Below are 222617 nucleotides of genomic sequence, written 5' to 3'. Positions count from 1 at the left end.
CCGAGCGAGCCGTAGATGTCGTCGTCGGTCAGCGTGCCCGCGCTCCAAGGGACGTTGATCTCCCCGGAGTGAGTCGTCTGCTCGTAGTCGTCGATGACGAGTTTCCCGTCGAGTAGAATCTCGTCTTCGAGTTCGTGTTTGCCGGCGGCGTCGGCCCCCATCGCGTTGATGTGGGTTTGCTCGCCGACGGCGTCCCGCGGGACGATCGGCTCTTCGACGGGCGTCACAGTCGAGAGGACCTCGCAGGCGGCAGCCTCCGCGATCGACCCGCCGTGGACGTCGTATTCGCCTTCGAAGGTCTCGACGAAGTCGGCGACGCGTTCGGCGTCTCGATCGGCGACGACGACTGTCTCGATGTCCCGAACCTGCGAGATGGCGCGTAGTTGCGTGTACGACTGCGCGCCCGCGCCGACGATGCCGAGGGAGGTAGCGTCCGCCACGGCGAGGTGGTCGGTCGCGACAGCCGCGGCCGCGCCGGTCCGGAGTCCAGTCAGCTCCCGGCCGTCCATAATCGCGAGCGGGAGCGCAGTCTCTGGATCGGAGTAGATCATCGTCCCGAGCACCGTCGGGAGGTCGAACCGCTCGGGGTTGTCGGGGTGGGAGTTCACCCACTTGACGCCCGCGGCGTCCCACTCGTCAGTCTCCAGGTACGCTGGCATCGACCGGAAATCCCCGTTGTACTGCGGGAGGTCGATGTAGGACTTCGCCGGCATTTGCGCGTCTCCCCGCTCGAACGCCCCGAACGCCTCCTCGATGGCAGGGACCAGCTCCGCCATCGCCGCGTTCTCTCTGACGTCCGATCCGTTGAGAAGGAGCGTCTCCATACCGAACGATTCCGCGTCACACACTTAATTCATACCATTATCGGATCAAATATCAAATTACTCAATAAATCGAGATTTGTATGTAACAAAAAGCCCTTTTCCCGAATTTCGGGCGGCAGCGCGGACGCGGTGCTCGTCGGGAAACAACGCGAAAAATGGGCCGGTCGTCCGAAGTGCCCGAGCGTGGAAATCGAGCGGCGTCAAGCAAGCGGTACAGCGCAGGTCGTGGAAACGGAGCGCGTGACGTTACCCGATCGTCACATCGCGCCGCCCATTCCGCCCATACCGCCCATTCCGCCCATACCGCCGGCGCCGCCGGGCGCGCCGCCTTCCTCGCCGTCACCGCTGGTGCTCAGCTCGTCGGCAGCGATGATGTCGTCGATCTTGAGCACGAGGTTCGCGGCCTCCGTGGCCGAGGAGAGCGCCTGCTCTTTCGCGTGGGCTGGCTCGACGACGCCTGCCTCGAAGGTGTCCTCGACGTCGCCGCTGAAGACGTTCAGGCCGGCGCGGGTGTCGCCGTCCTCGTGAGCCTCACGCAGGCTGACCAGCGTGTCGATGGAGTCGAGTCCAGCGTTCTCCGCGAGCACGCGCGGGACGAGTTCGACCGCATCGGCGAAGGCTTCGACGGCGAGCTGCTCGCGGCCGCCGACGGAGCCGGCGTAGCTGCGGAGCCGACGGGCGAGTTCGACCTCGATCGCACCGCCGCCGGCCAGGACGCGGCCGTCGGAGACCGTCGAGGAGACGACGTCGAGTGCGTCCTCGACGCCGCGCTCGATCTCGTCGACGACGTGGTCGGTGGAGCCGCGAAGCAGGAGAGTGACGCCGTGCGCCTCTTCGCCGAGCCCCTCGACGTAGAACAGATCGTCGTCGCCGTCACGTCGGATCGAACCGGAGCCGAGGTCGGCGGCAGTCAGGCTGTCGAGATCGGAGACGATGTTGGCGCCGACGACGTCGCGGAGGAAGCCCATATCGGACTTCTTCACGCGGCGGACGGCGAGAATGCCCTCCTTCGCGAGGTAGTGCTGTGCCATATCGTCGATGCCCTTCTGACAGAAGACGACGTCGGCACCGGACTCGACGATGGCGTCGACCTTCTCCCTGAGCTGTTTCTCCTCCTGATCGAGGAACTGCTGAAGCTGGTCGGGGGATTCGATGTTGACCTGGGTGTCGACGTCGGCCTCTTCGATCTCGATGGCCTCGTCGAGCAGCAGGATGTCCGCCTGGTCGAAGGTCGTCGGCATGTCGTCCTTGACGGGGTCCTTGTCGATGACTGCCCCGTTGAGGAGTTCGGACTCGGAGGTCGCGCGGCCGGTCTGCGTCTCGATGTTGGCGTTGTGGAGGTCGACCACGTGGGAGCCGTCCTCGGCCTCGACGGTGACGGCCTCGACGGTGGCGACGACCAGTTCCGCGAGCTGCTCCTTGTTGAGCTCGGAGCTCTTGCCGGTCATCGACGTCTCGGCGACCTTCTGGAGGAGGTCGGTGTCGTCGGGTTCGACACGCTCTGCGATCTCGTCGACCTGGGAACGGGCCTCCTGGCTCGCCAGGTGGAAGCCCTTGATGATCGCCGTCGGGTGGATGTCCTGTTCGAGGAGGTCCTCGGCGTTCTTCAGGAGTTCGCCCGCGATCGCGACGGCCGTCGTCGTCCCGTCGCCGGCCTCGTCCTCCTGGGTCTCGGCGACCTCGACGATCATCTCGGCCGTCGGGTTGTCGATGTCCATCTCCTGGAGGATCGTGACGCCGTCGTTCGTGATGGTCACGTCGCCCATCGAATCGACGAGCATCTTGTCCATCCCCTTCGGTCCGAGTGTGGAGCGTACGGCCTCCGAGACCGCGCGAGCGGCCTGAATGTTGTATTCTTGAGCGTCTTTATCTTTCACACGCTGGGCGTCCTCGCCCATAATGATCATCGGCTGACCCTGCATTCGCTGACTCATAGACATCGTTTGATTGTTTGTGATTCTATATAAACCCTTTGCTATGGCGGTGTTCGTGGCTTGGCAGCGAGATCAACTGTAACGCCTGAAATCGCCCGAATTACGTGTTACATCCGCTGACTGTGTGGTACTCTATCTCATCCGGTATCGGTGCCGAGACGGCCGGCGACGGATATTTATAAGCGATCTCCGGGGTCGGCAGTCCGGCAGATGATTCGGATCAGTGTCACTGAGGGACAAGATATTCGTGATTCCAAGTCGTGAACGGCTTGAACCAGGTCACCCGACAGTTTCAATCTCGCCGAAGAGGCCTCTGCACCGCTCGGTGTCTCTCCGAATACGGGTCGCCGTCACCTGTCTGCTCCGGACCGTATCAACTGTTAACTGTTCTCAGTCCCTTCGAACGGCCGGGTTCCGCGATGTGCCACTACGGTGATCACCCACGCGAAGCGACTCACGACCGACTCGAAGCACTGCTCGATGAGCATACGACAGAAGAGGAAGAAGAAACCGAACCCGGCTTCGTCGAGATGGAGGAAGCCGAGGACGTCCGGATCGTCACCGACGGCGGCGACGAGTGAGCGGTCGGTTCGGCGTTCAATCAACCGCTGTACAACCTCTTTGCGATAATTCTCGGGCTATCTTGAGACTCTTCTGATAATGATTGCTGTAACTTTTTCCCGGTGCTCGCCGCCGCCGGGAGTTGGTACCTCTTGACACCAGTCACTGTATCGACTATGTCAATGCGTCTATATATAGTAGACTAGCGTATAGATTGTATGGTATCGATCGTCGAACGCCGCCCAGTCGGATTTACGCTCGGACTCACAGCCGCTCTTGTTGTCCTGACACTACTCACACGAACTATCCTCGAAGCGGCCGTGCCAGAGTTAACGCTCCACGGAATCGGGCTCGTCCTCAATTGGCTTATCGTGGCGGTCAGTATCGGCCTCGTCACCTGGCTCGGGTGGTGGGAGAGAATTCGGCTCACGGCACCAGTCAATCGGCGTGCAGTTGTCTATCTGCTCCCCTTCGCAGCCGTCGTCTTTGTCCCGGTTGCGTTCGGCCTCGCTATCCCCGAGATCTCGCTCATTCAGGGCCAAACACTTCCGCCGTGGGCGGCACTGTTCGTGATCATCGTGGGGGTGGCACTCGGGGCGGCCATCTCTGAGGAACTCATCTACCGCGGTGTGTTGCTCCGTGCGCTTGAGCCTCGCAGCCGCCTGCTTGCTGTCGTGTTACCCGCCACGATGTTCGGTTTGGCCCACATCTCACAGGTCATTCTCGGGAACTCGCTGGCCGAGTGGCTCCCGCAGATGCTGCTCATCATCCCGTTAGGTATCGGTCTCGGTGCGATTGCACTCCGGCTGGAGAGCCTCTGGCCGCTCGTCGTCTGGCACTTCGCAGTTGATGTGACCGGCTCACTGGCAGCAACGACGTCAGTGGTCTACGAACTGATTTCAATCGGGTTCGTACTGCTCGCCGGAGCGATCGGAGTATGGCTTCTCTGGCAGGACCGACGGGCGAGACGCGGCCCGTACCGCCAGCCTGCAAGCACGGCTACCGACGAAATCGGTGTTCAGAAATGAATCGAGCAGCCACGACGACTGATTCCAAACGGGACGACTCGCCGGTACTCTCCGCAATCAGGCCACTCAGTCAGGAACAGACGTATCGGAATTTCCTGTATCTATTAGTGATGTTTCCGCTTGGAGTAGCGTATTTCGTTTTGTTGACTGTCGGGACTGCCCTCGGCGTCGGGTTGACAGTGGTTCTGGTGGGAGTTCCGCTGTTGATCGGCGTACTTCTCGGGAGCCGCTATCTCTGTGCCTTCGAGCGAGAACTCACGAACAAACTGCTGAAGCTCAACGTTCAGCCTCCCGAGGACGCACTCACAGACGAGACGGCCCTCTGGCCGCAGATACGGGCACGGGTAGTGGCTCGCTCGACGTGGACGGGGCTGGTCTATTTAGTGTTGAAGCTCCCGCTCGGGATCGTAGTGTTCGGTCTACTCGCTGTGTCTCTGGGTGTTTCTGTCGGCCTGCTGTTGGCACCCTTCATCTATACGGTTCCCAGTACGGGGATCGAACTCGGTATCTGGACGATCGATACGTTGGCTGAAGCAGTGATTGCTGTCCCTATTGGGATAATTGGGCTGCTCGTCTCGATGTTCCTGTTCAATCTCACCGCCCGTCTGCTCGGAAAAGTCGCGCTGATCCTCTTGTGAACTTCCTGAGAACGATTTGTGATTGGATACGTAGAGCGTGTCATAGAATCCATCTCATTGCTTCTCACCGTCCGGTTCGTTTCCTCGCTCGTCGTTGGTGATAGCAACGACGAGCGGGGAGATAGTCCCGGTCGAGAAAAGCTCATTCTAGCGTGCTTGTTGCACTAGTTCTCACTCGGTCTCTACCAACCTCTGTTGACTTGAGTCACGCGCCAGGGACTTAGGTGCAGGATTTTCATAGAGCCGTTCTTTGACACCCACGCCACCGTTTGCCACTAACCGCGCCGGACGGCGCCGCGAGGGACGGGAGAGAGAGCCAGCAGCGATCCGTATCAGACGGGTTCGTCCCTGACGTGTTGGTCAGTCGCTCCCGCATACAGTATCGTCACCGCGGGAATCGCGGCGCGGATCTCCGATCAGGAACCGACCGCACGCGCGATGTGCGCCCGCGACCCGCTCGACCGCCTCGGACACCCACCGCCCGACGGTCCCGGAAAACCGAAACCGATTAAACGCGTCGTCGTCGAATTTGGGGTGTAGCCGAGGTAGCCTAGCCCGGCCAAGGCGGCAGATTCGAGATCTGCTGTCCATTCGGACACGTGAGTTCAAATCTCACCCTCGGCGCTGTTTCCGAAGATTCTCCAGCAGTGCGTTTGATCGCACCGCGACACCGAATCGAGGTGAAGAGCCTCCGTGAGATTTGAATCAGGGAGCGGAGCGACCGTGGTTCAAATCTCACCCTCGGCGCTCTCTCCAACGATTCTCCAGCGGTGCGTTTCATCGCACCGCGGCACCTGATCGGGATGTTGGGCCTCCGTGAGATTTGAATCAGGGAGCGAAGCGACCGTGGTTCAAATCTCACCCTCGGCGCTCTCTCCAACGATTCTCCAGCGGTGTGTTTGATCGCACCGCGGCACCGAATCGAGGTGAAGAAGCTACGTGAGAGTTGAATCAGGGAGCGAAGCGACCGTGGTTCAACTCTCACCCTCGGCGCTATTCCCGGGCTACTCCCGGCGGTGTGCCCAGACAAACCGAACTGCGACGGATAGTCCGTGTTACTTGCTCTCACCCCCGCCGCTGTCCATCAGTTTCACTTTCACTCCGCTAGGCTGGCTTACATACCGATTCCGGTCGATGTCCAAGTATGCACGCAACAGCACTCGAGACACCGACGGCGGACCACACGGGAGGAACGCAGCGGATCGACGTCACGGACGTCTCCACCGCCCGGGTCGCCGAGTACGCCGAGAGCCGGGCCGACGGTGACGTCCGGTTCGAGCGGCGCGGCGGCTGGACGTATCTAATCGAAGAGCGCTGAAGCGCTGGGGTCTTCAGCGGAAAACGGTCGGTCCGCCGATCAGTCGTCGGCCAGCGTCGCGTCCTCGGCTTCGAGTTCGGTCCGGGCGTCCTCGTCGGCCGCCAGCAACCGATCGAGCGCCTCGACCATCGCGTCGACGCTGCAGCGCGTGATGTCCGAATCGGAGGTGGCGACGGTGACCGTCCGGTCGCCGCGGGACATCTCCACCTCGACGGTCACGACGGCGTCGGTGCCGCCCGTGATGGCGTCGACGTGGTAGGAGTCCAGTTGCGCGTCGGCCTCGGTACCGAGCGCGGCCCGGACAGCCTCGACAGCGGCATCGACGGGACCGCTGCCGGTGCCCGAGGCGACGCGCTCGTCGTCGCCGACCCGGAGGCGGACTGAGGCGGTCGGGGTGCCGGCCCCCGACGCCGCGGTGAGATCCAGGAGTTCGACGTACCGGTCGCGCTCCCGGCCCTGGACGTCCTCCGCGATGGCCAGCAGGTCGGCGTCGGTGACGCGCTTGTCGCGGTCGCCGAGGCGCTTGACGCGCTCGACGATGTCCGCGAGTTCCGCCTCACTCACGTCGACGTCGTGCTCGTCGAGCGCGGCACGGACGCCTGCCCGGCCGGCGTGTTTCCCGAGGACGAGCCGTCGCTCGCGCCCGACCATCTCGGGCGGGTAGGGTTCGTACATCGCGTCGTCCTTGAGCGTCCCGTCGGTGTGGATGCCGCTCTCGTGGGTGAACGCGTTCTCGCCGACGACAGCCTTGTTCGGCGGCAGCGGGACGCCCGTCGCGTGGGAGACCTTCTGTGCGAGGTCGTACACCTGATCGAGCGCCAGCGTCTCGACGCCGTAGCCGTGCGCTAAGGCGATGGCGACCTCTTCGAGTGCGACGTTGCCGGCGCGCTCGCCGATCCCGTTGATCGTGCCGTGCACCAGATCCGCGCCGGCCGCGAGGCTGGCCCAGACGTTCGTCATTCCCAGCCCGAGGTCGTCGTGGGTGTGCGTCGACACCGGGCCGAGTTCCGCCAGTCGAGAGACGTACTCGTAGGTAGTCTCCGGCGTAGCGTGGCCGACGGTGTCGGCGTAACAGGACCGGTCGGCCCCGGCGTCGAGCGCCTCGCGCATCAGGCGTTCGAGGAAATCCAGGTCCGCGCGGGAGCCGTCCTCGCCGATGACCTCGACCCAGAGGTCGTGGTCCTTCGCGTACGCGACGAGGTCGGCGGTCTTTTCGACCACCTCGTCGTGGGTGGTTCCGACCTTCCGCTCGATGTGCTTGTCGCTGCCGGGGACGACGATGGTGACGCCGTCGACCCCACAGTCGAGCGCGAGATCGATGTCCTGCTGGACGCCGCGGGCGAAACTCGTCACTGTCGCGTCGAGATCAAGCGCGGTCACCTGCCGGATAGTCTCACGCTCGCCCTCGCCGGTGCAGGCGCTGCCGGCCTCGATGAACTCGATCTCCGCCCGGTCGAGCGCGCGGGCGATGTCGGCCTTCTCGTCGGGGGTCAGCGACACACCCGGGGCTTGTTCGCCGTCGCGCAGTGTCGTATCCAGAAGCTGTACGGAGTCGTCAGAATCCACGGTGGATGCTAGGGGGTTGTCGGGGTTACCCCCGAATAAATCGACCACGAGTCATGTGCTCACACGGACCTCTGATCGTGCAGCTATTTAAATTGACGCATCTCGGCGCCGTGCACTCGCCCGACACCCCGAGCGGAACCGTATCGAGAAGGACTGTACGCCGTCGTTTCATACTGATACTGATTACTCTCGTCTCTTCCCGCCGAGCACCGTCGACGGGGGTGAGGCTCGGCAGGAAAAGTGAGAGTAACCAGTATCACTCCACGAGCCGTACCGTATCGCCCCGTTCGACGTCCGCCGCGGCCCCCGCCGGCAGTTCGACGACCGTGTCGGCGGTGGCGGCCGCGAAGCCGCGCCACGCCGGGAGGCGCTTTTTTGCCACCACCTCGTCGTCGACCAGCCACAGCGCGTCGAGATCGAACGGGACGAAAACCATATGCAGGTCGCGCTGGCCGGCCCCCGAAAACTCGAACACCAGCGCGTAGTCGTCCGGGATCGACCGTCGAAACATCAGTCCGCGCGCACGCGAAAGGAACGTGTCTGCAACCTCGACGTCGCTCGCGAGCGTCTGCCCGGTGCCGTCTCGGATGTGTTCGAGCCGCACACGTCGGCGGTCGGCGGTCGGTTTCTTAAAAGGCTCGACTGGCCGTGCGAGCAACTGGGGGCGCTATCGGGTGGGTTCGACGCGAGTTTGACCTTCGGAAAGCTACTTTCCGAATACCCGTCTTGGTTCGGTCGTATGGTACACTGTCCCGAGTGTGAGGGAGAAATCGCAGCTGAATCGGACGTCGAATTCATCGATCTGGACGCCAAAATATCGGGCCTCTTCAGATCGTCAAAGCGGTTCTACGTCGTCGCCTGCAACAACTGCGGCGCCGCGATCGGAAGTGGTGTGGCCGGCGGGGGCGACTGATCAGGACACGAAACGGATTATAACGATTACTCTCGTCGCTTACCGCCGATCGCCACTCCCGGTGGCGGCGATCGGCGGTGAAAAGTGAGAGTAATCATTATTAGTCCCTACTGGTTTTGACTCTGGGTGACGGAACCCTCCTCGTTCGGTTGCACGACGACGAAACCGTCGGAGCCGGTGAACGCCATCTGGATCGATTCGCCGGACGTCTGTCCGATCTCGAGTTTCTTGTTCACCTCGATAGACGGTGAGAGGTTCGCACTCCAGGCGACGGTCGCGTCGGGATCGGTGAAGACGGGCGGTGTCAGGACGACCGGATCGCCGTGCGTCGTCAGCGCGATTTCGCCGGGCCCCGAGAGGTAGACGTTCGTCAGGCCGCCGGCGGCCATCCCCGACAGACTGCCGACGGTGTTGATCTCGTACTCGACGCTGGACTCGAATGCGAGCACGTCGTCGCCGTTGATCGAGAGCGACTCCTCGCGGTCGAGATCGACCACCTGGACTTTCTTGCCCTGTTCGGCCACGTACAGGTGCCCGCTTCCCTCGGCTTCCATAACTGGTGTTCCCTCGCCGGTCACGGCCTCTTTCACGAATCCGGTGAGTCCTCCTTCCGCCGACGACCGGCCGGTGAACGTCATCTCGCCGGTGTAGGCGACCATCGATCCGGCTTTGACCATCACCGTTCCGTCGACCGGAACATCGAGGAGCCTGTTGTTCACTTTCCGAAATCCGGTGCTGTCTTCGGACGGCGTGTTCGACTGCGTGAACTCCTGTAAGTCCATACGTACGCCGGGACGTTCTATCGGCCGGGAACATAGACGTCCTGATGACTGAAAGCCGGATTTGAGAGACGGCTGTCCACCGATCGGTGACTGCTCCGAGGCGCTCACGCACGAACCTCTCGTCTCGTCCCGTCCCGCCGAGCGCCGAAGGCGGGAGTGGCGCTCGGCGGTGAAAAGTGAGGGTCATCGGTATGTGTGCCCTCGATCCGTCCGACAGTGTCAACTGCGTCGTGGTCCATCCTCGGGTGTGCGCGAGACACCAACCGGGACGCCGGTCGGCGTCGACGACCCCTACGAACACGCCGGCGTCTGTGATCACCTCACGGACGGCGGACGATGCCGGTTCGCGCTCGACCGGGCCGGCCACGACCCGGAATTCGCGGCCGCCCGCCGCGCCGACGACTACGACTGCGTCGCGGCCGACGACGACCGGACGTTCCGCGACTGTCCGCACTACCGATCGACGACCGACGGTCGCGAGTGCGTCCGCTGTGGCCTCGAAGCCGTCCGGATCGCCCACGAGGCGTCGCGGCCGCTGCTCGAAGAGCACCACCTCTCGTACGGCGGCGGCAGCGCGCCGGAGCTCGCGGGCGCGGGCGAAGGCGACGAACCGGGGGCCACCGGTGACGAGCCGAGCCACGAGATCACGGTCGCGCTGTGCCGGTGGTGTCACGCGAAGATCCACCAGTCGTTCGCCCGGATCGACGACGACGTCGAACCCGACCCCGAGGCGTTCGCCGCCCGGGAAGAACGCCGCGCGAAGGAGCAGGCCGAACTCGATTTCACCACCGCGCGCGAGCGGCGGGACTCCGACACGGACTGAAAAAAGTTGCCTCCGTCTCAGACCGGGCGCTTTTTGCGTCCGTTCGGTGTAAGAGACCCTAACCAATGACCCGCATCGTCGTCATCGACAACCACGGGCAGTTCACGCATCTCGAACACCGGACGCTCCGCGATATCGGCGTCGACGTCGAGATCCGCGACAACACGACGCCGCCCGAAGACATCGACGCCGACGGACTCGTCCTCTCGGGGGGGCCGGATATGGACCGCGTCGGCAACTGCGCCGAGTACCTCGACCTCGACGTCCCGGTCTTCGGCATCTGTCTCGGGATGCAGTTCCTCGCGAAGGAACTCGGGGGCACCGTCGGCTCCGGCGACTACGGCGGCTACGCCGACGTCGACGTGGACATCCTCGACGGCGGCGACCCGCTCGTGGGCTCGCTCGCCCCCAGAACGCGCGTGTGGGCGAGCCACGCCGACGAGGTCAAGGAAGTTCCCGAGGGATTCACCCGGACGGCCACCTCCGACGTCTGCGACGTCGAAGCGATGAGCGACACCGATCGGGACCTGTACGGCGTGCAGTGGCACCCCGAAGTCGCGCACACGGAGCGAGGCGAGGAAGTGTTCCACAACTTCGTCGCCATCTGCGAGTAGCGCCGTTCCCGACAGCCCTCCGTCGTTCCCCATCTTCCCGCTCCTCACGATGACTTCGACACAAAGCGACCTCGCGGACCTCTCGCGATTCATCTTCCGCGCGCCCAACTGGTACACCAGCCTCGCCTTCGCGCTCCTGCTTGCTGCGGTCGCGGGCGTCGCCGCCTTCGACTCCGGCGCGTACGCTCGCACGTGGCGCGGCCTGTTCTTCCTCGGCCGTGACGCGTGGGAGGGGATCTTCTTCATCGGGATCCCGACGGTCGTCGCCGCCTTCGGCACGACCGGAGTCGACCGGCTCGTCGGCGGTAAACTCACGCACAACCGATCGTCGCTTCTGGCCCTGATCTCGGAGATCATCCTGGTGGCGATCGTCACGGCCGCTGGGATCGTGACGGTGTTCACCGGCCTCGGCCAGCGGTTCGTCTTCGACGCGCTGATCGTCGGCCTCGCCTCGGTGTTCGCTTTCCGACTGCTCGTCGTGATGGCGGTCTCCGGATCGTCGGTGCTGGTCGCCTCGGTGCCGGCGAGCCTCCAGACGGCCGCCGCGGCCGTCCTGCTTTTCGTCTACGGCGGAGTTCTCCGACTGCTGTCTGTGGGCGGCCCCCTCGTCGACGTCTACCTGACGGAGTACCTGGCACGCTCGGAGAGTGCGCCGGCGGAACTGTCGGCGATTTCCATCGAGCATTTCCTCCTCCTCGGTGTCACTTGCGTCCTCTATGCGCTGGCGGTCTACGCCTTCATCGTCGCCGTCGACCGGCCCTGGCGGCGGAGTATGGGTGTCTCGCTTCTGGATTTCCTCCGCGGGTTCGTCGGCCACGTCGCCGAGGGCTCCCGGGAGCTCGAGGAGTTCTTCCAACAGCTCGGCGAGGAGGCCATCGTCCCCGTTTCGGTCCTGTCGTTTCGGACGGTCGACGACAGCAGTGCGGTCGACGAACCCAGGAGCGACGGTGGGAGCGTCGCCAGCGGAGCCGACAGCGGGAGCTCCAGCGGAGACGATGGCAGAAACGTCGCCAGCGGAGCCGACAGCGAAAGCGTCACCCACGGTGGCGACCGTGACGATTCGGGGGCCGATCCCGACGAGAAAGCCCGCTTCGTCCTGCCGATGATCCACCCCGGACCGATGGGCGAGATCGGCGGCGGGAACTTCCCCGAGCGCGTCGCCCGCGACTGCCCGGGACTCGTCTTCCCGCCGCACGCGACCGCGGGTCACGACTTCAACCTCGTGACCGAACGGGAGGTGGACAAGGTCCTCGACGCCGCCCGATCGGCCGCAGGTCGGATCGACTACGACGCTGCGGCGACGCGGAGCGTCCGGACCCACTCCGGCGAGGCGTCGATCCTCGGGCAGGCGTTCGGCGACGACGCCCTGCTGGTATCGACGTACGCGCCGGGGTTCGCCGACGACGTGGAGTACGGTGTCGGACTGTCGGCGGCGGCGGAAGCCCGCACGAGCGGCCTGGACGACGTCGTTCTCGTCGATGCGCACAACTCGAACGACGGCCTCGACGGCCCAGATCTGGGTCACGTCACGCCCGGCTCGGCGCGGGCGTTCGATCTGATCGGCGCGGCCGGCATCGCCGGAGAACGGCTCGCGGCGTGCGACTCGGCCCCGATCGAACTCGGCGTCGCGTGGGACGAAACCCCCTGGACGCCGACCGACGGGATCGGTCCCCTGGGCGTCCGGGTCGCCGTCACGGCAGTCGACGGGCGCGAGACGGCGTACGTCCTCGTCGACGGGAACAATATGGAACCGGGACTCCGTGGCGAACTCGTCGACGCGATGACCGAAAACGGCCCGGTCGACGCCGCGGAGGTGATGACGACAGATACACACATCGTCAACAGCGTCGAGGCCGACAACCAGGTCGGTGCGGCGATCGACTGGGACGACCTCCGGAGCCTCGTGTGCGGCCTGGTCGACGACGCCCGGGCGGATCTCGAACCCGTCGAGGCCGGCGTGGCGGTCGAACGCGCGACGGTGACCGTCTTCGGCAACGATCGGACAGAGAGCCTCGCCAGCCACGCGAACGCGGTGGTCGCGATGGGAGGGGCGTTCGCCCTCTCGGTCATCCTCGCGGCGGTCGCCGTGAGCGTCCTGATTTTCCTCTTCGCGTGAGCGGACTCGCCCGTCGGAATCGCGTACGTCCACTCGCTCGCCTCGCAGCAGCGAACCCAACACGCCTGGGGAGACCTGCGGCTCGGTGGTGTTCTGTCACAGGAGTCCATCCGGAGGGCCAAACGGCACTCCCTCGGAGTCCTGATGACCCCGGCCACGCGGACGCGTCGCCCGCCGGCCGTTAGTCGGAGCCGTCCGCGCCGGCCGCGAACAGTTCGTCGACGGCGTCAGCAGCCGCCCGCGCGGCCTCGTCGGCGACGGCGTCGGCATCCGGAGCATCGTCCCCCTCGTCGGGGGCGTTGACGTACACGTCGACGTCGAGCACGTCGTCTTCGAACGTGACGGTCACGTCGAAGTCGGTCAGCTCCGATTGCTTGTAATTAGCGAGGATCACGCCCTCCGCGGCCTCGGCGGCCGTCTGGACGACCTCCTCGTCAGTCGGCATCGATCTATGCGCCGCCGGCGCCGCCGGGGCCCATCGGACCGCCGCCGGGGCCGCCCGCGCCGCCGCCCTGGAGCATCTGCTGGAGTTCCTGCTGGAGGTCCTCGAACTGCTCTTCGACGCGCTCCTCCTGCTTTCCGAGCTGCTCGACGCGGACCTCGAGGCTGTCGACCTTCTCTTCGAGTTCCTCGTGGGCGTCGTCGTACTCGGTCTCGACGAGGAGTTCCCCGATCTCGCGGTACATCGTGGTGTCCTCGTCGATGTCCCCGAGCGCTTCGAGCGCGGTCTTCGACTCGTTGAGCGTCGACTCGGCCTGCTCCTTCTGGGCGGCGACCTTCTGGGCGGTCTCCTGAAGGTCCTGCAGTTCCTCGAGTTTCTCCTGTGCTTCCGGCGGTAGATTACCCTGCATACTCACGGCGAAGGGACGCGGAGTGAAAAAGGCCCGTATTCTCCCGCCGCAGGGTGATTACTGTCTTTCGGGCGTGTCGCGGCCGGAGTCGCCGCTTTCGGCGGGTTCGTCCGACGGTGGATCGGTGTCCGGGGGATCGTTCCTCGGAGGGTCATCCGTCGGCGACTCGTCGTCCCGGGAATCGTTCCTCGGAGGTTCGGCCGTCGCGTCGGTATGGACGCTACTCGAGACGGACTGTTCTCCGAGGCCGACGACTTCTTCGGCGACTGTGACCAGCCGCAGCCAGGTGTTCAGCCCGGCGCGGAGCGCGACGAGGTCCGCAGCCGCGACGTCGACGCGGACCACGCGACCGTCACGGTCGACGTCGGCACCGGAGCGGGCGTCGTCGATCTCGCCGACCTCGACCGCGATGCTCTCGGCCACCGCGCGTGCGCGCCGCTCGGTGTCGTACTCGAAGTCGACCGTCGCCGCGTGTTCGACCCCGGCATCCGCGGGTTCGGGGGTCGCCATCGGCGTCGAAAAGGGAGTTACTCGACCGGGACTTCCTTGACGTCCGGCGCGCGCTCCTTCAGCAGGACGCGGTGACCGCAGTACGGACAGCGCACGCCGCCGTACTCGTCCAGTTCGACGTCGCGCTTACACCGGGAACACTTGTAGCTCATCGTTCAGTTGGAAGACTCGATTATTGCTCTTCGCTCTCGCCCAAGGCGGCGCGGATGGAGCGGCGAACCTGCGTGCCGCCCGGGGTCTGGGGGCGGTAGGTGCCGCCGGTGAAGACCTCGCCGGTCTCCTCGTTCTTCCAGATGCCGGGTTCGAGACGGGTGACGCTGTCGTCGTCGACCGTCGCATCCCGCATCTCCGCTTCGATCTCCTTGACGCGTCTGCGGGCCACACGCCCGTAGCGCGCGCCGAAGCGCCCGGCACTGCCGGTCGAGCGCGCTTTGTTGTCGGCCATAGTACCGCGACGTAGCCGTGGCGGCGGGATAAACCCTGCGAGACGCACTCGGCTGGTAGGGGACGACCCCAGTCAGACAATTCTCTGCAGGGCGCTGATGTCAGGCGATCCTCTGCAGGATACCGGTGTCAAGACGATCTTCAGCAGGATACCGGCGTCAGACGATCCTCAGCAGGACGCCGATGTCAGACGGTCTCCAGCAGGTAGTCGAACGCGCCGGAGCCGACGTGAAAGTGCGCGTAGGTCCCGAGCGTCCGATACTCGCAGACGCCGTCGTTGACGCCGTCGAGTCCGGCCCCGCGAACCATCTCGAAGGCGTAGTTTGCGTCCGGCGCGGCCGTCGCCGAGGAGTGGTGGAACTCGTGCCCGCGGCGCGTCTCCCCGGCGGGCGCGACCAGGCAGTCCTCGCGGGCCCGGATCCCGACGTGGTCCAGTCCCACCGGCCGATCCCGCATCCGCGCCTCGATCGGGAGAATTCCGGCCATTCCGTGGGTGTCGCCGTCCGTAGTGGTCAACGATTCCCCCAGAGCGAGCATCCCGCCGCACTCGCCGAACACAGGGAGCCCCTCCGCGGCGCGGGTGGCGAGTTCGAGCAGCGTCCCCGACGCCGAGAGCCGGGCGGCGTGGTCCTCCGGATACCCGCCTGGTAGGTAGACCACGTCGCACTCGGGGACGGGATCCCCGGCGACGGGCGAGAACGTCGCAACGGCGGCGCGGGAAGCGAGCCGCTCGCGTGTGCTCGGATAGACGAACCGGAAGGCCGCGTCGGTCGCGACGGCGACCGTGAGGCCAGTCTCGTCGTCCGCCCGAAGCGACAGCGCGGTGTCGAGACGGGGTGCGTGAACGAGATCCAGCAACGTCCCCGTCTGGATGCCCCGCGCCGCGGCGTCGACCAGATCGTCCGAGAGCGGCGGGTCGTCGTCGAACTGGGGATCGATGTACTGGTCCGGAACCGCAAGACCGTCCAGCGGGGGCGTCCGTCCCACGTACCGGAGCCCCTCGACCGCGTCGCGGATCCCCCGTTCGTGTCGACCGCCGCGCGCCCGGGCAGCCAGGAGGCCGACGACGTCGATGTCGTGGCCTGCGCGCTCGGCGTACTGCTGGAATCCGAGCGCCGTGGCGGCGACGCTCTCGATCCCCGTTGTCGCGTCCACGACGAGCACCACCGGTAGATCGAGGGCCTCAGCGACGGCGGCGGTACTCACGTCGCCGTCGTAGAGCCCCATCGTCCCCTCGACGACGCAGACGTCGCCGTCCTCGGCGCCGCGGGCGTAGGTCCGCTGGGCGCCCGCCTCCCCCGACAGCCACGGATCGAGCGTCCGCGATGGGCGGCCCAGGACGGCGGCGTGGTGACTCGGATCGATAAAATCCGGCCCGGCTTTCGCCGCGACCGGCGTGCGTCCGGCGCGTTCGAGCGCGCGGCAGACGGCGAGGGTCGCGACCGTTTTGCCCACCCCCGAGGCCGTCCCGGCGAGGACGACGCCGGGGAGGTCCGAGGGCACCGCATCGGTCGTCATCGGGGACACATCGGCAGCGCTATCGGTTAAGTCGTTTCGTCCGCCTCGCCGGCGGTGCCCGCTGTCTCGCCGACAGCGGTCTCCACCTCGCCGTCGGCGACCCGTTCCACTCGGGCGCGCTCGTCGGTCACGACGCCGTACGCGGCCGCCTCGACGGACGACGGCGGCGACTCCTCCACGTACCGCGAGTCCAGCGCCGCGAGCAGCGCATCGCGGACGCAGGCGCGGGTAGCGGCACCCACTGCGGTCGCACTGCCCGAGAAACTGGCCTGCTCGCCCGCGGGATCGCTGCCGACGAGGACGGCGTCCGACGTCGTCCCGGGGAAGCCGGTCCGCGCGAGCAGCGTCGCCGCCTTCGCCTCGGCCGCCACGGCGACCAGGTTCGCGAGGGCCCCCGGCGCCATCGAGCGGGTCGTCCCGACGACGACGTTGACGGTGCCCGGCCGCGGCCGGTCCGTGTCGGTGGCATCGTCGGGAGCTGACTCCCCGCCCCACGACGGCGACCGGGTCGCGTCCGGAATCGGGAGCGCCGCGGGGTTGTTCAGTCCGGCGGTGACGACCGCCTCGACGGGGTCGAGTCGCGCACGATGGGCGTGCCGCATCGAGACGCCGGTCAAAAGCGCCGGGGCGGGATCGGCCGACTCCGAACCGGACGCCGAGGCATCCTCTGGCGTGTCGAATCCGGCGGTCCGCCGCCGACGTCGGACGTAGTCGGACACGTCGACGTCGTCCCAGCCGTCGGGGACCGACACGAGGTAGGCGGCGTCCGCACGCGACTCGCCGCCGTCGTGGCCCGTCGAGAGCCACCGCGTGCCGGGGCGGGAGAGCCGGCAGACTTCCTCGCGGACAGTCGCCTCGAAGATCGGCGGCCCGTCGCCGCCGGCCGGGTCGGCGGCGTCAGTCATCGGTCCAACAGCGCGCCGAGTGACAGTCAGTCATCGGTCCAACAGCGCGTCGAGCACCAGATCGTTCTCGTGCGGCCGGCGCACGGCCACGCGTACGTGCGAATCTAATCCAGTGAACGTCCGGGCGTCGCGGATCGCGACGCCACCCTCGCGTGCGCGATGGATTACGCGATCCACCGACTCCTCGCCGACATCGAGCAACAGGAAGGGCGCGTTCGACGGCGCGACGTCGTACGCTGTCGACAGCGCATCGCGCATCCGGGCGCGCTCGCGGTCGACCCGCTCCCGCGTCCGCTCGACGAACGACTCCTGACGGAGACAGTGCTCGCCGACGGCAGCGGCGGGTGTCGAGAGCGACCACGGCTGCCGCGCCGCCCGGAGTCGCTCGCCGAGGTCGCCGACCGCGACGGCGAAGCCCGCGCGGATTCCCGGCAGGCCGAACATCTTGGTCAGCGAGCGGGCGACGACGACGCCCGGTTCGCCGGCGAGACTCGGCGCGGCGGTGAAATCGAGGAACGCCTCGTCGACGATCAGCGGCGTCGTCGCCGCGCGACAGTCGTCCAGAAACTCCCGGAGCGCGTCGGGGTCGACCAGGTCGCCGGTCGGGTTGTTCGGCGTGCAGACGACGACGGCGGCGTACTGCTCCGGATCCGTCGCGAGGAGGTCCTCGTGGGCGACGCCGATGGGGTCGCCCCCCTGCAGTTGGATCTCGCGGGCGTACTCGCCGAAACTCGGCTCCGGAACCAGCACGCGGTCCCCGGGCGCGACGGTGACGCCGAACGCCAGCCGCAACGCCGCACTGCCGCCGGCCGCCGGGACCACCTCGTCGGGGTCGCAGTCGACGTAGTCGGCGGCCGCCGCGCGGAACGCAGTGAAGTCGTCGGCGTAGCGGGTCGCATCCGAAAGCGCCGCCTCGTAGACGTTGGCAACGCCCGCAGGCCGGATCGGATTCGTGTTCGCACTGAAGTCGACGAGGTCCGCGTGGTCGCTGCCGCCGTGCGGTACGCGGTCGACGTCCGCGACGCGTTCAGGGTCCACGGTTGGGCTCCTCCCGTTTCGGCCGGTCGGCCTCGACACGGTCCGGCTTCTCTCCCTCCGGCCGGTCGGCCTCGACACGGTCCGGCTTCTCTCCCTCCGGCCGGTCGTCGTCGACTCGGTCGAGGACCCGCCGTGTCGCGTCAGTCACGTCGCCGAGTCGGCCCGCCTCGTCGGCGAGGCGGAGTGCGCCGCCCATCGCCGCCCCCTCCTTGGCGACGCCGTCGGCGTAGGCCGAGAGCGGCCCCGCGGCGGGCGCGTCGAAGCCCGGGTCTGAGACCACGAGATCGAGATGCAGCGCTGCGGCCGCGTCGCCGAGATCCGGAACGTCCGCGGCCAGATACGACGTCGTCGCGAGTGTCGCGCGGTCGGTGACGCCCGCGTGGCGGACGAGCGCGGCAACCGAGAGTAGCTGGGTGCCGCCGCCGAAGACCACCGCCGTGCCGGATTCGAGCGCGCCGGCGGCGAGGCCGGCGGCAGTGGCCAACACCGGATCGCCGACAAATCTGACAGCCAGTTCGGGCGTGTGGCCGCCCTGGCCGGGTTCGATGTCCGAGGCGTCGAAGGCTCCCGCGACGACGCGCTCTTTCAGGTCCACCGGGTTCTCCGGCAGCGAGGAGGACGTCGACGGGACGACGTCCTCGCCGAGCGCGCGCAGCACCGCCATCGCCGTGGTAGTTCCGCCAGGGATCGTCTCGCCGATGACGATCCGGTCGTCCGGGAGCGCGCGACCGAGCCGCCGGGCCGCGGTGAACGCTCCGGGCGCCGTCGGGACAGGATCCTCCTCGCGGATGTCGCGGCCGGGTCGCGCGCCAACCGAGACCGTGGGCGCACCGGTCGGGCGAGCGAGGCCGCCGTCCACGATGGTCACCTCGAAGCCCAGTAGCTCTCGGACGGCGCGCGTCACGACCGCGGGCGTCGGACAGCCCGTCGGACTTACTGGCGTGACGGGCGCACGGACCGTCTCGCCGTACGTGATGATCTCGGCGTCGGCGCTCGGCGTGTGGACGAGCAGGTCGCGCGAGGCGCCAGCGGCGGTGATGCCGTCGATCTCGGCCGTGCGGGTCGTTCCCGCGACGAGGATCACCCGCATAGGGCCTCCGCGAGCGCTCTGTCGGCGGGTCGGTTCACGTTGACCGCGAGGCGCGCGTCGTACGTCAACGCCACGGTGTCGTCGTCGCCCGCGACGACGTTCAGCCCCGTCGGGGCGACGTCCCGGCCGTCGTGTTCGAAGGCGGTGTCGACGGAGGCGCCGAGACGGCGTTTCAGCGCGGCCGGGACGCAGACGGTGAGCGAGGTCGGGTCGGCGTTGCCGGACTCTGTCGGGAGCGGTCCCTTCGCCGGAGTTCCTACGTGCGCCCGCGCGATCGCGTCGTCGACGTGTTCCGGTGCGAGCAGCGGGAGATCCGCGGGGACGGTGAGCGCCGGACGACCGACGGCGTCGAGGGCGGTACCGAGGTCCGAGACGTAGCCGTCGCCCGGCGTCTCGACGATCGAAAGCGACAGGTCGCGAGCGCGCTCGGCCGTCTGCGGCGCCTGCGGCGAGACGACCGCGTGGACGGTTCCGGACTCGCCGATTCGACTCCCCCGCAGCGCCTGGACGACCCGCGAGAGCATCGACTGGCCGGCCACCTCGACGAGCGGCTTCTCGACGTCGGTCGGCTTCTCGGCTTCCCTCCACTCGGCCCCGCCGTCGCCCTCGCTGTCGCCACTCTCGGAACCGCCGCCGACGCCCTCGCGGAGCCGCGTCCCGCGACCGCCGCACATCACGAGAGCGTCCACACGATCACCCCCGCGTGGATCCCCGCGACCCGACCGAGTTCGTTCGCCGCGCCGAGGACGTCGCCGGAGATGCCGCCGAGCGCGCCAGCGGCCCAGCGGCCGACGAGCCACGCGACAGCAACGGGCGCAAGGACTGCTGCGGCGATCGCCGGCGCGCCGACCGTCGTGAGAGAGGCCAGCGCGAAGAGCGGGAAGACGGCGACGGTGACCGGCAGGAGGGCAGTCGGCGTCGCTGCCTCGGTCAGCGCGCTCCCGAGTCCCTCGTGGGCGGCCTCCCCGAGACAGACGAGGGTCGCGACGCCCGCTTTCGCGCCCACTTCGACGGTGAGCGCGAGGGCGAACGCGACGCGGGGTCGGGTCCCGGCCAGCCCCAGTGCACCGAGGCCGAGCGTTACGAAGGCGAGCGAGACCGCGAGCGCGCCGCCGACACCCGTCGCCGCGTCTTTGAGCACTTCCCGGCGGCGAGCGACGTCGACGCCGCCGTGGACCGCCGCAGCGTCGCCGAGATCCGCCAGGCCGTCGGCGTGGGTGACGCCCGTGAGGAGAACGAGCGTCACGAGGTACAGCGCGGCCGCGCTTGGCACAGGAATTGGGAGCAAGAGCGGGAGCGCGGCGAGGGTGCCGACAACGTAGCCCGCCAAGACGATCGAGACCGGCGTGCGCCGGAACGCTTCCCAGGCCCGTTCATCGCCGCCGACCGGCAGCCGGGTGAGGAAGCCGAGCGCGCCGCGGAGTGCGGTCAAAACCACGCGAGCACCCCCGCGGCGCCGACCGCGATGATCCCCGCCCGCCGCGTCACGCGAACCGCACGAGTCGCCGTCGCGACGTCCGGAAGGGGGGGCGCGTCCCCCGGATCGAGGTCGTACACGTCGGGTTTGTGCAGTCGCGCGGGCAACAGCGCGGCCATCGTCGCCATCGGCCACCCGGAGTTCGGCGACGCGGGGCGACGAGCGAGCCCGCGAACTCGACGCCGGAGAACGAGTGTCGGTGCCCCGGCAGCGACAGCTATGAGCAGTGCCGTGAGCCGCGCCGGGAGCCACATCACGGCGTCGTCGAGTCGCGCGGACGCCCAGCCGACCGGCTTCGAGCGATATCCCAGCATCGAATCGAGCGTGTTGACGCCTTTCACCCAGGCGGCCGCCGCTGCGGCCAGCGGGAGGGCGACGTCGGGACCGACGAGCGCGGCGGCCGCCACCGCGACGCCGGCGAACGCGAAAAGCGGGGCAACGAACCCGTCGGCGAGGTTCTCCGCGAGGCTCTCGACGGCCGCCGAGCGAACGTGCGCGGGGTCCAGGTCATCAGAATCGCGACCAGCGAGCGCGCGGAGGTCGACGCGGGCGGCCGCGAGGTCCGCGTCACTCTCGCTGATCACCGTCCGCGCTTCGGCGAGGAGCAATCGCAGGCTGGTCGTCGAAAAGAGCACACCGGCGGCGACGACCGCCCCGAGCCAGTGGTTTATCCACGCACCGACCGCGACGAAACCAGCCGCGATGGCGGCGAAAGAAAGCGGGAGGACAAAGGCGGCAAGGAGCCCGACGAGTCGCGGGCGTGACCACGCGGGATCGCCTCCGGGCTTGTCGCCTTCGCTCTCCATTCCGTCGTTTCTCTCGCCACCCCCGTCGCCGCGGTCGACACGCGCGACGAGACGGCCCAACAGTGCGACCGGATGGACTCGCGTCGGCGGTTCTCCCAAGACGGCGTCGAAGCCAGCCGCGAGGGCGATGGCGACTGTCGCCGTCACCGGCATCCGGACTCGCTCCCGTCGGTACCTGGCCTTCTGTCACTGGCCGTCTCACCGATTGTCATTCTTCCGGCACTCCTTCCCTTCTGAGTTGTGTTGCCAGCGCTTCGAGGTCCCGGTCGCTCACGTCCAGGAAGCTCCCGCCGAGAGACGTGATCCCACCGTCGGTCGCGGGGTCGTCGCCGACGTGACACAGCGCTTCGGGCGCCACGCCGAGTTCGTCGGCGGCCGTCCTGAAGATGTTCGGGTGGGGTTTGCGCCAGCCGCAGCCGCTGCTCGTCACGATGGCGTCGAAGGCGTCCCGATCGAGCGTCGACCGGATCAGGGTGCGGCCGACGAGCTCCGGGACCGCACAGTTCGAGAGGAGCCCGACTGGCCCCGCCTCCGCCGCGGCCGCGATGGCGTCGACCGCGCCCGCTCGTGTGTCGACTGCAGGATCGAACGCGGCGACCACAGCGTTCCGGACAGCGCTATCAGGCGTGTCGACGCCCCGGGACCGGAGCGCGGCGGCGACGTGCACTGGGAGCAGCACCTCGGCACCGTCGGGCGCGTCGATGTGCTGCTCGGTGTACGCTGCCTGCCAGTCACTGGGCACCTCGACCCCGCGGTCGCAGAGCGCGGACGCTACTGCGGCCGCGGGGTCCTCCGGCCGGTCGACGTCGACGAGGGTACCGAAGAGATCGAACGTTACTGCCACTACGATTGAATCGGCGAAAGCCGACTTGAATTTGCCGGAGTAGACGGGGACAACCAGTCGAGATAGACGGGATCGCGGCTGTCCGACAGCGCGGATGACAACTGTCAGACACGAGGGGAAGATTGATATGGTAGGTTGCATATGGTATGGTCGATGAGCAAGATCACGTTCCGCGCCGACGATGATCTCGTTGAGCGACTGGAGTCGCTCGACGCCTCGAAAAGCGAGGCGATGCGCGAGGCCCTTCGGGAGTACCTCGACGGCGCGGACCGTGATGGCGACCCCGGCCCGTCCGACCAGTCGGCCCTCGGCGGGACCGACACCATCGACGAGGTCATACGGGAGCGCGTCGATGAACTCGTCGGCGAGCGCCTTGATGAACTCGTCAGCGAGCGCCCCGACGAACCCGTCGCCAGGCGGCGCCCGCCGGAAACCCGGGATCTCAACGTCAACGTCACCGTCGATGGCGTAAACGCGGCTGAAACCGACGAAAACGCCGCCGTCGAGGAGTCGACGTCGCAGGAACGTGAGCGTAAGACGCCGCCAGAATCGGAACCGTCTGCGGGCGGATCAAAGACGTGCGACAAGTGTGGTGAGACGGTTTCCGCCGACCACGTATACTGTCCGAACTGCGGGGAGAAAGCGTCACACCGCGTGTTCTGTGAATGCGGGGACGAGCTCCGGTCCGACTGGGCGTTCTGCCCAAGCTGTGGGCGCCGGACCTCCGCTGCCGACGTCCTGGAACGGACGTAAACAGGGTTGAAACCCCCGTATGCGCCGGTCGCGGGGATTTGTCTTACAACCGTCGTTAGCTTTATAAGGCATCGGTCTGTGGTATCTGCTGCGTAAGACGGTCGTCTTACAGATCCGGCGGAAGCGGGGGAAAGGTCCGCTGTCTTCCGTTTTCGGAGGTGTAGGACGTTCGCACGGGACGTGCGCGCCGTCTTACCGGGGGAATGCAACAATGGAGCGTGTGACACTACGAATTCCGAAGCAGCAGATCGAGGAGGTCGAACAGATGGTCGAGACGGGGGAGTTCCCGAACCGATCGGAAGCGATCCGCTCGGCCGTCCGTGAAATGCTCAACGAACAACAGACCGAGGGACGCGACTCGGCGGCGAAACGAACGTGGGCCAAGGTGTAAGACGATGCAAGATATTGTCAGAGAGGCCATGCAGCGCGACGAGGAGGAACGTGACACCGCCGCCGAGGCCGGGAACGACGACGAGTTCGGGAGCCCCCGAATCGTCATCGTTGGCGCCGGCGGCGCCGGCAACAACACCGTCAACCGCCTGTACAACATCGGCGTCGACGGCGCCGACACGGTCGCGATCAACACTGACAAACAGCACCTCAAGATGGTCGAAGCGGACACGAAAATTCTCGTCGGCAAGTCCCTGACGCAGGGGCTCGGCGCCGGCGGCGACCCCTCGATGGGCGAGCGGGCGACCGAGATGGCCCAGGGGACGATCAAGGAAGTCCTCGACGGGGCCGATCTCGTGTTCGTCACCGCCGGGATGGGCGGCGGCACCGGCACCGGTGCTGCGCCGGTCGTCTCGAAGATCGCCAAAGAGCAGGGTGCGATCGTCGTCGGGATGGTGTCGACGCCGTTCAACGTCGAGCGCGCCCGGACAGTCAAAGCCGAGGAGGGGCTCGAGAAGCTCCGCAACGAGGCCGATTCGATCATCGTCCTCGACAACAACCGGCTGCTCGACTACGTGCCGAACCTCCCGATCGGCAAGGCGTTCTCGGTGATGGATCAGATCATCGCCGAGACGGTCAAGGGAATCTCCGAGACCATCACCCAGCCCTCGCTCATCAATCTGGACTACGCCGACATGTCCACGATTATGGACCAGGGCGGCGTCGCGGTGATGCTCGTCGGCGAGACCCAGGACAAAAACAAGACCCAGGAGGTCGTCAACGACGCGATGAACCACCCGCTCTTGGACGTGGACTACCGGGGCGCATCCGGGGGTCTCGTCCACATCACGGGCGGGCCGGACCTGACGCTGAAGGAGGCCGAGGGCATCGCGAACAACATCACGGAACGGCTCGAAGCTCGCGCCAACGTCATCTGGGGCGCCCGCATCCAGGACGAGTACAAGGGGAAAGTCCGCGTGATGGCGATCATGACCGGCGTCCAGTCGGCGCAGGTGCTCGGGCCGTCGACGCAGAAGCAGGCGGACAAGTCCCGACAGAGCCTCGAGGCTTCGGAGTTCGACGGCGGCAAGGAGGTCGAAGTGCCGAGTAACGGCACCGGCGGGTCGACCGCCTCCGGCCGCTCCTGGCAGTCCGACGGCGGGGAACAGAAGCGCGAAAAACAGCACGGACTCGACGTCATCCGCTGACGATCCGAGACGCCCCGAACGGACACCGCGAACGGCCGTTGTCTCCAGTCGGTCACTCCGTTCGTGCTGTCGCAACGCGGATTCTTCGGCACCGCTCGTCGCAAGTGACGTCTCCATCGCCGCCAGCGTCGGGTAAGTCGTCGCGAGCGTCCCCGACGTTGCTGCCGGAACCGCTCAGGTCGCCGCGAGCGATTCGAGCAGTCGACACTTCCGACAGACGTCCCCGGTCGTCTGTGAGCCGCAGCGGTCGCACGCTTCCATCTCCGGCGTCGACTCGCCGCGGTACCGATCGGCCGCCATCGACGCCAGTTCCTCGTAGCCGGAGACGATCGAGTGTCTCGTTCCGGGGTGGTTCTCCTCCAGTTTCAAGAGCAGTTCCTGGATCTCGCCACGGAACGCCTCCGAGGCGTGCGGACACTCGGTGATGTGCGCCGGCAACTCCCGCAACTGTGCGTACAGCGCGACTTCCTTTTCCGGCACGTCGCGGAGCGGCTTCGCCCGCGGGACGAAGCCCGCGTCGTCGGTGCGCTCGTCGAACGGCCCGAGGCTCGCATCGAAGTGTTTGGCCATCTGCTTGACGTCGCCCTCCAAGACGTTCATCAGCGCCGTCTGGGCCTCGTCGTCGAGGTTGTGGCCGGTCAGGAGGATGTCGGCGTCGAACTCCGCGGCGTAGGTCTCCAAGAGGTCGCGGCGGAACACTCCACAGTACGCGCAGGGCGCCATCCCCTCGGGGTCGTCCTCGACGACGTCGTCCATCCGGACGCCGAACTCCTCCTCGTAGGAGACGAGTTCGTGGCGGAGGTCCAGCTCCGCTGCGAGTTCGACGCAGGCGTCGACGCTCTCGTCGCGGTAGCCCTCGATCCCCTCGTGGATCGTCAGGGCGACGAGTTCGATCCGGGGGTCGCGGCCGAACGTCTCGTCGAGAATCTGCGCGAGCACGACGCTGTCTTTGCCGCCGGAGAGACCGATGACCCACCGTTCGGGATCCCCGGGGGAGGCATCCTGCGGCACGAGTCCGTCCCGCCGGATCCGCCGGCGCACTCGCTTTTCGACCGACGCGCGGAAGTGCTCCTCACAGAGGTGTGCACCCGAGTAGCCGGCGTGCATTACGGCGTCGCGGCCGCATTTGTCGCACTCCATCGAGTCGGCGTTGGCGGCGCGGGAGGATACCGGTTTCGTCTCGGAAAGGGTGTCTATCCGACAAAGGGAACGTGTGACACCCACCAAAGGGGGGAGAGGGGGATGGGGGAAGGCACCCCGGGGCTGTGTTGCCCCGAGAGGTCACCGAAACGGTGATCGATCGACACCCCCGAGGTGCCGAATAGGACTAAGGAAAGGTCAGTAAAAACACCTCCGGAACTGCGCGCTGACGATGCACGGGGAACCTCCCTGCCGCCGCCGAAACGCATTCCTCTACACGGTGCGACACCCGGGTATGGACCGTGCGAACGCGCTTGACCGCGTCGAAGCGATTCTCGACGCCGTCGATTCGGAGCCGCTTCCGGTGCCCGTCCGCGAGGTCTGGGTCTACGGCGACGTCGCCCTGGGTCTCGACCCCGTCGAGCGCCTGAACGTGTACCTCACGAAGGACCTGCTCCTCGGCGGAGACAGCGAGGCCGGCGCCGACTTCGAGGCGACACACGGCGTGAAGGGCATCGGACAGAGCGTCTCCGCGGAGTGGGCCGAAGCGTACCCCGACCGCGTGCGGACGAACGGGAGCGGCCACGCCGCGCCCGAGAAGTGCCTCGCCGCCCACCTCCTGCCGGACGACGAGCCGATCCATCTCGAAGTCTGCAACGCCTCCTTCGAGGACAACGTGCGACAGCGGCTGAAAGGCGCCGTCGCCCGCGACGCCTACGAGGAGATCCTGGACCCTCGCGGCGTCTGTCTGTACGCCGAGGGACAGCGGTCGGACTCGGCATTAAAAAAGCTCCGCGGCGGCGAACTCGTTTTCCCGACCCTCTCGGAGTCGCTGTCGATGCTGGGACTGGAAGCGGACGTCGCCGACGAGGCCGCCGAGACGCTTCGCGGGTACCGCGCGGCACAGTCCGGTCAGACCGTTCGCGGCGACGTCGTCTAACGGTCTCCCGTCTGTTCTCCGGTCCCTCTCGCCAGCCGAGACTACGCTCCGTCGTCGACGCGGCCGACGACGACGTCGAAGGGAACCACCTCGGCGCGGCGGTACGTCCCCTCGCGCATCGCCTCGACCACCGCCCGGCCCATCTCCCGCCACTCGTCGCGGAGGACGTCGAACTCGTCGGGCGATAGCGACCGGCGCAGTTCCGTCTCGTGTTCCGCGAGCGCGTCGCCGCGTGCCTTCCGGGCGGCCGCCGCCATCGATTCCTCGTCGTATGGCGGTTCGATCACCTTCCGGTGGTAGTGCCGGCGGGTCGCGACCGGGGTCAGCCCCGCCTCGCGGAACAGCGAGGGGAGCTGATCGCCGAGCGCGACGTCGGTTTCGACGCCCGCGATGTAGGCCTCGCGGACGCGCTGCTCCAGCGTGACTTCCGCGGCGACGGTCGAGTCGACGCCGACATCCGAATTGTCGGGTTCGATGGCGGCCACGAGGTCGGTCGAGCACTCGCGGAACGCACGGAGCGCGGCGACCGGATCGGGAAGGTTCACCAGGAGCGCCTGGCAGACGACCAGGTCGAAGGTGTTCGCGGGGACGGGCGGCCGCGTGGCGTCGCCGACGACGACGTCGAGGCCGGTCTCCTCTGCGGCCACCGAGAGCAGGTCCGGGTCGGCGTCGAGACAGACCACCTGCCCCGGCGATTCGGCATCGAGGACGCGCGCGAGTTCACCGGTTCCGGCGCCGGCGTCGAGAATCCGCTTTCGGTCGGCGAGCGACAGGGGTCCCAGTGCCTCACGGGAGCCGTCCCACAGCCCTTGACGCGTCCGCCGCAGGTACTCCGGCGAAAACTGCCGCACGCCCGTTACTCCTCGCGAAGTTCCCGCGTCCGCTCGATGTTCCAGGCGAAGCCCCTGTCGTCCTCGTTCGGTGTTTCGAGCACCAGCGGCACGTCGTCGACCGCGGAGTGGTTGACGAACGCGCGCATTCCGGTCTCGCCGATCAGCCCCTCGCCGATGTGGGCGTGTTCGTCCTTGTTCGTCCCACACTCGTGTTTGGAGTCGTTGAGGTGGACACAGGCCAGGTTGTCGAGGCCGACTGCCGCGTGGAACTCCTCGAAGGTTTCGTCGACGCCCTCGGGCGTCGAGAGGTCGTAGCCCGCGGCGAAGGCGTGGGCGGTGTCCAGACAGGTTTCCAGATCCTGGGTGCTCTCTTCGAGCACGTACCCGAGGTGAGCGAAGTCGTCGCCGAGTTTCGTGCCCGACCCGGCGTCGGACTCGACGAGGACGGTGACGTCGTCGGGGACGTCGAGTTCGTCGAGCGCCGACACCGCGTTGTCGAGTCCCTGCTGTTCGCCAGCGCCGGTGTGGGCTCCGAGGTGGACGTTCACGTACGGGATGTCGAGCGCCGCCGCGGCGTCGACCTCCCGCTGCATCGAGTCGATCGACTTCTCCCGCAGGTCGTCTTTGGGCGTACAGAGGTTCACGAGGTACGAGGAGTGGATGACCCAGGGGCCGACGTCGTGTTCGGCGCTACGTTCGCGGAAAGTCGCCGCGTCGTCCTCGTCGAGGTCGGGATTCTGCCAGACCTGGGGAGAGTGGGTGAAGATCTGTCCGCAGTTGCCGCCGTCGTCGAGTTGTCGATCCACGGCCTTTGCGACGCCGCCGGCGATCGACTCGTGTGCTCCAACTCGCATACCGCGTCACAGTCGCCCCGGGAGTAAAGCGACTTCGGAGTCGGCAGCGACCCGTCGGCGGACCGATCAGGAACGGTCGTCCGGCCGACGCCGGACCCACTCGTCGTTGGCGTACTTTTCCTCTGCGCGCTCGCGTGCCCGTTCGAGTTCGTCGTCGGTCCACGACCCCTCGGCGGCGTCGGCCCACTCGCCGAGCGCGGACTCGACCGCCGCGACCATCTCAGCCCGCGAGACGTCGGCGAGTTCGTCGACGCCGACGACCCGTTCGCGGAACTCCGCGGGGTCGACGTCGTGGCCGTCGAAGACCGCGAGGTGGGCGGCCGCCTCGACCGAGTACGTCAGCGAGCCGTGCTGGATGACCGCCTCGCGGCGGCGGTACTGCGCGTTGCCGCTGATTTTCCGACCCTCGGCGACGATATCGTGGGCGGGATGGAGCGCACGGAGGTAACACGCCGGCGACCAGATCTCCGGAACCGACTCCGGGACGTAGTCGGCGTCGATCCCGAGCCGATCGAACGCATCGAGAATCGGTTCACAGAGCAGGTGATACGCGTCGAGCAGATCGCCCGGGAGTTCGGCCTTCGGCGCGACGATCGAATAGGAGACGTCGCCGTCGACGTCGTGGTAGATGCCGCCGCCGCCGGTCTGTCTCCGGGTGACCGAAATCCCGGCGTCCGCGCAGTGGTCCCAGTCGACGGTTTCTGGATCCTGGCCGTAGCCCAAAGAGAGGGTGCTGGGCTGCCAGCGATAGACCCGGACCGTTCGCGGCCCGCCGTCGGCGGCGGTCTCGGCGGCGATCTCGTCGAGCGCCATCTGCATCGGTCCCTCGCGCGCCTCCTCGCGGATCAGTCGCCACTCCCGGTCGGCGAGCGGTCCCGCTGTTTCCTCAGCCATACTCGACGCTACGCCCGGCGTGTGAAAGCGGTTTCGTCGGCCGAGGAACTATCCAGCCGTGCTATCGTACGGTGGATCCTCACCGACGGTTCGGACAGCGTCATTCGCTTTTTCATATTGTCGGACATCCGTACGCGGGGGTCGGTGCACCGGAGCGCTGAGGGGAGACAGATAGCTGCTCGACAGTATCAGTCCGCGGTTCCGACCGGTTGCCGGAACACTCGACTTTCGGAAAGCAGATGAGTCCGACTCGTTGTTTTGGAACTGAGAGCGGTATCGACCCTTCAGTCCGCTGGTTTTCGCGTGTGTCCGGCCGATTCGGACGGCGTGTTCAGGTAGAGATAGATCAAAACGAGGATCAAGACGACCTGAACGGCCTTATCGACGTAGTCGACCACCCCGTACTCCGATTTGGCCACGATCCAGAGCGGGATCTGGACAGCCGTATACGGAATCCCAACCAGATAGAGCAGTCGGCGCCGAAAGTCGAGGAGAAATAGCACAAGCGCGCCGGCATATCCGACGCCTGCGAGTGCAACGGGGATGCGTCCCTCGACGACGCCAGCATACACGTGGAGAGCCCCGGTGATGACGACTAACGCAACTGCCAGCCACTGGAGTTGCGTGAGTGATCCGATCCGACTCGCCGAATTGTTTTGTGTGTTTTCCACAATACTATGTTGTGAGCGAGGGGGCAATAAGACCTGTCATCACCCCTCCGTGTACCAGCAGACGACGCTGACTGAGCGGTATGCCGGCTCATCTACGCGAGAGTAGATTTGGTATAGCTGTATACAATATATTTTACCGGCAGCCGGACTCGCGGGCCTTTTACGCGTCGCTACCCTCCCGCCGTATATGGTGCGGAACGTCGCCGGTATAATGGCCGAACTCGAACCCGAGGATTTCTACGTCCTGTCCGGCGTCGAGCAGGGGATGCGCTTTTCGGAGTGGGTCAATCGGGAGAAACTCCCCGACCTCTCGAATCTCACACCCGAGGAAGTCGAGTATCGGCTCGATCGGTGTGCCACCCGGGGGTTGATCGAGCGAAAGACGATTCAATACGAGGGGTACACCCTCACTGCCGAGGGGTACGACGCACTCGCGTTACGGACCTTCTCCGAACGCGAGACGATCGAAGGCGTCGGCGCACCCCTGGGTGTCGGCAAAGAGAGCGACGTGCTGGAGGTGCAGTCCTACCGCCCGCTCGCGCTGAAGTTTCACCGCGAGGGGTACACGAACTTCCGGGAAGTGATGCGGGAGCGCGACTACACGGCCGACAACCAGCACGTCTCGTGGCTCTACACCGCGCGAAAGGCTGCCGAACGGGAGTACGAGGCCCTGGAAGCGCTCTATCCGGACGTCTCCGTCCCTCGACCGATCGATCAGAACCGCCACGCGATCGTGATGGCGAAACTCGAGGGAGTTGAACTGGAGCGGGCGAAACTGCAGGAAGAACAGGCCGTCGGCGTCCTGGATCTCATCCTCGACGAGATGGCGACCGCCTACGACGCGGGGTACGTCCACGCAGATATGAGCGGGTACAACGTCGCCGTCGGCGAAGCGGGCGTGACGATCTTCGATTGGCCGCAGGCAGTCACGACCGATCACGAAAACGCCCGGGAACTGCTCGCGCGGGACGTCGAGAACATCATTTCGTACTTCAGACGAAAATACCCCGCGGAGATCCCCGACGGCGACGCTGACAGCGTCGCCGACAGCGTCGCTGCCGGCGAATTCGAGACGGTCCGCGACCACGTATAGCTTTTTCCGAGCGCGCTCCGGAGAATAACCGGTCTCGACTATCGTTGGGAAAAATAAACTACATAGTGCAATATGAAATCGAATCAGGAGCTCACGCCGTTACGTGTGTACTCCCAGTTGTCGGTGTACGCCTCGTGGAGGCGTGAGAGCATCCCGGAATCGGCCAGGAGCGACGACACGACAGTCGGGTGACGGAGGAGTCGCACAGCGACGCGACGGGGCGACCGAGTGAGTGCCTCGACCGTCAGGCCATCGAGGGTTCGGATGATGGCCGCGAGCAGCTCCGGATCCTCGTGTTCGACCCACGCCCCGCGCATCAGGTGTGCCAACCGGTACTCCGGTTGCATCAGCTCGTACAGACGGTCAGGGTACGTCTCCGGCCGCCCCTCGATGATGGCGGCGGCGGCACAGTAGGCAGATCTGATCGCCTGGACGATTCCCTCGCCCTGATACCGGTTTGCTATCCCGGCGGCGTCGCCGACGAGAAGAACGTTCCGCTCGGGACGGTAGGTCTCTGCGGGAGCGAGACTTGGGCCCCGGGGGATGGTGTAGACGTTCGTCTCGGCGCGGTCCGGAACGGGAATGCCGTTGCGGCGACAGGCGGCCGAGAGCGCCGCGAAGTAGTCGTCCGGTCGCTCCTCGCCAGCCCACCCGATACCGACGTTGGCTCGTGTCTTCGACTTCGGAAAGAGCCACGCGTAGCCGACGTATCCCTCGAAGAAGATCCGCGGGTGCGAGACCAGTCCGGCGAAGTCGCCCTCGACGTCGGCGTTGAGCGCGACTATGTTTCCGGTGTATGCGCCGGCATCGGCGAACGTCCGGACCGACAGCGAGGGCTGCCCGGTGGCGTCGATCACGTAGTCGTGGGTCCGACACAGGTCCCGGAGCTCGTCGGGTTTGACCGCCTCATCTGCCCGAATCTCGACACCGTTGTCGGCCAATCGCTCGGCCCACTGCTGTTCGAGGAGGTCACGGTCGGTGATATACCCTAGCGGACAGTCGAACCGGGCCGTGGCGATCGGTTCATCGCTCGGCCCGTGGGTCCGGTCGCGGTAGATTCGGAGATCGAAACCGTCGATATCGTTCCGGAAGCCGTTCGCCGGCGTCTTCGTCAGCGGGACGACCGACGCGTCGTTGATCGCTTCCCCGCAGTTGACTCGTTTCCTGTCGTACGGCTGGCGTTCGAAGAGCGTCACCTGGGCGTGCGGCGCGAGCCGTTCGGCTGCGGCGAGTCCCGCGACGGCGCCGCCGACGATCGCGATCGATCGCTCGGACATATCCGATCCAAGCGTCGGAGCGAAAAACGCGTTGTCGGATCGGACGCTCGTATTCGTGGCGACGTCCCGTCTGACGCGGGCGTTACGTTCATACCCGATGACGTCTAATCTCATAGTACGGAATGAGGCGTGACTACTTCGAGTTGGACGTCGAAAACGTCGAGTGGGTCAAAAACGACGGCGACCCCGAGAAGCCGCTGGTCCGGATCGATTTCCACGGCCCCAGCGGCGTACTGGAGCAGCAGCTTTCGGATCCGTCCGGATCGTATCTCGACGCAGGTGAGACAGACGTCGCATTCCGACTCCAGGACCCGGTCGATGAATCGGACGCGACCGGCGTCGTCAGCGTCACGAACCGTATTACCGGTGATTTCGTCTTCGAGCTCAACGAATCCGCCGACGACGTCCTCACCTTCATCCGGGCCGCCCGAGAGTACGGGCGGAACGCCGCCGACGCCGACGACGGCCGCTACCGCGTCGAGGTGCGGATCGACGGCGAGGAGGCGGTCGTCTACGAGAAAGAGACGTTCCTCGTCTACGACGCCGACGGCAACCTCCTGCGGTCACACAGCCTCATCCCTTCGGGCGTCGAACTGTAGCAGCCGCCGGGGTTGCCGGGGTGACGACCCAGTATCGATTTAACGCCGCCGCTGTTATCGGTCTGATCGTGGAGAACGTAACTGACCGGATAAGCAATCCCTTCGATATGCAGCCGCCGTGTGAGCGGTTCGTTCCGGGATACGGCGACGCTAACGCGGATTTCCACGTGGTCGGCGATCACCCCGGCGTTCACGGCGGCGTCGAGTCTGGCGTGCCGTTCACCAACGACGCAGGGCACCGGTTGCAGGAGACGTTGGTGGAGGCGGGGCTTCTCGAAACCGCCGGGAAACAGCCCGAATCGCCGCGGACATATCTCTCGTACATACATATGTGCGCGCCCGAGGAGGGCGAGCCGTCCGACGCGTCCTACGACGACCTCGAGCGGTTCTTCGATGCGGAACTCCGGGCGATCGCCGCCCACGTTCTCCTCCCGGTGGGCGCGCGGGCGACGGCGCACGTGCTCGAGACCTACACTGCCCAGGCGTGGAAAACCGAGATCGATATGGAGGCGCTACACGCGACAGAAATCCGCGGCAGCGGCTTCCTCGTCTATCCGATCAAAGATCCCGCAGAATGGAGCGACACACACCACGATCGACTTGTCGAATCCCTCACCGCCCTCCAGGAGACGGACTTTCGCCGGGAGGCGGATCTCGGCCGGTTCAGCGCGGGCAACGACCCGTATCTCGTCCGGTGAGAGAGACCACACAGCGCCGCAGCGTCCCCTTAGCCGCCCGGAATATTCACGGTCGATTGCCAAGGAGCCGAAACGTCCGATGATCACCCTGTTTCAGGATTTGAATTTGAATGCAAGAACCATATTCGCACATTATCATCAGATCAAGAAACTTCTAGTAGTAACAGTGGTCGATATTGGCCCTATCCAAGTATTTTTGAGCCCATCTATCAAATCTTACTTCGACGCGCGTGGTCGACTCCACCAGGCGCGTCACAGAAGGACCTGCGAGACTGGTGCTCTCCGCAGTGGCTTGGTCAGTCAGGGGCCACCGTGGCCCCTTCTTCGGAGAGTGCCACCGCGAGCCGTTTAGTTGCTTCCAAAGAGTACCCGGCCTGCGTCGACGAGAAACACGACCGTCACGACGAGCGGACACACCACGACGAGTGCGATCACAGCCCCATCCGGAAGCGAAAGCGCCGGGCCGACCGCGAGTCCGGCCAGTGGCGCGACCGCACCCAGGAGATAGAGGTACGCAGTTCCCCGACCGAATGCCAGGACTACAGCCGTGAAAGCCAGCGCCAGTGCCCCGATACCTGCCGGGAACAGAAGCGAGGGTGGCGCCGCGACCGTCGCAGTCTGCAGGACGAACGTCCCCGGAGCGAGGAGACCGTGCGTCGCGGTCAGTCCAGCCACCGGGTCGGCGCCGACAGCGACCCACAGATCCGCCACCGCGGTGGCGTTCGCGCGGAGGTAGCGTTCGAGACCGGCAAGATAGAGCGCTCCCGCGAGGAGCACGCCGACCCATCCGTACCACAGCGGGCGTCGCACTCGGACCCCCCGCTCGGGGGGATCCCCGGCCGGTTCCCTCTCCGCGTTCGACGTAGCCGACGTTCCCGCTGTTTGCGACGTTCCCGCTGTCTGCCACGTATTCCGTCCGCGCGACTGATCCCCGTTGCCGGACGTCGATCTGTCTCTATCGCCGGATGCCGATCCGTCCCTGTTTCTGGATTTCGATCTGCGCCTGTCGCCCGATGCCGATTCTCCCGTGGTGGATCCCACACGCTCGGAAGGCTCGGCGGATTCGTCGTCCGAGACGCGATCTGCCGGTCGCGACAGATCCATCGTCGGCAGCCCGTCGAGCCGTTTCTGCACGTACGTCGTGTGCCCCATTCGGTCGTAGGCGGCGCGTTCGGTTTCGTCTGAAAGCACCTCGTGGGCCTTCTTGAGCGTCTTGAACTGCGCGTTCGCACGCGTATCGTCGTTGAGGTCCGGGTGGTACGTCCGGGCTTTCTCCCGCCACGCCTGGTTGATCTCCGCCGTCGAGGCATCCTCGGATACCTCCAGTAGCTCGTAGAAGTCGTCCATCCCCTGGCACCCCGTTCGAGACGGTCCGGATTGAACGTATCGACGGGCGACCGAACCCCGGGTGGCCCGCCTCGTCGACCCCGGAACTGGATTCATACTCTGTCGTCGGGCTGTGAACCCCTGCCGATCGAAGGCGGAATTCGGCAAACGGGATGGCAATTCTCATAGTCGTTCGTTCCTCTTCAGACCGTATGGACGTCCACCGGATTCCGCTGGGGAACAACATCTTCGAGGGGCAGAACAACGCGTACCTCCTCGATGGCGAGGTGACGACCCTGATCGACGTCGGGGCGTCGATGCCGGCGGTACGCGCTGACCTGCTCGATGGGCTCGCAGCGGCGGATGTGGCGCTTTCGGACCTCGATCGGATTCTCCTGACGCACTGGCACACGGACCACTGCGGCCTCGCGGGCGAACTCCAGGCGGAGACGGGCGCGGCCGTGTTCGCCCACGAGGCGGACGTTCCGCTCATCGCGGGAAACGAGCACGCGAAAGCGAGCCTCGAAGAACTCAGAGAGCGGCGGTTCCGCGAGTGGGGTATCCCCGAGGAGAAACTCGCGGAACTCGACGAGTTCCGCACGAAGTTCGAGACGATGACCGGCGAGGTGGAGAGGGTCGAATCGCTCAGGGAGGGCGACCGAGTCGCCGCCGGGGACGGCGAACTCGGGGTGCTCCACCTGCCGGGACACGCCGCGGGACAGGTCGGATTCACGTTCGAGCGAGCGCCCGACGGGGACGCGACGGCTCCGAGCAGGGAGGCTTTCGTCGGTGACGCGATCCTGCCGCAGTACACCCCGAACGTCGGCGGCGCGGACCTGCGAGTCGATCGCCCCCTCGAACAGTACGTCGAGAGCCTCGATCGGCTCATCGACTGCGGCTTCGACCGTGTGTGGCCGGGGCACCGCGACCCGATCGGGGACCCCGCAGCGCGGGCGCGGGTCATCCGGGCCCACCACGTCGAGCGGACGCGGCGCGTCGTCGACATCCTCCGCGAGCACGGCCCCGCAGACGCCTGGACGGTCAGCGCACACCTCTTCGGGGAACTCGAAAACATTCACATCCTGCACGGCCCCGGCGAAGCGTTCGCGCACCTCGATCACCTGGCGCACGCCGGCGTCGTCGAGCGCGACGGCGACGAGTACCGGCTGATCGAGTCCGATCCGGACGTCTCGGAGTTGTTCCCGAAGACGAAATACTGAAACGCCGTCACCGGTAACGGAGGGGTATGGAACTGCGGGTCATCGACAAGACCGACGAGGAACTCCGCATCGAGGTCGCCGGCGAGGACCACACGTTTATGAACGTGATCAAAGGTGCGCTTTTGGAAACCGAAGGTGTCGCGGCCGCCACCTACGACATGAACCCGGAGCAGTCTGGCGGCCAGACCGAGCCGATTCTCTCGATCAAGACCGAAGCCGGCGTCGAACCGCTGGACGCCCTCGGCGAGGCGTCACGGAACGTTCAGGACACTGTCGACGACTTCTCGGCGGCGTTCGAGGCCGCCGCGCAGTAAATTCGATTGCGGATTCCGCGGGCGTGAGCGCTTTCTCCGGCCACCCGTCTACCTGCTACAGTCGGACCGGCACGCCGCGTTCGTCGAGATACTCTTTGGTCTCTTGGATGCTGTACTCGCCGAAGTGGAAGATCGAGGCGGCCAGTCCGGCGTCGGCGCCTGCTTCCTCGAACACCTCGTACATATCCTCCGGGCCGCCACAGCCGGAGGAGGCGATGACGGGCGTCGAGACGGTATCACAGACCGCCTTCGTCAGCGGGATGTCGTACCCGTCCTTCGTGCCGTCGGCGTCGATCGAGTTGACGAAGAGTTCCCCCGCGCCGCGATCTGCGGCCTCGTTTGCCCACTCGACGACGTCGACGTCCGTCCCCTCGCGGCCGCCCTTGACAGTACACTCGAACCAGCAGGACTCGCCGTCGACCTCGACGTAGTGTTCGCCTCCCTCGTCGAAGCGCCGCCGCGCGTCGACGGAGATGACGATACACTGCGAGCCGAACGCGCGAGCACCCTCGTCGATCAGATCGGGATTCTCGAGTGCCGCGGTGTTGATCGAGACCTTGTCGGCGCCGGCCCGGAGCGTCTCCTTGATGTCCTCGCGGGTCCGGATGCCGCCGCCGACCGTCAGCGGGATGAACACCTCGTCGGCGACGCGTGAGACCGTATCCAGCATCGTCCGTCGACCGGCCGCGGAAGCCGTGATGTCGAGAAAGACGAACTCGTCGGCGCCGGCCTCGTTGTACCGCTTGGCCATCTCGACTGGGTCGCCGGTGTACTGCAGGTCCTCGAAGTTGACGCCCGTGTACACCGCGGGGTTCCCGTCATCGTCGAGGTCGACGTCGATACAGGGGATGATCCGCTTCGTTAACATAGATGGCTCGGGGTACTACCTCCGTCCTCAAAAGGAGTCCGACCCCCGGTGGGTAGCCGATGCTGTCGAGCGCCTGGTACTGTCGGAGGCAGGTGCGAAACGCTGTTGGCCCCGCCGGGTGGCCGACAGGATGAACCCCGAGGAATCCTCACCGCCGGCTATGGCGGAGGAGGGCGACACCGACGCGACCGCACCCTGCGACCGGTGTGAAGAGCCGATCCCGGTGGACGCGACGCGCTGTCCGATCTGCGGCTATCAACCCGCCGGCTACCGTCCGCAACTACTCCGCATCGGGGAGTACGTCTTCGGTGCCGTGATCGTGGTGTCAGTGCTGATCTTCGTCGGTGGCGTGGCCGGGATCGCTCCCGGCCTCCCAGCGGACGTCCTCTCACAAGCGGCGATCATCACGCCCTATACGGCAGGGATTTCGGGCTTTTTCCTGTATTACCTCCACAACAAGCGGCAGGCAACGCCCACGGACAGCGACATTTTCGATTGACGAGCGGCCCGAGCACATCGAGAGTCCGGCACCGGTCGGCCGTACGTTTATATACGGTACCGCGGCCAGCCAGCCCGTGACCTGAAACCGGCCGCGACGCGCCTGCGGGTGTGCGACACGACGCGTCGCGGATACGCGGAGCCTCGGCTCCGCAGGGAGTGTGTCGCCTGTTCGCGACCCAGCCATACACGGTGTCTGTTCACACCGCGTCGAAGACGGTCGGCTCCCGACAGCAGATCCGGGAGCGTTAAAGTGCGGGCGCCCGATCTCCCGCGTATGACCGACGACGACCACGGCCACGACGACAGTCACCACGACAGCGACGCCGGCGAGGAACGCGTCACGTCGCCGATGCAATCGTTCGGGACGAGCCAGGTCACGACGGGGCTCGTAATCCTCCTCGTGGGGCTCGTCGTCGTCTTCGGGATTCCGCTTCTCGTCTAACTCCGGGCCCACAGTCGTCCGAACCGGATCCCACCGTCGGAACCGACCCGACTGTCGAATTCGCCGCTTCTCCGTCCCGATCAATCGAGTTCCGCCCCGAGGACGTCCCGGAGCGACGCGACCGTCTCGGCGTCGACCGCGAGGTTCGTCCCGTCGACCGACAGCGACAGCGTCCCGTCGGCGGTCGCCTCCCCGAGCCTCGTCACAGAAGTGACGTCCGCGAAGGCCGCCTCGACGGCATCGGGATCGGCCGTCTCGACGACCGCGCGGCCGGGCGTCTCCTCGAACAGCGCGACAGCGTCGTCGACGGCGACGTCCGCGCCGGTCTCCGCGGTGAGCATCTCCGCGAGTGTCACCGCGAGACCGCCGTTGCTCACGTCGTGGACGGCGAGTGTCGAGTCCCGGTTGGCGACCGTCGCGAGCATTGAAACGATCTCGTCGGCGTTCTCCGGAAGGGTGGGGAACCGGTCGGAGCCGCCACGCTGTGCGAGCAACTCCGATCCGCCGAGGGCGTCGCTGCCGTCGCCGACGAGCAGGAGCGTCCCCTCCCCGGCGAAGGCGGCAGGCGGCGCGTCGTAGCCCGCCTTCGTGCCGACCATTGCCAGCGTTGGCGTCGGCGGAATCGGGCCAGCAGCGGAGTCGTTGTACAGCGAGACGTTCCCGCCGACGACCGGCACCGAGAGGTCCCGGCACATATCCGCGAGGCCGTCGACGACCGCCTTGAACCCGCCGTAGACCTCCGGTTTCTCCGGGTTGCCGCCGTTCAGACAGTCGACGGCGGCCAAAGGCGTCGCGCCCTTCGCCGCGATGTTCGTCGCGTTCTCCAGGGCCACCGCGCGCGCGCCGTCGTACGGCGCGCAGTCGGTCCACGCCGGCACCGCGCCAGCGGAGAGTGCGAGGCCGGTACCGGCCTCGCGGATCGCCAGCAGCGCCGCGTCGTCGCCGGGACGGAGCGCGGTCCGTGCGCCCACCTCGTGGTCGTACTGGCGGTAGACCCACCGCTTGGAAGCCGTGTTCGGCGCGCCCACGACCGCCTCGAACGCCGTATCGATGTCGATGTCGGGGCGGTCGCGGGCCGGCTGTGTGGGTTCGACGGCGTCGAGATCGTTCATCGGCGCGCCGTCTGCGAGGAACTCTGCCGGCACGTCGACGACCGTCTCGCGCCCTCGCGGTTCACGCCCCTCGCCGCTCGGGTCCTCGGAGGCGCCCTGCGCCTCGCTTCCCTCGAAGGTGCAGACGTAGTTCCCCTCGGTGACCTCGCCGATGACCGAACAACCGAGGTCGTACCTGTCGGAGATCTCGGCGACCGCGTCGACGTCCTCCGGGCGGACCTCGTAAACCATCCGCTCTTGGGACTCCGCGAGGGCGATCTCCAGGGCGTTCATATTCGGCTCGCGCTGGTGGACGGCGTCGAGTTCGATTCGCGCGCCGAAGCCGCCCTTCGCGACCAGTTCCGAGGATGCGCCGCCCAGACCTGCGGCGCCGAGGTCCCGGGCTGACTGGACGAGATCCGCTTCGACGAGATCCTCGTTGGCCTCGATGAGCAGCTTCTCCGAGTAGGGATCGCCCACCTGGACAGCAGGGCGGTCTTCCGTTTCGGCGTCCTCCGCGAGATCCTCGCTGGCGAAGGAGGCGCCGCCGAGCCCGTCGCGGCCGGTCGCGTTGCCGACGAGCACGAGTTTGTTTCCCGCCGACTGGGCCTCGGCGGTCACGAGCCGTTCCTCGTCGAGCAGGCCGACGCAGGCGACGTTGACGAGCGGGTTCCCCTCGTAGCCGTCGTGGAACTCGACGCTCCCGCCGACCGTGGGCACGCCGATCGCGTTGCCGTAGTCGGCGATTCCCTCGACGACGCCCTCCAGCAGATAGCGGGTGTGTTCGCGGTCGAACCCGCCGAAGTAGAGGCTGTCTTCGAGCGCGATCGGGTAGGCGCCCATCGAGAGGGTGTCCCGAACGATACCGCCGACGCCCGTCGCCGCGCCGTCGTAGGGGTCGACGTACGACGGGTGGTTGTGGCTCTCGATACCCATCGTGACGTACGTCTCCGTCTCGGAGTCGCCGTCGTTGTCCGGGACGCGGACAACGGCGGCGTCGTCGCCGGGGCCGACGACGACCTGCTCGCCCTCCGAGGAGAAGGCAGAGAGGAGAGGTCGCGACGAACGGTACGCACAGTGCTCGCTCCAGAGGTTCTCGAACAGCGCGGCCTCAGTCGGGGTGGGGTCGCGCCCGAGTTCGGCCGTCACGAGTTCGCGATCGGAATCCGGCAGGCTCATTCACTTCCCTGTTCAGGAAGGTTCGATTAATGCTTTTCTGTGTGCACGGACGTGCATTGCGCTGGCGGTGGAGGCGGAAGGCCAACCGGGGTCGACCGCACGGGGCGGATCGGGCCGCTTTTTTAACCACGGTGAGAACGGGCACCCGTGCTATCGGTCGAGCTGCACGCCCACTCGTCGCTCTCGTACGACGGCCGCGATCCCGTCGAGCTACTGTTAGCGCAGGCGGAGGCGGTCGGCCTCGACGCGCTCGCGGTGACCGACCACGACGAGATCGACGCGAGCCTCGAAGCCGCCGAGCTGGCCTCTGAATACGGGCTCGTCGGCATTCCAGGGATGGAGGTGACGTCGGCGGCGGGACACGTTCTCGCGTTCGGGATCGACGAACTCGTGCCAGCCGGTCTCTCCTACGACGAGACACTCACGCGCATTCACGAGCAGGGCGGAATCGCGGTCGTCCCGCATCCGTTTCAGTCGTCGCGACACGGCGTCGCGGCGCAGATCAGCCGCGATCAGCTTGCCGAAGCGGACGCGATCGAAGTGTACAATTCCCGGCTCTTCACCGGCTGGGCGAACCGGAAGGCCGAGCGCTTTGCGACCGCCCGAGGACTCCCGAAGACCGCCGGTAGCGACGCCCACATCGGTGAGATGGTCGGACAGGCCGTCACCGAGGTGGGAACTGACGACCGGTCGGTCGAAGGAATCCTCGATGCGATCGTCGAGGGGAAGACGAGCGTCGTCGGGAGCCGGACCCCCTGGCGGATCTCCTTTCGACAGTTCGGCGGCGGCATCAGACGACGGATCGAGCGCACGGTCTCGGAGTTCCTGTAGATGTCCCGGGAGGCCGGCCCTGCAGCGAGATCGGGCGAGACGATCGACGGGACAGATCCCGGAACAGTCCGCGACGCGATCGAGACCCGCGACCCGCTGCCGGGGACGACCGGGTTCGCGGGCGTCGTCGACGATCAGTTCGTTCGCGACGTCCTCGGTCGCCGTCCGCTCTTCGTCGACGCCGACGACCCCGGCAAGTGGGCGTTCGAGCGCCGGACGCTCGGGAATCCGAAACCCGTGCCAGCGGGGACCGTGCGCGCGCTCGATGGATTCGAAGAGAGCAGTGGGACCGAATATTGCGCCTCCGAGGACCGCTTCTGGACGCTGCCGGATCCAGACCCGGTGTCGGACGCCGACGACGCAGTCGCCGCAGTCCGGGCAGCGGTGCTCGATCGAACCCGGGCGATCGAACCCAGTAGCGAAGACAGCGGCGGCCACTCCGAGGAAATCGCCATCGCCTTCTCGGGCGGCGTCGACTCGGCAGTCGTCGCCGCAGGCGTCCCGGACGCCCCCTGCTACGTCGCGGGCTTCGAGGGCTGTCACGACATCGCGGCCGCCCGCAACGCCGCGGCAGCGATGGATCGGGACCTCCGCGTGGTCGAACTCACTCACGACGACATCCGGGAGAGGGTGCCGGAACTCGTCGAAGTCCTGGGCCGGACGAACCCGATGGATCTCTCGATCGCGCTTCCGCTGGTTCGCGTCGCCGAAGCGGCCGCAGCGGACGGCTACGACCGCCTCGCACTCGGCCAGGGAGCGGACGAACTGTTCGGCGGCTACGCGAAGGTGAGCAAGGCTCCAGAGGATCCGCGCGTCGAAGCCGAAACCGTCCGCGGCGCACGCCGCGAACTGCTCGGGACGATCCCGGACCAGGCCGAGCGCGACGTGCTCGCGCTCCGATCCGCGGGCGTCGAACCCGTCACGCCGCTGCTCCACGACGACGTCGTCGCCGCGGCGCTCCGGCTCCCGGGGGACCTTCTCGTCGACGGCGACCGGCGGAAGGTCGCCCTCCGGGAAGCGGCTCGCGGCGTCGTCCCCGACTCGGTCCGGACGGCCGACAAGAAGGCCGTCCAGTACGGGACGTACGTCTCCCGCGAACTGGACCGACTGGCCCGGCAGGCCGGGTTCAAACGCCGGATGGAGAACCACGTCGAGCGGTACGTCCGCTCGCTCGTGGACGGTAGCGAACCTGATCTCGACTAATCAGCGTCGGCCCCGGAATCGGCGTCCTCCAGGGATTCGGCCGCAGCGATCGCCTCCAGGGCGAACTGTACGGTGTCGGGGTCGATGTCGCTCGCCCGCAGATCCGACTCGTCGTACCACGCCCACGCCTCGGTGTCGGCCTCGTCGTCCCCGTCGGGATCGATCTCCCGCGAGTCGACCCGGGCGTAGTAGACGTGGTCGATGTGCTGGTGCCCGACGGTACCGTCGTCGTGGACGTTGACGTCGTAGAGCATCTGCTGTCGGGGCTGCGGGAGCGTCCGTCCGGCCGGTGCGCCGACATCATCGGTCCCGTCGAGCAGCGTCGCGTCGAGTCCCGTCTCCTCGCGGACCTCCCGCAGGCCGGCCTCGTGTGGGAGTTCGCCCCGGTCGATGTGCCCCCCGGGCGGAATCCGGATCCCGAGCCGATCGTGGTGGTGCAGGGCGACGGCTCCGCTCTCGACGATGTAGACCGTCGCCGTGAAGTGACGCGTCGTCTCCATATCCGCAGGTGGGAGAGCCGGGAAGTGGCTCTTGCGGTTCTCGGAGACGGATTGCTGTAACTGTCGACCGCTGGTCTCGGGCACCGTCCGGCGCGACCGGCGGGAAGCGACGACAGGGATCCGTATGACACCGAAACCCTTACTCCCGGGCCACGGCTCCTGTCGGGTATGAGCGAGACGTCCGTCGACAGCGAGGCGGTCGAGCACGTCGCCGAGTTGGCGCGTGTCGACCTCGAGGACGACGAGGTCGACGCGTTCACGGCGCAGTTCGCGGAGATCTTAGAGTACTTCGAGGCCCTCGACGAGGTGCCAGAGGTCGAAGCCGAGGCGGACCTGGTGAACGTGATGCGGGCCGACGAGGTCGAGGAGAGCCTCGATCAGGACGAGGCTCTCGACAACGCCGCCGAGACCGAGGACGGCTTCTTCAAAGGGCCGCGGGTGTCGTGATGAGCCTGAACGCGTTCATCACCGAGACGACGATCGAAGGCGACGACGACGGCCCGCTTTCGGACAAAACCGTCGCCGTCAAGGACAACATCAGCACCGAGGGCGTCCGGACGACCTGCGGATCGGCGATGCTGAAGTCGTACGTCCCGCCCTACGACGCGACAGTCGTCGAGCACCTGAAAGAGGCCGGCGCGACGATCGTCGGGAAGGCGAATATGGACGAGTTCGGGATGGGCGGGACGACCGAGACTTCAGCGTACGGCCCGGTGAAAAATCCCGTCGACGAAGCGCACGTCCCCGGCGGCTCCTCGGGCGGATCGGCAGCCGCCGTTGCCGCGGGCGAGGCCGACCTCGCGCTGGGGTCGGACACGGGCGGCTCGGTCCGCAACCCGGCGGCGTTCTGCGGCGTCGTCGGCATCAAACCCACCTACGGGCTGGTCTCCCGCTACGGCCTCGTCGCCTACGCGAACTCCCTCGAACAGATCGGGCCGCTCGGGCAGACGGTCGAGGACGCCGCCGCGCTCCTCGACGTCATCGCCGGCCCCGACCCGAGCGACGCGACGACGCGCTTCGACAGCGGTGGTGGGACGGGCGAAGAATCTGACGGCGACTCGACTCACCCCGGGACCGAGGCGTCCTACGCCGCGGCGGCCGACGGCGACGTCGAGGGAACGACGGTCGGTGTCATCACCGACCTGCTCGACGGCGCGGACGACCGAGTCGTCGAGACGTTCGAGGCCGCCCTCGACGATCTGCGGTCACAGGGCGCAGAGACAGTCGAGGTGTCGCTTGATTCCGTCGAACACGCCGTGCAGGCGTACTACGTCATCGCGATGTCGGAGGCCTCCTCGAACCTCGCCCGCTTCGATGGCGTCCGCTACGGAACCTCCGGGGGCTACGAGGGTAACTGGAACGACGCCTTCGCCCGGGCCCGAGAGGAGGGCTTCGGGGAGGAAGTCAAGCGCCGCATCCTGCTGGGGACGTACGCCCTCTCGGCGGGCTATCACGACAAGTACTACAAGAAGGCCCAGGACGCTCGCGCCTGGGTGAAACAGGACTTCGACGACGCCTTCGAGCGCGCGGACGTGCTCGCGACGCCGACGATGCCCGTGCTCCCGCCGCGGCTGGGAGAGAGCCTCGACGACCCCCTGCAACTGTATCTGATGGACGCGAACACCGTTCCGGTGAACCTCGCGAACCTGCCCGCGATCTCCGTCCCCGCCGGCGAGGCCGACGGGCTCCCCGTGGGGCTGCAGCTCATCGGGCCGAAATTCGGCGAAGCGGCGATCGTGCGCGCGGCGTCGGCGGTCGAGTGATTTCCCGGTAACGTTTTGGCAGTCGTGCCGTAGTCACGGTGTCTGCGTCAGCAGGGCGTAAACGCCGGTCTCAACGCCGTCAGAACGGACGATAGGTTACCCAAGGGAACACGTAGTCACGAAAAATCGAGAGAGGTCGTCGGTATAAGCGACGGGGTATCTCGGTAGTTACTGCCGAACGACGTTCGCTGCGCGAGGCCCCTTGGGTGAGGACTCAATCTCGAACTCGACCTCAGTACCTTCCGTGAGGTCCTCGCCGCCAACGTCTTCCATGTGGAAGAACACGTCTTCGTCGTCGTCGAGGTCGCCGTCGTCAGTCGAAATGAAACCGTAACCGCCAGTGTCGTTGAAGAAATCAACCTTTCCGTTTGCCATTGCAAACAAACATAGTGCCGGACGCGGGATAACCCTTCCGAGAGTCGGGGTACCACGACCCGTCACCTCACGCACGAGCCGTTACTCCTCGTTTCGAGAACGACGACAGAACGGAAACCGAGAGCTGGCGGTCAGCGTCGCCAGTATTCGGGCGTCAGCAACACCAATACCGGGATGATCTCCAGTCTCCCGATCCACATCAGCACGAACATGAAGAGCTTCCCGGCGTCCGAAAAGGCGAGATAGCTCCCCATCGGCCCGACGACACCGAAGCCCGGTCCGACGTTCCCGAGCGTCGCAGCCGTCGCGGACATCAGCTCTAACACAGTGAGTTCCAGACCGACCCGCAGCGAATCGAGGAACAACAGCCCGGTCGCGACAAAAAAGAGCACGAGATACAGGAGCGTGAAGGCGTAGATCCCCCGGATCGCGCGTTCGTCGATCGTGTGGCCGCCGAGGCGGACCGGGCGGATCGCTTCGGGGTGTGCGGTGGTGAAAAGCTCACGCCGGATCGATTTGAGGATGACATACCAGCGGACGATCTTCACCGCTCCGCCCGTCGATCCCGCCGAGCCGCCGATGAACATCGCGAACAAGAGCAGGTACTGCGCGGGTGCACTCCACGTGTTGAAGTCCATATTCGCGTAGCCGGTGGTCGTCACGATCGAGACCGCCTGGAAGGCGGCATAGCGGAGCGACGGCTCCAGTTGGCCGGAGATCTGCGAACTGAACGTTTCGAGATACGCCGCGTCGAACGTGCCCTCGACAGGCGCTGCACGCACGAAGCCGCTGCCCCCGAAGAGGACCGCAGCCACGATGGCAGTGACGACAGCCAGCGCTCCCAGGTAGAATTTGAACTCCGAGTCGCGGATCATCTTGCCCGAGTCGCCCGTGAGCACGTGCCAGAAGAGCGCGAAGTTCGTCCCCGCGGCGATCATAAAGGGAATGATGATCCACTGGGCGGTCGCGCTGAACGCCTCGATGCTCCGCGCCTCGGGGGAGAACCCGCCCGTCGGCATCGTCGTCAGGCCGTGAGCGACGGCGTTGTACAGCGTCATCGCGGGGTCGATCCCGACCACGGAGAGCGAGTACAAAAGGAAGATTTCGAGCAACGTGAGCGCGAGGTACGCCCCCCACAGCGCCCGTGCAGTCTCGGCGATGCGTGGCGTGAGCTTCTCGATGCCGGGCCCCGGCGCCTCCGCGTCCATCAACTGGGCGCCACCCACCGAGAGTTCCGGGAGGATCGCGACCGCGAGGACGACGATTCCCATCCCGCCGAGCCACTGGGTGAGTTGCCGCCACAGCATAATTGATCGCGTATGGGACTCGAAGGAGATGTCGCCCAGCACCGTCGCGCCGGTGGTAGTGAACCCGCTCATCGTCTCGAAGAGCGCATTTGCCGGGTTCGCGAGCGTCGACTCGGGGTGGATCGGGGCCACGAGCGGCGGGACGCCGTGGGCCTCGATCAGGTAGGGGACCGCCCCCACGACGGCGACGGCACCCCAGGTCACCGCCACCATCAGAAAGCCCTCGCGGGCGCGGAGATCCGGGTCGGGCTCCAGCCGTTCGAGCCCGACACCGAAGGCGACGGTCAGGACGATCGTCACGACGAACGGCACGACCGTCTCGCCGTAGTAGAGCGCGACGACGAGCGGGAGGCATAGCGGAACAGCGAGATACTTCAGGACGGAACCGACGAGGCTGAGGCTCGCGCGCACGTCGACACGGAGCGCGTTCATAGTTGGGCGGTAACGCCGTCAAGCACGTCGATTCCGCCGAAAATAACCACGTGATCATTGACTTCGACGACGGTGTCGCCACGGGGGATGACGAGTTCTCCGCTCCGGGTGATCGCCCCGATGACGATGCCGTCGGGGAGGTCGGCCATCGATTCGCGGATTCGCCGCCCGGCGAGGACGCTCTCCTCGCCGACCTCCACCTCAAGGACTTCCGCCTTGTCCGATTCGATGAGAGCGATATTCTCGGCGTCATCCTCGCGGGTGAACCGGGAAATCTCTTCGGCGACGACGCTTCTGGGACTCACGCCCACGTCGACGCCGACGGTCTCGAAGAGGTCGACGTACTCGGCCGTGTCGATGATGGCGATCGTCCGCTCGACGCCCATCCGCTCGGCCAAAAGAGACACAAGCAGGTTCTTTTCGTCGGAGTCGAGCGTCGAGACGACGATGTCTGCGTCCCCGATGTGTTCGCGCTCCAGGAACTCGATGTCGGTGGCGTCCGATTTCATCACGACGGTTCCGGGCAACTCCTCGGCGAGTTCGCGAGCGCGATTCTCGTCCCGTTCGACGAGTCGCGGCTTGAAGCCCCGTCCCTCCAGCAGTCGTGCGACGTGGTAGCCGATCTCGGAGCCGCCGATGATGACCACCTCTTCGGCGACACCGGCCGACTCCTCGGAGTCGACAGAGCGCGCGAACTCCTGGACGCTCTCCGGGGAGCCGATGACGACCGCGCGGTCGCCCGCCTCGACGACGGTCTCCCCCCGGGCGATCTCCACACAGCCGTTCCGCAGAATGGCGACAAACGTCAGCGAGTCGAACCGGTCGGCCTCCGCGACGGTCTGGCCCGCGATCGGGCTCTCTTCGTCGACCTCGAACTCGGCCATCTGCACCTTCCCGCCCGCGAAGGGATCGACGTCGCGGGCGGCGGGCAGGCCGATCATCCGGACGATCGACTTCGCCGCAAGCAAGTTCGTACAGACCATAAAATCGACGCCGAAGGCCCGCTGGGATCCCTCCCAGGTCCGGAGGTACTCGGTGTTTTTCACACGGGCGATGGTGAACGCCTCGGAGATCGCCTTCACCGTCGAACAGACCACGAGGTTCGTCTCGTCCTCGTCGGTCGAGGCGATCACCATATCCGCGTCGTCGATGCCTGCCTCCTCGAGCGTCGACACCGACGTCCCGTCCCCGGTGACAGCGAGGACGTCGAGCGAGTAGTTCAGCTCCTCGACCCGGTCGCCGTCGCAGTCCACGACGATCACGTCGTGTTCGTCTGTCAGATCGGCGGCGATACTCGATCCGACCTGCCCCGCGCCGACAATGATCACGCGCACGGAGACTCACCCGGATTCATTCTTTTGCATGCTGCCCGCCGAGGGGGTATCCATCTTTCGGCATCGGGCCAGCACCGTGCGTCGGGTCCACACCGTCGGCGGTTTAATCAGCAGTCGCGTCGCTCAGGACCGCCGCTCGACGGTCAGATCGACGGGACGGGGGGATCCTTCAAGATCCGCGACGACGCGCTCGACGAGGCGCTCGGCCTCGCTCGTGATCGCGGGTTTGATCCGATCGACGACCCACTCGAGGGAGACGAACCGCGGGAGATCGATTCCGCCCTCGTTCGCCGATCCAGGGTCGTAAGCAACCTCGAAGGAAACCCGCGAGGCCGCCTCGGCGTCCGCGGGAGCGTCGTCGGGGAGTTCGTCGAGTTCCTCGATCCGCCAGCGGCCGCCGGCGTCGAGGTTCTTCACGATCTCCCACTCGATGCGTTCGGGCGGTTCGACGTCGGTGACCGCCGATTCGACGGTGTAAGTGAGTTTCCACCACGCAAACCGCAGCGCGTAGCGCGTGCCCGCGCCGCCGTCCCCGCGCCGCCGCACGACGTTCCGCAGGTGCTTCGAGTATTTGGTGTAGCGCGGGAAATCGACGAGAAAGTCGTAGACCTCTCTGGCCGGTAGATAGACCACCGTGCTCACAACGAGTTCGTCCACACCGGCCCCTGGGAGGTACGGTTAAAAAGCGTTGTCGCCGATCGGAACGTACTTGTCGCAGAGCGATCATATCACAGACGATGGTTGGGGCGACGCTTCTGGATATCCGCCGGCACGTCGACGGGCTGGCGGCGCCCGAAGGCCCCTACGCGGTGGTCTGCGGGCGGACGGGTTGTGAACCCTCGCCTGTGTCCGGCCTCCGGTTCGGCGAGCGGGACACGGCCGCAGAAGCAGCGGACGCCGCGACCGAGTACCGCGCGACGCTCCGGCAGTACGACCCGCAGGTTCCCTTCTACGAACCGCTGGTCCACGACGTCGCCAACGGGCCGAACGGTGTCGCAACCGCCGCGGACGCGGACACGCGGCTCCGCTATCTCTCGTTCTGTCACGACGTGGCTGGCGCAACTCTCGAAGCGTTCTCGGACGTCGGGCTTCGGGAGGTCGAGTCGGCGGCGATGGAGACGTACCTCACGCTCGCTGAGGTCGTCGCCGACCGCGACGACTTCTGTCTCACGATGCTGTGGAGCCTGACGAGCGAACTTGCAGCGCGCACAGACCGTGCCGAGCAGGTCCCTGTGGTCGAGGCCGCTGCCGCGTCCCTCCGCGGTGCCGACAGGGGGACGTCGCTCCGCCCGGAAGCGGGCATCCGCGCGGCGATCGGGAACCTCGAAACCGTCGGGTTCGTCGGGTCCGGGACTGTCACGCCCGCGGCCGACGGCGACGGCTGGACAGTCACGCTCGGCGACTACGCTCTCGCCGAGCGGACGGGACGGCTGCCCACGCTCCCGCTGTCGATCGCAATCGCCCGCAGGCTGCCGGAGACGACCTTCCGGTTCGCCTCGGCGACCCCGCTCGGCGACCGTCGCTGGCAACTCACCGTCGAGACCGGCAGCCAGCCGGGCGGGCTCGCCTCGGTCGACGCCGCCGACGACGAGCGGCTCTACGAGCCCGGATCGGAGTACTGACTGGAGTTCGGACGTATTCTCGGGGACCGAGTTCCGAACTGGGTCCCGCTCACGAGCCGACGCCGGTGATCTCGAAACGCGCGCCCCCCTCGTCGCTCTCGGTGACGTCGATCGTCCAGCCGTGAGCGCTGGCGATTTCGGCCACGATGGCGAGTCCGAACCCCGCCCCGTCGCTCGCGGTGGTGTAGCCGCTCTCGAACACGTCCTCGTGCTTGTCCCGGGGGATTCCGGGGCCGTCGTCGGCGACGTAGAAGCCATCCGCCAGTTCGCCCACGGTGATCCTGACGTCGTCGCCGCCGTGTTCAACTGCATTTCTGAAGAGGTTCTCCAGCAACTGTTGCAGCCGGCTCCTGTCGGCCCCGATCGTCCGGTCCGCATCCACGACGAGCGAGGCGTCGGCTGTCGCAACGTTGTCCCAGCACCGTTCGCTCACCGTCGCGAGGTCGACAGGTTCGGTCTCCTCGATCTCCTCGCCCTGACGGGCGAGAGTCAGGAGGTCGTCGATCAGCGTATCCATCCGGTCGAGCGACCTGTCGATCGGTTCGAGATGGTCGCTGTCACACTCCTCGGCGGCCAGTTCGAGCCGGCCTTGGGCGACGTTGAGCGGGTTCCGCAGGTCGTGGCTGACGACGCCGAGGAACTGATCCAGCTGTTCGTTCTTCGCGGCGAGATCCTCGTTCGAGCGCTTGAGTCGCGCCGAGTACAGCCCGACGGTCGCACCGAAGGCGGCGCCGGTCCCGAGCGAACCCACGACCGCCAACAGAAACGACGTATCGAACGTCCGGCTGACCTGACCGAACCAGTACCCGACGACGAAGAACGCGACGATCCCGTACCCGATCCACTGGAGGACGGTCTGTCCGAACCGGTCCGTTCGCTCGTCGGCCGCATACCAGCCGTACGCGATCAGGCCGACGCCGACGAGCACTGGGAGGCTCGCCTGTGTGATAATGGCTCGACGCGAAGCCGTCGCGACGACGCTGGCGACGACCGTCACGGCGAGCATCGTTCCCCCGACGACGACGAGCGGATTGCGCCACGGTTTGATTGCCATTGCAGGTTCCGAGAACGGATCGTGAAGGCGGATTTGTGAACGAACTATACTCCTAATCTGAGCCCTCTGAAGCCGTTCAAGTGGTACTGTACCGTATATGAGGGATGTTGATATCACGAGGGATCAGTTTCAATGACTGATAATCGGTCCGGAGGGTTATACCGAAGTCTCACCACCGAAACGGCGTCAATCGTGGTGCGGTGCCGCCGCCGTCCCAGTCCCGATCGCGCGATGGCCCGGCCTGACGGACACCGGGGAGTTTTACACCGCCCGCTCCGAACTGCGATCGATGTTAGACGGCGTCAACGTCGCACTCGGAATCTCGGGGAGTATCGCCGCCGTGAAGGTGGTCGAACTCGCCCACGAGCTGCGGCGCCAGGGGGCCACGGTTCGCGGGGTGATGACCGAGAGCGCACAGGGGATCATCCACCCCTGGGCCGTCGAGTTCGCCACCGACGGGGAGGTCGTGACGGAACTCACCGGCCGGGTCGAGCACGTCGAACTCTGCGGCCGCGACGGCTGGGCGGACGTCCTCCTGCTCGCGCCCACGACGGCGAACACCGTCGGCAAGGTCGCGAGCGCGGTCGACGACACGCCAGTGACGACATGTGCGACGACCGCCCTCGGCGCGGGCGTGCCCGTGGTCGTCGCGCCCGCGATGCACGAACCGATGTACGACCACCCGGGCGTGCTGGACGCCGTCGAGCGCGTCGAATCGTGGGGCGTCGACTTCGTCGACCCCCGGATCGAAGAGGGGAAAGCGAAGATCGCAAGCGAGGAAGCGATCGTGACGGCGGTCGCCCGCGCGACGACCGACGACACGCTCGCGGGACGGCGGGTCGTCGTCACCTCGGGTGCGACCGCCGAGTCGATCGACCCCGTGCGGATCATCACGAACCGCGCCTCGGGGAAGACCGGCCGCGCCGTCGCCCGGGCCTGTCACGTCCGCGGCGCCGACGTCACGCTCGTCCACGACGGCGGCGAGGTCCACTACGCGGAGACGGTCACAGTCGAATCGGCCGCCGAGATGCACGATGCGACCCTGGCGGCGGTGGGGGGAGGCGACGGCGACGAGCGAGAGCAGAGCGACGTCGACGGCCGGGAGCGAGCCGACGCGCTCGTCTCGGCGGCCGCCATCTCGGATTACACCGTCGAGGCCGCCGCGGAGAAACTCCGCTCGGGCGAGGAGCGGACGCTCACGCTCGAACCGGCGCCGAAACTCCTCGACGGCGTCCGGGAGACTCACCCTGACCTCCCGATCGTGGGCTTCAAAGCCGAAACGTCCGGGGACGACGAGGCGATGATCGAGGCCGCACGCGGGATTTTGCACCGGACCGACCTCGCCTTCGTCGTCGCCAACGACGCCTCGGTGATGGGCAAAGAGGAGACGCGGACGCTGTTCGTCGACGCCGACGACGCCGTCGCCTTCGCCGGGACAAAGACCGAACTCGGCGCGGAGATCGCCACGCGGCTGGCCGCGACGCTCGACGGCTGATACTGATTACGCTCACGTTTTACCGCCCAGCACACTCCCGTTGGCGGCGCTCGGCGGGAAGAGACGAGTGTAATCAGCATGAGACGGATCAGGACCGTGCGGCCCGGTTTGCGTCAGCGATCACCTTGTAGACGAACCCGATGAGGCCGCCCAGAACCGCCACGAATCCGACGAGGAACAGACCCGCCGCGAGCAGTTGTCCGAGGAAGCCGCCGCCGCCCCCGCGGAGGGCCAGACCCGACGCGAACCACCCGGCGAAAAGCAGCGCCACGTAGCCGCCGAGGACGACAGCGTAGAGGATCGCCAGTTCCCGACTGAGGGCGTACGCGAGCGCCTCGCGCGCAGTGACAGCGCTCATTAGCTGGCCCCCACTGGTTTGCCGGCCGGGAACCGCAAGCGCCCCTCACCGTAGAGCCGGGCAAACGCCCTGTCGCCGAGGTCGAGGCTTCGGAGTGTCTCGGCCTTCGGGTGCTCGCCCAGCGTGAGCGAGAATGCGGTCGTGTAGGGCCACAGGCCCATTTCACCGATCATATCGGCTTCGATCCGCAGGAGCGTCTCGTCCTGCACGGCGTACGTGATCAGGGTGTCGTCGCGGGGGATCATCGGCGGCCGCTCGACGGCGAACGTCAGCAGGTGGTCGCCGTCGACAGTCACCCGCGTTCGTCGCCGTCCGTCTCGCTCCTCGATATCGATGTCGGCCACCACCTTCGGATACCCCCACAGTTCGTCGCCGAACGCCCGGGCGGACTCTGTCGTCACCGGCATATACCACACGTACGTCTCGGTCCGCGAAAGCGGCGAGACGTAGGGGATCCCCGCCGGATCGCCCGCGGTTGCACTTATCATCAGCGCGAACTCGTTGTAGTCCTGTAGCGCGCCGCCGCCGACATTTCGGTGCTGGGCACCCATCAGCCAGACCGCCGCGGTCCCGAGGCCCGCGCGGATGGGCGACAGGCCCGGCGGCAACAGCCCGGCGGCGGCATCCCAGTCTGCCGGCAGGATCACGCTGCTGATCGTACTGTCGATCGGGACCGGGAATTCGAGGGTCTGCCCCGTCGAGAGCGTGACCTCGTCGCCGTCTGTCGAGGTGTGTTGTTCGATCTCACGCATAAAACTGTGTTATGTATTATCACAATTCTATTTGCCGGTGGAGGTGGGTCTCCACTGCGATCGCGCCGCAGAAATTCTATTGATCGTTGTCAGCGTCGGCGACGCCCTCGGCGAACGGGCTGTAGGGGTTGGTGTACTCGTTGCGGATGATCTCCTCCTCGACGATCTCGAAGCCGAGCGAACTGAGTTCGCGGCCGATCCGGCTCAGGTCGTCGCTGTCGCGGCCGACAGCGGTGATGTGGACGTTCTCCTCGCCGGTCATAATCTCCCGGACGGAGATCACGCCCTCGACGTCGAGTGCTTCTTCCGCCAGCCGTTCGCGTTCGGGGATGGGTGCGGTACAGAAGATGATCGTGTAGAGCTGATAACCCATCCGCTCGTAGTCGACGTCGACGTGGGTGCCGCGGATGATCCCCGCCGATTCGAGCTTCGAGAGCCGGTTGCGGACCGTGCTGGCCGAGACGCCCTTCGCCTCGGCGATGTCGCTGCTGGAGGTATGTCGCGCGTCACGCTGGAGCGCGTAGACAATGTATCGGTCGAGGTCATCGAGGTCGACTGCGGCCATACACTGTGTGCATATCGTACACTAAATATGTGTTATGTTCTGCCGTATCCGCGCTTCGAGACGGAAGCAACGCCGCTGGCAGGCAGAGCGGCTCAAAAGAGCCGCCGCTCGATCGCACGGACGAGTCGGCCGTGTACTTCGGACTCCTGCTGGTGGACGACCAGCACTGGGCGGTCAGTACCCGTGAGATACGCGGCGATCGCGTCGTTCGTCCGCTCTTTGGCACTGACGACAACTAGGTCCGCGTCGGTGAAGGCCTCGGCGTTTTCCGTGTCCCCGAACGGGACACAGCTCTCGACCGGCACCGAACAGAGCGCGGCGACCTCGGCGTGGTAGTCCTGCAGCGTCCGTTCTTCGATCTCCGAGGCGTCCGGGCGGCCGGCGTACGCCAGCGTGATCGACCCCCCTCCGGCGACCGCCAGCGCGTCGGCGACGGCGATCTTCGCCGGATCGTAGGGGCCCTCGTCGGAGAGCACACCGACGATATCGAGGTCGCCCAGCCCCTCCGGGCCCACGTTCAGGAGGCCGACGTCGCAGGGCGCGTGACGGAGCACCCACTCCACGTCCGAGCCGAACAGGAGCCCGCGAAGCCCCCGGGACGGTGCGGCGTCCTCCATCAGGAGCAGATCCGCGTCTGCGTGGTCGGCGTAGTTGACGACCGCGTGGCGGACGTCGTGACAGACGATCGTCCCGCTGCTGACCGGAACGTCGAACTCGTCGTCGAGTTCGCCCGTCTGCGTCTCGAACTGGACGTCTGCCGGCGATTCCGTCTCGGAGGCGTACGTCAGCGACACCTGATCGGGCACCTGCTCGAACCGGGTAACGACGACCTCACCGTCGTTGGCGCGGGCGACGGCGGCCGCCGCGCGGACGAAGGGCCGCTCCTCCGCCTTCGAGACCTCGTGATCGAGCGCGACGAGAACCCGGTAATCGACCCCGCCGTCGTTGATCACCCTGCGCGTCCGATCGACGGCGTTGCGGCCGACCTGCCGACGGACCGCGTCGACCGCCGCGCCCTCGCGGTCCACGCGGTTCCGGCCGTAGACGAGGAACCAGCCGACGCCGGCGACGGTCAGGACCACGGCACCGACAAGCGGAACAGCCCCCATCTGCGTCAGCAACACCAGACCACTGACGACGCCGAAGACCTGAACCCACGGATACCACGGCCCGGTGAAGGACGGCTCGTAGGTCGTGCTGCCGTTCCGGAACGCCACGACAGCGACGTTGACCAGGACGAAGACGAGGATCTGGAAGGCGCTCGCGAGCTTTGCGATCTCGAGGATCGGGACAAAGGCGATCAGAATCAGGAGGACAACCCCGGTGAGCGTGATGGAGTTCGAGGGCGTCCCGAACCGCTCGCTCACCGACGCCATCGAGTCGGGAACGAGGGCGTCGCGAGCCATCGCGAAGGGGTACCGCGACGAGGAGAGGATACCGGCGTTCGCAGTGCTCACGAGGGCCAAGAGCGCAGCGAGGATGACGGCGCCGACGCCCGCGGAACCGAGCGTCGCCTCGGCGGCGACGGCCATCGGCGTCGCGCTCTTGGCGATGTTCGTCGGGTCGGTCACGCCGATCATCACCGTGACGATGAGGGCATAGAGGATGGTCGTGAAGGCCAGCGAGCCGAGGATTCCGAGCGGGATGTTGCGGTCGGGATTCGACACCTCCTCGGCGACGCTTGCCACCTTCGTCACCCCGGCGTAGGAGACGAAGACCAGCCCCGTCGCCGCCAGCAGTCCGCCGATGCCACCCTCGAAGAAGGGTGTGTAGTTCGGCTGCCGGACGGCGGGGACGCCGCCGATCACGAACCAGACGAGCGCAGCGAGCATCACGATCACGATGATCACCTGCAACCGACCGGTCTGTTTGGCACCGAACACGTTCACGAGGACGAGCAGGACGGCCAGCCCGAGCGCAACCGGCGTCGTGACGCTCGGCGGCACGTCGAACAACAGAAGCAGGTACGGAACGCCACCGACGAGCGCCAGAGCGCCTTTGAACGACAGTGCGAACCACGTGCCGATGCCGGCGACGGTGCCCAAAAGCGGCCCCATCCCGCGTTCGATGTACAGGTATGTGCCGCCGGCCTCGGGCATCGCCGTGGCCATCTCCGCCTTCGAGAGGGCGGCGGGGACGACGAGAACACCCGCGAGAACGTACGCGAAGATGACGGCGGGTCCGGCAATCTTGATCGCGAGTGCCGGGAGAATGAAGATGCCGCTGCCGACCATCGCACCGATGCTGATCGCCAACACCGCGGGCAGACCGAGGTCGCGTTCGAGTGCTTTCGGCACGTCAGCAGTCCCTCCGGTCGGGGGACCGATCCTGAGCCGATCGAGCGTCGCCCTCTCCTCCCGACCGTCCGGGAGCGGCCGTGAGGCCTCCGGAGACCTGCTCGCGGACCCCCTCGGAGAGGATCGCTGCCAGGCACAGGGTCTCGACACCCAGCGCCTCGAACGCCTCGCGATTCCGGGGGTCGTTGATCACGACGACGGTCTCGATGTCCGCCTCCGAGAGCCGGATCCGCTGTGCCAAAAGCAGGTTCGTGCTGTCGCTCCCGCTCGCGAGGAACGCGCGATCGGCACGGGCCGTCGCGGCAACGACGGTCGAGTCCGCATCCGACACGGGCGCCTGCGCGGCCCGAACACCGGCCCCGATCGCCCGTTCGACGGCCGTCTCGTCGCCGTCGAGGAACCCGACCGTCACCCCGTCCGCGCCGTCTTTGAACAGATCCTCCGCCAGGCGGCACCCGACTTGCCCCCCGCCGAGGACCAGTACGTGTGCATCGATCATTGGTGTGTTTCGTAGCGTACCCGGTACAATTGTCTACTAGAAAGAAAAGGACAGAACGTCATAAATACTTCGTTCAGATACGGAACTGTCCTTGATATCCATATTAATTATTAATCCGTTATTCGTTCGTAGTCAAAAAGGCGGCAAAGCGAGTACTCACTCCGCGTGTCGAAAGCGAGAGCACCGCTTCGCTCCGCGAACGTTGGCGGTGGGCACGGCTCGCGGGGAGGTGGCGCCGGAACGTGCCATCTCGGCCTATTGTCGTCTCCTACCGACGGTTGTCAGTGGTGCCGCGATCGGCGAAAACGACCGGCTCAGAGTAACCCGACCAGCGTGGCCGCGAGCACGGCGAGAACGAGCAGTATGCTAGTGGCGATACCCGCACGGAAGCTCCCGTCGCGGACGTCCTCGTCCGTGATCCCGAACAGCCGCCCCACCGTCCCGCGGGCGACGGTATACGGATCGGATGCGACGTCGACCGCGGCCGTCGTCCCGATGACGACGAGTCGGTCGACGGCCGCAAAGAGTTCCGTGACGCCGCGGACGAGGCCACGCGTGCCGTAGAAGGCGGCCGGTTCGATGACGACGTCGACGTCGATGCCCGTCCCGATCTTCGAGAGCGGTTTCTTCAGGGCCGCGAAGCCGACGACCCCGAGGGCCGCGAGGAGGAAGCCCTCGCCGAGGTGGCCGAGCGTGAAGGGATGCGCGTCGGCGGTGCTGCCGGGCAGGAGCGCGAAGAGCGCGTCGGGGTAGAGTCCCAGGACGACACACAGCGCGGCGACGCCGAGCATCGCCACGCGCTGTCCGGTAGCCGACGGCTGGAGCGTCCAGGTCCCCGTCCCCTCCTTCAGGAACGCGTAGTAACCGAACTTGATGAAGGACATAAACGTCCCGACGCCCGCGGCCAGCAGGATGTAGAAGATCCCATCGAGGTGCTCTTTGTGTGCGGCCGCGGTGATCATCCCCTTGCTGACGAAGCCGTTGAACCCGGGGAAGCCGCTGATCGACAGCGCCGCCGCAGTAAAGGCCAGCGCGGTCACCGGCAGCACACGCCCCAGGCCGCCGAGGTACTTCAGGCTCTGCTTGCCAGTCCGCGCGATCACGACGCCCGCGGTCATAAACAGAAGCGCCTTGTAGAGGATGTGGTTGAACACGTGCGCGAACGCGCCCGCAGTCGCGAGCGCCGTGCCGACGCCAACCCCCGCGACCATATAGCCGACCTGCGACTGGATGTGATACGACAGGAGCCGCCGCATATCGTTCTGCAGGAGGGCGTAGACGACGCCGACGAGCGCCATCGCCGCGCCCATATAGGCGATCGCGAGGTTGCCGTCGGGGAACGCCCGGGCGAGTCCGTAGACGCCCGTCTTCGTGGTGTACACCGACAGGAAGACGCTTGCCGCGACGTGAGGGCGCGGGTAGGTGTCGGGCAGCCACGTGTGCAGACCCACGAAGCCGACGTTGACGCCGATCCCGACCGCCGCGAGGACGGCCGGCACGCCGGCGACGATGCCGTCGGCGGCGGTAAAGAGGAACGAGCCGACCTGCGTGTACTGCCAGACCACCGCCGCCATCAACAGGCTCCCGCCGAGACCGTGGTAGATCGCGTACCGGAAGCCCGCCCGGACGGCCTCGCCGCCGTAGTCCCACACCAAGAGCGTGCTGGTGACGGCCATCAGTTCCCAGAAGAACACCATCGTCAGCCAGTCGCCCGCGTAGACGGCGCCGAGGCTCGTTCCGACGTAGCCGAGCGCGAAGGCGGTCTGGCGGTTCTCCGCCGCCGAGGAGTAGGAGTACAGCACTGCGGCCGCCCCGATGAGCCCGAAGATGACGCCCATCAGCCGCGAGAAGGGGTCGACGTTGAGCAGCACCGCCTCGAAGCCGAGGAACGAGGTCTCCAGGTACACCCCGGCGGGGACGACGAGCGACCAGACGGCCACGCCGCCGGTCGCGAGGACGCCCAGGGCGTGGCCCAGGCGGCGCGAGAGCAGCGGCGCGACGAGCGCGACCGCGAGCACGACGACGGCGGGCGGCACGACGGTCGGGACGTCGGCGGTCGGCAGCGACACCGAACTCTCGGCGGCGAGGATGGCCACGGACGGGAGTGCAGCGGCGCTCATCAGAACACCACCCCCGTGACCTCGAAGACCACCCGCTCGATGAGCGCGAGGAAGACCATCCCGCGCGGCGCGAGGCCGAGCGCGACGGCACCGGCCGCGGCGGCCGTGATCGGCCCGAGCATAAACCACGTGCTCTCGGCGCCGAGACCGCGGCGCTCCCACCCGGACGGCGGCGGGCCGCCGTGGTGATCGTGGTCGTCGTGCTCGTCGGCCTCGACGGCCGTTTCTACGGTCGAGTGCTCGTCGGCGTCCGGTTCCGACGTTGGCTCCTCCGTGTCGTCGAGGTGATCGCTCGGATGTCGATCCACCGCGTAGTCGCCCTCGATCCGGGCTTCGATCTCGACTTGACTCTCCTCCTCGGACGGTTCGATGTCGGGTTCGACCCGATCGACGCCGTCGACCGGCACGTCCGGATTCCCGACCGAATCCACGGCGGCCACGGGATCGGACCAGCCGTCGGACTCGCGCTCGTCCACTGTGGCGTCGTCGTCGTCCACTGTGGCGTCGTCGTCGTCCACTGTGGCGTCGTCGTCGCCCACTGTGGCAGCGTCGTCCGCAGCCAAGTCGGCAGACACGTCGCGGATCTCGACGTCCTCGATGTCGTCGGACGCGTCGCCGGGTTCGTCGCTCTCCGTCTCGTCCGACACGTCGCCGGTCTCGTCGCTCCCCGTTTCGTCGGACGCGTCGCCGGTCTCGTCGCCCCCCGTTTCGTCGGACGCGTCGCCGGTCTCCTCGTCTCTCCCGTCGGTCCGTTCACCGCCGTCGGCGCGGAGCGGCCGGCCACCGATCGGGAACTCGACGAGGGGCTTTTGATCCGCGTCCTCGGCGGTCTGGAAGAACGCCTGGTAGACGATCGGCCAGAAGTAGGCGATGTTCAAGAGTCCCGAGGTCAGCAGGACCAAAGCGAAGACCGCGTTGCCGGCGTCGATGCTGCCGATCAGGAGATACCACTTGCTCACGAAACCGGCCAGCAGCGGCAGCCCGGCCATCCCGAGGCTGGCGACGCCGAAGGCGGCCATCGTCAGCGGCATCCGCCGGCCGATCCCGGCCATATCGCTGATATCGTCGGTGTGGGTCTCCACGTGGATCGCGCCCGCACAGAAGAACAGGGTGAGCTTCATAAACGCGTGCGCCGGGATGTGGAGCAGCCCGCCGATCAGCGCCGCCGGCGAGAGCAGTCCGAGTCCCAGCACAATGTAGGAGAGCTGACTGATCGTCGAGTACGCGAGCCGGCGCTTCAGGTTGTCCTGCCTGAGCGCGATGATACTGGAGACGAGGATGGTGACCGCGGCCACCGCCGCAAGGGGGAGCCCGACGCCGAGTTGCGAGACCGTCTCCGGCCCGAAGACGTCGAGCACGACCCGCGCGATCCCGAAGACGCCGCTCTTGACGACCGCGACCGCGTGCAGGAGCCCCGAGACGGGCGTCGGGGCGACCATCGCGTCCGGGAGCCACGAGTGGACCGGAATGAGCGCCGCCTTCACGCCGAAACCGCCGGCGAGGAGCGCGAACGCCGCACGCGCCAGAATCGGATCCGCGGTCGCCAGGTCGGCGATGCCGCCCGGCGTGAACGCGACCGTCCCGGTCGTCCAGAAGACCAGCACCGTCCCGGCGAGCACCGCGACGCCGCCGCCGAAGGTGTAGGTGAGGTACTTCCGGCCCGCCCGGCGCGCGGTGTCGCTCTCGTCGTGGGCGACCAGCGGATAGGTCGCCACCGTCAGAAGTTCGTAGAAGACGTACAGCGCCACGAGGTTCGATGCGAGCGCGACGCCGATCGCCGCGCCGACGCTGCCCGCGAACGCGGCGAAGTACCGCGTCTGGGAGTGCTCGTCGAGACCGCGCATATAGCCGATGCTGTAGAAGCTCGTGACGAGCCAGAGGACGCTCGCGAGCAGCGCGAAGATCATTCCCAGCGGGTCGCCGCGGAGCGCCAGTTCGATGCCGGGGACGAACGTCCCCAGCCGCGAGACGAGAACGTCGCCCGCGAGCGCCGCGGGCAGGAGGCTCGCGACGGTCCCCAGCGTTGCGAGCGCCGTGAGGATCGTAACGCCCTCGCGGACGTTCGGTCTCCGGTGCGATGCGACGATAGCGAGAACCCCGACGGCGGGGATGAGTACCGCCAGAAGCGGCCTGAGAGAGTCGATTTCGGTCATTGGAAGTACACCTCCAGCACGGGGTCGACGAAGGCGATCAGATCGGACGCGAACAGCCCGAGCAGCACCGCGCCGACCGCGGCAGCGACGACCACGAGTCGGGCCTCGAACGAGACGCTCGGGATCTCGGACGGCAGGTCAGCGTCGTCGTCCGGATCGGCGCCGGTGTCGGCACCCGAGTCAGCTTCGTCACCGGCGTCCGGGTCGTCTCCGGTGGCGGCTTCGTCGTCGTTCGGTTCCGACTGCGATCCACCGTCGGCGGCCACTGCGTTCTCGGCCGCTTCCTCAGCCACGTCGTCGAGCGCGGGCGCCTCGCGGAAGTACATCCGCTCTATCACCCGCGCGAAGTACGCGAGCGTCAGGAGCGTGCTCACGACCGCAACAGCGGCGACGATCGGCCGGCCCCCCTCGACCGCCCCGAGGACGATGTGCCACTTGCCGGCGAACCCGACAGCCGGGGGGACGCCGACGAGTGCGAACGCGAGCACCGCGACCGCAGCGCTCACAACCGGCGCCCGGTCGGCGATACCCGCGAGATCGTCGACCGTGCGGCCGCCCGCGACGCCCGCGAGCGCGCCGACGCCGACGAAGAGGCCCGCCTTCATCACCGCGTGGCCGACCAGGTGAACGAGTCCCCCGGTCGCGGCCGTCGTGTTGATGACCGCGAAGCCCGCGATCACCAGGCCGAACTGCGCGACCGAGGAGTACGCGAGCATCCGCTTGAGGTCGGACTGCAGCACGGCGAGTACCGAGCCGACTACCACGCTGACCGACGCGAGGATCACGAGCGTATCGAGCGCGAAGGGAACCGCTGCGTCGAATGCGGGCGTGAACACCACGTAGATGATGCGGAACAGCGCGTACGCCGCGGCGGTCGAGACGAGCGCCGAAATGTACGCCGTCACGCTGTCGGGCGATTCGGCGTACGCGTCGGGCTGCCAGGTGTGCAGCGGGAAGAGCGCCGTCTTCACTGCGAGGCCGACGACGATCAGCCCGAAGCCGGTCAACACGAGCGGCGAGTCGTAGCCGACAGTCGGCAGCAGTTCCGCGAGGTTGGCCATATTCAAAGAGCCCGTCGAGATGTAGAGATAGCCGACGCCGAGCAGATACAGCGAGGCGCCGATCGTGCCCACGAGGAGGTACTTCAGGCTCGCCATCGCCGCGGCGGGCGAGCGGCCGGTCGCGACCAGGGCGTACGTCGCAAGGCCGGTGATCTCGATGAACACGTACAGATTGAACAGGTCCCCGGTCACGAACACGCCCGAGATCCCCGCGGTGAGCAAAAGCAGGCCGCTGTAGAAGCCGCTGGAGTGGGGGCCCGCGGTCCGGGCGTAGAGGACGATACCGAGGGTCACCGCCGACACGAGGAGGACGAGCGTCGCCGAGACGCCGTCGGCGACGAGTTCGATGCCGAACGGCGGCGTGAAGTCGCCGACCGCATAGGAGGATCGGCCGGTCGCAAACACCGACCTCGCGACCGAAAGCGACAGCCCGAGATGGGCGAGCGCGGCGACCGCAGCCGCGACCCAGCCGGAACGGTCCCAGAGTCGCCCGATCGCGATCGGCACGAGCGCCAACACGATCGGCACGACGACGAGCAACGCGAGTGCGTCAGTCATTCAGCTGCACCTCCCGAATCGCCTCTTCATCGAGGGTTCCGTAGGCGTCGTAGATCCGAACGATGAGCGCAAGCGCCACCGCAGTCAGGCTGACGCCGACGACGATGGCAGTCAGGATGAGCACGTGTGGCAGCGGGCTCGCGTACGGCCCCGACCCGTGGCCGACTATGGGCGGCGCGGCGCCGTCGACGAAGCCGCTCGTGACGAAAAACAGGAAGATACCGACCTGGAAGATGTTCAGGCCGATGACCTTCTTCACGAGGTTCGAGCTAGCGGTGACGGCGTAGAGCCCGATTCCCACGAGCGCGACGAACACGAGGTAGTTGTAGTGCGTCGAAAGCAGGTCGATCACGCGGCCTCACCTCCCGTCGTGTCGGCATCGGCGTCGCCGTCGTCACTTCTCGACTCGGATTCGGATCGGGGGCCGGAGACGCCCTCGAAGTCGCCGCTGGCGAGACTGAAGAACAGCGCCACGATGACGCCGGAGACCACCGCTCCGATCGCGAGTTCCACGAGTTCGATTCCGTACTTGACGCCTTTGGTCCCGAACCCGTACGCGGCGTATTCCAGGAACGCGCCGTCCGCAACAACCGCGCCGATGCCGACGAATGCGAAAGTGGCGCCGCCGACCGCGATGGCCGTGCGGACGCCCGGCCCTTCGAGCCACATCCGCGTCGACTCGATGCCGAACGCAAACGCCAGAAGGAGGATCGCCGCGGCGACGAGGACGCCGCCCTGGAAGCCGCCGCCGGCCGACTCCGCGCCGTGGAACATCACGAACAGCCCGAACGTGAAGACGAACGGGACGACAATGCGGACCGTCGTCATGATGATCGTGCTCTCTACGTACGTTCCGTTCGGTTCTGATGCACTCATACGTAGGCCTCCTGTCGCAGAACGAGCAGCACCGCGACGCCGGCAGCGATGACGACCGTCGCCTCCCCGAGCGTGTCGAACCCGCGGTAGGCAGCCAACACGGCAGTTACGGCGTTCTCGACGCCGGTTTCGGTGTAAGCGTTATCCAGGTAGTACGCCGTGATCGGCGACGTCGCCACGGGCGAGTCGGCCGAACCGACCGCCGGAAGCGACCGGACGGTCGCGAGCAGCGATCCCATCAGGACGGCGACGATCGCGACCGAGCGCCACTCGATCCGTTCGAGCAACCGTTCGCCGGGCGGGCGGACGGTCTGGGCGATCGTCACGAGGAAGAAAACCGTCGTAATGCCTGCACCCACCGCGGCCTCGGTCAGCGCGACGTCCGGCGCGGCGAGCAGGATCCACGCGACGGCGATCCCGAAGCTGAACGCGGCGAAGGCGATGATCGAATTCAGGACGTCGCGGAGGAGCGTCGCAGCCACGGCCGCGAGGACCGAGAAGGTGAGCGTGGCGTACAGTGCAATCGATTCCGGCGTCACTCTTCTCCCTCCGTTGTCGGTGTGGCGTCGTCGGCCGTCCAGGGGGTGATCTCCTGGTCGTACGCGGCCCGCGTGATCGCGTGTGCGGCCGTCGGATTCGTCACGAAGAGCAGGAGCGCGAGCAGGACCGTCTTCAGGACCGCGAGATCCGCGCCGAAGACGAGCGCGACACCGCCCAGCGTCAGGAGGATCCCGAGCGTGTCACTCTTCGACGTCGCGTGCGCCCGGGTGTAGAGATCCGGGAGGCGGATGATCCCGACGACGGCGACGAACGCGAAGAACGTCCCCGAGGCGACCAGAAAGAGGACCAGCAGTTCCGTGATCGTCATTCAGATCACCCCACCGCGCTCGACGGTGAACTTCGAGATAGCGATGCTCATCAGGAAGTTCAGCAGGCCGTAGACGATCGCCACGTCGAGAAAGCCCGGCTGATCGAGCGCCGCCGCAAGCAGCGCGAGAACGACGACAGCGTTGGTGCCGATGCCGTTGACCGCTATAACACGGTCCTGCATCGTCGGCCCGGCGACGATCCGGTAGACCAACACGATCGCGAACAGCACGAACGCGCCTGCCGCGCCGAGGAGAATCAGATCGAGCAGCCCCGAGACCGCCATCAGGCGTCACCTCCCTCGGAGGGCGGTTCGGACTCTCTCGTCGACTCGGACGCTGTGACCGGTCCGGCCTCTGTCGTCGAATCGACCTCCGGATCCGACTCGGCGACGACGGATTCCGCAGAATCTGCCGTCTCATCGGCCCCCGCTCCTGCGACGACCGAGATGCTCTCTCGCTCCGTCGGCGTCGGGATCCGCGCGCCGCCGCGGCCGTAGAAGACGAACCGGACTGCGCGTTCGAGGCTCCCGCCCGCGAGGCCATCGCGGGCGTCCCCCGTCAGGGTGTGGATTTCGAGCCCCTCGGGACCGACGTCGACCGTCAGCGTCCCGGGCGTGAGCGTGATACTGTTCGCGAGTGTCGTCACCGGAAGCCCGCCCCAGACGGCGGCGCGAAACCGCTGCATCTCGGGGTCGATCGGGAGGTCGGGGTGGAGGATGATGTAGGCGATCGAGAGGTTCGCCTTGATGATCTCCCAGACCAGATACGGCACGAACAGTCCCATCCGCAAGGTCCGAAGCGTGCTCCTCCGGAGCGACGGCGAGGTGACGAGCGTGACGTTCGAAAAGAGAGCGGCGGCCAGAATCGCCGTCAGCGCGCCGGTCGCGAGGTTGAACGGGGAGACCGACCCGGCGACGGTCAGATAGAACGCGTAGCTCAAGCCGAATGTCAGCACTCCCTTCGAGATCGTCGTCCGCGACACGAGGCGGGTTCGGGCCGTCTGCCGCTCGACCGGGGCTTCCTCGACCGAAAGACCCGTCCGCGAGAGTTCGACCTCGAAGGGGCGCAGCATCGGCGCGCTCCCTCCCGGGCGGAACTCGGGATCGACGATCACTCGGTCGAGATCATAGTCGGCTGCGTACGCGGCGACCATATCCGCATAGTCTCCCGGGCTGAACAGATACCGGTCGATTCCGACGACCGCTGTCTCGATATCGACCGACGGGGGCGCGTCCGTCTCGTCGTCGAGATCCTCTCGCGCCCAGACGGTCACTCGTTCGAGGAGATTCTCTGTGGCCTCAGCATCGTCGGCCGACCCGCCGTCGACGCTCCGCCAGCGAGCGGGATACACGAAGTGGACAGTTGCGGATTCTGCCCCCTCCTCCGCTGCCGCCTTCGCCTCCCGGACGGCGTAGGCGACGGTGTTTCGGAGCGTAGAGGACTCGCCGACCGGGACGAGAATGCGAGCGCTGTCGGCGCCCATCAGCTACCACCCGCTAGGAAAGCCGCCGACTGCCGCCCGTCGGTCGCTCGATGCATACGTTACGATACCGTTACTAAGGGTACCAAATACGTCTTCCGCTCCGCCGTCGGGGCAGTCCGGTATCGACAGCGGGTTTTTAAACGGTCGTTCGAAACTGTCCGGGCACCGTCCGTCGTGGGTCTTCCGGCGCCCGAACCGCCAGATTTTATTTTCGACCCGGAGAACCGTCGACATGGACCAACTGCGGCGGTCGCTGCTGGATGCGCCGATCATCGAGAAGGGAGACTATGAGTACTTCGTCCACCCCATCAGCGACGGCGTTCCGATGCTCCGTCCGGAACTCCTCCGGGAGATCGTCATCAAGATCATCCGGAAGGCCGAGATCGACGACGTCGACAAGATCGTCACGCCCGCGGCGATGGGAATCCACATCTCGACGGCGGTCTCGCTGATGACGGATATCCCGCTCGTCGTCATCCGGAAGCGGCAGTACGGCCTCGACGGCGAGGAACCGCTGAGCCAACAGACCGGCTACTCCGAGAGCGAGATGTACATCAACGACGTCGACCCGGGCGACCGCGTGCTCGTCCTCGACGATGTCCTCTCAACCGGCGGGACGATGCGGGCGGTGCTCGACGCCCTCGACAACATCGGCGCCGAGATCGTCGACACCGTCGCCGTGATCAAGAAGGCCGGACCGAACGAACTCGACGACAGCGGCCACCACGTGAAGACGCTGATCAACGTCCGCGTCGAGGACGGGGAGGTCGTCATCGTCGACGAGCACGGCGACGATTAGGCGGGCGAGCCGCTCCGAGCAGCGTGTAGAAGCAGACGGCAACGACCGTTCACTCGATGAGAAACTCCGGTTCCGCGATCCGCTCGGAGCGACACTCCGGGCACCGCGAGGGGTTGTTCAGCGGATCGTCGAAGCGATCGAATCCACACTCCCGGCACTCCGGTGGCGCGACGAGGAACTGCTCGTCGTCGGTCGCGCTCTCGACGCTCCGGGCGACGTGATCGAGGTGCCGGTACACGGCCGATTTCGGGACGCCGACTGTCGCCGAGAGCGCCGTCGCCCCGTGTGGTTCCGTCCGCAACGCGGCCGCGATCCGCTCTCGGGTCGTTGCGTCGTCGTCCGACATAGGCATACAGGAGGGTACGATCCCGGAGGAGTATATACTGTGGGACACCACAGGAGGGGACGATTCGTCATCCGGAGTGACGGCCCCCGTGCCAGACTCGTGTCCGGCAGGATACGTTGTCCGGTAGCGGACACCCGCCCTGAACTCGCCGCTTGTGGGAAACACACTTGACACTCCGCTCGGAGGATAGGGATATGAAGGCAGTCGTCCTCGCAGGCGGGTACGCGACGCGGATGTGGCCGATCACCAAACACCGGCCGAAGATGTTTCTCCCGGTCGGTGACGGAACTGTTATCGACGTCATCTTCGAGGATCTCGAAGCCGACGACCGAATCGACGAGGTGTTCGTGAGCACGAACGAGCGCTTCGCCGACACCTTCGCGGAGTTTATCGCCGACTCGCCGTACGATAAACCGACACTCTCCGTCGAAGAGACCGTCGCGGAAGACGAGAAGTTCGGTGTCGTGGGCGCGCTCGCACAACTCATCGACCGGGAGGGCGTCGAAGACGACCTCGTGGTCATCGCCGGCGACAACCTGCTGTCGTTCGACGTCTCGGAGTTCGTCGACTTCTTCGAGCGAAAAGCGACAACGTGTCTGGCTGCGTACGACGTCGGCTCGAAGGAGCGCGCGAAGTCCTACGGCCTCGTCCAGTTGGACGGCGACCGCGTTACCGACTTCCAGGAGAAGCCCGACGACCCCCAGAGCACGCTGGTCTCGATCGCCTGCTACGCCTTCCCAGCGGAGCAGCTCCCGGACTTCGAGACGTACCTCACAGACGGCAACAACCCCGACGAGCCGGGGTGGTTTATGCAGTGGCTGCAGAACAGAGGCGACGTCCAGGCCTTTACCTTCGACGGCGCGTGGTTCGATATCGGGACGCCGGAGAGCTACCTCGACGCCGTCTCGTGGTACCTCGACGGTGGATGCTACGTCCACGACGACGCGAGCATCGAGGACGTGGAACTCGGCGAGACCGTCCACGTGATGGCCGGAGCATCCGTCTCCGAGTCCCGGCTCGAACGGACTGTCGTCTTCTCCGACGCCGTCATCCGGGACTCCGACCTCCGCAACACCATCGTCGACGAGGATGCCCGCATCGAGAATCTCGATCTGTCCGGCGCCCTGGTCGGCGCACACTCGCAGTTGGAGTAGTCGGTCGCCCACTCGCAGTTGGAGTAGTCGGTCGCCCACCCGCAGTTGGGTGCGGATCAACCTTCGGCCTCCGAGCGCCACCGTTACGGATCGGATTCGGGTACCGTGTACTCGCCGAAGTCGTCGACTGTGCCGACCGGTGGAGCCCCGAACAGAATCCACGTCTGATCCGCGTCGTCGGTCTCGTTACGAATGCTTCTCGACGGCTCCGGGCCGATGCGGACGACACCGCCGCGCGCGACTTCGTGGATCGATCCATCGAGCTGTACGAAGCCGCCGTCGAGCGCGACGTACACCTCCTCCTGCCGTTCGTGAGCGTGCGGTGTCGTCGATTCACCCGGGCCGAGGCTCACCGTGTTCACACGCATCTCGGTGCACCCGAGCGCTTCGGTGAGCTTCCGGTGGTGGAGTCCGGACTCCGGGAACCGCTGCTGTTCGATTTCCTGTGGATCGACGACGCTGAAATCCCCTGTCATACACCCCACTTTACGGAGGATTATCATAATCGGCGTGGGTTTCATAATGACTGTTTACCGGTGCTCGCCACCCCCAGGTACCGGCGAGCACCGGGAAGAGACGCCAACAGCCAGTATCACCCGCTCTCGGTCTGTGTGACGCGCGACCGCTCGGAGGCCAATCCGACTGGCGGCTACTCGCCGAGCCAGGCGTCCGTCACGCGGATGTGGCCGCGCGTTCCCTCCCAGACGGTCTCGTACTCCAGTTCGATCGGCCGCCGCATATGCGGGCCGTCGGTGACGAGCGTCTCGAACTCTCCACCCTCACCGAGGATGTGAACACCGTAGGACTCGTTGAGATCGACCAGCTCCGCGAGCGCGTCGGCGTCGAGCGTCCGGCCGAGCCAGGATTCGTCGAGGCCGCGGGCGGCGACCTGGACGACTCGGATCTCGAAGCCCGCAGCGAGCATCGCCTCGGCCAGTTCCCGCGGGTCCCGACCCCACAGCGGGGCGAAGAGGTCGATCCCGAGCCGCTCGCACATCCCGCGGATCCGCGACGTCTGAAACTCGCTTTCGACGGCGCCGGCAGTGACGCCCGCGAGGTCGCCATCGAGGTCCGACTGGAGATCCGCGAGCGCGGCTTCGAGCGGCTTCAGTTCCCGGTCGCCCTGTGCGCCGGCGTCGGCGACGTCCGCGGCGCCGAGGTCGTCCGGTTCGACCTCGACGAGTTCGATCCCGATGCTCTCGGCAGCGAGGCCGGCCAGCCGCGTCTCGGGAACGTGGTACATATACGAGTCGTCGCCGGGGTGGACCGTCAGGAGATGCGAGACGTCGAGTCCCTCCTCCAGAGCGCGGTAGAGCGCCCACGAGGAGTCCTTTCCGCCCGAAAAGAGGCTGACCCAGCTGCCGGAGTCGGTCATTGTCGAGTGCAGGTCGCGGGCGTACAAACGACCGTCGGTTCGGCGGCCGCGGCAGAGCGCGGGTCGGGTTCGGCGGCCGCGGCAGAGCGGACGTCGACCGATCACTCGCCGTCGTCGCCGGAATCCGGGACCGGTTCGACCCCGGCTTCCGCTTCCCGCGCTGCCGCGATCCGTTCGACGGCGGTGACAAGGCGAAAGACCGCGATGACGAGGAGCCAGGCGATGTAGATCCCGGCGACGACCCCGACGAAGACGACCCACACCAGGATCTGGGCCGCGATCACGACGCTGTAGACGAGCGTCACGAGGAGGACGACGGCCAGGGCGATCTGTACGCGTTTCGATGGCTGTGGAGGGGATTCGGCGGACACGCTCGCGACCTCTCGGCCTTGGAAAATAAATCCTACCGGACGCTTCGGTTTGCGTCCCGCTACCGATCGGCGGAGACCAGGAGTCGCGTCTCCGTGACGCTAGCGCAGATCGTCGGACTCGGCGTGGTCCATCTCCGAGACTTCGGCTTCGAGCCACTCGCGGAACCACTTCACCCGCTTGAGTCGCTTGTGGGCGATCGTCTCAGCGGCGTCGGAGTCGATCCGCTCCGTGGCGTCGCGGCCGCGCTGGAAGACGCGGTCGACCATCTCCGCGGCGTCCATATGCGTCCGCGATTCGTATCCCATCCGGAGCAGCATCAGCGCCGTGCCGTTGGCGCCGACCTTATCGAGGATATCGGCCTCGATGAGGCTCTGGGTCTCGAGCGAGACGTCCGAGAGCGGCCCCTGATAGGAGTGATCGGCGACGACCTGACACACCTGTTCGACGAACGACTGCGGGAACCCGCCACGGCTGGTGAGGTACTCGCGGGCGACACGGGCGCCCTCGTCGGCGTGGACTTCCTGGTCGGCCTCGAGTTTCGAGATGTCGTGAAACAGCGCCGCGACGCGGACCACGTCGACGTCCGCGCCCTCGCGCTCGGCAATTTCGGTCGCGAGGTCGACGACGTTCAGGATGTGGTTGTATCGGTATTCGGCGTTGTGCCAGGGATACCACCGCATCCGGCCGCCGTCCTCCTCGCTTTCGACGCTCGCCGCGAGGTAATCGCGGACGAACTGCTTCATCTCCTCGAACTCCTCGTCGGAGACCGCCGATTCCTTGATCTCAACGCCCACGGAACCACCTCCGTTCTCCCTCGCGGGGAGGTCCCACGAGATCCGAATTCGCGTTTAGGTTCATTATCGAATAGAACGGCGCTTCGGTTCTTAGGCGTTACGACGAGCGTACGGTCAGCTTCGAACGGAAAGCGCGCTCAGCCGGACCGCGATACGAACAGCCCGACAGCGAGGATTGCCCCGACTGCGACGAACACGTCGAACTCGAAGAGCCGGTCACGGAGGCTCTCCCCGGCGGACTCGTCGACAAAAGTCCCGATCACGCCGCCGACGAACTGCCGCGTCGAGTCGATCACGGTATCGTCGGAGTCGCGAGTCGACGTGACGGTCGGCTCGGGCGTCGATGCCGACTCCTCGGCCGCCGCAGGGTCGCCTGCCGCCGGTGCTGGACCGCCGCCACCGGAGGAGGTTGCAGTCGCAGTCCGCGTTGCCGCCGAGGTCGTTTCGACCGGGCGAACCTCGCCACGGAGGTCGAGTTGCGCGCCCGAAGCGATCACACGGACGTCGGACGTCACCGTGAAGGCGTCTCCGACTCGCTGGTCCTCGAAACTGACCGGTGCCGACCACGTTCCGTTCGGATTGACGGTCGCGTGGGTCGTTTTCAGAAACGCCGGCTCCGTCCCGTTCGTGGATCGGACCCGGAGGCGCACTTCCGATCCGGGCGCGACCGTGGTCGACCCGCTGATCGACTGGTTCGCCGCGGCGACGACAGTAACGGGCTCCGACGCCGGCGTGATCGTCCCCTCGAGGAGCGCGTATTCGGCGGTGAGGTGCCGCGTGTCGTCCGCGAGGACGGAGTACGTGCCGTTCTCGCGGGCGGCAAACGACGCTGTGAGGTCGTCTCCGGCCGCAACTGGGAACGCCGGGTCTGCGCTGCTGTAGACGAGGAAATACGTGTCGTTGCCGGGATCAGCGACGACTCGGGCGGTGCTTGCGTTCAGCCCGAGCGGCTCCGCGTCGACATTGGGAACGTCGCTCCGTGTCACGTTCAGGTCGTAGAGTGCGTCGGTGTCGCTCTCAGTCGACGCCGCGAGCGCGAAGAACGTTTCCGTCGCGTTCCCGGAGTAGCGCGCGAACTCGCCGGCCAGCCCCGGCGCGACGAGTTGGTGCACGACGAGGTCGCCGTCAGCGACCGCTGTCGTTCGCGTGAGGTGACCCGCCTCGATCGCCGCGGAAACGTCTGCGGCGTCGTCGTACGTCGCGCCCGCTGGGGCGGTCCGCGTGACGAGGCGCTCGGGTTCGGGCGTCGCCAGAACGAGGGTGCCGACGTCCTCGGCTGGCGCGCTCGCGTTCGTTCCGGGACGGATCGAAAGCTCGTACTCGCCGGGATCCAGCGGTTCAGACGGCGCGTTTCGATCGTCGACGTCGGCCGCGATGACCTCGTCGGCGCCGTCAGACTCGGCTCCACCGCCGACCGCGAAGACGTCGCCGCCGTCCGCGGGGAGCGTGCTCGCGTTCACGACGGCGGCAGTATTGAATCGCACCCGCACCGTCCCGTCCCCGTCGCGATCGGCGACGGTGGCGTTGGCGCGGACACCGACCGCGGACCCACCGACGGTCAGCGTCGCGGTGTCGGTGTACGCCAGGTCGACCCTGACCACGGCGACGTCGCCCGCGTGCTCCTCGACGACAGCAGAGCGGAGTCCCACCGTACGCTCCGAGGCGTCGACAACGCGAATCCGACCTCCGCTCGCAGTCCTCCCGGTCTCGACGTCGGTCACGTTGACCGTGTAGTTCCCCCGGCCGGCATCAGTGAGCGAGCCGCCGTCGAAGGAGTACTGTTCTTTCCCGTTACCGCCGAGCGTTCGATTCACGCGATCGACGACCGCGTCCTCGTCGGCATCGCGGAGGCGGATTTCGACGTCCCGCCCAGCCGCGTTCGCGGAGACGGTGCCTTCGATCGCGTCGGCGGTCGTGACGTTCCGGTCCGCGACGGTGGCGTTCAGCCCCAGCGATCGGACGGAGAGACCCGTCCGCTGATCGACGCTCCCGTCGTCGAGGAGCGTTTCGACGGTGTACTCGCCGCTCCAGTTCCGCGCCCCGGTATCGAAGACGAACGCCTGGCTGCCGGGGCCCGTGCTGCTCGCGAGTCGCAACGCCCCCGTTTCGTTTTCGACCTCGAAGGCCTGATCGTGGTCGGCAGATTCGTCGGTCGCGACGAACGCGACGGTCGCGTTCTCGAAGGTGCTGGCGTCGTCGCCCTCGGCCAGCGTCGCGGCTGTGACCGCCACGTCGACCTCGCCGGGCCTGATCGTCTCGGTGTCGGCGGAGTCGTTCACTGCGTCGATGGTGACAGTCGCGGTAGCGCGGGAGTTCAGCGCCGTGTCCGAACTCAACACGACCTGTCCGTCGGCCGAGCCGTCAGCATCGAGCGTGTAGCGGTCGGTCACGTCCGAGCCGTCGACGGTGACGGTGATGTTGTCGGCGAGCGTCAGTCCACCCGCCTTCCCGCCCGCCTTCGAGACGTCCTCGCTGAACGGGATCTCGATGACGCTTTCGGTGTGCGTTAGCGTCGTTCCAGCGAGGCTACCGATCGAGAATTCGGTTACTGAACCGTGGGTGAGGGGTCCGGTATCATCGTTAGAAGTCTCCTCTTTCTTTTCAATGGTTGCATTTGAAATCCGTTTTTCTCCAGCACTTTCATCCGAATATGTGGAATTTATTTCATCTCCTTTTTTGACGTAAAGTACTCCATTTTTATTTGATTCGTCTACAGAGATCGTCCCTGAGAATTTATCTCCCTTAGTATGCTTGATTTCAATCGTCTCTCCAAGATTATAGCCGATTGTGTCATCTGAATCCGATTGAGAAGTTAATTGGATCTCAAGTGTTCCATTTTCGTTCCGAGAAACACTGCTTATTCTACCTGAAGAGTCTCCGTTATTATCATAAACTACATCGTCTGGAGTTATTTTATTATCCCCATTAACATCAGAAACAGGATAGTTTGTTGTGACCAACTTAGTTCCATCAGGAACGTCCTCATTAAGAATAGTCTCTTTCGATTCACTCTCCGACTGAATATTGATAACATACTCCTCGCTCGTGGACAGGTCTCCATCCTCGACGGTGACAGTCACGGTATCGCCGGGAGAGTACGTCGACGAATCGAAGGAAATCTCTCCCTGGTCGGCGGCGACGACGGAGGCGAACGCGCCGATGCCGGCCACCGGACTGAGAAGAAGCAGCACCACGAGGGAAACGATCCAAACGGTTCGAAGTCGAGATCTCTGATCTGTCATACCGTAGGTGGACACCGACGACCACCGAACTGGCCGCGCCGCAGCTCTCGCGAGCGGATTCAGTCGCTGTGAGTCGACCTCGCTGTCGGAAGACAGCGATCGCTCCCGTCACCGGCTGCATTCCGCTTTTTGTGTGATCGCCCCACTACCGACGCCGACGGATCACAGCAGTGCGAAACGCCGGCATCGGCCCCACTGAATGCGGTGCAGTCGATCGATCCTGTGCCCACGCGGTAGGACCGGAATTGCCGGTAAATATCCTTCTTTTTGCCGCTCAGACTGTCAAATTTAACATTTGAATTGCTGTACAATATTCGCGATTTCGACTGCCGCTTCCGGGTCACTGGTCGAGATGAGCGGTGTCGCCGGAGCAGTCCAGCTGCCACCCCTCCGCGTCGGATACGAGGCGCGTCAGCCCGCACAGCGGCGCCTCGACCCCCTCCGTCGAGCCGACGAGTCCGTCGACGACGCCACCGATCGTGAGTCCGTGGCCGACGAGGAGCACCGCGCCGTTGTTCTCGGCGACGAGACGGCGGGTCGTCTCGCCGACCCGCGCTATCGCCTCGGCGTGCGTTTCCGGAAAGGCTGGGATCACCTGAGGTTCGTGATCGAGGCGGACGGTCTCGAACCGACCGGCCAGGTGTTCCCGCGGAAGGATCTCGGGTTCCGCGTCGAACCACTCGGGGTTGCGGTGTTCGCCGAGTCCGGGTTCGAGTCGAAATTCAGCACCGAGTTCCCGGCAGATCTCGTCGGCCGTCTCGACAGCGCGGAGAAAGGGCGAGGCGTAGACGGCGTCGAACGACTGCTCGGATTCGACGAACCGGCGGCCGACTCGCCACGCCGCCCAGCGGCCGAGTTCCGTCAGCGGCGGATCGTGAACGCGTTCGGCGGTCGAGTCCCAGTCCGGATCGACGGTATCCCGGCGTTCCCCGTGGCGGACCACCCAGACGACATCGGCCATCTCGTTTTGCTGGTAGTTCCGGGGAGGCTTGTCGTTTGGGAGGCGGCGCGTCCGAGAAATCCGCCCGTTCGGAGAACCACTGTTTAGTGGCGACGCGAACAGGGTGCCGGTATGTTCGCGATTCGATCGCTCTCAGATCGGCGTAGCAGCGTCGGGCAAGCCGATTCCGCACCAGGACCGGCGGCGGACTAATCCCGGATGGCTTCGATCGTCACCGTCGGGAGCGCAGTGCTCGATCACGTCTACGTGCTCTCGAATCTCCCGGAGCCGGATGGTGGAGCATTCGTCAGGGACTACGAGCGCCGCGGCGGCGGCGTCGCGGCGAACGTGGCGTGCGGCCTCGCTGCCCTCGGACACGACGCTGCGATCGTCTCACGAGTCGGCGACGACGATGCGGCCGAGACGATCATCGAGTCAGTCCGGGAGTGGGGTGTCGATGCCGACAACATCCGGCGTGGTGATGGGGCATCGTCGTACACGCTGATTCTTCGCGGGCCGGAGGGTGGTCGGATGATCGTCGCCGGCGGTGACAGCGTGCCAGCCTTGCGACTAAAAGAGGGCGACCGCCAACGGCTTCGGACCGCGGACGTCGTCTTCACGAGCGCCTACGCGCCCGATCGAGTCGTCCGCGACCTCGTCGAAGGGCGACGGACCGGCACGATCGACGCCCTGGCGTTCGATCTCTCGGGGCCGCTCTCGGAACTCGAGGGCCGCGGGACGACGCCCGAAACCATCGACGCGGTGGCGGCCGCCGCGGATCTGTTCGTCACCAACGAGATAGCGGCTCGATCCTACCTGGCCGAGGAGCCGAAACCGGCCGCGCGGACCCTCCAGAAGACTGGCGCACGCCGCGTCGCGGTCACGGTCGGCAGGGATGGCGCCTACCTGGCCGGCGAAGCAAGCGAGTTGATACACATCCCCGCGGAGGCGCGTGAGGTGGTCGATACGACCGGTGCGGGCGACCAGTTCACCGCGGCGCTGATTCACGCGTGGGTGTTGAGCGATGCCGCTCCGCGGACAGCCGGCCAAATTGCCGCGAACGCGGCCGCACAGAACTGTACGGCTCCGGGACCGCGCGGTGCACTCGCCACGCCGTCGGATCTACCGGATCAGTGATCGAACCGTCGGATCTGCCGGATTAGGGATGCGCGGCGGCGACGAGTTCCCGGACGCCTTCCTCGTCGACCGGCGCGGTCGCCTCGCCGCCGTGCTTCAGGGCGCTGCCCACGATGACGCCGTCCGCGAGCGAGAGCGTCTCCGCGACCGTCTCGCGCGTGACGCCGCTCCCGACGAACACGGGCACGTCGACGCCGAGATTATCCCGCGCGGCGACGACCGCTTCGAGGTGGTCGCGGTCCGTTTCGCGACCGGTGCCGGCGCCGCTTGCGATGATTCCGTCAGCGTGCCCCCGTTCGATCAGGTCGGCAAGTGTCTCCGCCAGCGGCCGCTCAGCGATCGGCGCGGAGTGCTTCACGTCGATATCGGCCAGGATGTCGACGTCGGCGTCGAGACGTTCGCGGAGACGGACCGTCTCGGCCGCCCGTCCCGACACGATCCCCTGGTCCGTCACGCGGGTGCCGGTGTGAACGTTCACCCGGACGAACGACGCGTCGGTCGCCGCGGCGATAGAGACAGCGGCCGCGGCGTCGTTTCGGAGAACGTTGACGCCGATCGGCAGGTCGACCGTCCGCCGGAGGTCGGCGACGAGTGCGGCCATCGAGGCGACGGTGTGTTTCGGCACGTCGTCCGCGTAGAAGGGCGCGTCGCCGAAGTTCTCGACCATCAGCGCGTCGACCCCGCCGGCAGCCAGACGCTGTGCATCCCGGCGCATCGCCTCTGTGATCGCCGTCCGATCGCCGTCGAATCCGGGAGCGCCGGGGAGCGCATCGAGGTGGACCATCCCGATTATCGGTCGGTCCGCTTCGAGTGTGGTGCTCATCGGCGATCCGCCTCCGGAGCGCTGCTTGTTCGTGTGGGGTTTCCGTTTGCCATATCGTGTCTGTCCGGGGCTGTGCCTAACAATTCTTCTCTGTGTTTAGCTCTGGAGTCTGCAGAGGGAAAGTCAGAGAGTCGGTGGCGCCGTGGAAATCAAGTCTGCGATAGGTCGACCGGGATACATTTTGAGTCGTTGAGTTGCGAGAGGACGGTCGTTTCGATGGAATATTCCGGAAAGGATTTCGAGTAGTTCTGGGCCAGTTCGAACATCGTAAGTAAGGTACCACTCGTGTCGAGGGATTCCCCATTCGGTTCGACCGAGAGTCGAAAGCCGAGCGTACCGACGTGATTGTAGCGCCGTGGACCAGGATACGTTTCTCAATATCGCTCGGACCGAAACAGACGACTGCGAGCAGTTCGACGTTTCACCGCTTCAGTATCGACAGTGAACGGCGGATGTCTTCGCCGAACTCGACAGAGTTGCGCCGGCACGGCGGACGATAAGTAGCAACCGTTCCGTCCGACAAGACGTGACTCCGGACGATCGGCACAAGGGGGAGCTTATTGTGAACTTGATAATTATTAACTAAGCTTTCGTAACCCGACAGCCTCTCTATGCGACGGGTTCTCGCGCTGACTTTACTAATCCTGGTTTTTGTCTTGCTGACGGTCGCAAACGGGGCATCTGCTATCCCTCTTTCGGATCGACAGACTGCGGACGGCGGGCAATTTGAGTCCACGTGGAGTCATCCAGACGACGTGGCTGTCTTCGATTCTCCTCTGTACCTTCTCCAAGACGACGAAGAGGAAGAAGAGGACGCCGGGGAGGATGAGGACGACGCCGAGGAGGATGAAGAGGACGACGAGGACGAAGAGGACGAAGAGGACGACGCCGAGGAGGATGAAGAGGACGACGACGCCGAGGAGGATGAAGAGGATCAAGAGGAAGACGCAGATAGCGCAAATGAGAATGAAAACGAGGAGGAAGCAACCGCTACCCCAACACCAGCGCCGACTGCAACCCCAACCCGGACACCAACGCCAACACCAACCGCCACTTCAACGCCAACCGCAACTCGATCGCCAACTCCGACCAGGACGCCAACACCGACCGCCACCCCCACTGCAACGCCAACACCAACCGCCACTTCAACGCCAACCGCAACTCGATCACCAACTCCGACCAGGACGCCAACACCGACCGCCACCCCCACTGCAACGCCAACCGTAACTCAGTCGCCAACCCCCACCGCGACGCCAACCCCGACTGCTACACCGACCGCGACCCCAACACCGATCATCATCCCGGCTGGAATGCCGACCGTAACTCAGTCGCCAACCGCGACCGCGACCCCAACGGCGACTGCTACACCGACCGCGACCCCAACCGTAACTCAGTCACCAACTCCGACTGCTACACCGACCGCAACTCGGTCACCGACGGCAACCGCTACCCCCACAACAAGGCCGGCGTCTACCACCGACACCGCAACTTCGCGATACATAGCGACCGCTCCCGCGACGACCGCAGCACCGACGACTACCGCCGCTGAACCGAGGTTCAATATAATCGGGGCGATACTCAACAACACGGAGGTCACCGCAGGGGAGAGTGTACAGATGGCACTACAGGTCGAGAACGCCGGCGAGCAGGACGGGACGTTCCAGGCAGATCTGACTATGAACTCCGAGACGGTCGACTCGAGGTCAGTCGTCGTCGGGGCGGGTGAGACCAGGACAATAGTATACGAGCATCGACTCGATGAACCGGGCGAGTACGATATCGCCGTCGCGGATACGTCACTGGGTACGCTGACCGTGACGGCCGCAAGCGACAACAGGACAGTTACAGCCGGGGCCGGCGACGACGCCGACGAAACCGGACCTATCGAGGTTACCGATGCCACAGCGCCGGCCGATTGGATCAAGAAAGGCTACGAGACCACCGTGAGAGCGACGGTCGTGAACACGGCGAACCGGACGGCGAACCGGACTCTTGCAGTGACTGTCGACGGCCAGCCGGTCGCAACGGAGACCGTGACGCTCCGACCCAAGGAGCGCGACGTGGTGGTTATCGAATTCGAGGCCGTCGACGGGACAGTCTCGGTTGCGGGCGTTGACGCGGGACGGATTGCTGTCAGTACGAGGACCAGTGACGTGGGAACGGGAACTGACACCCCCGCGAAGGATGCCTGGCTGGGGTTCGAACACGGCATCGCCGTGCTTGTCGCGTTCGTTATGATTTTCGCTAGTGTCGCCGTTTTATCGAGCGAGGGGTAACGGCACGGACTGGTCGTGCAACGAACGTCTCAGATACAGGATAGAGCGTCGCCAGTCCGTACGAAAGGGGACGACTCTATAGTAGCGTTTGCAAGTCTTCGCTCATCTGATCGCACGACGGCGTACGGTCAGATGAGCAATCAGTTGCAAACGCTACTATAGCTCGAAACCGCGTGATAGCTCGTTCCCCACTCACGCCGTTGTACTTGCCGTCATATACAGTTGGACGGTCGAACGTCGGAAAGAATAGTCCCGGGCGGATTCGAACCGCCGTCATAGGCTCCAAAGGCCCATATGATTGGCCACTACACCACGGGACTGCACGCGATACTCACGTCGCAATCTTTGAAAACCCATCGGGTCGTCGCCGACGCCGGGCGCAACCTCCTCCCGCTATCCGGCCGGTTTTTCCGTGCCTTCGGGCTGTCGACGGTCGTCCACGCTCTCGTCGGGGTCGTGTTCGTCCGCTCTGAACTCGACAGAGTACCCGCCGCACTCCGGACAGACGTGGTACTGGACCTCGAAGGTCGCCCCGCAGCCCTGACAGGCGTACGGTGTCGTTCCGCCGCTCGACGCCGATCGGTCGCGGGGCCCCAGTCCCGCGAACGACAGCAGTCGATCGATCGCTGCTTTCCCATCCATACGGGGTCCCTCCGGCGCGAGGGTCTTGAAAATGTGGGCTTTCGATTCGCGTCCCCGATGGGGCCACTCAGTCTGCGCGCTGCTCTCCGGTCTCGGTGCCCTCGGCCGCGACCTCGAGGTGGCAGCAGGCGTCCGTCTCCGGATCGAAACAGTCCGGACAGTCCGCGTTCCGGTCGATGATGGTGTCGAGCCGTTCGGCGACCAGATCGTCGATGACCGGTTCGAGGTCGCTCGCTTCCGCGCGGAACTCGTCGACCGAGAGGACGTTCGCGAGGAACCGCTCGATGATACAGTACGTCTGGAGCGCGTCGCGGGCGTGGACGATGCCCTCGTCGGTGAGGGTCACGCCCTTGTACTTCTCGTGTTCGGCGAGCCCCCTGGATTCGAGTTTGCCGATCATCTCGTTCGCGCTCGCCGGACTCACGCCCAGCCGGTCGGCGAGCGACCCCGTCGACGCCGGGCCGTTCTCCATCTCCTGGAGGAGGTAGATCGCTTTGACGTACTGGTCGGCCGTGTTCATCGCGTCCCTCCGTGGGGTGTCGTGTGTCGTCTCATGACCGGTTTTCCATAACTTTCGTGACCTCCTCGACGCCCTCGGCCTCCTCCTCGCGGATCTCGACGAGGACGTCGATGAGGTGGTCGCGGTCGATGCCGAACGTCACATCGGAGGCCCGGAGCGCGCCGATGAGGTCGTCGTAGAACTTGTAGGCGGTCTCCTCGTTACAGAGCTGATCGTAGAGGATGTCGTCGAAGTCGTCCGGTTCGGTCCCGCCGTACTGCGCCTCGACGAGCGCCTCGATCTCCTCGAACGGGATGCTCTCGGCGTCGAGATCCGCGATGAGCGCTTCGAGCCGTTCGCGGTGTTCGGCGGACTCCTCGGCGGCGCCTTCGAGCAGCGCCTCGATCTCGGAGTCGAGCGCCGGCTCCTCGAGCGACTGGTAGTGGTGATACGAGCGCGCCTCGACCACCTCCTCTAAGACGATTCCGATCTGGAGGAGTCGCGCAAGCTGGTGGTCGGAGTCGACGCGGTGGCCGACGCTCACGGCCGCACCTCCCGGCGTACGGCCGATTCACGGAGCATACTCGATCGGTGGGTGTTGAGCGACTTAAGCGGTTCCCCTTCGGGGACCGCCGCAGTTCCATCCCGCTTCGGAAACCGTTTTGCCGCCGCGGTGTCGAAAGCAGGTATGCTCTACGACGCGGCCGAGGATCCGGCGACACTGACGCCGACGGCGCTTCGCGAGGCGTACGAGACGCGACTCAGAGAGGTCGTAACCGACCGCGGCATCGATACGGTCGCCGCGGAATCGGGCGTCGACGTCGACGACCTCGAAGCGCTCGTCGAGGGGCCGGTCCCGGACTTCTCCGTCACCGACGCCGCGGCGGTTCTCGCGCTCGACGACGAGCGGGACGCCGAGACGATCGTTCTGGAACTCCGCGATCACCTGCTTTTGGCGATGACGACCGGCGTCGTCGACGTCGACACCCTCGCATCCAATGTGGACCTCGACCGCTCGGGCCAAGAACTCCAGCAGGCGATCGAGGGACGGTCCGAGATGACCCTGGAAGTGCTCGCGGCGATCCGGCAGTTCCTCGCCGCTCGGAACGATCGATGAGCGACGCCGGAGACCCGGGGAACGACGCTGGAGACCCGGGGAACGACCCGGCGCAGCCGCAGCGCGTCGTCATCGTCGGCTGCGGCTACGTGGGGCTCGAACTCGGCCGCCAACTGACTGCGGCGTGCCACGAGGTGACGGGCGTCCGCCGCTCCGACGCAGGACTTTCGGCCGTCTCCGAGGCCGGCCTCGACGCCTGCCGTGCGGACGCGACCGACCCCGAGAGCCTGACTGCGCTGCCGGACGCCGACTGGGTGGTCTTCGCCGCCAGCTCCGGCGGCCGCGGCGCCGAGGCGGCCCGGGAGGTCTACGTCGACGGCCTCCGGAACACCATCGCGGCGTACGCCGACCGACCGTCGCCCCCCGAACGGCTCGTCTACACCTCCTCGACCGGCGTCTACGGCGACCACGGCGGCGACGTCGTCGACGAGGAGACGCCGATCGAGCCGACGACCGAGAAGACCCGCGTCCTCGCAGAGGCCGAACGGGTCGCCCGCGAGGCCGCCGCCGACGCCGGGATCGACGGCACGGTCGCCCGCTTCGCGGGGCTGTACGGCCCCGACCGCTACCGGCTCGATTGGTACATCGACGGGCCGGTCACCGAGGGCTATCTGAATATGGTCCACCGCGACGACGCCGCCGGGGCGATCGGCTTCCTCCTCGCCGAGGACCACGCGCGCGACGACGTCGTCCTCGTCGTCGACGACGAACCGGTCGACAAGTGGGAGTTCGCCGACTGGCTGGCGGCCGAGTGTGAGGTGCCGGAGCCGCCGAAGCGGACGATCGACGAACGGCTCGCGGATCCCGACCTCTCTGCGGCCGCTCGTCGCCGGCTGCAGACGAGCAAGCGCTGTTCGAACGACCGACTGCGCGCGCTCGGCTACGAGTTCGCGTATCCGACCTACCGGGAGGGCTACCGCGACGCGATCGACGCGTATCGGTCCGGAGCCGATCCTGCCGAGATCTGACCCGTTACTACCGCGATTCTCGGGGAGTATCTGTCGTCTTCGATCCGACGGAACGAGGGAATCTTCTTGAGGGTGCACCCGGACGGAGGAGGTATGGAGGTTTCCCGCGCCGCCGGCGACGCGCTCGTCGAGCCGGACCTGCTCGATCGCGCGTGGTCGTTCTTCGTCGCGTATCCGGCGGTGGCTGTCGCGCTCCTCGTCGGACTCCTCGCGCTCGTGATCGGCGTCTACGCCATCCGGCGGTTCGAGCGGCCGCAGGGGACGCGCTTTCTCGAACAGGTCGCCGACCTCGACGAGGTCGCCGTCCTCCTGCATCCGAACCCCGATCCGGACGCAATGGCGACGGGCGTCGGCATCGCGAATCTCGCCGAGCAGGTCGACACCGACGCCCGCGTGCAGTATGCGGGGCAGGTTAGACACCAGGAGAACCGCGCGTTCGAGACGGTACTGGATCTCGATATCGAACAGATCGACCACGTCAGTGATCTCGCGGCCGAACACGTCGTTCTGGTCGATCACAACGAACCGCGGGGGTTTGCGGGCGCCGACAGCGTGCTCCCCTGTGCCGTCGTCGATCACCACCCAGGCGACGGGACCGGCGAGCTCTTCACCGACGTCCGCACCGACTACGGGGCCGCCTCCAGCATCGTCGCCGAATACTTCGACGACGTGGGCGCGGTGCCAGTCCCGCCGGCCAGACACGAAAGCGAGGTCGACGCGACGTACACCGTCCCTACGACCGTCGCGACGGGTCTGCTCTACGGGGTTCTGACCGACACGAAGCGGCTCACTTCGGGCTGTTCGGCCGCTGATTTCGCCGCCGCGGGCTACCTGTATCCCGGCGTCGACGAGGAACGGCTCGATCGGATCGCCAACCCGGAGGTGTCGACGGAGGTACTTGAGCTCAAAGCGCGGGCGATTGCCGGCCGCGACGTCCGCGGGCCCTTCGCCGTCAGCGACGTCGGGCGGATCTCCAACCCCGATGCGGTCCCCCAGGCGGCGGAAGAACTCGCCCAGTTGGAAGGCGTCACCGCGGTCATCGTCCTGGGCGAACGCGACGGCACCCTCCATCTCTCGGGGCGGTCGCGGGACGATCGGGTCCACATGGGCCGGACGCTGGAGTCGGCTGTCTCGGCACTCCGTGACGCATCCGCCGGCGGCCACGCGCGGATGGGAGGGGGACAACTTCCGCTGGAGAGGGGATCGATCGTAGTGGGACCGGAAGAGACGATCACCCGGGACGACTTCGTCGACCAGTTGTTCGAGTCGATGTCGGGCGAACTCTAGGCCTCGCTACCAGCCGTGGAGACCGAAGCCTCGATTCCACAGTCGACGCCCGTTTATCCGCGGGGAGCGAATCGGGAGTATGGCGACCAGTCAGGGGACGTGGGCTTACCGCGATCGGTTCGGCGACGCGTTCGCGCGGACCTACTTCCGCCGGTTCGGGCCGGGCGTCGCGTCCAGCGTGGGGATCGGCACGTATCTCGGCGATCCGACAGCGACGGTCGACGAGGGCTACCGGGCGGCGATCACCGAGGCGCTGGAGTCAGGAGTCAACCTCGTCGATACGGCAGTCAACTACCGGTGCGGCCGGAGCGAACGCGTCGTCGGCGAGGCGCTTGACGCGGCCGACGTCGACCGCGAGAGCGTCGTCGTCGGGACCAAAGGGGGCTTTCTGCCCTTCGACGGCGAGCGACCCGCCGACCCGGCCGCGTACGTCCGCGAGGAGTTCCTCCAGCCAGGCCTGCTCGCGCCAGAGGACCTCGCGCGCGGCAGCCACGCGATCACGCCCGGATTTCTCGATCAAATGCTGGATCGGTCGCTGTCGGCCCTCGGCGTCGAAACCGTCGACTGCTACTACGTCCACAACCCCGAGACGCAGCTACGAACGCGGAGCCGCGAAGCGGTCTACGACCTGCTCGAGTCGGCCTTCGAGGCGCTGGAGCGGCGGCGCGCCGCGGGCGATATCGGGATCTACGGCGTCGCGACCTGGGACGCGTTCCGGGTCCCGCGGGGCCACGACGCCTACCTGTCGCTTCCCGAAGTTGTCGATCGCGCCGCGGCCGCCGCCGAGTCAGTCGGCGCCGACGATCCCGGGCTGGGGGCGATCCAGTTGCCGTTCAACGTGCGGATGGCCGACGCGTACACCGTCGACGCACACCGGCACCCGACCGAGGAGCGGGACGTGAGCGCACTCGAATACGCGCAGGCTGCCGGACTGGACGTGGTCGCGAGTGCGACGCTCGCACAGGGAGAGCTGGCAGCCGGGATCCCGCCCAGCGTCGACGCGGAGTTGCGGGGAGAGACGGCGGCACAGCGCGCGATCAACTTCGCCCGGAGCGCCCCGGGCGTCACCGCCGCGCTCGTGGGGACCAGTTCGCCCGCGCACGTCCCCGAGAACGTCGCCGCCGGAACGTTCGAGCCGTTGGGGGCGCGGGCGTTCGACGCCGTCTTCGAATAGCCTCACCTGAGTTCCTTCCACTCGCGGTCGCACTCGGGGCAGTGCCTGACCGTGTACACCTCGTCGGGATCGTTTTTCGTCGCCAGCGACTTGCCGCAGTCCGAACAGGTCAGTCGTCCGTACGTGTCCTTCTCCAACTCCCCCTCTCGAAGTCCCTTCCGCGTCGACTTCATAACACCTCGGACGTCGTGGGGACAGGATAAAAAGATCAGTATATATCGCTCCGGAGTCCGGCGGCCCTCGGACGGGGGCCGCCTCGCGCCGACGCCGGACTGCCCCACAGCGGCGAACAGCGTTCGACCGGAACCGCGCGGAGATCACAACTGTTGAAACCGCAGCCGCGGAAGTGAGGTCGTGTCCCGCCGCCGGCTCTTCGGTACGCTCTGTGGGATGATCTTCCTCGTCAACCTCGCGAGGGTGATCTTCGCGCCGCTCCTGAGCGAGTTCGTCGCGGTGTTCGGGATCGGCGAGGGGACCGCGGGGTTGATCGCCACGCTGGCGTGGCTCGGCAGCGCGCTCCCGCGGCTCCCCACCGGCTGGGTGCTAACGCGGGTGCCGCGGGAGCACGTGGTTCTCGTCGCCGGGACGGTGCTCACGATCGCCGCCGTCGTCACCGCGAGCGCGACCTCGGTCGTGTTAGTCGGCACCGGCGCGCTCCTGATGGGACTTTCATCGGGGGTGTACTTCGTCGCGGCCAACCCACTCGTGAGCGAACTCTACCCGGAACGTGTCGGCTGGGCACTCGGCACCCACGGGATGGTCAGTCAGGTCGCCGCCGTCATTGCCGCGCCCTTCGTCACACTCGTTTTGGCGCTGTTTTTCGACTGGCGGATCGTCTTCGTCTGCATCGCGGCCGTCGCTGCCGTCGTCACCGTCGTCCTGTTCTTCGTCGCGCGAGCGACGGAAATTCCCCACGCGGGGACTGACGACCGGGATCTGATCGGGGCAATCCGGACTCAATGGCGGGTCGTCCTGCTCGGCGTCGCCGTGATCGGCACAACCGGATTCGTCTGGCAGGGGCTGTTCAACTTCTACGAACTGTATATGGGCACGAAAGGCCTCGACGGCGGGACCGCACGGAACCTCCTGACGGTGATTTTCGCGGCCGGCGTCCCCGCCTTCTTCGTCTCGGGGCGCCTCGTCGACCAGCTGCCGCGGGTTCCGTACATCATCGGGATCGTCGCCGCGTTCGTCGTCAGCGTCCTCGCCTTGACGGCGGCCAGCGGGTTCGTTTCGATCCTCCTCCTCACGGGGATAATCGGCTACGTGATTCACAGCCTGTTTCCCGCGATCGACACGTATCTGCTGGATACGCTTCCCGACGATTCGCGTGCGAGTGCGTACGCGTGGTACTCGGCCGGGATGATGGCCGTCCAGGCGACCGGCGCGTCGGCAGTCGGGAATCTCCGGGAGGCCGGGCTCGCGTACGACGTCATCTTCGTCGGCCTCGCGCTGGGGCTCGGTGGCGTGGTCGTCGGACTCACGACCCTCCAGCGGGCGGGACGGATCCCGCAGTAGGGAGTCACCGCAACCCGCGCGCTTTTCCTCGTCCCGTCCTGAGAGGGGTTCGATGGAGTACGTTCAAGCCCGGGTGGCGACGCTCCACGACTTCGCCGACCCGCTCCCGCCGGCACCGACAGGTCACACGGCGGTCGTCGTGCCGATGACCGAGCGCGAGCACGGGCGGCAGGCCGCCGACCGGGTGTTCCGGACCCTCGAACGGTTGGCGCCTGCCCGCGTCGTCGTTCCACTGCGGGCACCGGCCGAGCGAGTCCCCCGGATCCGCGAGTGGCTCTCGACGTACGATCTCACGCTGGATCTCCTGTGGTGCGACGGACCGCGAGTGGGCGACCTGCTCGCCGACGCGGGGCTGGACGGCGACCGCGGGAAGGGCCGCGACGTATGGCTGGGTCTCGGTCCCGCGACCGAAGAGGAGTTCGTCGTCGTTCACGACGCCGATACGACGACCTACGACGAGTCGTTCGTCCGCCGGCTCCTGTTTCCACTCACACGTGGCTACGCGTTTTCGAAAGGATACTACGCCCGTGTGGAGGACGACCGCCTCTACGGTCGGCTCTTCCGGCTCTTCTACGTCCCGCTCGTCCGAGCGCTCCTCGACGGAACGCCCCATCCCTACCTCCGGTATCTCGACGCCTTCCGCTACGCGCTCGCGGGAGAGTTCGCTGCCACGGCCGACACGGCCCGCCGGATCCAGGCGCCCCGAAAGTGGGGTCTGGAGGTCGGGACGCTCGGTGACGCGTTCGACGTCGCCGGCTTCGACGCCACCGCACAGGTCGACCTCGGCACGTACGAACACGACCACCGCGCAGTCGACGGCTCGGCCGGCCTCTCGGAGATGAGTCGGTCGGTCGGCGAGACGCTCCTGCGGAGCGTCGTCGAGCGCGGCGTCGACGTCGATTTCGACACACTCCCCGAACGCTACCGGGCCACTGCGACGACACTCGTCGACCAGTACGCCCTGGACGCCGGGTTCAACGGAATGGAATTCGATCGCGAGCACGAGCGAGAGCAGGTCAAGCGGTACGCGGCAGCCGTGCAGGAACCGACCAGCCCCGACGACCGACTGCCGGCGTGGGCCGATGCGCCGGTCGCGGCGGAAGCCGTCACTGACGCCGCGACGGCAGACGTCGAAGCCGTCGTCGATGCCACGCAAGCGGAAGCACCGGGACGGGACGATGACTGATGGCGAGACTGGGCCGTCGGCGGGGAACGAGGAGGCGGGCGACGGAGACACCACCGACGCCGACGATGTGGATTCAATTGCTAATGACGCCGACGATGTGGATTCACTCGCCAATGACGCCGACGACGCCGATTCAGTTGCCAATGACGCCGACGACGCCGATTCAATCGGCATCGACGCCGACGAACTGGCCGGCATCGTCGACCTCTTCGGGGCGCTCACGCCAGGGGAACTCGAACAGGCGATCGAAGAACTGGCGTTCAAGCGGGGCCAGGAAGTCGACGCCGAGGCGGTCACCGCTGCAATCGAAGACGCCGTCGCTGCATACGCCCTCGTCCGCTACGAGGATGGGAAGTCGCTTCTGGCGCCCGGTCCGGTCGCGTTCCCCACGCTGCCGGCGAACGCGGAGGATCTGCCACACATTCTCGATATTCCGACGCGTGACGTCGATCGCGAGGCGGCCGGCCGCGCGGTCGCCGAACGCCTCCGGACCGACGCCGCACGCGCCGTCGACGCGGGCGACGAGGGAACGATTCATCGGCTCCTCGATGTGACCTACGACGTGGAGGTGTGGAGCGGCGCCGTCGCCGTCGACGACGTTCGCGACCGTCTCGACGACGCGCTCGACGCGGAGTAAGCGCGGGAGCGGTCCCGGTCGCGGTGGAGCGATCCGTCTTTTTTCGAACCTCCGGGGTCCGATCGGCGGTATTCTTCACGGATCTTCAGCCGACAGTATAAGCCCTCTCGGGTCGTAGCCGGTGACGAGTATGGATCTCTCGGGGGTGTCGACGCACACGCCGGATGCTGTCGAGGACGCGGGCCAGGAGGCAGCAGTGCTCGCACCGGTGCTCTACCGCGACGGCGATGCGCACATCCTGTTTACGAAGCGCGCGGACCATCTCGGGGAACATCCCGGACAGATGAGTTTCCCGGGCGGGTCACGCGAGCCTGAGGACGACGGTCTCGTGTCGACCGCGCTGCGGGAGGCCGACGAGGAGATCGGACTGCGGTCCGAGGAGGCGACCGTCGTCGGCCGCCTCGACGACATCCTGACGGTGACGGACTACTCCGTGCGGCCGTTCGTCGGGCGGGTGCCCGACCGCTCGTACGATCCCGACGAACGCGAGGTGGCCGAGGTCGTCGCGCTGTCGGTCGCGGAGCTAACCGATCCGGCGAACTACGAGTCGGAACGCCGCGAACACCCCGAGTACGACGCCCGACGCATCCACTTCTTCCACGTCGGCGACTACACGGTCTGGGGCGCGACCGGTGTGATGCTCGTCCAGTTGCTCGAACTCACGACCGACTGGACGATGCCGCCGGAACCCGACCGCGAGGTCGATCCCGACGCCGAACTGCCCGTGTAGCGACGGGGGCTGTTACGCCGCTTCGGACTCGGCGTCGACTTTGGGAATCCGAACCTGCAGCGTGCCGGACTCCGTGACTGTCGCGGTCGCGCCGTCGGGATCGACCGGAGCGCCCGCCGGCAGCGGCGCGACGCCGTCCAGCGAGAGCCCACGGCCGGGGAACCGCATCTCGAAGCCCTCGTGGAAGTCGCGGAAGCGGTCGATCCGAACCCGGACCTCCCGATCCTCGAAGCGGACCTGCACGTCCTTCCCGCGGACGCCCGGGGCGTCGAATACGACGAGGAACGCGTCTTCACTTTCGAGCAGGTCGTATGGGAGCGGCTTTCGTTCTTGCACGCGGGCGACCGCTCGGCCGACGCGTTCGAGGGCGTTCTCGGCGAGTTCCTCGCCCAGTTCCCGGAGCCGACCTGGCCCTTCGAGGTCGCCGGGCGTCTCGAACCCGCTCATAGTTCGATCGCCTCCAGGGGAGCGCTCTCCTGGCAGTACGGGCAGACGAAATCGGCGACGCCGACCTCCTCGGGCATATCGTAGGTGTAGTGGAGTTCGAACATATCCATCTCACACTCGTCGTCGGTACACCGAATTTCGAGCGTCGTAGGCATACGAGGCGGTTGGCCCGCCACGGGCATAAGCGCGCGGGCTTGTGGACAGACGCCTCCGGATGGCGACGGGAACAGTTGGAACGCGTCCGGACGGCAACGGAAAGAACCGGAGTCGCTACGCTTCGAGGCCGAGTCCGGCAGCCTCGACGGCCTCGCCGGCGGAGGCGTCGTCGTGGATGATCGCGCTGACCGCGCGGGTGATCGCCTCGGGGTCGTCGTGCTGGAAGATCGAGCGTCCCATCGAAACACCGGCCGCGCCGGCGTTCATTGCGCCGCGAACCATCTCCGCGGTTTCGCGGTCGGTCCCGCGGCTGCCGCCCGCGATGACAACCGGCAGGCGCGTCGCCGCACAGACACGCTCGAAGGAGTCGGGGTCGCCGGAGTAGGCGGTCTTGACGACGTCGGCACCGAGTTCCTCGGCGATCCGGACGGCGTGGGCGAGGCTCTCGGCGTCGTGTTCGTCGACCCCGGGGCCGCGCGCGTAGCTCATCGCCAAGACGGGAATCCCGAGCCGGTGGGCGGTCTCGGTGAGGTCACCGAGTTCGGTCAGCTGCTCCGGCTCGTGGTCGCTACCGACGTTGATGTGGAAGGAGACCGCGTCGGCGCCGACGCGCAGCGCCTCCTCGACGCTGCCGGTCTTGCGCTTGTCGTTCGAGTCGGGACCGATCGCGGTCGAGCCGTTGAGGTGAACGATGTATCCCTTGCCGTTCTTGTTGCCGTGTACGCGCGGCGCGACGCCCTTCTGCGTGAGGACGGCGTCTGCACCGCCGCGCGTGATCGCGTCGACGGTCGATTCGAGGTCGACGAGCCCTTTGACGGGCCCGAGTGTGATACCGTGGTCCATCGGGACGATGAGGTATCGCCCCCCTGTCGAGATCCGATCGAGTCGTGCCGAACGTCCTGTGTTCATCGTGTGTGAGACTGTGGCAACCGTCGGTTATTTGCCTTCCGCTTGGGGCACGCGTTGTTCGTACCCGCGGAGCGCACCCTCCTTGAGTTCGCGTGCCTTCGCTTCCAGCCTGTCAGCGACTGTCTCGGCCGAATCACCGGATTCGGCGCCTTCGGCGACGATGTCGACGAGTGCGCTACCGACGATGATCCCGTCGGCGCCGCCGGCAACGATCCGTTCGGCGTGTTCCCCGCGCTTGATCCCGAACCCGACCGCCTTCGGGACGTCGTAGTCGGCGATGCGGGCGAGGCTCTCTTCGGTCTGGCCGGAGACGTCGTCCTTCGCGCCCGTCACGCCCAGTCGGGCCTGGACGTACACGTACCCGGATACCTGCGACATAATCCGATCGAGGCGCTCGCCGCGGGTCGTCGGCGCGACGATGAACACCAGATCCAGGCCGAACTCGTCGCAGGCCTCCCGCAGTGGGTCCGCCTCCTCGGCGGGGAGGTCGGGGACGACGAACCCCGAGAGGCCCACCTCCGCGGCGCGCTCGACGAACGCCCGGGGACCGGGGCTCGCGGCGTCGCCGCTCCCGTTCGAGGCGCCCTGCGCCTCGCTATCACCGTACTGGTAGATGAGATTGTAGTACGTCATACAGACCAGCGGGACGTCGACGTCGAGGTCCTCGACGAACTCGAAGAAGCGATCGGGTGTCATCCCGCCCTCCAGGGCTCTGACGATGGCGCCCTGAATCGTCGGTCCCTCCGCGATAGGTTCCGAGAAGGGGAGGCCGAGTTCGATGACGTCCGCGCCGCCGCGGGCCAGCGCCTCGACGTACTCGATCGAGGACTCGTAGTCCGGGTCGCCGGCCGCGAGGTACGGGATGAACGCCGGTCCGTCGGCGAACGCGGCTTCGAGGTCCGAGTCGCGGGCGGACGTACTGTCGGTCGTATCGGTCGCGTCGCCCATCTCAGATCCCCCCCGAGAACTCCGAAAGCGAGGGCGCGGCGTCGATGTCCCGCTTTTCGGTCTCCTCGATGACGGTTTCGAGGTCCTTGTCGCCGCGGCCGGAGACGTTCACGAGCACGGTGTCGCCGAGGTCTTCGTAGTGCTCTTCGAGGTAGCCGAACGCGTGAGCGGTCTCCAGAGCGGGGATGATCCCCTCCAACTGCGAGAGCCGGTGGAACGCCTCCAGGGCGCTGTCGTCGTCGACGTTGACCGCGTTGACGCGTCCCTCGTCGACGAGCTGTGCGAGTTCCGGGCCGACGCCGGCGTAGTCGAGGCCGGCGGAGACGCTGTGGCTCTCCATAATCTGGCCGTCGCTGTCCTGCAGGAGTTTCGTCCGCGCGCCGTGGAGGACGCCCTCCTCGCCGGTCGACAGCGACGCGGAGTTCGGTGCGACGCCGGCCTCCTCGTCGACGTCGAGGCTCGATCCGCCGGCCTCGACGGCGTAGAGGGCGACGCCGTCGTCGTCTCGCGGCTCGTCGGCGCTCGATTCACCCGTGGAACGCCGTGCCGCGTCGTCGACGAAGTGCGCGAACGTCCCCATCGTGTTCGAGCCGCCGCCCGCACACGCGAGGACGGAGTCTGGCAGCCCGCCCGTCTTCTCGCGGAGTTGCCGGCGCGCCTCTTCGGAGATGACCGCCTGGAAGTCCCGGACCATCGCGGGGAAGGGGTGCGGACCGACGATCGAGCCGATGACGTAGTGGGTGTCCTCGACGTTCGTCGCCCAGTCGCGCATCGTCTCGGAGATGGCCTCCTTCAGCGTGCCGCGGCCGGTCGTGACGGGGTTCACCGCCGAGCCGTTGAGCCGCATCCGGAAGACGTTGGGCCGCTGGCGGTTGATGTCGCGTTCGCCCATATAGATCTCACACGGCATCCCCAGATGCGCCGCCGCCATCGCCGTCGCGGTGCCGTGCTGGCCCGCGCCCGTCTCGGCGACGATCCGCTCTTTGCCCATATACTTCGCCAGCAGGACCTGGCCGAGCGCGTTGTTGAGTTTGTGCGCGCCGCCGTGGAGCAGGTCTTCCCGCTTCAGGTAGATGTCCCGACCGTACCGCTCTGAGAGCCGACCCGCATACTGCGTCGGCGTCGGTCGCCCGCCGAAGTCCCGCAGTCGCTCGCGGAACTCGTCCATAAACCCGTCCTCGTTTTCCAGTACGTAGCGCTCGTAGGCGTCCGTCAACTCCTCGATCGCCGGCATCAGCGCCTCGGGAACGTACTGTCCGCCGTACTTGCCGAATTTGCCGTCCGCGTATTGCTGTGTCATCGTGATTCGTGATCCGTGTTCGTCGGTGTCGTATCTGTCGGCTCGTCGCTTTTATGTGCCGCGCCTGCCGGCGCTCCCTGGACCGGGTCTCGGCTGGATGCCGCGGCGTCGAGGGTCGTGAACCGCTCGGTGTCTTCCCGCACGTCGCCGTCCATAATCGCCGTCCCGATCAGGAGCGCGTCGGCGCCGGCCGCCCGCATCCGCCGCACGTCATCGACGGTCGTGACCCCGCTTTCGGCCAGGAGCGTCACGTCGTCGGGAACGTGCGGCGCCAGTCGCTCGAACGTCGCGAGGTCGACTTCCAGCTGGCCCAGGTCCCGGTTGTTGACGCCGATGATCTCCGCGCCGACGTCGAGAGCCTGTTCCAGTTCCGCGCGAGTGTGGACCTCCACGAGCGGCTGGAAGCCCCGCGCTTTCGCCGCTTCGTACAGCGTCGCGAGCGAGTCGGTCCCCTCCTCGTCGAGAAACCGCACGATAAGCAGGAGAAGATCCGACGCGACAGCGTCAAGTTGCGCCTCGCGGACGACGAAATCCTTCCGGAGAACGGGCACGTCGACGGCCTCGCGGATCCGCCCGAGCCTCGCCGTCGACCCGCCGAAGTGATCGGGTTCGGTCAGCACCGACAGCGCCGTCGCGCCGCCGTCGACCATCCCGCGGGCGAGTTCGACCGGGTCGTCCGTCCGTTCGCCTTCCGTCGTCGGGCTGGTCGGTTTGACCTCGGCGACGACGGGGACGCGGCCCGCCGCCTCCGCGTCCGCGACTGCGGCCGGGAACGACCGGGGGTCGACGGCGAGTCGATCCGCACCGCCGGACCGCTCCCGGGCCGAATCGAGGATCGACCGGACTGCCGGCGCAAGTTTGTCCTCACTAGCGTTCATCTATGTGCATTAACGGACTCTTCTGCACATAAGACTTGCGCGTCGGGAACGCGCACCGCCGGACCCGCCACCAGGGACACGGGACCGTCCCGACACGATGGCTCCCGACCGGGGAACGCATAAAGCCGGGGAGCGCGTGTTAGCGCGAATGAACGAGTCGGCTGCGACCGGCGGGGCGCCCGAGATTTATACGGCGCCGCGAACGGACGTCTCACAGAACCAGGGCAACTTCAGGATCCACTTCAATTTCCCCGGACGAGCGCTCCCGGACCACGAGGACCACGGCTACGGCCCGCTGGCGACGGTAGTTGAGTCGTTTATGGATCCGGGCACGCTGATCCGGATGCATCAGCACAGAAACGAGGAGATCATCTCCTGGGTCCCGGAGGGGGTGATGCGCCACGACGACCGCCAGGGCAACGAACTCGTCACCGATCCCGACCACCTGCTGGTGATGAACGCGGGCAGCGGCTTCTGGCACGCCGAGGAGACGCTGGCCGACGATCCGCCGCTGCGGATGCTCCAGATCTTCGTCCGCCCGCACAGCCTCGATCTCGAACCCGGCATCCAGCACGAGCAGATCCCCGACGTGGCCGCAAACGAGTGGCGGCGCCTCTTCGGCCCCGTTGGCAGTGATGCCCCACTCTCCGTCCGCAACGCCGTGCACTGCCACGACTCTCGGCTCGACGGCGGAGCGACCGTCACGTTGCCCGCGCGTTCCGGCTGGGACACCTACCTCTACGTGTTCGAGGGAGCGGTCACGATCGGGGACGAGGCGGCCGAGGTCGGCTACACCGAGAGCGCGCTGGTGACCGGCGACGGCGAGGTCCCGGTGACCGCGCGGGAGGACTCCGTCCTCGTTGCGTTCGTCGTCGACCCCGCCGCACCGATCACGCGCCAGGGAACGATCGCCCGGTAGTCGTCCGGCCGGCCGCCGCTGCATCGTCAAACTTCAAGGCCGTCGACCGCGGAAGGCGACTATGGACGACGGCGTCTTCGCCCGCGAGTCGGACCGCTTAGGTCGGGCCGTCGAGATCGGCATCGTCGGCGGCCGCGTCATCGGCGTGTCGTTCCCGGAGACGCTCCCGGACGACGCCGAGACGGCCCATCCGCTACTCGATCGCGTCTTCGCGTACCTCGACGGCGAATCGGACCACTTCGACGACGTCGAAATCGGCCTCACGGTTCCGACCGACCACCGTCGCGTCCTGGAGGCGACGCGGAACGTCCCCTACGGCGAGACGGTGACGGTCGAGCGCGTCGTGCGGATGGCTGGCCTCGATCCCGACGAGGCCGGCGACGTCGAGACCGCACGCGAGGCTCTCTCGGAGAACCCGGTGCCGCTTTTCGTTCCGGATCACCGCGTCCGTGACGCGCCCGGCGGTGCGCCGGCAGCCGTCGCGGAGCGACTGCGAGAGATCGAAGCCGGGTAACCGTCGGGACCGGTCGATCGGCGACTGCCTACCGCTCGGCGATGTCGCGAATCTCCGAGGCGCTCAGCGCTCTTCGGTAGAACCGATAATCGTCGACGCCCCCGTCGTATTCCTTCCACCCGTCGGAGCCGTTGTTCCCGAACATCAGCGCCGTCGTGTCCATTCCGGTCAGATTGTCGATGTACTCGATGTCGAACTCCTCGCTACCGTCCAGATACAGCCGCATCCGGTTTTCGGACTGTTCGTAGACGAACGCGACGTGGTGCCACTGCCCGTCGAGGACGTCCGTGTCGCTCTGATTCATCGTGTTGTCGCCAGCCGTAAAGAGAAACACCTCTCCTTCGGTGGTGCAGAAGGTGCCGACCTGATCGCCGTTCTCGGAGGTGATCTTCCAGATGAGGTCGTCGTCCCAGGTCGAACTCGTGCCGTCGTCCTGTATCCAGTAACAGAACGTGAGCGGTTCCTCGTCGTCGATCGGAACGATGTCGACCGAGGCGAACCCGGGCCAGAACGCGCCCTGTGACCCCTCCGGACCGTCGTCGTACGTGATCTCCGAGCCCGAGAGGTCGTAGTCGCCGGTGGTGTCCGTCAGATCGCCCTCGAAGCGGTATCGTGCTACGAGCGCATCCTCGTCCTGCGTCGTCGGGGTTGCAGTCGGCGTTGGCGTCTCCGTGGCCGTCGGCGTGGGCGTCTCAGTTACAGTTGGCGTGGGCGTCTCCGTCGGTGTCGCTGTGCTTGTCGCAGTCGCGGTCCCCGTCTCCACCTCTGAGGGCGACGGCTTGGCCGTCTCCGCGGGCGTTTCGGTCTTCACGGGCGTCGCCGTCGGTTCCGAAGTCTGCTCAGACTCCTCAGGATCGCCGACTTCGACGCGTATCGAGGGGATCTCGGCGGTACAGCCCGCCAGTCCTGTCAGCGCACCGATTGCCGATACCGAACTCAACTTCCGAAGCAACTTCCGCCGCTGTCTGTCGACCATCTCAACGGCTCCGTCGCATCGGTCCTACTTTTGTTCTTTGAATGACACTGGCTATCGCCGCAGGAGGAAGTAGCCGAGGAACCCGAGCACGAACAGCCCCGTCGACGCCACCGACACGGTTTCGAAGCCCGGGACGAGTGCGAGCAACTGTGCCACGCCCGCGAGCACGAACGCGGCAGCGGTCCCGATCACGATGCGCTCGTCGTCCGACGGGGAGCGGTTCGTGTACACGACGTACCCGAAGAAGCCGACGACGGCGGCGAAGCCGAGATCGGCGGCGGTCTGGACCACCGGATTTCCCGTGATAATCGACGCCGCGAGCAGCGCCAGGTAGCCGACGAGCACCGACTGGAGGATTCGCCGCGAGCGCCTGTCCATACCGACTTCGCGTCCCCCGCGTGCAAAAGTGTGAGCCCGCGACGGCCGCGGTCAGTCCGCCTCGGGCGGCCACTCGACCCCGAGCCCCTCGTGGACGAGAAACTCCAGGGCGTTCACCAGGTAGTGGGCGACAGCGACGACGAGCAGGCTCCCGGTGACGATATACCCCGCCGCGAGAACGAAACCGAGCGCGCCGGTCACCACCACGCCGAGTCGACCCTGCGCGCCGTGGCCGAGGGCAAACGCGCCGGAGGAGAGGACCGCAAGGAGCCACGGCGACACCTCGAACCCGGCCGCCATAACGCCGATGAGCGCCCCCCGGAAGAGCAGTTCCTCGAAGCCGGCGATGATGGGCAGGACGACCAGAAGCAGCGTCGCCCACCCGAGCGACGTCTCCGGTGCGAGCGCACGTCGCAGTCGCTCCCCGCCGCCGAGATCGAACTGCGCGCCGAGAGCGGCGCCGGCCTCGTTAACAGCGTAGAGCGCGACCCCGAACACGGTCCCGAACGCGACAGTCCCGGCACCGACCGTGTCCGGCGCCACGCCGAAGGCCCACGCCGGGATCTCGGCGTACCACGCTCCCGCCAGCAGCAACACCCCGAACAGTCCCTGCGAGAGTGCGACGTTCGCCAGGAGCGCCCCCGCCGAGAGGTCTGGGCGTGCCTGCGATATTTCTGGCGTCGATGACGGGGAACCCGCGTCCGCCGTCAGCGGATCAGGTCTCACGTTCGACGCCTCGGAGTGCTCGGCCGACGCCGAGCGGGATTCCGAGATGGGTCGTCGAACCGCGTCGGCGTGATCGGAAACGGGACCATCGTCCTGGTCGCCCCGACGGTCCGCTTTACCGGCGTCGCGTGGATCTGCTCCGCCGACATCGTGGTCCGCGGATTGTCCGTCCGGAGAAATCGCCGACTGTGCGTCAGGAGAGACCGGCGGCTCGTCGTCGGGAAGCGCGCCGCGAGACGCGTACGACAGCAAAAGCAGGCCCGCCGTGACGACGAACGCGAAGCCGGCGAACGTCGCCCACGCGGGCATCGAAGATTACTGCGGGCTCGGGCTGGACGGGCCGGAGACGGCCTCGCCCTGCGAGAGCGCCGAGCCGGTGATGCTCTTGAGGCGGGCGACGAGCGAGTCCTTCTCGGCCTCACCTTCGAGGGCGATGTCGAGGACCTCGCTGATGTGCGAAACCGGAATGATCTCGACCATCTCCTCGTACTCGTCTTCGATCATCACGTCCTGCATGTTCGCCGCGGGGATGATGACCCGATCACAGCCGGACTTCGCGGCCGCTTCGATCTTGTGCGTGACGCCGCCGACCGGGAGCACGTCGCCCCGGACGGAGAGACTCCCCGTCATCGCGAGCGACTGGTCGACCCCGACGCCCTCCAGCGCGGAGATGACGGCCGTCGCGACCGTGATCGACGCCGAGTCGCCGTCGACGCCCTGCTGGCCCGTCTGGACGAACTGGATGTGGATGTCCTTCTCGGAGATGTTCTCGTCGGAGAACTTCTTGATGATCGCCGAGACGTTCGAGACGGCCTCCTGGGCCATCTCCTTGAGCTGCCCGGTCGCGATGACCTCACCGGGACCCTGCGAGGGCGTGACCTCGGCCATCACCGGGAGCATAATCCCGGAGTCTTCGCCCATCACGGCCAGGCCGTTGACGCGGCCGACCTCGTAGCCTTCCGAGACCTGCAGTTCGTAGTCCTTCCGGCGCTCGATGTAGTCGTCGGCGAGCTGCTGTTCGATCGAGCGGCTGCGGCCCTTCGCCTGCAGCACGTGATCGCGCGTGACGAAGTCGGCGTCCTCCGAGCGGGCGATGTCGCCCGCGACCCGGACGAGGCCGCCGAGGTTCCGGAGCTTCAGCGTCAGGTGGCCTTTACGGCCCGCCCGGCGCCGGGCTTCGAGGATGACCTCCTCGATCGCCGCCGCGGAGTACTCGGGCAGGCGGCCGTCCTTGCTGACCTCCTGGGCCACGAAGCGGGCGTACTTCCGGCGCATCTCGGGGGTGTCCTCGATGGTGTCGTCCATGTACACCTCGTACCCGTAGCCCTTGATCCGCGAGCGCAGGGCCGGGTGCATATTCTCCATCGCGTCGAGGTTCCCGGCGGCGATCATGATGAAGTCCGTCGGGACCGGCTCCGTCTGGACCATCGCGCCGGAGGAGCGCTCGGACTGACCCGTGATGTGGAACTCGCCTTCCTGGATCGCGGTCATCAGGTGCTGCTGGCTGCGGATGTCGAGCGTGTTGATCTCGTCGATAAACAGCACGCCCTTGTTCGCCTTGTGGATCGCGCCGGGTTCGACGCGGTCGTGACTCGGCGTCTCCATCCCGCCGGACTGGAACGGGTCGTGGCGGACGTCGCCGAGCAGCGCGCCGGCGTGGGCGCCCGTCGCGTCCTCGAAGGGCGCGGTCGTCGTGTCGGCGTTGTTGACGATGAGGTTCGGCACCATCGCGTCGCCGCCGCGGGAGCCGTAGCGGAAGGCGAGGTAGATGACACCGGCCGCGAGGATGCCGAGCAGGATCTGCCCGGCGATGATGAAGGAGTAGCCGATGACGATGGCGATGATGATCCACATCAGGAAGGAGCGCATCTGGTTGCGCTTGCGTGCTTCCTCCTTGTGGGCCTCGACGATCTGGTCACCCTTTCCGGCGGGAACAGTCCGCACCTTGGGGTTGTTGCCGTCGTCGGGGTTGTGATAGACGAGGACGTCCTGGAGTTCCTCCGGCGGCAGGAGCTCGGACATCGCCTTCGCGAGCATCGACTTGCCCGTCCCGGGCGAGCCGATCATCATCACGTGCCGCCGCTGCTTTGCGGCCTTCATCACGACGTCGCGGGCGTGTTCCTGCCCGATGACCTGGTCGACGAGCCGATCCGGCACGTCGATCTCCTCGGTCGAGTCGATCTTGAGGCCGCCGAGGAGGTCGTCCTCGTCGACGTCGTCTGCCACTTCCGCGTCGACCTCGACGTCGCTACCGAGGTCGTCGATCGTGCCTTCGGCGTCTTCCGGAGCCTCGTCCCGACCCTCCGGGGCGCGACCGTGCTCGTCCGGCGCTGGACCGCGCTCTTCGGGACCGAGCGGGTCCTCCGGCGGGCCGCTCACCCCGTTGTCCGCCCCGCCCGTGCGGTCGGACGGCGGCGAGTCGGGCGCCTCGTCGATGACGCCGTCCCCCTCGTCGGGGGCGTTCTCGTCGGCTTCCGTGTCGTTACTCATAGAATTATTCGCTACTGATAACGAGGGTCGGGCGACTGATATACTTTCTCCTCACGTGCACCCTATGCGCTACGGTGTAAAAGCCCGTATAAGCCGTTAGATGCGGTATTCTGTAGACTTGAACGGTCTCGCGGAATTTATAAACGATGGGGGCGAGAGACCACGTATGCGGGGGTTCTACATCGGCCGGTTCCAGCCCTACCACAACGGGCACCACCGGATGGTCGAGGAGATCGCAAGCGAGGTCGACGAGTTGGTGCTCGGCATCGGGTCGGCAGGCGACTCCCACACCCCCCGGAACCCGTTCACGGCCGGCGAGCGCGTGATGATGGTGACGAAGTCCGTCGTCGATATGGACATCACCACCTACGCGGTCCCGATCGAGGACCTCGAGCGCAACTCGGTGTGGGTGAGCCACGTTCAGAGTATGTCGCCGGCCTTCGACGTCGCGTACTCGAATAACCCGCTAGTCATCCAGCTGTTCTCCGAGGCGGGCGTCGAGGTCCGGCAGTCGCCGATGTTCAACCGCGACGTCCTGGAGGGCGCGGAACTCCGCGAGCGGATGATCCGCGGCGGCAACTGGGAGAGCCTCGTGCCGGCCCCCGTCGTCGACGTGGTCGACGAGATCGACGGCATCGAGCGGATCCAGCGCGTCAGCGACACCGACGCCACCGGGGACGAGAGCGACGACCCCGAGTGATTCACTGCTCGACGGCGGCCGCGTATGATAATGATTACTCTCGTCTCTTCCCGCCGAGCACCGTCGCCGGGGGTGGTGCTCGGCGGTAAACAGTGAGAGTAATCAGTATGAGAGCGCGTAAGTGGCCGAACGGCGTACGACGGCCCGATGATCACCCTCGCCTCCGACTTCGGCTCCCCGTACCCCGCAGCGATGAAGGGCGTCATCCTCCAAGGGACCGACGCCCGACTCGTCGACGTCGCCCACGATTTCCCCCGGCAGGACGTGCGAGCAGCGGCCTTCTGGTGTCGCGAGACCCTCGCGTACTTCCCCCCGGCAGTCCATCTCGTCGTCGTCGACCCCGGCGTCGGCACCGACCGGGACGCGCTCGTCGTCCGCGCGGGGCGACACGCGCTCGTCGGCCCCGACAACGGGGTGTTGCTGCCCGCGGCGCGCCGGATCGCGGCGGCGGAAGGCGCCGAGGGCGAGAGCGGCGAAGCGGTCGAAAACACGAGCGAGACAGGCGCCGAGATCGAGTGTTTCGCCTACGAATACGCGGACCCCGCCTCCTCGACGTTCCACGGCCGTGACGTGTTCGCCCCCGCAGCCGCGGCGGTGCACGAGGCCGGCGTCGACGCAGTCGAGACGGTCGAGTCACTGTCGCCGGTGGAGTCGTTCCTGGCAGAGGCCACCCCGGAGACCATCGTCGACTGTCAGTTCCCCGATGCGGACGTCAGCGGCGACGGAGCCCGGGGAGAGGTCCTGGCCGTCGACGACTTCGGCAACGCGATCACGAACGTGCCGGGATCGTTCCTGGACGATCGGAGCGGGGAGACAGTCCGGGTGAACGGGACAGCAGCGACGGTCGCGACGGCCTTCGCGGCGGTCCCGACCGGCTCCCGGCTCGTGACAGTCGGGAGTCACGGCTACGTCGAGTGCGACGTGAATCAGGGCCGCGGCGACGAGGCGTTCGACCTCGCGGCCGGCGACAGCGTCCGGATCGACACAGAATAGCGGCGGGGTGGAATCCGACCCGCTGTCGTCGCGGTCCGCGTCAGGCCGGCTGCGATCGCGGTCGGCGTCAGTTCGCGGCGATGACGTCGTCGATGCGGATGATCATCGTCGCGGCCTCACTGGCGCCGGTGACGGCGTCGCGCTTCACCGCCGCGGGATCGAACACCCTGGCGGCGATCGGATCCCCGATCTCGCCAGTCCGGCCCGTCGCGATGACGCCGGCCGCGCCCTCGCTGTCGAAGGTCGAGCGGAGTTCGACGACGGCGTCGATCGGATCCATCCCGGCGTTCGTCGCGAGTGTCCGGGGGACCGCCTCGACCGCGTCGGCGAAGGCCTCGACGGCCAGTTGCTTGCGGCCGTCGATCCCGGCCGCGGCCGATCGGAGGTGCTCGGCGATCGCGATCTCGGTCGACCCGGCCCCGGGCACGACGCCGCCGGACTCGATCGCGGCGACGGTCACGTCGACGGCGTCGTTGACAGCGCGTTCGAGTTCTTCGACGATGTGCTCTGTCCCGCCGCGGAGCAGGATCGTCACAGTCTCGGCGGCGTCACCGCCCTCGACGAAGGTGAGTTCGTCGTCCCCGAACGTTCGGATCGAAATGCGCTCGGCGCGGCCGAAGTCCGACGAGGTCAGGTCGCGCACGTCACCGAGTTGTCGGGCGCCGGTCGCTCGCGCGACGGCGCTTGCATCCCCGCTGCTGACATTCTCGAACGCGAGGATACCGTGCTTCGTGAGGTGGTTTGCGACGCGGTCGGAGACCGACTTCGTACAGACCACGACGTCGACGCCGGCGTCGGCAAACGCCGTCGCGTAGCCGCGGAGCTCCTCGTCCTCGGCGTCGATCGCAGCCTCAAGCTGCTCGACCGACGAGATGGTGTACTCCGCGTCGGCCTCGCCCTCGCGGATGTCGAGTTTCGTATCGATGACGGCGACAGTGGCGTCCTCGACGGTCCGCGACATCCCGTCGTGGAGGCGTTCCTCGTCGACGACGACCCCTTCGACCAGTTCGGTCGACGAGGAGGATGCCCCGGTCTGCGTGTGGATCCGGACGTCGTCGTCGGCGATCGGTTCGCCCGCTTCGTAGACGGCACGAACCGCGTCGACGACGACGTCGGCCAGGACGTCCGCGGCGACGTCGCCGGTCCCCTTGCCCGTCATCGACGACTCGGCGACCGCCGCCAGCACGTCGTCGTCGAGTTCGACAGCGAGGGTCTGGTCGTCGATCGCCTCCTGTGCCAGCCCGACTGCCTCGTCGTACCCCTCGACGACCACCGTCGGGTGGATGTCGTCGTCGAGCAGGTCCTCCGCCCGGCGCAGGAGTTCGCCTGTCAACACGGCCGCCGTGGTCGTCCCGTCGCCGACGCTTTCCTCTTGGGTCTCCGCGACCTCGACTATCATCTGCGCGGCGGGGTGCTCGATGTCCATCTCCTGGAGGATCGTCGCCCCGTCGTTGGTGACGACGACGTCCCCCGAGGTGTCGACGAGCATCTTGTCCATCCCGCGCGGACCGAGCGTCGTCCGGACCGCGCTCGCGACGGCTTTGCCGGCCCGGATGTTCGAGTCGCGGGCGTCCCGCCCGCTGGTCCGGTCGCTATCCTCGGAAAGGACGTACAGCGGTTGCATACGTGTCGACATACTTATGATACTCCATAGAGGAATAAGCCAGGGATTCTATAAATATATTTCGGGCTTAACGGCCGTTACAGATCTCCTGACGCCAGTGTCCGGATCGGCACTCCTTCGTGATCTCCGCTTATACCGCAAGATTTCCCTGATACTACCAGCTTCGGTATGGGAAAATGGCCGCCAACGTAGCGCCGGCGGCGGGGGCAATATTCCTCCGACAAGCGCTACTACTATTTAGGTCGCCACGACAGTGTTCGACGATGCTCGAACTGAACCACGGGTTCAGGGTCGTCGACCTCCACGCGCGCCTGGAACCGGGCGACGAGGAGGAGGTCGCGACCCGGGGACGGGAGACGACGCCCGAGGCGCTGGAACGGGAACTCCACCAGGCGGGCGTCGTCAGGGCGGTCGTCTCGCCGTCGCCCGGATGCGCACCCGCCGGTGAGGGCTATCTCCAGGCGAACAACGCCGTCGCCCGCCTCAGCGTCGACCGGCCGTTTCTGGCGTTCGCGCGGGTCGACGGCCCCCGCGACCCGAGTTCCCGTGCGTCGGCCCGGCTGCGGAACCTCACCGCCTCGCGCGAGCGCCACCACGCTAGTCCCGAGGACATCGAGCAGTACGCGTACGACGACCGGTTCCACGGCTTCACGCTCGCGCCGGCCGAAGACGGACTCCCTGACGAGGAAACCCTGGACCGCCTGGAGGACGTCGGACTCCCGCTCGTCGTCAACGGCGGCCAGTCGTTCCCGCCGTCGGCCGCCGCCGAGACGCTCCTCGATCGCGACCTCCCGATCGTCCTCGGCGGGTTCGGCGGGTATCCGCTGGACCGTGACCTGATGATGGATGCGATGGATCTGTTGGGACAGTACGACCAGCTGTATCTCGACACCCGAAGCGTCCGGTTCCGGGACGTCCTCGAACGCGCGCTCTTGGAACACCCAGACCGCGTGCTCTTCGGCAGCGGCGCCCCCGAGATCCACCCCAGCGTCGGCGTGATGGAGATCCTCACCCTCGACGTCTCCGAGGACGCGATGCGACGGGCCTTCTCCGCGAACCCTTCCCGCATCGTCCCCGGGCTGGCACCCGGCGAGACGTAGATCACTACCGGGACGTTTTCTGCGGGCCGGGGTGACCGCCGCGACCCGCTCCGAGAGTTTTTATACCGAGCGGCGACCACTCCCGTCCGTGATCGGACTGGTCGTGAGTCGGGCGGACGACGCCTCGGTCGCCATCGGAGAACAACTCCGGTCGCTCGCCGAGTGGGACGAGCGGACGGATCCGACCGGCAGCGACGCCGAGGTGCACTACCGCCACGGCGACTTCGAGCTCCGGACCTTCGAGGACTGGCACCTCGAACTCGACGGCGTCGCCGTGGAGTTCTCCGAACCGCCCGCGTTCGTCGCGTTCCTCTCGCGGCACGCGGGCGACACCGGCCCGCTGCTGACGGCGCACTTCACCGGGAACTTCGGGCCGGCGGAGTACGGCGGCAAACCGGGCGAACTCGCCCGCGCGTGCCCGAACGTCCAGCGAGCGGTCGTGGCGGCATTCGACCGTCACGCGCCCGAGGGCTACGACGTCGGCGTCGAGTGCACCCACCACGGCCCGAGCGACGTCGGCGCGCCCTCGCTTTTCGTCGAACTCGGGAGCAGCGAGTCCGAGTGGAACGACCCCGCGGGCGCTCGTGCCGTGGCGCAGTCGGTACTGGAACTCTCGGGTGTCGAGCCCGACGCAGGTGCGGATGGAGGTGGCCGAGACACGATCGCTCCGGATGCGCCGGAGGCGCGCAGACACGTCGTCGGCTTCGGGGGCGGCCACTACGCGCCGGAGTTCGAGCGGATCGTCCGCGAGACAGACTGGCGCGTGGGTCACGTCGCCGCCGACTGGGTTCTGGGAGCGATGGGCGCGCCCGAAGCCAACGCGGACCTGATCGAGCGGGCCTTCGAGCAGTCCGCCGCGTCGCGGGCGCTCCTTGTCGGCGACAACCCCGAACTGGCGGCCGTCGTCGAGGATCTCGGCCACCGGGTCGTCGACGAGACGTTCCTGCGAGCCACGAGCGGCGTGGACCTCGCACTCGTCGCTGCACTCGAAGACGCGCTCGGGCCCGTCGACGACGGGCTTCGGTTCGGTACGCCGGCGGAAGGGGCGGGAGCCGACGCCCTCGACGAATTCGAGGTCGTCTCGCTGCCGACGGACCTCCTCGCGGAGGCGTCGGGGATCGACCAGGAGGCGACGCTAGCGGTGCTGCGTGATCGAGTGCTCGCATTCGAGACCGTCGAAGGCGGGACGAAGCCCCGCGGCCGCGCAGCCGTGACCGACGCCGCGGCGCTGGATGGTGTCGTCGACGCACTCGCGGACGTGCTGGCGACGAAGTACGACGAGGTCGTCCGCGAGTCGGCGGCCATCGTCGCGACCCGCGAGACCTTCGATCCGGCGGCCGCCGCCGAGGCGGGCGTCCCCGAAGGCCCGGCCTTCGGCCGACTCGCTGGGGGCGACGCGGTCGATGTCGACGGGCGGACGGTCACGCCCGAGGAGGTCAGCGTCGAGGAGACAGTACGGTTTCCGGTGTGAGGGTGGGGAGACGAGCCCCGATCCGAATCCGGGTCGATCTCAGATCTGAGAACCCACGGCCGGTTCGGCGTGAATCTCGATCGCCCGGATTTCGCTGAAACTGCCGAAAACACCCGCCTCAGCGTCAGACGCGCGTCAGACGAAAGGGGGAAAGATAATTAGGCTGTGTCCGGTAGGAGTCCCCAGACAATGGACTCCATCGTCGACGACGCGATTGACGAGGCCGAGGAGACGGGGGATGGGAACGCCGTCGACGGACCCGAAGACGGGGACGCGCCCCCGACGGGAACGATGACCGACGAGGAACTGCAGGAAGTTCTCGTCGACTTACAGACGGACATCACCGTCGTGGGCTGCGGCGGCGCCGGCGGCAACACCGTCAACCGAATGCACGAGGAGGGCATCGAGGGGGCGACGCTCGTCGCTGCCAACACCGACGTCCAGCACCTCGTGGAGATCGAAGCCGACACCAAGATCCTGATGGGCGAGCAGAAGACGCAGGGCCGCGGGGCCGGGTCGCTGCCGCAGGTCGGCGAGGAAGCCGCCCTGGAATCACAAGAGGAGATCTACGGCGCCATCGACGGCTCCGATATGGTCTTCGTCACGGCGGGGCTCGGCGGTGGAACCGGCACCGGCTCCGCGCCGGTCGTCGCCAAGGCGGCCCGGGAGGTCGGCGCGCTCACCATCGCCATCGTGACGACGCCGTTCACCGCCGAGGGCGAAGTGCGGCGGACGAACGCCGAGGCAGGCTTAGAGCGGCTCCGCGACGTCGCCGACACGGTGATCGTCGTCCCGAACGACCGACTGCTCGATGCGGTCGGGAAGCTCCCGGTCCGGCAGGCGTTCAAGGTGTCCGACGAGGTGCTGATGCGCTCGGTGAAGGGCATCACCGAACTCATCACCAAGCCCGGCCTGGTCAACCTCGACTTCGCCGACGTGAAGACGGTGATGGAGCGGGGCGGCGTCGCGATGATCGGTCTCGGGGAATCCGATTCCGAGTCCAAGGCCCAAGACTCCGTCAAGAGCGCGTTGCGCTCGCCGCTGCTCGACGTCGACATCTCCGGGGCGAACTCCGCGCTCGTGAACGTCACGGGCGGGTCGGATATGAGCATCGAGGAGGCCGAGGGCGTCGTCGAGGAGATCTACGACCGGATCGACCCCGACGCGCGGATCATCTGGGGGACCTCCGTCGACGAGGAGATCGATGGCACGATGCGAACGATGATCGTCGTCACGGGCGTCGAATCCCCACAGATCTACGGCCGCAGCGACGACGAACCACAGCCGGAACCGCAGGCCCCGCCGCAGGGACAAGGCGGCGCCGAGATCGACTACGTCGAATAGCGTACCGATCCCTACGTTCCCGGCCGTTGCCGTCTTTATTCATTCTTTTTCACCGAGAGTATCAAGTCGCGTTCGCCGTCAGGTCCCTCCCTTCCGGACCTGTGGCTCCCCCGTGTCGGGTCACCGCATCCACCGGTAGCGGTATCAATAGATAGAAAAAGCCCGGCGTCCTATCGCTCAACAACGATGGACGTCAAGTACGATCTGGCCAGCTACGTGGCGGTGCTGAAGAAGGCGAGCACGCCCTCGTGGGAGGAGTTCTCACAGGTCAGCCTCATCGCCGGCGCCGGCATCTTTCTCGTTGGGTTCCTCGGCTTTCTCATCTACGCGGTGATGAGCTTCCTCCCGGGGGGTGTCTGAAGTGCCGATCTTCTCGGTGAAGACCACCGCCAGCCAGGAGCGAACCGTCGCCGATATGATCGCGAACCGCGAGGCCGAAGAGATCCACGCGGTGTTGGCCCCCGACTCGCTGACGAGTTACGTGATGGTCGAGGCCGACAACGACGCCGCAATCACACGGGCCTTAGAGGAGATCCCACACGCTCGTGGCCTCGTCAAGAGCGGCGACCAGGCGGGCCGCTCCTCGATGGCGGAGGTCGAACACTTCCTCTCGCCGACGCCGGACGTGGAGGGCATCGCCGAGGGCGACATCGTCGAACTGATCGCCGGGCCGTTCAAAGGCGAGAAGGCCCGCGTCCAGCGGATCGACGAGACCAAAGATCAGGTGACCGTCGAACTGTACGAAGCGACAGTGCCGATTCCAGTCACCGTCCGCGGCGACCAGATTCGCGTCCTCGACAGCGACGAACGGTAGTCCTGCTGTCGCAGCGAGACACAGTAGTGGCGTTTTTGCGGCTCCGAGCACGCAGCCCCTGCGGCGTGGTCGTTCTCGCTCAGGAACGGGGTTTTCCAGGAAGGATCGTGGCGAGCAACGATGACCGGCAGCCTCACAGCGCGTCGCGGCGCTTGAGTTCCTCGACCACCGAGTGGAGGTCGGCCTCGTCCTCGATGGCGGCCTTGATCTCCTCGCGGACGCGGACGGCCGAGGAGTCGGCGTCGTAGGCGCGGACGTACTCCGCTCGGGAGTGCTCCTCGAAGGCGTGACGGATCGCGAAGTACCCGTCGGGGACCACGCTGCCGCAGACAGTGCACTCGTGGCGGTCGTGGTCGACCGTCTGGTGGATGACCGCGGCCTCGGCCTCCTCGAAGCGCTCCTCGCAGCCGTCGATGCCGCACTTCCACAGGGACATACCCGAACGCACGGACAGCGGTGACAAAACGGTTCCGCAGACGTGGGGAAATAGAAACCACTAACCCGCGGCCGTCCGGATCGACCTACGTGACCGACACGGCCGCGTCCGAAGCGGGGACGACGTCCACCGACGAGACGGCCGTGGCGGCGTCGACCGGCCGCTCGGACGCGGCGACATCGACGCGGACCGGACCGGATCCGGTGGATGCGACCCGCATCGATCCGCACGTGAAACTCCTGAACGAGCGCGTCGTCGCCCGAGCGAAGGATCGCGGCCTCGACGCGCTGGTGTACGCGCCGCATTTTACGCGACTGTCGGAGATCCGCAGGCGCGCAGAGCGCTTCTCGGACGAGGACCTGCTCGTCGTCCCCGCCCGTGAGGTGTTCACCGGGACCTGGCGGAACCGTCAGCACGTGCTGGCGATCGGCCTCTCCGAACCGGTTCCGGACTTCATCAGCCTGGCGGGAGCCCTCGCGGAGTTCGAGCGGCAGGACGCCGCCGTCCTCGTCCCGCACCCGGGGTTTCTGAACGTGAGTCTGAACCGGGAGACCATCCGGGCGAACGTCGAGCGGATCGACGCCGTCGAGACGCACAATTTCAAGACGTATCCGCAACAGAACCGCCGCGCCCGCGAACTCGCTGACGAGGCGGGCCTTCCCGGATTCGGCTCGTCGTACGCGCATCTCCTCGGGAGCGTCGGCGAGGTGTGGACGACGTTCGACCGCGAGATCGGCAGCGAATCCGATATCGTCGCAGCGTTCAAAAGGGGGACGCCGCGACGGGTGCTACGCCGCCAGGGTGCACGCCACGCCGCTCGCGGCATCGCCGAGTTCGCCCACCTCGGCTACGAGAACTCCTGGAAGAAGATCGACCGCCTGTTCCTGTCCGGGACCGAGCCGACGCATCCGGGACACGTCGCCTACGACGGCCGTTTCGAGGACGTCAGAGAGTACTGATACGGGTCGGTGTCGTCCCCGCTCGCACTCACCGATCGGCGCAGTACTCGACGAAGTTCCGGAGGATCCGCAACCCTGTCTCGCCCGATTTCTCCGGGTGGAACTGCGTCCCGAAGATCGTGCCGTCCTCGTTTGCGACGACCGCCGGAAAGCGGACGCCGTAGTCGGTCGAGGCGACGACCGCGTCCGGATCCTCGGGATCGGCGTAGTACGAGTGGACGAAGTACGCGTACTCCCCGTCGACGCCCTCGACAATCGGGTGCTCGCGTTCGACGTTGAGCTCGTTCCAGCCCATATGGGGAACCTTCAGGTCGGTCTCGAACCGTACGTTGGTGCCGGGCACGAAGTCGAGGCCCTCGACCTCGCCCTGCCCCGCGTGGTCGGCCTCCTCGCTGGTCGTGAGGAGCATCTGCATCCCGAGACAGATCCCGAAGATCGGCTGACCGCGCTCGGCCGCCTCGGCGAGAGGCTCCCGGAACGGCCCGGCGTTCTCCATTCCCTCGCTGAACGCGCCGACACCCGGGAGGACGATGCCGTCGGCGGCCGCGAAGTCGGCCGGATCGTCGGTGATCGAGACCGACGCGCCCGCACGTTCGAGGCCGCGCTGGGCGCTCCTGAGGTTCCCGAGGCCGTAGTCGACGAGGACGACGTCCGCTACCGTCTGAGCGCTCATACGACCGCTTCGTGACGGCGGGTCAAGTCGTTTCCGACACCGTCGGGCTTCGCCCCAGTCGGGACCGCGACGGGACTCGGTGGCGACACCGAGGGTCAGAAGTCGCCGAGGCTCGACTGGCCGCCGTCGCTTGCGCCGATTCCCGCGATCTCGGCCGCCCGTGCGATCGTCTCGAAGAAGGTCTCCCGCTGGCTGCCGTCGTACAGCGTCGCCGCCGGATGGACGGAGACGAGCGCGCGAAACGGCTCGCCGCCGAGTCGGACGTCGGCGACGTCGCCCGCTTCCTTCGTCACCGCGACCGACCGGTCGAGCAGGTGCTCGGAGGGGACCTTCCCGAGCGTCACGATGAGTTCGGGATCAATCGCGGCGAGTTCCGCTGCGAGGTACCCACGGCAGTTCCCGAGTTCCTCGGTCGTCGGATCGCGGTTCTCCGGCGGCCGACAGCGAACGCAGTTCGTGATCCGGACGTCGGCGCGGTCGAGGCCCGCATCGCGGAGCGCGTCGTCGAGGATGCTCCCGGAGCGGCCCACGAACGGTTCGCCCTCCTCGTCCTCGTTTTTGCCGGGGGCCTCGCCCAGAAAGATCAACTCCGCGTCCGCCGGACCGACTCCGTTGACGATCTGCGAGCGTGATTCGACGAGGTCCGGACAGCGCTCGCAGGCTGTCACTGCCAGTCCGTCCATCGCATCGTCGGCCGTGGCGTCATCCCGAGTGGCAGCGTCCGCGGCGTCGTCCTTCGTGCCGTCGCCCGTGGCGTCGTCTCCCGCCCGCGACGTGCCCGACACCGGGCCGTCGTCCTCTGCGGTCATATCGGAGAGGCGGACGGGCGCGACTTACCCGTGACGGTCCGCGTCGTCGATGGCCGTGTCGTCGTCGCCGGTCCCGTCGGGAGCGGCGGCGCCGGTGCCGTGGCCGTCGGCACTCTCCCACGCCCGGGCGCCGCGGGCCGCGAGTCGAGCCACCCGAAGGGGTTCGGGACGGCCGCCGGTCGGGGTGAAGGCCCGGACGATCCGCGTGGCCTCGTCGTGCGCCATCTCCCGGTCGTCGCCATCGGGTGTGACGCTTCTGACCCACAGCGTCTCGTCGTTCACGCTGAGCCGTCGCCGCGGCGGGAGTCGCCCGTAGAGGGCGAGGCGAGTATCGAGCGCTTCGCCGTCGAAGGCTTCCCGCAAGGCGTCCTCCAGCCCGGGACTCTCCTCGTAGGAGACCGAAATGACGGGGCGGTCGGCGTGCTCGGCAAGTCGGGACAGGTCGAGCACGTTGAACCACGCCGGGGCGACCCCGGACACGAGCAGGTAGCGGACGTCCGCCCGGTCGAGTCGATCGAGGAGCCGACAGACGGCGTCTGTGGCGTCGAGGGCGCCGACGGTCGCGGTCGCGAAGGCGAAGCCGTCGGCTGCGCGGTCCGCGCGGACGACAGCGCCGCAGAAGAGACACTGACCGCTCTCCTCGTTGGTCGATTCAGCAATCCCGAGCGCCCGTTTTCCGGGTTTCACCACCGGTTAAGTCCGTGTGCTGTTTCGCTCCGCAGTTCCGAACGCACCGCGGCCCTACTCCTCTTTGATGTCTTTCAGTCGGTCGAGAAGTTCGTCGTTCGACGCGCCGATCTCGAACTCGACGTCCCCCTTGTGGTCCGTCTGGGAGGTCGCGACCCCGTCGTCGTCTTCGAGATCGGTGTCGAAGTCCTGGTTCTCCTGTTCGGACTCATCGTAGCTCCCAAATCCCATACAGAGAAAGATAGTACAGCAAGCGATAAAAATGCACGGGGCGTGTCGCCGCCGCTGTCGTTCGAGGTATTTTCGTCGCTGCCACCGGCCGAGGCTTTTTCGTCGCTGCCACCGGCCGAGGCTTTTTCGTCGCTGCCACCGGCCGAGGCTTTTTCGTCGCCGCCGGCGTCGGACTCTCTATGGAGATTCACACTGTCACGGAGGGTGCAACGGAGTTCACCTGCAACGCGTACCTGCTGGCCGGCGACTCCCCTGCGCTCGTCGATGCCGGCACGATGCCGGGCGTCGAGGACGTCATCGCCGAACACGTCGACGATCTCGAGGCAGTCTATCTCACTCACCAGCACGGCGATCACGTCGAAGAACTCGACGCCGTCCTGGATCGCTTCGACGCCGATCTGTACGCCTACGGCGACCACCCGCGTCGAACCGGCGGCCTCGCCGACGGCGAGACAGTCGAGATGTGCGGGGAATCCTACGAGGTGGTCTACACGCCCGGCCACGCCGAGGACCACGTCTCCTTCGTCGGCGAGACGCGCGTGTTCAGCGGCGACGTCGTCGTCTACAACGACGGCGCGTTCGACGACGGGAGTTTCGGGCGGACGGACTACCCCGGCCAGTCCAGAGAACGGCTCATCGAGAGTCTCGACACGCTGCTGGATCGGTTGCCCGAGACCGTCTCGGAACTGTACGCCGGCCACGGCGACGTCTATCGAGCGGATCCCGACGGCGACTCCGACTCCGTCCGCGACGTCGTCGCCCGGGCGCTTTCCCGCGCCGAGCGGCGGGAACCGAAGTATCCCGACGGGTAGACGGCGGCGGGCGCGACCGGCCGCCGGTGACGGCGGACCGCGACGAGTGGCCGCGGCCGTTCACCGGCACCGACGGGCGACCACAGACACCAGTATAAAGTCGTCACGTCTCGGTGGAGAGACCGATGGACGACTCGGAGCGGGACGAGGGGACCGAGCCGGGAGACCGAGGCGAAAGCGAGCCGTATCCGGACAAGGCCGATCTCGACGAGTCGGTCCGTGAAGCCGTCGAGCGCTCGCGGATGGGCGCGCCGGCCGTCGGCGAGGCCGTCCGGGATCGGTTCTCCGCCGACGAGGTGTTCCAGCGGATCATCGCCGCGGCCGACGAGGAGGTCACCTCCTCGGGCCGGGAACTCTTCTTCAGCGGCATCGCCGCCGGCTTCGCGATCAGCATCACCTTCCTGCTGTACGCATCGCTGTCGGCGGCGACCGACAGCAAGCTCCTCGGCGTGCTCCTGTATCCGCTCGGCTTCATCTACATCATCATCGGGGGCTACCAGCTGTACACGGAGAACACGCTCCCGCCGGTCGCGCTGACCTTAGAACGGATCGCCAGCCTGCCGACGCTACTCAGGCACTGGAGCATCGTCCTCCTCGGCAACTTCACCGGCGGCGCAGTCGGGACGCTCGTCCTCGTGTGGGGCGGCGTGTTCGACCCGGCCGCCGCCGCGGAGGCGCTCGCGATCTCCCGCAAGGGCGCCTTCGAGACCGGCTGGTGGCCGCTGTTCTTCAAGGCGGTCTTCGCGGGGCTCATCGTCGCGGGCGTCGTCTGGGTCGGGTTCAGCTCCCGCGATACGATCTCCCGCATCGTCGTGACCTACCTGGCCTTCCTGGCGATCCCGCTGGGCGGTCTCTTCCACGTCGTCGTCTCTTTCTCGGAGACGCTCTATCTCCTGCTCCACGGCGAGATCGGGGCCGTCGTCGGCCTGACTGAGTTCGTCCTGCCAGTGCTCATCGGGAACACGCTCGGCGGGATCACGCTCGTCACGCTCGTGAACTACTTCCAGACGAGCGAGGACCGCCTCGAATCCGCCCGCTTTGCGGGGATCGAGCGGCGGCTGACGCCACGGGAGTGGGCGTTCGGCCCGTTCGCCGGCCGGTCGTACGTCCCGATCCTCGATCCCTCGGAACGGGCGCTCTCGCGGGGTGACGAGTACCGCATTATGGTCCCGATCGCGAACCCGCGGACGGAGTCGAATCTCGTCGACGTGGCGTGTACGCTGGCGAGTGCGCGGGACGACGCGACAGTGCACGCGGTCCACGTCGTCCAGACGCCCGGCTACCAGCCCTCGCGGCCGAGTCGCCGACAGCGGGAGCGGATCAGTGCCGAATCCGAACGGCTGATGGCTCCGATTCGCCAGACGGCCAGCGGCTACGACGTGAGGTTCGAGACGTCGATGACAGTGACGAACCGCTCGTTCGAGGAGGTGTTCGACGCCGCCCGGCGGACGGAGTCGGATCTGGTCCTGCTGGGCTGGGAGGAGGACCGCCTGTGGAGCGACGCGCGCGCCGAGCGTCCGTTGGCGGAGCTTACGAACCAGCTCCCGTGTGACTTCCTCGTCGTCAGAGATCGCGGGTTCGAAGCCTCGCGGATCCTGCTCCCCACCTACGGCGGCCCGAACGCGGACCTGAGCGCCGAGGTCGTACAGCTGCTCCAGTCGGCTGTCGGCTCGGCGGTGTCGCTCCTCCATGTCGTCGGAAGCGACGCCGAACGGGAGTCGGGCGAGCAGTTCCTCGAGGAGTGGGCGCTCGATCACGACCTCACCGACGCCGAACGTCTCGTCGAGACGGGGACGGTCGAGGCAGCAATCGAAGGGGCGGCGGCGGACCACACCCTGTTGATCCTCGGCGCCACCGAACGGGGGCTGCTCTCGCGGCTGTTGACCGACTCGCTGCACATCGACGTCATCAACGACGTCGACTGCTCCGTGCTGTTGACCGAGCGACCACACGAGCGCTCCCTGTTCGAGCGGCTCTTCGGGTGAGCGGCCGTCGCGTCGAGCACCGGTGAAAAGGACAGCAGTCAGGATGAAGTTCCGTGGTAGCGAGTGCCGCACAACAGTTATGCCCCGGCAGGGCGTCGATACGAGCGCAATGGCAAACGGCACGGTTGATTTCTTCAACGACACGGGCGGTTACGGTTTCATCTCCACCGAGGACGCGGACGAGGACGTCTTCTTCCACATGGAAGACATCGGCGGCCCCGACCTCGAAGAGGGACAGGAAGTCGAGTTCGACATCGAGCAGGCGGACAAGGGTCCGCGTGCGACGAACCTCGAACGACTGTAAGGGGTCGCGGCGATCCCGCGTACTGAACGGAGACTGACGGTGAACCGGGCACGCGAGCCCGGTTCGACCCCGGCAGATCTCTGAAGTGTTCTCTTTGAGAACTGACCGGCGAGTCGCAACGCCGGAAGCACGACAGACACGTCCACAGCGGCGAGCACATACCGGCCCGCCGCCGACACGTTCTCGGCAGCGGGGTCCAAACGGGACCTATGGCCGAAGGAGACGTCGAGATGGAGTACGCCGAAGCATACGGCGCGCGCGTGCCCAAAGTGGGACTCGGGACCTGGCAGCTCACGGGCGGATCGTGTTACGAGACGGTCTCGCGGGCGCTCGAACTCGGATACCGACACATCGACACCGCGCAGATGTACGAAAACGAGACCGAGGTCGGGCGCGCGATCGCCGACGCGGCCGTCGACCGGGACGCGGTCTTTCTGACGACGAAGGTCTCGCCGCGAAACGCCGGCCACGACGCCCTGCTTCGCTCGACGAAAGAGAGCCTCGAACGGCTCGATACTCCCTACGTCGACCTCCTGTTGCTTCACTGGCCGAACCCGATCGTCTCGGTCGAGGACACGATGCGGGCGATGGACGAACTCGTCGACGACGGGCGGGTCAACCACATCGGCGTCAGCAACTTTCCGCGAGTCTTCCTCGAACGCGCCCGTGACGCCGCGACGTCTCCGGTCGTCACGAACCAGGTTCAGTTTCACCCGTACAAACCCCAGCGCGGGATGCTGGGATACTGCCAGGACGAGGGACTCTTTCTCACCGGGTACAGCCCTCTCGCCCGGGGCGTCGCGCTGGAGGATGACACCGTCCAACGACTCGCCGCCGAGTACGACCGCACGCCCGCACAGATCGTCCTCCGGTGGGCGACCCAGCACCGCGACGTCGTCGTGATCCCCAAGACGAGCGACGGCGAGCACCTCGCGGAGAACCTCGCGCTGTTCGATTTCAAGCTCACGGGATCGGAGGTCGACGAACTCACGAAGCCGTCGCTCCGGAAGTCCGCGGCGGCGATGCTGAACGGGTTTGTGAGCGAATTCCGGTAATGTCACGCGGCCGATTCGGGGGCCCGTGGTCGCCGCGGCGCGCCCGCCGCGCGGCCGCCGCGTGGCTCGTCGTCGTCGTGCTGGCGTCGGTCGTCGATCCCGCAGCAGTAGGTACAGCCCTGGCAGGTGCCGCGAGCGCGGCTGGAGACGCCGGCACCGGAGTCCCGGTCGGTATCGGCGGCTACACCCTGGCCCACGTCGTCGCCTACGGCGTCCTCGCGTGGCTTCTCGTGGACGGAATCGACGAGGACCGAGCGGAGAGCGGCAGGAGCACGGTCCGGACCGCGATCCTCGTCGTCGCTGTCGCGACCGCCGCCGGCGGCGCCGTCGAACTGCTGCAGACCGGCGTCGCCGCGCGCTCGGGGAGCGTCACGGACGCGGCCGTCAATGGGATCGGTGCAGTCGCTGGTGGCGTCGTCCGCAGTGTCAGTCACGCCGACCGGGCCGTCGAGAAACGGTGACGACGCGCGCGGTTTTTATCCGACCGCCGACAACGGCCGAGGAGACGGATGTCAGTCACGACGCTCCATCGACCTACCCACCGGGACGCCCTCGGGTTGCTGGAACGGGCGTTCGGCGACGGTCGGATGGTGACCGCCTTCGGGCGCTGTACGGTCGAGTACGACGGCCGGGCGTCGTCGAGTCTGGGCCCGGGCGACCGACTCGTCGTCTGCAAGCCCGATGGGACGGTGCTCGTCCACACCGACGAGAGCCGCGAACCAGTGAACTGGCAGCCGCCGGGCTGTACCCACCGTGCGAGCGTTCGGGACGGACGGCTCAGGATCCGGAGCGAGCGCTCGACGCCCGACGAACGGCTCGACGTCGCCTTCGAACGGCTCGAACAGGTGACGGCCTACGAGGTCACGGATCGGAGCGACCTGACGCTGACGGGCAGCGAGGAGGACCTCCGCCAGCGGATTCTGGACGACCCGAGCCTCGTCGAACCGGGGTTCGAGCCGACTGCGACCGAGCGAGAGACCGCCGCAGGCCCGGTCGACGTGTTCGGCGAGGACGACGCGGGACGGCCGGTGATCGTGGAACTGAAACGGCGTCGGGTCGGGCCGTCGGCCGCGAGCCAACTGCGGAGATACGTCGAGGCAGTCGACGCTGAGTTCCCCGACTCGGGCGTCCGCGGGATTCTCGTCGCCCCGTCGGTGACCGACCGGGCGGCATCGTTACTCGAAGAATTAGATCTGGCGTTCGTCCCGGTAGCGCCGCCGGAGGAGGACGCCGACGGCGCCGGAAAGAGGTGATACGGATCTCCGGAGCCGCGCGCTCTCACCCCTCGCCGGCGAGTCGAACGAAGTTCGCGAACGTTCGTTCGACGGAGACGTCCCCGAAGTCGCGGGCGTCGGGTGAGGACGGCCACCCGAAGTCGGCCTCGATCTGCGGTAGGAGAGCGGCGGTGAATTCCGGGTGGTACTGGACGGTCCACAGGGGTGCGTCGCGGTGGCGGCTCCCGACGTCCTCGTAGTAGTCAGCGGTCGCGATCCGCTCCATCGGGTCGCCGAGTTCCGTCACGAAGTCGCCGTGGATCATCGGGACGCGCCCGCCGACGCCCTCGAACAGCGGGTCGTCGGCCAGTCGGACCGTCTCGATCCCTTTGCGGAACCCGCGGTGTTCGACGCTGCCGCCGAGGGTATCGTTGACGAGCTGGTGGCCGAAACAGACCGCAAGCGTCGGCACGCGTTCTGCGACGAGTTCCCGGACCACCTCACGCAGGTCGTCCATCCACGGGTACTCGTCGGCCTCGTAGACCCCGGCGGTGCTTCCCGAGAGGACGACTGCGTCGGCGTCATCGAGGAGCGCGGGTCGACCGCCCTCGTCGGCGTAGGGAGTCACTCGGACGCGTGCGCCGGCCGCTTCGAGGTGGCGACGGATCTCCGGGACGAAAAAGCGGCTCTCCGGATCCACCTCGTTTTCGAAGACCAGGATCACAGTCGGATACTGGGGCGGGACGACCAAAGTTGTTTCACCGGTGGCTAGAATTCGGCCGAGAGGCGACTCGCCGACAGCCCGGCGGACAGTTCGAAGCGCTTTTACCGCGAATCGGCCTTGTACTCGACAAGTAACTATGTCCGACAAACCCGCCTCGATGTACCGGGAACTGTCGAAGCCGTCCTACACACGGCGCGAGTACATCACAGGAATTCCCGGCTCGAAGATCGCACAGCACAATATGGGCAACCTCCAGACGGGCCCGCAGGACTACCCGGTCCAGATCAGCCTCCGTCTCGAGGAGGAGTGTCAGGTCCGCCACGGCTCGCTGGAATCCGCGCGGCTGTCCGCCAACCGCGTGATGCTCAAGCAGGTCGGCCAGGAGAACTACAAGATGGTCCTCCGGAAGTTCCCCCACCAGATCCTCCGGGAGAACAAACAGGCGACCGGCGCCGGCGCGGACCGTGTCTCCGACGGGATGCGGCAGGCGTTCGGGAAGATTGTCGGGACCGCCGCGCGCGTTCAGAACGGCGAGCGCGTGTTCACCATCTACTGTGACCCCGAAGACGCCGACATCGCGAAGGACGCCCTCCGGCGGGCGTACAACAAGATGTCGCCGCCGTGCCGCATCGACGTCGAGAAGGGCGAGAAGCTGCTCGTCTCCTAACGCGCGGCTTTCTCCTCGCAGTTCCGTACTCGGCCGCCCCGGCCGCTGCGACCCCGTTGCTTTTTGCGCTCTGCTGCCTTCCAGTCAGCCGATGCTTCGGCTCGCCGTAACGACGGCTGCGGAGACGTTCGAGCGAATGCGCGACCCGCTTGCGGATCGTGACATCGCCGTCGAGCACCTGCAGGCGGACTCGCGGGTCGTGGACCTCGCGTCGCCGCCCGCCGACCGCTTCGACGTCGGATTCGTCTACCCGTCACGGTTGATGGAGGGCGGCGTCGTCGACGGCCGACACGGGTTTCGGTGGGTGAACAACCGCGACGCCGTGGTGACCTCGCGGAACAAGGCGGGGGTCATCGCGGCACTCGCGCGAGCGGGCGTCCCCGTCCCGGAGACGCGGTTCGTCTCGAACCCCGCAAGCGACGAGGACGTCGCCGCAGCCGCCGCCGATATCGGATTTCCGGTCGTGGTCAAACCCAACTCCACGACGCGGGGTGTCGGCGTCGCGAAGGCGACGGACCTCGACTCGCTTCTCGGCATCGTCGATTACCTGGATCTCGTCCACGACTACCGGGCGACCGGCGACCGGTCGTACCTGCTGCAGGAGTTCCTGCCCGAGGCGCGCGACTACCGGGTGATGGTCGTCGACGGGACGGTCGTCGGCGGTGTCGAGCGCCGGCTGCCGTCGGCGGCGCGCGAATCGGGGGGGTGGAAACACAACGTCCACCGGGGTGCGACGGCGACGGCGGTCGACGTACCGGCGGAACTACGCTCGCTCGCCGTCGAGGCCGCCGAGACACTCGGGATCGACTATCTCGGCGTCGACATTCTCGTTTCCGGGGAGCGGGCGGTCGTCTCGGAGACGAACGCTCGCCCGACGATCGATCACGAGAAGTACGAGACGGGCTTTTGGGACCGGCTCGCGTCGCTGATCCGTCGGACTGCCGAGCGGTGAGGTGAGCAGTCGAAGTCGTGAAAAATCGGCCTTACTCGAGGTCGATCGACGCGGAGTCGTCGACCTTCTCGAAGGAGACCTGGAGGACGCCGTTGTTGAACGACGCGTCCGCGGTGTGTTCGTCGACCCGCACGGGCAGGCGGATGCGCTCGTCGTACTCCCGGCGGTCGCCGGCGGCGGAGATGGTGAGCATCTCGCCGTCACACTGGAGTTCGATCGCGTCCTTGTCGACGCCGGGGAGGTCGGCGACAAGTCGCACTGTCTCACCCTCGTCGTAGACATCGACGTGGGTCTCGGAGGCGAACCCGGCGGCGTCACTCCCGGTCATTTCGTCCATCATCCGTTCGATGCCGTCGAAGAAGTCGTCGAACGGGTCGTCGCGATCGTCTCTCATCGGACGCTACTAGGTCGGTTTCGATGAAAAGCCTTCTCCCCCCGGCGGGATCGGCCGGACGATGCGATCACAGTGTCAGATGATGCGATCACGGTGTCGGAAGAGATGATCACAGTGCTGGACGACGAGCCGATCCTCCGTGGGTGTGAGTCCGGCCAAACAACAGTACAGCGCGGAGTGCGTCGCTGACCGGCCTCCGAGCGCAATGTCACAGGGATTCAAGTAGGAGGACGGAGTGTACTCGAATATGAGTGAAGAATCGGAAACCAGCGTCGGCGCGACTGTCGACGACGCCGATGCGGTCCGGGTCGGGCTGAACGGCTTCGGCCGGATCGGGCGCAACGTCCTCCGGGCGGTGCGTGACCACCCACGAATCGAACTCGTCGGGATCAACGACGTGATGGACGTCGAGGATATGGCGTATCTCGCCAAGTACGACACGGTGATGGGCCGCCTGGACGTCACCCGCGAGGGGGATTCCCTCGTCGTCGGCGACACCGCCGTCCCGCTGTACGACGTGCAGGATCCGACGAACCTCCCCTGGGACGAACTCGACGTCGACGTCGCCCTGGAGTGTACCGGGATCTTCCGGACGAAGGCGGACGCGTCCGCCCATCTCGAAGCCGGCGCCGACAAGGTGCTCATCTCCGCGCCCCCGAAGGGAGAGGAGCCGGTCAAACAGATCGTCTACGGCGTCAACCACGACGAGTACGACGGCGAGGACGTGCTCTCGAACGCCTCCTGTACGACGAACTCCGTCAGCCCCGTCGCGATGGTGCTCGACGACGAATTCGGCATCGAGAGCGGGATGCTGACGACCGTCCACGCGTACACCGGGAGCCAGAATCTCATCGACGGCCCGATGGCGAAGACGCGTCGCGGGCGCGCCGCCGCGGAGAACATCGTACCCACCTCGACGGGCGCGGCGAAAGCGACGACGAAGATTCTCCCCCAGCTAGAGGGGAAACTCGACGGGATGGCGGTCCGGGTTCCGGTCCCGAACGGGTCGATCACGGAACTCGTCGTCTCGCTGGAGGCAGCGCCCTCGATCGAAGAGCTCAACGACACGTTCCGCGATGCGGCCGACTCGGGGCCGCTCGCAGGTGTCCTCGGCTACACCGACGACGAGGTCGTTTCGACGGACATCCTGGGACTGCCCTTCTCCTCGACGGTCGACCTCGAGTCGACGAACCAGGTGAACGGCGGCGACCTCTACAAGATTCTGACGTGGTACGACAACGAGTACGGCTTCTCGAACCGGATGCTCGACGTCGCCCGCTACATCACCGACGAGTAGCGTCTCGATCCCCTGGAGACTGGAACCGACCCGGTAACTGCCAGGGCGGGCCGCTTCGACTCCACTAAGTACTACGCCCACGACATACCCACCCACAGATGTCCACGCCCACAGCCCCTTTCAGAACCCTCGACGACCTCGATCCCGCACAGCGCGTTCTCGTCCGACTCGATCTGAACTCCCCGATCGCCGAGGGCGAACCGCAGGACAACCGCCGGTTCGAGCGCCACGCCGAGACCGTTCGGGAACTCGCGGCGGCCGACCACCAAGTCGTCCTGCTCGCCCACCAGGGACGGCCCGGCCGCGACGACTTCGTCTCGCTTGCGGGACACGCCGAGATCCTCGAAGCGCACGTCGACCGCGACGTCGGCTTCGTCGACGACACGTACGGCGATGCAGCCATCGACGCCATCGAAGCGCTCGCCCCAGGGGAGATCCTCCTGCTCGAAAACACTCGGATGTGCGACGAGGAGTTGCCGGAGGAAGACCCCGAGACGAAGGCCGACACCGAGTTCGTTCAGACGCTCGCCCCGCACTTCGACGCGTACGTCAACGACGCCTACTCGGCGGCCCACCGCTCGCACGCGTCGCTCGTCGGGTTCCCGCTGGTCCTACCCGCCTACGCCGGTCGCGTGATGGCGACCGAGTACGAGGCCAACACCGCGATCGCCGAGCGAGAGTTCGACGGCCGGGTGACGATGGTCGTCGGCGGTACGAAGGCCACCGACGTCATCGACGTGATGAACAGCCTCGGAGAGAAGGTCGACGACTTCCTGCTGGGCGGGATCGCGGGCGAGTTGTTCCTTCGGGCCGCCGGTCACCCCGTTGGGTTCGACCTCGACCCCGACGCCGACCTCTACGACTCCCAGTGGGAGCGGAATCAGGACCTGATCGCCGACCTGCTCGACGAGTGCGGTGAGCAGATCACGCTCGCGTCGGACCTCGCGTACGAGGACGAGGAGGGCGACCGCGCCGAGGTCGACGTCGACGACCTCGAGGAGAAGGACGTCTCGTTCCTCGACATCGGCTCCGACACCGCCGCGGCGTACGCCGACGTCGTCCGCGAGTCGGAGGCCGTCTTCGTGAAGGGTGCCCTCGGTGTCTTCGAGGAGGAGGCGTTCTCGGTCGGCACCGTCACGGTGCTCGAAGCCATCGCCGAGAGCGACTGCTTCTCGGTCGTCGGCGGCGGCGACACCTCCCGCGCGATCGGGATGTACGGACTCGACGAGGCCGACTTCGGGCACGTCTCGATCGCCGGCGGCGCGTACATCCGCGCGCTGACCGGCGAGCCGCTGGCCGCCGTCGAAGCGCTGAAGCAGTAGCCCGTCGGCCACGCGAGGGATCGATCCAGGGGCCGAAGCGCTGAAGCGGCAGGCCCGCTGATTCCCACCCGATGCTCGTCGGACTCTGCTCGGACACCCACGACAACCTGGCTCTGGCGCACGGCGCAGTCGAGACGTTCGAAGACGCGAGCGTCGACGCCGTCGTCCACTGCGGCGACGTCGTCGCGCCCTTCACCGCCTCGGTCTTCGACGCCGACTTCGACTTCCACGCGGTCCGCGGCAACAACGACGGCGAGTGGTCGCTCGCGGAGACGATCGACGACTTCGGCACGTACCACGGCGAGAGCGCCCACCTGCTCCTCGATGGCCTCGACGTCGCCGTCTACCACGGCACGAGCGAACAACTCGTCGACGCCCTCTGTGCGTCCGGCGAGTACGACTACGTCGTCCGCGGCCACACTCACGAGCGGACCCGGGAGGACCGCGACGGGACCGTCCACGTCAATCCCGGCGGCCCCCCGTTCCCCGGCGCCGACGACGAGTACCACGTCGCCGTCCTCGACACCGACTCGGGTGACGTGACGTTCCACGAGGTCTCCCCGTAGGCACCTGGCTGCGGCGAGCGATCGACGCGTTCCCCCGTCCCCGCCTACGACCCCGGGAGGATGTCACCCAGCGCCGCGCCGACGCTCATCGGGACGAACGCGACGACGACGGTCGCAAGCGCAAGCAGCGGCGACGACCACTCGACGCGGCCCCACGCGGTCATCATCACCACGGCGGTCACGAACGAGACGCAGAGCACGCCGACCAATCGTCTGGGAACGATGCCCAGGATCGGCTTGTAGACCCGCACGTCCTGGATCTCCGCGACGTACAGGATACCGATGATGAGCCCGACCGCGCCGACCACGGTCCCGGCCAGCAACGGCGGGCGCGCCGCCAGAAACTCTCCGACCTCGTTGGTGCCGCCCTCGACGAACATCGGGATCCCGAAGAGCAGGCTCCCCAGGAGGGCCTCCGCGAGGTCCGCCCGGTCGTAGCCCCGGATGACCTGCCCGAAGATCTCGTCGTCGTCCTGAGCGGCGACGACCGCGGCGTTGCGGGCGGCCCGGACCTGCTCGCGTTCCTCGGGGGAGTCCACCGTGTTCGCGAGGGTGTCGAACTCCGCGAGGAGTTGCCGTAGCTCCTCGTCCTCCTCGTCCAGCGGGAACTCCTCGTCCTCCCCGTCCAGCGGGAACTCCTCGTCCTCCCCGTCCAGCGGGAACTCCTCGTCCTCCTCGTCCAGCGGGAACTCATCCTCGCCCTCGCTTCTGACAGGCGGCGTGTCCGCGGCTCGACCGTCGTCGCTCACGACCGCGACATTTCGGCGCTCAGATAAAAACGTATCCGGTGACCCCGGGCTGCCCTCGTCTCAAAACGACTGCTGTCGTCCCTTACAGGTGCTCACCGGTATCGGGTGTGTGAGAACCGTGAAACAGGTCCAACAGTCAGGTTAGTCGTCCGCGGCCTCGGCTTCGACCCGATCGGTGTCGTTGAACCCCGAGGGGTCGCCCGAGAGCCCGACGCCGAGCGTCCGGTTCGTCCGCGCGATGCTCTCGGCGGCGTCGGCAGACTCTGCCATCGCGCGGACTGCGTCGACGTTCTCGGGGATGACGTCGGACTCCTGGTGGATCGCCTGGAAGAGATACAGGTCCCGCCCCTCGATCGCGATCGACTCGCCCCACACGCAGTTCTCCCAGATGTCGCCGCGGGGACGGCCGGCGTCCAGCGCGAAATCCTTCAGTTTGCCGGCGCCGTCGAGACCGAAGCCCTCGGGGATGACGTACACGCGCGATTCCCCTTCGAGCAACTGGCGGACGTGCGCCGCCGTCACGTCGGATTCGAGCGTCACGTTGAGCGCGTGGACGTGCATCAGGGTCGCCGGGACCTTCAGCCCCATCGTGTCGATGTCGAGATCCGGGAAGATGGTCGTCACGTCGGGGCCGTGGTGTGAGGGGATTTCGATCGGATTCGGGAGGATGTCGTTGATCGGTCCGCGGGTGTTCTGGCCCGGATCCCCGCCGCGCCGGACCAGGGTCGCCCGGACCTTCTCGACGCCGTAGGCCTCCTCGAAGGGCGCGATGAGCCGCGAGAGCCCGGTCGTGTTACACGAGACGACGCGGACCGAGTCGGCGCCGCGGGCCTCGTCGTAGTTCGAACGCGCGTTGAAACTCGTCTCGGCGACGTCGGCGTCCTCGCCGCCCTGGAAAACTGCGGGCGTATCGTATGAGGCGTACAGCGACTTGTTCTCCGCGCCGATGCCCGACGGCGTGCAGTCGACCATCACGTCGGCGTCGGCGACCAGTTCGTCGACCACGCCCGCAGTCTCGATCCCGACCTCGGAGAAGAGCGGGGCGCGCTCGGGGATCGCCGCGTACATCGCGTAGCCGCGCTCGACGGCGGTGTGGGCCTCGAAATTGGGTTGCGTCTTGGCGACGCCGGCGACCTCCATATCGGGCTGGGCCGCGACGGCGTCGGCGACGCGTTTGCCGATCGTTCCGTAGCCGTTGACACCCACTCGTATCATTACCGGAAAATCGGAGGAGGAGACGCATAGTTATTTCGGAGCGAAAGACGGGGAAATTAACTCCTTGGCGAGTAACGCGGGCGATTTTCCCGGATCCGAGTTGTGGAGGAACGACGGCGAGGGCGGACCGAGTTCGGTGGTCGAACCGCCGTTTCAAGCCGCAAATCGGGGAGATATCCGCGGCGGATCCGCTGGGCATCTGAGCAGAGACCGTTCGGAATCCGGGCCGACATCGATCCGATGCGAACGCCTAACTCCGCCGGGGCCCGAGGGAAGGATATGTCGAACGACGGACTCGCGGCCGCCGCGACGACGGCGGTCGAACAGTGTATGGCACTCGACCCGGCGGAGTCCTGCGTCGTCGTCACCGACGACGAGCGACGGCCGATCGGCGAGGCCCTCTACGAGGCGGCCAGCGCGGTCGCAGATGAGACGACGATCCTCCAGTATCCGCCGGGCGACCAGCACGGCGAGGAGCCGCCCGGACCGGTTGCCGCGGCGATGGCCGCCGCGGACGTGTTCCTCGCGCCGACGACGAAGAGCGTCAGCCACACCCGCGCTCGCGGCGACGCCTGCGAGGCGGGCGCCCGCGGCGCGACCCTGCCCGGAATCACCGAGGAGGTGTTCCTGACCGGCCTCGACGCCGACTACGACGCCATCGCCGCTCACTGTGCGGACGTGCTGGAGCAGGTCGCCGACGCCGAGGAGATCCGCGTGACGTCGCCGGCGGGGACCGACATCACCGTCACGCCGGGCGGCCGCGAGTGGCACACCGACACGGGAATCGTCCACGAGGCGGGCGACTTCTCGAACCTCCCTGCGGGGGAGGTGTTCGTCTCGCCGACGGACGCAAACGGGACCTACGTCGTCGACGGAACGATGCGGCCGCACGGGTTGCTCGACGAGGGACAGACCCTCCGCTTCGAGGTCGAGGACGGCTACGTGACCGAGATTTCGGACGACGAGATCCGCGCACAGGTCGAAACCGCCGCCGAGGAGGTCGGCCGCGACGCCTACAATTTCGCCGAACTCGGGATCGGGACGAACGTCGGCGTGACGGACCTCGTCGGCTCGGTGCTGTTAGACGAGAAGGCCGCGGGGACGGTCCATCTCGCGATCGGCGACGACGCCGGGATCGGCGGCGACACGGACGCGCCGCTGCATCTCGACGGGATCGTGCGGGAGCCGACCGTGCTGGCGGACGGCGCGGAAGTGAAACTTCCGCGATAGCGAACGGCGGAGCCGTGAGCAGGGGAGGTCGGAGACCTCCCGAACGTCGAGCGGTGAATCGGTCCTCGGAAAGAGTGCGCTTGTTACTCAGTTAATCAAATTTCAGGAGGTGATGAAAAACTCCGTGTGTTATACGTATTTACCCCGATATAAAAGAGTGAGACAAACAGATCAGTCGATTTCTTTTGATGATATGATGGACGCATTAGCGGACGTTCAACGACGGAAGCTCTTGATTGCGCTGGTAGACCACAATCCACAGGATGATCTACCAGTCGTTGTTGCTGACTCTGATAACGAGGGTGACGCCGTTGAGCGTCTCATCGCGATGCAGCACGTCCACTTACCGAAGTTGGACGAGTACGGATTTATCGAGTGGAACGAGGAAACCCACGAGGTAACGAAAGGGCCAAAATTCGAAGAGATCGAGCCACTGCTCGAACTTCTCGAAGACCACGAAGACGAACTGCCACCAGGTTGGCTGTAGTTTCTCAACTGTATTCTTCAGAGTCTCGACTGAGCGATACGGGGACCAAAGACACTGAGCCATCTGTGTCAGTTGCCTTCCGACGAACGTTTTCGAATCTACCGTCGGAACGAGCTTGCAAATCTTTCACGTAATATATGAACTGAAATAAAATAGATGGACCTATGCATCTCGGTGAGACTATTTAGCTGATGAACTACGACATTTCCCCAGATGAATCCGTCAGCCAAGCAGTCGTTTCGAGTGTGAGTAAGTTCGAAGATACTGCATTCACAGACCTGCCGTCACTTTACGAGCATCCGTCTTTAGCTAAGAGAGAAACCGCGTGACAGCAGCGGCTTATCGAGGCTTCTTTTCGAGAGGAATGAGGAGGCGGCAAGTGTGTACCAAGACGCCTCCTCATCGAGAATTATGCGTCGGCTCACTACACTGTTTCCCTCCGAGTTCCTCGAAGAGCACGCCGAGGAACTCGGCGTGGTCGAGCGTGAGGGGAAGCTTCAGATTCCCGTTCTCGTGTGGGCGCTCGTGTTCGGCTTCGCCGCAGGCGAGAGCCGAACACTCGCCGGGTTCAGACGCTGCTACAACTCAACAGCTGATGAAACGATCTCTCCCGGTGGCTTCTATCACCGGTTGACACCAACGCTGGCGGAGTACCTCCGCGACCTCGTCGAGCATGGTCTCGACGAGGTCGCTGTTCCCGACACCGTTGACGCTGATATCGACCGATTCAGGGACGTGATGATCGCCGATGGAACGGTATTGCGGTTACACGAGTTCCTTTCTGATGAGTTCCAAGCCCGTCACGAGGAGCAGGCTGGAGCGAAGCTCCACCTGCTCCACAACGCCACCGATGAGACGATTGAACGGATCGACGTGACGGACGAGAAAACGCACGACAGCACGCTGTTCAAGACGGGATCGTGGCTACAAGAACGGCTCGTTCTGTTCGATCGAGCGTACTTCAAGTACCGCCGCTTCGCGTTGATCGATGAGAACGACGGCTACTTCGTGAGTCGGCTGAAAGAGAACGCGAATCCGCTGATAACGGAGGAATTGCGGGAATGGCGCGGGCGCGCCATTCCCTTGGAGGGTAAGCAGATCCACGATGTGGTCGATGATCTCTCGCGGAAGTACATCGACGTAGAGGTCGAAGCGGAGTTCAAGCGGGGCCAGTACGAGGGAACGCGCTCGCTGGATACGAAGCGATTCCGCGTCGTCGGCGTCCGCGACGAGGACGCCGACGACTACCACCTGTACATCACGAATCTGCCGAGAGAGGAGTTTTTCCCGGCGGATTTAGCAACGTTGTATCGGTGTCGGTGGGAGGTAGAAACGCTGTTTCGTGAACTGAAGACGCAGTACGAGTTGGACGAGTTCGACACAAGCGACCCGGATGTGGTGAAAATTCTGCTGTATGCGGCGTTGCTGTCACTGCTGGTGAGTCGTGAGCTGTTGGATCTGGTCACCGAGCAGGCCGACGACGAGATCGTGTTTCCGCCGGAACGCTGGGCGGCGACCTTCCGGTCGCACGCCCAGCTCATCCTCCACGAACTCGGAGAGTACCTTGGCTACTCGCCACCGCCGTTGCTGGAGCGGCTGATCGAGGATGCTCAGAAGATCCACCAACAACGACCGATCTTACAGGAGACGCTCGCTACCGCTACACAACCGAGGTGTGAGTCTTAGCTAAAGACGAATGACTTTACGAGACGATAGATCCAGACGCATTAAACAAGATGTTTATAGACGAGAATGCGAATATCAAACTCTCTTTCAGTTACAGTAACTCCCTCGTTGTTGTTTGCGACGGGGAATCACTCAGAGTCGAAGCTACATAGCTGGCGTCTATTGGTGGAAAACAAGTGCGAACTGAGCAGTGCGTCTCTCTCATAGCGAGCGAATCGACGGAGAAAGCCGGGGGTCGAGGCCAATTGTACGACACCTTCACAGACCTCACCACACCTGGCGTGTCGGAAGGGCGGACTTTTACGGCCCCATAGGCTATGAAGGCGTATGAGCACGCCACAGGACCGCGTCGCGGTCGAGTGTCCCTCCTGTTCGACCGCCGAACCGACGGTCCACGAGGTACTGAAGGAAGGCGGCGGTCGCCACACAGTCAAGTGTACCGACTGCGGCCACGTCCACAAGGTAAAGGTCGAGGACGACGACGAGGTCGAACGGACCGTCGTCATCTCCCAGGACGACGAGTCGTTCTCGACGCGAACGGACGTCCCGCGCGAGGAGACGCTCGCGGTCGGCGACGAGTTCATCGTCGACAGCGAGGAGGCGATTATGCTCGTCCGGATCACCGGCCTGGAAATCGGCCCCGAGCAGCGCGCGGATGAGGCGACCGCCGCGGACGTCGAGACGATCTGGACGCGCGCGGTCGACAACGTCACGGTGAAGACGACAGTCAATCCGAAAGAGGGGACCGGCGACCGGGAGTCGACGCGGAGTTTCGACCTCCGCCTGCCGGGCGACCACGAGTTCGTCGTCGGCGAGACCGAGTCCTTCGGCGACGAGGAGTTCCGCGTGAAGGCGATTCAGGTGCGCGAGGACGCCCCCGAATACCGGCACGGGAAACTCGACCACGAGGGCGACATGGTCTACGCCAAGGACGTCAAACGACTGTACGGCACTGACCAGACGACATCGGCCTGGTCGGCCTGGTAACGCGCGAGGGCCCGCTGGCCGCCGGGTGACCTGCCCGCACCGTTCGCTTCTCAGCCCTGTCGACGGTAGTTTTAGTTCCCCACCGCACGAAGCGCCGCCGCAGTGACACGAACAGCCGCCCAAGCCCTCCTCACAGCCGTGGCCCTCCTCACCACAGGAACCGCAGCCGTGTCGGTCGTGCTCGCGGGGCTGGTGTTCCCGCAGTGGACGTTCAGCACCCTCGGATTCGTCGGCTACTTCGCCGCCGTCGGTGTCGTGGTCGCCGCGGGGTTCGCACTCGCCGCTGTCGACATCGCGGATGCCGTCGGGCGAGCCCTGCTACCCTGATCCGGCGGTCGATCACCGCGACCGGGGAAAGATTCGACTCGCTGGAGCGCCTACCGCCGACTGTGACCGCCGACCCGGAGGACGAACGGAACGCGCTCGTCGAGGGACTGCGTCGGCGCGGCCACGTCGAGAGCGACCGCGTCGCCGACGCGCTGCGGGCAGTGCCGCGTCACGAGTTCGTCCCCGCGAGCCGCCGGTCCCAGGCCCACGCCGACCGCCCGCTGTCGATCGGGAGCGGCCAGACCGTCAGCGCGCCGCATATGGTCGGGATGATGTGTGAGTTACTCGCACCCGACGCCGAAGACAAGATCCTCGAAGTCGGTACAGGGTGTGGCTATCACGCTGCAGTGACCGCCGAACTGGTCCCGGATGGACACGTCTATTCGGTCGAGTACGATGCCGACCTCGCCGACGACGCCCGGGAGACGCTAGCGCGCCTCGGCTACGCCGACCGCATCTCGATCCGCGTCGGCGACGGCCGGAAGGGATGGGCGGAACACGCCCCGTTCGACGGCGTCTACGTCACGTGTGCCGTCCCCTCAGTCTCCGACGCGCTCCGCGAGCAACTCCATCCCGGCGGGCGGATCGTCGCGCCGGTCGGCAAAGCACGCCAGACGCTGGTCGTCCTCGAAAAGCGCGACGACGGGACGTTCGATCGCACCGATCACGGCGGTGTCCGGTTCGTTCGGATCCGGGGGTGATACTGATCACTCTCGCTGTTTTCCGTCGAGCGCCACCCCCGTTGACGGCGCTCGACCGGAAGCGACGAGAGTAATCAGTATGAGGGGAGGAACCCTACGGGACCCCGGAGCGTGCAGTTGATTAAGCCCCGCCACCGAGATTAGCGTATGGACCCCGGGGAACTGCGTGCGGAGATGGTCGACGGCCTCCAGGAGCGACAGCCAGTCGACGAGGCCGTCGCCGTCGCGATGCGGACGGTTCCCCGCCGGGAGTTCGTCGAGAACGCGCCGTATCAGGACCGGCAGAGCGAGGCGGGCGGAACCACGGTACTCGCCCCGGCGATGGTCGCGCGACTCCTGACCGCGCTCGATATCGTCGCTCCGGACACCACGGCGACGGCGTCGGACGCTGACGAGACGACACCCGAATCGACGGGCGACGTCCTCGTCGTCGGCGCGGGTGTCGGCTACACGGCCGCGCTGCTCGCGGAACTGCTCGGAGAGCGGCACGTCCACGCGGTCGACATCGACCGGAAACTCGTCTACGCGGCGCGGTCGAACCTCGAATCGGCGGGCTACGGCGGCGTCCTCGTCGACGCCCGCGACGGCGCCGGGGGGTTACCCGAGTACGCCCCCTTCGACCGTATTCTCGTCGAGGCGGCAGCGATCTCCCCGCCTGCCCGGCTGGTCGACCAGCTCGCGCCCGGCGGACGGCTCGTGCTCCCGCTCGGCGGCCCCGATCAGACGCTCGCCGTCGTCGACGAGTCGGGCGAGGTGATCGACCGGCGCGGCCCCGTCGCGTTCAAGCCGCTGCTCGTCGACGGCGAGCAGGGCAGCGCCCCGGCGCGGAACCGGACGCACCGGGAAGACGCCGAACGGGAGCGCGAGCCCGGCTACTTCGCGAAGACCGGCTGGGAGCAGGAGTGGATCGACTGGGACGAACAGTTGCGTCGGCGGTGAGTCGGAATCGTCCGTCTGCAGTCCGCTCTCAGTGACGCGACGGTTCAGGTTTCAGTCCGCTGCCGGTGAGCCAACGGTTCACGTCTTCAGTCCGCTGCCGGTGAGCCAACAGTTCACGTCTTCAGTCCGCTGCCGGTGAGCCAACGGTTCACGTCTTCAGTCCGCTGCCGGTGAGCCAACAGTTCACGTCTTCAGTCCGCTGCCGGTGAGCCAACAGTTCACGTCTTCAGTCCGCTGCCGGTGAGCCAACAGTTCACGTCTTCAGTCCGCTGCCGGTGAGCGGCACCACCACGTCGTCGTCGGCCGCGACGACGCCGCGCTCGCGGTATAGTTCGAGCGCGGCCGGCGCGACCGCGCAGGTCGGTTCGACGTAGAAGCCCCGCTCGTAGAGGGCATCGCCTCCGCGTGCGACGGCCGATTCGGGGAGTGCGATCGCGTCGCCGTCCGTCTCCTCGATTGCGGCCAGAATCTCATCCTTCCGGACGGGCTCTCGGATCTGGATCCCGTCGGCAATCTCGTTGTCGCCGTCGGCCGCGTCGTCGCCGTGGAGTGCCGCCGCAATCGGTGCGTAGCCGGCGGCCTGCGCGCCGAGGAGCCGCGGCAGCCGATCGATCCAGCCCAGGTCCCGGAGCGTGCGGAACCCGCGGTACGCGCCCAGAAAGAGCGTACCGTGGCCGAGCGGCGTCACGACCGCGTCCGGAGCCGTCCAGTCTCGCTGAGCGCACAGTTCGTAGGCGAATGTCGCCGTCCCCGAGAGGAACGCCGGATTCCACGCGTGGGAGGCGTACCACGCGTCACCGGACTCGACCGCGTCGACGCAGGCGGCCGTCACGTCCGCGCGACTGCCCTCGATCGGCACGGGCGTCGCGCCGACCTGCTCGATCGCGCGGCGCTTCGCGGGTTTGACCGACGTCGGCACGTAGATCTCGGCGTCGATGCCCGCGCGGGCGGCGTAAGTCGCGATCGCCGCCCCGGCGTTGCCCGAGGAGTCCTCGACAGCGCGGTCGACCCCGAGTTCGTCGGCGAGCGACAGCGTCACCGCGGCGCCGCGGTCCTTGAACGACCCGGTCGGGAAGACGTACTCCAGTTTGAATTCGGCGTCCCACGCGGGAGCGCCGACGAGCGGCGTCAGCCCCTCGCCCAGCGAGACGTGTGCATCGACCGGAAGCAGCGCCTCGAACGACCACAGGCCCGCGTTGGTGTCGGCCCACGGTTCCGACGGCTCGGTCGGGAGCGAGTCGTTCGAGTCCGATCCCGGGGCGTCGGCGTCGACCGGCCCCGACGCGAAATTCAGCGGTGCGCCGCAGTCACACCGCCACGTCCACTTGTCGTACGTCCGATCGCAGGCAGAGCAGCGGAGCGCGAGTGCAGAGTGCATCGGAGTCAGTACGTGTCGACGTTGGTGCCGACAGAGCAGACGTACTCGCCGGTCGCGACCTGCGGGAGCCGGCGGGTCCGCCAGAAGATGCCGTCGTTGTTGGCGGTGACGCGGGACTTCAGTTCGCCGAAGACGTCCGTGATCTCGAAGAGCGGTTCACCCGCGGAGACCCGGTCACCGAGTTCGACCTCGAAGCTGACCAGACCGCCCGTCGGCGAGCCGTACTGGTCGAAGCTCTTCGCACGCGTCTGTCGGTCGGCCGGCGCCTCGTCGTCGACGAACCCGTAGTCGGCGAGGACGTTGAACACGCCTTCGACGCCGGTCTGGATGCTGTCTTCGTCCCAGCCGACGCAGCCCCCGAGTTCGGGATCGATCGTGGGGATCCCCTCGTCGGGACCAGCCCGGGCGAGTTGGCCCTCCGGGCCCTTCTGGTCGAGCACGTAGCCACAGCCGAACGTCTTCGCGAGCTGGAGACACTCGTCGTGGAGGCGATGCCGTCGACCGCAGCGGACACGCACCTCGTCGATCATCCGCGAGGTCGAACCCTGGTGGAGATCCAAAATCAGATCCGCCCGGGTGGCGGCGTCGAACGTCACGGCGGCGATACGCTCCGAGGAGGTGCCGTTCTCGTCGCCGGGATACGCACGGTTCATCTTCGTGTCGTCGATCGGGTTCCGGTGTTCGGCGACCTGGAAGGCGTGGAAGTTGACGATCCCGACGAGGAGGATCGTTCCAGAAATCGCCCCGGGATCGAGTTGCGGAACCAGGCGGTTGAGCACGCCCACGCCGTTCAGTTCGTCGCCGTCCGAGGCGGCCTGTACGTAGAGCGTCTTTCCGTCCGAGGCGCCGTTTACGACCGCACAGGGGAGCCCTATCTCGGTCCCGTCGCGGGTCTGGCCCACCGCAAGCCGGCCCGTCTCGACCTCGCCCGGGGCCGCACTCGCCGTGCCGAGTGTCGTCATTATCCGACACTCGGAGGCGTCGGTCTTTAGGGGTTCGGTCTCCGGTGCGTTCGCCCGCCGATAGCCCCCGGGCGCAGATGGACCGACGACGCTTTGTCGACGGCGAGGGAAGTCCACACCGTGAGCGAGACACCGCCCGATCGGCCGCCGCAGTCGGGGCTGGTCCGCGCCCTGAAGGTTCCACGGAACGCTGTTATCGGGATCGGTCTCGGGATCGCCCTCGCCATCGTCGCGTATCTCGCCCGCGTCCTCGAACTACTCGGGCCCTTCGCGGGGACCCGCGAGTATCCGGTACTGGGTCCCGAAGGGTGGTTTCTCGTCCTCGCGTTCGTCCTCGCGACGTCGACGGCGCTGCTTGTCGCGTCTGTGCTGACCGTCGTCGAAATCGTTCGACTGGCGCGAACCGTCGACGAGTGAGTGTCCGTGTCGCTGCCTGAGCCGTCGATCTGCCGCCTTCACTCCTCGATAAGCCTCCCCTACGCCTCGAACTCCCGGACGTCGCCGACGAGTTCGCCCAGGCGTTCGGCGCCGGCCCGGGTCCCCTTCGCGATGATGACGTCGCCGCCGCGGAGTTCGGTCGTCGGCCCGGGCTGGACGACCCACTCGGCCCCGCTCTCCCCGCGGCGGACGGCGATGACGCGCATCCCCGTCTGCGTCTTGACCTGCTCCCCGCCGAGCGTAGTGCCCGCAAGCGGCGCGTCGGCATCGACCGAGAGGCGGACGATCACTTCGTCGGACTCCTCGATGGCGGCGGCGACGACGGGGTGGGCGTCGATCCCCCGGAGGACGCCCTCGCTGATCTCTAAGGCCGCATCCGAGATGACCTCCGTCGCGGACGCGAGATGCATCAGCCCACGTAACTGGACCGGGTCCTCGACGCGGCTCGCCGCGCGGAGGGTCCAGGCCTCGAAGCGCGACTGGAGGGCGTCGACCTCGGCCTCCAGTTCGCGTACTTCCTCGGCGACTCCCTCGCTGTCGAAAAGCACCGCGCCGTAGGCTAAGTCGACGGCGAGTTCGCTCATGTCCTTCATCAGGGTGATCGAGTCGACGGCGCGTTCCAGATCCTCGATCGGCGGTTCGGTCGCCTCGGGCGGCTCGTAGGCCTCGCCCGTCGCCGCCTCGTAGACGGTCGCGATTCCCCCGCTGGGACCGCGGAGGAGGATCGAGTCGTTCGCCTGCAGTTCGTCGTCGGGGCCGGGACTCAGCAGCCACCGCCGCTTGCCAGTTACCGACTCACGGCGGATCGCGATGACTCGAACGCCCGTCTCGGTCTCCATATTGATGTCTTCGAGCGTCCGCCCGGCGTACTCCGTGCCGGGTTCGACGCTGGCGCGGACCAGCATCTCCACAGCCTCCGGCAGCGCGGCGCGGATCGCGTCGGGCATCCCGATGTCCTCTAAGACGATCTTGGCGATGTCGCCCGCGGCGTTTGAGATCTTCTCGGCGGCACCCATCACGCCGAGTACGGGCGCGAGTTGTTCGGCGTCCTCGGGTTTCCGGGCCGCCATCAACAGACTCATCCGGCCCTGCAACTGGAGGATGTCCATCCGGCCTTCGAGTTCGAGGACTTCGCGAGCGATCTCGTCGCTGCCGTTGAGGACTGCCGAGTACGAGAGGTCGATGAGCAGTTCCGCGGTGTCTTTCATCTCCGAGAGGACCGCTTTGACGCTGACCGGCTCGTACTCGACGTCCCGTGAACCCATACCCCGCCTTCGCCGCGAACGACAAAAACACTTGGTGGACGGCACGTGCCGCCGCCATCGAACGATCCACCCGGAAACGATAACGCTTTTTTCACACGCAAAGGAACCGAATAGGTATGTCAGACGACCTGAAGCGCGGGCTGGAAGGCGTCCTCGTCGCCGAGTCGGAACTGAGCTACATCGACGGCGACGCCGGGAAACTGGGCTACTGCGGGTATCCGATCGAGGATCTCGCCCGCGAGGCGTGCTACGAGGAGGTCGTCTACCTCCTGTGGCACGACGGCCTGCCGGACGCCGACGAGCTCGCGTCCTTCAAGTCGTGGATGGCCGGCGTCCGATCGCTCGACGACGAGGTCCTCTCGGTGATCCGCGATCTCGCGGCGGCCGACGAGGTCCCGATGGCGGCGCTGCGGACGATCGTCTCGACGCTGTCGGCGTACGACGAGGACGCCGACCACGAGGACGTGACGGACCTCGATGCGAACCTGCGGATGGCGTGCCGCATCACGGCCAAGATCCCGACTGCCCTCGCAGCGTTCGAGCGCTACCGGAACAGCGACGAACCGATCGAACCGCGCGAGGATCTGGACCACGCCGCGAACTTTCTGTATATGCTCAACGGCGAGGAACCCGACGAGGTCCTGGCCGAGACCTTCGATATGGCGCTCGTCCTCCACGCCGACCACGGGCTGAACGCCTCGACGTTCTCGGCGATGGTGACCGCCTCGACGCTCGCCGATCTCCACAGCGCGGTGACGTCGGCCGTCGGCACCCTCTCAGGGTCGCTGCACGGCGGCGCCAACGCCAACGTGATGCGGATGCTGAAAGAGGTCGACGAGAGCGACGCCGACCCGACGACGTGGGTGGAAAACGCCCTCGAAGCGGGGCGGCGGGTCCCCGGCTTCGGCCACCGCGTGTACAACGTCAAGGACCCGCGGGCGAAGATCCTCGGCGAGAAGTCGAAGGCGCTGGCGGAGGCCGCGGGCGACACCCGGTGGTACGATTACTCCGTCGCCATCGAGGAGTACATCGGCGAGGAGAAAGGCCTCGCTCCCAACGTCGACTTCTACTCGGCGTCGACGTACTACCAGATGGGCATTCCCATCGACATCTACACCCCAATCTTCGCGATGTCCCGCGTCGCCGGCTGGATCGCCCACGTGCTCGAACAGTACGAGGACAACCGGCTGATCCGTCCCCGGGCGCGCTACGTCGGCCCGAAGGACGCATCGTTCCCGCCGCTCGAAGACCGATAAGCGTCGGTCGCCCGGCCCCCGGTGCTCTCCGTCCGGAATATCAACCTTCTTCAGCCGGAAGGCTCCCCCGCTCTCTGAGCAGTCCGGCGGCCGTCCCAGCCCAGTCGGTGTATCGGAAGGCGAGAACGAGCGTCGCCCCCATCCAGACGTGCGCGAGGACGACCCCTGCGTAGACGGCCGGTAGCCCGAGTGTTGTGAACTCGACTGCGAGATACGGGAACCCGACAAAGAAGCCGAACATTCCGGTGAGTCGGGAGAGAAACGGCAGTCGGGTCGCGCCGGCGCCCTGGAGCGCCCCGGACAGCGCCGAGAAGAGTGCCAGTCCAGGCGCGGAGATGCCGTACACGACGGCAAACGACGCGGCGTATGCAAGCGCCGCAGGTGAACTGCCGAACCCGAGAAACGCGACCACCGGGTCGGCAAAGGCCGCCAGCAGGATACCGATACCACCGACCGAGAGCGTTGCAAGCGCTGCAGTCGCCCAGCCCTCATAGCTTGCTCTCGCGGCGTCGGACCGACCGAGCGCCTGCCCGACGAGAATGCTCGCGGCGATGTTGTACCCGCGAGAGAGCGGGCCGGTGACCTGCTGGTAGACGCGACGCCCGACCTGAAATCCGGCGTTGATCACGTCACCAGGTGCGGCCCCACCGACGGCCGCGGCGGGAACCGCAGCGTTCCCCAGCGAAAGCAAAAGCGCGTTGTACGGAAACTCGGCGAGTTCGGAGACGAGTCCCTCGGCGGCCCGGGGGGCGCTGACCCGAACGAGTTGGGCCGCGATAGTCGGATCAGTCGGGCGGGCGAGCGTCAGCGACGAGGACGGGCGGTAGAGTGCCGCAAGGAGGAGTCCCGCCGAGAGGACGTTAGCCGTCGCGGTCGCGTACCCGACGCCCCGGACACCGAGCGCCGGAAGGCCCACGAGGCCGAACCCCAGTCCGACAGAGAGCGTCACGTTGACGACGTTGACGAAGACGTTGACGTACATCGGCGTCGTGGTGTCGCCGATCCCCTGCAACGCCCGCGCGCCGACGATCGCGACGTGCCGCGCGGGAGCAGTGACGAAGATGATCCCGAGATATATCCCGCCCAGTCGGATCGCATCGTCGCTGGCGGGGAACTGGCCGATGAGCGCCGGGGCGACCAGCAGGCCGCCGGCGACGAAGGGAAGTCCGGCGAGCATTCCGAGCAGCAGCGACTGTATCACGGTTTCATCGCGGTTGGCGTCCGCACCGCTGCCAGTGTCCTGACTGGAGAGGGCGATCGCGCCGCCGCCGAGGCCGATCCCGATCCGCAGCGGAAAGCGTGCATAGAGGTCCGCGAGTCCGATGGCCACGACGGCCGCTGGCGACAGTGCCGCCGTGACGAGCACGTCGACCGTCCGCATCAGCGTCCGGAACGTCTGCTCGGCCATCACCGGCCACGAAAGCGCGATAATCCGTCGCCACACCGTCACGAGTCGACCGCTGTCCATCCGTCCGCTCCGAGGAACGGCGTGCGTTTGAGACTACTGATCCAGTGGATACGACCAGAAACGTTGGCCGCAACGATCGTGTAGAGAATCTAATGGGTGAAAGACAACCGTCAGACGGCGTCGATTTACTCATCGCAGTCCTGCGAATTTCACTTTCACCGCGCGTGGGGGATATTTATGTATCTGCCGGTCACATACCCTAGTGCACGTCACACGCGTGCATTCCCCCCTTTCCCCTTTAGCGCTCCTGAGTCGCAACGCTCCGCACAGAGGTCGACTCGTAGCCGATAGTCAGTTAGCACGATCATCCCCAAGTATTACACCAGACGACGGGGAATCGTCGACCGATATGCTCTCTCTCTCCGACGTCGAGGCGGCCCGGGAGCGGATCGACGACGTCGTCAGACGGACGCCACTTGAGTACTCCTACGCGTTTTCGGAGATGACAGAGGCAGACGTCCACCTGAAACTGGAGAACTTCCAGCGGACCGGGGCGTTCAAGATCCGCGGCGCGACGAACCGCATCGCGACGCTCTCGGCGGCGGAGCAGGAAGCCGGCGTCGTGACCGCCAGCGCCGGGAACCACGCCCAGGGAGTCGCGCTCGCGGCCACTCGCTCGGGCGTCGACGCGACGATTGTGATGCCGGAGCACGCGCCAATCTCGAAGGTGAAGGCGACCGAACGCTACGGGGGGCGGACAGTTCTCCACGGCGCGGACTACGACGAGGCGCAGGCGAAAGCCCACGAGATCGAGGCGGCGGAGGGACGAACCTACGTCCACGCGTTCGACGACGAAAAGGTGATGGCCGGCCAGGGAACGATCGGCCTGGAGATCGTCGAGGACTGCCCCGACGTCGACACCGTCGTCGTCCCCGTCGGCGGTGGCGGCCTGATCTCCGGCATCGCGACCGCAGTGAAGGCGCGGAAGCCGGACGCTCGCGTGATCGGCGTCCAGGCCGAGGGGGCGGCGTCGCTACCGGACTCGTTGCAGGCGGGCGAGATCCGCGAGCGGGAGTCGGTGAACACCATCGCCGACGGGATCGCCACCCGGAAGGTCGGCGAGCGCCCCTTCGCGGTGATCCGCGAGCGGGTCGACGAGGTGGTGACCGTCACCGACGAGGAGATCGCGGTCGCGCTGACGTACCTGCTCGAACGCTCGAAGACGCTGGTCGAGGGCGCCGGCGCGGTGTCGATGGCGGCGCTGCTTTTCGAGGCCTTCGACTACGAGGCGGGAGAGACGATCGTGCCGGCGCTGTGCGGCGGCAACATCGACACGAACCAACTGACGACGGTGCTCGTCCGCGGACTGGTCGAAACCGGCCGGTACCTGAAGATCCGGACCGTGCTGCGGGATCGACCCGGCGCGCTCGAAGACCTCGTGGAGATCATCGCCGAGCGGCGGGCGAACATCTACGCGATCCAGCACGACCGCACCTCGCGGGACGTCGCGATGAACGAGGCCGACGTGGAGATCGACATCGAGACCCGCGGTCACGACCACATCGAGGAGGTACTCGGGGCGCTCAGAGACGCGGGATACACTGTCGAGGTGCTCGCGTGATACGGATTGTTGGAACGTCTTACCCGCAATCGTCGGTATCTGGAGCAGTAAGCGCCGACAAGCAGTCACAACAGTCCGTATGACCCGACGCAGATCGGCCGTCCTGTGGGGACTGATCGGTGCGTTGAGCTTCCTCGTCCTGCTGCAGGGCTACCGGCTTCTCGTCGGCCCGCTGGACGTCAGCACCGCGGCCGCAGCGGGCGTCGCGCTGTTCGTCGGCGTCGTCGTGACCCTGCTTGCGTACGTCGCTGAGCCCCGAATGCGAGCGAAGGGAAGGACTTAAACGACTCAGTAGGTTACCTCCGAGCGAGCCGGGATGGCCGAGTGGTAAGGCGCACGCCTGGAAAGCGTGTTCCCTCTGGGATCCAGGGTTCAAATCCCTGTCCCGGCGTTTTTTCAGATCCGACCCATCCAGCGAGGCGTCTCGTCGCCGAGCAACCGCTGTCGGATCGATGAAAACCTACGTCGGGATTTGAACCACGCGAGACGAGCGAAGCGAGTCTCGCCATCGGGTTCAAATCCCTGTCCCGGCGTTTTTTCAGATCCGACCCATCCAGCGAGGCGTCCCGTCGCCGAGCGGCCGTCGCCGTGAGTAATAAAACGGCCCCGCCACCGTCATACTGATGACTCTCACTGTTTCCCACAGAGCGCCACCCCCGTTGACGGCGCTCGGCGCGAAGAGACGAGAATAATCAGTATCAGTCGTTCAACGCGGCCTCGACGTCCGGCGTGTGGTTCCCTCTGAGGGGCACGGTCACGCGGATCGCGGTGCCGTCCGCACCGGTCGTCGCGCTGATCGAACCGCCGCGGGAGATGGCCAGCCAGTTGACCTTCCAGAGGCCGAGGCCGCTACCGTGCCGAAGCGGCTCCTCGCTGCCCTCCTCGATGGCGATCAGTTCCTGTTCGGACATTCCCGGGCCGTCGTCTTCGACACAGAGGACCAGATCGTCGCCGACCTTCGACAGGGTGACGTGTGCATCGGCCGCCGCCGGCGGGCTGTCGTTGTGGAGGATCGCGTTTTCGACCAGTTCCTCGACGATCTGGTTCAGTTCGGTATCGATCTGATAGGCGGCGATGTCGCCGTCGACGTCGACACGACAGTCACCCCCGAGCGTGGTCGCGGTTTCGCGGGCCGTCTCGGCGACGTCTCGGACCGAGGTTCCGATCCGTCCCGCTTCGTTCGAGAGCACCTGTTCGATCTCCCGGGCGGTCTCAGCCTGGCTCGCCACCTCCTCAGCGCGGTTGCGGATTGTCTCCGTCGAGGCTTCGATCTCCGGCGTGAGCGCCGAGGCTGTGGTACTGTCCCGGAGGCGCTCTTCGAGGAGATCCGTGTATCCCTGGATCACGTTGACGGCGGTCCGGAGGTTGTGGCGCAGGACCCTGCTGAGCACCGAGAGCCGCTGTTCGCGCAGGAGCTTCTCGGTGATGTCGATCTGGATCGCGACGAAGGCTTCCGGCTCGCCTGCGTCGTTCGTGACCGGGGAGATCGTCTGGCGAGCAGTGTAGCGGTCGCCCGATTTCGTCTTGTTGACGACCTGTTCCTCGAAGACGTCACCGTCGAGGATCGTCTCCCAGAGCGTCTCGTAGTGGTCCTCGCTCATCTCGCCGGAGTTGAGGATCCGGTGGGTGTTCCCGACAGCCTCCTCGGCCGTATAGCCGGTGAGTTCCTCGAACGCCGGGTTGACGTAACCGATCACGCCGTCGGTGTCGGTGATGCTGATCGCCACGCCCGCGTGTCTGATCGCCTCCTCGTACTGGAGCGCCTCCTCGTGGGTCTCGATCATCTCGATGGCCTGCGGGATGCTCTCGCTGATCTCCTCGATGACTTTCGTCTCGGTGGAGTCGAAGCCGCCCGGTGCAGTGCTGTAAAGCCCGAGAATGTACGTCCGCTGGTTCGTGAACTCCATCGGGACCGCAAAGCAATCGGTGATCCCGTGTCCGGCGGCGCGGCGTTCCCACTCGGCGTCCGGGTCCTCGACGGCGACGTGTTGGGTCCGGTCCCGGGCCGCCGCGGCGAAGACGGGTTCCTCGGACGCGGCGTCGGCGACGGCCCACGTCGCGTAGTCGGTTTTGCCGGCGGCGACCCCGGGAACCTCGTCGCGGGCGGTGTTGAACAGGCGCGCGCCGGAGGCCAGGGCGGTCGGTCGGTCTGGCTCACCGCTTTCGTTCATCGGGTACAGCCAGACCAGATCGTAGGCGTCGATCCGCGTGAACGTCTCGGGGATCTCCCGGATCAGTCGCCAGGGTTCGGTGACGTCGATGAGCGCCTCGTTGATGTCGCGGTGGAGTCGCATCAGCTGTTCGAGCCGCGTCGCCCGCGTGACGTCTTTCAGCGTGATGACCTCCGCTGCGGTGAGCGATTCGGTGACCCACGAGCGCTGGAGTTCGTAGGTACGGGTGTCGCCGCCGACCTCGTAGGTGGTGCGCCGGGTTTCGCCCGGATCAAGCGACGCGAGTTCCGGATCGATCTCCTCGATCGGCGCGCGCGGGATCGGGTGCTGGCCCAGGATCGTCGCCGCCCGATCGTTCGAGTTGATCACGATCCCCGAATCGTCCAGCACGAGGCCCCCGTCGGCGAAGTTGTCCGCCAGCGCCGACTGCTCGGGCGAACTGTGGTGGGCGAACTCCGTCCGCGCGTAGAACAGGGTGCCGAGCGCGAACACCGCCACCCCGAGGGGTTCGTAGTTGATGTTGAGCAGCAGGACCGAGTAGCCGGACAGCGCGTACGGAACCACCGGGAGCGCGGTGACCAAAACCAAAACATACAGCGTGGTCGGGCGCGATTCCAGCCGCTCGAAGGATTCGAACAGCCAGAGAAAGCCTGTGACCGTGGCCGTATAGGCGAACCCTGTCACGAACCAGTGGGGGGCGCCATAGCTGAACTCCGGATGCACGAACGGTTCGGCGACCAGCGAGGCCGAAAAATACAGCCCGTGGAGCGGATTCGTCACCTTCACCGCGACGATCGCCGCGAGGAGCGCGAGTGCACTCGCCTGCAACGACGGCTGCCGGTGGTACTGCCGCCCGGAGTACGCCGAGGCGAACGCGAGCCACGCGAAGATCGTCGAGATCCCGGCGACGAGGCCGCCGAGGTGGATCGCGCGGCCGGCCGGAAGCGACCTCACGCTCAACTGAATCGCCGTGAACAGCGCCCAGACGCCGCTGAGAACGAGCAGCGCGCCCAGCCCGCGCCGGACGTCGGGATGATCGAGCGTCCGGGCTCCCACCACTCCGGCCAGACAGACGGTGCCGGCGAGCACGAAGACGGCGATATAGAACGATCTCAGCGGCGGTGCACCGACGAGTTCGGCCGGCATCCCCTGCAGCACAACGATCAGTTCTGTGTTGGCGTACATCACCGAGATTCACCGATTCCGCGATCCCGGAACGGTCCGCCTGCGAGGACCCGTAGCCGGGACGGGAGGTTGCTGTTGATTCCGACGGCCACTACCGGGCTGCTGGCGGTACTGTCCCGTCCAGAAGGCCTCCGGCCGCGCCGCTTGCGATCCCGTTCAGGGGATCCGGACCGTCCACTCATATATCTCCGGATACGTTATCATATTTTGAAATTTGCCTTCTCCGCCGGGGCCAGCCGGAGTTGGCACTGACCGAGCAGCGCAGTAGGAAAGCGACGGACTCTGGTGGGCACCGACAAATCGATCTACGGAGTTCTGGCCCAAGCGGCGATTACCCGAGACACAAAGTTAATGCGTATGGGTGCCTTCCCCACGGTTGACAATGCCTGACACGAAATCGGGGCGGGAGCGGAAAGGCCGGAACAAGCGCAGCCAACTGCAAGAGCGCCTCTACGAGGAGGAAAAGGAGGCAGTCGAGGCCGACGACGAGCTCCCGCCATTCGAGCCGTCGGAGGACCGCCCCTTCGTCGCCGACGAACTGCCGGACGAGTAGCGGGTGCCGAAATCGGTCCCGCGGGCGCAATTGTCGAGAGCCGGAGCGGCGCGGCGGCGCCCCACAGTTCTCACAGTCGATCTGGTGTCTCAGCCTCACGCCGGCTGACGGGACCCGTCCTCGTCACTCGACCACACGTGCTCCCGCCGTTCAGGCAGTCCGATCGGACGAGGTAACCCGGAGTACCGTCGTGACGGTCGTCCGCTCCGCCGGGGAAACGATCCGGATTCGGACCGCGGCCGCGACGACGGTCGTCTCCCCCGCACGCTCCTGGACGACGACGCCGTCGATCGACCGACAGCGGCCGAATTCGCGGCCCGCTCCGCCTGGACAGTGCTCCCGGGCCCAGGCGGCCGCCGTCGAATCGTCGAAAGTCACGGAGAGTGACCTGCTCTCGTCGGCGTGCACCCGTTGTACCCGTTCGATGTCGCCCTCGACAGCTTCTCGAACGGCCTCTCCCGCCTGGCGGCGGTCAGCCCAGCGGTACTCGCCGTCGACGTCCCGGGCCGCCGCGCGCAACGACGCTGAGAGGCTCCGATCGACGTCGGAGACGGCAGCGACGTCCACCGCCCCCGCACCGTCGCGATCGGCGTCGTACCCCAGTTGGGCGTAGGCCAGCGTCATCGAGAGAAAGGCGACTGCGACAACAGCGGCGGCGACGAGGACGATCTGCGCCCGGTCGGAGCGGCGGTCGTCGCCCTCACGATCGCCGTCCGGCGCGAACACGGCCGTCACGGATACCACACCCGAAGCGTGACCACACACTGCCCGGTCGCTTCTCTCGCGCGGTCGGAGGGGACGCCGTCCGGCATCGCGGGGCCGACCGCGCCGTGAGGAGTTTCCAGACGACCGAAGACGCCGGCGGGAAGCACCGCATCCAGCCGCGTTCGGAGCGCCTCCCGCTCGGTTTCGAACGACGACGGCGAGCGGCAGGCCGCTGCCAGGCGGCTGCGTCCGGTTCCGGCTGGTGGTTCAGCATCGAGGACGGTCAGGGTGTCTTCGGCCGTCTCATCGAGGCCCGTTTCGGCGGAGTCGACGCCGGCCGGCACCCAGAGGAATCCGGCGACGACCGACAACACCAGCAGTGCGCCGACGGCGGCCTCGACCAGCGAGGTCGCCAGTTGCGCGCGGTCGCCGGTGTCAGTCACCGACAGTCACCTCCAGCGACTCGACGCTCGCGTTCGTCGCCGTCCACGAGACCGTCGCCGTCGCGGTGCCGCGCCCGCGGAGTCCCGACTCGACCTCGAAGGAGACAGGTAGCGGCTGTGTCGCCGGGGGCCTGAAGGTGTAGCGGCCGTCGAGCCCCGTGGGATCGTGCAGCACCACCCGATCGCCGGCGCGGACGGTCGTCACTCGGGGAACGCGGTCGGTTTCGATCCGTATCGCGACCTGACCGGCGTGGTCGGAGAGCACGAGACGCCGATCCTCCGTCAGATCGACGTTTGCCGACCGCGGGACGTCGCGTTCGACCCGGACACGTCGTTCGATTCGAGCGTACTCGCCCCTGGTCGGATCGCCACGCTCGAGGACAACGTTCCCGCCGACAGCCACGCGGATCGGTCGCCCTCGGACCGGCGGGACTGCGGAGTTGAGGTCGGCAGCCGTCAGGTTATCTGCGGCCGCCGCGCGGAGGACGTTCCGCTCGCGTGTGTGTGCTGCCTCGCCGTGGACGAGGTGGGCCGCGAGTCGCTCCGCGGCGTGCGTCCGCGCGGGCGTTCGATCCGCATCGACAAGCGCGTCGTTCGCGAGCGCAACGCCCGCGACGGTGACCGTGACCACCACGAGGATTGCGACGGCGAATCCGACCAGGTTCGCCTGTCCACGCGCCGTCACGTCGATTCCTCCGGTAGTGCAGACTGTGAACCCGCTCGTTTCACGCCGTCGACGAGCCTCACCGTAACCGTGCCGTCGGTCCCGCGCACGACTACTCGGGACGGCGTTGGACTTCGCCACGAGCCCCGGACCGTCGTGGTCGGCGGCAGCGTGAGTCGAACACGCCCGGAGACCGACTTGTCCGGGTGTGAGAGCCGCAGCGCCGAGCCGTTGCTATCGGTCACAGCGATGATCCGGTAGGGATCGCCGCGGATCGCCTCGGGTAGTCCGACGCTGACGCTCCGTTCGATTCCCACGTGGTCGCCGCCGGGGACCGCTGTCTCGACGCGCTCGGCCCCACCGACGAGTGCCCGGTCGCCGAGTTCCGCCCCCACTGCCGCGCGATACTCCGGAACCAGTCCTCCGAAGAACGTCGCCGTCAGCAGGGAAACGAACAGTACGCCGACCGCAAGTTCGAGAGTCTTGCCGACGACCGGCGAGAGCCCGCGGTCGTCCCGCGCTGACGACGGATCCGTGGACCGCCAGCCCGGTCGACGACCGCCGTTCATCGCCCCACCTCCACGGCGAGTGCGACGTCGTGCACGACCAGATGGACCGTCCGCTCCCCCTCGAAGGAGGCCACGACGCTCGGAATCCCGTCGCCGTCGATGTCGCGACGGGCCGTCGTCGCGCCCCGCTCTTGGAGGTGCCGCTCCCAGACGGCCGGGGTCTCGGTCTCGACGGCGACCCGGTAGTCGCCTTCTGGCAGATCGATTCGATCAGTACGGGCGTCGGTCCGAAGCGTCACCGCGATCCGATGACCGCCGGTCGCGATCCCGTCTGCGCCGCTGGCGTTCAGTACGGGGACGCCGACGTACAGTGTCCCGTTCGCGGGGGCGATACGACTCGGAGCGATCAGGCGGCCTTCACGGCCGTCGCTCCGGATGACCGCGCCCGCAAAACTGGTGACCCGGCGGTCGCCGTCGGTGTAGACGATCGCGCCGGCGTGGCCAGCCCAGACGACGCCGTCGTCGTCGAGGAGCCACACCGACCGGTTCACCACCCGGATGGTCCCGCTTGCCAGTTCGAGCGTCGTCTCCCGCTCACCCGGACCCGGGCCGAGCGCGGTCGCCAGGTCGTCGCCGACGCGCGTGGCCGCCGCCGAGGTGGCGCCGTCTTCGACGATCGAACCCGCAGTCGCCGTCAGTCCGCCGACCGCGAGGACCGTCAGTCCCAAGAGGAGCGCGACGCCGACGACCGCTGCCTGTCCACGGTCGCGTTCCGTCGGAAAGCCGTGCCGCTGCCGGCTCATATCAGCCCCACCCCGACGAAGACGACGTGACAGATCGCGACGAGACTGCCGGAGTGGAGTAAAGCCTCGTACTGCCCGCGGCTGGCGACCCCGGCGAACCACCCAGCGGCGAGCATCGTCGCCTGCGTGGTCACGTAGACGCGGTATCGATCCCGTGCGAGGTCGACCGCGCCGGGATCGACGGCGACCCCCGAGAGTTCCGACATCGTCGACAGCCGATCGAAGCCGGCAAAGACGTTCGCGCTAGTCGCGACGCTGATCCCGATAACGAGCAGCGCAGTAGTCCACCCCACCGCGACGTAGACGAGCATCCCCGAGCGGAGGGCGCGCTTCTCGTGGTACAGCCGCCCGACCTCGCTCTGGAGTGTCTCGAAGACGACGCCCGTGTCGCTGCCGGCGTCGAGCGCGCCGATCACGAGGCCGACTGTCTGTTCGGCCATCGGCGTCCCGACCCGCTCGACGAACCGGTCCAGCGCGGCCGTCCGCAGGTCCGCGTCGGCATCGTCAGTGGCGGTCGTGAGATGCAGGTTCATCGAGAGGTCCGCGACGTCATCGTTCAGCGCCCCGAGGTCGACGTCCCGGGCGACGTGTTCGACGGCCGCCGGGAACGGCCGCCCGAGGTTGACGTGCCCGGAGACCGCGTGGACGAAGTCCTTCAGTTCGTGGTCCTTCGCGTCGTCGAGCCGCGCCCGCCGGACGGCGACGAGGCCGACCGGGACGCCGAAGGCGACGTAGCCGACCAGAAGCGAGACGACGACGTCGACTGCGAGAGAAAGCGACGCGACGAGCGCCGCGATCCCGATCGGAGCGAACGCGGCGGTCGCGCTCGCGGGGTTCGTCGTCGCCGTCCGGAGGGTCCCGAGCGTTCCTGCGGGGCGGGAGTACTCGACGTGCTGGTCCGGGGGCCGGAGCCGCGAGACGAGCGCGGCGGTCCCGATCCCGACGCCGAGGACGAAGGCCGCGCCACCGTAGATCAAAAGTGCGCGGAGTGTCACCGCACCGAACGGCGTCGCCACGGGCGCGCCGAGTTCGGGCGCGACGACGCTCATCACGGTGAGGACGATTACCAGGAGGACAGGTAGCACGAGCAGGACGACGAAAAGCTCCGCGAGCAGTTCGAGAAAGCCCTCCGCGCGACGGCGGTCCCGGTCCTGCTGGTGGCGGAGCATCCGGCTCTCCATCTCCAGGTACTCCCGGAGCGCGTCCGACCCCTGGTCTGCGTGTTCCCGGAACTTCAGAAGGAAGGGCGCGAGGGTGTCCTGCGCCGGAGTATCGCGAGCGACCCGCCGTATTCCCTCGTCGACGTTCCCGGTCATCGCGGCCGTGTTGAGCACCTGCCGGAGCGCCACGGCCGTCTCTCCGTACGCGTCGGTGTCGGCGACGCGGCGCAGCATCGCCCGCCGCCCGTCGCTGCCGGACGCGAGGACATTCAGATATCGGACCGCGCTCGGCAGCGTCCGGCCGATGTTCGCCCGACGCGCCGCAGCGAGCCACCGGAGGTAGCGACCGCCGAGGTAGACGATGCCCCAGTGAACGGCTGCGGCCACGAATATCCCGCTGCCGCCGGCGAGCGCGAGGACCGTCCGGTCGGTGACGACGACTTCGTCCGGCGCGGTCAAGCCGAGTCTCCCGCTGCCCACCTGTCCGAGCCGTTCGAGGACGCTCGCTGCCGCCGCTTCGAGCAGTTCCGGCGGGAGCGCCAGTCCGATGGCGACGACCCCGCCGCCACCGAGGGCCGCGAGCAGGACCGAGGCCGCATAGAGGCGGGCGAGATACAGATCGAAGGGGACGGCCAGGTTCGTCCCGCGGTAGGCGCGGCGGTCGCGTTCGTGGCGCCGCGCGTCCGCTCGGCTGGCGAACAGCGCGTACGCAGCGCGGTCGAACGCCCCGAAGGAGCGCCGGGACTCCCCCGAAGCGTGCTGACCGGGGGCAGAGTCCGTCGATCCGTTGGCGTTCCCTGTCGCTGCGTCCGAACCGGCCGCGTTCGCTGTCGCCGCTGCGTCCGGCGGCGGTCTGGAGTGGCGGTCGCTCACGGCTACTGGTCCCACCGGCGATCGTGATCCGCTCTGCCGGCGTCAGTCGCCTGTTCTCCATCGGCCGACGTGCCCGACTCGTCGATCCGGGCTCCTGTTCTATCAGTTGGCTGTCCTGATTCGTTCCTCGTCGTTCCTGCTCCGTCAGCCGCGCGAGTGGCGTGCTGCCGCCGGACCCGATCGACGGTTGCGGCCTCGTCGGTGCGGAGATCAGAGAGGAAGCCGAACAGGTCGTCAACGTCGGTGACGCCCTCCCGGCGGAGATATTCGACGTACTCGCGCTTGCGGCGGAATTCCCCTTCGACGGCTTCGACGTCCCGGTCAGTCGCGGCCGCGACGCGGTCGAACAGCCGGAGCGCGCGACGGTGGACATCGCCGTCGGTCGCGGCCGCCTCCCCGCCGAGATCCGGGTGGTCGTACGCCATCGAGAACGAGCCGTCGGTCTCCCGGCGGAGGACTGTGTTGTAGTACAGCGTCGTGCCGTCCTTCTCGATGACGCCCGTCCGGGCCGAGGCCGGCAGGTCCTCGTAGCCGGCTTCGGAGAGAAGTTCGACGGCCGAGCTGACGTACCGCTCGCCGTCGACGCGGCGGGGGAAGACGATCAAGTCGAGTTCCCGCAGGAGATAGACGGGCAGTCCCTGCTCGATCACGCGGTTCACGAGCGTCTCGACGTCCTCGGCGTGCGTGGTGCCCACGACACCGTGACCCGTATTCAGCACTTCAGCGAACGTTTCGAACGACTCGGGGGTGTTGACCTCGGCGATGACCTCGACATCTGGGTTGAGGTAGTTCGCTTCAGTCATCAGGTCCGCCATCGAGATGCGCTTGTACTCGTCCTCGTGGTCCCGCGTCGTCAGCGAGACGCCGGTCTCGTGCGGCAGATACACCTCCCGCGACCCCTCGTCGATGCTGATCGGGCGGTTGTCGTACGGAATAAACGGCATATGGGCGTTCATCAACGTCGTCTTGCCTGCCCCGGTCGGTCCCGAGAAGAGCACGACGCCGCGGTGCTCGTAGAGCAGCCACAGGAGGGCCACAAGCTCGACCGGGATCGAGCCGAACTCGACGAGGTCGATCGGCGTCAAAGGCGAGGCGGCCTGCTTGCGGATGGAGACGTGCGGCCCGTCCTCGGAGATCACCGGGAGCGCGACAGCACACCGGATCGTCTCCCCGTGGCCGGGCGCGTCGGGGGCGAGGCCGTCCGGCCGGAGATTCACCTTCGCGGAGGGCTGGCTGGCGCTGAGTTCGACGCCGTCGGCGGCGGCCAGCTGGGTCACGACGTTGACGAAGCTCGTCTCGTCTTCGAACCTGAGATTGGTCGGAACGCGCTCGCCTGCTCGGACCACGTCCGCACGCGGGACGACCTTCACTCGCTCGCCGACACGGTTCGCCTCGATGTCCTCCAGATGTGGATCCCGGATCGGGATCGTCAGGACGCCCTCGCCGACGTAATCGCGGAGGACGTAGTAGACGAGGTCGTCGAGTCTGTCCTGGGCGTACCGCTGGTCAACAGGTGGAACGCCGAGCCCGTATCCCGCGAGTGCGTCGCGGACGCGGTACCGCGTCGCTTCGAGCCACGCCCGGGTGTTGCGGGCGGTGAGTCGCCGGGAGAGAAACTCCCGTGCCCGCTCCCGGATGAACGCCGTCCGGTCGTCGACCACCTCCTCGACGTTCGTCTCCCAGATCCGCTCTTTGCACTCGGCGACGAGTTCCTCGTCGCCCGGGAGCAGCGCCGGTTCCAGCACGGCGTACTTCGCCTCGAAGCGGTCGTCGCCCAGGATGTGGTCGCGGTGGACGACCACCTCCACGTCGAATCCGGCGAAGGAGACGGTGTAGTTCCGGAGCCGTTCCCCGGCGACGCGTGAGGCGAATTCCGCGTCCGCACGGAACGGCGTCGTCGCCGGGGCGTAGTCGTCGGTGTGGACGACGAGGGCGCCGTCGGCCCCGCCCTCGACGTCGACGACCGCGACCCGATCGTCGAGCGCGATGGGCGTCACGTCTCCCAGGAGTCGCAATTCACAGAGCGCGTAGTACTCGATGCGGCGGCGGGCAGCGGGCGAGACCGCGAGCAGCCGATCGATAACTCGCCGGTACTTCGGCGGCAACCCGGCGGCGGCGCGCTCGGCAGCCCCCTCGCGGGTGAGCGGTCGGCGGACCTCGACCGCCGAGAAGTAGTCCATCACTGCATCCAGCGCCCGCTCGGCGTCGGCCGAAAGCGCCGGCTCCCGGATCCGATAGTCGAACCCCACCCCGTCGGCCGCGTCGCGGATGGTCACGACGACGCCGGGCGTGACCTCGTACTGCGCCCGAACCGCCGGCGCGTACCACGCGTCCGGGCTGTCCGGCGGTTCCGGAGCCGGGACGGTCGGGGCCACGTGTGATTCCGCGTCCGGCGTGGGTGCACTCGATGCGACGCTGTGGTTCGCCCCCGTCATCGCCCGTCCTCCGGCGCGCGCCGTCGGCCAGCGCGGATCCCAGGTCGATCGCCCGCCCCTGTGAACGGAGGATGAGATCCGGAGCGATCACCCGCGATCTCGGATCTCCGCCGGAGTTGTCGGGCGATTGAGGGGCGGATTCGGTCGCGCATATCGTCGCGTTGCCGCCCTCTCGTATATAAACGTCCGGCTCGGTTTTGCGTCGTGAAAACCGGGAGAGGGAGGACGAAGATCTGACGGCAGAATCGCGGCTCTGTCGTCTTCGAAGGCAGCGGTCGAAAATCCCTCTCGTCGGTCGGTCCAGGCCCACCGTTCCGCACTCACACGCCGCCGAACCGCTCCCGTTCGCGGCGACAGACTCGCGCCCAGACCGACAGGAGCGTGCTTCCGAGGTCGTAGCGGTCGTCGAGGTCGCGGATCCACGCGTCGTCGGTGAAAAGCAGCGTCTGGAACCGCCTGACACTCGGATCGATTTCCTCCAGCGAGCGGTCACCGACGTAGTAGGCGACGGTCTCTCTGCGCGTCTCCGCGACCAGATCGGCCGGAACGTTGATACCACACTCCTCGGCGACGTACGCGAACCACTCCAGATGCAGGATAGCGTCCGCGAACGCGAAGCGGTCGGCGAACCCCGAGACCGATTCGACGGCCGGTCGACCGCGGGTCACGACGTCGCCGGGGCGGCTGAACCGCGGGACCGAAATGTGATCGATCGTCGCCGCGTACTGGTCGGCAATCCGCCGGAGTTGCCAGCCGGCGTACGCCGTCGGCGCCGTCAGGCCGAGTTCGTACCATACCGGCGTCCACTCCAGAAACGGGAGGCCGAACGCGGCGTCAGCGTACAGGTCGGCGGCGATGAGGCGGTTAGCGGTCGGGGCGACGTCCGCGCCGGTCCGGCCCGCCCGCATCGCCGTCTCCGCCTCGTCGATGAAGCCCGCGAGGTCCCCCGTCCGGAATCCCATCCCGTCGGCGACGCGCAGGAGGTACTCGGCGCCGGGTCGGAACCAGTCGGCGAAGTCGGCCGCGTTCCGCGCACGCAGTAGCGAAAGGACGCTCACACTTTGCGTACGACCCCGGGCTGTATATACGGTCCCGTTCTCTCTCGACGAACACACCTGCGAGTCGGGGATCGGCGTCAAGTTGGTCCGTCAGGAACCGTCGTCCAGTTGGTCCGTCAATCCCCACTCGGCGGCGCGCTCCTTGGCCTCGGCGGCGGCCTCCTCGCGGATGGCTTCGATTCGCTCTGCGTCCGCCAGGAACTCTTCGACAGCGCTTGCGCCCTCCTCCTCGGCCAGTCGCTCCTCGGGTGCGGCTTCCCGAGTTCGCTCGACGAGATCGTCGCAGTCAGCGAGTTCTCTCGCTGGCGCCGTCGGGCCGACGCGGAATTCGTCGACCCGATGGGCGGCCGACAGCGACGCCGGCGACAGTTCGTACACCTCGGTGTGAAAGGGGCCAGCGGTCAGCGCGTCGAGGGCGTCCCAGCCGCCGAGGTCATCCGCGGCGTGATACGCCAGCACGGGCACACCCGTCTCGAAGGTGAGAACCGCGCGTTCCTCGTCGTCGCGGAGAATCGACCCGCGCGGCTCGAAGACGACGTAGCCGGTGAGTTCGCGGTCGAGCGCGGCTGTGAGCGTCTCGCCGACGTCGGCGTCGGTCCGGGAGCGGCGGAGTTCACCCTCGGGAATGTGGCCGTCAACTACCATCGTCACGGGCGGTCGGGGACGACAGCGCTCCGGAAGCGATCCGCGACGTCGCCGGCGTCGCCCGCCCGGACGTCGAGATTCGCGGCCGCCTCGTGGAACGCGTCGGCGGCGGGGTCGGTCGGCGCGTGGGCGAGTAGCGGCTCTCCGGCCCGCCGGGCCGCCCGCACCGCGTCGCTCTCAGGGACGCTCGCGAGCGTCGTCCCGCCGAAGTAGCGGCCGGCCTGCTCGGCGACTGTCTCGACGTCCTCGTCTGGTTCGACCCGGTTGAACAGCACGCCCGCCGTCTCCGTGCCGTACGAGCGGGCGTACTCCTGAACCTTCAGGCCGTCCGACAGCGACGGCACCGTCGGCTGGAGGACGACCACGATCCGGTCGGCGAGGACGATCGGCAACACCGCGCTCTTCGACCCGAGCGCCGCCGGGGAGTCCAAGAGGAGCACGTCGGTGTCGGCGGCGAGTTCGGCGACGACGTCCCGGAGTCGGGCGGGATCGGCCGCCTCGAAGCCCGCGAGGCTCGTCCCACAGGGCACCACCGACATCCCGAAGCGGTCGTACACCGCCGCCTCGACGGGAACGTTTCGCTCCGTGACCAGCAGGTCGTGCAGCGTCACGTCGGCGTCGTCGAGCCCGGCGTGAAAGAGGAGGTTCGCCATCCCCGTGTCAGCGTCGACGACCGTGACGTCGTAGCGCTCCGCGAGCGCCATCCCGAGCGCCAGCGTGCTCGTCGTCTTGCCAGTGCCGCCCTTCCCGCTTGCGACGGCGAACGCTTCGACCATACCGACGCATTGCGATACCCCCTCAAAAGTCTTCGATTCCCGTTTTCCGCGGCGACCGCCCGATCCTGTTCGTCCGTAATTTTAAATGGGTATAGATGGGTGGTACGGTATACCAATGCCGATCGATCCGAACTTCGAGGAAAACAGGGAGATCGTCGACGAACACAACGGGCACAACGTCTGGGGACCCGTCGAGGAACCGGAGGAACTGGGCATTCACGGCACCCACGTCGCCGTCGACTTCGACATCTGCCTGGCCGACGGCGCTTGCATCGAGGACTGTCCGGTCGACGTCTTCGAGTGGGTGGACACGCCGGGACATCCCGAGAGCGAAATCAAGGCCGACCCCGCGAACGAACCCCAGTGTATCGACTGTATGATCTGCGTCGACGTCTGTCCGGTGGACGCCATCGACGTCGACGCCGGCCGTTCCGGACGAACGTAACCGTTAGTGACGGAAGCGAACGGAACGTCGCCAGCAGTGGCGGAAGCCAATAGAACGCGCCGGCAGTGGCGGAAACCAACACAACATCGCCGTCAGTGGCGGAAGCCAACGCAACATCGCCGTCAGTGGCGGAAGCACCCCATCCATCGGCGCGTCGGCTGGTCGAGTGCGACGAGACACGGGAGAGATAACCATAAATAACAATTAAGGAACCCCCCGTTGGACTAGGGTGTGAGAGTTGATACCAATGGATATGATCGTGCTCACGAAGGGGGTGCCCGACTTCCGCGAAGGACAGGTGTCCTTCGACGAGGACGGACACCTCAAACGGGGAGAGACGCCGACGGTAATGAACCCGAACGACAAACACGCGCTGCGGGCCGCGCTGCAGACAAAAGTGCGGCAGGGCGGCTCTGTCGACGTGATGAGTATGGGTCCGCCGGGGTACGGTGACGTCCTCCGGGAGGCGATGGAGTCTGTGTACGCCGACGAGTTGTATCTCCTCTCGGACCGGGAGATGGCCGCCGCCGACACGTGGGCGACGGCGATCACGATCTGCACCGCCCTGGAGAAACTGGAACCCGAACCCGACCTGGTCTTTGCGGGATTCAAGACCGCAGACGGGGAGACAGGCCACACGGGCCCACAGACCTGCTGGGGGTACGATATGCCGCTCGTCACCCACGTCATCTCGATGGAGGTCGATCCCGAGGAAGAGCGGCTCCGCGCAAAACGGCTCGTCGAGGGCGACATCGAGGAGATCGAGACCGTCGAGACGTCGCTGCCGGCGTTCGTCGTCGCGGATCCCGAGTTCGAGCCCTCGTACCGCCGGGCGGACCATCGGCTGCGGCACAAGGACCTCCGCGAGGAGACCCAAAAGCGGGCAAAGAACCACGAGGACCACATGACGGTGTGGGACCACGAGGACCTCAACCTCGATCCGGACTACATCGGGCTCGACGGCTCGCCGACGGTGGTCTCCTCGGTGGATCCGATCCCGAAGGCGCCCGCCGAGCGGGACGCGACGATGGTCGATCCCGCCGACGACGCCGGGATGGAACAGGTACTCGACGAGATGGCGCCGTTCGCGGGGGGTGACTGAGTATGACCGAGACACCGTTCGATCCCGGCGAGTACACGATTCCGGAGTTGGGCCCAGAGGTGCAGAGTATCGAGGACGTCGAGACGCTCCAGGCACTTCTGGAGGCGGAGCGCGGGGGGGAGGACCGCGCGGGTGCGAAGACCATAATCGAGAGCCGGATCGAGAAGTTCAGCGAGGACGACACCGACGACGGCGACGGGATCGACCCCACAGAGATGAGCGCCGCCGAGGTGGGCAACGCGCTCCAGGACATCGACGAGGTGGACGAACTGGAGCGGCTCCGCGACGCCGAGGAGGCAGGTGAAAGCCGAAACAGCGTGCTGACGCTGATCGAGAACCGCCTGGATTCGGTGCGCGGCAGCGAGAAGGAGGCCGCGGAGGTGATCCCGCCCGAGGAGAAGCACCCGGACCTGGATCACCCGACTGCGGACAAGCGCCACGTCCGCGCCATCGATGACGGCGCCTACGGCGATATGTGGGTGTACTGTGAGACGCAGGCGGGCGGCCTGATCGACGTCTCCCGGGAGATGCTCGGGAAGGCGCGGGCGCTGATGGACGAGTACAACGACGACTACGGCGTCTCCGCGAGCGGAGGCTCGGAAGACGAGTCTTCCGGTGCCGACGAGAAGGTCGTCGCCGTGCTGATCGGCGACGGCGTCTCGGAGCTCGCAGACGAGTGTATCGCCTACGGCGCGGACACAGTCGTCTACCACGAGGACCCCCGGCTGGAGCGCTTCCGCCACGAGCCGTACACCCGCGTGTTCTGCGATATGGCGCGCTGGGGCGGCGACCCCGGCGCGGGCAACCCCGATCCCGCGGAGTGGCGCGACTACGACGAGCCGCGATACGTCCTCTTCCCGGCGACGCACAACGGGCGGGACCTCTCGGCGCAGGTGCAGGCCGAACTCGACTCGGGGCTCGCAAGCGACTGTTCGGGGCTCTACATCGAGAACGCGGTCATCTCCAACCCCGCGAAGACGGGCGGCGAGGACCGGGAGTTCGAGCGCGTCCTCCACATGAAGCGCCCGGACTTCAGCGGCTTCGAGTACTCGACGATCCTCTGTCTCGACAACCCCAGCCGGGAGTTCCACCCGCAGGGCGCGTCGGTCATCCCCGGGAGCTTCGAGCTGCCGGAGCCGGAGCCCGAGCGGGAGGGCGAGGTGGTCGAACACGAGTTCGATCTCGACGACGGGTGGTTCCGCGTCGAGATCGAGGAGTACGACCGGCTGGAGGGCGGCGTCGACCTCACGGGACACGAGGTCGTCGTCGCGCTCGGGCGCGGCATTGGCGACGATCCCACCCGGGGGATCGAACTCGGCCTCGACCTCGTCGACGCGTTCGAGGACGCCACGCTCGGCATCACGCGGGGGATCGTCACCTCCTCCTACCAGTTCGAGGGCCACGTCGAATCCTACACCGGGGAGGACCGACAGATCGGTGAGACGGGCCAGGTCGTCGAGCCCGACCTCTACATCGCGGCGGGCATCAGCGGTGCCATCCAGCACAAGGTCGGGATGGACGAATCCGACACCATCGTCGCGATCAACACCGATCCCGACGCGGACATCCGGGACTTCTCGGATTACTTCATCGAGGGCGACCTCTTCGAGGTGTTGCCCGGTCTGATCGACGCCGTCGAGGCCGGGGAGTGGGAGGCTCCGGCCGTCGCCGACGGAGGTGAGCGCGAATGAGCGCCGCCGACGGATCCGAACTCACGAGCGCCGGCGATGGCGACCACGAACACTACGAGGCCGTCGTCGTCGGCGCGGGACCGGGTGGCGCCGCCGCCGCCGCGGTGCTCGCACGGAACAATGTGGAGACGCTGGTGCTGGAGCGGGGCGTCGACGCCGGGGCGAAGAACGTCTCCGGCGGCCTCATCTACGCCGAGGAGTCGGCGCCGTACACGATCGACGATCTGTTCCCCGACTTCCGTGAGGCCGCCGCAGAGCGCCCCGTCACCGATTACTACCTTCACAACGTCGCCGGCGACCAGGTGAAGACCTTCGACATCACCGAACTCCACGAGCACGACACCGAGTGGTCCGACGCGGTCCTCCGGCGGAAGATGGACTCGTGGCTTGCTGACCGGGTTCACGAACTGACCCGCGAGACCGGCGGCGGCCTGCTCACCGACGTGCGGGTCAACGGCCTGCTCCGCGAGAACGGTGATATCGTCGGCGTGACCTGCGACGAACTCGAGCCGATCGAGGCGGATTTCGTCGTCGCCGCCGACGGCGTCAACAGCGAACTCGCCCGCGACGCCGGGCTGATGGACTGGGACGAGCCTGAAGAGTGGTTCCAGGGCGTGAAGGCGGTGGTCGACCTGCCCGACGGCGCAGTCGAAGAGCGGTTCGACATCGCCGAGGGCGAGGGTGAAGCACACCTCTTCTCCGGCGACCTCTTCGAGGACGTCCGCGGGGGCGGGTTCCTCTATACGAACGAGGACACCCTCTCGATCGGGACCGTCTTCCACCTCGACAGCCTCGTCGCGGAGGCGGCCGAGCCTCACGAACTGCTCGACGCGCTGCTCACGCACCCACTTATGGCGCGCTGGCTGGACGACGGCTACGAGGAACTGGAGTACGGTGCGAAGCTCGTTCCGGACTCGAAGAAGGTCGCCCATCCCTCGCCCCACCAGGGTCGACTGGTCCTCGTCGGCGACGCCGGCGGCCAGATGCAGGCCCAGGGGCCGATCATCAAGGGGATGAACCACGCCGTCACCGCCGGCGCGCTCGCCGCGGAGGCGTTCGCGGAGGCACAGTCGCGAAACGACCCGGACGCGGCCGGCGACCTCTACGAGCGGAAGCTCCGCGACGAGGGCGTGATGGAGAAGCTCCGGCCGAGCCGATACCGGGCGGTTCGAGCGGTAGCGGAGAACGATCCGGTCACGAACGTCACCGACGCGCTCTTAGATTCCGCGATCGGCCGGTTCGGGGTCCGCGCGCTCGGCGACCGCCTCGAAGGCCTCTACGAGTCGCCGTTCCTCGCGATGATGGTGCCGGACACCCGCACGCCGTACGTCACGCTCCCGACGGTCATCGCCGAGGAGTTGGGCGAACCGATCGAGACCGAAAACGACGTGCACCCGCCGGATCTGGCCGACCGTATCGGCGATCTGACCTACGACATCGACATCGGCAACCCCCACATCGAACTCGTCGACGACTCGGCAGCGGCCAGCGGCGACGCCGTGACCGCCTGCCCGGTCAGCGCCCGCGACTTCGGCGGCGGCTGTTACCGGTCGGAGACCGTTCGGACGAACGGCGAGGAACGAACCGTCGTGAGCCTCGACACCCAGCCCTGCGTCGAGTGCGGCACCTGCGCCATCGTGGCCGACACCGACTGGGAGCACCCCCGGGGCGGCAAGGGGGTCGAATACCGGCAGGGATAAGATGGAACCCTCGCCGTACACCGAGCGCATCGCCGACCTGGCCGAGCAGGCCCGCGCGGCGCGGGCGTCGTTCGAACCACCCGAATCGCCACCGGCGGAGGAGCAGGCACTGGAGTATCTCCGCGAGGTGTTCGGCCCGGCTGTCACGCTCTATATCGACGCCCGGACCGGGGCCGACCACGTCCGCCTGACCAGCGAGGACTTCTCGCGGCTCGACCAGGCGCTTCACGACGGGTTGACCCTGTATCTCCGGTGTTACGGCTCCGAGCACGACCCCGACGTGACCGTCAGAACGGCAGCAGAACTGCTCGTGGAGACGCACAATATTCGCGATACGGCGCAGCTGCTCACCGACGTGCCGTCCCGCCGATAAACAACTGCTCACCGACGTGCCGCCTCGCCGATAAACAACTGCTCACCGACGTGCCGCGAGATAATAATCACAATTAATCATAAATAGTTGTGTGTGGAACGATCACGTATGAACGAGACCCTCGACCACAAGAGCCGGGAGGCCATCTACGAGTACGTCGACGAGTTCGGGCCGGTCGACCGTGAGCAGGTCCGGGACGAACTCGGGTTCGATCAGGGGGCGTTCGGAAACCACGTCACGATCCTCAAACGGGACGGGCGCCTCAAAGAGACGAACGGCAAACTGGAGACCACGTTCGAAGGCGATTTCGACGGCGACACCGCGACGACGTTCTCCGAGGGGGACGTGACCTTCTCGATCCGCCCCGCGCGGCAGCCGGATCACTCGGGACTCGTCGAGGTGATCCGCGAGACCGTCGCCGACGGGCGCGACGTCGTCGCGGAGAACATCGCCGACATCCTCGACAACGAGCGGGTGCTCTTCCGTCACGACGACGTCCAGTCACGGGTGTTCTTCGTCGCCACCGTCGACGGCGACGTCGTCGGGTGGACCAACCTGACCCACCCTGAACTGGAGAAGCTGAGCCACACCGCGGAACTCACCGTCGGTGTGCTTCCGGAGTACCGCCGTAACGGGATCGGCAGCCACCTGCTCCAGCGCGGGCTGGAGTGGGCGGGCGAGGAGGGCTACGAGCGGATCTACAACAGCATCCCCTCGACGAACGAGAAGGCGATCGAGTTCCTCAAAGACCACGGCTGGGAGATCGAGGCCACGCGCGAGGACCACTACCGGATCGACGGCGAGTACGTCGACGAGGTGATGATGGCCGTCTGGATCTAGCCGGGCCACCCTTCCCGCCCGTCGGCGTCGGGAAGCGGCTCGACCACGACGCCGTCCTGCTGTCCGAGCGCCCGCCCGTGTGCCGCACAGACGACTCTGTTTTCGGCCCACGGAATGTGGAGTCGGACCGCCGCGGTCCGGTCGCACTCTGCCTCCGTGCAGGTCTCGGCCATACGGACAATTGGGACAGCGCCGGACTATAGCTTCTGTGTCCCGCTCCGGTGGTCAGCGCTCCACGTCCGGACAGAGCGCGTCGAGCGGGATCTGTTCGACGAGCGCCGCAGCACGTGCGTACGGATCTGGCGGCTCAACAGGGTCGTCTGGCCCCGCAGTCGCCGGCGATGGGGACGCCCCCGGCCGCGAGACTCCCGCGTGCTCGAAGACGGCTTCGACGAACGCCGTGCGTGCCGTTTCGTTCTCGAAGAGCCCGTGAAGGTAAGTTCCGAGGACCGTTCCCGTCGCAGCGCCGAGGGAGATCGGCTCCCTGTCGGCGGCGGAGAACGGCGTCTCGATCGATGCGGCTGCGGGCGTCGCGGTCGACTCCTCGCGGGGTGCATCGACCGGCTCGTCGCGCGCGAGCGCAACCGGCCGCGTCTCGCCCGCGTGGATCTCGTAGCCGTCGACGACGCCCGACGCGCCCGCGAGTGGTCCTGAACCATCCACGTGCCACGTCGCCGGAGCGACACGCTTTCGTTGAGAAAAGGCGGTCTCGACCGGCAGCAGTCCGATTCCCCGGAGCGTCGACTCGTCGGCGACGCCCTCGACGTCGGCGGCGACGAGGCGCTCGCCGAGGAGCTGGTACCCGCCGCAGAGCCCGACGACGGGGCCCTCGAACGCTCGCAGACGCTGGTGCAGGTCCGCCTCCCGGATCGCGCGCAGGTCGTCCGCGGTGTTCTTCGTGCCGGTCAGCACGACCCCGTCGGCGTCCGAAAGCGACGCGTCGAGCGGGACGAACGCGACGCGGACACCCGGGACGGCGGCGAGCGGATCGACGTCAGCAGTGTTGGACGCGCGCGGGAGCCGTGGCACGGCGACGGTAACGCTCTGTGCGTCAGGCACGCCGTCGTCGTCGCCGCGGACCGCCCGCTCGCCGACGGCCGGCAGCGAGACGCTGTCCTCCTCGGGGAGCCCGGGATCGTCGTACGGGAGGACCGCGAGCACGGGCACGCCGGTCCGGGCTTCGATCTCGTCGATTCCGGGTTCCAGCAGCGACCGATCGCCGCGGAACTTCGTGATGGCGACGCCGACGACCCGCTCGCGGACGTCCTCGGGCAGCAGTTCCACGGTCCCCAGAATCGACGCGAAGACGCCGCCGCGTTCGATGTCGGCGACGAGGAGGATAGCCGCGTCGGCGAAGCGCGCCGTCTCGACGTTCGCTAAGTCGCGGTCGTGGAAGTTCACCTCCGCGATCGACCCGGCTCCCTCGGCGACGACGACGTCGTGTGCGGCCGCCAGACGCGCGTGCGCCGCTTCTGCCGCCGCGCGGGCGTCCTCCCAGTGCTCGGCGTAGTAGTCGCCGGCGGCGTAGTGGCCGACCGCGACGCCGTCGACGACGAGTTGGGATTCGCCCTCGCCACGGGGCTTCAGCAGGACGGGGTTGTGGTCGGTCGTCGGCCGGACGCCAGCCGCCCGCGCCTGAACGTACTGGGAGACGCCGATCTCGCCGAACGCCGGGGCCTCGGCGTCGCGTGCGGGATCCGGTACAGCGGAGGATGCGCCTGGCTCCACGTTCCGGACCGCCGCCGGCCGCACGACCGCGCGCGCCTCGTTGCTCATATTCTGCGCCTTGAACGGCGCGACGTCCACACCGAGGTCCGCAAGGCGACGACAGAGACCCGCGGCGACGGTGCTCTTGCCGGCGTGGCTCGCTGTCCCCGCGACGAGAATGGTGGTTGCGTCGAGCGCCTGTTCAGGGACGTCGGTCGTGTTGTCGAGAGAGTCCGCCATCGGTGCGAGAGGTCAGTACTCGGTGCCCTTCCGCGCGCGGATCCCCGCGTCGAAGGGATGCTTCAGTTTCCGGACCTCGCTGACCAGGTCGGCGGCGTCGAGGAGGTACGTCGGCTCGGTGTGGCTCCCGGTCAGGACGAGTTCGAGGTCCTCCGGCTTCGCGTCGATCAGATCGAGCACCGCAGACTCCTCGATGAGCCCCTGATCGACGGCGTAGAGGATCTCGTCGAGGACCAGCAAGTGGACGCCCGCCTCGGGATCGGCGTCGAGATCGAGGGGCGCGGTCAGGTCCGCGTCGGTTGCGGCTTCGATGAGGTCCTCAGCGCGGGCGAGTGCGCCGCGGGCCTTCGCCCGGTGTTCGTCCTCGTCTGAGCCGTCGAGCATCCCGTGCCAGCCGTAGTGGCCCGTGTTCTCGTAGGTTATCCCCGGCACGGCCGCGATGGCGTTGTACTCGCCGCGGACGCTCTCGACGGAGTCCGCGCCGCCCTTCAAAAACTGGAGGAGATGCACACGGTAGCCGTGGCCTGCCGCGCGGAAGGCCATCCCGAGCGCCGCGGTGGTCTTGCCCTTGCCGTCGCCCCACCACGCCTGCACCAGGCCGAACTCCTCGGGCGCGGCGGGTTCGATGTCGTCGGCAGAGGGGCGGACGCCGCCGCCGGGCGTGCCGCGTCGCGTCTCCGACGGCGTCGTCGCCGCGGGGTCGTCGTCAGTCATACCGGGGAGTGGGAGGCGGCGGACAAGAAGGCGACGGAGCGGGCAGGGAGTGCGGCTGCAGACGGACGCTCCGACTCAGTCGTCGGCGACGGCGGCGGCGCCCTGGAGCGCCGGCGGGAGATCAGCCGGCAGCCGGTCGCGGTCGTGCGGTTCGGAGAAGTCGATGTCGGGGCCCGTCGGGACGAGCCGCTTCGGGTTCACGTCGCCGTGGCTCATATAGTAGTGCCGGGTGATGTGGTCGACGTTCACCGTCTCGGCGACGCCCGGAAGCTGGTACAGCTCCTTCGTGTAGTTCCAGAGGTTCGGGTACTCGTGGATCGCCCGGCGGTTGCACTTGAAATGGGTGTGGTAGACGTGATCGAAGCGGATCAGCGTCGCGAACATCGCGATGTCGGCCTCGGTGAGTACCTCGCCCACGAGGAAGCGCTGGTCGTCGAGGACCGACTCCCAGTGGTCGAGCGCGTCAAAAACATCGTCGACCGCAGTCTCGTATGCCGCCTGGGTGTCCGCGAACCCGGCGCGGTAGACGCCGTTGTTGATAGGGTCGTAGATCTCGTCGATCGCCTCGTCGACGTCCTCGCGGTAGCCCGCCGGCCAGAGGTCGACATCGCCTTCGAATTCGGTTTCGAGCATCCGCATAATCTCGCGGGACTCGTTGTTGACGATGGTCTCCCCTTCTTTGTCCCACAGGACCGGAACGGTCACGCGACCGGTGAACTCCGAGTCCGCGCGGGAGTAGATGTCGCGGAGGTAGTCCTCGCCGTAGAGCGGGTCGGGATACTCCTCGGAGAACTCCCAGCCGTCGTCGTGGCGGACGGGTTCGACGATCGAAAGCGAGATGTCGTCTTCGAGACCCTTCAGCCGCCGGGTCATCGCGACGCGATGCGCCCACGGGCAGGCCCGAGAGATATAGACGTGATAGCGGCCCGACTCCGCCGGATACTCGGCGTCCGGGTTGTCCTGGATCCAGTCGCGGAACGACGTCTCCTGTCTGTCGAACTCGCCGGCCTCGTTGGTCGTCTGGTAAGCGTCGGTCCGCCACTCGCCGTCGACGAGCATATTCATCGGCGACCACCTCGGCGCATCGTCGCTCGGCTCGAACGGGGAAGCACAGAGAGGGGCGTTGCTGATCGAATCATCGTCCCGAAAGTAGAGCGTGAACGGTGTAAGTCGTTCGGCGCAGAGCGGAGTTCGCACACGACCGCCGGCCGAGGTTCGTGGGCGGCACCCGGAAGTTCCGGTTATCGCTCCTCCGTCCCGACCACCCGACCGCCGGCGACGCGAGCAAAGCCCAGTGTCCGGGTCCCGCGCGTGACGTCCTCGCAGACGCGGTCGAGTTCGCGGTGTGCCGCCAGGAGTCGCCGGTCGAGCGCGTGTGTCGGTGACGCCCCGTGTCGCTCGCCTGACCCGGGTGGAGCGGATGCGCGAACGAGCGCTCGGAACGGTAGGTTCAGCGGCCGGGCGAGCGGGCGGGCAGTCCGTCCGAGATCGAGCAGTGCGAGCCGCCCACCCGGACCGACGAGGTCTGCCCACGTCTCGACCGCCGCTGCGGGCTCTGTGAGCATCCCCGAGAGGAACGTCGCCAGAACCGCGTCGGCGTCGTCGATCGGCGGCCGGGCGGCGTCGCCGCGGACGACGTGGACGTTGTGCCAGCCGGCCCGGGCAATCCGCTCCCGGGCGATCGCAAGCGGCCCGGGAGCGACGTCGACCCCGACCACGATCCCGCCGCGGCCGACCCGCTCGCGGAGTTTCGGGAAGTTCGCGCCGGTCCCACAGCCCATCTCGACGACGACGTCGCCGCGGCCCGGGTCGAGCGCGTCGACGACCGCGGCCCGGAGTCGCTCCACGCCGGGCGTGTGTCGCGCGATCAGATCGTACAGTCTCGCGTAGCGCGTGTAGAACTCCTGTGTCGCGCGGATGCCCGCAGAACGGTCCGCGTCTGAACTGACGTCATCGGCGTCGTCGCGGTCATCGAAAGCCATCCCTCACCCCCGGAGCAGTTCCTTGACCGCCGCGACGACTGCGTCGGCGTCGGGGCCGAGGACGTAGGTGATCGGTTCGATGCCGTAGCCGCCGGTCTGATAACAGACGAACGTCTCCGGGAGGTCCTCGCGGTCGGCGAGGGACTCGCGGATCGGATCGGTCGGCGCGTCGGGATCGAACTCTACGGCGTCGTAGCCGGCCGCTTCGAGCGTCGCGACGATCTCGGGGTCGTAGCGGACGTTGATCGCGGCGCGGACGTCGCGACCGGCGTCCCGGGCCGACAGGAGCACGGAGGCGACGTGCTCGCTGACGCCGAACTCCGGATCCCCGGGGACCGTCGCGCGACCCTTCACGTCGAAGATCCGCCCGGGGACGCCCGCGACGTCGTCCACGGTCGCCGCCTCGGGGAGACACTCCACGAGGTTCGAGCCGACGTTCGGGATGAGCCCAGCGAAGCCGCTCGTGTTTGTCAGTCGGCGGAGCGCCCGCCGCACCGACGAGCGCACCTGCTCGCTCGTCCGGAGGGCGCTCTCGGGGTCGTGGATCCGGCCGTACCCGTCGTATTCCGCCAGTTCCGGCATCGCTTGTTCGTGGAGTCGCGCGAGGAGGTCGCCCTCCTCGAGTCGGCGGACGAGCACCTCCGCCTCGACGAGCGCCTGCACGCTGGTCATATCGCCAGTCGTCAGGCCGTCCGCGATCCGCTCGACGAGGTCGGCGACCCGCTCGTCCGAAAGTACCTCCTCGCGGCGGTTGATCTCACCGTGTGCGTACTTCGAGACGGCGCTCTGGCTGATGCCCAGCGTTTCGGCCACTTCGTGCTGGGTGAGCCCCCTCTCGCGGAGTTCCTCCGCCAGCATCGAGCGGAACGTCGGGAGGAACTCCTCGACGACGACCTCCTCGATGAATCTCATTCCCCTTTTGCACCTCCGTCCGTCTCTTTCGCCCCGGCGTCAGTCCCGTCACCTCCTCCCCCGGCGAACTCGGGATCGGCGCCGATCCGGGACGCTTGCGGACCCTCCTGGTCCTGGTACTTCGAGCCGCGCTCGACGCCGTAGGGGCGCGCCGCGGGCTGGGTGAGTTCGGTGAAGATCAACTGGGAGACGCGCATCCCGGGAGTGAGCGCGACCGGTGCAGTCCCGAGGTTCGAGAGTTCGAGCGTGATCTGTCCCTTGTAGCCCGGGTCGACGATCCCTGCAGTCGCGTGAATCACGACCGCGAGTCGGCCGAGCGAGGAGCGCCCCTCGACGCTCGCAAGCAAATCCGGCGGGATCTCGACGCGTTCTTTGGTCGTTCCGAGCACGAAATCGCCGGGGTGGAGGATGAACTCCTCGCCCTCCGGAACGGTCGTCTCGCTGACGTACTTGGAAACCTCCGACTCGCGATTCGGGTGGATACACGAGATGTTCGTCCGCTGGAACTCCAGAAACTCCTCGCCGAGCCGGAGATCCAGGCTCGCCGGCTGGACCTGCATATCGAGGTCGTCGATGGGTTCGACGACGAGGTCGCCGGCCTCCAGGCGCGCGAGGATGTCGTCGTCTGAGAGTATCATCGTACAGGTGAGTGGGAGCGACCGATGTAAAGTCACCCGCTTTCGAGCACCGAGGCGGGCACACAAAGCGAGGACATATACACCGAGGCGGGCACACAAAGCGAGGACATATAGGATCTCGCCCGCCACCGTCGCGTATGAAACAGGCCATCGTCGCCCGTACTGACCTCGGGATGGGACGCGGCAAACTCGCCGCGCAGGTCGCACACGCCGCCCTGTCGGCCTACGAGGACACAGACGAGCGGACGAGAAAACGGTGGAAAGGAGAGGGGCAGAAGAAGGTCGTCCTCAAAGCCAGCGGCGAATCGGAGCTGTTCCGCCTCGCCGACGAGGCCGAACGGCTCGGGCTGCCGAACGCGATCGTTCGGGACGCCGGTCACACCCAGCTGGACCCGGGGACGGTGACCTGTCTGGCGGTCGGTCCCGGCGACGAGGCTGAGGTCGACCGGGTGACGGGCGATCTTTCGCTGTACTGATCGGTTCCGCCAGCAGGGCCGCCCGTGGGGCGGTGAAACGGCCAAACGACTTACCACGGGTCCGAACTGAGAAGCAGGCAATGAGCGATTCCGGGGGTTCGGACACCGAGTGCACGCTCCCGGCGATCGTGGACGACCTCGGCGACGCCGTGATCGTCCGCGACGCCGAGAGCGGCGCGACCGTCGCGGCCAACGACGCCGTCGAGGCGATCTTCGGTTACTCCCCCGAGACGTTCCGCGGTCTCGATCCCGCTGTCTACGCCGCGGATCCGGAGCGAGCGGCCGACGCGCGAACGGCGGCCCGCGGGGCGGCCGCGGAAACTGGCTCGGCGACCTACCTCTGGGAGGCCGAGCGAGCCGACGGATCGACGTTCTGGGCCGAATCCACTGTGTCGACGACGACGGTCGACGGGCGGGACTGCCTCGCGTGCGTCGTCCGGGACGTGACCGACCGCGTGGAGCGCGAGCGCGAACTCGAACGGTTCGGGGAGGTGCTGTCCCACGACCTCCGGAGCCCCCTGAACGCCGCCCAGGCGCAGGTGGACATCCTGCGGTCGACAGTCGAGGGTGGCGAGGAGTTCCTGAATCGGCTGGACCGCGTCCACGACCGGATGGCCGCCATCGTCGACGACGTCCGCACGCTCGTCGACGAGGGGGGCCGGGTCACCGAACTCACACGGGTCGATCTGAATGACCTGGTGACTGCGGCCTGGGAGGCGGTCGGCGGGGACGACGCCGGCGCGCGACACCACTACCGGGGCAGAGACCGGACCGAGGCCGAAGCGAAACTCGTCTTCGACGACAACCTGGGGACCGTCACGGCCGACGAGGGACGGCTGCGGCGCCTCTTCGAGAACCTCTTCGAGAACGCGATCAGACACGGGAGCGCGGACGGCGCCGACGTCACGGTGACAGTCTCGGCGCTCCCCGAGGGTGTCGTCGTCGCCGACGACGGCCCCGGGATCGGAGCGGCCGATCCGGATCGGATCTTCGAGTACGGATACACCACCGCCGACGGCGGGACGGGCTTCGGACTGAATATCGTCGCCGCCGCCGCGGAGGCCCACGGCTGGGACGTCACCGTCGGCGAGTCCGACGCCGGCGGCGCGCGGTTCGAGATTACCGGGATGGAGCCGGAACCAAGGACGGACTCCAGTCGGGAAACGCCAAACAGCGGCGTCGAAAGCCGGGACAACGACCGAGACGCCGCTCAGGGAAGCGAGGATGACAGCGCCGATCGGCAAGCCGACGACCGCGACGCCGACAGCCGAACGGACGGCAGCGGGGGTCAACGGCGAGGCAGGAGCAGAAACGACGCCGAGATGACGGAGACCCACAGCTTTGGCGGCTGAGTTGGCTCCGGAACCGGAGAGACCTTACTCCCCGGGCGGGAATCCCGACCCGACCGAATGCGCGAGGCACATCCGCTCGAACGGCGCGTCGGCATCGAGTACTACGACAGCGACGCCGACGGGACCGGCGGCCGCCTGCGAACGACGCCCGAGGACTTCCGCGTCCGCGAACTCGAACGGATGGAGCCGGAACCCCTCGCGTCCGACCCCGGTGACTATCCGCACCTGCTGATCCGGGCCACGCTGTACCGGTGGGACACGAACGACTTCGTCCAGCGCCTCTCGAACGCGCTGGGGGCGAGCCGCGAGCGGATCTCCTGGGCGGGGACGAAGGACAAACACGCAGTCACGACACAGCTGTTCACGCTCGCAAACGTCGATCCCGACGAGGTCCCCGAGATCTCCGACGCCGAAATCGAGGTCCTGGGCCGCGTCGGGCGCGAACTCCACTTCGGCGACCTGGCCGGCAACGCCTTTGAGATTCGTGTGCGCGACGCCAACGTCGGGACCGTCGAAGCGATTACCGACGAGTTGCACGCGCGGGTACACGGCGAACGCGAGAAAGCAAACAAAAGCGACGGCGACGCCGGGGAGCACCGCGGCGACGACGCAGAGGAAACGCGCGGCGGAGCAACCGACCCCGTCGACGTCGCGGTCCCGAACTACTTCGGCCACCAGCGGTTCGGGAGCCGTCGGCCCGTCACCCACGAGGTCGGCCTGTGTCTCGCTCGCAGCGAGTGGCGCGAGGCGGTGCTGACGTACGTCGGCAACCCCTCCGACGCCGAACCGGAGGCGACGCAGGAAGCCCGGGCGTACGTCGACGAGCAGGCCGAAAGTGCCGATCCTGACTGGGCCGGCGCACTCGATCGGATGCCCGGGGCGCTCCGCTTCGAGCGGTCGATGCTGCATCGCCTCGCGGCCGACGGCGACGAGACCCCCGCCGACTGGCGTCACGCACTCGAAGCCGTCCCGGAGAACCTCCAGCGGCTCTTCGTCAACGCCGCGCAGTCGTACGCGTTCAACTGCATCGTCAGCGAGCGGCTGTCCCGGGGGCTCCCACTGGCCCGCCCAGTCGCCGGCGACGTCGTCTGCTTTGCCGACACCGACGCGCCCGCGGGACTCTACCGCCCGGACACCGGCCGGACACAGGTCGCAAGCGAGCGCCGCGTCGACGTGATGCGTCGCCACTGCGAGCGCGGGCGGGCGTTCGTGACCGCGCCGCTCGTCGGCACCGAGACGGAACTGGCTGACGGCGAGCCCGGCGACGTCGAGCGCGCCGTACTCGACGACCTGGGTCTCGCACCCGACGATTTTGACCTCCCGGGCGAGTTCCACTCGACGGGGACGCGGCGGGCAGTTCTCCTGCGGACGCGCGTCGACGTCGAGTGTGAACCCACCGAGGACGCGTACGAACTCGGCTTCTCGCTCCCGTCGGGGTCGTACGCGACGGTGCTCCTGCGGGAGTACCTGAAGACGAGTCCGACCGAACTGTAGTACCACATAGCCGTGCTTTTGTTCGCCCGTCGTCTGCGTCCGGTATGGACTGTCGGCGGTGCGGTACGCCCCTCGAACGCCCCGGCGACTACTGTCTGGTCTGCAACACGGCCAACTGCGACGCCGTGGTCGTCGTCTTCGAGCGGGACCGCGCCGAACTGACGATGCTCGACGAGCAGACGGTCGTCGGCCGGACCGCGCTGACGACCGTCCCGGAGGAGGACCCCGAGGCGGAGGTCGTCGAACTCCGGAACTTCGCTGGTCGCGTCGCGGACGAGGTGCGTCGCAAGCGCCCGGAGACCGTTTTTGCTGCCGGGAACCGCGACGTCCTCCGGGAGGCACGTGCGCAACTGCACCACGAGTTCTACCGCATTGCGGGGGACGATCCCGTCGAGCGGGTCCTGGAGCGCCGCGGGGAGCGCTCGCTTGAGGTGGTCGAGACGCCGCCGCAGGAGAAACTCGGCGGCGCTCACTCGACTTTGATCGGCGGCCGTGCGGGCAGACGGGCTATCGGCGTCGTCGCCGGGCACCCGCACGTGAAGAAGATCGTGCCGGGGCCGATCGACGCCGGCGGAATGGGCTCGCAGACCGGACTGCGGGCGAAGGTGACCCGCGCCGACGACAACGGCAACGTCCGCTTGCTTTTGCGGGACGGATCGAGCGTCCAGGAGAACCGCGTCGTGACGACCGCGATGGACAGAGAGACCGGCGAGTTCGTCCGCGACGACCTCAACGACGCGCTCACCGAGGCGGAGTTGCGGGACGCATAGGAATCGCTGGCCGGGCGGTCGCCGGATATCTCCTCACCCTCACGTCAGGTCGCCGGATATCTCCTCACCCTCACGTCAGGTCGCCGGATCGGATCGCGTCTTCGGCCGCCGACAGCGCCGCCTCGCGGTCGAACTCGCCGGCGATCGCTTCCAGTTCCGACCGGGACGCCGACTGGAGGTCGCGGGCGTGCTCGGTGATGTTCGGCACCGCCCGGAGGATGTTGTCGACGATCGGGACCGACGCCGACTGCGCCGAGCGCGACAGCGGGTTCAGGTCGATCACGATCTCGGTTTTGCCCATCGCCGCGAGCGCTTCCGCCCGGTCGCCGTCCTCCAGCGGGACGAGTACCACGTCGGCGCCGCCGATGCCGTCGGCGTCGACCGTCGCGCGCTCGTGGTCGAGCCCCGGGATCCGGGCGTCGGCGGCGAGGCCACGCAGTTCGACGCCGGCGTCGTCGATCGATTCTGTCCAGTGTTCCCTGAGGTGGTCGGCGATGGCCTGCATCCGCTCGTCGGTCCGGTTGAAAAGGTTCACCTCGACGTCGGCATCGACGGCGGCGGCGAGTTCGAGGATCTCGCCGGGGACGAGGGCGGCGACGTTGCCGTTCACCGAGAGGACGGGCCGCTCGGCGAGCAGCAACACCGCGGCGGCGGCGCGGGCGGCCTCGTCGGCCGAGGGGATCGTCTCCTCGCCGAGCAGGTAGTCGAACGCCTCGCCGCGCCCCTCGGCGATCAACCCCTGCTTGCTCGTGATCCCCTTCTCGACGCCCGCCTCGATGCGGTGTCGCGTGAGCAGCGACTGGTACCGGGGGTGAGTCTCCGGAACGTCGATCTCGCTCATATCCGAGGATCCGCGGGGCGGAAGAAAAGCGGGCCGATTCGGCGGCGTGGTTCGCCCGCCTGCGTCCCCGCCTCCGCTCAGACTGTCGACGGTAACTGTTTCGAGAGAGGATGGACCCCGGTTACAGGGACGGACAGCCGACAGTGTCCAAGGAGTCATAGAAAACGTATCACGGTGTTTGTTTCACGATCTCACACTCGAATCAGCCGTGAAAGTCTGTGTGCGCACCTTTTTTCCGCTCGGGTCGGCGAAGCCGACCGCTCGCGCAAAAAATCTGCACCAAAAAGCCCGACGGCGACCGCCGGTCGCCGTCGGAGAACCGCTCGCTCACTCCGTTCGCTTGCGGATGCTATCGGACGGTAAACGCCCTGTACTGAGTAGTTCGCACAGAGGATAGACCAACCATTCTATGACAACCTCGACAGTATCCTAGCAGTCGTCGTCCCCACCGTCTTCCGCGAGAAGCGTCGCCCCCGCCGGGTGGACCGAACAGACCTCGGGGTCGTAGCCGGCCGCGGAGAGACCACCGTCGAACGCGAAGACCGTTTCGCCGAGCATCGCCATCGCGGCGTCCCCGCCCGCGGCACGGACGGCGGCGATCGCGTCGGCGACGTGGTCGGTGAGGAGGTCGGCCTCGCGGGCGAACCGGCGGGACAGCGAGACGAGACGCTCGGGGGTCGGCGCCTCTCGGAGGTCCGAGAGCGCACGTTCGCCCGCCGCCGTCAGGGCGGTCGTGTCCCCGGAGAGAATCTCCTCGGTCGAGACCCGGCCGAAGGAGACGTACTCGACCCGCGGACTGGCCGGGATGCCGTCCAGTTGCCCGTGGTCTGGGGCGCCGGGGTCGAGCCGGATCGGGAGTCCGCCGCGCGCCTGTGCGACCACGTCGCCGAGGCCGGAACCCGCCTCGACCTCGGCGCAGTGGGCGATCCGCACGAGGTCGTTTTCGCTCCGCCCTCTGTCGTAGGCCGCGTTGACCGCGTAGGCGGTGCCGAGCGCGATCGCCCCCGAGACGCCGAACCCGGCCCCAACCGGCAGCGGCGTCTCGGCGACGACCCTCGCGTCGGTCGCATCGAGAGCCTCGAGGACGCGGGCGGCGGCGTCGATCTCGATCGCCTCGCCGTTCAGCCTGACCTGGCGCGAGGCGTCGTCCGGAGTACCGCCGTGCCCGCCGCGCTCGACGCGCACATCGACGCCGTGCGATAGCGTGATCCCCGCGCCGCGGGAGCCCGCGGCTGCGGGGTTCTCGTCCGGATGCGCGCTGAAGAAGCCCGTCACGTGCCCGGGGACGAACGCCGCCTCATCATACTGATTACTCTCACTGTTTACCACCGAGCGCCACCCCCGTTGACGGCACTCGGTGGGAAGAGACGAAAGTAATCAGTATCAGTCATTGGTAGTCGGTTGCGCGGCCCCGGTTAAATCGGGCGCGGTTTCCGGAGCCGAACGGATCGGCTGGGGCATAGGTTCAAATACGATTACGTTGTAGTACAACGTATACGTGCCATCGATAAGCGCCCGAATCCCCGACGACGAACGGGACGAACTGGAGGAGGTCGCTGCCCTCCTTGAGGAGGACAGGAGCACGACGATTCGGAAAGCTCTCGACAAGGGCCTCAAACAGTTACGGGTCCGTGTCGCGGTCGAACGCTACCAGACGGGGGAGATTTCGGTCAACGAGGCAGCAAGAGTTGCCGGCGTTCCGCTCGCGGAGTGGCTGGAGATCTGCCGGGAACGAAATCTGACGACACAACTGTCGGCTGCCGATCTTGAAGACGACGCCGAGACCGCACTGGATCTGTGAATGAAGGTGTATGTGGACGCGACGACGCTCATCGCCCTGGAGAGAGTCGGCGAACTAGAACTACTGCTGAATTTCGACGGCCACGTCCTGATTCCGGGATCGGTCGCCGACGAGATCGGCGACGAACGGGCCGAACGGAACGTAGAGGCGCTTCTCGACGCCGATTCCGTGTCTCTGGCACCTGAAACGGAGTCGGGAGAGTATGATCGAACGGCCAGGGCTGTTCTCGGTGAGGACGAAACGAACGGCGACGTGGCGATCGTCGCGGCGGTGCTCCGGGCGGTCGAGCAGGATGAGTCCGTCGCCGTCCTCTCCGACGACCGACGGGTCAGAACCGTCGCCGGCGGATTCGACGCTGCGGTGACCGGCACGATTGGTGTCGTCATCCGCGCCGTCGACGAAGGGATGACACCCGAGGCGGCGAAGTCGCTCGTCCGTCGTCTCGACTCGGAGGGACTCCATATGACGGGTGAACTCCGCGAGACGGCCGATCGGTTGGTCGAGGAAACGGCCGAAGAGCGCGACTGATTCGCGGTCGACAGCGACGCTACGGGCTCAAGCGTTGCTTGTCTCGCGGGAACAGCGAGAGACTCTCTGCGTTTGTCTCTCTGGCCCCCGCTCGATAGGGAGCAACTCTACGGAGAGAGTCGCTGGCGATCTCGCGGGAACAGCGAGAGACTCTCTGCGTTCGTCTCTCTGGCCCCCGCTCGGCCACAACGGCCTCCGCCTTACGGCGAGAGCCGTTGTCGATCTCGTGGGAACAGCGAAAAGCTCGCTCCGCTCGCTTTTCTGGCTCCCGCTCAATCGGTAGCGACTCTACGGAGAGAGTCGCTGGCGATCTCGCGGGAACAACACGGCCTCCCGGATGTTGTCCAGCCCGAGCATCGTCATCACGAGCCGCTCGCCGCCGAGGCCCCAGCCGGCGTGCGGGGGCATCCCGTATTTGAACATCTTCGTGTAGTACTCGAACTGGTCGGGGTCGAGTCCCTGCTGCTCGAACCCTTCCACGAGGTGATCGTAGCGGTGTTCACGCTGGCCGCCGGAGACGAGTTCCATCCGCGGGTGCATCATATCGAAGCCCGTCGAGAGCTCCGCGTCGTCGTCGTGGTCCTTGATGTAGAACGGCTTGATCTCGGCGGGCCAGTCGGTGATGAAGTAGTGGGAGCCGATGTCGTCGCCGAGCGCGCGCTCGCCCTCGGTGGGCAGGTCGTCGCCCCAGACGAGCTGGACGTCGAGTTCGCCGGTGGCATTGATCCGCTCGATGGCCTCCTCGTAGGTGAGTCGAGGGAAGTCCCCTTCGGGAAGCGCGAAGTCCTCGGCGAGACCCAGGGTTTCGAGCTGTGACTCACAGTTTTCCGCGACACCCTCGTAGGCGCTCTTGACGACGTGTTCGCAGGCATCCATCGCCTCGGTGTGGTCGACGAACGCCGACTCGAAGTCGATCGACGTCGCCTCGTTGAGGTGCCGCGGGGTGTTGTGCTCCTCGGCGCGGAAGATCGGCCCGATCTCGAAGACGCGTTCGAGGCCGGAGCCGACCATCAGCTGCTTGAACAGCTGCGGCGACTGGTTCATAAACGCCTCCTCGCCGAAGTACGTGATCGGGAACAGCTCCGTGCCGCCCTCGGTGCCGGTGGCGACGATCTTCGGCGTGTTGATCTCCGTGCAGCCGAGACTGCGGAAGGCATCCCGGACCGAGCGGAGGATCTCCGCGCGGATCTCGAAGATCGCCTTCACTTCCTCCTTTCGGAGGTCGAGAGTTCGGTTGTCGAGCCGCGTGGAGAGCTCGGCGTCGACCTTCCCCGAGGGATCCAGCGGCAGTTCGGTGTCGGACTCTGCCAGGACGTCGACCTCGTCGGGGACGATCTCGACGTCCGTCGGTGCCCGCGGTTCCTCCTCGACGGCGCCGGAGACCGTGATGACGCTCTCGCGGGGAACGTTTAGCCCCGTTTCGACCAGCGTCTCGTCCATCTCGTCTTTCTCGAATTTGATCTGGATCTTGCCCGTCCGGTCCCGGAGGATGAGGAAGGCGATCCCGCCGAGATCGCGGATCTCGTGGACCCAGCCGGCGACGGTGACGTCGTCACCCGGCTCGGCGTCTGCCGTGAAGGTTCTCCCTTGCATATACCGTCATTCCGACCGCCCGGGCTTAAAAACGGTCGATTCGGGTTCGCTGGACATCGCCTCCCGGCTCCCCGGTCGCGCCCACCGACCGAGAGTTCAAATACCAGAAGGGACCCACTCCGGGGCGATGCACGGAGAGACCGCAGTCGACAGCCTCGTCGACGCGGGCACAGAAGTCGCCGGAGCAGTGTCGGCGCTGGACCGCGGGGAGTTCGACACCGTCGTCGTCGGAACGCTACTCGTATTGGCAGCTGGGCGCGTCCCGCTCCTGTGGCTCGTCCTCGTCGGCTACGTCGTCAGAGCGGCCCGCGAGGGGTCGGGCGGGGTCACCGGACTGGGCGACTGGCGACGCCTCGGGCGCACCGGGACCCGAACCACCGCGCTGCTCGCGGCGGTGGCCCTCCCGGCGCTCGTGGTGCTCACCGCGATCGGAATGCCCGACCGTACGGTCGCGGGCATCGCACACGGCGGTAGCGCTCGCGACGTCCCGACGCTCGTCGTCGCCGCTGTGGTCGCGGTCGTCACGTGGCACTGTGCGGTCGCAGGACTCCTCGCGATCGCGCGGACCGACATCCGCACCGATGTACCGCTGGTCGCCGGGATCCGGATCGCCCGCTCGCGGCCGGGGCGTCGGCTGTCGGTCGCCGTCGGTAGCCTCGCCGTCGTCGTCGCCGTCGTGCGGTTCGGTCTCCGTGCGCTCCCGGTGTTCGGGCCGCTGCTCGGCGCCGGGGTGACGTTCTTCGGCGTCGCGGTCGCCGCCGAACTCCTGCGGGAGCGAGTAGACGCACACGCGCTGCGGGCGGATCGACTGGCGGCGAGGGAGCCAGCGTCAGCAGGCGCGAGGAAGACCCGCAATCTCAGCGGCAGCGAGTGTCGGTCGGCAGATCGACCGGTGACGGCGCTACAACTGGATCAGGTCGAGGGAACGGCCGAACGGGAGGCGTGATTCCGTTCCGGAGACGTCGGCGGGGGCGAGGAAGGACGCCAGCAGACGAAACGACGGACGTGGCAGCGGCGGGGCCACGACGGGATCGAGTGAGGACCGGGCCGCGGAGTGACGACGCTACTCCGCGGGTGCCTCGGCGTGAGCGTCTTTGACGCCCTCGACAGTCTCGCTGACGGCGTCGACGCCCTCGTCGTGGAGCAGGTCGCCGACGACGATAGTGTCGGCGTGGTTGCCCATCTCGAAGGCGGACTCGTAGTCGCCGATGCCGCCGCCGTAGAACAGCGTCGCCTCGTCGAGCGTATCGCGGGCGGCACCGACCTTCTCGGTGTCGCCGAAGGTGCCGGAGTACTCGATGTAGATGATCTTCTGGCCGAACATCTTCTCGGCGACCGCCGCGAAGGAGGCGACGTCGTCCGCAGTCTGATCGGTGTCGGCCTCCGTCACCTCCGCGACGGACGCCTCGGGGTTCAGCACGATGTACGCCTCAGTTGTCGTCCGCTCCCAGTCGAGCGGCCCGTCGATCCGAACCCACTCCTTGTGCGCCCCGGTCACCCAGAAGGACGATTCGGCGTTGAACACCGTCGGCACGAGATAGCCGTCGAGCGCGTCGCTCTCGATCACGACGCCGGGGTTCGACGGCTCCTGATACAGCGGGACGTCGTAGCGTGCGCACGCGTCGACGACGCGCTGCATCTTGTCGGTAGTGATGTCCAGAGTTCCCCCAATCTCGATCGCGTCGGTCCCCGTCTGGCAGACGTCGGCGAACGTCTCCCCGTCGACGAGGTCTTTGTCGGGATCCACTTTCAGCACGTGGTCCCACTCCGTCCAAGGCCCGGTCATTGGAGGTACGTCTCCCGGGGAACGTTAAAAATCACGCGAAAGCGCGGGTATCGTCGGGCTCTGGAATAGTAGCGGTTGCAACCGCTACGATAGCTTACGCCGCTTCGTCGTCGCCGTCGGTGTCCGTGTCGTCACCGGAATCTGCGGCATCGCCGGCATCGTTCCGCTCTTCGTCGACCGTGATACTTACCGGCCCAGTGTCACCGCCGTCGTCGGCGTCGTCGAGGCGGTCGTCCAGGTTGAAGACGGTGTTCAACTCCGATTGAACCTGCTCGACGACGCCTTTGACCAGGTCGCTGGGTGCGATAGCGGTGTACTCGTAAGGGTTGTTGCCCGCACCGGAGTTCTCCCGCTTGCGCCGGGAGACCGTTTCCTCCTCGTGGAGTTCCGCGAGCGCCTCCCGGACCGTACTCGGGTACAGCCCCGTCCCGTCGGCGACCTCCTCGCTCGTCGAGTGGGGGTTTTGCCGCAGATAAACGTAGATCCGCGCGCGCGTCTCCGTATCGAGGAGCCACGCGAGCAGATCGACGACGCCCTCGTCGAACTCCGAGACCGCCCGGTCCGCCTCGGCTTCGATCCGTTCCCGCGCACCGGCCTCGCCGTCGTCGCCGACCTCGACGGGAACATCCTCGCCGCCGACCTCGACAGATACCTCGTCCTCGCCGACGACCGTCTCGCTTTCCTCGTGGGTCGATTCCTCGGCACCCTGCTCGTCAGACTCTTCGGTGGGTTCGTCGGAAGACATCGTGTTCTACCTCCAAGGTCAGAACTCGCGACGCAAAAGCCTTTCTCGGGGGTCAGTCGAGACGAAGCCGATCGCAGAGCGCATCGACACCGTCCTCGCGGCGAATCCGTCGCTGCCGCACTGCCCCGCTCTCGGCGTCGAACACCTGTCGCAGGCTGTCGGTCCCGAGACGGTCGGCCTCCGCCTCGACGAACTCCGGGAGAGAAACCGTCTCGGCGGCGTCGCGGGTGATGAACTCGGCGTCCCGCCCGTAACGCATCGCGTGCCACTTGTTGGCATCGAGGATCTCTCTGCGGACGTCCGTCCCCGACTCCCCGTCCTCGTACCGCGCTGCGAGGTCCTCGACGAGGGCGTGCACGTACCGGATGAACGCGACAGTACGGGCCGGGTCCGTCTGCGCGTCGGGCGTCCGGACCTCGACGGTCCCGTGGCCGGTGTGGGGGCGGACGTCGTACCAGAGTTCGCCGCGGTCTTCGATCGAACCGAGTGCGACCATCTGCCGCTCGAACTGGCGGTACGTCTCGAAGTCGTCGAACCGCGTCGGCATCCCGGTGTTCGGGAGCGCCTCGAAGATCTTCGCGCGAGCGGAGGCCAGGCCGGTGTCGAAGCCGTACCAGAACGGCGAGTTCGCCGACAGCGCGAGGACAGGCGGGAGATACCACCGGAGTTCGTTCGCGATCCACGTCGCCTTGTCGGCGTCGTCGACCCCGACGTGGACGTGCAGTCCAGCCGTCGTGTTCCGGTGCTGAGGGTACTGAATACGATCAAGCTGGGACTGGTAGCGGGGCTTCGTGGCGTGGGCGAGTTCACGCCACTTGGCCTCCGGGTGCAACCCGGCGGCTGCGATCCCGTAGCCGTGCGTCTCGGCGTGCTCGACGAGCGCCTCGCGAACCGCGCGGATCGTCTCGCCCGCCGCGTCGACGTCCTCGATCAGCGGGGTCTGCGTCTCGAGCGTGCATTTGAACAGTTCGTGATCGATGCGATCTTCGAGGATGCCCCCGGGCGGATTGTCGTAGACGAGATCGTCGGTCCCGGCAGTCGGACGGCCCCGGTCGTCGACGATGTAGAACTCCTCTTCGACGCCGAGGGTGCCCATCCGGTCGAAGGCGTCGGCCGACCCTAACTCCATCGCCCCGTGGTTTGCGGCGGCCGATTAAATATGTCGCGGGCCGCGACGAACGCTTCGCCCATCCGCGCCGCGGCGGAGGGGAGCAGAGAGTCGGTCATTGTTCCGCGTTCGGATCGTCCGTCCGCGGTTCGGCGACAACCGCGAGGTGGTCGTCGTGGAAGCGGTCCAGGCGGCGGGTCTCGCGGATCACGTAACCCTCGCGAAGTTCATCGAGGACGTCCTCGAAGACTGCTTCGGGTTCGTCGAGCACGTCTTCGCTGCGGGCCTTGATCGCAGCGAGTAGCCGCCCGTCGGGGGCGAGGAACTGGCGGTTTCGCAGCGCGACCGTCGCCTGCCCGCGCGTCGCGACGTCCTGCACCAGGCAGTCGAGGCCCGACTCGACGACGTGGGCGTACGTCTCGGGCCGGCGGGCGTCCTTCAAAAGCGGAAAGAGGTTCGGTCGCGACGCGGCGACGTCGAGGAGGTCCCGCGTCGGCCGCGGGGCGAACTCGACGGCGTACGTCGGCCCCGCGAAGTCGGCGACGTGCGAGACGGTCGTTCCCGAGGCCGCGCCGAGGTAGAGGACGCTGTCGTCGCCATCGAGGCCGACGTCCATCCCGAGTTCGAGCATCGCACCGAGCTTCGACCGCCCGGCGTCCCACGCCCGCCAGCCGTCGGCGTCCTGCGGTTCGCCGTACACCGGTTCGCCGCGGGTGGCGAGTCGCTCGCGCCCGTCGAAGCGCCGCCGTTCGACGCCCGTGGGGAGGTCGGCACTCATTCGCCCACCTCCCGCTCGCGGATCGTCGCCATCCGCTCGTCGAGGTCGTCGTGGACGGACTGCTTGTACTCGCCCGAGTAGTGGTCGATCCGCGCCGCGATCGCGAGTTTGCCGGCCAGCGCCCGCGCCGCGGAGCCGCGATTTTCCGGATGCGTGCCACGGACGTACTCGTGGGTGAAAATTATCCCGTGCTTCGGCGACGGACCCCGGCCCCGCAGGTGTGCAAAGAGGGCGTCCTCGGCGCCGAGGACCTGCACCGTGCCGGCGGGTTTCTTCGCCAGCGACTCCAGGCCGCCGGCCAAAGAGAGTAGCCGGGCCGCGAGGACCGGCCCGGCCATCGCCGCGAGGTTCGGCGCGACCTCTGGGGCCTGTGCTTCGACGAACGCGCGTAAGTCTGCGCGCTCGTCGTCGAGCGCGACGACGCGTTCGGCGAGAGAGACGACCCGCTCCTCGGCCGGAGTCTTGGGCGTCCACGACGCGACCTCGCGTGCGCCGTCGACGCCGCCGGAGACGTCGGCGTCGCGGCCGGGCGCGTCCGCCAGGGAGCCCGCCCACTCGGCGAGGCGCTCTGCGAGTTCGTTCGCGGTGCGTTCGGTGTCGTCCATAGCCTCAATACTATACTGAAGCTGTTGATCGTCTGATGTATCTCGGGCCCTTACAGCCTCGCGCGTGGCGTGGACTGTTGCCTCGTGTAAGGCCTCGTAGTAGTCGTCTTCGTCGGTTGCGAACCCCGACTCGATAGCTTTTTTTGGCCAATTCTGGGGTTGGTCGGCTTCTCCTTCGGAAATGGCGGTGGCTGCCGCTTCGATATCCCCCGGATTCAAATCCGTGAACCATCCCGCAACTTCGGGATTTTGACCGCTCATATGCTTCCTTGAATACGGACTCGTATATGTATTCGCGAACCCTTTTATTTCGAGTATCCTGCAGTTGATAGTACTCGTCAGGAGTCTGCAGCGGATTGTTTGCGTATCCAACAGGGCTTCAGACGTCCACAATACGGATATAAAGACTATTCTGTGCCAGTTTTATTTAGTCCTAATTTCAATTTGAAGGCTGTGTGAGGAGGAAGATACCCGGGTTGAGATTCGACATATTCCTTTAATCGAGATGGGCTGTTCGTGCTCAGGTAGCGAGATTCAGCTCGGCGTCTGTGACTCCTGTGGAGCCGCATACAGCCGCCTCGGAACTTCCAACGCTGAATCCGTTGGGAGCTATGTGAACTGTTGTATGACACCTCTTAGGGGTACAAACCGCAGCAACCGCCTCTACACGTTCTTGGGTCTGTCTTCTATGTGACCTTGGATGACCTCCGCGATAGCAAAGTTCTCTCGTACAGTCTCCATCTCCGCTGTGATAGTATCTCCCGGTTCCGTCTCTGGGACGATCACTACGTAGCCTCCTTCGATTTTGCCGACTCCGTCTCCTTGATCACCTAACCCTTCAATTTCGACTTTTCTGATGTCCCCTTCGTCTACGGGAGGGCCTGACTCCGATTCAACGGTTTGCTCACGATCCGACGAATCCCGTGTGGTTTCAGTCTTCTCCGAAGGGGTTGCTACCAGCGCTACCTTTTACACCTTATCAGCTGAGATCTCCCCCTGCTGAATTTCCTGTTCAGGAACCTCAAGCACGTATGAGTCATCTTCGTGCTCAACACTAGCGCCATACAGGCAGAGCAATTCTTCTGAGATCTCCATCTGACGCATACACGGAGTAGCAGGAGGGGCTTGAGTTTATTGAAGACTCACGTTGAGGCATCCTCAGTAAACAGTCACGAGCTGGAAATCTACGCGCCTTCAACCACTCAATGTTCCTGGTACTCGAACGTCTGAATCAATCAGCAATACACCAGTGCTCTACTGAGGGAACACATCGGCACAGAACCAGATCACTCACGCGGCCGGACGACAGCAACTGTGTGGGACGTATACTGACTTTCGTGTTCCTTCGCTCGACCGTAGGCGTCGTGCTTGTGTAATTCCTCGCTGAGGTCACAGTTATCGCATTTCACTCGATACCTCATACAAGAATATTATCTTAATGATTAATAACTGTGTGGGTGAGTACCACACGTTACGTACAGACGTGAATGTCTACGGCTAAGACTGCGCGAAAACCCAAGTAATAATGATTACTCTGAGTGTGTATCGTCGAGCGCTACCCCACGGTGACGGCGCTCGGCAGCAAGAGACCGGAGTGATCGTTACGAGAAGACCGGATTAAACGTGTAATGCTGAGTGAAGAGTTAGAAAATTGCTTCCCGATTTAGCCCGATAGTATGTATAGCGTCTCTTTGAGCATTGAGCGGCTTTTTGTTGATCCTGACTCTATACGAATACAAGATGACGCAGGAAACACTCTATCCAGTGTCGATAGGCTTACTTGATCTTGGATTTGCTGGAGTCCTCCTTCTGGTTGCTCCAGTGCTGGGAGTGATAATGGGTGTGATCGGTCTCCTTGTCGTAGGGACGTGTCTTGTTCAGCATTTGGGGCCCTCTCACACAAGATCTACACCCCGAGTAGCGGGTGATGTATAGCGGAAGGATATCCAAAATCCGGTTATAATCCTGACTCATTGAAGTGCGATCAAAATCGACTACCGCAAATCGTTCAGTACGTGCAAAAGATATTGAGGTAACAGTCCAACCCAGAATCCCACCAGACACCAGTACCTGCTGTTTCTGAGGCTTTGGTTTAGGTATCCATTCAGTTTTTTGTCGTGGCTGTTGAACCGACGAGTGCGTATGGTAACAGGTGACAGAACATTCCGAAAGGCTGTCGTTATCATCACTCTCGGGATGGTGGTCCCTGCGTTTCCAGTCGCCCTTGCCGGGGATTTCGTTGTCGCTTCGCTCAGTTATCGGGTGTTTTTGGGTTTAGTCGCAATCGCCTATGGCGTCACAGTAGTTGTCTTATTCGACCGGTTGTCGTTGGACCGTCTCACATTCATATTCACGTCACTCGTCTGGCCGTGGATGGTGTTCTTCACCACCCTCTTTGGCATTCTCTTACTGAATGAGGGCGAACAAATTCCACGAGGTCCCATTGCCAATATCGTACGTACCCTCTACGGAAATCACTGGATCTGGGGGACAGAAGCTCCTGGTCAGGTCGATTACGCCGCGGCCTTTATGATCACAGGCATTATCGCAGTAGCCATCTCATCGGTTCTTCAGCGAAAAGGTCGCCACTTGTCAGACCATATTTCGTAGCCCTTTGATAGGCCTTGCTCAGGACTGATAGTTCAGAGGAATTAGGGACCGAATCCGAGGAACCCAAGGACTATGAGTGCGATACCACCCAGTATCGCAGAGAACGCGGCCATAGCCGCGTACGCACGCTGTTCCTGTTTTGCCTGTTCGGGATCCGATTCCCACTGGTTGGCACTCGGATAGCTGCGGACTGACAACGGACGAGCAAGTGCGTATCCACCGACCAAGACACACAGGACGCCCGTCGCTTCTGTCAGTACCATTCTCTGTTGTCTAGTCAGGACTGGAAGCCGTGTAGTAAGTTTTCTGTCAGTCCCTTCCGTTGATAGCTACTCGACACGCAGGCAGAATCCCACGCCTGATTCCGCTGTGAAGCCGTGAAATAAACACCATAACAACTCTTCTATGACACCCTGGGGTAAAATCAACTGGGTTTATGCTATCAAACCATCTGGACAATAACCAATTGGCAGTTCTTACACACCTAATTTGTAGATCCGCTGGCGATAGATCGGCTCAATATCCTCGTAGTAGCTATGGATATAGTGGTCGATGCCACCCGCTGGATCGTTCACACCGCCTGCCGAAGTATCGCCCCGCATATACTTGATCAGCTCCCGGTTCAGATCTTCTTCTACCCGGTTTCAGAAGGACCTCTGTGGGGTTGAAGCTGCATCGCTTCTGGGCCGGACAAGAACGCTTCAAGTTTCAGAAGGACCTCTGTGGGGTTGAAGCCACTTCGTCGGCCACCGTCAGGATTGCCGACGGCCGGTTTCAGACGGACCTCTGTAGAATTGAAGCCACGCAGTCTGTCGGGACTGCTCCTTCGAAGAAGTCGTTTCAGATGGACTACTGTGGGATTGAAGCGGTTGGTAAGCCAATAGAGATCCAGTTCATACCATCGTATAATAGATATCGTCCTTTGTCGTCCATCGCCCGCACAGCATACTGTAACTGCTGGTCTCCGGCCGTCTCACGGGCGCTGACGGCCCGCCGCGTGGCGTGGACTGTTGCTTGGTGTAAGGCTTCGTAGTAGTCGTTTTCGTCGGTTGCGAACCCCGACTCGATAGCTTTTTTTGGCCACTTCCTGGGGCGGTCGGCCGTGCCGTCGGAGATTGTGATTGCTGCCGCTTCGAGGTCTCCGGGATCGAGGTCCGTGAACCATCCCGTATTTTCGGGATTTGAGCCGCTCATAAGTTGTCTTGAATTCGGACTCGTATAGGTATTCGCGAAACCGAAGGCTTCACCGTCCTTCGAGGCGGAGGCCCCGCCCTCAAGGAGCGAGCCGAAAGGCGAGTGAGTAGGGCGGGGTAGTTTACTCGGCCGCGTACTGATTCCGGTTGATGTGTCAGAGTCACCCTCACTAGGGGGGATACTCGTCGAGGCGATACCATTCAAGAAGGCCGTCCTCATTCCCTACTGGCCGAGTCCAGATCAATCAGCCCCCGATCAGTACGATAATAGAATCAAGGTCAACTCCAACAGGTCAGTGCTCGGGCTCTATCGGTGAGACATCGAACCGCTTTCTGAACTGCTGGACTGCCTCGTCAGAGCCAACAAGGATGATGTGTTCGGTTCCCGTGAACTTCCTTTGTGGATCGACCACGCTGGTGAGTCCAGACTCGTCCTCGATGGCGATGACGCGACACCCTGTTTTCTCGTAGATGCCCGACTCGGCGAGTGTCGACCCTGAAAGCGGTGTTGCGGGGACACGGAGCAGCCGAATCTGACTCGCTGGTGCGAGGATGTCCTCGCCGCGGAGTTCCCTGGCGACCATCCGAGCGCTCACCCGTGGAACCGACAGCACGTAATCCGCTCCTGCGCTCAGTGCCTTCTGCGTCGAATCAGTGTCACCCACCCGTGTCAGTATCTCGATATTCGGATTTAGCGACCGCGCTAACACGGTTGTCAGTAGTGAAGCGGAATCGTCCGGAAGACCGATAATGATAGCACCGGCCGTCTCGATCCCTGCTTCTTCTAAGATTTCTTCCGATCCGGCGTCGCCCACGACGTCCACCCTATCGCCATCTTCGATATCGATAGTCACGACATCAAGTCCTTCCTCGGATACGACCTCCCGTGCAGCTTGGCCAACTTCACCCTGCCCGGCGATGATGATACGCTCGTGTTTCCGGAGCGTGCGGGACGGTTGCGTAAAGTCACTGAACGCCTCCAAAGCATCGTGTGCTCCTGTGAGGAGCAGTACTGTATTCGAGCGGATGATTGCATCCGGATCAGGAGGGAGCTGGAGTTCCCCATCGATCCACGCTCCGATGATATTCGCACCCGTTTCCTCCCTGATTTTCGAGTTGCGGATTCGCGTTCCTATCAGTCGGTTCCCCTGTTGGATCGGAACCTCTGTAACCTCTAACTCTCCCCCGAGCTCGATCGTGTCTGTCAGATCAGACTTGATCGAAGAGACTGCTTTCTCGGCGAGCCGGTGCCCGAGAACCCCGTGTGGGGACACCACGGTATCCGCGCCCGTCTCCAACAAGACGTCTCGCATATCGCTGTCATCGGTCAGCGTAATGATGTCGATATCTGAATCGAGTGACCGCACAGTCAGGATAGTATTGACATTCGCATCTCCGGCATCTGTAATGACTGCTCGTGCTGTCTCTATCCTGGCTCGTTCGAATGCCGTCGCATCCTGTGGGGAGCCATAAATAACAGAATAACCTTCATCAGAAAGTTCCTTGGCATTCTCTTCAGACGACGAAATCAGGACGTATTCGATACCGAGCTCTCCGAGTTCATCAAGCAGAACGGCAGAGTCACGCCGGTATTCACAGATGATGACGTGGTCGGATTTTGGGGTGAGTCGGTTGTCGAGGTTGACCTCGGCCCCAGTAAATAGCGGGATGATGATGAGGCGGAGCGTGAAAAAGCCGAGCGCGATGCCGGAGATCTGCGTTGCAGCAACGAACAAGAACATTGCCGGATGGGTCCAGAGATCGGAGTCCTGGCCGTATCCTGTTGTGGTCATCGTCTGGACGATAAATTCGAACGATGCGAATATCGATTGGTTGACTCCCTCTAACTGTGCCAGTGCAAGATTGTACGTGACCGTGTACACAAGGACCAGCGCAGCTAACCCGGTGAGGTAATACAAGACAAGGCGATCTCGCCGAGAAAGTTGGATATCAGAGAGTCGTTTCGGCAGGTCAACCATCGTGGAGTGTTACCATCTTCCTTATCACGATTTAAAAAGGATTCTTCTGTCGTTGTAGCACCTGAAATACTGATTCTGCCAGTGGTCAATCCGAGGTATACGTCATCGTTAACGCAACTCGAAGAAACCAAACTCGTCTGGTACAATTTTCTGCGGTTGGTGTGGATATCTTGTAAATAGTTAGACCACCGTCTTCCAACCTGAAATGAACTACATAAGACGATCCAAGGGCGTTTCCGCTCATCGGAGATCGGTCGAATTATATACCTAATCTATGGATTCGTTGACGGTGAACCAGCTTGCGTTCTCGAGACTGTGGCCGCTCAGAGGCGTCATTGAGTGCGGACTGGTATATGTATTCTCGAACTCCACGACGCCACGAGCGGAGCGAAGGGGACAGCGAAGCAAAAACAAACTGAAGCGCCGGGGTCTGAATGGGACATCTTAATCACTCCCGACGTTGTTTCCCCAACGTATGACCGACGCTTCCGGAACCGAGACGAAAGACCTGCTCGCGCACGTACTCCTTCCGGTCGCAAACGAGGACGACGCACTGGCGACGGCGGAGAAACTCGAACCGTACGGGCCCGACCACGTCACGGCACTGCACGTGGTGGAGAAGGGGGGCGGCGTCCCGGACAAAACGCCCGTCGAACAGTCCGAAGAACTGGCCGAGGAGTCCTACGCGGCGGTCCGTCGGATCTTCCCCGACGCCGACGATCACACGGCGTACGGCCGCGACATCGTGGATGCGATCTTCGAGGCCGCCGACGAGGTCGACGCGAGCGCCATCGCCTACCGCTCCCGCGGCGGGAACCGGCTGCTGCAGTTCGTGTCCGGGGACCTCTCGATGAAGCTGGTTACGCGAGCGGATCGCCCCGTCATCGCACTCCCCGCGGAGGGTGATTCCGAATGAACGATAGAAACGCCGTCAGGACAACTATTCGGGGCACAAGAATGCCGGCCGGAGGCAGTCTATGAGCACGGGCGACGAGGAACTGGCGAAGGACCTCGGCCCGCTCGCCGCGCTGACGATCGGCGTCGGGACGATGATCGGGGCCGGGATCTTCGTGCTCCCCGGCAACGCCATCCAGCAGTCGGGCTGGTTCGCCGTCGTCTCCTTTCTGCTCGGCGGCGGTATCGCGCTGCTAACGGCACTGTCTGCCAGCGAACTCGGCACAGCGATGCCCCGATCCGGCGGGGCGTACTTCTACGTCAACCGCGCGCTCGGCCCGCTCTTCGGGTCGATCGCGGGATGGGCAAACTGGCTCGGACTGGCGTTCGCGAGCGCCTTCTATATGGTGGGGTTCGGCGAGTACATCCGGGTGATCTTCGGCCTCACTGGGCCGCTGATGCTCGGGCCGATCGCGCTCCCCGCCGTCAAGACGATCGCCTTCCTCGGCGGGGCGCTGTTTGTTACAGTCAACTACATCGGCGCGAAGGAGACCGGGCGGTTACAGAACATCATCGTCATCCTCCTGGTCGCAATTCTGGCGGTGTTCACCGTCGTCGGCGCGCTCCGGGCCGATCCGGCCAACCTCCCGCCGAGCAAGGGCTTCGGGCCGATGATGACGACGACGGGGCTGATCTTCGTCTCCTATCTCGGCTTCGTCCAGATCACGAGCGTCGCAGAGGAGATCCAAGAACCCGGGAAGAACCTGCCGCGTGCGGTCATCGGGAGCGTCCTGCTCGTCTCGGTCATCTACGCCTTGGTCCTGATCGTGATGGCCGCGGCGGTCGAGCAGGGCTTCATCGCCGAACAGCAGGTTGCCGGTAACATCGCGGTCGTCGAGGTCGGGCGACTCATCCTCGGGCCGGCGGGCGCGATCGCGCTGCTGGTCGGCGGCCTCCTGGCGACCGCCTCCAGCGCGAATGCCTCGATCCTGGCGTCCTCGCGGATCAACTTCGCGATGGGCCGGGACAAGATCCTCACGCCGTCGATCAACGAAGTGCACCCGCGCTACGGGACGCCGTATCGGGCGATCGCCATCACGGGCGCGCTCATCCTGGGGTTCATCGCGGCCGGCAACGTCGAACTGCTGGCGACGCTCGGGAGCGTCCTCCATCTGGTCATCTACGGACTCCTCAACATCGCGTTGATCGTGATGCGCGAGGCGAACGTCGCCGACTACGAGCCCTCGTTTACCGTGCCGCTGTATCCCTTCACCCCGATAGTGGGCGCACTGACGTCCTTCGCGCTGATTGCCTTCATCAATCCGACAGTGATCCTGATCTGCGGCGGACTGGTCGTCGGCGCGATCGTGTGGTACCTGGGCTACGCACGCACCCGGACCGAGGCGATGGGAGAGCTCTCGGAGTTCATCCTCTCGCGGTCGGACTCGATGCCCGAAGCGGCGGTCTCGGCGGCCGAATCCGTCAGGCCGGACGGCGGACGGTACCGCGTGATGGTCCCGCTGGCCAACCCGCAGCACGAGGAGAACCTCATCACGCTCGCCAGCGCCGTCGCCAAGCACCACGGCGGCGTCGTCGACGCCGTCCACATCGTGACGGTGCCCGACCAGACGTCGCTGGAGTACGCGGCAGATCACATCGAAGAACACGAGGAAGACTACGACGCGCTCTTAGATAGCGCTCGCCAGCACGCCGACGAACTCGGAGTCGACATCGAGACGCGCACGATCCTCTCGCACCGCGGGTTCGAGGAGATCTTCGACGCCGCCCGGAGCCACGAGGCGGACACGGTCGTGATGGGGTGGGGTGCGAACTCGCACGGCTCCCCCGGCCGTGCCGAGAGCGCGTTCGACGAGATCACGATGGAGCTACCCGCCGATTTCCTCGTCGTCAAGGATCGCGGGTTCGACCCCGAGCGGATTCTGGTGCCGACCCGGGGCGGCCCCGGCTCGGCGTACGCCGCGGACGTCGCGAAGGTACTGCGGGAGGAGTACGGTTCGGAGATCACGCTCCTGCACGTCGCCGATTCGCAGTCGACTGGCGAGGAGTTCCTCACCGGGTGGGCCGAGGACAGGGGCCTCTCGGATGCGAACATCCGGGTCGAATCCGGTGACACGAAAGAGGAAATCGTCCGGGCCGCCGAGGACGCGTCGCTTGTGATCATCGGCGCATCCGAACAGGGGCTGCTCGTGCGACTGTTCAGAGGATCGCCCGCACAGCAGATCGTCGAAGAGGTGGACAGTTCGGTGATCCTGGCCGAAAAGAGCCACGGCCGATCGCTCCTCGATCGGCTTCTGAGCCGCTGAGCAGGCGCTCAGAGGGGTTCGTTTCTTTCGATCCGTCCCTTTCAGCGGGACCTTCCGATGAAATGAGAGCGTTGCCGACGGGGCCTATCCGCGCATCAGATTCATGACTTCGTCGGCGACGTCCGGTTCGACGGCGACGACGTAGCGGTCGCCGGCTGACAGCGTCGTGTCGGGACCGGCGATTCGGTGACCCTCGCTGTCGGAGACGATCAGCGTCCCGTCCGGAAAGCGGACCTGCGAGAGCGTTTTGCCCGCGGCCGGCGCTCCCTCCGCGACGCGGACGAGCATAATGTCGAGACTCCCCGTCACGTCCGCCAGCGTCTGGACGTCGCTTCCCAGGATCTCGTTGGCCGCCACCCGCGCGCCGGCCCGTTCGGGGAAGAGAACCGCGTCGACGAAGCGCGTGTAGGTCTCGCCGGACGCGCGATCGATCCGCGCGACGGTCCGGATCCCCGGCGTGAGTTCCTGCGCGGCCAGACAGACGGCGAGGTTCAGTCCGCTCTCCCCGGTGAGTGCCGCGATCGCGTCGGCCCGTTCGACGCCGGCCTGTTCGATGATGTCGGGATTGGTCGCATCGCCCTGGATGACCGTCGCGATCCACTCGTCGGCGATCTCCGAGACGATCCGTTCGTCGCGTTCGATGATCGTTACGTCGTGGCCGCGGTCGGCGAGGATCTCGGCCGTCTGGAAGCCGACGCGCCCGCCGCCCGCGATGATGATGTCGAGTGTGCTTGTCATAGGATCAGTCTTCAGTCGCCGGTGTCATTTCAGTGTCGGTGCGGTTCTCGCCTCGGTCGGACCGCGCTCGCACGCGGTTGAGCGCGACGTACATCAGCCCCCCCAGCAGGATCCACGCGACGCTGAGCCCCAGCGCGAGCGGATCCGTCCGGAGCAGGTACTCCACGAGCACCCCGGTCAAGAGGAGATTGAGCGCGACGCCTATCAGCGGCGGCGCGGGGTAGTACGGCATCTTGTAGGGGCGGTTCATATTCGGGCGCTCCCGGCGGAGTCTGATCACGGCGACGTTGACGATGATAAAGGAAAGCAGGAAGAACAGACTCGCCATATTCCCGGCACTCTGTGTCGGGAGCGCGACTGACCCGAGCATCACGATCGCGCTCGTGAGGATCGCGACGAACGGCGTCCCGTAGCGGTGGTGGATCTGCCCGAACGAGGGCAGGAGCTGACCCTCACGACCCATCGAGAACGCCACCCGCGAGGAGGCGATCACGACCGCGTTCAGCGCAGTCAACGTCGAGAACACCGCCCCGAAGACGATGAGCGCGCCGCCGTTCTGGATGATCGGCAGTCCGGTCGGCATAAACGACGTCGCCGCCGCGGCGATGCCTGCCTCGCCGGCGTCGGCGAGTCCGTCTGCCCCGAGGGTGCCGACGGCGACGGTGACGACCGCCAGATAGACGATGACGGTCGCGATCAGACTCACGAAGATCGCCTTCGGGATGTTCTCACGGGGGTTCTCGACTTCCTCGGTGACGGTGGTGATGAGGTCGTAGCCCTCGAACGCGATGAACGTCAGCCCCATCGCCGGCAGTACTGCGGTCGCACCGGCTCCCTCGGGGAACAGCGGCTGGAACTCGGCCCCCGAGAACATCGGGGACGCGAAACCGAAGCCGACGAACACGACAAGGATGCTCACCTTGATGATCGTGAAAATCGTCTCGGCGCTCCCGCTTGCAGCCGTCGAGACGGCGTTGAGCGCGACCAGCCCCAGCACGGCGACGAACGCCAGGAGGAACGCGAGCGGCACCGCCGCATCGACGACCGGCAGGGCGATGGCACCCACCTGGTCGGGTGGCGGGACGATCCCGTAGACGTGCAACAGTTCGAGGAAGTTCGGCGCGAAGCCGAGCGCGTACAGCCCGCCCGCGATCATATAGGCGAACCAGAGCATCCAGCCCATAATGAACGACGAGAGGTCGTCGAAGATCTCCCGGACGAACGCGTAGCCGCCGCCGCTCTTCGGGATCGACGCCGCGAGTTCGGCGTACGAGAGCCCGGTAAAGGCTGTGACTGCCCCGTTCAGGGCGAACACCAGGATCGCAGCGGGCCCAGCGATTTCGGCGGCCAGTCCCGTCAACACGAAGATGCCGGCCCCGATCATCGCCCCCATTCCGATCATCGTCGCATCGAGCAACCCGAGTTCGGCTTCCGGGGACCGCGTTTGACTGCCGCTCATCAGGTAACACCGTCGTTTCGTTCCGTGTCCATCGTACGCTCTCGATCAGCTGTTCGTCGCATATTATTATCCGGGGAATTCCTCTGACGGAAGAATTGAACCGAGGTTTATTAAAATGGTGGCGGCGGCCGGACGAGTGATTCCAGCCGCCTGGGAATCGAGCAGTCGGTGAAGTGACAGGCCCGAGAACAGTCTCCCTGATGACCCGAACGAAACGGTTCGTGATCGCCGGTGGCGGACGAGTCGGACTGCAGACCGCCGAGAACCTCGCGGGCCAGAATCACGAGGTCGTGTTGATCGAGTCCGACGAAGAGCGGGTCGCGGAACTTTCTGACGCCTACCTCGGCCCCGTGATCCACGGCGACGCCACGCGCCCGTCGATCCTGAAGCAAGCCGACCTGACCGACGCCGACGCGATCGCCGCACTCACCGACGAGACGGGGACGAACCTGGCGATCTGTATGGAAGCCCAACAGCTCGCCCCGTCGATCCGGACGCTCGCGCGCGCGGAGACGCGAACTGACCACGAGTACGACGAAGTCGTCGACGCGACCCTGATGCCACAGTACCTCGGCGGCGACCACGCCGCGGATATGCTCACGGGCGAGGGGATCCGGACGCTCGTGTACCCGACTGCAGACCTCGATATCATCGAGGTAACCGTGACCGAATCGGCGCCGGTCGCCGGCCGGCAGCTCGACGAGATCGCGCTTCCGGAGGGCAGCCTCCTGCTTTCGACCGCCGACCGGGAGGAACTCGCCGGCCCCGAGACGAGATTGGAGCCAAACGAACGGTACATTGTCGCTGTCGAGTCGGACGTCGTCGACGAAGTGCTGAATCTGATGCGGGGGTAGCACTCCGGGAAGGGTTTTATTCGGGCCTATCAAGGTATCCCTATGACCACCTGGGACGAGCGCTTCCGCGCGGGGGAGTACCCGACCGATCCCGACCCCTCGCCGGTACTGGAACGATACGTCGAGACGTTCCCCGACGGTCGCGCGCTCGACATCGCGACGGGGACGGGGCGGAACGCCGTGTTCCTCGCCCGCGAGGGGTATCGCGTCGACGCCATCGACCAGTCGCGCGTCGGACTGGAGATCGCCAGAGGAAACGCCGAATCCCACGGCGTCGCCGGGCGGACGAACTGGATCCAGGCCGACGTGCCCTCCTTTTCCTTCCCCGAGGCGACCTACGACGTCATCACGATCAGTTTCTACCGCGCGATAGATCGCCTCGCGGACATCAAAAACGCCCTCGCGGACGGCGGCGTCCTCTTCGTCGAGCACCACCTCCGGACGAGCGACCCCGTCGACGTCGGGCCGCCCGGCGGCCGGTACCGGTTCGGCGCCAACGAACTCCTCCACGCGTGTCTCGACCTCACGGTCCTCTACTTCGACGCGACGACAGAACAGCTAGAAGATGGCAGAACCACGGCGACAGCGCGGATCATCGCCCGCAACACCACAGGTCGCGAGCAGTCGTATCCCGAGCCGGAGCGGTAGCGTCGTGGTCGCTGTCGCCACGGACACTCCCGCTTTCCCGGCGACACCGTTTTTCCGCCTCGCGCCCTCCGGACAGCCGTGACGAACGGATCCCTCCAGTCGGACCTCCAGACGCTCCACGAGCACCTCGCGGCGACGAGCGAACGGCCGGTCGAGCGGACCGCGAGTCGGTGGATCGGCGAGTCGGAAGCGATCGCCGACGACCTCGTCGGGCGGGACGCCGATCCGGACGTCGTGGCCGAGCGGATCGGTCACGTCGTCGACCTCCTCGCGAACGTCGACACGACCGAGGACGCGGCCGCCGACGAACACGTCGACGCCGCCCGGACCGTCGCGGCGGAGATTCTGGAGGCGGTCGACGAATCAGATGGATAGACGTCCAGCAGTCGCCACGGTTCGTTGTCGGATTGTCGATGACTCCCCACAGATCACGACAAGAGTTAACACACTCGGCGCCCTACCAGCGTGAGTGATGAGTGGTCGACGGTCTTTCATCTGCCGGAAGTGTGGTGCCCGCGTCTCCCCGGGGTCGTTCCGCGCCAGATGTCCCGATTGTGAGGGTGAACTGAGCATCCTCGACGACACCGCACGGGGAGAGGCCGACTGAGATGCCGGCGGGTGACTGCGACGGCGGCGCACAGTATCCCCCGACAGACCCGCGTCGGATCCGGTCGCTGGCAGTGACGACGGCGGACGTCGTCGACGCGTTCGAGGCGTCGGTCCGCGGCGGCCGAGAGCTTGTGCTCCGGGTGACACCGCCGTTCTCCGGCCGGATGCGGGCGCGACTCCACGCGGTCGACGTCGTCGAGTCGGCGACACCGTCGGGAACGGCAGCCGAAACCGGCGACGTGGACGACGGATCGGCAGCCGAAAACGAGCGCGACGCGGGCGATGGAACGAGGGACGACACCGCCGAGACAGCCCCGATCCACCTCCCGCCCGAGCGGTTTCTGTCGGAACCGCCGTCGTATCCGACAGTCGACGACACCGAGGACGCGCTCCGGGATTCGGAGACGCCGTACACACCGGAACGGCACCGAAAGCGGCACCAGCGCGCCGTCGACGCGTGGCGCACGGCAGTCCGCGAGCGGTTCGTCGAGGAGATCACTCTTGAGACCGATGCGGGTCCACACACCGTGGCAGTCTCGTATCTCGGCTAGAAGGTCCTCGACCGGGGGAACGCGCACCGAACCGAAACAACCCTTGTGGGCCCGTCGACGCCGGGAAGGAGGTTGACAGACAGCCGAGAGCGGTACACAGGCCCGCAAACCGGCGTTCATCCGGCGCAATTCGGACGAACCCGAGAAGACTGACCCGCGGGTTTAAATCCGATCGGGCGAGTATCTCCGCCCGTGCCATCGAATCGTCGTGTGCTGGCCGCAGTCGCCATCGCACTACTCCTGACGACGAGCGGGTGTATAGGCTTTCTCACCGGAGACGAGCCGCTCAGAATCTCCGCCGAGCCGGCCACCGTCGCCGACGGGACGGTCGCGGAGACGGGCTACGAGCTGAACGACACGCGGACGGTTGAGGTCGACCGGTCGTTCGAGGTCGCCGGCCAGGAACGGCGGGTCATCGCCTCGAACCAGATCACCGACTACAAGAAGAGTATGGAACTCCAGCCGCTGGGTGAGGTCGACCTCGGTGTCTTCACAGTGGTCTCGACGCCCGCCGTCGAGGTCGCCGGACAGACACTCAACCCGATCGGGAGCTACTCCAACGCTCGGCTGGTCGAGTTAGTCCAAGAGCAGTACTCCGGGCTGAGCGACATCGAACAGGTGAGCGAGCAGAACATCACCGCCCAGGGCACCGAAACGACGGTGACGAAGTTCGCCGCGACGGCGACTTTCGAAGGCCAGGAGATCGACGTCTTCGTCCACGTGACGAAGTACCGCGACGGCGACGACTTCATCCTCGCGATCGGGGTCTACCCCCAGCAGCTCGACGGCGAGGAGGAGAACATCCTCTCGATGATGCGCGCACTCGAACACCCGGCATAGTCGACGGGCTGATCCGCCACAGTCGTCGGCCCGATCCGGTGAAGTCGACGGGCTGATCCGCCATAGTCGTCGGCCCGATCCGGCGGAGTCGACGGGCTGATCCGCCACAGTCGTCGGGAGGAACCGATGGGAGCATCGCGGCGGTGCCGACACTCCGAACAACGCTTTTGTCCTTTCTCCGCGAGGGTCGGGTATGCCACGAACGCGGACCCTCGGCATCGGCCTCACGGCGCTTGCCGTCCTCGGCTACGCGATCGGCGTTGCAGCGCCGTATCCGGGCCGGGCGGCCAGCCTCGTGGGCGTGATGGTCGGCGTGACACTCTACGCGATCGGCTCAGTGGGGGGTGGATCGCAGTGATCTCAGCGATCGTCTACGACGTCGGAACCGTCGACCACCACACGATCACGAACGAACCGGACCTCGAAACGGCTCGGCACGCCCCCGGGACCACGTGGGTCCGGGTAAATTCGCCCACAGCAGAGGAGCTCAGTGCCGTCGAGGAAGCGTTCGGGCTCCACCCGCTGGAACTGGAGGACGTCCGGAGCGACGTCCGGCCGAAGACAGAGGAGTTCGAGGAGCACACGTTCGTCCTGGTGAAGACTGTCGCGCTCGAACGGGGTGAGACCACGTTCGACGAGGAGATCCGAACCCAGCCGATCGGCCTGTTTCTCGGCGACGACTGGCTCGTGTCGGTGACTATGGAACCGGAGCGCGTCCCCGTCGTCTCGGACGTCTGGCAGTCCGTCGAGAACCAGCAGGGGCGGACGCTGAAGCAGGGCCCGGACTTCGCAGCCTACCGCGTGATCGATGGGACCGTCGACGACTACTTCGATCTGCTGGACAGCGTGGGCGACACCATCGAGGATATCGAGGAGGCGATCCTCTCGACCCCCGACGAGACGCTCATCGAGAGCCTCAACGACGTCCGCCGCGACCTCCTGTCGTTCCGAAAGGTGGTCTGGCCGATGCGGGAGGCGATCGGCGTGCTCGCACGCGGAGATGTCGAGGGAGTCGAGCCGGTCACCGAGAAGTACTATCGGGACGTCTACGATCACCTCGTCGAGATCGTCGACCTCACCGAAACCTACCGCGAACTCACCCGCGGGACGCGCGATATCTACCTCAACGTCGTCTCCCAGTCGACGAACGAGGTGATGAAGCGGCTCACCGTCGTCGCAACGATCTTCATCCCGCTGACCTTCGTCGTCGGCGTCTACGGGATGAATTTCGAGGGCCACGCGTCGAACCTTCCGGAACTGACGTGGGCGTACGCCTATCCGGCCGTGGTAGTGGGGATGGCCCTCGTGACCGGAATCTTGCTTTTGCACTTCCGGACCGAAGGGTGGATCTGACGTCGTCGCGGCGACCGATCCAACTGCAACTCCTGCGAAACGTATATATAATCGTGAGGAATCTTCGATAGTGCCGACAGAAATGCCAAAATGCACTTTCCGCCGCGTTTTCGAGGCTCTCGGTCCGAAACAGCTTTGAGAAAGCTTTATATACTTGAGGTACTTACTGATAGTAAGTTCAGTTCCGGCGGGACGTCTCTCTCACTCTTTCCCGACCGAGAACGAACACTCCCCCACTATGAGCAACACAGAAACCCGAGAGTACGTCGAGAGCCGCACACCGCAGGCCAGCGAGAAGGACCGAGCGACCGAACAGGCGAGCGAGGAGACAGAACAGGAGGAGACGCAGGTCTGTCCGGAGTGTGGTGGCACGCTCGTCGCCGACGAGGCACACGGCGAGACCGTCTGTACGGACTGTGGACTCGTGGTCGACGAGGATTCGATCGACCGCGGGCCCGAATGGCGCGCGTTCGATAGCGCCGAGCGAGATCAGAAATCCCGCGTCGGTGCGCCGACGACGAACCTGATGCACGACAAGGGTCTGTCGACGAACATCGGCTGGCAGAACAAAGACGCCTACGGCAACTCCCTGTCGTCGCGGCAGCGCGAGCAGATGCAGCGGCTGCGAACCTGGAACGAGCGGTTCCGCACCCGGGACTCGAAGGAGCGGAACCTCAAGCAGGCCCTCGGCGAGATCGACCGGATGGCCTCGGCGCTGGGCCTCCCCGAGAACGTTCGGGAAACGGCGTCAGTCATCTACCGCCGCGCGCTCGACGAGGACCTCCTGCCCGGCCGGTCGATCGAGGGCGTCGCCACCGCAGCCCTCTACGCCGCGGCCCGTCAGGCCGGGACTCCGCGGTCGCTCGACGAGATCGAGCGCGTCTCCCGCGTCGACAAGATGGAACTGACGCGGACCTACCGCTACGTGGTCCGGGAACTCTCGCTCCAGGTCGAACCCGCCGACCCCGAGCAGTACGTCCCCCGGTTCGCCTCGGAACTGGGCCTCTCCGACGAGGCCGAGCGGACGGCTCGGGAGCTCCTCCGGAACGCGAAGCGCGCCGCGATCCACTCGGGGAAGTCGCCGGTCGGCCTCGCGGCTGCTGCAGTCTACGCCGCCGCTCTGCTGACGAACGACAAGGTAACCCAGAGCCAGGTCAGCGACGTCGCCAACGTCTCCGAGGTCACGATCCGCAACCGCTACAAGGAACTGCTGGAAGCCGGCGACGCGGGCATCGTTGCCTGATCGGGACCTCGCAGTCAGACAGTTTCCGTGACCACTGGCCGACGCACCAACCTTTATTGACGTACCGGGATTCGGTCCGACTATGGTCGAAGCGTTTGTGAGACTCCTGTGTCCCGAATGTGGGAAAGATTGGCAAGCGGAGCCGACGTCGCTGCCGAATCACCGCGAGAACTTCACCTGTTCGTCCTGCGGTGCGACGCGCCGACTCGCGGAGTTTATGCGGACCGAACGCGACCTCGACGCGGTAAAACAGTTCGAGTAGCGGTTCCTGAGGCTCTCGTGGTACTTAGTACTCTCGTCTCTTCCCGTCGAGCGCCGTCAACGGGTGGCGCTCGGCAGTAACAGGGAGAGCAATCAGCCTCAGATATCCGGCACCGAGGAGATCGCCCCGCAGGCGTCACACTTCAGCACTGTCGTCCCCCGCTCGTCGACGAGACGCGTGTCCGGCGAGCCACACTCGCTGCACGTGACGAAGCCCTCGACGTAGGCCTCTAAGGCGTCGGCGACCCGTTGCTGTTTGAAGTCTCCGGTGAACCGGGCGCGTCCCCGGTCGTCGATCTGCGCGCTCGTGCCGAGTTCCGACTGCAGGAAGCGCATCAGGTGATCGGGGTCGCGCGCGAGCCGATCGTGGACCGCCTCGAAGTTCTCCCAGACGGTGACGTTCCCCTCCGGGCGGACCTCCGGGTCCGGAACCTCGAACCGGTCGCCGCCGCTTGCGATCTCCGGAGACTGTTCGAGCGCTCGATCGAGCTGGTCCTCGTAATCCATACGGCGTGGTAGGAGACGCGCGATGTAAAGCGTTCATATGTCCAGGCGCGTCCCGAGCCGCGCGCCGCCAGTACTTATATAGTTATGCCTTCCGGGGAGAGAAACCGCGATCAATTACTCCACTGTGACGGGAATCGTTCATTATCGAACACGGTAAATCCGCCGAATCGGGCCGTTTCACCCCAATATTCGCCAGACGTTTGTTAACGATACTCAGGATAATAATATATTCTTCCAGTCTCAACCTTTGGTTGCTTATGAAAAAGCAGGAGCTCATCCACCTTCACGGCCTGCTTGCGGAGGTACACACACAGGTCGAATCGTGGGAGAACGAAGAAGTGCCGCTGGAAGCATACAACGAACTCGGCGTCCGACCGACATCGATCCACAAATCGAAGACGGATCACAAAGCCGCCGTATTTAAACTGATCAAAGGAATCACCGGATCGCTCGACGAGGCGGAGCAGGACCCCGTCGCAGCGACTGCCGACTGAACGCGACATCTCGCCGCATCCTCCCTGTGCTACACCGACCAGCGCCAGCGCTGACCTGCGGATGACTCCCGTCTTTCTCCCGTCGTTCTCGTTTCCGATCAGGGAACGCCTCTCTCTCGGACACTGATAGATTCAGCCGGCGCGGGAGGCTCATACCGATCACTCTCACTGTTTACCGCCGAACGTCACCCCCGTTGGCGGGAAGAGACGAGAGTAATCAGTATCAGTCGTCGGGGCGCGCCAGCAATTCGTCGCGATACTGTGCGATCGCCTGGATGACCTTCTCGGCATCCTCGTCCGGCACCTCGTATTCGTCGAGGGTTTCAGAGAGAATCTCGACCGCCCGCACGATGTGGTCTTCGGTGAACGGGACGTGGAGATGCGCCTCGCGGACCGGTTCGGCATCGTACGTTTCCGGGCCGCCCGCAGCCTCACAGAGGAAATCGGTCTGGGTGCGCCTGAGCCGTTCGAGATCGGCGTCTTCGAAGAACGGGCCCAGCGTTTCGTCTTCGACCAGCCGATCGTAGAACTCATCGACAACAGCACTGATTCCGTCGCGGCCGCCCAGCCGCTCGTAAAGCGTCTCCTTCGTCATAGGTATCACTGACTGCTCGAAGTACACGATACTATCGGTCGACGTCCGAAACCTGGACGGACGTCCGGATCCGCTCGGGAGAACCGCCGTCGTCGCCGGTTCGGGAGCGAGCCGCGACCACCGGAATCGTCACGCGGGGCCGCTTCACCCGTCGTCGACGAGTTCGTCGAACTCGGGGATGAGGTCCTCGTCGTCGTCCGCACCGTCCGCCGATCCCTCGGCTGACTCGGCGGTCGTCTCGTCTTCGTCTCCCTCGTCGTCCCCGTCTTCGTTCCCTGCCTCGTCATCGTCTTCGTCCCCCTCGCCGTCCTCGTCTTCGATCTCTTCGACGGAGAGTACCTTCAGCGGGACGTTGTCGAGCCGCTGGCCGATCTCCTTGCGCGCGATCCGGGAGGCGTGTTGCTCCCGCTCGACGTTGAACACGGTCATCTCCAGTTCGAGGGCGACGAGCGCCTCGTCGGCCGCGATGAACGCCGGGGAGAGTTCCTCGCCCTCGGGCGAGGTCCGCGACCCCATCGAGATTTCGACGTAGCTCAGGTCCGGATTGAGCATCTCGCCCGTCTTCGAGATGGCGATGCGAATCGCCTCGTCGGGCGTCGTCACGTCGTACACCGGGATGGCGGCCTCAACGACGACTCTACAGTCCATACGTGTATGTACAACGGCCTGCGGCATCAAAGATTCGCCCGTTTGATACGGTACTGTTCAGATAAGGAGAAAAGTGACGAGGAGATTGAGAGGAAGATATCGGAAGCCCCCGCGGTCTCGACGGCTGCGACTCGCTGCGGTCCTCGGACTCCGTCCTGCGGTCCTTGCGTCGTCTCGCTCGTCGAGACCGCGGCCCCTTCCAGTCCCACCCGATGGCGGTTTTCCAGCCGGTAGTCGCTTATCTGAACACTGCCCGGCCGCGACACGCTCCGCGGCCACCCCACGGTCTCGGATCCCCGGCAGTCACTGCTCGCGCGCGCGGAGATAGTAGAACAGATACGTCTGGACGTATCCGGCGTACTCGCCGCCGAGACGGTCCCGCACCGCCCGCGACGTCTCGGCGTAGTTCCCGCGGTCGCAGTCCGGAAAGTGCTCGGATATGGCCGTCCGGATCCAGGTGTCCAGCGGGACCGCTTCGAGGTAGCCCAAGGAGAAAAGCAGGACGCAGTCGGCGACCTTCTCGCCGACGCCGACGAACTGCGTCAGGTACTCCCGGGCCGCCTCGTAGGGGCGGCCGGCCGCCTCGGAGGGGTGGGCCTCACCGTCTGCGACCATCTCGGCCGTCCGCTGGACGTAGGGCGCGCGATAGCCGAGTTTGAGGTCGCGGAGTGCCGCCTCGCTCCGCGCGGCTAGCTGGGCAGGCTCGGGGAACGCGTCGAGTGTCTCCGACCCCAGCCGGTACTCCTCGCCGAACTCCCGGGCGAGTGCGGTCTGCATTCCGTGGATCCGCGCGACGCGCATCTGCGCCGAACAAATGAACGAGATCAGACAGGGAAACGGCGGATCGCGGACGAGTCGCATCCCGCGGTAGGCGTCGAACGCCCGCTCGATGAGGTCGTCGTCGGGGGCGGTGTCGTAGATGGCATCGAGGTCGTCGTCGAGACGGAGCAGGTGCATCAGAAGCGGGACGGGATCTGCAGTCGCTTCCCACTCCAGCCGACCGTCGCGCTGCCGGATCCGGACGGCGACGTGCTCGTCGGTGACGCCGTCGATCGGCGGGACGACCGTCCGGTACCAGGCGTCGCCGCCGTGGACGTCCATCGACTCGTACATCCGCCCGTCGGCGCGGTCCCACAGGTACGACTGTCCGCTCTCGACGGTCGCCTGCAGGTCGAACGGGCCGGCGATTTGGGAAAGATCGATCGCGCCGGATTCGAGGTGGGAACCGACGGCCGGGTCGGGGTCGGCAGTCATCGTCACACCGGAGGGACGCGAGAGGGATGGCGATTTCGATGCGTGACAGCAGTTGCACGCCAGGGGAACGGGAGACGGACCGCGACGCCGTCGATCCCGTCAGTTCCGGATGTTCTCGTCCGTGAGGCGGGCGAGACGTTCCGCGAGGTCGTCGTCGAACGCCGCCGCAGTGCAGCGCCACGTCCAGTTGCCAGTCGCGGTACCGGGCGTGTTGAACCGCGCATCTTCCCCGAGGCCGAGGACGTCCTGCACCGTCGTGAACGCGAGGACGGCGTCGGAGCGCCAGACGGCCTCGATCATCGACCAGTGGATCTCCGAGCCGTCGGCGCCGATGTTGTATTCGAGACAATCTCGCTGCCGCGGCGGGAGCGACTCGTAGTAACCGACGATGGTGTTCGTGTCGTGCGTCGACGTGTAGCCGACGCTGTTCTCGGGGTAGTGCATCGGCTGGTAGCGGTCGCCCTCGCGGCACCAGTCGGCGTAATGCGGAACGCGCATCTCGGGAAAGCCGAACCGATCGCGGAGGTCGACCAGGCTCTGGTCGACGAACCCGAGATCCTCGACGATGAACGGCAGTTCGCCGACCTGCGCTTCGACGGTCTCGAAGAAGTCGTGGCCGGGCGCGTCGCGCCACTCCCCCGCGGCCGGGGAATCGGCGTCGGCAGGGATCGCCCAGTACTCGTCGAACCCCTTGAAGTGGTCGATGCGGGTGACGTCGACCAGTTCGAGGAGGCGCTCGATCCGTGCGAGCCACCACTCGTAGCCCTCGTCCCGCAGGGTCTCCCAGTCGTAGACGGGGTTGCCCCAGCGCTGCCCGTCGTCGCCGGGGTTCGGGGGCACGCCGGCGACTGCGGCTGGGTCGAGGTCGTCGGTCAGATCGAAGACCTCGGGGTTGGCCCACACGTCGGCGCTGTCGAGCGCGACGTAGATCGGGAGGTCGCCGACCAGATCGACGCCGCGCTCGTCGGCGTACGCCCGGAGGTCGCGCCACTGGCGGTCGAAGGTAAACTGGACGAACTTCCGGTAGGCGACTTCGTCGGCCAGGTCCTCCCGGGCCGCCGCGAGCGCGTCGGGGTCGCGCCCGCGGATCGGCGCCGGCCACGACGTCCACGAACCGTCGTGGCGCGTCCGCAGCGCCATAAACAGCGTGTAGTCGTCGAGCCAGTCGGACTCGCGCTCGCAGAAGTCCTCGAAGGCCTCGGGGTCGGCAGCGTCGGCGTGGAAGCGTTCGGCCGCGTCACGGAGCCGCGGGAGCTTGTACTCGCGGACGTGGTCGTAGTCGACGTGATGCGGGGAGAACTCGGGTGTCGAATCGGTCCCCGATCCCGGTGCCGTGTCGGCCGCCGACGCGTCGAGATAGCCGGCGTCGACGAGTCGGTCCAGACTCACGAGCAGGGGGTTTCCCGCGAACGCGGAGTACGCCTGATACGGGGAGTCGCCGTGGACCGAGGCGGTGGGTCCCAGCGGACAGAACTGCCAGGAGGACTGCTCGCCGGCCGCGAGCCAGTCGACGAACGCCCGGGCGCCCTCGCCGAGGTCGCCGATGCCGTGGGGGCCGGGCAGGGAGGTGAGGTGGAGGAAGACGCCACTGCGTCGATCGAATCGCATACTCGCACCTCCCGCGGGAGCTACGTTAAGGATGCGGTCGGGCCGGCCTGTCGCGCGAGAGGGCCGCCGCCGCGACGAAACGCCCACAATTAACACCGCGCGGCCCCTCTCGGCAGTCGTGCATCCGAAGACGGTCCTCATCACCGGCTGTTCGTCCGGCATCGGTCGCGCTGCGGCCCTCGCCTTTCTCGAAGAAGACTGGTGCGTCTACGCGACCGCCCGGAACCCCGCCGACATCGAGACGCTCGGCGAACGGGGCTGTCGCATCGCGACGCTCGACGTCACCGACGATGACGACGTCGAGCGGGTGGTCGACCGCATCGTCGACGAAGAGGGACACATCTCCTGTCTCGTCAACAACGCCGGATTCGGGCAGATGGGGCCGATCGAGGACGTCCCCACCGAACAGGTCCACCGGCAGTTCGACGTGAACGTCTACGGCCCCCACAGACTGATCCGGGCGGTGCTGCCGCATATGCGGGCCCAGGAGGACGGGACGATCGTCAACGTCTCCAGTGCCGCCGGGCGGCTCTCGTTCCCGGGCGGCGGCGTCTACGCGGGCTCGAAGTTCGCCTTAGAGGCGATGAGCGACGCGCTCAGAAACGAGGTCGACGAGTACGGCGTCGACGTCGCCATCGTCGAACCGGGGCCCGTTGAGACGAACTTCACCGATCGCGTCAAGCAGGAGGTCCACGGCGACGGTGCCGAAAACGGCGCTGACGGCGGCGCATCGAGCGACGGCAGCGCGAGGACCAGCGACGAGGAGATCCCCGGCGTCGAGCGCTCCGGCGCCTACGAGTCCTTCTACGAACTCTTCTCGGAGACGCAGTTGATCGGCGGCGGCGGCCTCGGCGCCATCTCGCCGGAACGCGTCGCAGAGGACATCGTCGACGCTGCCTCTTCGACGAAGCCGCGGGCGCGCTACCAGCCGGGGACTGCCGCGCGGGTTACGGTGCTGGCGCGACACCTGCCCTCGCGGTGGCTCGACACCGCCTACCGATACCTCAGAAAACTTTGATCGACCGGATTTCTGCCGACCGGACGTCCGCTGACGGGGGCTGACTACTCCAGACACGCGGCGACGACACGCAGCGCTGCCTCGCCACGGACCTCCTCGGCCAGAAGCGGCACGCGCTTGACGTCGCGGCTGCGGAACAGGTCCGTCGCGCGGCCGATGGCATTCTGCTGGACCTCCCAGCGTCGCTGGCAGAATTCACAGTGCTCCAGGTCCGGCGATACCACCCACCGATCGTCGACGTCGGCGCTCGTCACGTCGACCAGATTCTCCATCACTCGATTGACGACGAGGGTCTCGACGGGAATTCCGTAGTTGTCGAGGCGGTCGACGAGCCGCTCGGTCTCGACGACGCTCATCTCCTCGGGCACCATCACCACGCGGAAGTCGGTCTTCGCGGGATCCCGGAGGACCCGACGGAGCCGCTCGATCCGCTCGCGGAGTTCATCGAGGTCCGGCGCGGCGGCGTCGTCGCCGCCGCCCATCCCGAACATCCCCTTGACGCCTTCCATCATCCCGGAGAACTGCTGGCGGAGCTTCGCGATCCGTCCGAGCATCGAGTCCATCAGCTCCGGGAGTTCGAGCAGCCGGAGTGTGTGCCCCGTCGGCGCGGTGTCGACGACGACGCGGTCGAACCGCGGGTCGTCGAGGTATTCGAGCAGTTGCTGCATCGCCGCCGCCTCGTCGGCCCCGGGCATCGAGCCGGGGTCCATCCCGCCGCCGAGCAGTTCCTCCATCCCGCCGAGGTCGCCGAACGGCGAGCCGCCAGCACCGCCGGGACCAGCGTTACCGGTTCCGCCCCCAGTCTCGAAGGGGTTCTCGTCCACGTCGGCGTCAGGATCGAAGCCGGTGTCGGAACCGAAGCCGCCAGTGCCGCTTTCGGGGCCGAATCCGCCGCCGCCAGCCCCGTCGCCGCCGGGTCCAGCGCCACCGCCAGCGAACGGACCGACTGCCGCGTCGGGATCGATCTCGGCGGCGTACAGCGGCATAGTCTCGCGGATCCGGGTCGGCTCGGCCGGGATGTCCACGTCGAGCGTATCAGAAAGCGAGTGTGCGGGATCCGTCGAGACGACGAGCGTGGCCGTGCCGGCCGACGCCGAGGCCAGAGCCGTCGCGGCCGCCATCGTGGTCTTGCCGACGCCGCCCTTGCCGCCGTAGAGGACGTACTCCGGCGCGTCGACCGTCTCGGGGAGCGACGTCGCGTCGTCGACGCGCTCGACCGACTCCTCGCCCGTCGTGTCCTCGCGGTCCCCGGCGTCCTCGACGACCTCGACGTCGATCGTGTGGTCGTGGTCCGCCTCGGTGTCCTCGTCCGGCGGATCGCCCTCCGCGGTCTGCTCTTCGTCGACAGCGTCGGCGTCGGTGTTCGACATACGCGGGACGACGAGATGGGGACTTGTGTACTTCTCGGTGTCGCGGCCGTCACAGCGTGTGCGCTGGCGGCGGCGGGATCCCGCTCACCGGTCCTCGAAGTAGGCCGCGAGCCGATCGGCCGCCTCGGTCGTGCGGTCGGTACACAGCGTAAAGCGGATCCACTCGTCGTAGGCGCTGCCGAACGCCTCGCCGGGCATCCCCGCCACGCCCGCCTCGTCGATCAGCCGCTCGACGTTCGAAAGCGTCCCGGGGAACCCCTCGAAGCGAGCGAGGACGTAAAACGCGCCCTCGGGCGTCGTGTAGTCGGCGCCGGCGGCGTCGAGCGCGGTCGTGAAGTCGTCGATCCGTTCGCGGAGCGTCGTACGGATCGATTCGTAGTACGACGGCGGCGTCTCCTGCAGCGCCTTCGCGACTGCGACCTGCGCGGGTCGACTCCCAGTCAGGTTCACGAGCATATGACGCGTCCCCGCCTCCTCGACGAGATCATCGGGAAAGACGGCGTAGCCGACGCGGAATCCCGTGATCCCCAGCGACTTCGAGAACGACGCGGTGACGACGACGTGGTCGTGGTCGAGGGTGAGCGCGCTCTCGAAGCGTCCGGTGAAATCGAAGTGGTCGTACACCTCGTCGACGATCAGCAGGGCGTCGTGGGTCGCCGTGACCTCGGCAATCTCCTCGACGGCTGCGGGGTCGTAGACGGCCCCGGTCGGGTTGTTCGGGTTGTTGAGCACGACCGCCGCAGTGTCGGCCGAGACGGCCGCCCGTATCGCCGGGACGTCGAGGTGGCCGTCCTCGCGGGCGGGCACGCGAGTCGTCGTTCCGTCCAGCATCCGCGCCCGCGCCGGGTAGTACGGGTAGACTGGGTCGGTCACGACGAACTCCGCGCCGGCGTCGCGCTCCATCGCTCGGGCCATCGCGAGGTAGTTGGCTTCGCCCGCGCCGTTGGTGACGATGAGTCGCGACTCGTCGACGTTCCGCCGGGCGGCGATCGACTCCCGAAGCACACTGAGTCCCTCGCTCGGCTGGTACTGGAACTCCGGCGGATCGCTGTCGGCGTACTCTCGGAGCCCCTCCCGGAGCGGCGCCGGCGGTTCCCAGTCCGGGTGCCCGGAGACCATATCGACGACGTCGCGGTCGGCGGCAGCGGCGTAGCCGATGACGCGCTGGAAGAGCGGTTCGTCGTAGGCGTCGTCTGCCTCTCCAGTATCGTCACCGGTGCCGCGCCGGCTGTCGCCGCTGTCGTTCATCTCGTGCCCGGCGACGGCCGCCGGGGAAGTGTGTCTTTCGACGTGGGCGGACTCGGTCTTTCGACGCGCACGGCCCTGGTCTTCCGACACAGACAGTGCCGACCACACGGTCGGGCGAGACGCGGGAGACGGTCTTTTGTCGGCGGCCCGCATCTTTCCACCTATGCGAGAGTTCCAATCAGAACCGCCGGTCGAAGAGCGCGTCGGCGACGCACTCCGGGAAGAGGCGACCATCGCTGTCGCCGAATCCTGTACGGGCGGGCTGATCGGCTCGCTGCTCACGGACGTTCCGGGCTCGTCGACGTACTTCGATCGGTCGCTGGTCACGTACTCCTACGAGGCGAAACTGACCGCGCTGGGCGTCTCACGGGAGGCGCTGGACGACCACGGCGCGGTCTCGGAGTCGGTCGCCGGGCAGATGGCCGCGGGCGTCCGCGACACCGCCGGGACCGACTGGGGGATCGCGACGACCGGAATCGCCGGGCCGGACGGTGGGACGGCCGAGAAGCCGGTGGGCACGGTCTACATCGGCCTCGCGTACCGCGGCGAGTGGGGGACGGGCGACTCCTACACTCGCGTCGAGCACCACGAGTTCGACGGGACCCGGACGCAGATCAAAGAACAGATCGCCCGGCAGGCACTGGATACGCTGCTGGAAGCGGTCGAAGCGCAGGAGTAGAGCGCAGGACGAACACGAGCCTCCGAGCACAACGTTTGTAGGGGCGGCTTACCGAGTCCCAGTCGATGAACAAAGACGGGCACATTCTCAACGGGGCGCTCCTGGCGATCGGGCTGGGCGTCATCCTCTCGATCGATCCGACTGCGGGCCCGGTGTTTGCCGGGCCGGACGGGACCATCACTGTCGACACTGTCCTCCCCGTCCTCACCGACGTCGCGTGGACCATCGTCGCACTGTCGGTGCCGGTCACGCTCGGGGCACTGGCCCCCGACATCGACACCGCGTTCGGTCGTCACCGGAAAACGCTGCATAACCTCCCGATACTGGGAATCTTCATCGCTTTTCCCTATCTGTTCGGCAACCTCCAGTTCGTCTGGATCGGGGTCGCAACCCACTACCTCCTCGATATGGTCGGTTCCAAGCGCGGGATCGCGCTGTTCTACCCGCTGTCGTCGGCCGAGTACCAGGTGCCGACGGGCGTGGCGACGTCCAGCGAGTGGGCGACCAGAGTGACGGTCCTGGTGACGGCGCTGGAACTGGCGGTGCTCGCGGCCGTGCACAACTACGTCTTCGCGCTCGACACCTCGCTGACGCAGGCCGCGGGGCTGTTCCGGTCCACGTTTGGGATGTGACACGTTCCCGAACCGTGCGGCGACGACAGACCGCCACACCGTCCCCGACGGGCTTTTGTGAACCCCTCCAGTACACGGCGCTATGCAGGTAGTCACGCTGGGTCCCGCGGGGACGTACTCACATCGGGCCGCGCGCGCCGTCGACGACGACGTCGCGTTCCGGGAATCGGTCTCGGCGATCGTCGCCGCCGTCGACCGCGGGGAGTTCGATCGCGGCGTCGTCCCCATCGAGAACAGCATCGAGGGGAGCGTCACCGAGACGCTCGACGCCATCGCGGACGCCGAGATCGCGGTCGTCGAAGAGCTCGTCACGCCGATCCGCCACGCGCTCATCGCGCAGTCGCCGAACTTCGACACCGTCGCCTCGCACTCACAGGCGCTCGCGCAGTGTCGGTCGTACCTCGAACGCGAGTATCCGGACGCCGAACTGGAAGCCGTCGCGAGCACCGCCGCTGGAGTCGAGTACGCCCGCGAGGACGCCACCGTCGCGGGGATCGGCCACCCGGACAACGCCGGCGACGACCTCACTGTCGTCGCCGAAGACATCCAGGATCGCTCCTCGAACGCGACGCGCTTTTTTGTCGTCGCACCGGCCGACGAGCGCTCGGTGGGCGGCGGCAAGTCGACGATCGTCGTCTACCCGAACGCCAACTACCCGGGACTCCTGCTCGAACTGCTCGAAGCCTTCGCCGAGCGCGATATCAACCTCTCGCGGATCGAATCCCGCCCGAGCGGGAACCGCCTCGGTGACTACCTCTTCCACATCGACTTCGACGCGGGGCTCTACGAGGAACGCGCACAGGCGGCCCTCGACGACATCGAGGAGATCGCCGAGGACGGCTGGGTGAAGCGCCTCGGCTCCTACGACAAACGGCACGTGCTGTACTGACCGAATGTTCGGTTTTGAGGAGTGCAGGCGTGCGATCTGCGATCACGGCTCCTGACGGCTTTATTTCCTCAGACAGCGTTTATGTACTCGTAATGATGCGACGCACCCCTGATTTCGACGAATTCGAGTTCGAAGACCTGTTCGCGCGAATGACCCGACAGCTCGAGGAGATGAGCCACGGGATCGACGGCGCGCGGATGTTCGGCCGCGGAACGGCCATCGACCTCCGCGAGGAGCCGGAGGCGTTCGTCGTCGCCGTCGACGTCCCGGGCTTCGAGAAGTCCGATATCGACCTCGCGGTGGCGGATCGCGTGCTGACCATCGAGGCAAGCCGGGACGAGACAACGAGCGGGGACGACATCGCGGAGACAGCGGGCGGTGACGACGAAGTGGGCCACTACGTCCGCCGCGAGCGCCACACCGACTCGATCCGGCGCTCGGTACGTCTCCCCGGAGACGTCCGGGCCGACGACGCGAGCGCGACCTACAGAAACGGCGTGCTCACCGTGACACTCCCCAAACTGGCCGCCGACGCCGACGACGCACAGCGCATCGACGTCGAATAGACACCCATCCAGGGTGGAGACGGGAAACGGTTCTTTTCGTATCGGAAGGGCGGCAACCCCGAACGAAGGCTCAGACTGAGTACTCTCACTGTTTACCGCCGAGGACCCCCCTTTACGGCGCTCGGGGGTAAGAGACGAGAGTAATCAGGATCAAGACCGCTCCCGTGCCACGTAGAGCGTCTCTCCGCCAGCGATCGACTCGCTGGCACACGGCACCGTCGGCGCGTCGTAGCCGAGCGTGGTGAACAGGAAGTCGGCGTCGACGGCCCGTGCCACCCGGAGCGTCGGCCGGTGCAGTTCCGGGGGAAGGTTCAGCCCGTACACGAGATCCGCGTGGTAGGCTGCGCCGGGGTCGGCACGCTCGCTCGCCGCCACGACGTCATCGCAGACGAACGACACCGACGACGGGATCTCGACGCCGTCGCTCTCCCGGCGGTCGACGACGTCTGTCGCGGTGACCGTCACGCCGGCGTCGGCCAACGCTGCGGCGACCGTCGGACGGCGACCGATCCCGATCTCGACGGCAGCGCCGTACGCCGAAAACCGGGAGACAAGAGCGGCCTCACGGGCAGTCCTCACGGCGGGATATTTATCAATCCACCCTGCTTAAGCCCTGCTATGCTCGTCGACATCGTGCCGATCGGGGATCTCCCCGGGCAGGTCAAACGCGAGGCGTCGGCCGCACTCCGGGGGGTCTACGACTGCGACGTCACGGTCCACGAGGAGCAGTCGGTCCCCGACGGCGCGTTCGACCGGAGCCGCAACCAGTACCGCGCCGAGCAGTTCATCGAACTGGCGAGCCGGGTCGGCTCGGGTGAGAAGAACATCGGCATCACGGCGCAGGATCTCTTCTACCGCCGCCGGAACTACGTCTTCGGGCTCGCCTACCTGAACGGCAACGGCTCCGTCATCTCCACACACCGCCTGCAGACCTCCTCCGACGGCGGGATCACCACGAAGCCACAATCGGAGGTGTTCGCCGACCGCGTCCGGAAGGAAGTCGTCCACGAGATCGGCCACACCCTCGGCTTGGAGCACTGCGACAACAGCAAGTGTGTGATGTCCTTCTCCCCGACGGTCCGGGAGGTCGACGTCAAAGAGGAGAACCTCTGCGGGACCTGCAGTCAGTTGCTCTACTGATCGGGGCTCAGCGTTACGGCCCGCGTCCGGTTTGCTCAGGCTGCATTCTTGTTTGAAGCGACTGTTCGTCGGATCAATATGGTCCCACTCGCGTTCGCCGTGGACACCGCCGACAGGACGGGGACGTCGGGATCACCCGTGAAATCGGTACAGCGACGTGACGTACGGCAGTCGGTTGAACATCCAAATCGCGACCGGCAGCCCCACGACCGTGATCGCGAGGAACGACGCCACGTTCGCCCACAGCAGGCTCAGCCACCACCCGACAAAGACGAAGTAGACCGCTCGGACGGCGAGCGAGCGTTGCCCTCGCGCCGACTCGGGTTCCGAAAGCGAGCGCGGCTCCGCGAGGGTGAGCACCGTCGGCACGAGGTTGAGTAGCTTGATGCCGATCGGGAGCAGGACGACCGTGACGTTGAGCAACCACGCGGTGTTGACGACGATGGGGGTTGCCCACCAGCCGACGAACACGAACCATAGGGCACGAACCAAGAGGGACCGTTGTGTCATCAGTCGCGTTAGATCCCGAGGCGGGATACTCCTGTCGTCGGTCTCAGTCACGGTTCGACCTGCCTCAAGCAGGTCCTGCTTCAGATGCCTGAGCCCTTCCCCGACGCCCTGTTTTCACGGCAGCCGCTCGCCGCAGGAGGGACAGTACACCGCGTCTTCGCCGGGGGGTCGTGCCCCGCAGTTCGGGCAGCTCCCGTACACTCGCGTCTCAGTCGTCCCGTCGGACGGCGTCCCGGCAGCGAGCGCGTACACGCTCTCGCCGGCTCCGACGTAGACAGCGTCTTCGCCGACGGTCACCGACGAGACGGCATCGTCGGCCTCGAAGCGCCACCGCTCTGAGCCGGTGTCGGCGTCGACCACAGATAGGGTTCCCGCCTCGGTCCCGACGTACAGACGGCCGCCTGCGACCGTGAGCGAGCGAACCGGCTCCGGGGTCTCGAACTGCCACCGGAAGCGGCCGGTGGCCGCCGTCACGGCGCACACCCAGTGACGGCCCCCGGCCGTGTCGTCCGGGTGAAAGGCGAGATACGCCGTCTCAGCGTCCGCCGCGACGCGGCCGACCGACCCGTCAGTGTCGGCCACGTCCTCGTCGTCGAGCCGCCAGGCCTCGGTCCCGGTCATTCTGTTCACCACGCAGAGAGTCGGGTCGTACCCCCTCTCGGCAACCAGGGCAACATCCCCGCCCAGTACTATGTCTCTGACGTCGTGGGCCTCGAACTCCCACCGCTGGGTGCCGGTTGCCGTGTCGACCGCGCACAGATCTTTCCGCTCCAGCGTCGTCGTCAGATCCGCGGTCCCAACGTAGAGCGTCCCGTCGGCCACCCCGAGCGCGGCGGGGACGTCGACCGTGGGGACGCTCCACTTTTCGATACCGGTGTCGGCGTCGATCGCCGCGACGCGCTCGTCCGGATAGGACCCGCCCCCGGCGTAGATCGTGTTCCCGTCCGTCGCCAGCACGGACTCCGGCGGCACCGACGCCTCCCACCGCTTCGTCCCGGAATCGATCGCGACCGCGAGCAGGCTGTCGGCCTCGGCGGCGTAGACCGTCCCGTCGTCGACTTGCATCGCAACGAACTGATCTCTCGTGTCCAGCCGCCATCTTGGCTTCCCGGTTACCGCCTCCAGGGCGTAGAGATCCCGACCGCGGACGCAGACGGTCCCCTGCACCGCCTCGACAGACGGGACGCCGCCCCGTCCGAGCGGGGCGGAGCGGTCCGCCGTCTGGACCTCGAAGCGCCAGCGAAGCGTTCCGGGCTCCGTCATAGATGTCGTTACGAGAACATCAAGCCCCACGACCATGACTGTAGCGGTTTGTATTCGTGTTCGAGAGGCCGTGGAACCGCGGTGGCGGCCGGCGGTGGACATTCGAGGGACTGCGGAACCGGATGGCAGCCAACAATATAAACGAGTGCCGACCGTAGGCGCACCTATGAGCCAGTATCTTGTCGCCGTCGACGGATCGGAGGCGAGTGACGACGCGTTGGCATACGCGATCGACCTCGCGGGACAGACAGGCGCGTCCCTGATCGTTGCGTACGCCGTCGAGCCACGCGTCCTCGTCGAGGGGACGGGCGAGGAAGCGCCGACGAACGCCGAGGTGGGAGAGCGGATCTACACGGAGAACGTCGAGGTGGCCGAAGAGCGGGGCGAGGAGGTTCTGGCGGACGCCCGAGAACGAGTCGAGGCGGCGGACGTCGCCGTCGAGACGACACTCCTCTACGGCGATCCGGTCGACAGCGTCGCCGACTACGCCGCAGCGGAGGCAGTCGAGTCGATCTTCGTCGGCCACCGCGGGCTGTCGGGGCGCGTCGAGGGGATGGTCGGCAGCGTCGCGAAGGGCCTCGTCCAACACGCGAGCGTTCCAGTGACAGTAGTGAAGTGACACCCGACCGATCCGGCCGTCCCGTGAGACGGCACTGATGCTCGAACTCGACGGGACCGACGGCGGCGGACAGCTCGTCCGTACGGCGCTTTCGCTCTCGGTCGTCGACGGGCAGCCGTTCCGGATGGAGAACGTCCGGGCCAACAGACCGAACCCTGGACTAAAGCGCCAGCATCTCGCCTGCGTCGAACTCCTCGCGTCGCTGGTCGACGCGGACGTCGACGGCGCGGAGAAGGGTGCCGAAACGCTGACCTTCGATCCGGGGACGGACGCCGACGAAGCGATCACACCGGACACCGACGACTTCGAGGGCGAGACCCTGCAGAGCGGCCGGTCGGGGCCGACAGTGTCGGCGATGGACGACGACCTGCCGGAACCGATCGCCGTCGACGTCGGCACCGCCGGCAGCGTCACGCTGATCGCCGATACGGTGCTCCCGCTCGCCGGGCGGCTCGCGGCGCCGATACGCCTCCGACTCGGCGGCGGCACGGACGTGAAGTGGTCGCCGTCGACGGACTACCTCCGGCACGTCAAACTTCCGCTGCTCCGGACCTGCGGCCTCGAGGCCACGGTCTCGGTGAACCGACGCGGGTTCTATCCCGCCGGCGGCGGCGAACTCGCTCTCGACATTCGTCCGTCGACGCTGTCGCCGATCCTGCTCCCGGAGAGACCAACCACTGTCGCGGGTGGCCGGCCGGCAGTCTCCCGGCTCTCCGCTCGGGCAGTCGCCACCCGGGACCTCGAAGACAGCGACGTCGCCGACCGGATGGCCGAGACCGCCCTGTCGCTGCTTTCGGAGCGCGAGCGATTCGACGAGACAACCCAGAATGCGACAGCGAGATACGTCGAGTCCGACTCCACCGGTGCGGTCATCACACTCGTCGGCGAGGGCGATGCCGGGAGGCCCTCCGAGATGGCGGCGAAGGATGATGCGTTCCGAGCGCGCCCACGGGCAGGCTTCGTTGCTCACGGCGAGCGCGGTGTGCCCGCCGAAGACGTCGCCGCGGAGGCCGTCGACGCCGCGGCAGCGTGGCACCGAACCGACGCGCCGGTCGACGAACATCTCGGTGATCAGCTCGTCGTGTGGCTTGCGCTCGCCGGCGGGGAAAGCAAGATCCCACGCGTCACCGACCACGTCCGGACCAACGTCGCACTCGTCCGATCGTTCGGGTACGACGTGGCGATCCAGGATCGCTCCGGCGACGGCCCCGCGACGCTTTCGGCGCCCAGATAGCCCCGCTCGGACTCGTTTTCAGCCGGGAGAACCGTCGGCGTCCGTCCACTGTCTCTATCCTGCGGAGACTTCGCTTTCGTCGACTGTCCCTATACTGCGGAGACTTCGCTTTCGTCGACTGTCCCCAGCGGAGATCTCTCTCAGTTAATAGCTCAAAATTCAAATATGATAATTAGAGCGGTGATTTTAATTATAAGTTCGTACTACTGTCAGGTATGCAGACGAACGAATCGTCGTACGCTGAGACGAGCGTTCCCGCCGGCGCGCTCCTCATCGCCCTCGGCGTCGGAATCTGGGCACTGCACGGCCTCGTCGGCGTGTTCACCGGCTGGGGATGGGCCGCGGCCGTCGGCAGCCTCTGGGTCGTCCTGGGGGCGCTGCTTTTGTTCTCGGACGTCCGCGTCTACCAGTTCGGCCGATCGCCGGTCGAGCAACTCCTGCTCGACGGCGAAGAACAGTAACCGAGGACCGCGACACAGCAGGTCAGTCTTCTTCGGTCGTCGTCCGGTCGATCTCGACGTCCCCGGTATGAATCGCAGCCCCGTCCTGTGCCACCTGCCGGGCGAGCACGGCGCATTTGATCCGCATCGGCGAGATGTCGACGCCGAGCATCTCGGTGATATCGTCGGTCCCCATCGCGTCCAGTTCCGACAGCGTCGTCCCCTGGAGTCGCTCCGAGAGCATACTCGCGGAGGCCTGACTGATCGCACACCCGTCGCCGGTGAACGTCACGTACTCGATCGTCTCCCCGTCGTCTTCGAGGCTGACGTTCATCGTTATCGTGTCGCCGCAGGAGGGATTCTCCCCGGTGTGTGAGAAGTCCGGATCCGCCATCTCGCCCTTGTTCCGGGGGTTCTTGTAGTGATCCAGGATCTGCTGCCGATACATATCCGAGCCCATTCCCATTGTTGTCGGAAGTAGGGCGCTTTGGCGCAAAAGAGTTCCGCTGCTTACGTATCGCCGCTGTCTCCGGGCGCGTCGGCGTCGTCGCTCCCTGTCAGCTTCGTCCACTTCTTCTCGACGTCGCGGTTGGCGACGACGACCGTGTCGCCCTCGGCGTTCCGGAAGCGCGTCTTCCGCAGTTCGATCGCCTCGACGGTACCGGTGACGGGATCGGCCTTCACCTCGTCGCCGGGGTTGAAGTCGGGGTCCCGGAGGAGATACACCCCGGCGACGGTGTCGGCGATCATATTCGAGAGCGCATAGGAGATGCCGAGCGCGATGAACCCGGCAGCGGTGCCGAGGCTGGCGGCGATCTCGCCCATCCCGAAGATTTTCAGCAGTGTCAGCGCCGCCCCGAACCAGAGGAAGACGCTCGCAATCGTCACCGTGAGGTCGACCACAAGCCGCTGTTGGACGGGATAGACGGTTTCGAGCGTTCGACGGAGCACAGCAGTGAGCAGCCGGATCCCCACGTACACGATCGCGAGGAAGACGAGGCCGGTCAGGACCTTCGGCGCGGCCGTCTGCAGCCCCGCGGCGAACTCGTTGATCGTTCGCTCGATCGTAGTCACGAGAAACCGGGCGAGGGTGGGCATCGGTGGCGGTGAGAGACGGGTTAGCCACTAATAAGTACGGTCGTCGATGCGGCTTCCGGAGAAGCAGACAGCCGCGGCTGGCGGGGCCGATAGATGGAACGCCGTGTCGAATTTGCCACTCCGGCGGCGCGGAGCACTGGTGCTGTCACCGCTGCCAGAACGCCGGCGTGAAGATGACGAGCACCGAGAGGATCTCGAGCCGACCGATCCACATCAGGAAGATCATATAGAGTTTCGCCGCGTCGGAAAACGGCAGGAAGCTGTCCATCGGTCCGACGGGGCCGAATCCGGGACCGACGTTCCCGAGTGTCGCGATCGCGACGCTCATCGCTTCGAGACCGGTCAGCGTGAGTTCGGGGGTGCGGAAGCTATCGAGAAAGAGAAGGGCCGTCGAGACGACGAACAAGAGCAGGAAGACCACCACGAACACGAACACGTCCCGGACCGTCTCCTCCTCGACGACGCCCTGTCGCAGCCGGATCGGTTTGATCGCCTCGGGATGGACGGAGGTGAACAGGGCACGGCTGATGGATTTCTGCACGAGCACCCATCGAATGAGCTTGATGGAACCGGCGGCGGATCCCGCCGAACCGCCGAGAAAGTACGCGAAAAGGAGGATCGTCTGGGCGGAGGCGTCCCACGTGTTGAAGTCCATACTTGCGTATCCGGTCGTGGTCACGATAGCGACGGTCTGAAAGAGCCCCTGTCGGAGCGCGTCCTCGACGTTGCCCGGAATGAGACCGACGTTCGGGGGCATCCCGGCGAGTCCGATACCCAAGAAGAGCACCGCTGAGATCACGGCGCCGACGCCGGCGATAGCGAGGAGATAGCCCCGAAATTCGGTGTCACGGAGCAGCCGGCGGGGCTGACCCCGAAGCACGTACCAGAACAGCGCGAAATTCGTCCCTGCAACGATCATAAAGGGCATAATCGCCCACTGAACGACCGGGGCGAACGCCTCGACGCTCCGGGCCTCCGGTGAGAAGCCGCCCGTGGGCAACGTCGTGAGGGCGTGTGCGACCGCGTTGTAGAGGTCCATATTGGGCGCTGCCCCGCTCACGTGGAGCCCGTAGTAGACGATGGCAGCGACGACAGTGAGGCCGGCGTAGATCCCCCACAGCGCGCGTGCGGTCTCCTGGATTCGGGGCGTCAGTTTCTCCATCGAGAGCCCCGGCGACTCCTGGTTGATGATCTGGGCGCCCCCGACGGAGAGTTGCGGGAGGATCGCGACCATCAACACGAGAATCCCCATCCCGCCGAGCCACTGGGTGAGCTGTCGCCACATCAGCATCGCGTGGCCGTGCTGCTCGATCGAGATCTCGCCGAGGACGGTTGCACCGGTCGTCGTGAAGCCGCTCATACTCTCGAACAGCGCGTTGATCGGGGTCGCGACGGTGCCGGAGCCCGCGACGAGATACGGGACTGTCCCCGCCAGCGGCACCACCAGCCACGCGAGACTGACGAGGAGGAACGCCTCCCGGTTTCCCAGTTCCCCGTCGGTTCGGATCCGTTCGACGAGTGCACCAACGCCGACCATCACGGCGCTCGTAACCACGAACGGAAGCGGATCTTCGGCGTAGTAGATCGCCAAGACGAACGGAAACAGCGGCGTCACGCCGAGATATTTGAGCACCGTTCCGATGTGAGCGATGCTCACTCTGTAATCGACGTACGTGCTCAGCGTCTGAACCATCAGCTACCCTAGATCCCAGGCGGGGACAAATGGCCGTTTCGGGAGCACCCCACGGGATATCCGAAGCCGGCGGCACGAACCGAGAAACGGAACCGACGGAACGCCGCCGAGCCGCGTCAGGCGAACAGCTGCCGCGCGTCGTCGACGGCGTCGACGAGCGCGTCGATTTCGTCTTTCGTGTTGTAGATATAGAACGACGCGCGGGTCGAGGCCGGCACGCCGAGTTTGTCGTGCAGCGGCTGGGTGCAGTGGTCGCCGGCGCGGATCGCGACGCCGTGGTCGTTGAGGATGCTGGAGAGGTCGTGGGCGTGGACACCCTCGAGGTTGAACGCGACGAGGCCGCCGCGTTCGTCGCCCGGCGGGCCATAGATCTCGACGTCGTCGAAGTCGGTCAGTCGGTCGTAGGCGTACTCCGCGAGCAGTTCCTCGTGAGCCTGCACGCGGTCCATCCCGACCTCGTCGAGGTAGTCGATCGCAGCGTGGAGCCCGATGCCCTGCGCGATGACGGGCGTGCCCGCCTCGAACTTCCACGGGAGATCCTCCCACGTCGAGTCCTCGTAGGTGACGCTTCTGATCATCTCGCCGCCGTAGAGGTACGGCTGCATCTCCTCGAGCAGGTGTTCCTTCCCGTAGAGGACGCCGATCCCGGTCGGGCCGAGCATCTTGTGCCCGGAGAAGGCGAAGAAGTCGGCGTCGATGTCAGCGACGTCGACCGGTCGTGTCGGGACCGACTGCGCGCCGTCGACGAAGATGTACGCGCCGTGGTCGTGGGCCAGATCCGCGAGTTCGGACGCTGGGACGACCGTCCCGAGGGTGTTCGAGACGTGGACGACAGACACCATCGCGGTCGAGTCGTCGATCAGTTCCGCCGCGTGATCCATATCGAGGCGGCCCTCCTCGTCGATGCGGATGTACTCGACGCTGGCACCTGTCTTCTTGGCGATCTGCTGCCAGGTGACAAGCGAGGCGTGGTGTTCCATCTCGGTCAGCACGACCGTATCGCCGGGGCCGAGTTCCGCGAGGCCCCACGCGTAGGCGACGAGGTTCATCGACTCGGTCGTGTTCTTCGTGAAGATGATCTCCTCGCGGCCCGCGGCGCCGATGAACTCGGCGACCCGGTCGTGTGCCTTCTCGTAGGCGACCGAGGCTTCCTGGCTCAGGTGGTGGATCCCCCGGTGGACGTTCGAGTTGTAGCCGTAGTAGTAGTCGACGAGCGACTCGACGACGGCTTTCGGCGTCTGGCTCGTCGCCGCGTTGTCGAGGTAGACGAGCGGGTGGGTGTCGTCGGCCGTTTCACCCGGCGTCTCGATGTCGCCGCCGACCTGCCGGTCGAGGATCGGAAAGTCCTCGCGGATGCCCGCGACGTCGATCGGATAGGTTTCCTGGGTTCCCATTAGGACCGTATAACGGCCCCAGCACTAACACGCCTTCGGTCGGGGAGGGACTCGTGGGTCACCAGAGCGGAAACAGACGGCTAGGGGGCGTAGTAGTATTCGCCCTGCTTCTTCTGCTTGCGGTCGAGTTGTGACTCCGGCTTGTTGATGCGGGGCCGCTTGGTCCGCTCGTCGCGGCGGAAGGTGATGTCCAGATCCGCGAGGAAGTCGTTCATCCCCGCGCGCATCTCCTGTGGAGCCGTCGCGTGGCCGTATTCGGAGGGCTCGCCGTCGAACACCATCAGCCGATCCGCGAGCAGATCGATCATGTAGATGTCGTGGTCGATGACGAGCACCGTCTCGTCGTGGTTCTCGGCGTACCGCCGGATTGCGGTGGTCGCCTGCACGCGCTGTTCGACGTCGAGGTGCGCCGAGGGCTCGTCCATCACGTAGAGGTCGGCGTCCTCGGAGAGACACGCCGCGATGGCGACGCGCTGCCGTTCACCGCCCGAGAGGTCGTTGAGGTTCCGCTCCATAATCCGGTCGAGCTGGAGCGGCTGGGCGACCTCGGTCTTCCAGTAGGAGGTGCCGAAGTCCTCGGTGATCGACGAGAGAAACGTGTCGACGCGCATCGGCTGGTCGATGTCGATGTACTGCGGTTTATACGAGATGTCGAGCTCGAAGTCGAGGTCGCCCTCGTCGGGTTCGAGCGCGCCCGTGAACAGTTTCGCGAGCGTCGACTTCCCGATCCCGTTGGGGCCGACGACGCCCAGTACCTCGGATTCGTAGATCGTTCCGGGGTCGACTTCGAGCGAGAACTCGCCCTCGCCGTAGGACTTCGCAAGCGCCGGGTAGTCGACGAGTGGCGTCGACTTCGAGGTCTCCCGCGGCGCGTGTTCCTGAAACTCGATCTCGCCCGGGCGGATCCGCATATTCTCGTTGGAGAGATAGCCCGTGAGATACTCGTTGATACCGTTTCTGACGGACTTCGGGTCCGTGATGACGCCGAACGCCCCGGGTTCGCCGTAGGCGACGTGCAGCGAGTCCGCCAGCAGATCCAGGATGGCGAGGTCGTGTTCGACCACCAGCACCGCGCGCTCTTCGTCTTCCGCGAGTTCGCGGATCAGCCGCGCCGCGGTGACGCGCTGGCCGATGTCGAGGTACGGCGAGACCTCGTCGAGGAAGTAGAAGTCCCGGTCGCGGGCGAGCGTGGCCGCGAGCGCGACTCGCTGCAGTTCGCCGCCGGAGAGCGTATCCAGCGGCTGGTCGACGACGGGGCGGATGCCCAGCCGGTCGATATAGTCGTCGAGCGCGCCGCGTTCGTCGGTCGACGCGAGCAGTTCGCTCGTCGTCCCGTCGAACTGGTTCGGCAGCTGGTCGACGTACTGGGGCTTGCGCGCGATAGTGACGTCACCGTCCTGCACCCGCTCGATGTAGGTCTGCAGTTCCGTCCCTCGGAATCGGTCGAGGACGGTCTCCCAGTCCGCCTCCGCCTCGTGGTCGCCGAGGTTGGGGATCATCTCCCCGGCGAGAGCGTGGACGGCTGTCGTCTTCCCGATCCCGTTGGGGCCGAGGATGCCCGTGACGGTGCCCGATTCGGGAACCGGCAGCCCGTACAGCGCGAAGGCGTTCTCGCCGTAGCGGTGGACCGGGTCGTCCTCGAGTTCGGTCGGGAGGTTGATGATCTCGATCGCGTCGAACGGGCACTTCTCGACGCAGATGCCGCAGGTCTCACCCAGACAGATCTCCTCGGAGATCCGGATCTGGTCGGGGTCGCCGTCGAAGGGTTCGTCGTCCTCGTAGTGCTCGCCGCGAGTGACGATACACTCCTGCCCCGTCCGGTTCGGCGGGCAGTAGTTCGCACACTCGTAACTGCAGCGGTCGGGCTGGCATCGATCCAGGTCGACGACCGCGATGCTGTCGTCCGCCATCGATTACACCGTGACTCCTTCAGTCAGGAGGACGCCGAAGGTGATGAACCACAGCGTGAACGTCATAAACGCCACGTAGAGGTAGTCCTTGGCGCCGAATTCGGAGATATCGATGCCGACGACGCGCAGAATCGGGAACTGCGCGAGGATCAGCGCCCCGACGAGCAGAAGCGACTGCTGGCTCGCCGCGGCGGCGACATCGGTCCCGACGAACCTGGCCGACGCCAGCGCGGCGGCGATGCCGGCGAGGCAGGCGAGCGTGGTGACCGTGACTCCCCGGAGGTGATCGGAGAGCCCGCCCTGCGATTCCGTAGCCATACCTACGCTTCCGACACCCGGCGTCAAAAGCCGTTCGTTCCGCCGATGGGGAGTCCGAACCGTCGCGCTCGTGGCGGGTCGCATTCGAAGTGGTTAAAACCGCCACGACGGAAGTAGCGGTAACTCGCTGGTCGGACGGGACGCCAGCGGGCACCCGAGGGATCGGGACGAAATGTGGGTCGGCGTCGAACGTCGCCCGAATCGCAAGCGCCCGTGGTGAACCTATGGCACGAAGCTTCTACTCACACATCAAGGACGCGTGGAAGCAGCCCGGCGACGGGAAAGTCGCCGAGTTGCAGTGGCAGCGAAAGCAGGAGTGGCGCGATCAGGGCGCCATCGTCCGCATCGACCGACCGACGCGCCTCGACAAGGCCCGCGAACTCGGCTACAAGGCCAAGCAGGGCATCGTCGTTGCGCGCGTCTCCGTCCGCAAGGGCGGGGCCCGGAAGCAGCGCTTTACCGCCGGCCGCCGCAGCAAGCGGCAGGGCGTCAACCGCATCGGTCGCCGCAAGAGCATCCAGCGCATCGCCGAGGAGCGCGCCGCCCGCAAGTACCCGAACCTGCGGACGCTCGCCTCCTACTGGGTCGGGGAGGACGGCTCCCAGAAGTGGCACGAAGTGATCCTCGTCGATCCCGAGCACCCCGCGATCGAGAACGACGACGACCTCAACTGGATCTGCAGCGACGACCACAAGGGCCGCGCCTTCCGCGGCCTGACCAACGCCGGCCGATCGAACCGCGGCCTCCAGAACCGCGGCAAAGGTGCCGAGCACACGCGACCGAGCGTGTCGTCCGGACGGAATCGCGGCAAATAGCGACAGCAGGCGCGGCGGCCACCCGCTGCGAGATACCGCATTTCTTTCGCGCACTACTGTCCAGCGACTGCCCTCGACAGCGTCCGGCGGTCACTCCCGCGGGTCACGATCGGCCCCGGGGTACTCCCCGCCGACGACCTCCCGGTAGAGGCTCTCGGCGTCGAACAGCGTCGCGAAGGCGCGGGGGTGCCGCGCGCTGACGGACAGCCGACTCCCGAGCGTCGCCCCCGCCTTCGCGGAGAGCAGCCGGTCGTCGAAGGAAAGCAGATGCATCGCCCCCCCGCGGTAGGCGGTAGCCAGCGCCGGATGATCGCCCGCGGGGTGGGAAACGAGATCGACCCACGCAGCGGCGCGTTCGCGCCAGTCCCTCGCCAGATCGGGATCCGTGAGGTCGGCAATCACCGCCTCGGCGTCGGACAGCAGGCGCTCGCTCGAAAGGAGCGTCGTCCAGGAGTGCGAGCGGAGCGGATCGAGCGCACGCCGGGCGTCGCCACCGACAAGCAGGTCCGCCGCGAGGACGTCGGCGTCGGCGACAACGCGGGCGGGCCCCGAATCGACCGGTGGCGCCGACCGCTCCTCTGCGGCGTCGGACGCCGCTGGTCGGTCGTCGCGAACGGTGGAAAGTGCCGCCGACACGTCCGCTTCGTCGACGTCCCAGCCGTCGGCACGATCGAAGAGTCGCCGCCACGAGTCCATACGTCCGGAAGTGTCTCCCACACCCAAGTATCCTCGCGTTCCACTGCCAATTCGGGCGAAATCTCCGCGACGTCTGCCGGTTCCGCAGCCCGGAAGTCTGCCCCCCGTCTGACGCAGTTTTAAGTGTGGCTCGGAAGACCAAACGACTGGGCGCGCGCCGACGGCCTCAATCAGTTCCCATCCTCCCACACGCGCGCCCGGCACGCGGACGTTGCACCCCGGTGGGCAGGCGTCGTCGTCCCCCGACGGCGCACCCAGCGGTTTTCCCGATCACTGGTCGCTCGATGCTCGTCCAGAGAAAGTCAAGGAGCTGCGCGGCCGGCCACAAAAGAGCCCGCTACGCGCCCAGTAGTGCCGTCTTCGCCCGTTCGAGCCCGTCGTGTTC

The 222617-nt window shown here is 66.4% G+C and carries 241 protein-coding genes, 3 tRNA genes and 2 pseudogenes (2 of these 246 running past the window's edge); 110 read left to right on the top strand and 136 right to left on the bottom strand.

Features of this window, described 5'->3' with window-relative positions; all coding sequences use genetic code 11:
* Together RJT37_RS06970 and thsB are read right to left on the bottom strand one after the other, a co-directional pair.
* On the bottom strand, positions 1-824 hold the 5' portion of the coding sequence (locus RJT37_RS06970) for an ornithine cyclodeaminase family protein (protein ID WP_313688921.1). It extends 166 nt beyond the left edge of the window; only the first 824 of its 990 coding nucleotides appear in the window; it begins with the start codon at positions 822-824; the stop codon falls past the left edge of the window.
* 257 nt (positions 825-1081) lie between these two features.
* A complete protein-coding gene (gene thsB / locus RJT37_RS06965; RefSeq protein ID WP_313689900.1) occupies positions 1082-2731 on the bottom strand; it encodes a thermosome subunit beta in 1650 nt (549 codons plus the stop codon).
* A 446-nt stretch (positions 2732-3177) separates the two neighbouring features.
* Here thsB and RJT37_RS06960 point away from each other — a divergent pair, with 446 nt between their 5' ends.
* The 5 genes from RJT37_RS06960 to RJT37_RS06940 all read left to right on the top strand — a co-directional run bounded on the left by RJT37_RS06960 (position 3178) and on the right by RJT37_RS06940 (position 6303).
* Positions 3178-3339, top strand: a complete 162-nt coding sequence (locus RJT37_RS06960) for a hypothetical protein (protein ID WP_313688919.1) — start codon at positions 3178-3180, stop codon at positions 3337-3339.
* 198 nt (positions 3340-3537) lie between these two features.
* Positions 3538-4347 carry a CPBP family intramembrane glutamic endopeptidase gene (locus tag RJT37_RS06955; protein ID WP_313688917.1) on the top strand — a complete coding sequence of 270 codons (810 nt, stop codon included), beginning with the start codon at positions 3538-3540 and terminating at the stop codon, positions 4345-4347.
* Between the two features lie 110 nt (positions 4348-4457).
* Complete coding sequence (locus RJT37_RS06950; RefSeq protein WP_313688916.1) at positions 4458-4985, top strand: sensor domain-containing protein; 528 nt, start codon at positions 4458-4460, stop codon at positions 4983-4985.
* A 539-nt stretch (positions 4986-5524) separates the two neighbouring features.
* Positions 5525-5609 (top strand) — tRNA-Ser (locus RJT37_RS06945).
* Between the two features lie 520 nt (positions 5610-6129).
* The gene (locus RJT37_RS06940) at positions 6130-6303 is read left to right on the top strand and encodes a hypothetical protein (RefSeq protein WP_313688915.1); all 174 of its coding nucleotides are present in this window, start codon (positions 6130-6132) and stop codon (positions 6301-6303) included.
* Positions 6304-6342: 39 nt separating this feature from the next.
* On the opposite strand, the gene RJT37_RS06935 is transcribed toward RJT37_RS06940, so the two are convergent.
* Positions 6343-7917: a (R)-citramalate synthase gene (locus RJT37_RS06935; RefSeq protein WP_313688913.1), complete on the bottom strand. Its 1575-nt coding sequence runs from the start codon at positions 7915-7917 to the stop codon at positions 6343-6345.
* Positions 7918-8125: 208 nt separating this feature from the next.
* A complete protein-coding gene (locus tag RJT37_RS06930) occupies positions 8126-8473 on the bottom strand; it encodes a DUF192 domain-containing protein (RefSeq protein ID WP_313688911.1) in 348 nt (115 codons plus the stop codon).
* Between the two features lie 135 nt (positions 8474-8608).
* Here RJT37_RS06930 and RJT37_RS06925 point away from each other — a divergent pair, with 135 nt between their 5' ends.
* The gene (locus tag RJT37_RS06925) at positions 8609-8782 is read left to right on the top strand and encodes a hypothetical protein (RefSeq protein ID WP_313688909.1); all 174 of its coding nucleotides are present in this window, start codon (positions 8609-8611) and stop codon (positions 8780-8782) included.
* Positions 8783-8889: 107 nt separating this feature from the next.
* On the opposite strand, the gene RJT37_RS06920 is transcribed toward RJT37_RS06925, so the two are convergent.
* The gene (locus RJT37_RS06920; RefSeq protein WP_313688907.1) at positions 8890-9564 is read right to left on the bottom strand and encodes an AIM24 family protein; all 675 of its coding nucleotides are present in this window, start codon (positions 9562-9564) and stop codon (positions 8890-8892) included.
* Between the two features lie 247 nt (positions 9565-9811).
* Here RJT37_RS06920 and RJT37_RS06915 point away from each other — a divergent pair, with 247 nt between their 5' ends.
* The 3 genes from RJT37_RS06915 to RJT37_RS06905 all read left to right on the top strand — a co-directional run bounded on the left by RJT37_RS06915 (position 9812) and on the right by RJT37_RS06905 (position 13117).
* Entirely contained in the window at positions 9812-10387 is a 576-nt protein-coding gene (locus RJT37_RS06915) for a DUF7097 family protein (protein WP_313688905.1), read from the top strand.
* Positions 10388-10452: 65 nt separating this feature from the next.
* On the top strand, positions 10453-11001 hold the full coding sequence (locus RJT37_RS06910) for a GMP synthase subunit A (RefSeq protein WP_313688903.1): 549 nt from the start codon (positions 10453-10455) through the stop codon (positions 10999-11001).
* Positions 11002-11050: 49 nt separating this feature from the next.
* A complete protein-coding gene (locus tag RJT37_RS06905; protein WP_313688901.1) occupies positions 11051-13117 on the top strand; it encodes a DUF2070 family protein in 2067 nt (688 codons plus the stop codon).
* Between the two features lie 181 nt (positions 13118-13298).
* On the opposite strand, the gene RJT37_RS06900 is transcribed toward RJT37_RS06905, so the two are convergent.
* The 13 genes and pseudogenes from RJT37_RS06900 to RJT37_RS06840 all read right to left on the bottom strand — a co-directional run bounded on the left by RJT37_RS06900 (position 13299) and on the right by RJT37_RS06840 (position 22600).
* Positions 13299-13562, bottom strand: coding sequence for a DUF3194 domain-containing protein (locus RJT37_RS06900; RefSeq protein ID WP_311171262.1), 264 nt, complete (start codon positions 13560-13562; stop codon positions 13299-13301).
* Positions 13563-13566: 4 nt separating this feature from the next.
* Positions 13567-13968, bottom strand: coding sequence for a prefoldin subunit beta (locus RJT37_RS06895; protein WP_313688898.1), 402 nt, complete (start codon positions 13966-13968; stop codon positions 13567-13569).
* A 219-nt stretch (positions 13969-14187) separates the two neighbouring features.
* Positions 14188-14478 (bottom strand): annotated as a pseudogene (locus RJT37_RS06890) (KEOPS complex subunit Pcc1); the annotation flags it as partial.
* A gap of 17 nt (positions 14479-14495) precedes the next feature.
* A complete protein-coding gene (locus RJT37_RS06885; RefSeq protein WP_089764242.1) occupies positions 14496-14630 on the bottom strand; it encodes a DNA-directed RNA polymerase subunit P in 135 nt (44 codons plus the stop codon).
* A 20-nt stretch (positions 14631-14650) separates the two neighbouring features.
* Positions 14651-14923, bottom strand: coding sequence for an eL43 family ribosomal protein (locus RJT37_RS06880; RefSeq protein ID WP_313688892.1), 273 nt, complete (start codon positions 14921-14923; stop codon positions 14651-14653).
* 185 nt (positions 14924-15108) lie between these two features.
* Positions 15109-16440 carry a cobyrinic acid a,c-diamide synthase CobB gene (locus RJT37_RS06875; protein ID WP_313688891.1) on the bottom strand — a complete coding sequence of 444 codons (1332 nt, stop codon included), beginning with the start codon at positions 16438-16440 and terminating at the stop codon, positions 15109-15111.
* Positions 16441-16466: 26 nt separating this feature from the next.
* Entirely contained in the window at positions 16467-17345 is an 879-nt protein-coding gene (locus RJT37_RS06870) for an adenosylcobinamide amidohydrolase (protein WP_313688889.1), read from the bottom strand.
* Between the two features lie 30 nt (positions 17346-17375).
* Positions 17376-18383, bottom strand: a complete 1008-nt coding sequence (locus RJT37_RS06865; RefSeq protein ID WP_313688887.1) for a threonine-phosphate decarboxylase — start codon at positions 18381-18383, stop codon at positions 17376-17378.
* A complete protein-coding gene (locus tag RJT37_RS06860) occupies positions 18373-19473 on the bottom strand; it encodes a nicotinate-nucleotide--dimethylbenzimidazole phosphoribosyltransferase (RefSeq protein ID WP_313688886.1) in 1101 nt (366 codons plus the stop codon). Before RJT37_RS06860 ends, RJT37_RS06865 begins: the two co-directional genes overlap by 11 nt.
* Positions 19464-20147, bottom strand: coding sequence for an NTP transferase domain-containing protein (locus RJT37_RS06855; RefSeq protein ID WP_390209020.1), 684 nt, complete (start codon positions 20145-20147; stop codon positions 19464-19466). The genes RJT37_RS06860 and RJT37_RS06855 overlap by 10 nt, the downstream gene beginning before the upstream one ends.
* On the bottom strand, positions 20147-20911 hold the full coding sequence (gene cobS / locus RJT37_RS06850; protein WP_313688882.1) for an adenosylcobinamide-GDP ribazoletransferase: 765 nt from the start codon (positions 20909-20911) through the stop codon (positions 20147-20149). The genes RJT37_RS06855 and cobS overlap by 1 nt, the downstream gene beginning before the upstream one ends.
* Positions 20902-21909: a CobD/CbiB family cobalamin biosynthesis protein gene (locus tag RJT37_RS06845; protein ID WP_313688881.1), complete on the bottom strand. Its 1008-nt coding sequence runs from the start codon at positions 21907-21909 to the stop codon at positions 20902-20904. Before RJT37_RS06845 ends, cobS begins: the two co-directional genes overlap by 10 nt.
* Positions 21910-21964: 55 nt before the next feature.
* Positions 21965-22600: an HAD family hydrolase gene (locus RJT37_RS06840; RefSeq protein ID WP_313688879.1), complete on the bottom strand. Its 636-nt coding sequence runs from the start codon at positions 22598-22600 to the stop codon at positions 21965-21967.
* Positions 22601-22753: 153 nt separating this feature from the next.
* Here RJT37_RS06840 and RJT37_RS06835 point away from each other — a divergent pair, with 153 nt between their 5' ends.
* From RJT37_RS06835 to ftsZ (RJT37_RS06825), 3 genes are all read left to right on the top strand, one after another.
* The gene (locus tag RJT37_RS06835) at positions 22754-23353 is read left to right on the top strand and encodes a double zinc ribbon domain-containing protein (protein ID WP_313688877.1); all 600 of its coding nucleotides are present in this window, start codon (positions 22754-22756) and stop codon (positions 23351-23353) included.
* Positions 23354-23564: 211 nt separating this feature from the next.
* Positions 23565-23744: a ribbon-helix-helix domain-containing protein gene (locus RJT37_RS06830; RefSeq protein ID WP_311171274.1), complete on the top strand. Its 180-nt coding sequence runs from the start codon at positions 23565-23567 to the stop codon at positions 23742-23744.
* Between the two features lie 4 nt (positions 23745-23748).
* Positions 23749-24951 carry a cell division protein FtsZ gene (gene ftsZ, locus RJT37_RS06825; protein WP_313688874.1) on the top strand — a complete coding sequence of 401 codons (1203 nt, stop codon included), beginning with the start codon at positions 23749-23751 and terminating at the stop codon, positions 24949-24951.
* 174 nt (positions 24952-25125) lie between these two features.
* Here the strand turns inward: ftsZ (RJT37_RS06825) and ncsA are convergent, their stop codons facing one another.
* Positions 25126-26091 (bottom strand): tRNA 2-thiolation protein NcsA, encoded by a 966-nt coding sequence (gene ncsA / locus RJT37_RS06820; RefSeq protein WP_313688873.1) that lies wholly within the window; start codon positions 26089-26091, stop codon positions 25126-25128.
* Between the two features lie 295 nt (positions 26092-26386).
* Between ncsA and RJT37_RS06815 the strand changes: the two genes are divergently transcribed.
* On the top strand, positions 26387-27031 hold the full coding sequence (locus tag RJT37_RS06815; RefSeq protein WP_313688871.1) for a DUF7095 family protein: 645 nt from the start codon (positions 26387-26389) through the stop codon (positions 27029-27031).
* Positions 27032-27072: 41 nt separating this feature from the next.
* Here RJT37_RS06815 and RJT37_RS06810 read toward each other — a convergent pair whose 3' ends face one another.
* The 4 genes from RJT37_RS06810 to RJT37_RS06795 all read right to left on the bottom strand — a co-directional run bounded on the left by RJT37_RS06810 (position 27073) and on the right by RJT37_RS06795 (position 30283).
* Positions 27073-27882 carry a class I SAM-dependent methyltransferase gene (locus RJT37_RS06810; protein WP_313688870.1) on the bottom strand — a complete coding sequence of 270 codons (810 nt, stop codon included), beginning with the start codon at positions 27880-27882 and terminating at the stop codon, positions 27073-27075.
* Positions 27883-27887: 5 nt separating this feature from the next.
* Positions 27888-28718 carry a deoxyribonuclease IV gene (locus RJT37_RS06805; RefSeq protein WP_313688868.1) on the bottom strand — a complete coding sequence of 277 codons (831 nt, stop codon included), beginning with the start codon at positions 28716-28718 and terminating at the stop codon, positions 27888-27890.
* A 66-nt stretch (positions 28719-28784) separates the two neighbouring features.
* On the bottom strand, positions 28785-29612 hold the full coding sequence (locus RJT37_RS06800) for a lipoate--protein ligase family protein (protein ID WP_313688866.1): 828 nt from the start codon (positions 29610-29612) through the stop codon (positions 28785-28787).
* 284 nt (positions 29613-29896) lie between these two features.
* Entirely contained in the window at positions 29897-30283 is a 387-nt protein-coding gene (locus RJT37_RS06795; RefSeq protein WP_313688865.1) for a DUF7475 family protein, read from the bottom strand.
* Positions 30284-30470: 187 nt separating this feature from the next.
* On the opposite strand from RJT37_RS06795, the gene RJT37_RS06790 reads away from it, so the two are divergent.
* Positions 30471-31376 carry a serine/threonine-protein kinase RIO2 gene (locus RJT37_RS06790; RefSeq protein ID WP_313688863.1) on the top strand — a complete coding sequence of 302 codons (906 nt, stop codon included), beginning with the start codon at positions 30471-30473 and terminating at the stop codon, positions 31374-31376.
* A gap of 83 nt (positions 31377-31459) precedes the next feature.
* Here the strand turns inward: RJT37_RS06790 and RJT37_RS06785 are convergent, their stop codons facing one another.
* The gene (locus tag RJT37_RS06785; RefSeq protein WP_313688861.1) at positions 31460-32653 is read right to left on the bottom strand and encodes a geranylgeranyl reductase family protein; all 1194 of its coding nucleotides are present in this window, start codon (positions 32651-32653) and stop codon (positions 31460-31462) included.
* A gap of 122 nt (positions 32654-32775) precedes the next feature.
* Between RJT37_RS06785 and RJT37_RS06780 the strand changes: the two genes are divergently transcribed.
* Together RJT37_RS06780 and RJT37_RS06775 are read left to right on the top strand one after the other, a co-directional pair.
* Entirely contained in the window at positions 32776-33252 is a 477-nt protein-coding gene (locus RJT37_RS06780) for a DUF5793 family protein (RefSeq protein ID WP_313688859.1), read from the top strand.
* Between the two features lie 68 nt (positions 33253-33320).
* The gene (locus tag RJT37_RS06775; protein ID WP_313688857.1) at positions 33321-33950 is read left to right on the top strand and encodes a uracil-DNA glycosylase family protein; all 630 of its coding nucleotides are present in this window, start codon (positions 33321-33323) and stop codon (positions 33948-33950) included.
* Between the two features lie 348 nt (positions 33951-34298).
* Here the strand turns inward: RJT37_RS06775 and RJT37_RS06770 are convergent, their stop codons facing one another.
* The gene (locus RJT37_RS06770) at positions 34299-35297 is read right to left on the bottom strand and encodes a DnaJ domain-containing protein (RefSeq protein ID WP_313688855.1); all 999 of its coding nucleotides are present in this window, start codon (positions 35295-35297) and stop codon (positions 34299-34301) included.
* 191 nt (positions 35298-35488) lie between these two features.
* Here RJT37_RS06770 and RJT37_RS06765 point away from each other — a divergent pair, with 191 nt between their 5' ends.
* Positions 35489-36496 carry an MBL fold metallo-hydrolase gene (locus RJT37_RS06765; RefSeq protein WP_313688853.1) on the top strand — a complete coding sequence of 336 codons (1008 nt, stop codon included), beginning with the start codon at positions 35489-35491 and terminating at the stop codon, positions 36494-36496.
* Between the two features lie 26 nt (positions 36497-36522).
* Positions 36523-36810, top strand: a complete 288-nt coding sequence (locus tag RJT37_RS06760; protein WP_313688851.1) for a DNA-directed RNA polymerase subunit L — start codon at positions 36523-36525, stop codon at positions 36808-36810.
* A gap of 55 nt (positions 36811-36865) precedes the next feature.
* Here RJT37_RS06760 and hisF read toward each other — a convergent pair whose 3' ends face one another.
* Positions 36866-37678 carry an imidazole glycerol phosphate synthase subunit HisF gene (hisF, locus tag RJT37_RS06755; protein ID WP_313688849.1) on the bottom strand — a complete coding sequence of 271 codons (813 nt, stop codon included), beginning with the start codon at positions 37676-37678 and terminating at the stop codon, positions 36866-36868.
* Here hisF and RJT37_RS06750 point away from each other — a divergent pair.
* Together RJT37_RS06750 and RJT37_RS06745 are read left to right on the top strand one after the other, a co-directional pair.
* A complete protein-coding gene (locus RJT37_RS06750; protein WP_313688847.1) occupies positions 37659-38177 on the top strand; it encodes a hypothetical protein in 519 nt (172 codons plus the stop codon). The two genes, hisF and RJT37_RS06750, sit on opposite strands and share 20 nt — an antisense overlap.
* Positions 38178-38453: 276 nt before the next feature.
* Positions 38454-38621, top strand: coding sequence for a DUF7550 family protein (locus RJT37_RS06745; protein ID WP_313688846.1), 168 nt, complete (start codon positions 38454-38456; stop codon positions 38619-38621).
* 80 nt (positions 38622-38701) lie between these two features.
* Here the strand turns inward: RJT37_RS06745 and purL are convergent, their stop codons facing one another.
* Positions 38702-40891: a phosphoribosylformylglycinamidine synthase subunit PurL gene (purL, locus tag RJT37_RS06740; protein WP_313688844.1), complete on the bottom strand. Its 2190-nt coding sequence runs from the start codon at positions 40889-40891 to the stop codon at positions 38702-38704.
* Between the two features lie 147 nt (positions 40892-41038).
* Here purL and RJT37_RS06735 point away from each other — a divergent pair, with 147 nt between their 5' ends.
* Together RJT37_RS06735 and RJT37_RS06730 are read left to right on the top strand one after the other, a co-directional pair.
* On the top strand, positions 41039-41722 hold the full coding sequence (locus tag RJT37_RS06735; protein WP_313688842.1) for a CehA/McbA family metallohydrolase: 684 nt from the start codon (positions 41039-41041) through the stop codon (positions 41720-41722).
* A gap of 42 nt (positions 41723-41764) precedes the next feature.
* Complete coding sequence (locus tag RJT37_RS06730) at positions 41765-42925, top strand: asparagine synthase C-terminal domain-containing protein (RefSeq protein ID WP_390209019.1); 1161 nt, start codon at positions 41765-41767, stop codon at positions 42923-42925.
* Here RJT37_RS06730 and RJT37_RS06725 read toward each other — a convergent pair.
* Positions 42922-43425, bottom strand: coding sequence for an NUDIX hydrolase (locus RJT37_RS06725; RefSeq protein ID WP_313689898.1), 504 nt, complete (start codon positions 43423-43425; stop codon positions 42922-42924). The two genes, RJT37_RS06730 and RJT37_RS06725, sit on opposite strands and share 4 nt — an antisense overlap.
* Before the next feature lie 168 nt (positions 43426-43593).
* Here RJT37_RS06725 and gatC point away from each other — a divergent pair, with 168 nt between their 5' ends.
* Positions 43594-43872, top strand: a complete 279-nt coding sequence (gatC, locus tag RJT37_RS06720; protein WP_313688838.1) for an Asp-tRNA(Asn)/Glu-tRNA(Gln) amidotransferase subunit GatC — start codon at positions 43594-43596, stop codon at positions 43870-43872.
* Positions 43872-45188, top strand: coding sequence for an Asp-tRNA(Asn)/Glu-tRNA(Gln) amidotransferase subunit GatA (gene gatA / locus RJT37_RS06715; protein WP_313688836.1), 1317 nt, complete (start codon positions 43872-43874; stop codon positions 45186-45188). The genes gatC and gatA overlap by 1 nt, the downstream gene beginning before the upstream one ends.
* A 168-nt stretch (positions 45189-45356) precedes the next feature.
* On the opposite strand, the gene RJT37_RS06710 is transcribed toward gatA, so the two are convergent.
* The 4 genes from RJT37_RS06710 to RJT37_RS06695 all read right to left on the bottom strand — a co-directional run bounded on the left by RJT37_RS06710 (position 45357) and on the right by RJT37_RS06695 (position 49293).
* Positions 45357-45563 (bottom strand): cold-shock protein, encoded by a 207-nt coding sequence (locus RJT37_RS06710; RefSeq protein WP_311171304.1) that lies wholly within the window; start codon positions 45561-45563, stop codon positions 45357-45359.
* A 131-nt stretch (positions 45564-45694) separates the two neighbouring features.
* Entirely contained in the window at positions 45695-47302 is a 1608-nt protein-coding gene (locus tag RJT37_RS06705; RefSeq protein WP_313688834.1) for a TrkH family potassium uptake protein, read from the bottom strand.
* Positions 47299-48636 carry a Trk system potassium transporter TrkA gene (gene trkA / locus RJT37_RS06700; RefSeq protein ID WP_313688832.1) on the bottom strand — a complete coding sequence of 446 codons (1338 nt, stop codon included), beginning with the start codon at positions 48634-48636 and terminating at the stop codon, positions 47299-47301. Before trkA ends, RJT37_RS06705 begins: the two co-directional genes overlap by 4 nt.
* A 123-nt stretch (positions 48637-48759) precedes the next feature.
* Positions 48760-49293: a type II toxin-antitoxin system RatA family toxin gene (locus RJT37_RS06695; protein ID WP_313688830.1), complete on the bottom strand. Its 534-nt coding sequence runs from the start codon at positions 49291-49293 to the stop codon at positions 48760-48762.
* A gap of 80 nt (positions 49294-49373) precedes the next feature.
* Here RJT37_RS06695 and RJT37_RS06690 point away from each other — a divergent pair, with 80 nt between their 5' ends.
* Positions 49374-50258, top strand: a complete 885-nt coding sequence (locus RJT37_RS06690) for a DUF7551 domain-containing protein (protein ID WP_313688828.1) — start codon at positions 49374-49376, stop codon at positions 50256-50258.
* A gap of 49 nt (positions 50259-50307) precedes the next feature.
* Here the strand turns inward: RJT37_RS06690 and RJT37_RS06685 are convergent, their stop codons facing one another.
* Positions 50308-51312 (bottom strand): sensor histidine kinase, encoded by a 1005-nt coding sequence (locus RJT37_RS06685; protein WP_313688826.1) that lies wholly within the window; start codon positions 51310-51312, stop codon positions 50308-50310.
* A gap of 289 nt (positions 51313-51601) precedes the next feature.
* Between RJT37_RS06685 and coaBC the strand changes: the two genes are divergently transcribed.
* Positions 51602-52807, top strand: coding sequence for a bifunctional phosphopantothenoylcysteine decarboxylase/phosphopantothenate--cysteine ligase CoaBC (gene coaBC, locus RJT37_RS06680; RefSeq protein WP_313688824.1), 1206 nt, complete (start codon positions 51602-51604; stop codon positions 52805-52807).
* A gap of 88 nt (positions 52808-52895) precedes the next feature.
* Here coaBC and RJT37_RS06675 read toward each other — a convergent pair whose 3' ends face one another.
* The 14 genes from RJT37_RS06675 to RJT37_RS06610 all read right to left on the bottom strand — a co-directional run bounded on the left by RJT37_RS06675 (position 52896) and on the right by RJT37_RS06610 (position 66398).
* On the bottom strand, positions 52896-53165 hold the full coding sequence (locus RJT37_RS06675) for a hypothetical protein (RefSeq protein WP_313688822.1): 270 nt from the start codon (positions 53163-53165) through the stop codon (positions 52896-52898).
* Positions 53165-53917: an acetoacetate decarboxylase family protein gene (locus RJT37_RS06670; protein ID WP_313688820.1), complete on the bottom strand. Its 753-nt coding sequence runs from the start codon at positions 53915-53917 to the stop codon at positions 53165-53167. Before RJT37_RS06670 ends, RJT37_RS06675 begins: the two co-directional genes overlap by 1 nt.
* A gap of 76 nt (positions 53918-53993) precedes the next feature.
* Complete coding sequence (locus RJT37_RS06665) at positions 53994-54482, bottom strand: Lrp/AsnC family transcriptional regulator (protein ID WP_313688818.1); 489 nt, start codon at positions 54480-54482, stop codon at positions 53994-53996.
* A 92-nt stretch (positions 54483-54574) separates the two neighbouring features.
* The gene (locus tag RJT37_RS06660; RefSeq protein ID WP_313688816.1) at positions 54575-56779 is read right to left on the bottom strand and encodes a universal stress protein; all 2205 of its coding nucleotides are present in this window, start codon (positions 56777-56779) and stop codon (positions 54575-54577) included.
* Position 56780: 1 nt separating this feature from the next.
* Entirely contained in the window at positions 56781-57278 is a 498-nt protein-coding gene (locus tag RJT37_RS06655; protein ID WP_313688814.1) for an NAD-binding protein, read from the bottom strand.
* Between the two features lie 314 nt (positions 57279-57592).
* A complete protein-coding gene (locus RJT37_RS06650; protein ID WP_313688812.1) occupies positions 57593-59398 on the bottom strand; it encodes a Na(+)/H(+) antiporter subunit D in 1806 nt (601 codons plus the stop codon).
* Positions 59398-61551, bottom strand: coding sequence for a proton-conducting transporter transmembrane domain-containing protein (locus RJT37_RS06645; protein WP_313688810.1), 2154 nt, complete (start codon positions 61549-61551; stop codon positions 59398-59400). Before RJT37_RS06645 ends, RJT37_RS06650 begins: the two co-directional genes overlap by 1 nt.
* Entirely contained in the window at positions 61548-63170 is a 1623-nt protein-coding gene (locus RJT37_RS06640; protein WP_313688808.1) for a proton-conducting transporter transmembrane domain-containing protein, read from the bottom strand. Before RJT37_RS06640 ends, RJT37_RS06645 begins: the two co-directional genes overlap by 4 nt.
* Positions 63163-63522, bottom strand: a complete 360-nt coding sequence (locus tag RJT37_RS06635) for a cation:proton antiporter subunit C (RefSeq protein ID WP_313688806.1) — start codon at positions 63520-63522, stop codon at positions 63163-63165. The genes RJT37_RS06640 and RJT37_RS06635 overlap by 8 nt, the downstream gene beginning before the upstream one ends.
* A complete protein-coding gene (locus RJT37_RS06630) occupies positions 63519-64046 on the bottom strand; it encodes an MnhB domain-containing protein (protein ID WP_313688804.1) in 528 nt (175 codons plus the stop codon). The genes RJT37_RS06635 and RJT37_RS06630 overlap by 4 nt, the downstream gene beginning before the upstream one ends.
* Complete coding sequence (locus tag RJT37_RS06625) at positions 64043-64585, bottom strand: DUF4040 domain-containing protein (RefSeq protein WP_313688803.1); 543 nt, start codon at positions 64583-64585, stop codon at positions 64043-64045. Before RJT37_RS06625 ends, RJT37_RS06630 begins: the two co-directional genes overlap by 4 nt.
* Positions 64582-64914 (bottom strand): monovalent cation/H(+) antiporter subunit G, encoded by a 333-nt coding sequence (gene mnhG / locus RJT37_RS06620; RefSeq protein ID WP_313688801.1) that lies wholly within the window; start codon positions 64912-64914, stop codon positions 64582-64584. The genes RJT37_RS06625 and mnhG overlap by 4 nt, the downstream gene beginning before the upstream one ends.
* Positions 64915-65199: a cation:proton antiporter gene (locus tag RJT37_RS06615; RefSeq protein ID WP_311171323.1), complete on the bottom strand. Its 285-nt coding sequence runs from the start codon at positions 65197-65199 to the stop codon at positions 64915-64917.
* Positions 65199-66398: a monovalent cation/H+ antiporter subunit E gene (locus tag RJT37_RS06610; protein ID WP_313688799.1), complete on the bottom strand. Its 1200-nt coding sequence runs from the start codon at positions 66396-66398 to the stop codon at positions 65199-65201. Before RJT37_RS06610 ends, RJT37_RS06615 begins: the two co-directional genes overlap by 1 nt.
* Before the next feature lie 232 nt (positions 66399-66630).
* On the opposite strand from RJT37_RS06610, the gene hpt reads away from it, so the two are divergent.
* Positions 66631-67197, top strand: coding sequence for a hypoxanthine/guanine phosphoribosyltransferase (gene hpt / locus RJT37_RS06605; protein ID WP_313688797.1), 567 nt, complete (start codon positions 66631-66633; stop codon positions 67195-67197).
* Between the two features lie 49 nt (positions 67198-67246).
* Here hpt and RJT37_RS06600 read toward each other — a convergent pair whose 3' ends face one another.
* Positions 67247-67549 (bottom strand): transcriptional regulator, encoded by a 303-nt coding sequence (locus RJT37_RS06600; protein WP_390209011.1) that lies wholly within the window; start codon positions 67547-67549, stop codon positions 67247-67249.
* A gap of 188 nt (positions 67550-67737) precedes the next feature.
* Here RJT37_RS06600 and RJT37_RS06595 point away from each other — a divergent pair, with 188 nt between their 5' ends.
* Positions 67738-68697: a nucleotidyltransferase family protein gene (locus RJT37_RS06595; RefSeq protein ID WP_313688796.1), complete on the top strand. Its 960-nt coding sequence runs from the start codon at positions 67738-67740 to the stop codon at positions 68695-68697.
* A gap of 83 nt (positions 68698-68780) precedes the next feature.
* Here RJT37_RS06595 and RJT37_RS06590 read toward each other — a convergent pair whose 3' ends face one another.
* The 6 genes from RJT37_RS06590 to RJT37_RS06565 form a co-directional block, all read right to left on the bottom strand.
* Complete coding sequence (locus RJT37_RS06590) at positions 68781-69173, bottom strand: cupin domain-containing protein (RefSeq protein ID WP_313688795.1); 393 nt, start codon at positions 69171-69173, stop codon at positions 68781-68783.
* Between the two features lie 173 nt (positions 69174-69346).
* Entirely contained in the window at positions 69347-70072 is a 726-nt protein-coding gene (locus RJT37_RS06585) for a diphthine--ammonia ligase (protein WP_313688793.1), read from the bottom strand.
* Positions 70073-70173: 101 nt separating this feature from the next.
* Complete coding sequence (locus RJT37_RS06580) at positions 70174-70443, bottom strand: DUF8066 domain-containing protein (protein WP_313688792.1); 270 nt, start codon at positions 70441-70443, stop codon at positions 70174-70176.
* Between the two features lie 99 nt (positions 70444-70542).
* Positions 70543-71238 carry an HD domain-containing protein gene (locus tag RJT37_RS06575; protein WP_313688791.1) on the bottom strand — a complete coding sequence of 232 codons (696 nt, stop codon included), beginning with the start codon at positions 71236-71238 and terminating at the stop codon, positions 70543-70545.
* Positions 71239-71375: 137 nt separating this feature from the next.
* Complete coding sequence (locus RJT37_RS06570; protein ID WP_313688789.1) at positions 71376-73628, bottom strand: BGTF surface domain-containing protein; 2253 nt, start codon at positions 73626-73628, stop codon at positions 71376-71378.
* Positions 73629-74820: 1192 nt separating this feature from the next.
* The gene (locus tag RJT37_RS06565) at positions 74821-75441 is read right to left on the bottom strand and encodes a histidine phosphatase family protein (protein WP_313688788.1); all 621 of its coding nucleotides are present in this window, start codon (positions 75439-75441) and stop codon (positions 74821-74823) included.
* Between the two features lie 198 nt (positions 75442-75639).
* Between RJT37_RS06565 and RJT37_RS06560 the strand changes: the two genes are divergently transcribed.
* Positions 75640-76557 carry a carbohydrate kinase family protein gene (locus tag RJT37_RS06560; RefSeq protein ID WP_313688787.1) on the top strand — a complete coding sequence of 306 codons (918 nt, stop codon included), beginning with the start codon at positions 75640-75642 and terminating at the stop codon, positions 76555-76557.
* 22 nt (positions 76558-76579) lie between these two features.
* Here RJT37_RS06560 and RJT37_RS06555 read toward each other — a convergent pair whose 3' ends face one another.
* From RJT37_RS06555 to RJT37_RS06545, 3 genes are all read right to left on the bottom strand, one after another.
* A complete protein-coding gene (locus RJT37_RS06555; protein WP_313688785.1) occupies positions 76580-77380 on the bottom strand; it encodes a BtpA/SgcQ family protein in 801 nt (266 codons plus the stop codon).
* A 638-nt stretch (positions 77381-78018) separates the two neighbouring features.
* The gene (locus RJT37_RS06550; protein WP_313688783.1) at positions 78019-78318 is read right to left on the bottom strand and encodes a hypothetical protein; all 300 of its coding nucleotides are present in this window, start codon (positions 78316-78318) and stop codon (positions 78019-78021) included.
* 52 nt (positions 78319-78370) lie between these two features.
* On the bottom strand, positions 78371-78574 hold the full coding sequence (locus RJT37_RS06545; RefSeq protein ID WP_313688781.1) for a hypothetical protein: 204 nt from the start codon (positions 78572-78574) through the stop codon (positions 78371-78373).
* A gap of 422 nt (positions 78575-78996) precedes the next feature.
* Here RJT37_RS06545 and RJT37_RS06540 point away from each other — a divergent pair, with 422 nt between their 5' ends.
* Entirely contained in the window at positions 78997-79656 is a 660-nt protein-coding gene (locus tag RJT37_RS06540; RefSeq protein WP_313688779.1) for a hypothetical protein, read from the top strand.
* A 247-nt stretch (positions 79657-79903) separates the two neighbouring features.
* On the opposite strand, the gene RJT37_RS06535 is transcribed toward RJT37_RS06540, so the two are convergent.
* From RJT37_RS06535 to RJT37_RS06520, 4 genes are all read right to left on the bottom strand, one after another.
* Positions 79904-79976, bottom strand: a tRNA-Gln gene (locus tag RJT37_RS06535).
* Between the two features lie 73 nt (positions 79977-80049).
* A complete protein-coding gene (locus tag RJT37_RS06530; protein WP_313688777.1) occupies positions 80050-80298 on the bottom strand; it encodes a hypothetical protein in 249 nt (82 codons plus the stop codon).
* A gap of 67 nt (positions 80299-80365) precedes the next feature.
* Entirely contained in the window at positions 80366-80818 is a 453-nt protein-coding gene (locus RJT37_RS06525) for a metal-dependent transcriptional regulator (RefSeq protein WP_313688776.1), read from the bottom strand.
* A 31-nt stretch (positions 80819-80849) separates the two neighbouring features.
* Positions 80850-81341: a ferritin-like domain-containing protein gene (locus RJT37_RS06520; RefSeq protein ID WP_313688774.1), complete on the bottom strand. Its 492-nt coding sequence runs from the start codon at positions 81339-81341 to the stop codon at positions 80850-80852.
* Positions 81342-81485: 144 nt separating this feature from the next.
* On the opposite strand from RJT37_RS06520, the gene RJT37_RS06515 reads away from it, so the two are divergent.
* From RJT37_RS06515 to RJT37_RS06500, 4 genes are all read left to right on the top strand, one after another.
* Entirely contained in the window at positions 81486-81914 is a 429-nt protein-coding gene (locus tag RJT37_RS06515) for a DUF5791 family protein (protein ID WP_313688772.1), read from the top strand.
* Positions 81911-82882 carry an NAD-dependent epimerase/dehydratase family protein gene (locus RJT37_RS06510; RefSeq protein ID WP_313688770.1) on the top strand — a complete coding sequence of 324 codons (972 nt, stop codon included), beginning with the start codon at positions 81911-81913 and terminating at the stop codon, positions 82880-82882. The genes RJT37_RS06515 and RJT37_RS06510 overlap by 4 nt, the downstream gene beginning before the upstream one ends.
* Positions 82883-82975: 93 nt before the next feature.
* The gene (locus RJT37_RS06505; protein WP_313688768.1) at positions 82976-84169 is read left to right on the top strand and encodes a DHH family phosphoesterase; all 1194 of its coding nucleotides are present in this window, start codon (positions 82976-82978) and stop codon (positions 84167-84169) included.
* Between the two features lie 79 nt (positions 84170-84248).
* Complete coding sequence (locus RJT37_RS06500; RefSeq protein WP_313688766.1) at positions 84249-85343, top strand: aldo/keto reductase; 1095 nt, start codon at positions 84249-84251, stop codon at positions 85341-85343.
* Positions 85344-85345: 2 nt separating this feature from the next.
* Here RJT37_RS06500 and RJT37_RS06495 read toward each other — a convergent pair whose 3' ends face one another.
* Complete coding sequence (locus tag RJT37_RS06495; RefSeq protein WP_313688764.1) at positions 85346-85516, bottom strand: HVO_0758 family zinc finger protein; 171 nt, start codon at positions 85514-85516, stop codon at positions 85346-85348.
* Between the two features lie 217 nt (positions 85517-85733).
* Here RJT37_RS06495 and RJT37_RS06490 point away from each other — a divergent pair, with 217 nt between their 5' ends.
* The 4 genes from RJT37_RS06490 (at position 85734) to RJT37_RS06475 (ending at position 89414) form a co-directional block, all read left to right on the top strand.
* Entirely contained in the window at positions 85734-86861 is a 1128-nt protein-coding gene (locus tag RJT37_RS06490; protein ID WP_313689895.1) for an MFS transporter, read from the top strand.
* 52 nt (positions 86862-86913) lie between these two features.
* On the top strand, positions 86914-88047 hold the full coding sequence (locus RJT37_RS06485; RefSeq protein ID WP_313688762.1) for a glycosyltransferase family protein: 1134 nt from the start codon (positions 86914-86916) through the stop codon (positions 88045-88047).
* Between the two features lie 166 nt (positions 88048-88213).
* The gene (locus RJT37_RS06480; protein WP_313689893.1) at positions 88214-88684 is read left to right on the top strand and encodes a DUF7109 family protein; all 471 of its coding nucleotides are present in this window, start codon (positions 88214-88216) and stop codon (positions 88682-88684) included.
* Positions 88685-88814: 130 nt separating this feature from the next.
* On the top strand, positions 88815-89414 hold the full coding sequence (locus RJT37_RS06475) for an NUDIX hydrolase (protein WP_313688760.1): 600 nt from the start codon (positions 88815-88817) through the stop codon (positions 89412-89414).
* A 15-nt stretch (positions 89415-89429) separates the two neighbouring features.
* On the opposite strand, the pseudogene RJT37_RS06470 reads toward RJT37_RS06475, so the two are convergent.
* From RJT37_RS06470 to trpC, 6 genes and pseudogenes are all read right to left on the bottom strand, one after another.
* Positions 89430-89861, bottom strand: a pseudogene (locus RJT37_RS06470) (Hsp20/alpha crystallin family protein); the annotation flags it as partial.
* The gene (locus RJT37_RS06465) at positions 89858-90016 is read right to left on the bottom strand and encodes a DUF7559 family protein (protein WP_313688758.1); all 159 of its coding nucleotides are present in this window, start codon (positions 90014-90016) and stop codon (positions 89858-89860) included. The gene RJT37_RS06465 and the pseudogene RJT37_RS06470, both read right to left, overlap by 4 nt.
* 115 nt (positions 90017-90131) lie before the next feature.
* Entirely contained in the window at positions 90132-90926 is a 795-nt protein-coding gene (locus tag RJT37_RS06460) for a 2-amino-3,7-dideoxy-D-threo-hept-6-ulosonate synthase (protein ID WP_313688756.1), read from the bottom strand.
* Between the two features lie 27 nt (positions 90927-90953).
* Positions 90954-91874, bottom strand: coding sequence for a tryptophan synthase subunit alpha (trpA, locus tag RJT37_RS06455; protein WP_313688754.1), 921 nt, complete (start codon positions 91872-91874; stop codon positions 90954-90956).
* Between the two features lies 1 nt (position 91875).
* Complete coding sequence (gene trpB, locus RJT37_RS06450; protein WP_313688752.1) at positions 91876-93174, bottom strand: tryptophan synthase subunit beta; 1299 nt, start codon at positions 93172-93174, stop codon at positions 91876-91878.
* The gene (gene trpC, locus RJT37_RS06445; RefSeq protein WP_313688750.1) at positions 93171-94052 is read right to left on the bottom strand and encodes an indole-3-glycerol phosphate synthase; all 882 of its coding nucleotides are present in this window, start codon (positions 94050-94052) and stop codon (positions 93171-93173) included. The genes trpB and trpC overlap by 4 nt, the downstream gene beginning before the upstream one ends.
* Positions 94053-94200: 148 nt before the next feature.
* Between trpC and RJT37_RS06440 the strand changes: the two genes are divergently transcribed.
* Positions 94201-94971 carry a pirin family protein gene (locus RJT37_RS06440; protein ID WP_313688748.1) on the top strand — a complete coding sequence of 257 codons (771 nt, stop codon included), beginning with the start codon at positions 94201-94203 and terminating at the stop codon, positions 94969-94971.
* A gap of 61 nt (positions 94972-95032) precedes the next feature.
* Complete coding sequence (locus tag RJT37_RS06435; protein WP_313688747.1) at positions 95033-95485, top strand: MGMT family protein; 453 nt, start codon at positions 95033-95035, stop codon at positions 95483-95485.
* A gap of 28 nt (positions 95486-95513) precedes the next feature.
* Here RJT37_RS06435 and RJT37_RS06430 read toward each other — a convergent pair whose 3' ends face one another.
* Genes RJT37_RS06430 through lonB form a run of 4 tightly spaced genes read right to left on the bottom strand, consistent with a single transcriptional unit; the run spans position 95514 to position 100055 of the window.
* Complete coding sequence (locus tag RJT37_RS06430) at positions 95514-96461, bottom strand: LamG domain-containing protein (RefSeq protein ID WP_313688746.1); 948 nt, start codon at positions 96459-96461, stop codon at positions 95514-95516.
* 51 nt (positions 96462-96512) lie between these two features.
* Positions 96513-96839: a hypothetical protein gene (locus RJT37_RS06425; RefSeq protein ID WP_313688745.1), complete on the bottom strand. Its 327-nt coding sequence runs from the start codon at positions 96837-96839 to the stop codon at positions 96513-96515.
* 51 nt (positions 96840-96890) lie between these two features.
* Positions 96891-97874, bottom strand: a complete 984-nt coding sequence (locus RJT37_RS06420) for a CPBP family intramembrane glutamic endopeptidase (protein WP_313688744.1) — start codon at positions 97872-97874, stop codon at positions 96891-96893.
* A 6-nt stretch (positions 97875-97880) separates the two neighbouring features.
* Positions 97881-100055 (bottom strand): ATP-dependent protease LonB, encoded by a 2175-nt coding sequence (lonB, locus tag RJT37_RS06415; RefSeq protein WP_313688743.1) that lies wholly within the window; start codon positions 100053-100055, stop codon positions 97881-97883.
* A 166-nt stretch (positions 100056-100221) separates the two neighbouring features.
* On the opposite strand from lonB, the gene RJT37_RS06410 reads away from it, so the two are divergent.
* Together RJT37_RS06410 and RJT37_RS06405 are read left to right on the top strand one after the other, a co-directional pair.
* Entirely contained in the window at positions 100222-100755 is a 534-nt protein-coding gene (locus RJT37_RS06410; protein ID WP_313688742.1) for a nicotinamide-nucleotide adenylyltransferase, read from the top strand.
* Positions 100756-100902: 147 nt separating this feature from the next.
* Positions 100903-101748, top strand: a complete 846-nt coding sequence (locus tag RJT37_RS06405; RefSeq protein ID WP_313688740.1) for an SAM hydrolase/SAM-dependent halogenase family protein — start codon at positions 100903-100905, stop codon at positions 101746-101748.
* A 67-nt stretch (positions 101749-101815) separates the two neighbouring features.
* Here the strand turns inward: RJT37_RS06405 and thsA are convergent, their stop codons facing one another.
* On the bottom strand, positions 101816-103384 hold the full coding sequence (gene thsA / locus RJT37_RS06400) for a thermosome subunit alpha (protein ID WP_313688738.1): 1569 nt from the start codon (positions 103382-103384) through the stop codon (positions 101816-101818).
* 251 nt (positions 103385-103635) lie between these two features.
* Between thsA and RJT37_RS06395 the strand changes: the two genes are divergently transcribed.
* The 5 genes from RJT37_RS06395 to RJT37_RS06375 all read left to right on the top strand — a co-directional run bounded on the left by RJT37_RS06395 (position 103636) and on the right by RJT37_RS06375 (position 108101).
* Positions 103636-104472: an amidohydrolase family protein gene (locus RJT37_RS06395; protein ID WP_313688736.1), complete on the top strand. Its 837-nt coding sequence runs from the start codon at positions 103636-103638 to the stop codon at positions 104470-104472.
* An 88-nt stretch (positions 104473-104560) separates the two neighbouring features.
* Positions 104561-105943, top strand: a complete 1383-nt coding sequence (locus tag RJT37_RS06390; RefSeq protein WP_313688734.1) for a D-aminoacyl-tRNA deacylase — start codon at positions 104561-104563, stop codon at positions 105941-105943.
* A gap of 189 nt (positions 105944-106132) precedes the next feature.
* Positions 106133-107287, top strand: a complete 1155-nt coding sequence (gene ftsZ / locus RJT37_RS06385) for a cell division protein FtsZ (RefSeq protein ID WP_313688732.1) — start codon at positions 106133-106135, stop codon at positions 107285-107287.
* Positions 107288-107473: 186 nt separating this feature from the next.
* On the top strand, positions 107474-107647 hold the full coding sequence (locus RJT37_RS06380; protein WP_311171384.1) for a protein translocase SEC61 complex subunit gamma: 174 nt from the start codon (positions 107474-107476) through the stop codon (positions 107645-107647).
* Between the two features lies 1 nt (position 107648).
* Positions 107649-108101, top strand: coding sequence for a transcription elongation factor Spt5 (locus tag RJT37_RS06375; protein WP_311171453.1), 453 nt, complete (start codon positions 107649-107651; stop codon positions 108099-108101).
* A gap of 133 nt (positions 108102-108234) precedes the next feature.
* Here the strand turns inward: RJT37_RS06375 and RJT37_RS06370 are convergent, their stop codons facing one another.
* Positions 108235-108537: a DUF7565 family protein gene (locus RJT37_RS06370; RefSeq protein ID WP_313688730.1), complete on the bottom strand. Its 303-nt coding sequence runs from the start codon at positions 108535-108537 to the stop codon at positions 108235-108237.
* Positions 108538-108740: 203 nt separating this feature from the next.
* Between RJT37_RS06370 and RJT37_RS06365 the strand changes: the two genes are divergently transcribed.
* Entirely contained in the window at positions 108741-109496 is a 756-nt protein-coding gene (locus tag RJT37_RS06365) for a PHP-associated domain-containing protein (RefSeq protein WP_313689891.1), read from the top strand.
* A gap of 28 nt (positions 109497-109524) precedes the next feature.
* On the opposite strand, the gene hisH is transcribed toward RJT37_RS06365, so the two are convergent.
* The 4 genes from hisH to RJT37_RS06345 all read right to left on the bottom strand — a co-directional run bounded on the left by hisH (position 109525) and on the right by RJT37_RS06345 (position 111896).
* Positions 109525-110169 carry an imidazole glycerol phosphate synthase subunit HisH gene (gene hisH, locus RJT37_RS06360; RefSeq protein WP_313688728.1) on the bottom strand — a complete coding sequence of 215 codons (645 nt, stop codon included), beginning with the start codon at positions 110167-110169 and terminating at the stop codon, positions 109525-109527.
* A 95-nt stretch (positions 110170-110264) separates the two neighbouring features.
* A complete protein-coding gene (locus RJT37_RS06355; protein ID WP_313689889.1) occupies positions 110265-110852 on the bottom strand; it encodes a uracil-DNA glycosylase in 588 nt (195 codons plus the stop codon).
* Between the two features lie 150 nt (positions 110853-111002).
* Positions 111003-111665: an endonuclease dU gene (locus RJT37_RS06350; protein ID WP_313688726.1), complete on the bottom strand. Its 663-nt coding sequence runs from the start codon at positions 111663-111665 to the stop codon at positions 111003-111005.
* A 54-nt stretch (positions 111666-111719) separates the two neighbouring features.
* On the bottom strand, positions 111720-111896 hold the full coding sequence (locus RJT37_RS06345; RefSeq protein ID WP_311171388.1) for a DUF5786 family protein: 177 nt from the start codon (positions 111894-111896) through the stop codon (positions 111720-111722).
* Positions 111897-112075: 179 nt separating this feature from the next.
* Between RJT37_RS06345 and RJT37_RS06340 the strand changes: the two genes are divergently transcribed.
* The 6 genes from RJT37_RS06340 to nucS all read left to right on the top strand — a co-directional run bounded on the left by RJT37_RS06340 (position 112076) and on the right by nucS (position 117305).
* Complete coding sequence (locus tag RJT37_RS06340; RefSeq protein WP_313688723.1) at positions 112076-112708, top strand: MBL fold metallo-hydrolase; 633 nt, start codon at positions 112076-112078, stop codon at positions 112706-112708.
* 125 nt (positions 112709-112833) lie between these two features.
* Positions 112834-114693 (top strand): formate/nitrite transporter family protein, encoded by a 1860-nt coding sequence (locus tag RJT37_RS06335; RefSeq protein ID WP_390209010.1) that lies wholly within the window; start codon positions 112834-112836, stop codon positions 114691-114693.
* Positions 114694-114802: 109 nt separating this feature from the next.
* On the top strand, positions 114803-114997 hold the full coding sequence (locus RJT37_RS06330; RefSeq protein ID WP_311171390.1) for a cold-shock protein: 195 nt from the start codon (positions 114803-114805) through the stop codon (positions 114995-114997).
* A gap of 209 nt (positions 114998-115206) precedes the next feature.
* Positions 115207-116052 (top strand): aldo/keto reductase, encoded by an 846-nt coding sequence (locus tag RJT37_RS06325; protein WP_313688722.1) that lies wholly within the window; start codon positions 115207-115209, stop codon positions 116050-116052.
* Entirely contained in the window at positions 116052-116513 is a 462-nt protein-coding gene (locus tag RJT37_RS06320) for a VanZ family protein (RefSeq protein WP_313688720.1), read from the top strand. The genes RJT37_RS06325 and RJT37_RS06320 overlap by 1 nt, the downstream gene beginning before the upstream one ends.
* Before the next feature lie 48 nt (positions 116514-116561).
* Complete coding sequence (gene nucS, locus RJT37_RS06315) at positions 116562-117305, top strand: endonuclease NucS (RefSeq protein ID WP_313688718.1); 744 nt, start codon at positions 116562-116564, stop codon at positions 117303-117305.
* A 25-nt stretch (positions 117306-117330) separates the two neighbouring features.
* Here nucS and RJT37_RS06310 read toward each other — a convergent pair whose 3' ends face one another.
* On the bottom strand, positions 117331-117990 hold the full coding sequence (locus RJT37_RS06310; RefSeq protein WP_313688716.1) for a type 1 glutamine amidotransferase: 660 nt from the start codon (positions 117988-117990) through the stop codon (positions 117331-117333).
* 136 nt (positions 117991-118126) lie between these two features.
* Here RJT37_RS06310 and RJT37_RS06305 point away from each other — a divergent pair, with 136 nt between their 5' ends.
* Together RJT37_RS06305 and RJT37_RS06300 are read left to right on the top strand one after the other, a co-directional pair.
* Positions 118127-118657: a 50S ribosomal protein L16 gene (locus tag RJT37_RS06305; RefSeq protein ID WP_311171395.1), complete on the top strand. Its 531-nt coding sequence runs from the start codon at positions 118127-118129 to the stop codon at positions 118655-118657.
* Positions 118658-118748: 91 nt separating this feature from the next.
* Positions 118749-119609 carry an ATP-grasp domain-containing protein gene (locus tag RJT37_RS06300; RefSeq protein ID WP_313688714.1) on the top strand — a complete coding sequence of 287 codons (861 nt, stop codon included), beginning with the start codon at positions 118749-118751 and terminating at the stop codon, positions 119607-119609.
* Between the two features lie 31 nt (positions 119610-119640).
* Here the strand turns inward: RJT37_RS06300 and RJT37_RS06295 are convergent, their stop codons facing one another.
* Positions 119641-120003 (bottom strand): Hsp20/alpha crystallin family protein, encoded by a 363-nt coding sequence (locus tag RJT37_RS06295; protein WP_311171397.1) that lies wholly within the window; start codon positions 120001-120003, stop codon positions 119641-119643.
* A gap of 247 nt (positions 120004-120250) precedes the next feature.
* Between RJT37_RS06295 and gap the strand changes: the two genes are divergently transcribed.
* The 3 genes from gap (at position 120251) to RJT37_RS06280 (ending at position 123188) form a co-directional block, all read left to right on the top strand.
* Positions 120251-121300, top strand: coding sequence for a type I glyceraldehyde-3-phosphate dehydrogenase (gap, locus tag RJT37_RS06290; protein WP_313688711.1), 1050 nt, complete (start codon positions 120251-120253; stop codon positions 121298-121300).
* Positions 121301-121398: 98 nt separating this feature from the next.
* Positions 121399-122622, top strand: coding sequence for a phosphoglycerate kinase (locus RJT37_RS06285; RefSeq protein WP_313688709.1), 1224 nt, complete (start codon positions 121399-121401; stop codon positions 122620-122622).
* A gap of 71 nt (positions 122623-122693) precedes the next feature.
* A complete protein-coding gene (locus RJT37_RS06280) occupies positions 122694-123188 on the top strand; it encodes a metallophosphoesterase family protein (protein ID WP_313688708.1) in 495 nt (164 codons plus the stop codon).
* 44 nt (positions 123189-123232) lie between these two features.
* Here the strand turns inward: RJT37_RS06280 and RJT37_RS06275 are convergent, their stop codons facing one another.
* Together RJT37_RS06275 and RJT37_RS06270 are read right to left on the bottom strand one after the other, a co-directional pair.
* Complete coding sequence (locus tag RJT37_RS06275) at positions 123233-123937, bottom strand: DUF2391 family protein (protein WP_313688707.1); 705 nt, start codon at positions 123935-123937, stop codon at positions 123233-123235.
* A gap of 141 nt (positions 123938-124078) precedes the next feature.
* On the bottom strand, positions 124079-125152 hold the full coding sequence (locus tag RJT37_RS06270) for a type II glyceraldehyde-3-phosphate dehydrogenase (protein WP_313688706.1): 1074 nt from the start codon (positions 125150-125152) through the stop codon (positions 124079-124081).
* A gap of 279 nt (positions 125153-125431) precedes the next feature.
* On the opposite strand from RJT37_RS06270, the gene RJT37_RS06265 reads away from it, so the two are divergent.
* From RJT37_RS06265 to RJT37_RS06230, 9 genes are all read left to right on the top strand, one after another.
* Positions 125432-126382 (top strand): aminopeptidase, encoded by a 951-nt coding sequence (locus RJT37_RS06265; RefSeq protein ID WP_313688705.1) that lies wholly within the window; start codon positions 125432-125434, stop codon positions 126380-126382.
* 196 nt (positions 126383-126578) lie between these two features.
* A complete protein-coding gene (locus RJT37_RS06260) occupies positions 126579-126869 on the top strand; it encodes a DUF7344 domain-containing protein (RefSeq protein WP_313688703.1) in 291 nt (96 codons plus the stop codon).
* A 191-nt stretch (positions 126870-127060) separates the two neighbouring features.
* Positions 127061-127198: a hypothetical protein gene (locus RJT37_RS06255; RefSeq protein ID WP_313688701.1), complete on the top strand. Its 138-nt coding sequence runs from the start codon at positions 127061-127063 to the stop codon at positions 127196-127198.
* Between the two features lie 82 nt (positions 127199-127280).
* Complete coding sequence (locus RJT37_RS06250) at positions 127281-128555, top strand: IS4-like element ISH8C family transposase (RefSeq protein WP_313689887.1); 1275 nt, start codon at positions 127281-127283, stop codon at positions 128553-128555.
* 50 nt (positions 128556-128605) lie between these two features.
* On the top strand, positions 128606-128707 hold the full coding sequence (locus tag RJT37_RS20640) for a hypothetical protein (protein WP_425604890.1): 102 nt from the start codon (positions 128606-128608) through the stop codon (positions 128705-128707).
* A gap of 175 nt (positions 128708-128882) precedes the next feature.
* Positions 128883-129542 (top strand): HVO_0476 family zinc finger protein, encoded by a 660-nt coding sequence (locus tag RJT37_RS06245; protein WP_313688699.1) that lies wholly within the window; start codon positions 128883-128885, stop codon positions 129540-129542.
* A 102-nt stretch (positions 129543-129644) separates the two neighbouring features.
* Positions 129645-129869 carry a hypothetical protein gene (locus RJT37_RS06240; protein WP_313688697.1) on the top strand — a complete coding sequence of 75 codons (225 nt, stop codon included), beginning with the start codon at positions 129645-129647 and terminating at the stop codon, positions 129867-129869.
* A 62-nt stretch (positions 129870-129931) separates the two neighbouring features.
* Positions 129932-130570 carry a protein-L-isoaspartate(D-aspartate) O-methyltransferase gene (locus RJT37_RS06235; RefSeq protein WP_313688695.1) on the top strand — a complete coding sequence of 213 codons (639 nt, stop codon included), beginning with the start codon at positions 129932-129934 and terminating at the stop codon, positions 130568-130570.
* 147 nt (positions 130571-130717) lie between these two features.
* A complete protein-coding gene (locus tag RJT37_RS06230; RefSeq protein WP_313688693.1) occupies positions 130718-131509 on the top strand; it encodes a protein-L-isoaspartate O-methyltransferase family protein in 792 nt (263 codons plus the stop codon).
* Between the two features lie 253 nt (positions 131510-131762).
* On the opposite strand, the gene RJT37_RS06225 is transcribed toward RJT37_RS06230, so the two are convergent.
* Entirely contained in the window at positions 131763-132887 is a 1125-nt protein-coding gene (locus tag RJT37_RS06225) for a pyridoxal-phosphate dependent enzyme (RefSeq protein ID WP_313688692.1), read from the bottom strand.
* Positions 132888-132892: 5 nt separating this feature from the next.
* Positions 132893-133849: a succinylglutamate desuccinylase/aspartoacylase family protein gene (locus RJT37_RS06220; protein ID WP_313688690.1), complete on the bottom strand. Its 957-nt coding sequence runs from the start codon at positions 133847-133849 to the stop codon at positions 132893-132895.
* Positions 133850-133969: 120 nt separating this feature from the next.
* Between RJT37_RS06220 and RJT37_RS06215 the strand changes: the two genes are divergently transcribed.
* Complete coding sequence (locus RJT37_RS06215) at positions 133970-134266, top strand: DUF7536 family protein (protein ID WP_313688688.1); 297 nt, start codon at positions 133970-133972, stop codon at positions 134264-134266.
* Between the two features lie 59 nt (positions 134267-134325).
* Here RJT37_RS06215 and RJT37_RS06210 read toward each other — a convergent pair whose 3' ends face one another.
* Positions 134326-135552 carry a potassium channel family protein gene (locus tag RJT37_RS06210; RefSeq protein WP_313688687.1) on the bottom strand — a complete coding sequence of 409 codons (1227 nt, stop codon included), beginning with the start codon at positions 135550-135552 and terminating at the stop codon, positions 134326-134328.
* A gap of 116 nt (positions 135553-135668) precedes the next feature.
* Here RJT37_RS06210 and citZ point away from each other — a divergent pair, with 116 nt between their 5' ends.
* On the top strand, positions 135669-136808 hold the full coding sequence (gene citZ / locus RJT37_RS06205; protein WP_313688685.1) for a citrate synthase: 1140 nt from the start codon (positions 135669-135671) through the stop codon (positions 136806-136808).
* A 40-nt stretch (positions 136809-136848) separates the two neighbouring features.
* Here the strand turns inward: citZ and RJT37_RS06200 are convergent, their stop codons facing one another.
* A complete protein-coding gene (locus tag RJT37_RS06200) occupies positions 136849-138276 on the bottom strand; it encodes an MATE family efflux transporter (protein ID WP_313688683.1) in 1428 nt (475 codons plus the stop codon).
* Positions 138277-138625: 349 nt separating this feature from the next.
* On the opposite strand from RJT37_RS06200, the gene ilvA reads away from it, so the two are divergent.
* The 3 genes from ilvA to RJT37_RS06185 all read left to right on the top strand — a co-directional run bounded on the left by ilvA (position 138626) and on the right by RJT37_RS06185 (position 140228).
* The gene (gene ilvA / locus RJT37_RS06195; protein WP_313688681.1) at positions 138626-139837 is read left to right on the top strand and encodes a threonine ammonia-lyase; all 1212 of its coding nucleotides are present in this window, start codon (positions 138626-138628) and stop codon (positions 139835-139837) included.
* Positions 139838-139916: 79 nt separating this feature from the next.
* Positions 139917-140120, top strand: a complete 204-nt coding sequence (locus tag RJT37_RS06190; RefSeq protein WP_311171418.1) for a DUF7981 family protein — start codon at positions 139917-139919, stop codon at positions 140118-140120.
* A gap of 27 nt (positions 140121-140147) precedes the next feature.
* Positions 140148-140228 (top strand) — tRNA-Ser (locus tag RJT37_RS06185).
* Between the two features lie 307 nt (positions 140229-140535).
* On the opposite strand, the gene RJT37_RS06180 is transcribed toward RJT37_RS06185, so the two are convergent.
* The gene (locus RJT37_RS06180; protein ID WP_313688679.1) at positions 140536-143193 is read right to left on the bottom strand and encodes a PAS domain S-box protein; all 2658 of its coding nucleotides are present in this window, start codon (positions 143191-143193) and stop codon (positions 140536-140538) included.
* Positions 143194-143575: 382 nt separating this feature from the next.
* Here RJT37_RS06180 and RJT37_RS06175 point away from each other — a divergent pair, with 382 nt between their 5' ends.
* Positions 143576-143746 (top strand): hypothetical protein, encoded by a 171-nt coding sequence (locus RJT37_RS06175; protein WP_313688677.1) that lies wholly within the window; start codon positions 143576-143578, stop codon positions 143744-143746.
* Between the two features lie 150 nt (positions 143747-143896).
* Here the strand turns inward: RJT37_RS06175 and RJT37_RS06170 are convergent, their stop codons facing one another.
* From RJT37_RS06170 to RJT37_RS06125, 10 genes are all read right to left on the bottom strand, one after another.
* Complete coding sequence (locus tag RJT37_RS06170; RefSeq protein WP_313688676.1) at positions 143897-144490, bottom strand: DUF7261 family protein; 594 nt, start codon at positions 144488-144490, stop codon at positions 143897-143899.
* Positions 144478-144894, bottom strand: a complete 417-nt coding sequence (locus RJT37_RS06165; RefSeq protein ID WP_313688675.1) for a DUF7262 family protein — start codon at positions 144892-144894, stop codon at positions 144478-144480. The genes RJT37_RS06170 and RJT37_RS06165 overlap by 13 nt, the downstream gene beginning before the upstream one ends.
* Positions 144887-145579 carry a DUF7263 family protein gene (locus RJT37_RS06160; protein WP_313688673.1) on the bottom strand — a complete coding sequence of 231 codons (693 nt, stop codon included), beginning with the start codon at positions 145577-145579 and terminating at the stop codon, positions 144887-144889. Before RJT37_RS06160 ends, RJT37_RS06165 begins: the two co-directional genes overlap by 8 nt.
* The gene (locus tag RJT37_RS06155; protein WP_313688671.1) at positions 145576-146127 is read right to left on the bottom strand and encodes a DUF7266 family protein; all 552 of its coding nucleotides are present in this window, start codon (positions 146125-146127) and stop codon (positions 145576-145578) included. Before RJT37_RS06155 ends, RJT37_RS06160 begins: the two co-directional genes overlap by 4 nt.
* Positions 146124-146870: a DUF7289 family protein gene (locus tag RJT37_RS06150; RefSeq protein WP_313688669.1), complete on the bottom strand. Its 747-nt coding sequence runs from the start codon at positions 146868-146870 to the stop codon at positions 146124-146126. Before RJT37_RS06150 ends, RJT37_RS06155 begins: the two co-directional genes overlap by 4 nt.
* Positions 146867-148732, bottom strand: coding sequence for a type II secretion system F family protein (locus RJT37_RS06145; RefSeq protein ID WP_313689885.1), 1866 nt, complete (start codon positions 148730-148732; stop codon positions 146867-146869). Before RJT37_RS06145 ends, RJT37_RS06150 begins: the two co-directional genes overlap by 4 nt.
* Before the next feature lie 173 nt (positions 148733-148905).
* A complete protein-coding gene (locus RJT37_RS06140) occupies positions 148906-151338 on the bottom strand; it encodes a type II/IV secretion system ATPase subunit (protein ID WP_313688667.1) in 2433 nt (810 codons plus the stop codon).
* Between the two features lie 320 nt (positions 151339-151658).
* Positions 151659-152396 carry a DUF8116 family protein gene (locus RJT37_RS06135; RefSeq protein WP_313688665.1) on the bottom strand — a complete coding sequence of 246 codons (738 nt, stop codon included), beginning with the start codon at positions 152394-152396 and terminating at the stop codon, positions 151659-151661.
* Between the two features lie 90 nt (positions 152397-152486).
* Positions 152487-153041, bottom strand: a complete 555-nt coding sequence (locus RJT37_RS06130) for a DUF8054 family protein (protein ID WP_313688664.1) — start codon at positions 153039-153041, stop codon at positions 152487-152489.
* Between the two features lie 2 nt (positions 153042-153043).
* A complete protein-coding gene (locus RJT37_RS06125) occupies positions 153044-153817 on the bottom strand; it encodes a nucleotide-binding protein (RefSeq protein ID WP_313688662.1) in 774 nt (257 codons plus the stop codon).
* A gap of 115 nt (positions 153818-153932) precedes the next feature.
* Here RJT37_RS06125 and RJT37_RS06120 point away from each other — a divergent pair, with 115 nt between their 5' ends.
* The 6 genes from RJT37_RS06120 (at position 153933) to RJT37_RS06095 (ending at position 159968) form a co-directional block, all read left to right on the top strand.
* The gene (locus RJT37_RS06120; RefSeq protein WP_311171430.1) at positions 153933-154262 is read left to right on the top strand and encodes a 4Fe-4S dicluster domain-containing protein; all 330 of its coding nucleotides are present in this window, start codon (positions 153933-153935) and stop codon (positions 154260-154262) included.
* A 247-nt stretch (positions 154263-154509) separates the two neighbouring features.
* Positions 154510-155364 (top strand): electron transfer flavoprotein subunit beta/FixA family protein, encoded by an 855-nt coding sequence (locus tag RJT37_RS06115; RefSeq protein WP_313688661.1) that lies wholly within the window; start codon positions 154510-154512, stop codon positions 155362-155364.
* Positions 155365-155366: 2 nt separating this feature from the next.
* Positions 155367-157055, top strand: coding sequence for an electron transfer flavoprotein subunit alpha/FixB family protein (locus tag RJT37_RS06110; protein ID WP_313688659.1), 1689 nt, complete (start codon positions 155367-155369; stop codon positions 157053-157055).
* The gene (locus RJT37_RS06105; RefSeq protein ID WP_313688658.1) at positions 157052-158755 is read left to right on the top strand and encodes an NAD(P)-binding protein; all 1704 of its coding nucleotides are present in this window, start codon (positions 157052-157054) and stop codon (positions 158753-158755) included. Before RJT37_RS06110 ends, RJT37_RS06105 begins: the two co-directional genes overlap by 4 nt.
* Before the next feature lies 1 nt (position 158756).
* Positions 158757-159128: a DUF8055 family protein gene (locus RJT37_RS06100; protein WP_313688656.1), complete on the top strand. Its 372-nt coding sequence runs from the start codon at positions 158757-158759 to the stop codon at positions 159126-159128.
* A gap of 108 nt (positions 159129-159236) precedes the next feature.
* Complete coding sequence (locus tag RJT37_RS06095) at positions 159237-159968, top strand: GNAT family N-acetyltransferase (protein WP_313688654.1); 732 nt, start codon at positions 159237-159239, stop codon at positions 159966-159968.
* On the opposite strand, the gene RJT37_RS06090 is transcribed toward RJT37_RS06095, so the two are convergent.
* The 7 genes from RJT37_RS06090 to dcd form a co-directional block, all read right to left on the bottom strand.
* Positions 159965-160141 carry a DUF8014 family protein gene (locus tag RJT37_RS06090; protein ID WP_311171436.1) on the bottom strand — a complete coding sequence of 59 codons (177 nt, stop codon included), beginning with the start codon at positions 160139-160141 and terminating at the stop codon, positions 159965-159967. The genes RJT37_RS06095 and RJT37_RS06090 overlap by 4 nt on opposite strands.
* 52 nt (positions 160142-160193) lie before the next feature.
* Entirely contained in the window at positions 160194-161915 is a 1722-nt protein-coding gene (locus RJT37_RS06085) for a cobyric acid synthase (RefSeq protein WP_313688652.1), read from the bottom strand.
* A 12-nt stretch (positions 161916-161927) separates the two neighbouring features.
* Positions 161928-162629, bottom strand: a complete 702-nt coding sequence (locus RJT37_RS06080; RefSeq protein ID WP_313688650.1) for a cob(I)yrinic acid a,c-diamide adenosyltransferase — start codon at positions 162627-162629, stop codon at positions 161928-161930.
* Positions 162630-162704: 75 nt separating this feature from the next.
* Positions 162705-163694, bottom strand: coding sequence for a glutathione S-transferase family protein (locus tag RJT37_RS06075; protein ID WP_313688649.1), 990 nt, complete (start codon positions 163692-163694; stop codon positions 162705-162707).
* 176 nt (positions 163695-163870) lie between these two features.
* Positions 163871-164611, bottom strand: a complete 741-nt coding sequence (locus RJT37_RS06070; RefSeq protein ID WP_313688647.1) for a class I SAM-dependent methyltransferase — start codon at positions 164609-164611, stop codon at positions 163871-163873.
* 3 nt (positions 164612-164614) lie between these two features.
* On the bottom strand, positions 164615-165523 hold the full coding sequence (locus RJT37_RS06065; RefSeq protein WP_313688645.1) for a thiamine-phosphate synthase family protein: 909 nt from the start codon (positions 165521-165523) through the stop codon (positions 164615-164617).
* Complete coding sequence (gene dcd / locus RJT37_RS06060) at positions 165520-166161, bottom strand: dCTP deaminase (RefSeq protein WP_313688643.1); 642 nt, start codon at positions 166159-166161, stop codon at positions 165520-165522. The genes RJT37_RS06065 and dcd overlap by 4 nt, the downstream gene beginning before the upstream one ends.
* 137 nt (positions 166162-166298) lie before the next feature.
* Between dcd and pth2 the strand changes: the two genes are divergently transcribed.
* The 4 genes from pth2 to RJT37_RS06040 all read left to right on the top strand — a co-directional run bounded on the left by pth2 (position 166299) and on the right by RJT37_RS06040 (position 170253).
* Positions 166299-166637, top strand: coding sequence for a peptidyl-tRNA hydrolase Pth2 (gene pth2, locus RJT37_RS06055; protein WP_313688641.1), 339 nt, complete (start codon positions 166299-166301; stop codon positions 166635-166637).
* Positions 166638-166717: 80 nt separating this feature from the next.
* Entirely contained in the window at positions 166718-167989 is a 1272-nt protein-coding gene (locus tag RJT37_RS06050; protein ID WP_313688639.1) for a PAS domain-containing sensor histidine kinase, read from the top strand.
* Positions 167990-168046: 57 nt separating this feature from the next.
* Positions 168047-169483 carry a tRNA pseudouridine(13) synthase TruD gene (gene truD / locus RJT37_RS06045; protein WP_313688637.1) on the top strand — a complete coding sequence of 479 codons (1437 nt, stop codon included), beginning with the start codon at positions 168047-168049 and terminating at the stop codon, positions 169481-169483.
* 44 nt (positions 169484-169527) lie between these two features.
* On the top strand, positions 169528-170253 hold the full coding sequence (locus RJT37_RS06040) for a DUF2103 domain-containing protein (RefSeq protein ID WP_313688635.1): 726 nt from the start codon (positions 169528-169530) through the stop codon (positions 170251-170253).
* Between the two features lie 70 nt (positions 170254-170323).
* On the opposite strand, the gene RJT37_RS06035 is transcribed toward RJT37_RS06040, so the two are convergent.
* Entirely contained in the window at positions 170324-171094 is a 771-nt protein-coding gene (locus RJT37_RS06035) for a 4-phosphopantoate--beta-alanine ligase (RefSeq protein ID WP_313688634.1), read from the bottom strand.
* Positions 171095-171523: 429 nt separating this feature from the next.
* The gene (locus RJT37_RS06030) at positions 171524-172423 is read right to left on the bottom strand and encodes a pantoate kinase (RefSeq protein ID WP_313688633.1); all 900 of its coding nucleotides are present in this window, start codon (positions 172421-172423) and stop codon (positions 171524-171526) included.
* A 169-nt stretch (positions 172424-172592) separates the two neighbouring features.
* On the opposite strand from RJT37_RS06030, the gene RJT37_RS06025 reads away from it, so the two are divergent.
* Together RJT37_RS06025 and RJT37_RS06020 are read left to right on the top strand one after the other, a co-directional pair.
* On the top strand, positions 172593-172895 hold the full coding sequence (locus tag RJT37_RS06025; protein WP_313688631.1) for a UPF0175 family protein: 303 nt from the start codon (positions 172593-172595) through the stop codon (positions 172893-172895).
* Entirely contained in the window at positions 172896-173423 is a 528-nt protein-coding gene (locus RJT37_RS06020) for a PIN domain-containing protein (RefSeq protein ID WP_313688629.1), read from the top strand.
* A 288-nt stretch (positions 173424-173711) separates the two neighbouring features.
* On the opposite strand, the gene aspS is transcribed toward RJT37_RS06020, so the two are convergent.
* Positions 173712-175016, bottom strand: coding sequence for an aspartate--tRNA(Asn) ligase (gene aspS, locus RJT37_RS06015; protein WP_313688627.1), 1305 nt, complete (start codon positions 175014-175016; stop codon positions 173712-173714).
* A gap of 127 nt (positions 175017-175143) precedes the next feature.
* On the opposite strand from aspS, the gene RJT37_RS06010 reads away from it, so the two are divergent.
* Positions 175144-175962 carry a DUF4013 domain-containing protein gene (locus RJT37_RS06010; protein ID WP_313688625.1) on the top strand — a complete coding sequence of 273 codons (819 nt, stop codon included), beginning with the start codon at positions 175144-175146 and terminating at the stop codon, positions 175960-175962.
* 117 nt (positions 175963-176079) lie between these two features.
* Here RJT37_RS06010 and RJT37_RS06005 read toward each other — a convergent pair whose 3' ends face one another.
* From RJT37_RS06005 to RJT37_RS05975, 7 genes are all read right to left on the bottom strand, one after another.
* Positions 176080-176802 (bottom strand): phosphoglycerol geranylgeranyltransferase, encoded by a 723-nt coding sequence (locus tag RJT37_RS06005; protein ID WP_313688623.1) that lies wholly within the window; start codon positions 176800-176802, stop codon positions 176080-176082.
* Between the two features lie 94 nt (positions 176803-176896).
* A complete protein-coding gene (locus RJT37_RS06000) occupies positions 176897-177547 on the bottom strand; it encodes a winged helix-turn-helix transcriptional regulator (protein WP_313688621.1) in 651 nt (216 codons plus the stop codon).
* 52 nt (positions 177548-177599) lie between these two features.
* Positions 177600-178676 (bottom strand): glutamate--cysteine ligase, encoded by a 1077-nt coding sequence (locus tag RJT37_RS05995; RefSeq protein ID WP_313688620.1) that lies wholly within the window; start codon positions 178674-178676, stop codon positions 177600-177602.
* A 94-nt stretch (positions 178677-178770) separates the two neighbouring features.
* Positions 178771-179433, bottom strand: a complete 663-nt coding sequence (locus RJT37_RS05990; protein WP_313688618.1) for a fibrillarin-like rRNA/tRNA 2'-O-methyltransferase — start codon at positions 179431-179433, stop codon at positions 178771-178773.
* Entirely contained in the window at positions 179430-180299 is an 870-nt protein-coding gene (locus tag RJT37_RS05985) for an NOP5/NOP56 family protein (protein ID WP_313688617.1), read from the bottom strand. The genes RJT37_RS05990 and RJT37_RS05985 overlap by 4 nt, the downstream gene beginning before the upstream one ends.
* Positions 180300-180701: 402 nt before the next feature.
* On the bottom strand, positions 180702-180881 hold the full coding sequence (locus RJT37_RS05980; RefSeq protein ID WP_313689882.1) for a TRAM domain-containing protein: 180 nt from the start codon (positions 180879-180881) through the stop codon (positions 180702-180704).
* 126 nt (positions 180882-181007) lie between these two features.
* Entirely contained in the window at positions 181008-181133 is a 126-nt protein-coding gene (locus RJT37_RS05975; RefSeq protein ID WP_313688615.1) for a hypothetical protein, read from the bottom strand.
* A 1047-nt stretch (positions 181134-182180) separates the two neighbouring features.
* Between RJT37_RS05975 and RJT37_RS05970 the strand changes: the two genes are divergently transcribed.
* A complete protein-coding gene (locus tag RJT37_RS05970) occupies positions 182181-182648 on the top strand; it encodes a hypothetical protein (protein WP_313688614.1) in 468 nt (155 codons plus the stop codon).
* Positions 182649-183497: 849 nt separating this feature from the next.
* Here RJT37_RS05970 and RJT37_RS05965 read toward each other — a convergent pair.
* Both RJT37_RS05965 and RJT37_RS05960 read right to left on the bottom strand, forming a co-directional pair.
* Positions 183498-183842 (bottom strand): hypothetical protein, encoded by a 345-nt coding sequence (locus tag RJT37_RS05965; RefSeq protein ID WP_313688612.1) that lies wholly within the window; start codon positions 183840-183842, stop codon positions 183498-183500.
* Between the two features lie 292 nt (positions 183843-184134).
* Complete coding sequence (locus RJT37_RS05960; RefSeq protein ID WP_313688611.1) at positions 184135-185820, bottom strand: NAD-binding protein; 1686 nt, start codon at positions 185818-185820, stop codon at positions 184135-184137.
* 475 nt (positions 185821-186295) lie between these two features.
* Here RJT37_RS05960 and RJT37_RS05955 point away from each other — a divergent pair, with 475 nt between their 5' ends.
* Together RJT37_RS05955 and RJT37_RS05950 are read left to right on the top strand one after the other, a co-directional pair.
* Positions 186296-186736: a universal stress protein gene (locus RJT37_RS05955; RefSeq protein WP_313688609.1), complete on the top strand. Its 441-nt coding sequence runs from the start codon at positions 186296-186298 to the stop codon at positions 186734-186736.
* Positions 186737-186797: 61 nt separating this feature from the next.
* Complete coding sequence (locus RJT37_RS05950) at positions 186798-189038, top strand: amino acid permease (RefSeq protein WP_313688607.1); 2241 nt, start codon at positions 186798-186800, stop codon at positions 189036-189038.
* Between the two features lie 84 nt (positions 189039-189122).
* Here RJT37_RS05950 and RJT37_RS05945 read toward each other — a convergent pair whose 3' ends face one another.
* Both RJT37_RS05945 and RJT37_RS05940 read right to left on the bottom strand, forming a co-directional pair.
* A complete protein-coding gene (locus RJT37_RS05945) occupies positions 189123-189776 on the bottom strand; it encodes a TrkA family potassium uptake protein (RefSeq protein ID WP_313688606.1) in 654 nt (217 codons plus the stop codon).
* 4 nt (positions 189777-189780) lie between these two features.
* On the bottom strand, positions 189781-191235 hold the full coding sequence (locus tag RJT37_RS05940) for an APC family permease (RefSeq protein WP_313688605.1): 1455 nt from the start codon (positions 191233-191235) through the stop codon (positions 189781-189783).
* Positions 191236-191435: 200 nt separating this feature from the next.
* On the opposite strand from RJT37_RS05940, the gene RJT37_RS05935 reads away from it, so the two are divergent.
* The 9 genes from RJT37_RS05935 to RJT37_RS05895 all read left to right on the top strand — a co-directional run bounded on the left by RJT37_RS05935 (position 191436) and on the right by RJT37_RS05895 (position 197595).
* The gene (locus RJT37_RS05935) at positions 191436-192089 is read left to right on the top strand and encodes a potassium channel family protein (protein ID WP_313688603.1); all 654 of its coding nucleotides are present in this window, start codon (positions 191436-191438) and stop codon (positions 192087-192089) included.
* 42 nt (positions 192090-192131) lie between these two features.
* Positions 192132-192737 carry a class I SAM-dependent methyltransferase gene (locus RJT37_RS05930; protein WP_313688602.1) on the top strand — a complete coding sequence of 202 codons (606 nt, stop codon included), beginning with the start codon at positions 192132-192134 and terminating at the stop codon, positions 192735-192737.
* Between the two features lie 78 nt (positions 192738-192815).
* Positions 192816-193112 carry a DUF8152 family protein gene (locus RJT37_RS05925; protein ID WP_313688600.1) on the top strand — a complete coding sequence of 99 codons (297 nt, stop codon included), beginning with the start codon at positions 192816-192818 and terminating at the stop codon, positions 193110-193112.
* A gap of 233 nt (positions 193113-193345) precedes the next feature.
* Positions 193346-193897 (top strand): DUF8009 family protein, encoded by a 552-nt coding sequence (locus RJT37_RS05920; RefSeq protein ID WP_313688598.1) that lies wholly within the window; start codon positions 193346-193348, stop codon positions 193895-193897.
* A gap of 192 nt (positions 193898-194089) precedes the next feature.
* Entirely contained in the window at positions 194090-194737 is a 648-nt protein-coding gene (locus RJT37_RS05915; protein ID WP_313688596.1) for a DUF6517 family protein, read from the top strand.
* Positions 194738-194930: 193 nt separating this feature from the next.
* Positions 194931-195095 (top strand): hypothetical protein, encoded by a 165-nt coding sequence (locus RJT37_RS05910; RefSeq protein ID WP_313688595.1) that lies wholly within the window; start codon positions 194931-194933, stop codon positions 195093-195095.
* The gene (gene corA, locus RJT37_RS05905; RefSeq protein WP_390209104.1) at positions 195092-196090 is read left to right on the top strand and encodes a magnesium/cobalt transporter CorA; all 999 of its coding nucleotides are present in this window, start codon (positions 195092-195094) and stop codon (positions 196088-196090) included. The genes RJT37_RS05910 and corA overlap by 4 nt, the downstream gene beginning before the upstream one ends.
* Positions 196091-196328: 238 nt before the next feature.
* Entirely contained in the window at positions 196329-197333 is a 1005-nt protein-coding gene (locus RJT37_RS05900) for a transcription initiation factor IIB (protein ID WP_313688594.1), read from the top strand.
* An 82-nt stretch (positions 197334-197415) separates the two neighbouring features.
* A complete protein-coding gene (locus RJT37_RS05895) occupies positions 197416-197595 on the top strand; it encodes a DUF7836 family putative zinc-binding protein (RefSeq protein WP_311173186.1) in 180 nt (59 codons plus the stop codon).
* Positions 197596-197693: 98 nt separating this feature from the next.
* Here the strand turns inward: RJT37_RS05895 and RJT37_RS05890 are convergent, their stop codons facing one another.
* Positions 197694-198101 carry a translation initiation factor IF-2 subunit beta gene (locus tag RJT37_RS05890; protein WP_313688592.1) on the bottom strand — a complete coding sequence of 136 codons (408 nt, stop codon included), beginning with the start codon at positions 198099-198101 and terminating at the stop codon, positions 197694-197696.
* Positions 198102-198358: 257 nt separating this feature from the next.
* Between RJT37_RS05890 and RJT37_RS05885 the strand changes: the two genes are divergently transcribed.
* Positions 198359-198595, top strand: a complete 237-nt coding sequence (locus RJT37_RS05885; RefSeq protein WP_311173184.1) for a UPF0058 family protein — start codon at positions 198359-198361, stop codon at positions 198593-198595.
* A 223-nt stretch (positions 198596-198818) separates the two neighbouring features.
* Here the strand turns inward: RJT37_RS05885 and RJT37_RS05880 are convergent, their stop codons facing one another.
* From RJT37_RS05880 to malQ, 4 genes are all read right to left on the bottom strand, one after another.
* On the bottom strand, positions 198819-199190 hold the full coding sequence (locus tag RJT37_RS05880; protein WP_313688589.1) for a truncated hemoglobin: 372 nt from the start codon (positions 199188-199190) through the stop codon (positions 198819-198821).
* A gap of 144 nt (positions 199191-199334) precedes the next feature.
* Complete coding sequence (locus RJT37_RS05875; RefSeq protein ID WP_313688587.1) at positions 199335-199838, bottom strand: DUF555 domain-containing protein; 504 nt, start codon at positions 199836-199838, stop codon at positions 199335-199337.
* A gap of 303 nt (positions 199839-200141) precedes the next feature.
* On the bottom strand, positions 200142-201092 hold the full coding sequence (locus RJT37_RS05870) for a DNA-3-methyladenine glycosylase family protein (protein WP_313688585.1): 951 nt from the start codon (positions 201090-201092) through the stop codon (positions 200142-200144).
* Between the two features lie 99 nt (positions 201093-201191).
* Positions 201192-202700 carry a 4-alpha-glucanotransferase gene (gene malQ, locus RJT37_RS05865; protein ID WP_313688584.1) on the bottom strand — a complete coding sequence of 503 codons (1509 nt, stop codon included), beginning with the start codon at positions 202698-202700 and terminating at the stop codon, positions 201192-201194.
* 118 nt (positions 202701-202818) lie between these two features.
* On the opposite strand from malQ, the gene RJT37_RS05860 reads away from it, so the two are divergent.
* The gene (locus RJT37_RS05860; protein ID WP_313688583.1) at positions 202819-203718 is read left to right on the top strand and encodes an SDR family oxidoreductase; all 900 of its coding nucleotides are present in this window, start codon (positions 202819-202821) and stop codon (positions 203716-203718) included.
* 44 nt (positions 203719-203762) lie between these two features.
* On the opposite strand, the gene RJT37_RS05855 is transcribed toward RJT37_RS05860, so the two are convergent.
* Together RJT37_RS05855 and RJT37_RS05850 are read right to left on the bottom strand one after the other, a co-directional pair.
* Complete coding sequence (locus tag RJT37_RS05855) at positions 203763-205088, bottom strand: ArsA family ATPase (protein WP_313688582.1); 1326 nt, start codon at positions 205086-205088, stop codon at positions 203763-203765.
* A gap of 84 nt (positions 205089-205172) precedes the next feature.
* The gene (locus tag RJT37_RS05850; protein ID WP_313688580.1) at positions 205173-206336 is read right to left on the bottom strand and encodes a pyridoxal phosphate-dependent aminotransferase; all 1164 of its coding nucleotides are present in this window, start codon (positions 206334-206336) and stop codon (positions 205173-205175) included.
* Between the two features lie 163 nt (positions 206337-206499).
* On the opposite strand from RJT37_RS05850, the gene RJT37_RS05845 reads away from it, so the two are divergent.
* The 4 genes from RJT37_RS05845 (at position 206500) to RJT37_RS05830 (ending at position 209102) form a co-directional block, all read left to right on the top strand.
* Positions 206500-207015: a CinA family protein gene (locus RJT37_RS05845; RefSeq protein ID WP_313688578.1), complete on the top strand. Its 516-nt coding sequence runs from the start codon at positions 206500-206502 to the stop codon at positions 207013-207015.
* A 65-nt stretch (positions 207016-207080) separates the two neighbouring features.
* Positions 207081-207647 (top strand): metal-dependent hydrolase, encoded by a 567-nt coding sequence (locus RJT37_RS05840; protein ID WP_313688577.1) that lies wholly within the window; start codon positions 207081-207083, stop codon positions 207645-207647.
* 82 nt (positions 207648-207729) lie between these two features.
* Positions 207730-208536, top strand: coding sequence for a prephenate dehydratase (pheA, locus tag RJT37_RS05835; RefSeq protein ID WP_313688575.1), 807 nt, complete (start codon positions 207730-207732; stop codon positions 208534-208536).
* Positions 208537-208628: 92 nt separating this feature from the next.
* Positions 208629-209102, top strand: coding sequence for an Hsp20/alpha crystallin family protein (locus RJT37_RS05830; RefSeq protein ID WP_313688573.1), 474 nt, complete (start codon positions 208629-208631; stop codon positions 209100-209102).
* Positions 209103-209252: 150 nt separating this feature from the next.
* On the opposite strand, the gene RJT37_RS05825 is transcribed toward RJT37_RS05830, so the two are convergent.
* Positions 209253-209681, bottom strand: a complete 429-nt coding sequence (locus RJT37_RS05825; RefSeq protein WP_313688571.1) for a UPF0146 family protein — start codon at positions 209679-209681, stop codon at positions 209253-209255.
* Positions 209682-209720: 39 nt separating this feature from the next.
* Here RJT37_RS05825 and RJT37_RS05820 point away from each other — a divergent pair, with 39 nt between their 5' ends.
* On the top strand, positions 209721-210242 hold the full coding sequence (locus tag RJT37_RS05820; RefSeq protein ID WP_313688569.1) for an archaemetzincin family Zn-dependent metalloprotease: 522 nt from the start codon (positions 209721-209723) through the stop codon (positions 210240-210242).
* A 132-nt stretch (positions 210243-210374) separates the two neighbouring features.
* On the opposite strand, the gene RJT37_RS05815 is transcribed toward RJT37_RS05820, so the two are convergent.
* Positions 210375-210752, bottom strand: a complete 378-nt coding sequence (locus RJT37_RS05815) for a YccF domain-containing protein (RefSeq protein WP_313688568.1) — start codon at positions 210750-210752, stop codon at positions 210375-210377.
* A 114-nt stretch (positions 210753-210866) separates the two neighbouring features.
* The gene (locus RJT37_RS05810) at positions 210867-212015 is read right to left on the bottom strand and encodes an outer membrane protein assembly factor BamB family protein (protein WP_313688566.1); all 1149 of its coding nucleotides are present in this window, start codon (positions 212013-212015) and stop codon (positions 210867-210869) included.
* A 166-nt stretch (positions 212016-212181) separates the two neighbouring features.
* On the opposite strand from RJT37_RS05810, the gene RJT37_RS05805 reads away from it, so the two are divergent.
* The 3 genes from RJT37_RS05805 to RJT37_RS05795 all read left to right on the top strand — a co-directional run bounded on the left by RJT37_RS05805 (position 212182) and on the right by RJT37_RS05795 (position 214329).
* Positions 212182-212634 (top strand): universal stress protein, encoded by a 453-nt coding sequence (locus RJT37_RS05805; protein WP_311173169.1) that lies wholly within the window; start codon positions 212182-212184, stop codon positions 212632-212634.
* A 37-nt stretch (positions 212635-212671) separates the two neighbouring features.
* Positions 212672-213868: an RNA 3'-terminal phosphate cyclase gene (rtcA, locus tag RJT37_RS05800; protein ID WP_313688564.1), complete on the top strand. Its 1197-nt coding sequence runs from the start codon at positions 212672-212674 to the stop codon at positions 213866-213868.
* Positions 213869-214083: 215 nt separating this feature from the next.
* A complete protein-coding gene (locus RJT37_RS05795; RefSeq protein WP_313688562.1) occupies positions 214084-214329 on the top strand; it encodes a hypothetical protein in 246 nt (81 codons plus the stop codon).
* A 22-nt stretch (positions 214330-214351) separates the two neighbouring features.
* Here RJT37_RS05795 and sufU read toward each other — a convergent pair whose 3' ends face one another.
* The 6 genes from sufU to RJT37_RS05765 form a co-directional block, all read right to left on the bottom strand.
* Positions 214352-214774, bottom strand: coding sequence for a Fe-S cluster assembly sulfur transfer protein SufU (gene sufU, locus RJT37_RS05790; protein ID WP_313688560.1), 423 nt, complete (start codon positions 214772-214774; stop codon positions 214352-214354).
* 44 nt (positions 214775-214818) lie between these two features.
* Positions 214819-215406 (bottom strand): mechanosensitive ion channel family protein, encoded by a 588-nt coding sequence (locus tag RJT37_RS05785; RefSeq protein ID WP_313688558.1) that lies wholly within the window; start codon positions 215404-215406, stop codon positions 214819-214821.
* Between the two features lie 145 nt (positions 215407-215551).
* The gene (locus RJT37_RS05780) at positions 215552-217099 is read right to left on the bottom strand and encodes a TrkH family potassium uptake protein (RefSeq protein WP_313688556.1); all 1548 of its coding nucleotides are present in this window, start codon (positions 217097-217099) and stop codon (positions 215552-215554) included.
* A 116-nt stretch (positions 217100-217215) separates the two neighbouring features.
* Positions 217216-218493, bottom strand: coding sequence for a bifunctional cysteine desulfurase/selenocysteine lyase SufS (gene sufS / locus RJT37_RS05775; RefSeq protein ID WP_313688555.1), 1278 nt, complete (start codon positions 218491-218493; stop codon positions 217216-217218).
* Positions 218494-218573: 80 nt separating this feature from the next.
* Complete coding sequence (locus RJT37_RS05770) at positions 218574-220403, bottom strand: ribosome biogenesis/translation initiation ATPase RLI (protein ID WP_313688553.1); 1830 nt, start codon at positions 220401-220403, stop codon at positions 218574-218576.
* Positions 220404-220406: 3 nt separating this feature from the next.
* The gene (locus tag RJT37_RS05765) at positions 220407-220721 is read right to left on the bottom strand and encodes an EMC6-like membrane protein (protein ID WP_311173160.1); all 315 of its coding nucleotides are present in this window, start codon (positions 220719-220721) and stop codon (positions 220407-220409) included.
* 224 nt (positions 220722-220945) lie between these two features.
* Here RJT37_RS05765 and RJT37_RS05760 point away from each other — a divergent pair, with 224 nt between their 5' ends.
* Positions 220946-221536 (top strand): 50S ribosomal protein L15e, encoded by a 591-nt coding sequence (locus tag RJT37_RS05760; protein WP_313688551.1) that lies wholly within the window; start codon positions 220946-220948, stop codon positions 221534-221536.
* Between the two features lie 90 nt (positions 221537-221626).
* On the opposite strand, the gene RJT37_RS05755 is transcribed toward RJT37_RS05760, so the two are convergent.
* Entirely contained in the window at positions 221627-222232 is a 606-nt protein-coding gene (locus tag RJT37_RS05755) for a DUF7384 family protein (RefSeq protein ID WP_390209111.1), read from the bottom strand.
* Between the two features lie 337 nt (positions 222233-222569).
* Positions 222570-222617: the final stretch of a potassium channel family protein gene (locus tag RJT37_RS05750; RefSeq protein ID WP_313688549.1), read on the bottom strand. The gene runs 609 nt beyond the window's last position; only the last 48 of its 657 coding nucleotides appear in the window; the start codon falls outside the window, past its right edge; its stop codon occupies positions 222570-222572.

Origin of the sequence: Halobellus marinus, assembly GCF_032113415.1 — an archaeon.
In the GTDB taxonomy this organism is placed as follows: domain Archaea; phylum Halobacteriota; class Halobacteria; order Halobacteriales; family Haloferacaceae; genus Haloquadratum; species Haloquadratum marinus.
This window is presented reverse-complemented; position numbering and strand designations above follow the sequence as displayed.

Bases quoted from the DNA above. Each gene is read 5' to 3' on its own strand.
- RJT37_RS06510 (WP_313688770.1), top strand. From the start codon at position 81,911: ATGAGCGACGCCGGAGACCCGGGGAACGACGCTGGAGACCCGGGGAAC.
- RJT37_RS06500 (WP_313688766.1), top strand. From the start codon at position 84,249: ATGGCGACCAGTCAGGGGACGTGGGCTTACCGCGATCGGTTCGGCGAC.
- RJT37_RS06675 (WP_313688822.1), bottom strand. From the start codon at position 53,165: ATGAGCGCTGTCACTGCGCGCGAGGCGCTCGCGTACGCCCTCAGTCGG.
- RJT37_RS06265 (WP_313688705.1), top strand. From the start codon at position 125,432: ATGTCGAACGACGGACTCGCGGCCGCCGCGACGACGGCGGTCGAACAG.
- RJT37_RS06485 (WP_313688762.1), top strand. From the start codon at position 86,914: ATGGAGTACGTTCAAGCCCGGGTGGCGACGCTCCACGACTTCGCCGAC.
- RJT37_RS06410 (WP_313688742.1), top strand. From the start codon at position 100,222: ATGCGGGGGTTCTACATCGGCCGGTTCCAGCCCTACCACAACGGGCAC.
- aspS (WP_313688627.1), bottom strand. From the start codon at position 175,016: ATGCAAGGGAGAACCTTCACGGCAGACGCCGAGCCGGGTGACGACGTC.
- RJT37_RS06405 (WP_313688740.1), top strand. From the start codon at position 100,903: ATGATCACCCTCGCCTCCGACTTCGGCTCCCCGTACCCCGCAGCGATG.
- RJT37_RS06110 (WP_313688659.1), top strand. From the start codon at position 155,367: ATGACCGAGACACCGTTCGATCCCGGCGAGTACACGATTCCGGAGTTG.
- gap (WP_313688711.1), top strand. From the start codon at position 120,251: ATGAGTGAAGAATCGGAAACCAGCGTCGGCGCGACTGTCGACGACGCC.
- RJT37_RS05870 (WP_313688585.1), bottom strand. From the start codon at position 201,092: ATGACTGCCGACCCCGACCCGGCCGTCGGTTCCCACCTCGAATCCGGC.
- RJT37_RS05855 (WP_313688582.1), bottom strand. From the start codon at position 205,088: ATGTCGAACACCGACGCCGACGCTGTCGACGAAGAGCAGACCGCGGAG.
- RJT37_RS05890 (WP_313688592.1), bottom strand. From the start codon at position 198,101: ATGGATTACGAGGACCAGCTCGATCGAGCGCTCGAACAGTCTCCGGAG.
- RJT37_RS06815 (WP_313688871.1), top strand. From the start codon at position 26,387: ATGGACCGTGCGAACGCGCTTGACCGCGTCGAAGCGATTCTCGACGCC.
- RJT37_RS06285 (WP_313688709.1), top strand. From the start codon at position 121,399: ATGTCCACGCCCACAGCCCCTTTCAGAACCCTCGACGACCTCGATCCC.
- RJT37_RS05765 (WP_311173160.1), bottom strand. From the start codon at position 220,721: ATGGCTACGGAATCGCAGGGCGGGCTCTCCGATCACCTCCGGGGAGTC.
- hisH (WP_313688728.1), bottom strand. From the start codon at position 110,169: ATGAGCGCTCAGACGGTAGCGGACGTCGTCCTCGTCGACTACGGCCTC.
- RJT37_RS06225 (WP_313688692.1), bottom strand. From the start codon at position 132,887: ATGCACTCTGCACTCGCGCTCCGCTGCTCTGCCTGCGATCGGACGTAC.
- RJT37_RS06380 (WP_311171384.1), top strand. From the start codon at position 107,474: ATGGACGTCAAGTACGATCTGGCCAGCTACGTGGCGGTGCTGAAGAAG.
- RJT37_RS06885 (WP_089764242.1), bottom strand. From the start codon at position 14,630: ATGAGCTACAAGTGTTCCCGGTGTAAGCGCGACGTCGAACTGGACGAG.
- RJT37_RS05995 (WP_313688620.1), bottom strand. From the start codon at position 178,676: ATGGAGTTAGGGTCGGCCGACGCCTTCGACCGGATGGGCACCCTCGGC.
- RJT37_RS06585 (WP_313688793.1), bottom strand. From the start codon at position 70,072: ATGACCGACTCCGGCAGCTGGGTCAGCCTCTTTTCGGGCGGAAAGGAC.
- RJT37_RS06600 (WP_390209011.1), bottom strand. From the start codon at position 67,549: ATGCCTATGTCGGACGACGACGCAACGACCCGAGAGCGGATCGCGGCC.
- RJT37_RS06180 (WP_313688679.1), bottom strand. From the start codon at position 143,193: ATGTACGCCAACACAGAACTGATCGTTGTGCTGCAGGGGATGCCGGCC.
- RJT37_RS06650 (WP_313688812.1), bottom strand. From the start codon at position 59,398: ATGAGCGCCGCTGCACTCCCGTCCGTGGCCATCCTCGCCGCCGAGAGT.
- RJT37_RS06105 (WP_313688658.1), top strand. From the start codon at position 157,052: ATGAGCGCCGCCGACGGATCCGAACTCACGAGCGCCGGCGATGGCGAC.
- RJT37_RS06910 (WP_313688903.1), top strand. From the start codon at position 10,453: ATGACCCGCATCGTCGTCATCGACAACCACGGGCAGTTCACGCATCTC.
- RJT37_RS05885 (WP_311173184.1), top strand. From the start codon at position 198,359: ATGAAAAAGCAGGAGCTCATCCACCTTCACGGCCTGCTTGCGGAGGTA.
- RJT37_RS06245 (WP_313688699.1), top strand. From the start codon at position 128,883: ATGAGCACGCCACAGGACCGCGTCGCGGTCGAGTGTCCCTCCTGTTCG.
- RJT37_RS06645 (WP_313688810.1), bottom strand. From the start codon at position 61,551: ATGACCGAAATCGACTCTCTCAGGCCGCTTCTGGCGGTACTCATCCCC.
- gatC (WP_313688838.1), top strand. From the start codon at position 43,594: ATGAGCGAGACGTCCGTCGACAGCGAGGCGGTCGAGCACGTCGCCGAG.
- RJT37_RS06115 (WP_313688661.1), top strand. From the start codon at position 154,510: ATGGATATGATCGTGCTCACGAAGGGGGTGCCCGACTTCCGCGAAGGA.
- RJT37_RS06090 (WP_311171436.1), bottom strand. From the start codon at position 160,141: ATGGCCGAGACCTGCACGGAGGCAGAGTGCGACCGGACCGCGGCGGTC.
- RJT37_RS06250 (WP_313689887.1), top strand. From the start codon at position 127,281: ATGCGTCGGCTCACTACACTGTTTCCCTCCGAGTTCCTCGAAGAGCAC.
- RJT37_RS06760 (WP_313688851.1), top strand. From the start codon at position 36,523: ATGGAACTGCGGGTCATCGACAAGACCGACGAGGAACTCCGCATCGAG.
- RJT37_RS05965 (WP_313688612.1), bottom strand. From the start codon at position 183,842: ATGAGCGGCTCAAATCCCGAAAATACGGGATGGTTCACGGACCTCGAT.
- ftsZ (WP_313688874.1), top strand. From the start codon at position 23,749: ATGCAAGATATTGTCAGAGAGGCCATGCAGCGCGACGAGGAGGAACGT.
- RJT37_RS06515 (WP_313688772.1), top strand. From the start codon at position 81,486: ATGCTCTACGACGCGGCCGAGGATCCGGCGACACTGACGCCGACGGCG.
- RJT37_RS06940 (WP_313688915.1), top strand. From the start codon at position 6,130: ATGCACGCAACAGCACTCGAGACACCGACGGCGGACCACACGGGAGGA.
- truD (WP_313688637.1), top strand. From the start codon at position 168,047: ATGCGCGAGGCACATCCGCTCGAACGGCGCGTCGGCATCGAGTACTAC.
- trpA (WP_313688754.1), bottom strand. From the start codon at position 91,874: ATGGGCGACGCGACCGATACGACCGACAGTACGTCCGCCCGCGACTCG.
- RJT37_RS05875 (WP_313688587.1), bottom strand. From the start codon at position 199,838: ATGGACTGTAGAGTCGTCGTTGAGGCCGCCATCCCGGTGTACGACGTG.
- RJT37_RS06560 (WP_313688787.1), top strand. From the start codon at position 75,640: ATGGCTTCGATCGTCACCGTCGGGAGCGCAGTGCTCGATCACGTCTAC.
- RJT37_RS06330 (WP_311171390.1), top strand. From the start codon at position 114,803: ATGGCAAACGGCACGGTTGATTTCTTCAACGACACGGGCGGTTACGGT.
- RJT37_RS06950 (WP_313688916.1), top strand. From the start codon at position 4,458: ATGTTTCCGCTTGGAGTAGCGTATTTCGTTTTGTTGACTGTCGGGACT.
- RJT37_RS06125 (WP_313688662.1), bottom strand. From the start codon at position 153,817: ATGGTCGAAGCGTTCGCCGTCGCAAGCGGGAAGGGCGGCACTGGCAAG.
- RJT37_RS06075 (WP_313688649.1), bottom strand. From the start codon at position 163,694: ATGAATATGCTCGTCGACGGCGAGTGGCGGACCGACGCTTACCAGACG.
- nucS (WP_313688718.1), top strand. From the start codon at position 116,562: ATGTCAGTCACGACGCTCCATCGACCTACCCACCGGGACGCCCTCGGG.
- RJT37_RS06490 (WP_313689895.1), top strand. From the start codon at position 85,734: ATGATCTTCCTCGTCAACCTCGCGAGGGTGATCTTCGCGCCGCTCCTG.
- RJT37_RS06925 (WP_313688909.1), top strand. From the start codon at position 8,609: ATGGTACACTGTCCCGAGTGTGAGGGAGAAATCGCAGCTGAATCGGAC.
- RJT37_RS06370 (WP_313688730.1), bottom strand. From the start codon at position 108,537: ATGTCCCTGTGGAAGTGCGGCATCGACGGCTGCGAGGAGCGCTTCGAG.
- RJT37_RS06670 (WP_313688820.1), bottom strand. From the start codon at position 53,917: ATGCGTGAGATCGAACAACACACCTCGACAGACGGCGACGAGGTCACG.
- pth2 (WP_313688641.1), top strand. From the start codon at position 166,299: ATGAAACAGGCCATCGTCGCCCGTACTGACCTCGGGATGGGACGCGGC.
- RJT37_RS06140 (WP_313688667.1), bottom strand. From the start codon at position 151,338: ATGACGGGGGCGAACCACAGCGTCGCATCGAGTGCACCCACGCCGGAC.
- RJT37_RS05985 (WP_313688617.1), bottom strand. From the start codon at position 180,299: ATGAGCGGTCAAAATCCCGAAGTTGCGGGATGGTTCACGGATTTGAAT.
- RJT37_RS06345 (WP_311171388.1), bottom strand. From the start codon at position 111,896: ATGGGATTTGGGAGCTACGATGAGTCCGAACAGGAGAACCAGGACTTC.
- citZ (WP_313688685.1), top strand. From the start codon at position 135,669: ATGTCAGACGACCTGAAGCGCGGGCTGGAAGGCGTCCTCGTCGCCGAG.
- RJT37_RS06495 (WP_313688764.1), bottom strand. From the start codon at position 85,516: ATGAAGTCGACGCGGAAGGGACTTCGAGAGGGGGAGTTGGAGAAGGAC.
- RJT37_RS06320 (WP_313688720.1), top strand. From the start codon at position 116,052: ATGTCACGCGGCCGATTCGGGGGCCCGTGGTCGCCGCGGCGCGCCCGC.
- RJT37_RS06770 (WP_313688855.1), bottom strand. From the start codon at position 35,297: ATGGACGACTTCTACGAGCTACTGGAGGTATCCGAGGATGCCTCGACG.
- RJT37_RS06725 (WP_313689898.1), bottom strand. From the start codon at position 43,425: ATGGAGACGACGCGTCACTTCACGGCGACGGTCTACATCGTCGAGAGC.
- RJT37_RS05975 (WP_313688615.1), bottom strand. From the start codon at position 181,133: ATGGAGATCTCAGAAGAATTGCTCTGCCTGTATGGCGCTAGTGTTGAG.
- RJT37_RS06305 (WP_311171395.1), top strand. From the start codon at position 118,127: ATGTCCGACAAACCCGCCTCGATGTACCGGGAACTGTCGAAGCCGTCC.
- RJT37_RS06895 (WP_313688898.1), bottom strand. From the start codon at position 13,968: ATGCAGGGTAATCTACCGCCGGAAGCACAGGAGAAACTCGAGGAACTG.
- mnhG (WP_313688801.1), bottom strand. From the start codon at position 64,914: ATGACGATCACGGAACTGCTGGTCCTCTTTCTGGTCGCCTCGGGGACG.
- trpC (WP_313688750.1), bottom strand. From the start codon at position 94,052: ATGAACGCTAGTGAGGACAAACTTGCGCCGGCAGTCCGGTCGATCCTC.
- RJT37_RS06610 (WP_313688799.1), bottom strand. From the start codon at position 66,398: ATGGGCGCCGACAGCGCTCGCATTCTCGTCCCGGTCGGCGAGTCCTCT.
- RJT37_RS06710 (WP_311171304.1), bottom strand. From the start codon at position 45,563: ATGGCAAACGGAAAGGTTGATTTCTTCAACGACACTGGCGGTTACGGT.
- RJT37_RS06155 (WP_313688671.1), bottom strand. From the start codon at position 146,127: ATGAACGGCGGTCGTCGACCGGGCTGGCGGTCCACGGATCCGTCGTCA.
- RJT37_RS05810 (WP_313688566.1), bottom strand. From the start codon at position 212,015: ATGACGGAGCCCGGAACGCTTCGCTGGCGCTTCGAGGTCCAGACGGCG.
- ftsZ (WP_313688732.1), top strand. From the start codon at position 106,133: ATGGACTCCATCGTCGACGACGCGATTGACGAGGCCGAGGAGACGGGG.
- RJT37_RS05785 (WP_313688558.1), bottom strand. From the start codon at position 215,406: ATGCCCACCCTCGCCCGGTTTCTCGTGACTACGATCGAGCGAACGATC.
- malQ (WP_313688584.1), bottom strand. From the start codon at position 202,700: ATGCGATTCGATCGACGCAGTGGCGTCTTCCTCCACCTCACCTCCCTG.
- purL (WP_313688844.1), bottom strand. From the start codon at position 40,891: ATGAGCCTGCCGGATTCCGATCGCGAACTCGTGACGGCCGAACTCGGG.
- sufU (WP_313688560.1), bottom strand. From the start codon at position 214,774: ATGGGAATGGGCTCGGATATGTATCGGCAGCAGATCCTGGATCACTAC.
- RJT37_RS06130 (WP_313688664.1), bottom strand. From the start codon at position 153,041: ATGGTAGTTGACGGCCACATTCCCGAGGGTGAACTCCGCCGCTCCCGG.
- sufS (WP_313688555.1), bottom strand. From the start codon at position 218,493: ATGGGAACCCAGGAAACCTATCCGATCGACGTCGCGGGCATCCGCGAG.
- RJT37_RS06005 (WP_313688623.1), bottom strand. From the start codon at position 176,802: ATGACCGGGCCTTGGACGGAGTGGGACCACGTGCTGAAAGTGGATCCC.
- RJT37_RS06685 (WP_313688826.1), bottom strand. From the start codon at position 51,312: ATGGCAATCAAACCGTGGCGCAATCCGCTCGTCGTCGTCGGGGGAACG.
- RJT37_RS05815 (WP_313688568.1), bottom strand. From the start codon at position 210,752: ATGACACAACGGTCCCTCTTGGTTCGTGCCCTATGGTTCGTGTTCGTC.
- RJT37_RS06065 (WP_313688645.1), bottom strand. From the start codon at position 165,523: ATGAGATTCATCGAGGAGGTCGTCGTCGAGGAGTTCCTCCCGACGTTC.
- RJT37_RS06120 (WP_311171430.1), top strand. From the start codon at position 153,933: ATGCCGATCGATCCGAACTTCGAGGAAAACAGGGAGATCGTCGACGAA.
- RJT37_RS06565 (WP_313688788.1), bottom strand. From the start codon at position 75,441: ATGGCCGATGTCGTCTGGGTGGTCCGCCACGGGGAACGCCGGGATACC.
- ncsA (WP_313688873.1), bottom strand. From the start codon at position 26,091: ATGGAGTGCGACAAATGCGGCCGCGACGCCGTAATGCACGCCGGCTAC.
- RJT37_RS05990 (WP_313688618.1), bottom strand. From the start codon at position 179,433: ATGAGTGCCGACCTCCCCACGGGCGTCGAACGGCGGCGCTTCGACGGG.
- dcd (WP_313688643.1), bottom strand. From the start codon at position 166,161: ATGATACTCTCAGACGACGACATCCTCGCGCGCCTGGAGGCCGGCGAC.
- RJT37_RS05930 (WP_313688602.1), top strand. From the start codon at position 192,132: ATGACCACCTGGGACGAGCGCTTCCGCGCGGGGGAGTACCCGACCGAT.
- hisF (WP_313688849.1), bottom strand. From the start codon at position 37,678: ATGTTAACGAAGCGGATCATCCCCTGTATCGACGTCGACCTCGACGAT.
- RJT37_RS06845 (WP_313688881.1), bottom strand. From the start codon at position 21,909: ATGCCGGTGACGGCGACAGTCGCCATCGCCCTCGCGGCTGGCTTCGAC.
- RJT37_RS06085 (WP_313688652.1), bottom strand. From the start codon at position 161,915: ATGGCGGACTCTCTCGACAACACGACCGACGTCCCTGAACAGGCGCTC.
- RJT37_RS06860 (WP_313688886.1), bottom strand. From the start codon at position 19,473: ATGCGGGTGATCCTCGTCGCGGGAACGACCCGCACGGCCGAGATCGAC.
- RJT37_RS06395 (WP_313688736.1), top strand. From the start codon at position 103,636: ATGCTCGAACTGAACCACGGGTTCAGGGTCGTCGACCTCCACGCGCGC.
- RJT37_RS06230 (WP_313688693.1), top strand. From the start codon at position 130,718: ATGGACCCCGGGGAACTGCGTGCGGAGATGGTCGACGGCCTCCAGGAG.
- RJT37_RS06955 (WP_313688917.1), top strand. From the start codon at position 3,538: ATGGTATCGATCGTCGAACGCCGCCCAGTCGGATTTACGCTCGGACTC.
- RJT37_RS06100 (WP_313688656.1), top strand. From the start codon at position 158,757: ATGGAACCCTCGCCGTACACCGAGCGCATCGCCGACCTGGCCGAGCAG.
- RJT37_RS06640 (WP_313688808.1), bottom strand. From the start codon at position 63,170: ATGACTGACGCACTCGCGTTGCTCGTCGTCGTGCCGATCGTGTTGGCG.
- RJT37_RS05795 (WP_313688562.1), top strand. From the start codon at position 214,084: ATGCAGACGAACGAATCGTCGTACGCTGAGACGAGCGTTCCCGCCGGC.
- RJT37_RS06210 (WP_313688687.1), bottom strand. From the start codon at position 135,552: ATGGGTTCACGGGACGTCGAGTACGAGCCGGTCAGCGTCAAAGCGGTC.
- RJT37_RS06805 (WP_313688868.1), bottom strand. From the start codon at position 28,718: ATGCGAGTTGGAGCACACGAGTCGATCGCCGGCGGCGTCGCAAAGGCC.
- RJT37_RS20640 (WP_425604890.1), top strand. From the start codon at position 128,606: ATGTTTATAGACGAGAATGCGAATATCAAACTCTCTTTCAGTTACAGT.
- RJT37_RS06150 (WP_313688669.1), bottom strand. From the start codon at position 146,870: ATGAGCCGGCAGCGGCACGGCTTTCCGACGGAACGCGACCGTGGACAG.
- RJT37_RS06020 (WP_313688629.1), top strand. From the start codon at position 172,896: ATGAAGGTGTATGTGGACGCGACGACGCTCATCGCCCTGGAGAGAGTC.
- RJT37_RS06475 (WP_313688760.1), top strand. From the start codon at position 88,815: ATGGATCTCTCGGGGGTGTCGACGCACACGCCGGATGCTGTCGAGGAC.
- lonB (WP_313688743.1), bottom strand. From the start codon at position 100,055: ATGAGTAACGACACGGAAGCCGACGAGAACGCCCCCGACGAGGGGGAC.
- RJT37_RS06870 (WP_313688889.1), bottom strand. From the start codon at position 17,345: ATGACTGACGCCGCCGACCCGGCCGGCGGCGACGGGCCGCCGATCTTC.
- RJT37_RS06750 (WP_313688847.1), top strand. From the start codon at position 37,659: ATGATCCGCTTCGTTAACATAGATGGCTCGGGGTACTACCTCCGTCCT.
- RJT37_RS06200 (WP_313688683.1), bottom strand. From the start codon at position 138,276: ATGGACAGCGGTCGACTCGTGACGGTGTGGCGACGGATTATCGCGCTT.
- RJT37_RS06465 (WP_313688758.1), bottom strand. From the start codon at position 90,016: ATGCCTACGACGCTCGAAATTCGGTGTACCGACGACGAGTGTGAGATG.
- rtcA (WP_313688564.1), top strand. From the start codon at position 212,672: ATGCTCGAACTCGACGGGACCGACGGCGGCGGACAGCTCGTCCGTACG.
- RJT37_RS05840 (WP_313688577.1), top strand. From the start codon at position 207,081: ATGAACAAAGACGGGCACATTCTCAACGGGGCGCTCCTGGCGATCGGG.
- RJT37_RS05935 (WP_313688603.1), top strand. From the start codon at position 191,436: ATGACCCGAACGAAACGGTTCGTGATCGCCGGTGGCGGACGAGTCGGA.
- RJT37_RS06880 (WP_313688892.1), bottom strand. From the start codon at position 14,923: ATGGCCGACAACAAAGCGCGCTCGACCGGCAGTGCCGGGCGCTTCGGC.
- RJT37_RS06050 (WP_313688639.1), top strand. From the start codon at position 166,718: ATGAGCGATTCCGGGGGTTCGGACACCGAGTGCACGCTCCCGGCGATC.
- RJT37_RS05900 (WP_313688594.1), top strand. From the start codon at position 196,329: ATGAGCAACACAGAAACCCGAGAGTACGTCGAGAGCCGCACACCGCAG.
- RJT37_RS05955 (WP_313688609.1), top strand. From the start codon at position 186,296: ATGACCGACGCTTCCGGAACCGAGACGAAAGACCTGCTCGCGCACGTA.
- RJT37_RS06555 (WP_313688785.1), bottom strand. From the start codon at position 77,380: ATGAGCACCACACTCGAAGCGGACCGACCGATAATCGGGATGGTCCAC.
- RJT37_RS06590 (WP_313688795.1), bottom strand. From the start codon at position 69,173: ATGACAGGGGATTTCAGCGTCGTCGATCCACAGGAAATCGAACAGCAG.
- RJT37_RS06010 (WP_313688625.1), top strand. From the start codon at position 175,144: ATGCACGGAGAGACCGCAGTCGACAGCCTCGTCGACGCGGGCACAGAA.
- RJT37_RS06525 (WP_313688776.1), bottom strand. From the start codon at position 80,818: ATGAACACGGCCGACCAGTACGTCAAAGCGATCTACCTCCTCCAGGAG.
- hpt (WP_313688797.1), top strand. From the start codon at position 66,631: ATGGACCAACTGCGGCGGTCGCTGCTGGATGCGCCGATCATCGAGAAG.
- thsB (WP_313689900.1), bottom strand. From the start codon at position 2,731: ATGATCATTATGGGCGAGGACGCCCAGCGTGTGAAAGATAAAGACGCT.
- RJT37_RS05820 (WP_313688569.1), top strand. From the start codon at position 209,721: ATGCTCGTCGACATCGTGCCGATCGGGGATCTCCCCGGGCAGGTCAAA.
- RJT37_RS06800 (WP_313688866.1), bottom strand. From the start codon at position 29,612: ATGGCTGAGGAAACAGCGGGACCGCTCGCCGACCGGGAGTGGCGACTG.
- gatA (WP_313688836.1), top strand. From the start codon at position 43,872: ATGAGCCTGAACGCGTTCATCACCGAGACGACGATCGAAGGCGACGAC.
- RJT37_RS05830 (WP_313688573.1), top strand. From the start codon at position 208,629: ATGATGCGACGCACCCCTGATTTCGACGAATTCGAGTTCGAAGACCTG.
- RJT37_RS06255 (WP_313688701.1), top strand. From the start codon at position 127,061: ATGAACTACGACATTTCCCCAGATGAATCCGTCAGCCAAGCAGTCGTT.
- RJT37_RS06630 (WP_313688804.1), bottom strand. From the start codon at position 64,046: ATGAGTGCATCAGAACCGAACGGAACGTACGTAGAGAGCACGATCATC.
- RJT37_RS06190 (WP_311171418.1), top strand. From the start codon at position 139,917: ATGACCCGACGCAGATCGGCCGTCCTGTGGGGACTGATCGGTGCGTTG.
- ilvA (WP_313688681.1), top strand. From the start codon at position 138,626: ATGCTCTCTCTCTCCGACGTCGAGGCGGCCCGGGAGCGGATCGACGAC.
- RJT37_RS06340 (WP_313688723.1), top strand. From the start codon at position 112,076: ATGGAGATTCACACTGTCACGGAGGGTGCAACGGAGTTCACCTGCAAC.
- RJT37_RS06855 (WP_390209020.1), bottom strand. From the start codon at position 20,147: ATGTGCGGCGGTCGCGGGACGCGGCTCCGCGAGGGCGTCGGCGGCGGT.
- RJT37_RS06745 (WP_313688846.1), top strand. From the start codon at position 38,454: ATGACCGACGACGACCACGGCCACGACGACAGTCACCACGACAGCGAC.
- RJT37_RS05910 (WP_313688595.1), top strand. From the start codon at position 194,931: ATGCCACGAACGCGGACCCTCGGCATCGGCCTCACGGCGCTTGCCGTC.
- RJT37_RS06300 (WP_313688714.1), top strand. From the start codon at position 118,749: ATGCTTCGGCTCGCCGTAACGACGGCTGCGGAGACGTTCGAGCGAATG.
- RJT37_RS06220 (WP_313688690.1), bottom strand. From the start codon at position 133,849: ATGACGACACTCGGCACGGCGAGTGCGGCCCCGGGCGAGGTCGAGACG.
- RJT37_RS05970 (WP_313688614.1), top strand. From the start codon at position 182,181: ATGGTAACAGGTGACAGAACATTCCGAAAGGCTGTCGTTATCATCACT.
- RJT37_RS06420 (WP_313688744.1), bottom strand. From the start codon at position 97,874: ATGCCCGCGTGGGCGACGTTCGCCGGCTTCGCGTTCGTCGTCACGGCG.
- pheA (WP_313688575.1), top strand. From the start codon at position 207,730: ATGCAGGTAGTCACGCTGGGTCCCGCGGGGACGTACTCACATCGGGCC.
- RJT37_RS06665 (WP_313688818.1), bottom strand. From the start codon at position 54,482: ATGGCCGCAGTCGACCTCGATGACCTCGACCGATACATTGTCTACGCG.
- RJT37_RS05760 (WP_313688551.1), top strand. From the start codon at position 220,946: ATGGCACGAAGCTTCTACTCACACATCAAGGACGCGTGGAAGCAGCCC.
- RJT37_RS06175 (WP_313688677.1), top strand. From the start codon at position 143,576: ATGCCTGACACGAAATCGGGGCGGGAGCGGAAAGGCCGGAACAAGCGC.
- RJT37_RS06790 (WP_313688863.1), top strand. From the start codon at position 30,471: ATGGTGCGGAACGTCGCCGGTATAATGGCCGAACTCGAACCCGAGGAT.
- RJT37_RS06035 (WP_313688634.1), bottom strand. From the start codon at position 171,094: ATGAGCGAGATCGACGTTCCGGAGACTCACCCCCGGTACCAGTCGCTG.
- RJT37_RS06325 (WP_313688722.1), top strand. From the start codon at position 115,207: ATGGCCGAAGGAGACGTCGAGATGGAGTACGCCGAAGCATACGGCGCG.
- RJT37_RS05920 (WP_313688598.1), top strand. From the start codon at position 193,346: ATGCCGGCGGGTGACTGCGACGGCGGCGCACAGTATCCCCCGACAGAC.
- RJT37_RS06785 (WP_313688861.1), bottom strand. From the start codon at position 32,653: ATGTCCGAGCGATCGATCGCGATCGTCGGCGGCGCCGTCGCGGGACTC.
- RJT37_RS06705 (WP_313688834.1), bottom strand. From the start codon at position 47,302: ATGAACGCGCTCCGTGTCGACGTGCGCGCGAGCCTCAGCCTCGTCGGT.
- RJT37_RS06530 (WP_313688777.1), bottom strand. From the start codon at position 80,298: ATGGATGGGAAAGCAGCGATCGATCGACTGCTGTCGTTCGCGGGACTG.
- trpB (WP_313688752.1), bottom strand. From the start codon at position 93,174: ATGACACAGCAATACGCGGACGGCAAATTCGGCAAGTACGGCGGACAG.
- RJT37_RS05940 (WP_313688605.1), bottom strand. From the start codon at position 191,235: ATGAGCGGCAGTCAAACGCGGTCCCCGGAAGCCGAACTCGGGTTGCTC.
- RJT37_RS06260 (WP_313688703.1), top strand. From the start codon at position 126,579: ATGGACGCATTAGCGGACGTTCAACGACGGAAGCTCTTGATTGCGCTG.
- RJT37_RS05880 (WP_313688589.1), bottom strand. From the start codon at position 199,190: ATGACGAAGGAGACGCTTTACGAGCGGCTGGGCGGCCGCGACGGAATC.
- RJT37_RS06655 (WP_313688814.1), bottom strand. From the start codon at position 57,278: ATGATCGATGCACACGTACTGGTCCTCGGCGGGGGGCAAGTCGGGTGC.
- RJT37_RS06875 (WP_313688891.1), bottom strand. From the start codon at position 16,440: ATGACGACCGATGCGGTGCCCTCGGACCTCCCCGGCGTCGTCCTCGCC.
- RJT37_RS06080 (WP_313688650.1), bottom strand. From the start codon at position 162,629: ATGACTGACGACGACCCCGCGGCGACGACGCCGTCGGAGACGCGACGC.
- RJT37_RS06690 (WP_313688828.1), top strand. From the start codon at position 49,374: ATGGTTGGGGCGACGCTTCTGGATATCCGCCGGCACGTCGACGGGCTG.
- RJT37_RS05805 (WP_311173169.1), top strand. From the start codon at position 212,182: ATGAGCCAGTATCTTGTCGCCGTCGACGGATCGGAGGCGAGTGACGAC.
- RJT37_RS06595 (WP_313688796.1), top strand. From the start codon at position 67,738: ATGAAGGCAGTCGTCCTCGCAGGCGGGTACGCGACGCGGATGTGGCCG.
- RJT37_RS05845 (WP_313688578.1), top strand. From the start codon at position 206,500: ATGCGAGAGTTCCAATCAGAACCGCCGGTCGAAGAGCGCGTCGGCGAC.
- RJT37_RS06460 (WP_313688756.1), bottom strand. From the start codon at position 90,926: ATGAACACAGGACGTTCGGCACGACTCGATCGGATCTCGACAGGGGGG.
- RJT37_RS05850 (WP_313688580.1), bottom strand. From the start codon at position 206,336: ATGAACGACAGCGGCGACAGCCGGCGCGGCACCGGTGACGATACTGGA.
- RJT37_RS06070 (WP_313688647.1), bottom strand. From the start codon at position 164,611: ATGGCTTTCGATGACCGCGACGACGCCGATGACGTCAGTTCAGACGCG.
- RJT37_RS06900 (WP_311171262.1), bottom strand. From the start codon at position 13,562: ATGCCGACTGACGAGGAGGTCGTCCAGACGGCCGCCGAGGCCGCGGAG.
- RJT37_RS05755 (WP_390209111.1), bottom strand. From the start codon at position 222,232: ATGGACTCGTGGCGGCGACTCTTCGATCGTGCCGACGGCTGGGACGTC.
- RJT37_RS06430 (WP_313688746.1), bottom strand. From the start codon at position 96,461: ATGGTCGACAGACAGCGGCGGAAGTTGCTTCGGAAGTTGAGTTCGGTA.
- RJT37_RS06040 (WP_313688635.1), top strand. From the start codon at position 169,528: ATGGACTGTCGGCGGTGCGGTACGCCCCTCGAACGCCCCGGCGACTAC.
- RJT37_RS06425 (WP_313688745.1), bottom strand. From the start codon at position 96,839: ATGGACAGGCGCTCGCGGCGAATCCTCCAGTCGGTGCTCGTCGGCTAC.
- coaBC (WP_313688824.1), top strand. From the start codon at position 51,602: ATGTTAGACGGCGTCAACGTCGCACTCGGAATCTCGGGGAGTATCGCC.
- RJT37_RS05895 (WP_311173186.1), top strand. From the start codon at position 197,416: ATGGTCGAAGCGTTTGTGAGACTCCTGTGTCCCGAATGTGGGAAAGAT.
- RJT37_RS06830 (WP_311171274.1), top strand. From the start codon at position 23,565: ATGGAGCGTGTGACACTACGAATTCCGAAGCAGCAGATCGAGGAGGTC.
- RJT37_RS06355 (WP_313689889.1), bottom strand. From the start codon at position 110,852: ATGGACGGACTGGCAGTGACAGCCTGCGAGCGCTGTCCGGACCTCGTC.
- RJT37_RS06335 (WP_390209010.1), top strand. From the start codon at position 112,834: ATGGACGACTCGGAGCGGGACGAGGGGACCGAGCCGGGAGACCGAGGC.
- RJT37_RS05945 (WP_313688606.1), bottom strand. From the start codon at position 189,776: ATGACAAGCACACTCGACATCATCATCGCGGGCGGCGGGCGCGTCGGC.
- RJT37_RS06270 (WP_313688706.1), bottom strand. From the start codon at position 125,152: ATGATACGAGTGGGTGTCAACGGCTACGGAACGATCGGCAAACGCGTC.
- RJT37_RS05770 (WP_313688553.1), bottom strand. From the start codon at position 220,403: ATGGCGGACGACAGCATCGCGGTCGTCGACCTGGATCGATGCCAGCCC.
- RJT37_RS06615 (WP_311171323.1), bottom strand. From the start codon at position 65,199: ATGGCGGTCTCGGGGCTGCTCGATCTGATTCTCCTCGGCGCGGCAGGC.
- RJT37_RS06295 (WP_311171397.1), bottom strand. From the start codon at position 120,003: ATGAGAGACGATCGCGACGACCCGTTCGACGACTTCTTCGACGGCATC.
- RJT37_RS05780 (WP_313688556.1), bottom strand. From the start codon at position 217,099: ATGGTTCAGACGCTGAGCACGTACGTCGATTACAGAGTGAGCATCGCT.
- thsA (WP_313688738.1), bottom strand. From the start codon at position 103,384: ATGTCGACACGTATGCAACCGCTGTACGTCCTTTCCGAGGATAGCGAC.
- RJT37_RS06440 (WP_313688748.1), top strand. From the start codon at position 94,201: ATGAACGAGTCGGCTGCGACCGGCGGGGCGCCCGAGATTTATACGGCG.
- RJT37_RS06435 (WP_313688747.1), top strand. From the start codon at position 95,033: ATGGACGACGGCGTCTTCGCCCGCGAGTCGGACCGCTTAGGTCGGGCC.
- RJT37_RS06835 (WP_313688877.1), top strand. From the start codon at position 22,754: ATGAGCAAGATCACGTTCCGCGCCGACGATGATCTCGTTGAGCGACTG.
- RJT37_RS06000 (WP_313688621.1), bottom strand. From the start codon at position 177,547: ATGTCTTCCGACGAACCCACCGAAGAGTCTGACGAGCAGGGTGCCGAG.
- RJT37_RS05950 (WP_313688607.1), top strand. From the start codon at position 186,798: ATGAGCACGGGCGACGAGGAACTGGCGAAGGACCTCGGCCCGCTCGCC.
- RJT37_RS06765 (WP_313688853.1), top strand. From the start codon at position 35,489: ATGGACGTCCACCGGATTCCGCTGGGGAACAACATCTTCGAGGGGCAG.
- RJT37_RS06540 (WP_313688779.1), top strand. From the start codon at position 78,997: ATGGCACTACAGGTCGAGAACGCCGGCGAGCAGGACGGGACGTTCCAG.
- RJT37_RS05960 (WP_313688611.1), bottom strand. From the start codon at position 185,820: ATGGTTGACCTGCCGAAACGACTCTCTGATATCCAACTTTCTCGGCGA.
- RJT37_RS06780 (WP_313688859.1), top strand. From the start codon at position 32,776: ATGAGGCGTGACTACTTCGAGTTGGACGTCGAAAACGTCGAGTGGGTC.
- RJT37_RS06095 (WP_313688654.1), top strand. From the start codon at position 159,237: ATGAACGAGACCCTCGACCACAAGAGCCGGGAGGCCATCTACGAGTAC.
- RJT37_RS06505 (WP_313688768.1), top strand. From the start codon at position 82,976: ATGGAGGTTTCCCGCGCCGCCGGCGACGCGCTCGTCGAGCCGGACCTG.
- RJT37_RS06960 (WP_313688919.1), top strand. From the start codon at position 3,178: ATGTGCCACTACGGTGATCACCCACGCGAAGCGACTCACGACCGACTC.
- RJT37_RS06280 (WP_313688708.1), top strand. From the start codon at position 122,694: ATGCTCGTCGGACTCTGCTCGGACACCCACGACAACCTGGCTCTGGCG.
- RJT37_RS06905 (WP_313688901.1), top strand. From the start codon at position 11,051: ATGACTTCGACACAAAGCGACCTCGCGGACCTCTCGCGATTCATCTTC.
- RJT37_RS06920 (WP_313688907.1), bottom strand. From the start codon at position 9,564: ATGGACTTACAGGAGTTCACGCAGTCGAACACGCCGTCCGAAGACAGC.